Here is a 230,686-nt window from a genome sequence, read left to right on the forward strand (position 1 = left end):
GTGATCGGTCGTAACGGCCGCGAGGCGATCGAGAAACTCAATGAAGTCGACGACATTGACCTGGTGCTGATGGACGTGATGATGCCGGAGATGGACGGCTTCGAAGCGACCATCGAGATTCGCAAGGATCCGCGCTGGCGCAAGTTGCCGATCATCGCGGTGACGGCCAAGGCCATGAAGGACGATCAGGAGCGCTGCCTGCAGGCCGGCTCCAACGATTACCTGGCCAAGCCCATCGACCTGGATCGGCTGTTCTCGCTCATACGGGTGTGGTTACCGAAGATGGAACGAATCTAAATGGAGCGAGATACCGAGATCGAACTGAGGTTGTTGATCGAAGCGATTTACCTCAAGTACAGCTACGATTTTCGCGACTACTCCGGCGCCTCGATCAAGCGCCGGGTCAATCATGCGCTGCACCAGTTCGAGTGCAAGACCATCTCTGCGTTGCAGGAACGAGTCCTGCATGACCCGACGGCGTTCATGCAGTTGCTGCAAACGCTGACCATCCCGGTCAGCGAGATGTTTCGTGATCCCTCGCATTTCCTGGCGATCCGCCAGGAAGTGGTGCCGCTGCTCAGGACCTACCCGTCGATCAAAATCTGGGTCGCCGGTTGCAGCACCGGGGAAGAGGTCTACTCCATGGCCATTCTGTTGCGCGAAGAGGGGCTGCTGGCGCGGACCATCATCTATGCGACCGACATCAACCCGCACTCGCTGGAAAAGGCCAAGCAGGGCATCTTCTCGCTGGAAAATATTCGCGCCTACACCCATAACTATCAGCAGGCCGGCGGCCGGTGTTCGTTCGCCGACTACTACACGGCTGCGTATGACTATGCGATTTTCGACAAGACCTTGCGCGACAACGTGACCTTCGCCGATCACAGTCTGGCGACTGATAGCGTCTTCTCAGAAACTCAATTAATTTCGTGTCGTAACGTTTTGATTTATTTCAACAAAAAACTTCAGGATCGAGCCTTTGGCTTGTTTCACGAATCGCTCTGCCATCGGGGCTTCCTGGTACTGGGCAGCAAGGAAACCCTGGATTTTTCCGCCTATGGCCAGCAGTTCGAGCCTTTGGTCAAACAAGAACGGATCTACCGCAAATCATGAGCACTGGCCTGGCCAAGCAAACCAGACTGCCTCGGGTCGAGGCCATTGTAGTCGGCGCCTCGGCCGGCGGAGTCGAGGCCTTGCTGAGCATTTTCAGTGCCTTGGGCCAGGGTTTCAGCTTGCCGATCATTGTTGTGCTGCATTTGCCCGATGAGCGCCGCAGCCAATTGGCGGAAGTCTTTGCCCGGCGGGTGTCGATGCCGGTTATCGAAGCCCGCGACAAGGCTGTCATCGAACCCGGAAACCTGTATTTCGCGGCACCCGGCTACCATCTTTCAGTGGAACAGGACCGTAGCCTGTCCTTGAGCCTGGAAGACCGGGTTCATCATTCACGCCCGGCCATCGACTATCTGTTCGAGTCCGCCGCCGACGCCTATGGTCCGGGTCTGGTCGCCGTGCTGTTGACCGGTGCCAATCAGGACGGTGCGCTTGGTCTGGCGCAGGTCAAGCACCGTGGTGGCTTGACCGTGGTCCAGGATCCGCACGAGGCCCTTGTGTCGACCATGCCCGATGCGGCCCTGGCGCTGCACCAACCGGATCACATTCTCCCTTTGCGCGGCATCAGCCGTTTGCTTGTCGAGCTGGAACGAATCGCATGCTAAGTAATATCCCGACCAAACTGCTGATCGTCGACGATTTGCCGGAGAACCTGCTGGCCCTCGAAGCGCTGATCAAGCGTGAAGATCGCCTGGTGTACAAAGCCTTGACCGCCGACGAAGCCCTGTCGTTGCTGCTGGAACACGAATTCGCCCTGGCAATTCTCGATGTGCAGATGCCGAGCATGAACGGTTTCGAACTGGCCGAGTTGATGCGCGGCACCGAGAAAACCAGGAACATTCCGATTGTGTTCGTCAGCGCCGCTGGCCGTCACTTGAACTACGCGTTCAAGGGCTACGAAAGCGGGGCGGTGGACTTCTTGCACAAGCCGCTGGATATCCATGCGGTAAAAAGCAAGGTCAATGTGTTTGTCGAACTGTATCGGCAAAGCAAGGCCATGGAGCAGCAGGTCGAAGCCCTGGAGCAGAGCCGCCGCGAGCAGGAGGCCTTGCTCCTGCAATTGCAGGCTACGCAAAACAAACTCGAGCAAGCGGTACGCATGCGCGATGACTTTATGTCGATCGTCGCCCATGAAGTGCGTACTCCGCTGAACGGGCTGATCCTGGAAACCCAGTTGCGCAAGATGCACCTGGCCCGGGACAATGCGGCAGCCTTCACCCTGGAAAAGATGCATGCAATGGTCGATCGCGACGAGCGCCAGATCAAAAGCCTGATTCGGCTGATCGAGGACATGCTCGATGTCTCGCGGATTCGCACCGGCAAGTTGTCGATTCGCCCCAGCCGCTTCGATCTGACGCAATTGGTGAGTAACCTGCTGCAAAACTTTGCGCCGCAGGTCGATGCGGCCGAGTCCTCGTTGAGTTTCCTCGCGGAGCAACCGGTAGTTGGCAGCTGGGACGAATTTCGCATCGAACAGGTGGTGTCCAATCTGCTGACCAATGCCCTGCGTTATGGCGCCAAGGGCTGCATCGACGTACGGGTGTATGCCGAAGACGGCCAGGCACGGGTCGACGTGCGTGACCATGGGATTGGTATCAGCGAAGAGAACCAGCAGCGGATTTTTCAGCAGTTCGAGCGGGTGTCAGCGAAAACCGTGGTCGCCGGACTGGGCCTCGGACTGTTTATTTCCGAACAAATCGTCGCTGCCCATGGTGGTTCCATCACCGTTGAGAGCAAGATTAACCAAGGCTCGTTATTTCGCGTTTGTCTGCCGCTGTAGAAAACCGCCTCACGCAACGCAACCTCTGCCTGACCCTATGGTCGTATCAGGCAGCTACTGACCGAACAAAGGCTTCCCATGAGTGAAGATGCACAAGACGTCGTATTGATCGTCGAAGATGAACCGGTAATCCTGATGCTGCTTGCCGACTACCTGTCCGGCCTGGGCTATCGGGTATTGCAAGCCGAGAACGGCGAGCAGGCCTTCGAGATTCTGGCCAGCAAACCGCACCTGGACATGATGATCACCGACTACCGACTGCCCGGTGGCATCACCGGGGTGATGATTGCCGAGCCCGCGGTCAAGCTGCGCCCGGACTTGAAAGTCATCTTCATCAGCGGTTATGCGGCAGAAATCCGTGAGTCCGGCAGCCCGATCACCCTGACGGCACCGATTCTGGAAAAACCCTTCGACCTGAACAAGTTGCAAGAGAAAATGCAGGAAATGCTGGCGTAAGGCCAGGCTCGAACGGGTATTACTTTCGTAGCAGCTGGCGAAGCCTGCGTCCGGCTGCGCAGCAGTCGTAATCCGATGTACACGGTTAACCTGAAACACCGCGCTGTCTGGTTCTACGACCGCTTCGCAGCCGAACGCAGCCTTCGGCAGCTGCTACGAGGCGCTGATCATTTCCCGGACTTTCGCCGTCAACAGGTCGAAGGTAAAGGGCTTGGTGATCATCTGCATGCCTGGATCGAGGAAGCCACCGCGCACTGCCGCGTGTTCGGCGTAGCCGGTGATGAACAGCACTTTGAGCCCCGGCCTGAACTGCCGGCCGATTTCCGCCAGCTGCCTGCCGCTCATTCCCGGTAAGCCGACATCGCTGATCAACAGGTCGATACGCTGGTCGGAGTCGAGAATCGGCATCGCGCTGCTGGCGTCGCCCGCTTCGACAAAGTCATACTCCAACTCGCGCAATACTTCGCTGACCAATACCCGCACAGCCGGGTCATCCTCGACGATCAGTATCGTTTCACCCTTTCTGGCAGAGGTCGCCTGCGGTTGATCAAGCAGTGGGCCTTGTTCCAGGTCGCCGCAAAAGCGCGGCAGGTACAGGTTCACCGTGGTGCCCTGGCCGACCTCGCTGTGAATCGTCACATGGCCGTGGGATTGTTTGCTGAAGCCATAGATCATCGACAGGCCCAGCCCGGTACCCTGGCCGATTGGCTTGGTGGTGAAAAACGGATCAAACGCGCGGTTGATGATGTGTTCCGGCATACCGCAGCCCGAATCCCTGACGCTCAAGACCACGTAGTCGCCCGGTTCAAGGTTGCTCTGGACTTCTGTAAAGCTGGCGTCCTGGCGCTGGTTAAAGGTCTCCACCACCAGTTTGCCGCCGTCGGGCATCGCGTCCCGGGCATTGAGCACCAGGTTGAGCAGGGCGCTTTCCAGCTGGTTGGGGTCGGCTTCGGCTACCCACAGTTGCTCACCCAGTTGCATGTCCAGGTGGATGCTCTCGTTGAGACTGCGCTGCAGCAGTTCGCCCATGGCGATGACCAGCGAGTTCATCTGTACCGGCTTGGAGTCCAGCGATTGGCGGCGGGAAAACGCCAGCAAACGATGGGTCAGGCCGGCGGCGCGGTTGGCCGAGGTCACGCCGAGTTCGATCAGGCTGTCCAGATCCTCGGTGCGACCGCGGGCCAGGCGCCTGCGCAGTAATTCCAGGCTGCCGATAATCCCGGTCAACATGTTGTTGAAGTCGTGAGCGATGCCGCCAGTGAGTTGCCCGACCGCTTCCAACTTCTGCGACTGACGCAAGGCTTCCTCGTTGTGACGCAACTGGGCGGTACGCTCCTCGACTTGCTGTTCGAGGGTTTCCAGGGTGTTCTGCAGACGTTGTTCGCTTTCACTGAGGTCGATCAACCGGTCCCTGGCTTCGTATTGCCGATATCGACCACGCAGCGCGGTGGTCACCAGACTGATCAGGGTCACCGGGTGAAAAGGTCGCTCGAGAAAGGTGACATTGCCTAACTGTTCCCTAAGGCATGAAGACGGGTTCAGCTCCGGGCCACCATGGTGAGTCAACAGCACGATGGGCAAATCCGACCAGGCCGGCTGTTGCTCCAGGTAGCTGATCAACGGCCCGAGATCCACGCCGTGCAGGGCTTCGGCGGCGATGATCAACAAGCCTGCGCCTTGTTCCAGATCAGCGCATAACCCGCTCAGATCCCGGGCGGCGATGCCGCTGAAACCGGCTTGGCCGAGCAACATCAGCGCAAGCTGGCTATCACGCCCCAGCGGCGTGAGAATGATCGCGCGCGCACAGGCGGGTTCGAGAACTGTCACTGGCCCTCATCCTTGAGTAGTGGGTTACTGGCGCCCAGGTAAGTCGGAACACCGCGCAGGACACCCTGGAATGCTTCCAGTGGTTCGCCGGCCCTCAGGCCACGGTCGCTGATGCGGTATTCGCGAATGGTCGATTCATGGCTGCCGGTGCGTTTCTTTTCGAGCAAAAACACATGGCCGCGTGACAGTCCGCCGGACAGGATGTCATCCATTCCTTCGATGCCGGTGGCGGCGTTGGCACTGATCAACTCGTTAGCTGTAGACAAGAAATGCCCTCAAGTGACGGGGTAAGCAGGCCGTTGGCCGGGTAGCCCGAAATCGCTGCCTTCTCACTTGACCTTGGCGCGTGGCCACGGTTCAACCTTTTATTCCGTGTCTGAGAAATTCGTTATCAGGTGTACCCATAACCCGTAGGAGCTGCCGCAGGCTGCGATCATTTGATCTTTGCGTCCGTCTGCACACCGGGTTGTCCGCTGAAAAGATCGCAGCCTGCGGCAGCTCCTACAGAGTTTTTTGTACACCCATTACACCGCAGGAAAACACCTACAGCCCCTGCTGCAACGCCGGATCATCCTGCAACACCCGTAGGAGCTGCCGCAGGCTGCGATCTTTTGATCTTTGCGTCCGTCTGGACACCGGGTTGTCCGCTGGAAAGATCGCAGCCTGCGATCTTTTGATCTTTGCGTCCGTCTGGACACTGGGTTGTCCGCTGAAAAGATCGCAGCCTGCGGCAGCTCCTACAGAGTTTTTTGTACACCCATTACACCGCAGGAAAACACCTACAGCCCCTGCTGCAACGCCGGATCATCCTGCAACCCCCGTAGGAGCTGCCGCAGGCTGCGATCTTTTGATCTTTGCGTTCGTCTGGACACCGGGTTGTCCGCTGGAAAGATCGCAGCCTGCGGCAGCTCCTACGGGGTTTTTTGTACACCCATTACACCGCAGGAAAACACCTACAGCCCTGCTGCAACGCCGGATCATCCTGCAACACCCGTAGGAGCTGCCGCAGGCTGCGATCTTTTGATCTTTGCGTCCGTCTGGACACTGGGTTGTCCGCTGAAAAGATCGCAGCCTGCGGCAGCTCCTACAGAGTTTTTTGTACACCCATTACACCGCAGGAAAACGCCTATAGCCCCTGCTGCAACGCCGGATCATCCGGGTTCTGTTGCTCCAGCTGCGCCAGCAGTACTTGCACGTTCTGCAATTGCCCGGATTCTTTCCAGTAGTTGATCAGCAGTACCCGCGCCTTGCGGTTGGCCGGCTGGCGTTGAACGATTTCTTCGAGCTGGCGTTGTGCGGCCTCGAGTTCATCTTCGTCGTGCAACGTGGTGGCCAGGTCATACCGGTATTCGTTGTTGTCCGGCTCCAGTTCCACTGCCTTGGACAGACCCAGCAGGGCGAACTCGGTTTGCCCGTGATGCAACAGCCAGAGGCCCAGGGCATGTTGCAGGTACGCCGAACCGGATTGAGCCTGCAGCTGTCTGGCGAGCAATTGCCGGGCCGCTTCACTCTGACCTTGCTTGTCCAGCACCTCGACCTGCAGCACCACGGCGCGAAGATTGTCCGGCTCCAGGCGCAACACCTGTTCAAGCGCCTGTTGCGCCTCTTTCAATTCGGCGTTGTGCAGGTGCAGACGGGCCAGTTGGTACTGCGCCTCGACACTCTCGGGCCGGGTCTTCAGCACTGACTCATACTCATCGAGCACCTGTTGCAAGGGCCCGAAGTACAAGCCCAGGTCATCCGGTGAAAGCCCCAGTAGCGCAGCGGCGGCGGCAAAGCGCACACGTTGATCGCTGTCGTCGAGCAACGGCCCGAGCAACAGGCTTCGCGGCCCGCCAGGGACCAGCCCGACAATGCTTTGGATTGCCGCCTGACGAACTGCAACCGAGGGACTGAGGAGGTCGGCACCGGCCAGTTTCAAGGCTTGCGGGCTAGGGTAGTTGGGCAACTCGGCATGCAAGCTCACCCGTCGGCTGTCCGACAGGTCTGTACGAGCGAGTTGCTGATAGAGCATCCGCGCCGCGCCCGGCTGGCCGTTACGCGCCTGTACCAGCGCTTTGTTGTAGCCATGCTTCACCGCGGAGGTGATTTCTGGCGCAGTGCTGCGCAGAAAAAACCAGGCGATACCGAAGGCAAACAGGATAAGCAGGCTGATGAGCAGGTAGCGGCGAGGCTTGGACATGCGGTAATCCGGGGCTGGCGAGCTTTTGCAAAGGCGTCAGCTTCGGTCAGCGGAGGCCGGGAGTCAAACCCGGACTCAGCTCAGCACGTAATCAAGCGGTTCCAGCGTCGCTGGCAGGTCCGTTTGCCCCAGCGCCGCCAGAACTTCGCGTTCGATGGTGCGTACTATCGCATTACACGGCAGATCGTTCTCATCGAAACCGAACGGGTCTTCGAGGTCATCGCCGATCTCGTCGAGGCCGAAAAAGGTGTAGCTGACAATCGCCGTGAAGATTGGCGCCAACCAACCCAGCGGTTCGGCCATGGCAAAGGGCAGCAGGATGCAGAACAGATAAATCGTACGGTGCAGCAACAAGGTGTAAGGGAAGGGCAGTGGAGTGCCTTTGATTCGTTCGCAGCTGGCCTGGACCAGACTCAGGCTGACCAGTCGGGTTTCCAGTTGAACATAACGCCACTCGCTGATCCGCTGCTGTTCGGCGAGCGCCGAGCAGCGTGCGCCAATGCGCTGCAACAGACGGTCGGTGACATTTGGGTGATGGCTATCAATAACGCCGAGTACCCAGGGACTGGCGGCGGCTGCTTCATCTTCCCCGCGCAACCGGGCGATCAGTCCGTGGGCAAAACCGCACAGTTCGCGCAGCAGAATCGCGCGCTCGTCACCGCCCTTGAGGACCTGGGTTTCGCGAATCAACGAGCGCACCTCGATGATCAACTGGCCCAGCTGCTTGCGACCTTCCCACCAGCGGTCATAACAGGCGTTGTTGCGAAAGCTCATGAAAATCGACAGCGACAGACCGAGCAAGGTGAACGGCGTGGCGTTGACCTTGGAGAACCAGGCCGGATGCCAGCTCTCCACCAGCACGATCACCGAGGCCAGCAACGTCACCAGCAGGCTGCGCAAGGCAATGCGCCGGGCAATCGATCCTTTGAGGGAAAACAGGATGCCGATCAGGTTCGGCTTGGAGCGGACAATCATCGTCGGGGCTTCAGGGTTGAGGCGCTTTCGCAGCGGGTTCAGATTAAGAGCGCAGAAAACCGGTGTCCAATCGCTATGGCTGACGGTTTGATCGAGTGTGTCTATGGAGTGCTCAAATCAGGCGTGCCGCCCGAGTACACTCGTGAACTCGTCGGTGTACGCCGCGTAGGAGCTGCCGCAGGCTGCGATCTTTTGATCTTGCTCCCGGGCAATCGAAAAACAATCCCGACCTATTTGTTGCCGGGCGACAAGCCCCCTCGCCACAAAAAGCAAAAAAAAGCCCCGCGACCGAATGCGGTGCGGGGCAAAGAAATTGGTTGGTTGCGGCCAACCAATGGAGCGCTTGAATCAGTGGCTGCTGGCGACCGTCTCTGGCTGCCAGCCACCACCGAGGGCCTTGTAGATGGCGACGATGCCGCGGTACAGGTCGATTTCGGCCTGGGCCTGGGTATCTTCAGCCGCCAGGCGTTCACGTTGGGCATCGAGCAGCACGAGGAAGTCGACGGTGCCTTCGCGGTAGCGGATTTGCGCCAGGTCGGCGGCGGCGCGGCTCGATTCGCTTTGACGGATCAGCGAGATCAGGCGTTGCTGGCGTTTGCCGTAATCACTAAAGGCGTTTTCCGATTCCTCCAGAGCCAACAGTACCTGTTGCTCATAGGTTGCCAGCGCGCCATCGGCATCGGCATCGGCAGCTCGCAATCGAGCGCGCACGCTGCCCAGGTCGAATGCGGCCCAGGTGATGCTGGGGCCCAGCGCCCAGGCGTTGGCGGCCGAGGAACCGATCTGCGAACCTCGTCCGGCGGTGAAGCCGAGGAAACCACTCAAGCTGACCCGTGGGAACAGGTCGGCCTTGGCCACGCCGATACGGGCAGTGGCTGCCGCCAGTTTGCGTTCGGCGCTGAGGATGTCCGGACGGCGTTGCAACAACTGGCCTGGATCACCAATGGGTAGCGCCTTGGCGATCGCCGGCAGGGTCGCCGGGCTGAGGTCGACGCTCAGTTTGTCCGGGCGCTCGCCGAGCAGGGTGGCGATGCGGTTACGCTGACGCACCTGCTCGGCCTGCAGTTGCGGCACGCTGGCTTCGACCGCCGCGAGGCGGGCGTCGGCGCGGACCACATCGAGCTGATCACCGACACCGGCATCGCGCAGGCTTTCAGTAATGGTGCGCGAGTCCTGCTGGTTTTTCAGGTTGGCCAGGGCAATCTTTTCCCGCAGTTGCGCGCCGCGCAGTTGCCCGTAGGCATCCACCAGTTCGGCAATCATGGTGACTTGCAGCTGATAGAGGTCGGCGGCGGCGACTTGCGTGTCGGCATCGCTGGCTTCCAGTTGGCGCTGGATGCGCCCGAACAGGTCCAGCTCCCAGGCCATGTCCAGGCCCAGGTCATAACGTTCGATGTGTACCCGCTGTTCGGTGATGCCGGGTTGTTGCGCCTTGCCCTGCTCACTGCTGACGCGGCTGGTGATGGTCGGCATGGCATCGTTGCTGACGTCATCGCGGATCGCCCGGGAGGCACGCAGACGGGCGAAGGCCACGCGCAGCTCACGGTTGCCCTGCAAGGATTTGCTCACCAGCTGATCGAGGGTCGGATCGTCGAACTGCTGCCACCAGATGCCCTCGAAACGTGCACGATCGAAGTTCTTCTGGCCGGCGGCGCCATCGGTGGCGGCCGTGATGTTGGCCGCCTCCGTGGCAGGGGTCTTATAGTCCGGGCCGACGGTACAGGCACTTAAGGCCAGTACCAGCAAGCTCGGCAGGAAGACTTTCAGGCTCATTGTTGCGCCTCCGGTTTCAGGGCCTTGGCCGCTTTGCGGGCTTCGCTGCGCTCGACGAAACGACGGATCAACACATAGAACACCGGCGTCAGCAGCAGACCGAAGAAGGTCACCCCGAGCATCCCGGAGAACACCGCCACACCCATGGCATGGCGCATTTCCGCACCGGCACCGCTGGAGAAAACCAGGGGCACTACACCCATGATGAAGGCGAAGGAGGTCATCAGGATCGGCCGCAGCCGCAGACGGCAGGCTTCCAGGACCGCGCTGAGCGGGTCAAGACCTTCCTCTTGCTTATCCTTGGCGAACTCGACGATCAGAATCGCGTTCTTGCAGGCAAGTCCCACCAGTACGATCAATCCGATCTGGGTGAAAATGTTGTTGTCACCGCCCGAGGCAATCACCCCGACGATGGCCGAGAGCAGGGTCATCGGTACGATCAGGATCACCGCCAGCGGCAGGCTCCAGCTTTCGTATTGTGCGGCCAGTACCAGGAACGCCAGCAGTACGCAGAGCGGGAACACGAACAGCGCCGTGTTGCCCGACAGAATCTGCTGGTAGGTCAGGTCGGTCCATTCGTAGGTCATGCCGTTGGGCAGTTCTTCCTTGAGCAGTTTCTCGATGGCTTTCTCGGCCTGGCCGGAGCTGTAGCCGGGCGCCGCGGCACCATTGATTTCAGCGGTGATGAAGCCGTTGTAGTGCATCACGCGATCCGGGCCCGAGGTGTCGCTGACCTTGATGAAGGTCGCCAGCGGGATCATCTCGCCTTTGTTGTTGCGCACTTTCAGCTGACCGATCTGGCCGGGTTCAAGGCGGAACTGTTGCTCGGCCTGAACGTTGACCTGATAGGTGCGACCAAAGCGGTTGAAGTCGTTGGCATACAGCGAACCCAGGTAGATCTGCAGGGTGTCGAAGATGTCGCTGACGGCCACGCCGTGGGTCTTGGCTTTTTCCCGGTCGATGGCGGCATCGACCTGCGGCACGTTCACCGTGTAGCTGGTGAACAAACCGGCCAGTTCCGGAACGCTGTGGCTTTTGTTGATGATGTTCATGGTTTCTTTGTACAGCTCGTCGTAGCCCAGGTTGCCCCGGTCCTCGATTTGCAGACGGAAACCCCCGATGGTTCCCAGGCCCTGTACCGGCGGCGGTGGGAAAATCGCAATGTAGGCCCCCTGGATGTCAGCGAACTTGGCGTTCAAGGCGGCCGCGATGGCACCGGCAGACTCGCTCGGATCGGTACGCTCATCGAACGGCTTGAGCGGGGTGAACACGATGCCGCTGTTCGGGCTGTTGGTGAAACCGTTGATCGACAGGCCAGGGAAGGCCACCGAGTTGGCGACACCGGGTTGCTTGAGGGCAATTTCCGACATCTGCTTGATCACGTCTTCGGTACGATCCAGGCTCGAAGCGTCAGGCAACTGAGCGAACGCCACCAGGTATTGCTTGTCCTGGGCCGGAACGAAACCGGTCGGGGTGTTGGCGAAACCCATCCAGGTCAGCGCCATCAGGCCCGCATAGAGCAGCAGGGCGATGCCGCTGCTGCGGATCACGCGAGTGACGGTGCCGACATAGCCATGGCTGGCACGATCGAAGAAGCGGTTGAACGGACGGAACAACCAGCCACCGAACAGCTTGTCGAGCACCTTCGAGAATCGGTCTTTGGGCGCGTCGTGGCTTCTGAGCAGGACCGCGGCCAATGCTGGCGAAAGGGTCAGCGAGTTGAAGGCCGAGATCACGGTGGAGATCGCGATGGTCAGGGCGAACTGTTTATAGAACTGCCCGGTCAACCCGGAAATGAACGCCGCCGGGATGAACACCGCACACAATACCAGTGCCGTGGCGACAATCGGTCCGGTCACTTCGCGCATGGCGCGCTTGGTGGCTTCGACTGGCGTCAGGCCGAGTCCGATGTTTCGCTCGACGTTTTCCACCACCACGATGGCGTCGTCCACCACGATACCGATGGCCAGTACCAACCCGAACAGCGACAGTGCGTTCAACGAGAAGCCGAACAGGTGCATCACGGCAAAGGTACCGATCAGCGAAACCGGCACCGCCACCAATGGAATGATCGACGCGCGCCAGGTCTGCAGGAACAGGATCACCACCAGCACCACCAGGATCAGCGCTTCGAACAGCGTATGCACCACTGCCTCGATGGAACCGCGGACGAAAATGGTCGGGTCATAGATGATGTCGAAGTCCATGCCTTCGGGGAAATTCTGTTTCAGCTCGGCCATTTTTGACCGGACTTCATTGGAAATCTCGATGGCGTTGGAGCCCGGGCGCTGGAAGATCGGGATGGCTACGGCCGGCTGGTTATTGAGCAGCGAGCGCAGGGCGTATTGACTGGAGCCCAGTTCGACCCGGGCGATGTCCTTTAGGCGAGTGATTTCACCGTCTTCGCCGGAACGAATGATGATGTTCTCGAACTCTTCTTCAGTGACCAGCCGGCCCTGAGTATTGACCGACAGCTGGAACGCCGTGGCATTCGGTGCAGGTGGCGCACCCAGTGCACCGGCGGCGACCTGGCGGTTCTGCTCGCGGATGGCGCTGACGACGTCGGTGGCGGTCAGGTTACGTGAAGCGGTCTTGTTCGGGTCGAGCCAGACCCGCAGCGAGTAGTCGCCCATGCCGAACAGTTGCACATCACCGACACCGCCCAGGCGCGCCAGCTCATCCTTGATGTTGAGCAGCGCGTAGTTGGACAGGTAGAGCATGTCGTAGCGTTTGTCCGGCGAGGTCAAGTGCACGACCATGGTCAGGTCGGGCGATGCCTTGTCCACCGTGATGCCGATCCGGGTCACTTCCTCGGGCAGCTTGGGCTCGGTTCGGGTCACGCGGTTCTGCACCTGGACCTGGGCATTATCCAGATCGGTGCCGAGGGCGAAGGTGATGGTCAGGGTGATCTTGCCGTCGGCAGTCGACTGCGAGGACATGTACAGCATGTTCTCGACGCCGGTAATGGCCTGCTCCAGCGGGGCGGCCACGGTTTCACCAATCACTTTAGGGTTGGCACCGGGGAAGTTGGCGCGCACCACCACGGTCGGCGGTACCACTTCGGGGTATTCGCTGATCGGCAACTGGAACAGCGAGATGGCGCCGGCGATCAGGATCAGCAGCGACAACACCGCTGCGAAGATCGGCCGTGAAATGAAGAATTGGGAAAAATTCATCGGAGTTGTCGTCCCTTAACCGCGTGGGTTCGCAGCGCTGGCCAGTTTTACCGCGACCCCGGTGGCGCTCTTGGCGGGCGCGACTTGGGGCAGGTTGCTGGCTTCCAGCGCTTGTCGTTGTTGCGCCAGAGCGGCGAGGGTTTCGTTGCTGGCCATCGGGATCACTTGCGGAGCGACCGGTGAGCCCGGACGAACCCGCTGCAAGCCCTTGACGATGATGGTGTCGTCCCTGTTCAGGCCGCTGCGCACGATGCGCAAGCCTTCGATTTTCGGACCCAGTTCGACTGCGCGATAGGCCGATTTGTTGTCGCCATCGATCACCAGCACGAACTTTTTGCCAAGGTCGGTACCGACCGCTTCATCGTTGATCAGCACCGCGGAGTAGGTGCCGCTGCCCACCAGTTTCAGGCGTGCATACAGGCCTGGGGTGTAGCTGCCATCGCTGTTGTCGAACACGGCGCGCCCACGGATGGTGCCGGTTTTCGGGTTGACCTGGTTGTCGACGAAGTTCATCTGGCCCAGGTGCGGGTTGCCGTCTTCATTGGACAGGCCAAGGTAAACCGGGGTGGTTTGACCGCGTTGGCCCTGGCGGGCGAGCTGGGTGTACTTGAGGTACACGCGCTCATCGGCGTCGAAGTAGGCATAGACCTTGTCGGTGGAAACCACGCTGGTCAGCGGGGTGACGTCAGCGGTGACCAGGTTGCCGGCGGTGATTTGCGCCCGGCTGACGCGACCGCTGATGGGTGAGGTCACGCGGGTGAAGCTCAGGTTCAGTTTGGCCAGGTCCAGTTGCGCTTGAATTGCTGCTACACCGGCGCGGGCTTCTTGCGCGGCGCTGGTGCGCGAATCGGCGAGTTCGGCGGAAATCGCGTTGCTGGTGCGCAGACGCTCGCCGCGTTGGGCCTCGTTTTCACTGCGGGTTGCATTGGCGCGGGCTTGTGCAACCTGGGCTTCGAGGCGACGGACTTCAGCCTGGAACGGCCGTGGGTCGATCTGGAACAACAGATCGCCTTTTTTCACCAGGGCGCCTTCGGTGAAGGCCACTTCATCGATCTGGCCGGACACCCGTGGACGGATTTCGACGGTTTCCGGGGCTTCAAGGCGCCCGGTGAACTCGTCCCACTCGTTGACCGGCTGTTCCAGCACCTTGGCTACGCTGACCTTGGGTGCTGGCAGGGTGGCGGCAGCGTCTGGAGCCTTGCCGCAGGCGCTCATCACCAACAAAGCCAGCGCGGCCAAGGGGAAGCGCAAATGTTTAAGTGACTGTTCCATGGATGCATCCGCCAATGTATTGAGAATGGGCGGATGATGCTCGGCAGGGTTGTATCGCACGAATCGAACGAAGCGAAGGTAACTATCATTCGGAATGATATGGAGCTGCCGCAGGTTGTGATTTTTTGATCTTGCCCTCGGGCATTTCCGAAACCGTCAAAAGATCGCAGCCTGCGGCAGCTCCTACGACCCGGTACACTCCTGATTGATCGGTAATAGGCCAGAAGCCTTCATACAAAACCCAGGATCAAGCCAGACTGTCCGGATCCCCGAAAAACATCTGTATCCGCGACCGCAACCAGCGCTCACCCGGATCATTGTCCTGAGAGCCGCGCCAGGCCATGTGCAATTCGAAACTGCGCACCGGCAGCGGCGGGTCTTCGGCGCGAACACCTCCGGCAGCGGTCAGTGCATCGGCGGTGTAATCCGGCACGGTAGCAACGATGTCGGTGCCCGCCAGCAGCGTGCTCAAGCCGTTGAACTGCGGGACAGCGAGCACCACATGACGCTTGCGCCCGAGGTTCTCCAGCTCTTCATCGATAAACCCGCTGAGGTCACCGGCAAACGACACCAGGGCATGGGGGCGAGCGCAGAAGTCATCCAGGCTCAGGGCTCCAGGCATGCTGTCGGCGCGCAACAGTTTCGGCAGGCTGCGGCGCAAGACTTTGCGTTTGGCATTGGCTGGCAGATCGGTGGTGTAGCTGACGCCGATCGAGATCTCTCCCGACGCCAGCATCCCCGGCATCAATATGTAGTTGACCCGCCGCACCACCAGCACAATGCCCGGCGATTCGGCGCGCAGGCGTTTGAGCAGCATTGGCAGCAGGGCGAACTCGACGTCATCCGACAGGCCGATACGGAACACCGCGGTGCTGGTTGCCGGGTCGAACTCCGAGGCACGACTCACCGCAGTGGAGATCGAATCCAGAGCGGGCGAGAGCAGGGCGAAGATTTCCACCGCCCGGGCAGAAGGTTCCATGCTGCGGCCGGTGCGTACGAATAGCGGGTCGTCGAACAGCCCGCGCAGGCGTGACAAGGCCGCGCTGATGGCCGGCTGGCCGAGGAACAGTTTCTCCGCAGCGCGGGTCACGCTGCGTTCATGCATCAATGTTTCGAACACGATCAACAGGTTCAGGTCGACACGACGCAGGTCATTACGGTTCATCTTGTGTCCTGGCAAAATCAGCAAGGAGAGTCAGCAAACTTGACGAGAGCGGTCATTTGATAACAATGGCTGGCATGAATCTTACGGGGAAAGGCTGCTACTCTGCACCGGGTAATTCAGTTTTCCTACGATTGCTGGTTCGGTTTTCTACGACATTTGACGTCGTAGCAGGAGTTGCGGAATCAATGACAGGCATGTCGACTATTAATAGCCACTGATGGTCTTGGCCAGAAAGCCCGGATAAAGTTCATGGCATTAGAGGTTAATTTTTGACGAGGTTTGTGATGTCCCGCACGATCCGTTTTCACAAGTTTGGTCCAGCCGAGGTGCTCAAATGCGAAGAGCATGCGGCAGCGCTGCCTGCACCGGGCGAAGTGCAGGTGCGCGTCGAGGCGATAGGCATCAGTTGGTATGACGTGCTCTGGCGTCAGAACCTGGCGTCGTCTCATGCTCGTCTGCCTTCGGGACTTGGCCATGAAATGGCCGGTGTGGTGACGGCAGTCGGCGAGGGCGTCGATGACCTGGAAGTGGGTGACAAGGTCGCCAGTTTCCCGGCAGAGAGCCCGAACGATTACCCGGTCTATGGCGAGCAGATCGTTCTGCCACGCTCGGCGCTCACCCGTTACCCCGACGTCCTCAGCCCGATTGAAGCCAGCGTGCATTACACGCCGCTGCTGATCGCCTACTTTGCCTATGTGGACCTGGCGCGGGTCAAACCGGGTCAGTTTGCCCTGGTGACCGATGCCAGCCACTGTGCCGGTCCGTCCTTTGTACAGCTGGGTAAAGCCCTGGGTGTGCGGGTGATTGCCGCCACCAAGACGGCTGATGAACGGGATTATCTGCTGTCGCTCGGTGCCGAGAAAGTGATCGTTACCGAAGAACAGGATCTGCTGATGCAGATCAACAAGTACACCGGCAATCGCGGCGTCGACGTGGTCTTCGACGGCCTGGGCGGACCGCAGATGTCGCTGCTCGGCGATGTCCTGGCGCCGCGCGGCAGCCTGGTTTTGTACGGCCTGCAAGGCGGCAACCAGACACCGTTCCCGGCCTGTGCGGCGTTCCAGAAGAACATTCAGTTCTTTGTGCATTGCATCGGCAATTTCACCGGCAAGCCGGAGTTGGGCATCATTCAGGACCAGGTGGCGTTGCAACGGGCGTTGCGCGACATCAGTCAGATGACCGCAGATCGCGTGCTGCTGCCACTCAAGACCCGGGTCTTCCCGTTCAATGAGTTTGTCGAGGCCCACCGTTACATGGACGAGTGCCCATGTCGCGAGCGGGTTGCGCTCCAGGTCGAGCCTGCTTGATAACGTTGGCCAGAGTCGCTTGAAACGGACTCTGGCGTTCCTGCTGCAGCGGATTAACCCGCCCCCGTTAAAATACCCCTGGATTATCAATTACCCGCCTGCCAGTCTCCCGCCCATTCAATAGATCGGGTTGAATATCCTTATGCCTGGCTATCCAGCCAACTCTTTGTGCACCGATAGCCGGCCATCGCGGCGTATAACATAGATGTTATCAAGGGTTGATTGTTCAAGTCGTCCGGTAACTGAGCTGGTTTTTTGTGCAGATCTGTATCTTCCAATCATTATATAAGCCTTGATAATTGCATGATCACTTTCATCTCAAGGAATGAGTCATGTTTGAAGTTCATGGGTTGTTGGTTCTGCGCATCGAAAACGTTAATGAAGCCCTTGCTGTGCAAGGGCTTCAGCGACTCCTGAAAAAAGCAATGGACAGCGGTTTAGTTGCTCTTGGAGTTGGGTGTGTGCCTCTTCTTTATTTTCTGTACTCATTGTTTGTGGGAAGTTGTAGGAAAGTTCCTAGGCGCTAATCATCTGCATCTTGATAAGTCTGGCACTTCGCCAGGTGCTAACATTTGGTAACTGATGCCTGTGCCAGTGGGCGATATTACTTCTTTCAAAACAGCAGGCAAGGCAGGGCTGGCGATGCCTGCTTGTTACTGACTTCTATTTCAGGTGTATGACAATGAGCGCTATTCACGATCAAGCCATGAATTACGTTTATCAGCAGGTATTGCAACGCTTACTGGGTTTTTACTCTCGGGCAGAGCGCACTGCATTGCAGCTTTTTATCCAGCGGCTGATCGTCGCTGCGGGGGGAATAGAGCGCATCAGTGAATTCAAAGTGCTAGTGGCCCACCCGGGAACCAGGGACAGCAGCTATACCTTGGGATTCGTTCGCGCCGCCCAGTTGAGCATTGCCGGCAGGGCTCCGGCCACCTTCAACCTGCGAGTTGCCACTTTGCGTCATGCGGGGATGAGCCAGACGGCCATGGCCAATGCTCATCGCAGTTATGGCAGTTTGTTTGTCTATGACGACCCGCGGGTAGAGGTTTTGATGGTCGACGGGCGAAATGTGCAGCCGTTCAATCACCTGCTCCCGCTGTGCGATGAGGATCGGGAGCTGAATCGCCGAAACCTGCTGCTTAGCTGCCACCTTGCGCCTGGCGTGAAGAGTTCGACATTTCGCAATCACTGCTATTTATCACTGGGCGCCTTCTATGGGCGGATCGCTCGCTGGGGCGATGGCGTCGACGTACTGGTCAGCAGTGACTCGCCTCACGAGCAAAGGCGCTATCTGACTGGATTCATCAATGCGGCACGATCCATCGGCTTGTCGATCGATGGCATTCCGGCACTCGATTTCGAAGACCTGTTCTGCGTGCTGGAGCCGTTCGGGCAAGACTACTATCAGCCGCTGTGTGCTGGCCTGGCCAAGGAAAATGCGCAGGATGACGCTGAGTTTCGGGCCCGTCGGCAGGTGTCATACCTTGGCTTGCATGACCTGGTCGGGGGTGGCCTGGAAGATCGCTGGCCGTTGCTCAGCGAGTTTCTCGGATTCCAGTTCGATCAGTTGTCCTCTCAGGTCAGCGAAACCGAATACGTCAGCCCTTTGTTGTCAGCTCACACCCAAGGTTTGCGCGCCCAGTTCGTAGACGGCCGCAACTATGAAGAGGGGGTTAGCCGCTACCTGCAATCGGCTGCCCTGATGATGCGCAAAAAGAAGCTCCCGGAAAAGCTTATAGAGCAGATGCTTTCAACTTACGGCAGTAGGCAGCGAATCGAGGAGCGTCGCGCCCTGGCGAGTAGCTATGCCCAGCAAAACCTCGGCCTGAATGAGTCACAGCTGGTTTGTCTGCTGTACAGCCCCTTTGTCGACCAAGGTGCAGGTCTTGAGCGTTTCCTGCGCTGTCGTCATCCGGGGATGCTGGTAGCGATGCCCGAATTGCATAAAGCACTGCAGACACAGTCCGCGCCGGAGCAGGTCTTGCAGTGGATGGTCGATGTCAGTGGCCTGTCCCTCGGTTTGCTGAGCACGCTTTACAGCATGTCTCCGGTGGCCGCTGCTGAGGAAGCCGCGATTGATTTCAATGATCATGGGGGCCCACGCACCCTCCACGACAGTAGTGATCTGACCAGCGAAGAGTCGACGGGAAGTTGATGACGGTCGAGTTGAGAGGTTCAAGGAAAATGTTTCCCTGCTTGCAAGTTTCCGCTCCCGAGCAGCACCAGCGGGTACCTGGCGGCTCCCCACAGGTTGGTCTTCACCCATGAAAGGAGGCAGACAGACCGACTTCGCTTACCAGGCTGTGTATCGTTACCTGACTAATTTGATCAGTGAGGTCGGAACCGAAGCCCGCGTCAAGTTGCCTTCGTTGCGGCATCTGGCGGAGCGGCTGAATGTCTCCATCTCGACTATTCAGTACGCCTATTCATTGCTGGAGAAGGAGGGAAGGGTCTATTCGGTCGCCAAGTCCGGCTACTATGCGCTGCCGGTATCTTCCAGCGGACCCTACGTCAGCGGCAATGATTTGCTTGAAACCGTCTATGTGAGTGCCCGGCGTGCGGATATGTTGGTGTTGAGCAATGACGAGCCGGCCTTGCTGCTTTCTCTGGACAGTCCTCTATTGCTGTTGGAGCGTGAATTGGTGCGCCAGTATCCACGCCAGCTGCAGTCGCTGTCGCAACCTTGTGGCGAGTTGGAATTGCGCGCCGCCCTGGCCGCCCGTTACACCTCGTCGCCGGTACGCTGCTGGCATGCCGATGATGTCTACATCGGCGCTGACCTGCGCGGTGTACTGGAGATCCTGATCGCGGTGTTCGGGCTCGCGAGCGCCACAGTGGTGGTGGAATCGCCCTGTGACTGGGGAATTTTGCGTTTGCTGCAGACCGCCGGGGTGCGAGTGATCGAGTTGCCACTGCAAGACAATGGCTGCCTGGACCTTGATGCGCTTGGCCACTTGCTGGAGACTGAAGCGGTGCGTCTGGTGATGCTGTCCTCCGGCGTCAGCATGCCGATGGGCAGCCTGATGCCGGCAAGCGACAGACGTCGTGTGGCGCAGTTGCTGGAGTTGCAGGATTGCTGGGTGCTGGAGAACGACATCTACGGTGAACTGGCGTTTGAACCACCCCAATGGCGCTTTCGTGACCTGGTCAACGCCGAACGACTGATTGTGTTCTCCACCTTCGAGAAAATAATCGGTCCGGAGGCACCTTACGGGTACCTGCTATCACGTCATTCGAGTGCCGAGTTGCAGCGGCATTTTCTCTTGCGCTCCTTTCGCTTGTCGCCGATCCGCCAGAAGGCCATTGCCCGGCTGTATACCAGTGGCCGGTTCGATCAACACCTGCAGGTGTTGCGGCGTATGTTGAAGGAACGCATGCAACACATGACGCAACTGCTGCACGAGCGTTTTGCCGACTCATTGCAGTTTATCCTGCCTGCCGGTGGCGCCACGGTCTGGGTGCGTTCCTTGCGCCCGGTGGATGTGCGCCGGGTGTTTCAGCGTCTGCTCAAGCAGCGGATTCTTGTCGCCCCAGGCGAGCTGTTCAGCATTGACGGGCTTCACTCCCAGAGCCTGAGGTTGAGTCACGCCTGCAGTGGCACGCAGGATCTGGACGCGGCGCTGAGCTGTCTGGCGGATGCCTTGCGTCTGGAGATGCTCGAGTAGGTAAAGCTGACAAATTCTGTCAAGGGGATAGATAGCGTCGCACTGTGGTCAAACTGCCAGTAAACTGCTTTCCTATCCCTGAACCCCCTTATCCAGAGGTTTTGCATGACAATCAGTCCTTTTGCGGGCAAACCGGCACCGGCAGAATTGTTGGTTGATATCCCGCGACTGGTAACGGCTTATTACACCAGCCAACCTGATGCAGCAGTCTCCACCCAGCGGGTGGCTTTTGGCACTTCGGGACACCGAGGCAGCTCCTTCGAGTCGAGCTTCAATGAATGGCATGTCCTGGCCATCAGCCAGGCTATCTGCCTGTATCGCGAAGTTCAGGGCATTGATGGTCCACTGTTTGTCGGGATCGATACCCACGCACTGTCGACGCCCGCCGGTGCCAGTGCGCTGGAGGTGCTCGCGGCAAACGGGGTGACGGTGATGATCGCCGAGGGCGACGAATACACCCCGACGCCGGCGATTTCCCACGCCATTCTTTGCTACAACCGTGGCCGCACCTCGGGGTTGGCCGACGGCATCGTGATCACGCCTTCGCATAATCCGCCGCAAAGCGGCGGCTACAAGTACAACCCGCCCAATGGCGGGCCGGCCGACACCCACATCACCAAGTGGATCGAAGCCAAGGCCAATGAACTGCTGGCCAACAAGCTCGCGGGCGTCAAGCGCATCAGCTATGAGCAGGCACTCAAGGCCAGTACCACCCATCGTCACGACTACCTCAATACCTACGTTGCCGACCTGATCAATGTGATCGACATGGAGGTCATCTTGGGTGCCGGGCTGCGCCTGGGCGTCGATCCGCTCGGCGGAGCAGGGGTGCGCTACTGGTCGGCGATTGCCGAGCATTACCGGCTGGACCTGGAAGTGGTCAACACCCAGGTTGATCCGACGTTCCGCTTCATGTCCGTGGACTGGGACGGGCAGATCCGCATGGACCCGTCTTCCAGCTATGCCATGCAAGGCTTGATCGGCCTCAAGGACCGTTTCGACGTCGCCTTCGGCTGTGACCCGGACCATGATCGCCACGGTATCGTTACCCCGTCCGGCGGCTTGCTGGCACCGAACAACTATCTGGCGGTGTCCATCGACTACCTGTTCCAGAATCGTCCGCACTGGCGTGCCGATGCTGCCGTGGGCAAGACGGTGGTCAGCAGCGGTTTGATCGATCGAGTCGCCAAGCGTCTGGGCCGCCGGCTGTATGAAGTGCCGGTGGGGTTCAAGTGGTTTGCCGAAGGCCTGTTCGACGGTTCTCTGGGCTTTGGCGGTGAAGAAAGCGCCGGTGCCTCGTTCCTGCGTCAGGACGGTAGCGTCTGGAGCACCGACAAGGACGGCCTGATACCGGCATTGTTGGCGGCGGAAATGACTGCTCGCACTGGCCGCGACCCAGGTCAGATCTATCGGGCCCTGACCGATGAGTTGGGTGAACCCTTTGCGGTGCGCGTCGATGCCAAGGCCACGCCCGCGCAAAAAGCCTTGCTCGGAAAGCTGTCGCCGGAGCAGGTCAAGTCGACGCAGTTGGCTGGCGAAACTATCCAGAGCATCCTCAGCCACGCCCCGGGCAACGACCAGGCCATCGGTGGTCTGAAAGTCATGACCGAGAACGGCTGGTTCGCGGCGCGGCCTTCGGGCACCGAAGACATCTACAAGATCTACGCTGAAAGCTTTATCGGTGACGAGCATCTCAAACAGCTGGTGGCCGAAGCTCAGGTATTGGTGGATGGCGCTATTGCTGTGAAATGATTGAGGGCCGCTAAAAGATCGCAGCCTTCGCCAGCTCCTACAGGTTTTGCATACACCTGTTATTTTCAGGGCGTAGGAGCTGCCGCAGGCTGCGATCCTGGCGATGTCCCGTCCTGAATAAGGTTTACACCTATTTCAGGACTGGACACTAGACAGCATTTAACGAATCAAGCCAGATCCACCAGCACGATTTCACTGTCCTCGATGGCCGTCACGCGCAACACTTGCTCATGCTCCACCGCAACTCCGTCTCGAGCTTCTGCGCGCAAGCCATTGACTTCAATGATGCCGGTGGCTGGCACCAGGTACGCCCGACGACCACTGTCCAGGCGATACTCGGCACTTTCACCGGCTTTCAGGTTGGCCGCCACCAGCCGCGCATCGGCACGAATCCGCAGGCTTTGATCGTCGCCAGTCTTGCCGCTGGCCAAGGTCACGAAACCTTCGCGCTGCCCCTTGGGAAACGGCCTGGCCCCCCAGGAGGGCGCCGAGCCGGCCTCATTCGGGATGATCCAGATCTGGAAGATTCTGGTCTCGGTCGACTCCAGGTTGTACTCACTGTGCGCGATCCCGGTGCCGGCACTCATCACCTGCACGTCACCGGCTTCGGTACGGCCCTTGTTGCCCAGGTTGTCTTCATGGGTGATTGCACCTTCGCGAACGTAGGTGATGATTTCCATGTCACGGTGCGGGTGTTTCGGGAAGCCGGTACCGGAAGCAATCACGTCATCGTTCCAGACCCGCAGGTTGCCCCAGTTCATGCGTTTGGGGTCATGGTATTCGGCGAACGAAAAGTGGTGATGGGCATCCAGCCAGCCATGGTGAGCGCCGCCCAGGGATTTGAAGGGTCTGAGTTCAAGCATGATCGTCTCCTGTAAAAGGTTCGTCATGTGGCTGAACACTTGCGCCGCAGAACGATAACCGGTGGTTGATGGCGAGCATCATCCAATAAGCCAATATCGATAAAAAGCGGAAAAAATACCTAAAACCAATCTAATTAGTTGATTGGTTTTGCACCGAATATCTACCGGTCAGCATTCAGTTGATCGCTTAAGCCAATGACAGATAAGCATTTCACTAGAAGTCAGGGGCAAATGCAGCGACCATAGGCTCAACAGCCTCACACCCTGGAGTCAGCGTGCCGCAACACACCCCCGATATTCCCCCGGAGCTGCTACCACTGGCCGAAATGCCGCTGCTCAAGCGGCTGGCCGCCCGGTTCTTCGGCCATGGCCTTACTCGCTTGCGCGCCCAACACCGCGCTTCCTGGTTGCATGGCCAGGCTGACGGCTTTCGCAGCGGGCATAGCGCCGGCGTGGATTACGGTTATAAAGAGGGCAGGCTCGAAGGCATCGAGGAAGGGCGTCAGGTCCTGCTGATTCGTGACACGCGCTGCACCGAGCACCGGGCGCCGGGTATTGATGACAACCTGTTCGACGACTGGCGCCTGCCGCTCAGCGCTGAACTGAAAAAACGCATCAAGGCCGATGTCGCCCGATTGCTGCCGGCGCAGGCGCAGCCCAGTGCGGCGCAGTGGAAGATGATCTTCAGTGATACACCCTCGACTTCGGTGATTGCCGGCGCGGGGGCGGGCAAGTCGACCTCGCTGGTGCTGCGCATTCTGTTGCTAACCCATTACCTGGGGTTTGAACTGGATTCGTTGACCGTGGTGACCTTCACCCGCGAGTCGCGCAAGGACTTCATTAATAAGCTGGTGGAGATGCTCGCCCTGTGGGGGCACACACTCAGCCTCAAGGATGCTCGGGACGTGGTGCGCACCTTCCACTCCAGAATCCTGCCAATGGTCCGCAGCCTGCCAGGTTTTGCTCAGTTGCAGGCCTTCGAGAATCTCAACGCCCGTTCCCCGCAAGGTGATGAAGGCGCTGACAGCAATCCGTTCGATCTGCGCATCAATGACACCCAGCGTCAGCAACTGAATGCCTGTTTTCACGGGTTGCACAGCCGCGATGAACGTTTCCGCGAACTGATCAAGCCGCTAGCTCGACACGCCTTGCAACTCAAGGAGCTGGAGCGAGATCACCCGGACGTGCAAAAGCGCATGGCGGTGACCGAGCTTGCGGCCAAGCGCGACGAAGAGCTCTGTGACACCCTCGAAGACTTGTGGTTTCGCGCCGGCGCCTGGCCCATCAAGGGCATCGAGCCCAATCGCCAGACGTTCGAGATCAATGGCTCCTCGTTCCATTGCCACGGCTACATTGCCGAGCTGGATGCCTGGGTGGTACTGGGTTTCGATCCCCGGGAAAATGCGCAGATCTGCCGGCCGGGAGCGAAGTTGTCGGTCCGCGCGGAGTGGGCGGTGAAGCGCACCCTGTTTCAAGCTTTCTGTCGCAAACCATTGATTTGGCTCGATAGTTATGACTCGGCGAAGCGGGTTGTAGCGTCTTTGGCGGGGGATGCCAGCGCCGGTCCCGGCTTCGATTACAAGGTCAAGGGCGAGCTGAGTTCCGCGCCGCTGCTGGATTGTTTTGTCGGCGCCGCCAGTTTTATCGAGAACCTGGGGCTGGATGTACCCGCCGCCGTCGGCCAGATGAGTTTTGCCAAGGACGATCCTGATCGTTACTTCTTCGAAGCCTTGAGCCTGTTCTGGCGTGCGCTGGAAGATCATTTGCTCGATCAATCGCCGCCGATCATGACCTACAACCGCATGTTCGCTTTATTTAGTGAGCATTCGCCGGAAAATCTAAAATTGTTGAGTGATCAGCTGCTCAGGCCGTTGTCGCACTTGATGATCGACGAGTTCCAGGACGTTTCGCCACAAATAGTCTCCTGGATACGCGCCAGCCTGCGGGAAATCCGCAGCCGTGGCCCGGCCATGCATGTCAGCCGGGGCGCCCAGCGCTCATCGTTGCTGTGCGTTGGCGATGACTGGCAATCGATCTATGGCTGGCGCGGCAGTTCGCCGAAGTACTTCATGGAATTCAACAAGGAGTTCCCGTCTCCCAGTACCACCCGGGTCATGCTCAGTGACAACTATCGCAGCCATCAGCACATTATCGATGCGGCAGAGCACATCGTCCGCGCGGCGCCGGCGATCGCCGGGAAGAAGGCCAGGGCCAGTGGCGAAGCCAAAGCGTTGCTGCCGGTCAATGTCATGGATCGGGACGACCATGGACTGGCCAAGCGCCTGATCGAGCATTACCGGAACGGTGATTCAATCTTGATGTTGTTTCGAAAGAGCAGCGATAAGCTATTGATAGAAGAGCATATTCAGTCTGTAATTAATGTTGATTCCAGGTTGCCGATCGAAGAGCGACGACTGAAACAGCTGACTTACCACAGCTCCAAAGGTTTGCAGGCCGATGCGGTATTCCTGTTGGGCGACTGTCAGCATTTGACCAGCTCACCTTACAAGAACCAGGTCTATCGAATGGCCGGGCTGGCCAGGGATGGCGATGCAGAGCCTTATGACAGCGCCCAGAAAGATGAAATCCTGCGCCTGGCGTACGTTGGCATCACCCGCGCGGTCAAGCATTGCTATTGGTATGTCGATGGTCAGGATGCTCAGGCGGCCAATGTTCCAAAGGCCTCCGACCGGATTGCCAAAGACAAGGCGTTCTTCGCCGATCAGCGGGGGATGAAGGTTCAGGCGCTGTAGGAGCTGCCGAAGGCTGCGATCTTGGCAATATGGCATGCGCCAAACACTTCCGGGTATATTCCTCACCCAGCAAAAAGCCCACAGATGTGGGCTTTTTGTCAGGATTTCAATGGTTAACCGTAACTTCTCAAACCCATGGGGAGGATAAAGGATTCAAGCTCGTCTTCTACCGCTTCGATTATTCGTTCGACATCGGTGGCATTCATTACCGTGGCGCAAGGGATACCGGCAATGGCAATCATGGTTTCGCCGCTGGCGCGATCGAACAGCCGGGCAATCATGCTGCCGGGTGCGTCCATGCTGGCCTCGAAGCCCATTGGATGAAAATGCCAGCGCATGAGCTGGCAGGCATTGGGAAAGGTGACCTTGGAAAAGACTTTGTTCATGTGTTGCCCACCTTGTTCATTGAGCACTTCCATAAGCTCGCGGTAGGAACGGAAGGACCTTCACTGGTCAATCCTGTAGAGCCTTTAAAAATAGCATCACTGGGAATAGGCGAAAGGGTTTTTTCAGGCCGTTTGGCGATTGTCTTGGAAAACTATGACGCAAGTCATGTTTGAGCAGGTAATAAGCCCAATGTCGTTATTCACGGGCCGTGAGTTGGTCATTGAAGCCCGGCCTGAAGTTCGGCAAGCTCTGTTTTTCTGTCATCGAGTGTTTTATGCCTGCCCATGATGATGGCCTGCTGCAGACCCAGGTCACCGGCGAAACCGTCCTGCGCTATCACCTGTGCTGGAAACACCGTGACCTGGATGGGGTCATGGCGCTGTATCACCCGCAGATCCAGTACCACGACTTCTTTCAGAACCGCGTTCTGGGTCTGGATGAGCTGCGTGAGTATGTGCGCAGCAGCATGCCGCGCGATCCGGATGAAGCGCTTGAGCACTCCGATCGTATCCGTCTGGATGGTGATACCGCATTCATTCAGTACCGCGTGACTTTGCGTGGCGGCCAGGGGCTGGTGTCGTTTCGTGCCAGCGAGGCGATCACGGTGCGCGACGGATTGATCTGGCGCGTCAACGAATACGCCTCGCTGGTGCATGAACAGCCACCCGGCAAGACCGCTGGCAGCCTGCGCCCGGCGGTCAGCCGGCTTGGGCTTTCGCCGCGCCAGTTGAGTTTCATGGCGCAGGACCTGCAACAGTATTTCCAGCGCCAGCAACCCTACCTGGCCCCGGAGCTTGATCTGCAGCGCGTCGCGAAGGAGTGCGGGTACAGCCGCAATCAGATCTCCTACTTGCTCAATCAAGTGCTGGGGCAAAGCTTCTATCGCTATGTCAATCAGGCCCGGCTGCAACATTTGCTGGCGGCACTGGACAAGGCCACGCCGCCGCTGCGAATCGACGAGCTGGCGTTCGCCGCCGGGTTCAATTCGCTGTCGGCGTTCTATAGCTGTTTCCGTCAGCAAACTGGTATGTCCCCCAAAGCCTACGTCAAACAAATTTCTTTGCGTGCACGCGCGCAAGACAGCCACTGAGCCCATGCACTAGGATCGCAGCCATCTGGTTTGGGTGGCGGAGTCTTGCATGCCGGCGTGGCGCACTATCAGTTTGTGGATGGATCAGCTCGACGAGCCCCTGGTTGCACGGCCGTCACTGGAGCAGGACCTGGATGTCGACGTGGCAATCATCGGCGCCGGCTACACCGGGCTCTGGACCGCCTACTACCTCAAGCGTCTGGCGCCGGAGTTGAACATCGCCATCGTTGAAGCGCAGACCGCTGGATTTGGCGCGTCCGGACGCAATGGCGGCTGGCTGATGGGCAATCTGTCGGGCGAGGACCGCTTGCTCGCCGACCTGCCTGCCGAGCAGCGTCGCGCTTCTTTCGATCTGCTGCACAGCATCCCTGATGAAGTAGGGACCGTTCTTGAGCGCGAAGGCATCGACTGCGATTACCGCAAGGGCGGGGTGTTGTATTGCGCGGCGCGTTATCCCGAGCAGGAAACCAGCCTGCGCCGCTACCTCGACAAACTCTACAGCCAGGGTCTCAACGAGGCGGACTATCGCTGGCTGAGCCCCGAGCAACTGGCGCAGCAGATCCGCGTCGCCAAGCCTTATGGCGGTATCTATGCACCGCACTGCGCAACCATCCAGCCGGCCAGGCTGGTGCGGGGCCTGGCCTTGGCGGTCGAGCGCATGGGAGTGAAGATCTTCGAGAACAGCCCGGTCTACCATTGGCAGGCCGGTGGCCTGCGCACCGCCAAGGCCCAGGTTCGCAGCCATTGGATAGTGCCGGCAGTGGAGGGCTATGCCGTGACGCTGGCACCGTTGGGGCGCTATCAAATGCCGGTGCAGAGTCTGCTGGTGGCGACCGAACCATTGTCCGCCGCAACCTGGGACGAGATTGGCTTGAGTCGGGGCCAGGCCTTCAGTGAAAGCAGCCGGCAAGTCACCTATGGCCAACGTAGCGCCGACAACCGTCTGGTGTTCGGTGCCCGCGGGGGCTATCAGTTCGGCGGGAAACTGCGCCACGACTTTGACCTGACCCGCGACGAAGTCGAACTGCGCCGTTACCTGTTCGGCGAACTCTTCCCGCAACTCAAGAACGTCAGGATCACCCACGCCTGGGGCGGCAACCTGGGCATGTCCCGACGCTTCAAGCCGCACATGCTCTGTGATCGCAGCGCCGGCATCGCCTTGTCCGGCGGTTACGGCGGCGAGGGCGTGGGCGCGAGCAATCTTGGCGGGCGCACCCTGGCCGAGCTGATCCTCGAACGCGACTCCGAGCGAGTACGCCAACCCTGGGTGATCCAGCAGGGTGGCCTCGAAGCGCTGAAGGCCTGGGAACCGGAACCCTTCCGCTGGCTCGGTTACAGCGCGATCATCCGCAGCTTCATCCATGAAGACCGGACTCTGGCCAATCCCGGGACTGCGCCGTGGCGGCGCCAACTTGCCAGCCGGGTCGCCGGGTTCATGGAAAGCTTCATGCAATAACCGCTGGCCAATCATCCACCCGTAGGGATTATCATGATCCGCATGGCCACCGTTTCGTTGACGTTAGCTGCGCGGCCGGACGCAGGCTTCGCCAGCTGCTACGCAGGTGCGCAGTCAGGCTTCAGTCTTCCTCGAGGACAGTGGCGACATCATCCGCCCTTACCTTGATCTTCCTGCCGGAAATGTCTTCGAATTCGTAGAAGCCGTCCTGGGTCTTGGTTTTCGGCGAATCTTTGGTCAGGTACTGAGTGCCGTCCTGCATCGTCACTATTGTCGGTGAAGCGCACCCGCCCAATACCAGAAGCGCTGTTACCGCGAGGGGAAAACCCAGTATTTTGATGTTCATGGACAAAACTCTCGTTTTAAGATCAGCCGACCACTTCGGCTGAAGGGAGTCACAAATAAAAGGCTAGTGGCCTTTTGTGTAGTCAGCCGAACGAAAAGTTCTCTACCCGGAAGAAAAAATCCGCTGATCCAGCCGCTTATCCAATAGCGTTTGCAAGCGCGGGGGTTGAGCTGCTATCTGTACGCATAACCAGTATCCAGCTACCGTGGCGCGCTAGATCCGTGACTTCCAACCCGCTCGACAATCCGCTCTATTACCTCAACAACTTCGTGCAAGTGCTTGATTGGCTTGAGCAACGCTGTGCCGATATGCTGAGCGCACAAGAGCAGCAGTTCATGCTCGACTTCAGGCATCTACCCCAAGCCTCCCAGGCATTGCTGGTCCGAATGGTGATGCGCAAGGGGCTGCGGTTTCGTGCCGGCAAACTGCGCTACCAGGAGATCGGCGAGGTTGGGCCTGCGGTCGAACCCTTGCTGCAGCTGGGTTGGGTGGATGAGCAGGCGTTACTGAGCGTCGAAGAGCTGTGCGATGTGCTGCGCAAGCCGGAAATACTCCAGCGGTTTACCACCGCCATTGATTCGCCCAAGGCAAAAAAAACCGAATGGCTTGCTTGCCTGATCGGGCAGTTCAGCGAAACGCAAACCTTCAAGCAATGGTGTCCGACGCTGGACGACCGGCTGTTTACCCTGACCATCATGGACCTGTGTGACCGGCTGCGGCTGATGTTCTTTGGCAATCTCTACCAGGACTGGTCGGAATTCGTGCTGGCGGACCTGGGTGTCTTTACCTACGAAAAAGTCGGGTTTTGCGCCGAGTCCCGGGGTTTGCGCAGCCGGGAAGACGTGGATGGTTTTCTGTACCTGCAGCACTCTCAGGAACGCTTCGAGGCCGGCGAGCCATTGAACGAGGTGCTATTGCAGATCAATGCCCTGCAGACCGACAACCCCTGGCTTGAACGACGTCGCGCCAGGCTGTTGTTTCAGATCGGTCAGCACTGTGAGCGAGTCGACGACTTGCCGTCTGCCCTGGCCATCTACCGCACCTGCGCTTATCCCGGCGCCAGGCTGCGGCTGATCCGTGTGCTTGAGCGCGGCGGCGAGTATCCGCTGGCAATGGAACTGGCCAGCCATGCCGAACAGTTTCCGCAAAGCGCCGCCGAGCAACAGCAACTACTGCGCGTTCTGCCAAGGCTGCGGCGCAAGCTCGGTGGCCCGGCCATGCCTCGAACGGTAGTGCGGGATAGGGTGCGCCTGGATCTCAACCTGCCAAGAACCGATCCAGCGTTATCGGTCGAGCTGCATGTCCAGGCCCATCTGGATGACGCCCAGGCCCCAGTGCACTATGTCGAGAACAGCCTGATCAACTCGCTGTTCGGGCTGCTCTGCTGGCCGGCGATCTTTGCACCGTTGCCCGGGGCGTTTTTTCACCCGTTTCAGCGAGGACCGGCCGACCTGTTCAACGAAGACTTCCATTCGCGGCGCGCCGAGCTGTTCCAGGCCTGCCTGGCAGAACTGGACGACGGGCGCTACATCGAGACCATCCGCCAGCGTTACGTGGCCAAGTGGGGCGTGCAGTCGCCTTTCGTGTTCTGGGGCGCCTTGACCGATGATTTGCTCGAACAGGCCCTCCACTGCCTGCCGGCCGATCACCTCAAGCACTGGTTCAATCGCTTGCTGCTGGATATCAGGGCCAACCGCTCCGGCATGCCGGATCTGATCCAGTTCTGGCCGCAGCAGAAAACCTACCGCATGATCGAAGTCAAAGGCCCGGGGGACCGCCTGCAGGACAACCAGCAGCGCTGGCTGGAGTTTTGTCAGGAGCATCAGATGCCGATTGCCGTCTGTTATGTGCAATGGGTGGAGCAGGGCGCGTGAGCTACAGCATCGCGGTACGTGCCTTGTGCGAGTTCACCGCCAAGGTCGGCGATCTTGACCTGCGCTTCACCCCGTCGCCCACGGCGCTGGAAGGTATCGTCGGCCACCGCACCGTTGCCTCGCGGCGCAACCAGGGTTATCAAACCGAATTTCCGCTCGAGGGCCAGTACCGGCAATTGCGGGTCAGGGGCAGGGCGGACGGCTATGACCCCGGCCAGAACCAGCTTGAAGAGGTGAAAACCCATCGCGGCGACCTGAACGCCATGCCGGCCAATCATCGTCAGCTGCACTGGGCCCAGGCGAAAATCTATGGCTGGTTGATGTGCCAGCAATTGCAGCTGCCCGGGATCAGCCTGGCACTGGTGTACTTCGATATCGTCAGCGAAAGGGAAACCCGGCTGGTGGAAGCCTGGAGCGCCGCTGATCTGGAGCTGTTCTTCAATCGCCACTGCAGCTTGTTTTTACAGTGGGCCGAGCAGGAAATGGCCCATCGCGAGGCGCGTAATGAGGCGGCGCAGCTGTTGCGTTTTCCCCACGCCGACTTTCGACCGGGCCAGCGTCACCTGGCGGAATCGGTGTTCAAGGCGGTGAGTACCGGCCGCTGCCTGGTGGCCCAGGCGCCGACCGGCATTGGCAAGACCGTGGGTACGCTGTTTCCGATGCTCAAGGCGCTGGCACCGCAGCAACTGGACAAGGTGTTTTTCCTCACTGCCAAGACCCCGGGCCGGCAACTCGCGCTCGATGCCGCCCGGGTGATCCACGACAGCGCGCCGCAGCTGCCGTTGCGGGTGCTCGAACTGGTGGCGCGGGACAAGGCCTGCGAACACATGGACAAAGCTTGTCACGGAGAATCCTGTCCCTTGGCCAAGGGTTTTTACGATCGTCTGCCGGCAGCCCGGCAGGAGGCCACGCAGGTAAAGGTCTGGGATCAAGGCAGTCTGCGAGAGATCGCGCTCAGGCATGAAGTCTGTCCCTATTACCTGAGCCAGGAAATGGCCCGCTGGGCCGATGTGGTGGTTGCCGACTACAACTACTATTTCGACTTCAGCGCCTTGCTGTTCGGGCTTGCGCAACTCAACCAGTGGCGGGTCGCGGTGCTGGTCGACGAGGCTCACAACCTGGTCGAACGCGGTCGGCAGATGTACAGCGCAAGCCTTGATCAATCAACCTTGAACGGTGTGCGTCACACTGCGCCGGATCCGTTGAAGAAGTCCTTGCAGCGTTTGAACCGTGAATGGAATGCCCTGCACAAAGAGCAGATCCATCCGTACCAGGCCTACGCCCGCGCTCCGGAAAAACTGCTGCAGGCGCTGTCGATGTGCATCGCCGCCTTCGGTGACTACCTCAACGACCATCCCCAGGGGCTGGACAGTGCGTTGCAGGGTTTCTATTTCGAGGCGCTGCAGTTTTCCCGGGTCGCCGAGCTGTTCGATGAGCAGTTCCTGTTCGATGTCAGCAAGCGAGAGCTCTGCACCAGGCGCAGTGTGTCGCAGCTGTGCCTGCGCAACGTGGTGCCTGCCGGTTTCATCCGCCCCAGGCTGGCGGCGGCTCGCAGTAGCGTGCTGTTTTCCGCGACCCTGAGCCCCCGGCACTACTACGGGGACTTACTGGGGTTGCCGACTGACACCGTCTGGGTGGATGTCGAATCACCGTTCACCGCTGACCAGCTGGATGTGCATATCGTCAGCCGGATCTCCACCCGTTTTGTGCATAGACAGGCATCGCTGGCGCCCATCGTCGAATTGATCGCCTCGCAGTTTGAACAGCGTCCGGGCAACTACCTGGCGTTCTTCAGCAGCTTCGATTATTTGCAGCAGGTGGCGCAGTTGCTGGCCGAGAAATACCCGCATATCAAGCTCTGGTCACAGTCGCGCGGCATGGACGAAGGGCAGCGTCAGGCCTTTCTCGAGCAATTTACCAGCAGCAGCCAGGGGGTCGGCTTTGCGGTGCTTGGCGGAGCCTTTGGTGAAGGCATCGACTTGCCGGGCGCACGCTTGATCGGCGCCTTTATCGCCACCCTGGGGCTGGCCCAGTTGAACCCGGTCAACGAGCAGTTGAAACAGCGCATGGCTGCGATCTTCGGTGCCGGTTACGACTACACCTATCTGTTTCCCGGCGTGCAGAAGGTGGTGCAGGCCGCTGGCAGGGTGATCCGCACCCAGCAAGACCGTGGTGTGGTGATGTTGATCGATGATCGTTTTGCCGAAGCCAGGGTTCAGCAACTACTGCCGCGCTGGTGGTCAGTCAGTAAACAGTAGCTACGCCGAACACATAACCCTGTGGGTGCGATGCTCGTCTTGAAATCGCCCAGCCCTCATTGCGCCGGATAAACCGCATCTCGAATGTCCCGCGTAAACGCCCCGGACATGCCTTCGAAGGCGGTATTGGTCAGGGCCACCACGGTCAGCTTCGCCTGCGGATCGACAAACCAGCTGTGACCATAGGCGCCGCCCCACTGAATCGTGCCTTTGGTCTGTGGGGTTTTTGTCAGCGCCGGATCGTCCAGCACCGCCCAGCCGTAACCGAAGCCCCAACCCGGACCTTGGGTCTGCGCCTGGGGTCCGACCTGATCGGTCATCATCGCCTGTACGCTGCGGGTCGAAAGGATAGACCCGCCGCCCTGGCGCAGGATTTCCAGAAAACGGCTGAAATCGCCGGCGGTCCCTGCCATGCCGGCACCGCCTGACGGGTAGGCCTGAGGGTCGAGAATCCGTTTCAAGGAAAAAAGCGTGCTGCTTTCGCCGGATTTGATCACGCCCTCATCGGCCATTCGCAGCGGCACTGGGTTGCCGTCGCTGTACACCGCCGACAGGCGATTGACGTCGCGCACCGAGAACGCTGTATCGCTCATGCCGGCCGGTCCGGTGACCAACTCTTCGACCAACACCGGCAAGCTTTGCCCTGTGACTTTCTGCAGCACTGCGCCCAGCACATCGGTGGCCATGGAGTAACGCCACCGGGTGCCCGGCGGATAACTCAGTGGCACGCTGGCAATGCGCTTGAGATTTTCCTCAAGGCTGAGGCCCGGTTCCGCCAGCCCATCCGAGACGCCCGCGCTGCGATAAGGCCCGTGCTCGGGTTCCAGCAAACCATAACTCAGGCCCGCGGTATGGTTGAGCAGCTGGCGGATGCTGATGTGCGGTTCGCTGCCGTCGGCCAGCCTGGGTCGAAACTCCGGCAGCCAGCGGCTGACTCGATCATCCAGAGACAACCGCCCTTGCTCGGCCAGGCGCATGGTTGCAGCCGAGATTACCGGCTTGGTCACGGACGCGAGGCGGAAAATCGTGTCCTGGGTCATCGGCCTGGCCGCCTCGCGATCGGCGAAACCGGCGGCCCGATGGTAAACCAGCTGACCATCGCGAACGACGATCACCACCGTGCCGACAATTCGCTGTTCGGCGACGGCGCGCTCGATTACCCCGTCGAGACGCCCCGTCAGATCGGGCTGACGGGCTTCGCCACTGGCCAGCGAAGCGCAGAGGGAGGTTGCCAGGATGGCAAGGCATCGGGTTGGAAGATTCATATCATCGCCACCCATTCAGCGGCAAAGCGGTGACAGTCACCCGGCCAGCGCGCGGTCAAAAGATTGCCATCGCGGACCACGAAACCGCGTTGCGGGTTGGCAGCCGAGTCGCGTAAAGGCAGGAGCGGCCCCGACAAAAAGTCGCCCGGACTGGCCAGGGCGGCTCGAACTTCCTCCTCGACCGTTCGCGGGTAGGTGCGGTAGTAGCGACCGAGCAAGGGCGCGGTCAGCGCCCAGGCCAGCAACTCCATACTTTCCAGCAGCGCCGTGACCTTGCGCCCGTGCACTACCGAGCGGCCGGTATCAGGCTCCAGGGTGCGGGCAAGCAGTAGCACCCCGTGACAGACCGCGGCGACCGGTTTCTGCGTCTGGAAGAAGTGCAGGGCGATCCGCTGCGCCTGCTCGGACTCCAGCAAGCTGCGCATGCCAACGGCATGGCCGCCGGGAATCAGCAGTCCTTCGAATTGAACGGGGTCGACATCGGAGTAGGCCATGGGCTTACGGAATGCCTGGTCGTCGATCATGTCCTGGTAGTGTTCCAGATCGGTGCCACGGGTCATCAGCAACGGGTTCAAAGGTCCAAAGCCAATGGATACCAGACGCGAATCCGCATACGCGGGCAGGCCGTGGGGAGTGGCGAAGCGCACTTCGATGCCAGCCTGGCGCAATGCCTGCCAGGGTACGCTGCTTTCGGTGGGGTCGTAGTCGGACTGGGGCAACAGCATGAGGATCATTCAAGACTGCCTGCGCTGATGCCGTGCAGGTATTTGCAATCGATCAAATTGGAGTTCCTTTGAGGCGTATTTCCACGCCAGCGACAAAAAGTCGAGTACAGCCGCAGGCCGAAGCGCTGTCGGACTAATCTGAGTCAAATCCTCGAATAAAGACAGCATTGCGGCAGGCGTGTCATGCCAACCGCAATGCCGACAGACTGCTAGCAGTTGTAAACCCCCACCGCGCAACGGCGCACGGTGCGTCTTGCGACTCCGGCGACACTCACCGGGGTGAGCGGTCGGCCGACACGGGCCTCGGCATCAGGAACAAAGCTGTGAATGCCTGGTATCGACAAAGTTTCTCCGACTTCCAGAGCACACAGCAGGACGAACCCGGCCAGCAGGAAACCGGCAGATTTCATCAGCAGGTTCATTGGGTGTCTCCTCTGACAAAAATTTCCGGCAAGTCATCGGTATTGGGCAGGTCTTTCACATCGATTTTCTTGGCGCTCGTCGAGTTGTTGAAAACGAAATCGTTGGGCGCGACTTCAGCGCCGCTTTTCCAATCCCTTATCTGGATGCTGTATTGCGGCCCACCGGAGACTTGTTTGGAGGTAATCACATATCGGCAAGGGTAGGGGCGGCTGCCCTGGGCGATCCATATCTGCCAATCGACTTCCTTGGTCCGAAACGCCAGGTGGTCGCATTCGACCCCGCCGATGACCCCGCTGCCCAAATCCTTGATGTCGATCACACCGTCCATCAATTCATCCTGAACGTTCGACACCAGCAGGTCGGCAGCAGGCAGGGGCCGGTTGTATTTGTCCCTGATCTCATTGACCAGATGGTCGATGGTCCCGGGCACCGCAATCTGCGTATAGAGGTTGGCGTTTTTGCCGAGCAGGGTCAGGTTTTTTCCATCGAACAGCATTTCGACATCGGCGAATCCGCCGGAGTGAGTGGTGCGGATTTTGTCCGGCCGGTTGAGGATGACCGTGCCGGAGCTTGCCAGCGCCAGTTTCTGCTGATCCTGGGTGATCACTTCAAGGTTGGTGTCGTAGGTGAACGATAGGTTTTTTTGCGCTGACAAATAGTCGGACATGTTCTTGAGCAGGCTCTTGGCATTGGCCTCATCTGCGTGTGCTACCAAGGGTGTGTTCAATCCGGCGAGCAATGCCAGGCTTGCGACGGTCATGCAGGTTGCAGGAAAACCCAGCAATTTTCGGGTTGTCTTTTCCATCTGAGTCCACCCACTGAAAAGAGCGCGGACTTACAACGATAGACGCATAACCGCCGGTTCAACCGACCATTCGGCGGACTCATATTCCCGGATGGTCCGCATCGAAGAGGCCTTCGAGCGTCTGTTTACGCAGACCACCCGGTTTGCCTGTTCAAGGCTTCCGCAACCATGGGCTGGCGAGTTCCAGTGCCCCGCGTCCGTCACGGCGCAGGCAGGCCAGCACCGGCAGCCAGGCCAGCCCGATCAGGCGAATCTGCGACGCCGGCACCACCCGTACTTCACCCGACGAGCCGCCCGCCGGACCGCCACCCGGGATGTAGATCGACAGCCAGGCGTCCCTGGTTTCCAGCACCAGGCAAAACAGCCAGGCGTCATCTTCGTTGATCAAGCCGACCTGCGTCCCCTCGGCGTGCTCCAGGCCAGTGAAACGCTGCGCCGCATCTTTGAGCAGTTCATAGCCCGGAACCTTGCCAAGCACGTTCTCTTCCAGTGAATGCGCCAGCCTGGCCGCGGGCGCGGTTTTCGCCAGCAGACCGGCGAAAAAGCAGATGAGCACCACCGCAATCAAGGCCACCAGCGTAAACCGGGTAATGCCGGCAAAGCTGTGGTTAGTCAACATCGGCAACAGCTTGCGGATCGGCTCGCGCAACAAGTGAACGGCTTTCTCCATCAGGATGACAATCAGCATCAGTGGCAGGATGAACAGCAGGCCTTGCGCCACCGTGGTTCTGATAAAACTCAACATGACGATCTCCCTGTTGTCCGGTTACGGCCAGTTGCGCCGTTGGAGGCTATTGCGCGGCCTTCGCCCAAGAGCAACGCGCTGTTGACTTAACGACGGCGACCTCCGCCACCGCCAAAGGATCGGTTCATTGTCTGCGAGGAGCGTTGGTAGTTGTTCAGGCGTTGATAACCCTGGGAGCGCGCCGCCGAATCGCGGCCGAGGTTTGGCGTCTGATTGAGCCTGTTCGCCGGCTTTGACTCATTATCGGCTCCATGAGAGGGCGTCTGCCTGGGACGATAAGTGTGGTTCAAGAATTTAGCTCTTGCCGGGTGGATGATCCTGTTCCCGGACTGACTGGCGTTAAGGCTGACCCGCACTAGACTCCAAAGAGTAAATCGCCCCTGGAATCAGACAATAGTCTCCAGTCCCGAGAAACGGATCTTCCTTATGACTCAATCGAGCCTATGACCTCTTCTCCAGCCTGGATCATCTGCGAGCACTGCGACTCGGTGTACCAGGCAGTCCCTCTGGCCAAGGGCCAGACGGCTCGTTGCATTCGTTGCGCGGCCATTCTGGACCGCGCGGAGTCGTTCAGCGTTCAACAATTGCTGGCACTGTCCATCAGCGCCGCGCTGTTGTTTGTGTTCGCCAACGCGTTCCCGATCATGACCATCAGCCTGCAAGGCCTGAGTAATCAGGCGACACTGTGGCAGTCGGTGCAAGCCCTGGCGCAAGGAGAGATCAGCGTGATAGCGGCGGTGACGGGATTGGCGATCATCCTCGCGCCATTCCTGCAAATCTGCCTGTCGTGCTGGGTGCTCGGCTTTGCCCTGGCCAAGCGCGCGGCTCCCGGCTTCAAGAACTGCATGCGGACCCTGGAGCACTTGCGACCCTGGAGCATGCTCGAAGTGTGTTTGCTGGGCATTCTGGTGGCCATCATCAAGCTGGCGGGCATGCTCGATGTGCATCCGGGAACGGGATTGTGGGCGCTGGCCATGCTCACCGTGCTGATCATCCTGATTTCCGGTAAAGGCATCCGCAGGCTGTGGAAGGACCTGGAGGACGTCATTCGATGAACATGCCGCCCTATGCCAGCCAGTTGAATCTGACCTTGTGCCATACCTGCGGCCAGGCCTGCCCGGCGGCGGACCCGAGTTGTTCCCGTTGCGAATCACCCCTGCATCGACGCAAACCCAATAGCATTTCGCGTACCTGGGCATTTTTGCTGGCCAGCCTGGTCTTCTACATCCCGGCCAACGTACTGCCGGTGATGTATACCGACATCTTTGGCAGCGGCAGCGAAAACACCATCTTCAGCGGGATCGTCGAGTTCTGGAACGCAGGGGAGTGGGACCTGGCGCTGGTGATTTTCATTGCCAGCGTGGCAGTGCCCTGCATGAAATTCCTGGTGCTCGGCACGCTGCTGATCAGCTGCCAGCGTCGCAGTCTGTGGGCGATGCGCGAGCGGGCCAAACTCTATCGCCTGATCGAAGTGATCGGTTACTGGTCGATGCTCGACGTGCTGGTGGTGGCCGTGATCGCCGCCCTGGTGCAATTCAAATCCCTCAGTACCATCGATCCGCGGATCGGTATCCTGTTTTTCGGTTTGGTGGTGGTTATGACGATGTTCGCCGCCATGAGTTTTGATCCCCGGCTAATCTGGGACGCAGAGGTTGAAAATGCCTGATCATCCAAGTTCCACCGCCGCGCCGGCTCCAGGTACTCCCGAGGTCAAGCGTCGACGTTTCAATGTGTCCCTGGTGTGGCTGGTGCCGATTGTCGCGGCCCTGGTCGGGTTGTCCATGGTGATCCATAACGCCAGAACGGCCGGACCACAGATTACCGTGAGTTTCCTGACGGCCGAAGGGCTGGTGGCAAACAAGACCCAGGTCAAATACAAGAACGTGGTCATCGGCAAGGTGACCACGATTACCTTGCGCGAGGACCAGAGCCAGGTCGACGTGACCATCGACCTCGAGGGTTTTGCCAAATCCTTTGCCACTGAAGATACGCGATTCTGGGTCGTGCGGCCGCGTATCGGTGCCCAGGGCATCTCGGGGATTGATACGCTATTGTCCGGGTCCTTTATCGGTGCCGATGCCAGCGAGTCGAAAAAAATCCAGAAAAAGTTTGTCGGACTCGAAACTCCGCCTTCGATTATCTACGGTGAGCAAGGCACTCGATACACCTTGAAAACCGACGATCTTGGCTCGCTGGATATCGGCTCGAGCGTCTACTATCGGCGTATTCCGGTCGGTGAAGTGGTGTCCTATCAGCTCGCGGATGACGGCAAAAGCGTCGAAGTGCAGATCTTCATCCATGCCCCGAACGACCGGTTCGTGACCCGCGATAGCCGATTCTGGAACGCCAGCGGGGTGGATGTCAGCCTGGCCGCCGACGGCCTGAAAGTGAACACCGAGTCGCTGGCATCGATTCTGGCCGGCGGGATCGCTTTCGTGGAACCCAAGTACAGCCCCAATCCGGTGATCGCAGAAGAAAACACCCGGTTCAACCTGTTCAACGACCAGCAAACCGCCATGGCTCCGGCCGATGGCGAGCCACGCTACATCCGCATGCGCTTCGATCAGCCCTTGCGGGGTCTGGTGATCAACGCGCCAGTGGAATTTCACGGAGTGAACCTGGGGCGGGTGGTATCGGTTGACCTGGACTATGACGAGGTCAAGAAGAGTTTCCCCACCATCGTTGGCGCCGTGATTTATCCCAGCAGGCTGGGTAAGGCCCATGAAAAAATGGTGAAGAACCGGGACGTCAACGACGAAGCCCTGGCTGTCCAGGTAATGGGTCAGTTCGTCGCGCGGGGGCTCAGAGCCCAGGCCAGGACCGGCAACCTGATCACCGGCCAACTCTACATCGCCCTGGATTTTGTCCCGGATGCCACACCGGTGAACTTCGACGTGGCGGCGCGACCCGTGGAAATTCCGACGATACCGGGCAGCCTGGATAAACTGCAGGAGCAACTGCAAACCGTCGTCGACAAGATCAGCAAGCTGCCGATCGACCAGATTGCCGCCAACCTCAATGGCACCCTCGGCGACCTGCAGAAGACTTTCAAGCAGGTCAATGGCGAAGTGCTGCCGCAAATGCGCGATACCCTGGTGCAAGCCAAGAAAACCGTGGCCTCGGCCAATGACAGCTTTTCCGAGGAGTCACCGCAACGCCAGCAATTTAGTCAGGCGATGGATGAGGTCCAGCGTACCGCGCGTTCGGTGCGGGTGCTGACCGATTTCCTTAGCCGGCATCCCGAGGCGCTGATTCGCGGACGGATCAAAGACAACAAGCCCGATGGATATAAATCATCGTCTTCATCCTCTCGAGACATTGACCAGGAATGAACCCCATGACTATTCGCTCCCTGGCCATTTTCGCCACCCTGGGCCTGAGCGCCTGCACCTCTGCGCCGACCCATTACTACACCCTGGTGCCGACCGCGACGGACACCGCTGCGCGCCCCCATGTGGCCGTGCCTGCCTTCCAGTTCGAGATGTTGCCGGTGCGCATCCCGGTCCAGGTCGACCAGCCGCAGGTGGTGATCCGCCAGGGCAGCGGCGCCTTGGCGATCCTCGAAACCGAACGCTGGAGCGCCCCGCTGGCCGACGAATTTCATGACGCCCTGGCCAGCCAGATGGAGCTCAAGCTGGGTATCCGCGATCTGGCGGGCTTACCCAGGATTCCCGGCCGCGAAGTGCTTTCGCTGCAAACCGACGTCCGGCGTTTCGACTCGTTGCCGGGCCAGTACGCCTTGATCGATACGGTCTGGAGCATCAGCCTGCGCGGCGCTGGCGAAAAATCCCGGAGCCTGACGTGCAGTAGCATCATCCGCCAACCCGCCGGCCCCGGAGTGCAGGATGTGGTGCTGGCCCATCAGCAGGCCATCGGACAACTGGCGGGCATCATTGCCGGTACCGCACGCAACTGGTCAACGCAACGGGGGACCGGCTGCCCTTAGCCCAACACATTTTTTGATGCTTGGCAGGGCGTAGCAGCTGTCGAGTAGAACGAGGCAGCGTCCGGCGGCGAAGCAGCCGTAAGACCCTGCACTTCGGTGTTTCAGATAAACCGCGAGCACAGCTTTTACGAGGACTCCGTCCTCGGACGCTGCCTCGTTCTACTCGACTGCTGCTACGGGATAGAGATGTGCAGATACCCATGCCCTTGATGCCCTGTCCGTCGAAACCTAAAACTTCGCAAAACTCAACGCATCGACGATGGCCGACCCGCCGATGCCGGTCAGCGCCAGCAGCAGCGCGCGCACCAGCGGCTCTTCCGAGTAGCGCGAGAAGGCGCCGGTATTGAGCGCCGCGATGCGCTCGCGAATCATCCGGAACTTGTCATAACCCGGCATGCCGGCGGGTGTTTCCAACAGATAGCTATCAACCCGCTGCAGCGCCGCGGCTCGGGCCTTTTCCGCGGCACGGCGCAGCGACAGCGCGCTGATCAGCAGCACCAGTGCGGTCAGCACGAATGAAATGACCACGCTGGGCGGTGTCGGCCAGTTGTCGAACACACTGCTGCGAGACGCCATCAGGATCAACAGGACTACCGTCGGTGCATAGATCAGACGGTTGACCGCCGCGGTGCGCTTGGCGATCAACATCATGTCCACCCAATCATCGATACAGGCATGGTCCCGGATACCAAAGATCTTCTCGTGCTGATCCTGCAACTTTTTTGGCCAGATTGCGTGATAGCTGCTCAGTTGCCGGATGAATCGCGTCAGCAGGCGATTGGCATCCACCACCCAGAACACCAGCAGTTGGAAAACCAGGGTTGGAACCAGCCAGCTCAACCGCCAGACCGGCGACTCTCCGCGCACCGGAACCCCTTCCATTGGCCACAGCACAAAGAGCACGCTGGTGATCACCACAAAAATCCAGGTGGCGAGGACGGCGCGCAGCATCCGCGCACCGAAGGTACCGCTCACGCAGTGCTCCCTCCAGAAGCGCAGAAAGGAAATGATCGTGCGCTGATCTGCGTCATCCGAGCGGGGAAGAGCAGCCCATGCCTTGGGTTGTGTTCTGGCAATGCTGGTGGACGAGAGCGGGAACAGCACCAGAAACAGGCAATGCCCCAGTGCTTCGAACCATTGATGCCATGTGCGCCTTTTTCCGCCTTGAGCGAAGCGCGGAAACTGCCGCCACAGACTCGCTCGATGGCTGCGCAGGTAGGGGCTCAAATGATAGGAAGTCTCGATTTCGATCCGGCTGACGCGCAGGCTGCGCCAGCCCCAGGCCAGCGCCGAGATCGAAATCAGCACTGCAAGCAGGCGCAGCGCCACCGTTGGCCAGGCGCTGATGCCCTCGAACAGGAACATCGGCTCGCCCAGTCCGCCGCCCGTCAAGGTGTGGCGGATCTGGAATGCCCACAGCAGCGCGAGGATGAAGGCGACGACAGGCACCGCGATGTACCACGCCGACGAGTCGAACAACCCTCTGGCCACGGCGGGGGCGGGCGGGCCTTCGCAAGGCGCCGGCTGGCGCCGGGAGCGGCGGATAAGCCCCGAGCAAATGATCCCCAGCAGGATCAACACGAAGGTGATCCACATGAACTCCACGCGCCAGTACTGGGTGGCGACCCAGGCGGACAGCCCGGCCCCCACATACAGTGCCAGCGGCACCCCCCGCACCCAGGGTGGCAGGCTGTTGTTGGGGGATTGCTCATTGGTCCACCACCAGCCCAGGAAGATCGCCAGGACCAGCAGGATCAGCGACAGCGGCCCGGCCCAAAAGTACGACTGTCGTTCTTCGAACTTGTTGCGCACCGATTGGGACAGTTCGGGATACGCCGGTGGCGACGGATCCTGCAGGCAGCGCAGGGCCATGATGTCCTGCGGACGTATAGTGCTGCCCCGGCCTGGCCGCGCACTGATCGGTGCTGCGCAATCCTCGGTGCGCGATGCAGTCAACCGGCTCGCCAAGGGGATGAAGCCACTGATGCCCACTTCATAAATGCCGGGCGAGAGCAGCCCCGATTTCGAATAATCGAATTTCGCCCGCTTGGCGTCGAAGCTCTGTGGCGCCTGCGCGGCCAGCACCGAGATGAACACCGCGCTCTGCAAACTGTCGCGAAACGGCGGCACGTCCTGTTGCAGGGCGCGCGTCAGCGTCAGGCCATAGGGAGCGGCCAGCACCAGATTGCGGGTGGTCTGCGCCTGCCCGCGTTGCAACATGCGCGCGTCAAGATCGGTGGAGAAAAACACCTTGTTCGGCATCCGGCTCTTGACGGCCTGCAAGACCAGCAACTTGTCGTAGGTGTCGACGCCCAGCACGCCAATGGCGCCGATACCACTTTCACCATTTCGGCGATAAGCCTCGTCCTCGAGCACAATGTGGTCGGCGAGGCGGCGCAGGTAATCGAGCTGGGAATTGCCATCGGACTTCTCGAGCGGGCTCAGATCCAGTTGGTTGCTGTCCTTGCCGGCGTCCTTGGCGGCGGCCTTGTCGCCGCTCGGGGCTTCCTCCGGAAGGCGTCCGTCGAGGCCGCGCAGATAGCTGAAGCGCAGCACCCACTCATCGACCATTGCCTTGTCGCCCTGGCTGATGCGGGCGCTCTCGGCAACCTGCGACTTGAAGCTCTCGATCAGTGCGCGGCTGTAGAAACTGTCCCACTCGGAGATCAGCGCAATGCGATTGGCGCGCATCCTGCCCGCGGGAGCGCAAGGCATTCCGACCCGCAGGGTCACACCCTTGGCGCATTGCACGCCGGCAGCCGGATCTACTCGACGCAGCTTCAGTTCCTCCAATAGCAAGCGCGTCATGGTGCCGTCGTCGCTGACCGTGCGCAGCAGGTTCAATGACTCCTTGTGCCGGGTTGGCTCCGCTGGTATTTGCTCGGGGGAACCGGCCTTGGTGAAGCCGCGCATCAACATCTTTTTGTCGGCTGTGGCCAGTGGCGAGTAAATCTCGATATGGGGCACAAGCGTGCCTTGGGCCTCCTGCCAGTACATATCCCGGAGCATGGTCGAGTTGGAGGGGCCGATCACCTTGAGTAGCGTACTGTCGGGCTGCGCGTCGCACGCTTGCGCAGCGCCGTACGCCTGGCGGACTTTACAGGCCAGGGTGTGGCGCAATGTGTCGAGCTTGTGCAACGGGTCCGAACCGAGATATTCCTGCTTCACCCAGAACAGCATGGTCCGGTCAGCCGGATGCTTTATGTCGTCAGCGTCCGTCGGGGGATCGAACGGGTCGGCGACGAAGGTTTCATAGGGGAGTTCAGCGCGTTGCGGATCGGTTTCGGTGCCTTGCGGATCACCCGCCAGATCGTTTGCAAGGGCCAGGCAACGGATGTGCTGCTCGTCCTCCGGGACCATTCGGGAATTCTTGAAGCCGGCCAGGGTTGCGTAGCGAATGCGCCGGCGCAGTTCGACCTCATCGGCGTACGGACCACCCTCGACCAGCGCCACCATGATGTCCGGAAGCGCTCCCTGCTCGGGCGAGGTGCCAGGTACCGCGGACTTGCCGGAAAGCGTGCTACTGCACTCAGAACCTGCGTCTTTGCCGCCCTTGAGCTTTTTACGATAGCGCTCGAGTGCATCGAAGGGGTCCTGCCACAGGCGAGCTTCTATGGGCAGTTGCGCCTGGAATTGCCCGCCGATGGGGCGCGACTCGAGGAAAGGCTCACGGTACAGAGCAAAGGTCGATACCACCAGGCTGAGGATGACTGCGCTGCCTGGCAGCCAGAAGCCCAGGTTGCTTCCTGAATCCTTGTTGTTGTCCATGGCCTTTCCCTCAGGTGTCGGGGCGACCGCTACTCCTAAGGTATAGACCCAACCAGGGCGCCCGCCCAATTCGCGGGCTGCGCCAAGGGGGCTGGTAGCAGCTGCCGAGCCCGCGAGGCTGCGTCCGAGGACGAAGTCCTCGCTAAGCCTGCGTACACGTTTTGCCTGAAGGAACCCGTTGCCTGGTTTAACGACCGCTTCGCGGCCGAACGCAGCCTCGCAGGCTCGGCAGCTGCTACGGCCCTATGACCAAACACAGGATTGGCACGTGTTCAGCGCACCAGGCACGGTTGTTTGTTGTTGAATTTCCAGCCGGGGATCAGGAACTGCATGGCCACGCTGTCGTCACGCGCGCCGAGGCCCATGCCTTTGTACAGTTCGTGGGCCTTGGCCACCTGGTCCATATCCAGCTCGACACCCAGGCCGGGTTTTTCTGGAACCTGTACGCAGCCATCGACTATTTGCAGCGGCGCCTTGGTCAGGCGCTGGCCGTCCTGCCAGATCCAGTGAGTGTCGATGGCGGTGATTTCACCCGGGGCCGCAGCGGCCACGTGGGTGAACATTGCCAGTGAGATGTCGAAATGATTGTTGGAATGCGAACCCCAGGTCAGACCCCATTCGTTACACATCTGCGCCACCCGAACCGAACCCTGCATGGTCCAGAAGTGCGGGTCGGCCAAGGGGATGTCTACCGATTGCAACTGGATCGCATGGCCCATTTCGCGCCAGTCGGTGGCGATCATGTTGGTCGCGGTTTTCAGGCCGGTCGCACGGCGAAACTCAGCCATGACTTCGCGACCGGAGAAACCATTCTCGGCGCCACAGGGGTCTTCCGCGTACGCCAGGACATGATGCTGATCGCGGCAGAGGCGAATGGCTTCCTTGAGCGACCATGCACCATTGGGGTCCAGGGTGATACGCGCGTCGGGGAAGCGCTCGGCCAGGGCGGTGACCGCCTGGATTTCTTCGTCGCCGCTTAACACGCCGCCCTTGAGCTTGAAGTCCTGGAAGCCATAGCGGGCGTGGGCCGCTTCGGCCAGACGGACGACGGCTTCGGCGGTCATGGCAGGTTCATGGCGCAGGCGGAACCAGTCGTTGTCCGCCTCCGGCTCGCTGCGGTAGGCCAGGTCGGTCTTGTGGCGATCACCGACGTAGAACAGATAACCGAGCATTTTCACTTCATCGCGCTGCTGGCCTTCACCGAGCAGGGCCGCGACCGGTACCTCCAGGTGCTGACCCAGCAGGTCAAGCAGGGCGGCTTCCAGACCGGTAACTGCATGGATGGTGATGCGCAGATCGAAGGTCTGCAAGCCGCGACCTCCAGAGTCTCGCTCGGCAAAGGTCTGGCGCACCGTATTGAGGATTTTCTGGTAAGTGCCAATGCCGTTGCCGACCACCAGCGAGCGGGCGTCTTCGAGGGTCTGGCGGATTCGTTCGCCGCCCGGCACTTCACCCACGCCGGTATGGCCGGCATTGTCCTTGAGGATCACGATATTGCGGGTGAAGTACGGACCATGGGCGCCGCTGAGGTTGAGCAGCATGCCATCGTGGCCGGCCACCGGGACGATCTGCATGCTGGTAATGACCGGGGCTTTGCTGGCGTCTTGGGGGTTCGAGGTGTGCATTGGGTTGTCCTGTAAATTCGTATTGGTTTGATCCGGGGCAGTGGCCTGGCGTTTCCCGGCGCAGGCCTGCCCCGTCCTGGTCAGGAGTGGCCTGGGGCCGGTTTCAGTGCGACGGCGGGTGCACCCTTGGGCTTGTTGCGAGCGGCGAAGACAATGATCGCGGCGATGATCGAAGTCGCGGCCAGGCCGTACAAACCGCCCTGGATCGAGCCGGTGCGTTCTTCCAGCAGGCCAAAGGTGGTCGGTGCCACGAAGCCGCCGAGGTTGCCGACCGAGTTGATCAGTGCGATCACACCGGCGGCGATTCGTGCGTCCAGATAGGCCTGTGGAATTGGCCAGAACAGCGATGATGCGGACTTGAAGCCCAGCGCCGCGAAACAGATGGCGACGAAGGCAAAGACCGGTCCACCGGTGGTCGACATGAACATCCCGGCGGCGGCGATCAGCAACGCGGTTGCGACCCATGCTTGCTGGTTTTTCCATCTGGCCGAGAAAGATGCGAAGGCATACATGCCGACGATCGACAGCAACCACGGAATCGAGTTGAACAGCCCGACCTGGAGATCGCTGAGCTCGCCCATCTTCTTGATGATGCTCGGCAGCCAGAAGGTCGCGGCATAGATGGTCAGCTGGATAAAGAAGTAGATCAGGCAGAACAGAATGATCTGGCGGTCCTTGAGCAGTTTGCCCAGCGTCGGCTTGATCGGCGTTGCCGCTTCACGGGCCAGTTGCTCGGCATCAATGGCCTTGACCAGGGCATCCTGCTCGGCACGGGTCAGCCATTTGGCATCGTGAGGTCTGGAGTCGAGCCAGAACCAGACGAAGACGCACAGCACCACCGAAAACATCCCTTCGATGAAATACATCCACTGCCAGCCATGCATGCCCAAACCGGTTATTTGCAGGAGCAACCCCGACAACGGACCGGAGATCAGCGATGCGATCGCCGAGCCACTGAGAAAGATTGCAATCGCTTTACCGCGCTCCACCCCGGGCAACCAGCGAGTGAAGTAATAGATCACCCCCGGGAAGAATCCTGCTTCGGCCACACCCAGCAGGAAACGCAGGATGTAGAAGTGGGTTTCGTTCTGGATGAACGCCATGCAGGTAGCGACAATTCCCCAGGTCAGCATGATGCGGGTCAGCCAGATACGCGCGCCGACTTTCTGCAAGAGGATATTGGAAGGGACTTCGAACAGCGCGTAACCGATGAAAAACAAGCCGGCACCAAAGCCATAGGCTGCGGCACCGATGCCCAGATCGTGCTCCATGTAAGAGCGCACGAAGCCGATATTCACCCGGTCGATGTAGTTGACGATAAACATGATGACAAACAGCGGCAGGACATGACGCTTTACTTTCGATACGGCCGAAAGCAAAGCCGGATCCGCGCCGTCGCTCACCCTGGAATTGGATGTGTTCACAGTATTTTCTCCCACTCGTTATTTTTATGCGGGGTATGGCGTGATCAAGTGTCAGGCGGGCGTATCGAAATCGCTGACGGGGAGGGCGAGGAGTGCGGCAAAAGGGAGGGCGTTGATTGCGTGTGGCTTCATGGTGGGTCCGCCTGCTGAATAGTTCTTGTTAGGGGTGTGGCTCTAGTTGATAGACATCATACAACTGCGATTTTTGTCCTACAAGGCGGGCTGCTCGATTTTATCGTTCTAGGTTTTTTGTTTTTTATGCATTTTTACTCGTGTTTGTCGCGTTATATCTATTGTTTATAGAGCGTTGTCGAGGGTTCTTAAGGTTTTTTTGGAGTAATGAGTGGAGTGGGTTTTGGTTGGCTGTATCTCGAAGGGTGACGTCAAACTCCTGAGTCACTGATCTTTTGTTGAGTGTTGTCATACAAGTTGAAAGTGGAAATTGCGATACTTTGCACGGCGCACAGGGAACTGAGCGCAACACGAAATAGCCAGGATGTTACGATTCGATAGCACGGATTAGTGGATGACCATGATGCAAAACGATACTGATGCACCTGCCCGCAAACGCTCCCACAACCTTGCCTATGAGCTGGTGGCAGAGCTGACCCAAAGGATTTTGCTGGGCAGCCTCAAGCCTGGCGAAAAGCTTCCGGCAGAAAACACCATTGTTCGCGAGCACGGGGTCAGTCGCACGGTAGTGCGTGAGGCCATCTCGAAGTTGCAGGCATCAGGGTTGGTGGAAACCCGCCACGGCATCGGCACTTTTGTCCTTGAGCGCTTGCCCGAACAGGGCTTGCGCCTGAATGTCGATACAGCCATGAGCGTGCGCAGCATTCTCGAGTTGCGCATGGGCCTCGAAACCCAGGCCGCAGCCCTGGCCGCCAAGCGTCGCAGCCCGAAGCAGTTGGTGCAGATGCGCAAGGCACTGGATGACTACCAGCGTTTATTGGCCAATAACGACAGTTGTGTCGAAGAGGACAAACGCTTTCATTTGCTGATTGCCGAGGCCACCGGCAATACCTGCTTTACCGAAATCATGCAGCATCTGGGGAACTCGATGATTCCCAGGACCCGGGTGACCGCTACTGAACGTGGCGGAGTCGACTTGGCGAAGCTTGGGCAGCTTGCCAATCTGGAGCACGAGGCCATTCTCAATGCCATCAAAAAACAGGACCCGGACGCTGCTCGAGCGGCGATGTGGCTACATCTGACAAACAGTCGTGACCGGTTTTGTGCAGATTGAGCAGGTCACACAGGCCATAGCACCACGACATTTTACGCTTCAGCACTGGACTCAAACCTGAAGAGCGTGCAGGCATATCCATCGACTGACAGCTGATGACGAGTGAATTCACCCTTGGTGAGGTCGGGGATAACCCTGGCCCAGAATGCGCGAGCAGGCTGATTGGCGTCGATGTGGAAAATCTGCCACTGGCCAGGAAATTTTTTCAGTAATGCCGACACCACAAACCTGCCGATGCCTCGACCGCGATAGCGGCGGCCGACGAAAAGGTGGCCGAGATTGTACTGGGCGCCTTGCGAGCGAACCTCGTCGTCAATTGTCACGAAGCCAACCAATTCACCGTCAGCCTTGATCAGGAAGGGCCGGGTCGCCGGTTTTCGCCAGTAGTCGAGTTTAGGCTGGATACTGAAAAAACCATGCTCGCCGAACTCCAGCGCCAGCCACTCGCTGAAGTCGTACATATAGAACTGCATCAGGTTTTCGATGCATTCGAGTTCATCGCGCTGGGCGTTGTGCAGTTCTATCGAGAGCATGCGGGGCGCTCCTTCTTGCAGCCTGTGGCGTCATGCAGACTCTCGCTGACCAGGCGCTGAATGTCCACGATCGGCGTAGGAGCTGGCGCAGCCTGCGATCTTTTGGCGGCTCTGGAGAATGCCCGAAGCAAGATCAACAGATCGCAGCCTGCGGCAGCTCCTACCGGGGGATTGGGTGAATCCGTGAAATTCGGGCTGTCGAGGAATGGCGTTAACCGGACATAGCAGGTGTACCCGGTCGGCGTAGGAGCTGGCGCAGCCTGCGATCTTTTGGCGGTTCTGGAGAATGCCCGAAGCAAGATCAACAGATCGCAGCCTGCGGCAGCTCCTACCGGGGGATTAGGTGAATCCGTGAAATCCGGGGTGCGCGCAGTCGAGGAATGGCGTTAACCGGAGAGTGCGGGTCTACCCGGTCGGCGTAGGAGCTGGCGCAGCCTGCGATCTTTTGGCGGTTCTGGAGAATGCCCGAAGCAAGATCAACAGATCGCAGCCTGCGGCAGCTCCTGCGCGCTTACCAAAGCGCCAGGGTGTAGCTGAGGATCAGGCGATTCTCATCCAGATCGTTGCCGAAATTCGAACGCACCGACGCGTTGCGCCATTTCAAGCCCAAGCCTTTCAACGTACCGTCTTGCACCACATAAGCGATGTCGGTGTTGCGCTCCCATTCCTTGCCTTCGCCCGGAGCATTGCGTTGCACGTTGTCACCCGAGATGTAGCGGGTCATGAAACTCAATCCCGGCAAACCCAGCGAGGCAAAGTTGTAGTCGTAGCGCGTTTGCCAGGAGTGCTCGTCGACGTTGGCGAAATCGCCGATCTGCACGAAGTTGACCAGGTAGGGATCGCTGCGGCCGATATAGGGAAACGGATCGTCGCCGCTCATGCGCTGGTAGCCGAAGCCCAGGGCATGGCCGCCCAGGCTGTAGGTGAACAATGCACCGAAGGCCTGGTTGTCGAGGGCGCGGAAGTTGCCGTCTTCGGTGCTGCGCGCATAGCGCAGATCGCTCTTGAGCGACTGGCCCGAGCCCAGGTCCAGCAGGTGCACGAGCCCGAGGTAGTTCTGCTGGTAGATATCTTCCAGCTTGCCGTAGCGGTACTGCGCCGTGAGGTTCGGCAGGAACTGATAGTCACCTCCAGCGAACTGGAACTTGTCGCTGCGCCCGCCGATGCGGTTGGCGGTCATGTCCTGATAATCGGTGGAGTCGACGAAATTGATCTGCGTGAGTTGCCCGGCCGTCAGTTTCAAACGGTCGATTTCCTGCACATTCGCCAGGCCGCCCTTGAACGTTCCCGGCAACAGGCGAGTGTCGTTGGAGCTCACCACCGGATCCTTGATCTGCAAAGTCCCAAGCTTCAAGGTGCTGTTGGACAAGCGCATTTTTGCGGTCAGGCCCAGTTCGCTGTAGTTGTCCTGGGAACCGCCGGACGAATCTGGCGGCAACAGATTGGTGCCCGCTGTACCGCCGCCGGAGTCCAGCTTGAACCCGGCCATGGCCAAGGCATCCAGGCCAAAACCGAGAGCGCCGGCGGTGTAACCGGACTCCATGCGCAACAGAAAACCTTGCGCCCATTCCTCAGCCTTGTCTCGCGAGCCGTCCTGGCGAAAATCGCGGTTGAAGTAGAAGTTGCGCGCTTCCAGGCTGCCTTTACTGTCCGCAATAAAGTCCGCCTGGACGGCCGGTGCGCAGAGCAGGCTCATGCCAAACAAGGTGCCGACAGGGCTGTAGCCGCTCCAGAAGGTGTGTTTTTCGTTTTTTGACAGGGAGATGTACCCAGCGAACGGCCCGGGGCGGCCCGTACCTGAAAGCACATGATCAGTCATGGTTTTTTCCATTGGAGTTCCTGCTACAGCAAGTGATGATGACGGACACGCCTGTTTATTTTTTTGTGAAGGCGTTGTCGTGGGGGAGCGGACGCAGTGACCTGTGTCGTGGAGCGGATTCTTCGCGCCGGGGCCAAGCAGCGTCAAACGGGAAAAAAGCGAGTCTATGCATAAATAAATTTGATACCCCGGCAGCCGACTCTGGAGTAACAATTGCAACGCGCCGAACATGTTCTCTGTGGGGGACAGTGAATTCCCCGTCAATATCACCAAAGCAACAAGAGCCGCGAGAGCCGCCATGAACCTCAAATTCCTCGAAACCTTCGTCTGGGTGGCCCGCCTGCAAAGCTTCAGCCTGACCGCGGAGAAAATGTTCAGTACCCAGGCCGCGATCTCCAGCCGGATCGCCTCCCTGGAAGACGAGCTGGGCCTGCGCCTGTTCGTGCGTGATTCACGCGGAGTCTCGCTGACGCCCGAAGGTCTCAAGGTGCTCGACTATGCCGAGCAGATGCTGGAGGTGCAGCGAGCGTTGAAACACTCCCTGGACAACACCAGCCCACAGCAGGGGCTGGTGCGCATCGGCGTGATGGATACGGTGATCCACACCTGGCTCAGCCCGTTGATGTCGACCCTGATGCAGACCTTTCCCGCCGTGGAAATCGAGATCACCGCCGATGCCGCGCGCAATCTCTGCGAGCAGTTGCAGAAGGGCTACCTGGACATCGTGTTCCAGACCGACCTGATCCGCCACGAAAGCGTGCGCAACCTTGAGCTGGCGCATTACCCCATGCACTGGATCGCCGCCAGCAACTCGATCTACGCCCGGCCCTATGCCTCGCTGGTGGAGATGGCCGGTGAACGCATCATCACCTTCGTCAAACACTCACGCCCGCATCAGGATGTACTCAACCTGCTGCATGCCCATGGCATCAATACGCCGCGGGTCAGTTGCGTCAATTCGGTGTCGGCCATGACCCGGCTGATTCGCGACGGCTTCGGTATCGGCGCCTTGCCGGCCGCACTGGTGGCCAAGCCCCTGGCCAGCGGCGAGCTGATTCAGCTGGAGCCGGGCAGCCGTTTGCCGCAACTGGATGTCGTCGCCTCGTGGCGCGCCGGGGTCGGCCTGGAACTGGTGGAAAGCATTGTCAGAATGAGCCGCCAGGTGGTCAATCAATACGCCTCGGATGTCGGCCCGCAACGAATGGTTTCGGTAGCGGATCTCAACAGCCGGCTGCCCCTCGAATAACTTTTAGTTATCCGGGGGTAACAACATTCCTTGTTGGACGGCGTCGCCATGGTTTTCTACAAAGAGTCACCGAATCCATGGAAAAGTCGTGATGAACCAGCCCGTCCTGTCCTTCGAGCAATTGCAGCACACCGCCCCGTTGGCCTTGCGCCAAAGCATCGCCGCCGGGCAGTATCAGGGCCACACCAGCGGCCTGGGCCAGGGCCGGGTGCAAGCCAATATCGTGATTCTGCCCCGTGACTGGGCCGACGAGTTTCTCAGGTACTGCGCCCTCAATCGCCAGGCCTGCCCGTTGCTCGACGTCACCGAGCCGGGTGATCCGTATTTTCGCAATCTTGGGGTAGCCATCGATATCCGCCATGATGTGCCCCGATACCGGGTCTATCGCCATGGCGAACTGAGTGAAGAACCGCTGGATATCGAACACCTGTGGCAGGGCGACCTGGTGGCCTTCGCCATCGGTTGCTCGTTCTCCTTCGAACAACCCTTGCTGGATGCCGGCATCACGCTCAGGCACATCGATCTGGGGCGCAATGTCGCCATGTACCAGACCAATATCGACACCCGGCCCACCGCGCGCCTGGGCGGCAAGCTGGTGGTGAGCATGCGGCCGATGAAAGCCGCGGCGGCGATCCAGGCGATACAGATCACCGCCCGCATGCCCAACGTCCACGGCGCGCCGGTACACATCGGTGATCCGTCACTGATCGGCATCCATTCGCTAAGCACCCCGGACTATGGCGATGCGGTACCGATCGAAGCCGACGAAATCCCGGTGTTCTGGGCCTGTGGCGTGACTCCGCAGTCGGTGGTGCAGGCTTCACGTCCACCGCTGTGCATCACCCATGCCCCGGGTTGCATGCTGGTGACGGATCTGTGGAACAATGCTTTGTAAACCCATTGATACAACGGACAATCAATGAAAGCGCCTCGGTTATCGATACAACAGTACATAAAAGCCAAGGACGGTAACCGTCCGCATCTGTTGCGGCAGGCCTTTACCCCAGACGCCGTACTGGACATGGTGGTGCACACCGGATCCATCTCGTTCCCGCCCCACGTTGAAGGCCTTGGGCCGATCGGCGAAGTCCTGGTCAGTCGGTTCGGCCAGACCTTCGAAAACGTTTACACCTTCTGCCTGGGTGGCCCCCCTGAAGCGGATAGCACAAGATTCCGATGTAAATGGCTGGTTGCCATGTCCGACAAGAGCTCCGGCGAGGTCCGGGTAGGCTGCGGTTTGTATGAATGGCAGTTCAGTCCCGGGTCGGGGCTGGTCGAGAAGCTCACTATTACCATCGAGCACATGAAGACGCTGCCGGTGACTGAGCTGCAGCCGATCATGGATTGGGTAGCAAACCTGGACTATCCGTGGTGCAGCCCGGAAGAGGCTGTAAGCAACGCTCCGGACCTGGACAGGCTTGACGATGTGATCCATTACGTCACGGCCTAGGGTTGAGTGAAAATCTCCAGCAGATGGCCGTCGGGGTCATCGAAATACACCCGGCGACCACCGTCCAGGCGGTTTATTTCGTTCGGTCGCTGCTTGCCGGGATCGGCCCAGTAGGGAAGCCCGCGGGCCTGAATGCGGGCGAAGATCGGGTCGAAGTCGTCTTCACCAATCAGGAATGCGTAGTGTTGGGAGGCGATCTCGCCATCCTCGTTGTAATAGTCGAGCGAGACGCCGTTATCCAGCTGGACGATCAGCATCGGACCGAACGGGGCAGGGCGGGGCAGGCCCAGCAGCTCCACCAGAAATGATGAGGACTGGTGCTTGTCACGGCACCAGACGATGGTGTGGTTCAGCTGTACGCTCACGCTGGAATCCTCCTCCCTCGATCACCTTCAGCTTAGGCAACATTCGACTTTCCACGAGCTGTCGCCGACTGACTGCGCCGCCATGCCGCGGGCGGAGCGCCAAACTCGCGGCGAAAGGCCCGGCTGAAGGCGGTATCGGTCTGGTAACCCACCTGTTCTGCGATGTGCGTCAACGAGGCATTGCTGCGGCGCAAAAGATTGGCCGCCAGTTGCATGCGCCATTGTGTCAGGTACTGCATGGGCGAACTTCCCACCAGTTGCTGAAAGCGTTGCGCAAGCACCGACCTTGAGGTGCCTGCGGCACGCGCCAGTTCATCCAGGGACCAGGCATGGGCAGGGCTTTTGTGCAGCGAGTTCAAGGCGGCGCCGACGATCCGGTCCCTGACCCCGGCCAGCCAGCCGGTACGACCTTCGTTTTGTTCGCTCATGTACAGGCGCAAAACCTCGATGAACAGCACCTCGGCCAGTTTCGCCAGTACTCCGGCACCACCGGGGCGTGGGGAGCGCGCCTCGGCCAGGGCGTAACGCACCGAGGACTCCAGCCAGATACCGGCACTTGAACCACGTACATTGACCCTGACCAGTGGCGGCAGTCCCGCCAGCAGCATGCTCGCCAGGCGGGTATCGCACGCCAGGTAGCCACACACCAGCCGGGTTGCCGGACCGCCACCGCCGTAGTTCAATTGACGTGGACGGCGCGACAGTACCGCAGCCAGACGCCCCCCTTTGGCCGGCGCGAGCCCAGGTTGAGAACTCATGCGATGGGCATCACCCTGGGGAAAAATCACCACGTCGCCGGCGATCAAAAGCACCGGCGGCTGGTTGTCGAGTTCGACATAACACTCGCCTTCGGTGATCAAGTGAAAGATCACCACCCGCTCGGCATCAGGCTCCAGCAGCGGCGCCACCGAGTTGGCACTGGGTGACTGGTAGCACCAGGGCGCGGTGAACCTGGCATTGATAAAGATCGCGCCCACCAGCTGGACCACGCCCAGGGTCTGCGACAGTGCGTCCATCAGCCGTTGCTCCGATGCGTTGGTTGCAGGGTTCTGACCAAGCGCTGTGCTGCCATGGCCGATCTCCCCATTGGCTGGACTTTTCCGATTGTGAGCGCGTGGCCGCGGGACAGGCAATGTCCGGACGATCGGGCAGACCTTGCCGACGATCGGGCAGGACGCCAGGGTTTTCGAGCGCGATAGTTGTCCGACGGGGTAACTGCCTGCCCCGGACATCCAGCAAGTGGAGGTTGCCATGCCGAAGTTCGTCATTGAACGCGAGATTCCAGGAGCCGGAAACCTTACGGAGCGAGATCTGAAAGCCCTTTCGCAAAAGTCCTGCAAGGTCATTAGCGAACTGGGACAGCAGGTGCAGTGGCTGCAAAGCTACGTCACCGGCGACAAGTTTTACTGCGTGTACATCGCACCGAACGAGGAGCTGGTCAGGGAGCACGCCAGGCAAGGCAGTTTCCCCATAAACCAGGTTTCCCGGGTCACTTCGATCATTGATCCCACAACGGCGGAGTAGCGGCGTTCAACGAGGTTTTGCACGGGTCGCGGCTGATCGACAGCCCGGCCTTTTGCGCGAAGTCGACGTCCTCCCACTCGGAGCCAGAACTCATGAGCACACCGATTGATTTAAACGCCCTGAAAAACCGTCAGATGGTTTCCTGGGCCAGTGGCGACTATGCCGTGATCGGCACCACCTTGCAGATAGTCGGCGAGCAATTGGCCGAGGCCTGCGACCTGCGTTGCGATGAGCAGGTGCTTGACGTCGCGGCCGGCAATGGCAATGCGACGCTGGCCGCGGCGCGTCGAGGCTGCAAGGTGACCTCGACCGATTACGTGGCTGCGCTGCTCGAACGCGGCGAAGACCGCGCCAGGGCCGAGCGCCTGGAAGTGACCTTTCAGGTGGCCGACGCCGAAGCCCTGCCTTTCGAGGATGCGAGCTTCGACGTGGTGCTGTCGACCTTCGGCGTGATGTTTACCCCCGACCAAGCGAAAGCGGCCGCCGAGCTGGCGCGGGTGTGTCGGCCTGGGGGCAGGATAGGCCTTGCCAACTGGACCCCGGAAGGGTTTGTCGGGCAGATGTTCAAGACCCTCGGGCGCCATCTCCCGCCACCGGCGGGCGCGCAACCGCCTTCGCTATGGGGCACCGAGGCTCATCTGCAGACCCTGTTCGCTGACCGCGCCGCCAGGATCGCGGTGACGCGCCGGCTGTTCAATTTCAGGTACCGCTCGGCCGCGCACTTCATCGAAGTGTTTCGCACCTGGTACGGACCGGTTCACAAGGCCTTTGCGGCGCTTGAGGCCGACGCTGCCCTGGCCCTGGAACACGACCTGACCGCACTGTTGAACAGCCTGAACCGGGCCGGCCCGGATTCGCTGGTGGTGCCGAGTGAATACCTCGAGGTGGTAATCACCCGGAGTTGAAACGAGGAAACGGGATCGCGGGAGTCCGATAATGCCTCCTGCCAGCCACGGTCGGCGTAGGAGCTGGCGCAGCCTGCGATCTTTGGGCAGTTATGGAGATTGCCCAGAAGCAAGATCAAAAGATCGCAGCCTGCGGCAGCTCCTACCGGGGGATTGTGTTTCTGGCCGATTGTGCCGGGCGACGGCGATTACGGGTATCTCGCCGATCTTTTTGCCAGCCACGGTCGGCGTAGGAGCTGGTGCAGCCTGCGATCTTTTGGCGGTTATGGAGATTGCCCAGAAGCAAGATCAAAAGATCGCAGCCTGCGGCAGCTCCTACCGGGGGATTGTGTTTCTGGCTGGCGGGTATCTCGCCGATCGTTTTGCCAGCCACGGTCGGCGTAGGAGCTGGCGCAGCCTGCGATCTTTTCCCTCAGGCCACCGCTGCCTGAAGGCAGGCCGCCCTCGGCGGGCAAGGCGCGAGCAGGCGTTCTATCGCGCCGGTCACCAGGGTTTCCAGCAGGTCGTCACGCTGTTGGTCGTCGAGGCTGTGCTGGGCCAGCCAGGACGGTGCGCTATTGAGCAATGAGGCAATCGCGTGCCCGGCGGCCAGCAGGCTCTGTTCGGTCAATGCTGACCGATGCCCGAGAATCGCCAGCAGCCGGCATTGGTATTGCTCGCGCAACTCCTTGACCCGCTGCTGTTGATCTTCGTTCAGGCAGCAACTGTCGCGCTCGACCAGGCGATAGTGCCCGGGCATCTCCCGATGCAGTTTCAGGTGCGCGTGGATCACCACCTGGATGTTGCGTGCGCGGCGCGGGGCTTTGTCGATTCGCTGCAGGGTGGCCAGCAGCTCTTCGTAGAACTCTTCGATCAGGTCAAGCAGCAGATGCTGCTTGCTCGGATAGTGGTGATACAGCGAACCTGGCGTGACCCCCAGGTAGGTCGCCAGTTCACGCATGCCGACCTGGCCAAAGCCCTTCCTGGCGAACAGCTCGAGCGCCTTGTCACGATGCTGCGCCAGGCGTGAGCAGCGTTCAGGCATAGGCATGGAAGCCGCGTCCACTTTTGCGCCCCAGGTAACCGGCGGCGACCATTTCTTTAAGCAACGGAGCCGGACGATACTTGCTGTCATTGAAGCCGTCGTAGAAAGCCTCGAGAATCGCCAGCAGGGTATCGAGGCCGATCAGGTCGGCCAGGGCCAGCGGGCCGATCGGCTGATTGCAGCCAAGGCGCATCCCGGCGTCGATGTCATCGGCGCTGGCCAGTCCTTCCTGAAACACCAGAATCGCTTCATTGATCATCGGCACCAGAATCCGGTTGACGACGAAACCCGGGCGATTGCCTGCGGTGATCGCGGTCTTGCCCAGCCGTTGCGCCAGTTCCAGCGCCAGGGCATGGGTCGCATCACTGGTCTGCAGGCCGCGAATGACTTCGATCAGGCCCATCATCGGCACCGGATTGAAGAAATGCAGGCCGATGAAGCGCTCCGGCTGACTGACGCTGGCCGCCAGCTGAGTGATCGACAACGAAGAAGTATTCGAAGCGATCACACAGTCGGCACTGACCTGAGCGGCGATTTGTTGCAACACCCGCAGTTTCAGGTCGAGGTTTTCGGTGGCGGCTTCGATCACCAGTTGCGCGTTTTTCAGCGTGGCGTAGTCAGTGCTGGTCTGAATCCGTTGCAGCGCCGCGAGTTTTTGTTCCTCGGACAGCAGCTCTTTGGCGATTTGCCGATCCAGATTCTTGCTCACCGTCGCCAGGGCTTTTTCCAGCGCGGTCTCGGAGATATCCAACAGCATCACATTGATGCCGGCCAGGGCGCAGATTTGCGCAATGCCGTTGCCCATGGTGCCAGCGCCGATCACGCCGATAGTCTGCAGATTCATCTTCAGGCAATTCCTTGATTAAACGCGTTCGAACAGCACGGCAATGCCTTGGCCGCCGCCAATGCACATGGTCGCCAGGGCGTAACGGCCCTGACAGCGCTGCAGTTCGTAAAGGGCCTTGGTCGCGATAATCGCGCCGGTGGCGCCCACCGGGTGACCCAGGGAGATACCCGAACCGTTCGGGTTGACCTTCTGCGGATCGAACCCCAGTTCTTGCGCCACCGCACAGGCTTGCGCCGCGAAGGCCTCGTTCGATTCGATGACATCCAGGTCGGCAACGGTCAGGCCGGCGCGCTTGAGCACCAGGCGGGTCGCGGGAATCGGTCCCAGGCCCATCATCGACGGCTCGACCCCGGCGTGGGCGTAACCCACCAGACGGGCCATGGGCTTGAGGCCTTGCTCACGGACAACCTGTGCAGTGGCCATGATCAATGCCGCGGCACCGTCATTGAGCCCGGAAGCGTTGCCGGCAGTGACGCTGCCGTCTTTCTTGAAGGCCGGTTTCATGCTACCCAGCTGCTCGGCGCTGACATCCCCTCGCACATGCTCGTCAGTGGCGAACGACAGCGTGCCTTTGCGGGTAGGCACTTCAATCGGCACGATCTGTTCGACAAACCGTCCTTCGGCGATCGCCCGGGCGGCCCGTTGCTGGCTGAGCAAGGCCAGGTCATCCTGCATCTGCCGACTGATGCCGAAATGCTCGGCGATGTTTTCCGCGGTGATGCCCATATGGAAACCGGCAAACGGGTCCTGCAGAACCCCCAGCATGTAGTCGATGCCCTGGATGTCGCCCATGCGAGCACCCCAGCGCGCCTGAGGCAGCAAGTAAGCGCCACGGCTCATGGACTCGACACCACCGGCCAGTACGGCCCCTGCGTCGCCCAGCAGCAGACTCTGCGCGGCACTGACGATCGCTTGCAAGCCGGAACCGCAGAGCCGGTTGACGTTGAACGCCGGGGTTTCTTTCGGTAGCCCGGCATTCATTGCCACGGCCCTGGAGAGGTAAGCGTCGCGGGCTTCGGTAGGAATCACATGGCCCATCACCGCATGGCCGATATGCTCAGGGGCGAGGCCCGAACGTTGAATGGCGGCGCGGCAAACGTCAGTCGCCAACTGGATAGGCGACACGTCTTTGAGCGATCCGCCGAAGCTGCCGATGGCGGAACGCGTTGCGCTGACGACGAAAATATCGGAATTGTTCATGTCGACTCTCTGAATCAGGGTGGATTCGTTAGCTGAAATAGTCGGTGCCTCAGCGACTGGCGTACCATGGGCGCCGTCCGGCATGGGACGCTGGCCACGGCGGCTCACTGAAACGCCTTTGGTGATGACGAGTCTAGAGCCGGCAGCGCCACCGCGCCTATGCCATAACTGTTCAGCAAAGCTGATGTTTTTTGCCATTCCAGGCGATGAGGAGAGCAGCATTCATATGCGCGAAAAGGACTCGGTTGCCGTCTATTTTGTGCAGGCCATGGTCCATGCACTGCGTAACGATCCATTGCGTCGGCGGACGGTACTGGAGCAGGCGGGCATCGACCCGGCGCTGATGGACCAGCCCCAGGCGCGCGTCCCGGCCAGTGCGTTTGCCGCGTTATGGCTGATCCAGATTCGCGAACTGGACGACGAATTTTTCCAGCTCGACTCCCACGGCATGCGGCCTGGCAGCTTCGCCTTGATCTGCCGGGCCTTGATCCAGGAGCCGAACCTGGAAAAAGCCATGCGCCAGTGCCTGGCCAACTTTGCGCTGTTCCTGCGGGACTTTCGCGGCAGCCTCAGTGTGCGCGGCAAACGGGCGGTCATCAGCCTGCAGACCCGTTGCGAAGACCAGCAGGCCAGTGTTTTCGGCGAAGAGACCTTCCTGGTGCTGATGTTCAGCCTGCTGTGCTGGCTGGGAGGGCGGCGAATCCCTATCGATCGCGTGGACTTTCGCCATCAGCGTGTGTCACTCACCGATGATCCGTTGCTCTGGGGCGCCAATCTGACCTTTGGCGCCGAGCGCACCGAAATCGAGTTTGCCAGTCGCTACTTGCGGTTGCCGGTGGTCCAGGACCTTGCCTCGCTGAAAGTGTTTCTACGCAGTGCGCCGCAATGGCTGGTGATTCGTTTCCGTAACCAGCACGGCCTTGCGGCACAGGTCCATCAGCGCTTGCGCAACTGCCACTACAGTGAATGGCCGACGTTGCAAACCTTTGCCCTGGAACAACGGATGAGCCCCAGCACCTTTCGGCGCAAACTGGAGCGCGAGGGTTGTTCGTTTCAGGAGATCAAGGACGAAGTGCGCCGGGGCATGGCCTTTGAACAGCTGCGCCAGACCAAGGTGAGCATTACCGAGATTGCCGAACATATCGGCTTCCAGGAACCCAGCGCGTTTCACCGGGCGTTCAAGAAGTGGACAGGGGAGAGCCCGGGGCGGTATAGGGCGAGGTTTCAGGATAAGACGTGATGGCTGCACAAAACCTGTGAGCGCGAAGCGAACACTGCGGTTTTTCAGACAATCTGTGGCGAGGGGGCAAGCCCCCTCGCCACAAATGTCCCCAGACTAAAGAGTCACGCTAACTGACTGGCATCAGAACCACTCCCACTTCACCCCGGCCCCCTCCCAGGCATATCAATCCGGTGCTGATTCACCCGTCGATACAGCGTCGCCCGGGAAATCCCCAGGGCCTTGGCCGCGGCAATCGGTTTCCAGCGGTGACGCACCAGCGCATCGAGCAGTGCCTGACGCTCCGGACTGTCACTGGGTTCAGCAAAAGCCTCCAAGGGCCGGCTCTCGGGCCCCCGCAGCAGCTCCGGTAAATGGCTCGACTGGATAACGTCGGTCTCGCAGACCGCGCAGGCATAGCGCAGAACGTGGCGCAACTGCCGGACATTGCCCGGCCAGCGGTAGCCGAGCAGGCATTCCAGTGCTGTCGTCGCGAGTTTCAACTGCACCCCGCACAGCGCCGATTCCTCGTCGAGAATCCGCCTGATCAATGCCAGTCGGTCGCTGCGCTCGCGTAGTGGCGGCAATTGAAAGCGCGCGCCTCCCAGGCGGAAGTACAGGTCTTCGCGAAAGTCGCCGCTGGCCACCAGGGTTTCAAGGTCGCGGTGGGTCGCGCAGATCACCTGGATGTCTACCACTTTGCGCCGTGAAGCGCCCAGGGGCGCTACTTCGCCTTCCGCCAGGACCCGCAGCAGACGGGTCTGCAAGGCCAGCGGCATGTCGCCGATTTCATCGAGGAACAGCGTGCCAGTATCGGCCTGTTGCAGCAGGCCTTGCATGCCCTTGCTCGAGGCGCCGGTGAAAGCCCCGGCGACATACCCGAACAGCTCACTCTCGATCAGGCTTTCCGGGATCGCCGCACAGTTCACCGCAACGAAAGGGCAGTCGCGACGGCGGCTGGCCTGGTGCAATTGCCGGGCAAAGACTTCCTTGCCGGAGCCGGTCTCGCCCTGAATCAGTACCGGTAGATTGCGGTCCTTGACCCGCACCGCAAGGCGCAGGCTTTCGGCGATACGCGGGTCGAATTGCGGCGCCGCACTTTCACTCGATGAAGGTTTGGCAAGCGGGCGTCGAGGTGCGCTCAAGCGGGCATGCAATTCACTCTGCCCACCATGGTTGCGCAGCAGGCAAAGGGACCCGTCCCTTGCCCGATGCAGCAGCTGCTGGTCGAACACTTGGCCGATATGCTCGGGCAGCCGGCCATAGCGCTGCAGCAGGAACTGCCGGGCCGCCGGATTCAGCGCCTGCAGGCAGCCGTCGTCATCCCAGGCGAACAGGTAGTCCGGCTGGCTATCGACATAGCCGGCGCTGCCATGGGCGCGCAGCACCCAGAATCCCTGGGCACTGCTCATGAAAAATGCCTGTTCGATTTCCCGGGCGCTCTGCACCACCATCTGCCGGATCAGGTGCTGGGACCGGCGCTCGTCAGGGGAGCGCACGGCCGACACATCGAGCACCCCGAGCAGCTCGCCCTGCGGGTCGAAGAGCGGCGCGGCGGAGCAGGTCAGGCCGATGAATGCCGCACGGAAATGATCACTTTTATGCACCGTGACCGGGGTCCTGGCAGTGAGTACCGCCGCCACGCCGCAGGTGCCTTCCTCGCCTTCCGACCAACAGGTGCCCAGGTACAGCCCGGCTTTGCGGCAGTCGCTGCGAATCGCCGTCTCGACCCGGTAATCGATGGTCCGGCCCTGGGCGTCGGTGAGCATCACGCAGTAGTCGGCGCCCCGCACCCGGCCGTGGAGGCGGGCGACTTCTTCGCTGGCGATGCGCAGAAACAGTTCCGAGCGCTCACGGCATTCCTTGAGCACGTGCTGCGACAGGATGCGCGGCCCCTGCAGCGAGCCGGGGTCAAGATGATGTTGCTCCATGGAGCGGCGCCAGGAGTCGAGAATCAGGCTCGACACCGGCACTTGCGGCAGCTGCGTGGCGTTCTTCAACACACGGCTGACGCAATCGACATGGGCCTTCGAGTGTGCGGAAAGCATAGGGCCTCCGTTTCCAGCTTTTTGTAGTTGTGCGGCCATTAAGCGCTGTTCATCACCGTCAGACAAGCACCCGGACGATACCCGGCGGCGGTGAGACGCAACGTCTCAGCGTCTCATGCCCGGCCCGGGCAACCTGACATGTCGCGTCTCGCCAATAGCTCCCCGACAACTCCCCTGCAATTCGCCTGATCCTCTCTAATCCGGGCGTTTCCAGCGATTTTCCAGGTTCTGGCACCGGCCTTGCTCTAGCCCTGGAAAGCATAAAAATAACCAGAGGTGCCCCATGTTCGACTGCCGATACCTGTCCCTGGCTGGTTTGCGACCTGACACCACGCCCGGCTGGACCGCGCCATGAGCCGCCGGCCATTGACCGTGGGGATCATCGCCAACCCGGCCTCGGGCCGCGACGTGCGACGGCTGACCGCCAATGCCGGGCTGTTTTCCAGTACCGACAAGGTCTCGGTGATCCAGCGGCTGCTGGCGGCGTTCGGCGCGACCGGTGTCGAACAAGTGCTGATGCCCACCGACATGACCGGAATCGCCGCCGCCGTGCTGAAGAACAGCCAGGGGCGCCAGGCCCGCGACAGTCACTGGCCAGCCCTGGAATTCCTCGACATCACCTTGCGCCAGAGCGTCGAAGACACCCGCAAGGCCGCGAGATTGATGGCCGAGCGCGGTGTTTCGCTGATCGCCGTGCTCGGCGGCGACGGCACCCACAAGGCCGTCGCGGCGGAGGTCGGCGACATCCCTTTGTTGACCCTGTCCACCGGCACCAATAACGCCTTTCCCGAATTGCGCGAAGCCACCAGCGCCGGCCTGGCCGGCGGATTGTTCGTCAGCGGGCGGATTCCCGCCGAGATTGCCTTGCGCCGCAACAAACGCCTGTTGGTGCGCGTGCCGACTCGTGGTCTGTGCGAGTGGGCGCTGGTCGACGTTGCGGTGTCCTCGCTGCCGTTTGTCGGCGCCCGGGCGATCAGTCGCGCGGCGGACCTGGCGCAGGTCTTCGTGACTTTCGCGGAGCCCCGGGCCATTGGCCTTTCGGCGCTCTGCGGGCTGTGGTTTCCGGTCTCCCGGCAAGCACCGGGTGGGGCCTGGATGCGCCTCGACCCGCAGTCTCCCGAGGCGCTGCTGGTGCCGCTGGCTCCCGGCCTGCTGCAAGGCTGCGGAGTGCTCGCCGCCGGCAGCCTGGAGCCGGGCGTCGCCCATTCCCTGGCATTGACCTGCGGCACTCTGGCCCTGGATGGCGAACGCGAGATCGAGTTCAACGCCGCTGACCGCCCCAGCGTCACCCTCGATAACCGCGGGCCGCTGAGCATCGACGTCAATGCCGCGCTGGCTTACGCCGCGCAACAACGGCTACTGGCCATCGGCCGTGAACATCCGCAACACCCCCTGAACCTTTCATCCCGAGACAACCCTGGAGAATAAAAATGTCGACACACCTGTCCGCTGATCAATTGCTGCATGCCTACAAGGTGATGCGCACCATCCGCGCCTTCGAAGAGCGCCTGCATGTGGAATTCGCCACCGGCGAGATTCCCGGTTTCGTCCACCTCTACGCCGGGGAAGAAGCGTCCGCCGCCGGGGTCATGGCGCATCTTGGCGATGACGATTGCATTGCTTCCAACCACCGCGGTCACGGTCATTGCATCGCCAAAGGCGTCGATGTGTACGGGATGATGGCCGAGATCTACGGCAAGAAAACCGGAGTCTGCCAGGGCAAGGGCGGCTCGATGCACATCGCCGATTTCGAGAAAGGCATGCTCGGCGCCAACGGCATTGTCGGTGCCGGCGCACCGCTGGTGGTCGGCGCGGCGCTGGCGGCCAGGCTCAAGGGCACCGACAGTGTGGCGGTGGTGTTCTTCGGGGATGGCGGTTCCAACGAAGGCGCGGTATTCGAGGCGATGAACATGGCCTCGGTGTGGAACCTGCCGTGCCTGTTCATTGCCGAGAACAACGGCTATGCCGAGGCCACGGCGTCCAACTGGTCGGTGGCCTGCGATCACATTGCCGATCGCGCCGCCGGCTTCGGCATGCCCGGGGTCACGGTGGACGGTTTCGATTTCTTCGCCGTACACGAAGCCGCCGGGGCTGCCGTCGAACGCGCCCGGGCCGGTGAAGGGCCGTCGCTGATCGAAGTCAAACTGACCCGTTACTACGGCCACTTCGAGGGCGATGCCCAGACCTATCGAGCCCCGGACGAAGTGAAGCATTTTCGTGAGCACAACGACTGCCTGATGCAGTTTCGCGAGCGCACCACCCGCGCCGGACTGATTGACGCGGGGCAGTTGGACCAGATCGACGACGAAGTCGGGCTACTGATCGAAAACGCCGTGCGCAAGGCCAAGTCCGACCCCAAGCCGAGCGCGGCCGACCTGCTGACCGACGTTTACGTTTCCTATCCCTGAACGCCCCCTATAACAAGAATCGAGACCTTCATCATGGCGAGAAAAATCAGCTATCAACAGGCAATCAATGAAGCCCTGGCCCAGGAAATGCGCCGCGATCCGAGCGTATTCATCATGGGCGAGGACGTCGCGGGCGGTGCCGGAGCACCCGGCGAAAACGACGCCTGGGGCGGTGTGCTCGGGGTCACCAAGGGCCTGTACCACCAGTTTCCCGGACGGGTGCTGGATACGCCGCTGTCGGAACTCGGCTATGTCGGCGCCGCCGTGGGGGCCGCGACCTGTGGCGTGCGGCCGGTCTGTGAACTGATGTTCGTCGACTTTGCCGGCTGCTGCCTGGACCAGATCCTCAATCAGGCGGCGAAATTCCGCTACATGTTCGGCGGCAAGGCTTCGACCCCGCTGGTGATCCGCACCATGGTTGGTGCCGGCCTGCGGGCGGCCGCCCAGCATTCGCAAATGCTCACCTCACTCTGGACCCACATTCCCGGCCTGAAAGTGGTGTGCCCGTCATCGCCCTACGATGCCAAGGGCCTGCTGATCCAGGCGATCCGCGACAACGATCCGGTGATTTTCTGCGAACACAAGCTGCTCTACAGCATGCAGGGCGAAGTACCGGAAGAGCTCTATACGATTCCCTTTGGCGAGGCCAACTTTCTGCGCGAAGGCAAGGATGTGACCCTGGTCTCCTATGGCCGCACGGTCAACCTGGCCCTGGATGCGGCTCGCAGCCTGGCAGGGCGTGGCATCGATTGCGAGGTGATCGACCTGCGCACCACCAGCCCGCTGGATGAAGACAGCATCCTCGAAAGCGTCGAGAAAACCGGACGCCTGGTGGTGATCGACGAAGCCAACCCGCGCTGTTCGATGGCCACCGACATTTCCGCGCTGGTGGCGCAAAAAGCCTTTTCGGCCTTGCAGGCTCCGATCGAAATGGTCACCGCGCCGCACACCCCGGTGCCGTTCTCCGATGCCCTGGAGGATCTGTACATCCCTGACGCGGCGAAAATCGAAGCCGCGGTGCTCAAGCTCATCGAGTGGAGGAAACGCCCATGAGCCAGATCCATACCCTGACCATGCCCAAGTGGGGCCTGTCGATGACCGAAGGCCGGGTCGACGCCTGGCTCAAGGAGGAGGGCGCGGCCATCGCCAAGGGCGATGAAGTGCTGGATGTGGAAACCGACAAGATCTCCAGCAGCGTCGAAGCACCATTCTGCGGGGTGTTGCGCCGGCAGGTCGCTCGCCAGGACGAAACCCTCTCGGTCGGTGCCTTGCTCGGCATAGTCGTCGAAGGCGAGGCCAGCGAGGCGGAGATCGACGCGGTGGTCGAGCAGTTCCAGGCCAGCTTCGTACCGGGGGATATCAGCGACGAAGACAGCGGCCCGGCCCCGCAAAAGATCGAACTCGATGGACGGATCATCCGCTATTTCGAGCGCGGCGAAGGCGGCACGCCCATGCTGTTGATCCATGGCTTCGGCGGTGACCTGAACAACTGGATGTTCAACCACGAGGCGCTGGCGGCGGGGCGCCGGGTCATCGCCCTCGACCTGCCTGGCCATGGAGAGTCCGGCAAAGTCTTGCAGCGCGGGGACCTCGATGAACTGAGCGAAGTGGTGCTGTCGCTGCTAGACCATCTGGATATCGAGGCGGTGCATCTGGTCGGCCATTCCATGGGCGGCGCGGTGTCCTTGAACACCGCACGGCTGGCGCCACAACGCGTGCGCTCGCTGACCCTGATCGGCAGCGCCGGTCTCGGTCCGCAGATCAACGGCGATTACCTGCAAGGCTTTATCGATGCGGCCAACCGCAACGCGCTCAAGCCGCAATTGGTGCAGTTGTTCTCCGACCCGGGGCTGGTGAACCGGCAGATGCTCGAAGACATGCTCAAGTACAAGCGCCTGGAAGGCGTCGATAGCGCTCTGCGCCAACTGGCCATGACGCTGTTCGCCGATGGCCGCCAGCAGCTCGACTTGCGCGCGGTGGTGCAGGAAGGTCGACATCCGGTGCTGGTGATCTGGGGCAGCGACGACGCAATCATTGCGGCGGCGCACACCGAGGGCTTGTCGGCGCAGGTCGAATTGCTGCCGGGCCAGGCGCACATGGTGCAAATGGAAGCGGCGGAACAGGTCAACCGTCTGATTCTGGAGTTTGTGCAGCAACACTGACGGTATGCCTGGCTGCCCGTGGGGCAGCCGCTCGGCTGGGTATCAGCCTGGTCGCCTTGGCGATGGCCGTTACAGGCCATCGCACTTTTTCCGGTTTCGCGGTTCTACTCTTGGCCAGGATGCGGCGACTCCCATCGCATCCGGATTGTCCAAGACCTTTGCCAATGGCCAACGCTAGTCCTTCTATCATCGCGAGATTTCTTCGTCATCCGCGACTGCTCGCCAGCGTGTTGCTGCTCTGCGCCGGCGGTTGCAGTCAACAGCAGGGCCGGGATATGGCCACCCAGCTCAGCGAAGGAACCCCGACCGAACTGTTTCAGACCAGCGTCGATCGCATTGCCACCCTGAGCATGCAGGACAACCTGCAAAGCCTCTATCTGTTGATGAACAAGCTCTACCAGCGTAATCCCGCCGAGTGGCGCAAGTCCGGGTTCCTCGACGCCCGTACCGCCGAGCGCGAGGTACGCAACGCAATCGAGCAACGCAAACCGCTGCCGCAATTGGGCGAACGACGGAACCTCGCGGCACTCAGTTACGCCCTGAGCCCGGAATTTCTCGGCGACCGGGTCGGCGCCTTCATCTATGCGATCGGCAGCATGCTGATCACTGCCCATGGCGGTCGGCAGGAGTTCTACATGACCGATGTGATCAACGCGCAATTCGTCAGCAACGCTGCGCGCAATATCGAGAAAGCCACCTGGCTGCTGAGCCAGCGTCAGAATGCCAATGGCGAGCTGTTGCTGTTTTCCAATGAAATCTCGGAGGAGGGCAGCAACCTGAGCTTCGCCGTGGAGTTCGGCAAGATCGTCGCGCGCCTGGACCTGCTCTCGCAAATGCTCGATGAGCGTTATCGGCGAATCGGCCTGAATTATGCCCAGAGCCTGCTGCTGATGAATTTCCTGCCGGTGCAATAAGCGCGCAAGGGGCCGCTCGCAGGCCCAGGAGCGAGAGCTCAACGACGCGGCTCACCCTTGACAAGGGGAAAACAGACAGTCTATTGTCTGACAACCTGACTACCAAGGTTGTCTTATGCTTGAGCTACAGCGCCCCGATTCTCTCGTCATGCGTGTTGTCAGCGCCATCCGCGCAGAGATCGACTCCGGCCAACTGGGTCCCGAATCGCGATTGCCGACCGAACAGCAATTGTCGGAGCAGCTGCACGTCAGCCGCTCGGTGGTGCGCGAGGCGATCGCCCAGTTGAAAGCCGATGGCGTGCTGATTGCCCGGCGCGGCCTTGGCTCCTATATCTCCGCGACCCCTGCCGGCACGGTTTTCCGCTTTCCCGAGCAAGGCGGGCGCAAGCCCGACCTGGCGCAGATGTTCGAGATGCGCTTGTGGATCGAGACCCAGGCGGCCTCGATTGCCGCTCAGCGGCGTGATGCAACGGATTTGCAACGCATGAAAGACGCGTTGCAAGAGATGCATGACAAGCGCACCGATTTCCAAGCCGCGGCCTCGGCCGATGTGGAGTTTCACCGGGCCATCGCCGAAGCCAGCAAGAACGACTATTTCGTCGCCTTTCATGACTTTCTGCGCAGCCAGTTGGCGAGTGCGCGCCGAACCGCCTGGGAAAACTCCGCATCACGTTTTGTCGGCGGTTCGGCGGATGCCAGCCGCGAGCACCAGGCGCTGTACCAGGCCATCGCCGATGGCGACCGTCAGGCCGCCGCGGCCTGTGCCGACGCCCATTTGCGCGCTTCGGCCAAGCGCCTGCAGCTTGAGCTTCCCCCTACCGACTGAATCGATCCATCACTGAAGCCCTGAACCACTAAAGCGTGCGAGAGCACGCAGGCTTTTCGCGAAAGCATTAGTCTGACAACCTGATAACTAGACCAGCACTGACTGATCCAAGGTAACCACCACAATGATTTATGACTTTTGCATCATCGGCGGCGGGATCGTAGGCCTTGCCACGGCGATGGAGCTACTCAAGCGCCAGCCAACCGCGTCCTTGGTGTTGCTGGAAAAAGAAAGCTCCCTGGCCCGGCACCAGACCGGCCATAACAGTGGGGTGATCCACGCCGGTATCTACTACGCGCCTGGCAGTCTCAAGGCAGAACTGTGCAAGCTCGGGGCCCAGGCCACCAAAGAGTTCTGCACCGAACACGGAATCAGGTTCGAGGTCTGCGGCAAGTTGCTGGTGGCCTCGACGCCCCTCGAAGTCGAGCGGATGAAAGCCTTGTATGAGCGCTCGCAACTCAACGGGATGAAAGTCGAGCGCCTCGATGCCGATGAGCTGCAGCGCCGCGAACCGAACATCGTCGGATTAGGTGGGTTGTTTCTGGATGCCACCGGCATCGTCGATTACCGGCAAGTCTGCGAAACCATGGCCCGGGTCATCCAGCAACAGGGTGGCGAGATCTGTCTGAGCAAGGCCATCACCGCGATCAAGGAAAACCCTGACAGCGTGACGGTCAGCAGTGATGACGGTCACTGGCGGGCGAAAAAACTGGTGGTCTGCGCAGGCTTGCAATCGGACCGCCTGGCGACACTCGCCGGGATCAAAATCGATCACCAGATCATCCCGTTTCGCGGCGAGTACTTTCGCCTGCCGGAGTCGAAGAGCAACATCGTCAATCACTTGATCTACCCGATTCCCGATCCGGAGCTGCCGTTTCTGGGGGTCCATCTGACTCGCATGATCGATGGCAGTGTCACCGTCGGCCCGAATGCCGTGCTGGGTCTGGGTCGCGAGAACTACAAGAAGTTCTCGATCAACTGGCGCGATGTTGCGCAGTACGCGAGTTTCCCCGGTTTCTGGAAAACCATCTGGCAGAACCTCGGTTCCGGCAGCGTCGAGATGAAGAACTCATTGTTCAAATCCGGCTATCTGGAGCAATGCCGAAAGTATTGCCCCTCGCTGAACATCGACGATCTGCTGCCGTATGAGGCGGGCATTCGTGCCCAGGCGGTCAAACGCGACGGCACCCTGGTGCACGATTTTCTGTTCGCCGAAACCTCGCGGATGCTGCATGTCTGCAATGCACCTTCTCCCGCGGCCACTTCGGCCATTCCCATCGGCTCGATGATTGCCGAGCGAATTTTGAACCGCAGTTAGTAGCGATGCACCTGTCTCTCTCTATTGGCCCGGGTGAATAGAGGCAGCCAGTACGCCCTTGAAAATAACTATAAAGACTCATAAGGAAACAGTGAATGACCGCAATCAACGCGACCGGCCACTTGGCTGAAACCCCGCAACAAACAAAAAAACGCCTGCGCAAGGTCGCTGCAGCGACTATTTTTGGCTCGATGCTGGAGTGGTACGACTTCTATTTGTACGCCACGATGGCGGCCATCGTTTTCTCGAAAATCTTCTTCGACAACAGCAACCCGCAGACCGCGTCGCTGCTGGCGTTCTCGACCTTTGCCATTGGCTTTGTCGCACGCCCGTTTGGCGGGATTCTGTTCGGCTACCTGGGCGACAGGTTCGGCCGCAAGCAAGTGCTGGTAGTGACCTTCTGCATGATGGGCATCTGCACCACGTTGATCGGCCTGATCCCCAGCTACGCCTCGATCGGTATCTGGGCGCCGATCGTGCTGGTCGCGGTACGGATCATTCAGGGTCTGGGGGCCGGAGCCGAGCTGTCCGGTGCGGCAGTCACCTCCTATGAGCATGCCGCGCAAGGCAAGCGCGGCAGTCAGGGTGCCTGGCCGGCGCTGGGTCTGAACCTGGGCTTGTTGCTGTCATCGCTGACCGTTTACCTGCTGACCATCAATGGCAACGAGTTCCTGCTGCAAGGCGGCTGGCGCATTCCGTTCGTTTGCAGTATTGTCCTGGTCGGCGTCGGACTATGGGTACGCAACAGCATTCCGGAAACCCCGGAGTTCAGCGAAATGAGCAAGGAGCTGACCAAGAAGCAGGGCAAGGAAACCCAAAAGGCCCAGGCTTCACCGCTCAAAGCCTTGTTCAAGAACGACCTCAAAGGCCTGGCAGTGGTGTTTTTCGTCGCCATTGGCTACAACGCCCTGAGCTACATCTTCAAAACCTTCTCGCTGGCCTACCTGACCCAGTTCAAAGGCGTTGATGTGCATGTCACCTCGTTGTCCGTGACCATCGCCAGTCTGATTGCCATTGTCGCCGTGCCGTGCTTCGGCTGGCTGTGCGACAAGTGGAGCAGCAAGACCGTACTGATGCTCGGTGGGGTGTTCTCGTTGTTGTTCGCCTATCCATTCCTGGCGCTGCTCGGCACCGGTGAAAGCCTGATGATCTATGTCGCGATCGGCATTGGCACCGGCATTCTCGCGCCGATGATGTTCGCTCCACAGGGTTCGTTCCTGAGTCGCCAGTTCCCGACCCAGACCCGTTCCTCGGGCTTTGGCACCGGGCGCGAAATCGGCACCGCGGTCGCGGGCGGTCTGGCGCCGCTGGGCGCCTTGTCGCTGGTCTCGGCGTCCGCCACGCACTCCACGGACGGGGTGGTGATCATCCTGGCGATCGCCTCGGTGCTGGTGGTGGTTTTTGCCCTGTGCGACCAGGGACGCAAGCATTCTTCGTTCAAGAATTGATAACCCGGCGATGAACCGATGGGGGCGGGCCGACCTTTTGCACCGGGTCGGCCCGCCCTGCGCCGTTTTGGCCCCTCAAGGCAAGCGCAACCCGCTCGAGTCCAATGATGCTCTGATCGTCAGACTTGAATACTAGTTATACCGGTATGGATTGCCCACGATTGCGAAGCAACTCGAACGATGGCAGAGCGATTGGGAGCCGACACGCGATTAGCCCAACATGGCCCTGCATCGAAACGATGCCGCAATCAGAGCCGAATATGCCTGTGCAGTCGGCGCGGGCGCCAAAGCGAAGGGGCTTGCAATGAGGAGGAACCCCATATAGTGGTACTTGGACTTTGTGCTGCCTTGAAGCCGTCATCGAGGCCGTCTACGATTACAACCACTTCACTGATGAAGTAAATGGCTCTCGGTAGAAGCTACCCGGTGATCATCTGTGTCAAGACAGTATCCGTCGAACACTTACTTGTAGTCTAGAGGTCGATCAGGAGGACACGCGCCGGCTGGCGCAGATCGAGAAGGACTACAACTATGGCCGATTCATTCGATCCCACGAGTGCCTTGCGTGGCTCCAGTTTTCTCTGGGTGGACCTGACGCGGGAAGCCACAGCAATGGTCGATGCCCTCGACGGCGCATTTGACGTACGTCGAGTAAGGGAGCCGACGCAGATCCCCGGCGCAATTCAGACCTACGCCCCGCTTTTTCTGTGCTTTGAGTACGACGAGCCGGAGGCGCCGGGTATCGACGCCATGGCGGACACTCGGCGCGAGTACCCGAGCCTACCCGTGCTCATGATCACAGGCTGCCATTCCGAGGCCCTGGCAATGTGGGCACTGCGTATGCGGGTCTGGGACTTGCTGGTGAAGCCGGTTTCGATCGGGGAACTCAGCCAGCACATCACCGCGCTCACCGAACAGACGCGCCGGCGCGGGTCAGGGCCTACGCACGAAAGCCTGTTTCTGCAGCAAGGCACTGAGGCCTTGTCCGCCTTCCATGACCTCGACAGACAAACACGAACATTTCCCGCGATCTCGCATGTGGCGACGCATTTAGAACGCAAGATCGCGCTGGATCATGTTGCAGCCCTTTGCCGGCTCAGCCCCTCCCAGTTCTGCCGCGTCTTCAGGCAAGAGCAGGGGGTTAGCTTCGGCCAGTATCTGCTCCACTACAGGATAGAGCGGGCTTGCGAACGCCTCACCCATCCGGGTGCCCTCGCCAAGGAAGTGGCTTACTCGGTCGGGTTCAACGACCTCTCGTATTTCACACGGGCGTTCAAACGCCAGGTCGGTGTCTGCCCGAGCGAATATCAGGCGGGCGCAAGATTGTCTTAACGAATGACAGGATTCTCCTAACGCTCTTCGTTCGGCGGCGCTAGTCTTGGCGAAAACTTATTGCTCAAGGATGTCTGCTACCACTCATTGCGTCCTCAAGGAGAAGTTGAGTCTTCGTACTTTTCCGAGGCTGCTCTGCAATTTGTTGCGATGAATACGAGTGGTTACTCGCCAGCTCAGCGACAGACGGTTGATTGCGAAAGAAGGTGCCTTAAGCTTCCCACCTGCCGGACCAACATCTCAGAGGAGTAACAACAAAATGTCAACAACCTCAGAGCGTCTGACTTATCTCCATGAAGAAGAGCAGTCAACCGAGCGATTTGAACCGGAGACTCCCTTTCTCGACACGCGTTTTTCCTCTGAAACCTGGGCCGAGCGTGAAGCACCCGTGGCATTTAGTGCGGACGAGAAAAACTGGGTTCATGAGGTCGAGACACCGTTTCTCGCTGAGTATCACGGTGAAACACCGGTGAACCAGGAGGCGCAGGCACTTGAACAAACGCTAATGGAGCTTTTTGACCGCGAGTTCAATGAGGCGGTTTCAAGTCTCGCGCTGGAGGCGAGCGCGCAAGCCGAATATTTCTCGCGCGGCGCTACTGAGCAGGAGGCAGAAAGTCTGCTCAACGAATGGCTCGATCCGCTGCGGCGCGCAACCGAGCAGCTTTTTGAACAGGCCAGCGAGGCGGTGAGCCAGCAGTCTCTTGAGGGCTTGGGCGATGCTGAGCTCGAATCTTTGTTTGAAAGCTTTGAGCCGCAACCCGGCATGGTTGCCCCGGAGTTTGAGGAGTTCCTCAAGAAAATCTGGAAAAAGGTCAAGGGAGTTGCCGGTACGGCAGTGAATCTCGCAAAGAAAGGCGTCGGCGCGCTTGGAAAACTCGCAGCCCCCATTGGCCTGCTGCTCAAGCGACTGTTGCGTTTGGTGCGCCCGCTGCTCAATCGTGTGATCCGCTTTGCACTCGGCAAATTGCCCGCGAATTTGCGTCCACTAGCGACCCAACTCGGTCGGCGGCTTGGCATCCTTCGCGAAGCGGGGGAGGTCGAAGCTGAGGCCGAAGATGAAGCGCCTACAACTAATGAGGCCGAGGCCATCGCGCAGGAGTTCGACGTGGCAGTCGCCACGTTGCTGTTCTCGCGTGATGAGGTGGAAGCCGAGATGTTTATCGATGAGGCCACGCAGGAGACGCTGGCGCAGGAGTCGGAAACAAATCCGGTCGCAGAGATGGATGCAGCGCGGGAGCGTTTTGTATCGCAGTTCGCCGAACTGCAGAACGGCGAGAACGCCGCCCCGGTAGTGCAACAATTCATACCGGCCATTCTTCCGGTGCTGCGCATTGGCATTCGGGTGGTGGGCCGGCAAAAGGTGGTTAAGTTTCTCGCCAGCTACCTCGCGCGTATGATCCAGAAATTTGTTGGACCGACGGCTGCCACGCCTTTGTCGCGTGCGTTGGTCGATGCCGGGTTGCGGCTGATCATGCTTGAGGCGACGATGGAGTCGCCCACGCGCATAGCCGCACGCGCGGTGGCGGCCACACTGGAGGACTCGGTGCGCCGGGTGGCCCATTTCGGTTTCCAACACTTCGACAATCTGGACGTAAACAACGACCAGCAGCGCCTGCTTGAAACGATTGCAAACGAAGCGTTTTTTGAAGCGGTGGTCAACCACTTCCCGGCACAATTGCTGGATGTAAACCGCCTCGAAGAGCGAGAAATGTATCTGGAAAGTCCCACACAGAACGAGGTGTGGGCCTATCGTCCACTCCCCCGATACAAAAAGTACACGAAAGTCTTCGAAGTGCGTATTAGACCCGTCGACGCGAAGGTGCTCACTTTTGGTCAGCAGCCACTTGATGCATTTCTGCGCGCCCGCGGCGTGCAGCTTCCGGCGACAGTCCGGATTCATCTTTACGAAGCCATTCCCGGTACAACCTTGAGTCACATATCCAGTCTTGAAAGGGGAGTACCGGGCCTTGGCTCCGGCTCGCAAGATGCCTGGTCGAAGATTCATCCGCTGACGCCGGACGCTGCGCAAAGCCTGTTGAAAAATCGCGATCTGGGACGGGAGGTGGACAACAGGTGGTTGCAATCACGGAATCTCATCAGCGTCGGCCAGCGTTTTTATTACATCGAGATGGGCGGCGGCGGACGCGTACCTATGGTGTGCCCACCCAGTCAGGTCAATATGACAGTTGATCTGAAAGGCAGCCAGGTGCGCGTGAGCGCTTATCTAGGTGAAACCGACGCGCAGAAGATCGCGTCGACAAGTTCGATGGTGAGCTCGCAGACCGCTGCACAATACATCATGAGTCTGGCTGGCAGCGTCGTATTCAGCTTGAGAAACGGACCATCGCAGCGGGTCAGATTTTTGCGTGAAGCTAGCGGAGAATTTGAGGACTTTGCCCCGGGCGCCATCCTTGGAGCGGCGGCAGCCAAAGCTGCGCAAGAATTGCTGACGCGTATTTTGGTAGCGCTGGGCACGGCGCTGCTTAAATTGCTGAAGGCCGCAATCATCATCTACATCAATTCGCGCTTCGATGAGTTCAAGAAGGTGGCGCGTGACCCCAAATGCGGGCTCACGCTGGTGTTTACTTTCAACCATCCCGGGCTGCGCGCGCTTCATGTACTCCTTGACAAGCGGTTGCCGGGCCCTTCAGACGCCGCTGCGGCTTTCCGTGCGATGCAGCCACCCTCGGTGGCGATCGTCGCCGGATTCGTTTGGAGCTAACAAGGTGAAAACTGAAGCGGCCCTACGCGCTCAGCTCAGCCGTCAGTTCGCCCACTGGCGCGCGGCTGTTGTGACGATCGACGACGCAGACAATTTCGCGGCGAATGAGGCATGGATGCGTGTAGAGCGGCAACTGGGTCTTGCCTTGCGAAAACCGCTCCAGATCACCGCCGATCGGCTGCGGGCTGAAATCATCGGCTTGGGAGCGCAACTAGCCTCCGCGCAGACACATGAGCAGCTCCAGCTCGTGCGGCAGCGGCTTCTTGCCTTTCGCCAGCGCTACGTGGCCGTCGAGACCACACTGGATTTTTACGGCGATGCCGTGAACACTCGCACGAACCCAAAGGCAGCCTCCATCCTGCGTGCGCTGGACTTCATCGCATTTCACAGCATGGAGACGCTGCTAAAACCGCTTGGCAAACAAACACCGCCGGTGCTGACCTACATCGACAAAGGGTTAGGTGCTTCAATTCTGCGCGCTGGTGTGCGGTTGTGGGATGGAGGCACCATCAGCCCAGTCGCTGCGATCAAGATCACCCGGCACAATCTTTATCGGCCTACGTCACTTATCCATGAAACAGGTCACCAGGTTGCGCATATTCTCGGCTGGACCGAAGAATATGCAGCCCTCCTGAGGCGCGAACTGGCGCTGCTGGCGCCGGCTGAAGTGGTTGAAGGATGGGCCGAAACGGCGTCGGAAGTCGTCGCCGATATATTCGCGTTTGTGCACTGTGGGTACGGGGCTGTCGCGGCACTGCACGATGTGGTGGCGTCCGATGAGCGCTTGGTGCTTCGATACCTGCCAGGCGATCCGCACCCCATCCCTTACATTCGCGTGCTGCTCAACGTGGAGTTTTGCCGGCGCATGTTTGGCGCCGGTCCATGGGACGCCCTTGCAATGGCGTGGCAGCAGGTCTACCCGCTGGCGAACGCGACCCCTGCCACTCGCCAGTTTCTTGAGCACTCAGTCAAACTGCTTCCGACCCTTGCAGACCTATCATTGCTTAGGCACATGCGCGCTTTTGGCGGTCGCGCAATTGTTGATTTCATTGATCCCGAGCGCGTGCGGCCGGACGCGCTCATGCGTTGGTCGCGGCAGCTCGGCAGCGCGCTCGCCACCTCACCGCACTGGGCGGCGACCGAACCGGTGCGCCTGCTCGCGTTGTCATCTTACGAAATCGCGATTGCGCCGGAACGCGCGGCAGAAATCGCCCAACAATACGAAACCTGGACGCTGCGCCTGGGCAGCGTTGCACCCGCCGCTTAAAAAGGACCCGCATCATGATCATTCAGCCCATGCCCATTCCCCCATTGGCGAACGACTTGCAACATGCCTATGCCGGTCATCTTTTTCGCTTGAGAGGTTTTCTTCCGAACAACAATGCAAGCCAGCCCTCGGAGAAGACTTTCTCTCTTGCGCAATATCACGTGGACGAGGGCCAGGAAGTCGCGGTGAATGGAGAGCTCCCGTCGCCCCCGGTGCTAGCTCACATCGCAAACGTGGCAATGAGCATTAAGTCCTCTGTCAATCCTTCGACTGACAGGGTGCGTGTCAGCCTGGTGGTTCCTCGCGGTGTTTCCAACGGACTCGTGTCGTTGATCTGGCCTTCAAAGACGCTTACTTCCGAAAAGCCGTTATTGATAACGACGCAGAGGTTTGACCTCCAGCAGGAAAATGGCGTTCCGGATGAATTTTTGTTTGTTGGCCTTTTCCCGGTGAAGCCGAGCGAAGTCTATATCGGCGAAACACTGCTGCAACTCGACGATATCAGGTGGCAGAACTCCGTCCTTCAAATCAGAACTCACGACTGCTCCAGCCCGGGACTGATTCTGGTTGTCGCGCAGTCGGACGTATATCAGTCACGACAGTGCGTACTGATCAAAAAATCGACGAAAACAACGGTAATGTCCCCGGCCACGCGGTAGGTAAATGCAACCCGACTAACGGAGTACGCCATGTTTTTCAAATTTGCAGCCTGGAATAACAGCGAAACGCCGTCTTATGCTCCGTCGGTTGACGCGATCCAGAAACTATCCAAAATTCATCCTCAAGTGCTCCTGAATGCGTTGGAATACTACTATTCCTCTTCGGATCGGGCCCCTAACCTAAACATTCCAAACTATCGCCTGCCGTTTCCCCCCAATGTCAATGCTGAGGCACCAGCCCTTCACAACGGCATACAAAACGCGCTGCTCCCCCTCCCTGACACCTGGGATCACCTCATCTACGCCTACGCAATTGAAAACACGCGCATCTTTGAAATCTTCGATCGCGTGGTGCGGGAGTTCGAAGCCGGCGAGCGGTTTGAAACGCCCGACCTGGAAACGGCACTTTGGCTGCGGACCACCGAGGCGCTCTTCTATCGGGATCTGGGCTCCGGATTTATTGGATCGCTTACGAGTTCGATCCGCCCGGATCTGCGGGCGATTCGCCGCAACTCCTACTTCCGTTTGCTAGGCCTTGACCTTAATCACGGGGTGGATGGCAATCGAGTCTATCAGTTTGACAAACCGACCGCCTCGAACCGGGAGTTCGTACCGATCTTTGAAGCGCTCCTTCGGGAGGTCTGGCGTGGGGTGGTGAACGCAGCCAACCAGATTGGCCCAAATGATGCGGACAACGCCGCCATTGCTGACCATGCACGGCGGCTGCGCGAAATGCTGAACGTTCGGCGCAACAACGGTAATCTGGTCAGGGAAGAGTTCTGGGCCGTAGCGGCCATGTCCTGGTTTCATCTCGCGGTAGCGCAAGACACGCCGGTCGTGCGCGCAATGAAAGCAGAGGCAGAAAGTCCGGCCGAGCGGCTGATCAAGATTGGCGAACGTGTTGGAATCCAGGCTCACCGGCGCTGTGATGCGTTTTTTAATATGGCGGCGGAGTTATCTTCGGTCCTTACCTTCATTGAAACCAACCCCCTTGCGGTGCTGCCAACCCACGCTGGCGGCTACTACCTGCCTGGCCCCTTTCCCCAGATCGCTTCCGACATGCGGGTAATCATCACGTATTGGTCAGAGGCCACCGGACGAGATATCAAGTCGCAGCGGGTGCTCTTAGGCGCCTCAGCGCAGCTGCCAGTCCAGAACCGGGCCGTGTCGGTTCCGCCGCGGGTGCCAAGCCGCGGAAATGGATCCGCGGCAACGATTGGAAGCGGCCAATAAACAAAAAACGGCCCCGGGCTTTGGCACCGGGCGCGAAATCGGCACCGCGGTCGCGGGCGGTCTGGCGCCGCTGGGCGCCTTGTCGCTGGTCTCGGCGTCCGCCACGCACTCCACGGACGGGGTGGTGATCATCCTGGCGATCGCCTCGGTGCTGGTGGTGGTTTTTGCCCTGTGCGACCAGGGACGCAAGCATTCTTCGTTCAAGAATTGATAACCCGGCGATGAACCGATGGGGGCGGGCCGACCTTTTGCACCGGGTCGGCCCGCCCTGCGCCGTTTTGGCCTCTCAAGGCAAGCGCAACCCGCTCGAGTCCAATGATGCTCTGATCGTCAGGCTTGAGGATTAGTTATACCGGTATGGATTGTTGTCAATACCGCCCCGTCTTCAGCGTACATATACTCCAGCGCAACTGCTTCCGAGCCCATCGACAAGGATTCTCGGAGACCCTTTAAAAACGGGTAAAGCTCATTGTCATACCAGCGGAGTAATGTATGTCGCTTATCAACTACATCACACAGATCCAGTTCGAGGTCGGGGCCGTTGCATTGCTGCCGGGTGAGTGCACACGAATCGGGATCAAGCGCCCGTTGATCGTCACCGATGCAGGTGTCAAGGCCGCGGGCATTCTCGATGGGGTATTGGCCACCCTGTCGGCGGGTACCGAACTGGCGGTCTATGACCGGACTCCATCGAATCCGAACGAATCAGCGGTTCGTGATGCGGTGGCAATGTATCGGCAGCATGATTGCGATGGAATTATCGCTGTAGGCGGCGGTTCTTCCATCGATCTGGCCAAGGGCGTCGCGGTGTGCGCCACCCACGCCGGGCCGTTGAAAAGCTTCGCGGTGATCGAAGGCGGACTGGCGCGAATCACTGCCGCTGCCGCGCCGCTCATAGCGATCCCGACCACCGCCGGGACCGGCAGCGAAGTCGGTCGCGGGGCGATCCTGATCCTCGATGACGGGCGCAAGGTCGGGGTCATCTCGCCCTATGTCGTTCCCAAAGTGGCCATCTGCGATCCGCAATTGACCTTCGGCCTGCCTGCGGGTCTCACTGCCGCCACTGGCATGGATGCGATTGCCCACTGCCTCGAAACCTTCATGGCACCAACGTTCAATCCACCCGCCGATGGCATTGCCCTGGATGGTTTGTGGCGGGCCTGGCGGCACATTGAGCAGGCGACTCGCGAGCCGGGGAATGTCGACGCCCGGATGAATATGATGAGCGCCTCGCTGCAGGGCGCGCTGGCCTTTCAGAAAGGCCTGGGTTGCGTACACAGTTTGAGCCATGCCTTGGGTGGCATCGATCCGCGCCTGCACCATGGCACGCTCAACGCGATTTTCCTGCCGGCGGTGATTCGCTTCAATCGCCAGGCGCCCACCGTTCAGAACGAGCAAAAGCTGGCGCGCATCGCCCAGGCGATGGGGCTTGAGTCCCACGAAGCCGTCGAAACCGCCATCGTCGACATGACCCGCGCGCTGGGCCTGCCTACCGGTCTGAGCCAGTTGGGCGTTACCCGCGAGCTGTTCGGGCGAATCATCGAGGGCGCGCTCGCCGACCACAGCCATCGGACCAACCCGCGAGAGGCTTCGGCTGCCGATTACCAGTTGCTGCTTGAGCAGTCGATGTAAGGCTCGACTGCCCCTTACGGTCATCGCGCCGGTCGGCGCGACCCCCTCTACAACAATAAAAAGAGTGTTGATATGACCCCTGAATCCGCAACCGAGGTTGCAGGTCTCGCGCGCACTGGCGCCCGGACCTCCTCCCTGAAGAAGTACCAGAGCATCACCGTGGTGTTGTTGCTGCTGATTGGTATCGTCAACTATCTGGATCGCAGCGCGCTCTCGATAGCCAATACCTCGATCCAGAAAGACATGCTGATCAGCCCGTCGCAAATGGGCATTCTGCTGTCGGCGTTTTCCCTGGCCTACGCGTTCGCCCAACTGCCGTTGGGCATCATCATCGATCGACTGGGCAGCAAAATCTCCCTCGGCGCAGCCTTGCTGACATGGTCCGTTGCGCAATCGGTATCCGGGCTGGTGAACAGTTTCGCCGGCTTCATCGGCCTGCGGATCCTGCTTGGGGTGGGTGAGGCGCCGATGTTCCCGTCGGCGGCCAAGGCCCTGTCGGAGTGGTTCGAAGCCGAGAAGCGCGGGACGCCGACCGGCATCGTGCTGTCTTCGACCTGCATCGGGCCGTGCCTGGCACCACCGTTGCTGACGCTGTTCATGATCAATTTCGGCTGGCGCGGAATGTTCGTCATCACCGGGCTCATCGGTATTGTCCTGGCCGCGTGCTGGCTGATGTTCTACAAGAGCAAAAAGCAGTACCTGGCCGAGCTGGCCGCCAGCGGTCAACTGTCGCCGGAAGTCGCCGAGGTCGCCGAAAAAACCGCCGAGCCGGCACCGCAGGTTCCGCGCAAGGCGCTGTTCGCCGACTGGCTGAGCCTGTTCCAGCACCGCAGCACCTGGGGCGCGGTATTGGGTTTCATGGGCGTCATCTACATGCTCTGGCTGCACCTGACCTGGCTGCCGGGTTACTTCGAACGCGAGCATGGCCTGGGCCTGTACAAAACCGCCTGGGTGGTCTCGCTGGCTTACCTGTTCGGGGCCTTTGGCACCATCGCCGCCGGGCGCATTTGCGACCGAATGGTCAAGCGCGGCATGAGCGTGCTGGGCAGTCGCAAGGTAACGGCTATTTCCGGCCTGTTGCTGGCGGCCTTGTTCACCTTGCCACTGTCGTTTGGCAGCAGCCTGACCTTGAGTGTGGTGCTGCTGTGCCTGGCGTTGTTCAGCATCAACCTGGCCAGTTCAACGGCCTGGATGATCGCCAACACCATTGTCAGCACACGGCGGGTTGCTTCCTTTGGCTCGATTCAGAACTTTGGCGGCTACATCGCCGGCTCCATCGCGCCGATCGTCACCGGGTTCAGCATCCAGCACTCGGGCTCCTTCGCCACGGCATTCATGGTCAGCGCGGTGGTCGCAGTGGTCGCGGCATTGGCCTACTGGGTGCTGCTCAAAGGGCCGGTCGGCGACTGACCGTTATCTATTGATTGAACACTATTGAGCTGGAGGATTTATGCCCAAGGGTTATTGGATTGGCCGGGTCGACGTCAGCGATCCGCAGGAGTATCAGCGCTACGCCACGGCCAACGCCGTGGCATATAAAAAGTACGGCGCGCGGTTTGTCATCCGCGCCGGACGTTTCGAGACGGTGGAGGGTCAGAGCCGGGCGCGCAATGTAGTGATCGAGTTCCCCAGTTATCAGGCCGCCATTGATTGCTGGAACTCCCCGGAATATCAAGACGCCGCGAAGATTCGTCAGCCCATCTCGATCATCGACCTGATCATCGTCGAGGGATATGACGGGCCGCAACTCGATTGACCTGGTAACCCCAGGCTATTGAAGGATCCGTATCACTTAATCATTTATAGAGAGGTCAGCATGGAACTTGGAATCGAAGGGCGTTGGGCACTGGTCTGTGGCGCGAGCAAAGGTCTTGGCAAAGGGTGCGCCAAAGCCTTGGTAGCGGAAGGGGTGAACGTGGTGATTACCGCGCGCAACCCCCAGGCGCTGGAAGAAACAGCCGCTGAACTGCGTCAACTGAACAGCAGTGTCACGGTTAAAGCCGTGGTTGGGGACATCACCACCGTCGCCGGGCGAGAAGCGGCATTAAAGGCCTGTCCGGTGGTCGACATCCTCGTCACCAACGCCGGAGGTCCGCCGCCGGGAGACTTCCGCAACTGGACCCGCGAGGACTGGATCGCCGCCCTTGACGGCAATATGCTCACGCCTATCGAGCTGATCAAGGCCACCGTCGACAATATGGCTGAACGCGGGTTCGGCCGCATTGTGAACATTACCTCGGGCGCGGTAAAAGCGCCGATCGGCATACTGGGGCTGTCCAATGGCGCTCGCAGCGGTTTGACCGGTTTCATTGCCGGACTGGCGCGCCAGCCGCAGCTGGCCTCCAATAACGTCACGATCAACAACCTGCTGCCTGGGCTGTTTGACACCGATCGCCTGCGCGAATCGACCCAGGCCTCTGCCAGTGCGGCCGGCCAGGCACTCGACCTGGCGCTTGAAAACAAACGCCGGGCAATCCCGGCCGGCAGGTTCGGTAACGCCGACGAGTTCGGTGCGCAGTGCGCGTTTTTGTGTAGCCAACACGCCGGCTATCTCACCGGGCAGAACCTGTTGCTGGACGGTGGCGCCTATCCGGGGACCTTCTAAGGTCAGGCGCGGGCTGATTTTTTGATCGGCCCGGTCTCGGTGATTTACACAAAGCTTTCACTGCGTATTCGCTATGCCCACGACACCCTCGGCATGCATCTGCTGCAACAGAATCAGGCCGCTGTCCATGAAATCGCTGAGCTCGGTCGCTTGGGCCTCGACGGCCAATTCCTGCAACTGGACACGCCCCTGCAACTCGGGGAACTCTTCGATGCGTTGCAGCAGTCGCCAGGCCAACGGGCTGAGCTCGGAAAAAACCACGCTCCAGTCGGCCGAACGGCGAATCAGCAACAAGGTCGGCTGGCCTGACGGCGCGTCGGGTTGGTAATCGGGCCCCAGCTGATGGACCGGCCAGCTGTAGGCCAGGGGCCAGGCCAGCGCTGAAACCCGCAAGGGGCGATCCAGCAAAAAACCGCCATCGCTGGCGGGCAGGGGCTCGTCTTCAGCCTGCTGGAGCGCCATCTCGATCCACTCATAATGAGCCAGTTCGATCATGAACGCCGGCCACGTCGCGTCCTTGAGTACCGCCGGCTCAGCCGCAAGAAAGTCGACGAACTCTTTGGCGATTTCACCAAATTTCGGCGTGGTCGAGCGGTAATCCCGCAAGAATGCCCTCAGCAGTACCCGCCAGTGGGTATCGCCGAGGATGCTCACCAGCACCGGAAAGGTCCCGCTCAGCAGCGACAGCAGGTTTTCGATAACCAGATCGCGATAGATGTTCACCCGCGCCGGGTCCATTCCGGCGGGTGGTGGACAGCTATCGGGATCGCGCAGATAGCGGGTCAGTGACTGTTGCTGCTGCTGCAAGGTTGCACCTGGATTAACCATGGGCCACCACCAGAACCGGGTTTTTCGCCCCGGTTTGCAGTTGGCGAATGATGTTCAACTCAGCCACCAGTGCCTCGAAGGCCGGGAAGTTGAAATCCCGTTCGAGCAAGGTCGGTTTGGCCCCGAACCGTGCGTAGGCCTGGGCCAGCAATGCCCACACCACCGGTTTGACCGGAGCGCCATGGGTGTCGATTTTCAGTTCGTCGGATTCGTCGTAGTGCCCCGCGACATGCATGGCGACCACTCTGTCGGGCGCGATTCCAGCAAGGAAGGCCTGGGGGTCGGAACGGTGGTTCACCGAGTTCACGTAGACATTGTTGACGTCCAGCAGCAGGTCGCAATCGGCTTCCTGGAGCACGGCATTGGTAAAGGTGAGTTCGTCCATATCCTGTTCCGGCGCGGCATAGTAGGACACGTTTTCCACTGCCAGGCGCCGACCCAGGACATCCTGAGCCTGGCGAATACGGGCCGCGACGTGATGCACCGCTTCTTCAGTGAAGGGCAGCGGCAGCAAGTCGTAGAGATGGCCGTCGTCACTGCAATAACTCAAATGCTCGCTGTAGAGCGGCACCTTGTACTGGTCGAGAAACACCCGCACTTCCTGCAGTAAAGCCACGTCCAGCGGCGCTGTGCCACCGAGGGAAAGGGACAGGCCGTGGCAGGACAACGGATACCTTTCGGCCAGGGCGCGCAGCGCAGCACCATGGGCACCGCCGATGCCGATCCAGTTTTCCGGCGCGACTTCGAGGAAATCGAAGTTGCCGGCGGGGGCATACCGCAGCTGATTGAGCAGCGAGCGACGCAAGCCAAGCCCTACGCTGGAGGCCTGCGGCAAGGTCGAAGAACGATGGGTCTGCATGAGCTTGATGTCCTGTGATCCAGTGTCAGGGAGGTGCGCCCGACCAACACGTCAGCCGGTAGACAGAGTTAATCGCAGGGGTGTATCCGGTCTGTGTCCTGTGGTTGCGCGAACTAAAGCGGATGTATCAGGGACGCTTGATACACAGTCCGATACAAAGCGGGGACCTGGTGAGCCTTAAAAGATCGCAGCCTGCGGCAGCTCCTACGGATTTGTGTACGACCTGCGATCAATGGGCGATCTTTTCGGCGGACAATGCGTTGCCCGGACGGACGCCAGGATCAAAAGATCGCAGCCTGCGGCAGCTCCTACAGGTTTTTGCGTACACCTTCTATTTCAAAGGTGAACGGGCTTGGCGTAGGAGCTGCCGCAGGCTGCGATCCTGGCGATCTGGCATGCACCGCAATGCGGTCGGACCGCCCTCATCTCAACCCTGCCGACCACCCAGCTCGAGCTCCGCACACAGTCCACCGCCTTCGCGGTTGCGCAGGGTCAGCGAGCCGCCAATGGCCTGGGCCAGCTGTTGGGCGATGGCCAGGCCCAGTCCGGTGCCGCCGGTGCTTCGATTGCGCGAGCTTTCCACCCGGTAGAAAGGCTTGAGCACCTGTGCCAGTTCCTGTTCGGCGATCCCCGGACCGCGATCCAGCACCTGGATCGCCAGACTCCGGTCGGCCCTGGTCTGAATGACTATTTGCGCGGCACCGGAGAACTTCAACGCGTTATCCACCAGGTTGACCAGTACCCGGCGCAACGCATGGGGCCGGGTATCGATCACCGCGGCATTTTTCCCGTTCAATTGCACCGCCTGGCCCATGTCCTGATAGTCGAAGACCAGGCTGTCGAGAAATGAGTCCAGATCGACCCGGCAGCTTGCCTCGTTGGAGCCGTGGACGCTACGGGCATAGGCCACGCCTTCGCGGACCAGATGTTCTATTTCTCCCAGGTCCTGCCAGAGCTTGTCCTTCTCGGGAGATTCGTCCATGAATTCGGCCCGTAACTTCATACGGGTGATGGGGGTTTGCAGGTCATGGGAGATCGCCGCCAGCAGTTGCATGCGCTCCTTGAGATAAGCAGCGATGCGTTCCTGCATGGCGTTGAAAGCGGCTGCGGCGTAGGCCACCTCGGTGGGCCCGGTTTCATCCAGGTGGATGGCGTGGTTGTTCGGGTCGAGGGTTTCCACGGCCCGGGCCAGCCGCGTCAACGGGCGGATGGCGATCCGCACGGCCAGCCAGGTACAGCCGATCAACAGCGCCAGTTGGCCCAGCAGGACAAACGGCAGCCAGGGAGAGAGCGCCATGATCGCCGGCCTGACGTCAATGGTGACCGGACTGTCATCGGCGAGGCGCAGGTGCACCTGGAAATGTTTCTGCGGGCCGGGGATATCGGTAAATACCAGCGGGTAATCATGCCCGATGGCGTCCTCGATCGAGCGCATCGCAACCGGCGCGTCAGCCCGCTCCATGGGGACACCGGACTCGCCCGTGTTCAGCAAGTAGCCATAATTGTGCCGATCCAGACGCCGTAGCCAGTCCGCGCGCTCGGCGGCCGGCAAACGGTCGAGGATAGCGATGGAGGTCGAGACATCGGTTTCCAGATTGCCCAGCATGGTCGATTTCGCGCTCTGGTAACGTTCGTAGAACTGCGCGCCGAAAGACAGCCCCTGGGCGAGAATCAGCCCGACCAGAAAAATCAGCGAGAGCCGCGAAGCCAGCGTGCGCGGCCAGCTCAACGAGAATCTCATGCCGGCGCCCCGAGGACTTCCACCGGCAGTGAGAACACATAGCCTTCGCTGCGCACGGTCTTGATGCATGCCGGTTCCCGCGCATCATCCAGCAGACGCTGGCGCAGGCGGCTGACCAGCAGGTCGATGGATCGGTCGAACAGCTCGGCATCGCGGCCCTGGGTCAGGTTGAGCAATTGGTCGCGGCTGAGCACCCGCTTCGGATGATCGAGAAATACCCGCAGCAGACGATACTCGGCGCCACTCAGGGCCACCAGGGTGCCGTCCTTGTCGAGCAGGTGGCGGGCCGTGGTGTCCAGGCACCAGCGACCGAAACCCAGCAGCCGGCCGCTTTCGCTGAGCACCAGGTTCGGCGGCAGCATCCGCGTGCGCCGCAGCACGGCATTGATCCGCGCCAGCAACTCGCGGGCGGCGAAGGGTTTGACCAGATAGTCGTCGGCGCCCATCTCGAGGCCGATGATGCGGTCGGTTTCATCGTTGCGGGCGGTGAGCATCAGCACCGGGGTGTTTTTGTGTTTGCCGGCGCGCAACTCGCGACAGAGCATCAGGCCATCGTCACCGGGCATCATGATGTCGAGCACGATCAGATCGACCGGCGTCGATTCGAGGAAGCTGCGCATCTGTCGCCCATCGGCGACCACCGTGGTGCGCAGACCGTTCTTCTTCAGGTAGTTGCCCACCAATTCTCTGATCTCGCGATCATCATCGACTATCAGAATGTGATCGACATGTTCCATCTGCTCAGCCCTGTCTGTGTCTGTTTGTGACACAGCATATCGAGCCTTGCCCGGCTTGCCCGCAGGCCTTTGTATTGCAGTGTATCCAGCTCGCCGTGGATACATAAGCTTGCAAAATTCCGGCTTTTTGCCGTATTTGAACCCTCGAATCCGCGCCTGCGGCAGCTATCCGGAGCGCCGCAAGCTGTCGGTTTTCCCATTCCTTAATGCACGATCTGCGCGAGAAAGGCTTTGGCCCGGGCACTTTTTGGCGCGCCGAAGAAGTCGTTCGGCGGCGCATCCTCGATGATTTTCCCGCCATCGAGGAACAGCACCCGCTCGGCCACTTGGCGGGCGAAGCCCATTTCGTGGGTGACGCAGAGCATGGTCATGCCGCTGCCGGCGAGCTTGACCATGACATCGAGCACTTCACTGACCATTTCCGGGTCCAGCGCCGAGGTCGGCTCGTCGAACAGCATGATCTTTGGCTCCATGCACAGCGCCCGGGCAATGGCCACGCGTTGTTGCTGACCGCCGGAGAGTTGGCTGGGGTATTTGTCGGCCTGGTTTTCGATACCGACCTTGTTCAGGTAATTGCGCGCAAGTTCTTCGGCCTTCTTGCGCGACAGGCCACGGACCGAGATCGGCGCCAGGGTGCAGTTGTCGAGCACGCTCATGTGAGGGAACAAGTTGAAGTGCTGGAACACCATGCCCACTTCGCTGCGGACTTTGGCGGCCTGACGGGTGTTCTGCGAGAGGTCGGTGGCATCGATCAGGATGCGACCCTTTTCAGCGATTTCCAGGCGGTTGATGCAACGGATCAGCGTCGATTTTCCGGAACCGGACGGGCCGCAGAGGACAATGCGTTCACCTTCGCGGACTTTCAGGTCGATGTCGTGCAGCACGTGAAAGGCGCCATAGAACTTGTTCAGCCCGGTGATATCGACCACCACCTTGCGCGTATCAGGGGCGGCGATCGTCGGGGTTTGCAGCAGGGCAGTGGCAGATTGCATGCTTATCTCTCCAGCGATCAGTGGAAGCGCTCGGCGCTGTAGGGGGTCGGGTCGGTAAACGGCATGCTGGCGGTCATCATCTCGGCCAGCAGGCGACCGCTGACCGGGCCCAGGGTCAGGCCGTGGTGCGCGTGGCCGAAGTTGAACCACAACCCCGGGTGGCGACTGGCCGGGCCAATCACCGGGCACATGTCCGGCAGGCACGGCCGGCGACCGAGCCAGGGTTCGGCATCCAGGCGCTCGCCCAGCGGGTAGAAGTGCCGCGCCAGTTCTTCGCAACGGCGCAGCTGGATTTCGTTGATCGGATCATCGCTGTCGGCGAACTCGATGCCGGTGGTCAAGCGAATGCCATGCACCATCGGCGCCAGCACGTAGCCGCCCACCGGGTCGAGAATCGGATGGTGCATCTGCACCCCGGGTCTGGCCGCGTAGTGCATGTGGTAGCCGCGCTTGATCGCCAGCGGAATGCGATAGCCCAGGGGTTCGAAAATGCCCCGGGCCTGGGGTCCGAGGGCGACCACCGCTTCATTGCCGGTGATCAGTCCTTGTGCGCTTTGCACCTGCCACTGACCATTGCTTTGGCGCAGGCTCAGGGCATCGCCGAGGACAAAGGTCCCGCCGCGTTTCTGGAACAGTTCGGCGTAACCACGGGTCAGGCCGCCGGGATCGCTGACGGTCTTGGGGTCCAGCCAGTGCAGGCCACCCACCACATCGGCGTGCAGCCCGGGCTCGAGTTGGTGGATCCGCTGCCGGTCGAGCACCGCATAGTTCAATCCGTACTCGCTCAGGGCCAGGGCGTCCCGCTGCGCTTGTTCGAATGCGGCCTGATCGCTGAAGGCTTCGACCCAACCGTCGCCCTGGATCAGGCCACTCATGCCTGCCGGTTCGGCCAGCAGCTCATGTTCACTGACGCAGCGTTCCACCAGCGGCAGCATGGCGCGGGTCGCCGCGGCCAGGCCCTTGGGCCCGGAATTGCGCCAGTATTGCAGCAACCAGGGGCCGGCCTTGGGCAGGTAGCGCAGGCTGTAGCGCACATCCGATTGCTGATTGAGGCCATAGCGCAGCAGTTTCGACAGCTGGCGCGGAAACGCATAGGGGATGACGCTGGCGCGCTCGATCAGCCCGGCGTTGCCATGGCTGGTGCCATTGCCCGGTTGCTGGCGGTCGAGCAGTACCACTTTGCGGCCGCGGGCCTGCAACTGCAGCGCGGTGCTGACGCCGACAATCCCGGCGCCGAGAACAATGGTTTCGCAATGCATGGGTAAATCCCTGGTACGTGGGCCACCGTGGCGGCCCGGGAAAATCGGTTCAGTTCAAATGACGGCCCAAACGGCCTTCGATCAGTTTCAGGCTGCGGCGCACCACTTCGACGATCAGCAGGTAGAGCACCGCGGCCCACAGGTAGATCTGGAAGTCGAAGCTGCGGGAGAAGGCCAGCTTGGTCACGCCCATCAAGTCATAGATGGTCACCAGCGAGGCAATGGCGCTGGCCTTGATCATCAGGATCAGCTCATTGCCCAGCGGCCCGATGGCCACCAGCAACGACTGCGGCAGGATGACTTTGCGAAAGGCGGTCCAGCGCGACAGGCTGAGGGCTTTCGACGCTTCGCGCTGGCCCGGGGCGACGGCCAGCAGCGCGCCGCGCAGGATCTCGGCCTGGTAGGCCGCGGTGTTCAGGGTGAAGGCCAGCAAGGTGCAGAACCAGGCGTCGCGGAAGAACCACCAGAGGCCGACGTCCTGCCAGAAGCCTTTGAACGAGCCCAGGCCGTAATACAGCATGAACAACTGGGCGAGCAGCGGCGAGCCACGGAAAAAGTACCCATAGGCGCCGGTGAAACTGCGCACAAAGCGGTTGCTCGACAAGCGGCCCAGGGCGAGCAGCAGGCCGAGCAGGGCGCCGAGGCTGAAGGAAATCGCCACCAGTTTGCCGGTCACCAGCAGCCCGTCGATGAAGCGCGGGCCGTAGCGTTCGAGCAGTTCGGGGCTGAGGAACAGGTTCAGCAGTTCATCGAAGCTCATGGCCGGGCACTCCGTTGATGGCGGCTGAAGTACTGTTCGAGAAAGTGAAACAAGCGACCGGACAACGCCGAGAAAAACAGGTAGCCGAAGCAGGCCACGGCGTAGAAAAACAGCGGTTCCTTGGTCACGCTGACCGCCAGGTTGGTCTGGCGCATCAGGTCGACCAGGGAAATGGTCGAGACCAGCGAGGTGTCCTTGAGCAGCGACAACCAGTTGTTCGACAAGCCCGGCAGGGCAATGCGCGTCAGTTGTGGCAGGACCACCTTGCGAAAGGTCGTGCCCTTGGACAGGCCCAGCGCCGCAGCCGCTTCGAACTGGCCCTTGGGCACGGTCTTGAAGGCGCCCAGCCAGATTTCGCTGGAGAACGCGGCGAACACCAGGCTGAAGGCGATCATCGCGGCGACGAAGGTGTTGATCGTCACCTCGGTCTGGTAGCCCATGGCGGCGAGGATTTTCTGCGCGGCGATCTGGCAGCCGTAGTAAATGATCAGCAGGGTCAGCAATTCGGGCAGCCCACGGAATACCGTGGAAAACACCGTGGCCGAAGTCCGCAACCAGCGGTGTTTGGAACGGGCTGCCAGGGCCACGCCGAGGCCCAGCGGCAACCCGATCGGCACACAGCTGAGGGCCAGGGCGATGGTCACCAGGGCCCCGGCCAACAGCGCCGAGCCCCAGCCGCCGCTGGCGAAAGATAACAGTGACAGATGTTCGAACATGCCCGAACCCTCTCGCGAAATTAAGCTTGCACGCCGCCACCGCGCTCAGGGCGAGCGCGGGGCCGGGGTGTCAGGGGAACAGGTCCGGGGCCAGTGCCGCGGACCCGAGGGCTCAGTAGATATCGAAGGCGAAGTAGCGGCTGGAGATCTTTTTGTAGGTGCCGTCGGCGACGATGTCATCCAGCGCCTTGTTCAGCCGTTCCCGCAGGGCGTTGTCTTCCTGGCGCACGGCGATCGAGGCATCGGCGGTGGTGCCGTTGACGTCGCCGATGATCTTGCAGCAGTCCTTGCCGGTGCTTTCGGCCCAGGCCAGCAGTGGAAACTTGTCGGCAATCACCCCGTCCAGGCGACCGGAGGCGAGGTCGCTGTTGGCTTCGTCCAGCGTCGGGTAGAACTTCACGTCGGCACCGGCCGGGGCGTAATGATCTTCGGCGTAGATGGCCTGGGTCGAAGACGACTGGGCGCCGACCGTCAGACCTTTGAACTTGGTCTGGGCGTCGGTGATGGCCGAGTCCTTGGCCACCGCGACCGAGAGCGGGGTGCGGTAGTAGTGATTGGTGAAGGCGATCTTCTTCTTGCGTTCATCGGTGGCAATCATCGAAGCCACCACCGCATCGTATTTCTTCGCCATCAGCGCAGGGATGATGCCTTCCCAATCCTGGGCGACGATCGTGCACTCGACCTTCATGCGCTCGCACAGGGCATTGGCGATATCGACGTCGAAGCCGTGCAGCTTGTTGTCCGAGTCCACATAGTTGAAGGGCGGGTAAGCGCCTTCGGTGGCGATCTTAAGTACTTCAGCCTGGGCCCCCGAGACTCCGGCGATGACCATTGCACAGGTAGCTGCAAAGCGAATGACGTTTTTCAAGTGACACCTCGATTATTGTTTTGGTCCTGGTGAGGATGTATATCCAACGAACTCGTTATGTAAGGCTGCGGTTGCTTCAAGACGTCTTTCGACTTCGGGGCCCAACTGCTTGCACACCTCGTTGACCAGCAGATGCACCAGCGACAGCATCGCCGCCGTGGACTCCCAGAACAGGTTGAACTCGGTGGGCACGCGGAACACTTCATCGGCGTTTTGTTCGGCCCAGTCGCAGAAGGTGTCGGTGACCAGGGTCACGGGGATGCCGGCTTCGCGGGCCTTGCGACACAGATTCAGGGCGTGACGGGAATAACGCCGGGCTTCGAACACCACCAGCGCGCACTCCTCGGGGTGGCTGAGCAGCACGTCGGCGTAATGCCCGGCGGCGCCATCCACCAGTTGCACGCCATCGCGCAGGTACTGCAGCAGATGGACCATGGACGCGGCGATTCCGCGTTCGGTCTGGAAACCGGCGACAAACACCTTGCGCCGGGTGGCCAGGCGCTGGCTGATGGTTTGCCAGGCCGGGGTCAGGCTGTATTCGTAGACTTTCATCAGTGCGCCGACTTCCAGCTCGAAACTCTGCGGCAAGCCTTGGGGACTCTGGCTGGACTGCTGGCGGAACTCCTGCAAACGCTCACCGACCAGCCACGGGCCTTCGCCAAGATCGGTTTTCAGGTCGTTTTTCAGGTCTTTGAAATGGCTGTAGCCGATGGAGCGGCAGAAGCGCCCGACGGTTGACTCGCTGACGCCCAGCTTGGCGGCGATATCCGCCGAGGTCTGAAACGGCAACTCGTAGAGGTTGGCCAGCATGTAATTGGCGATCGCCCGGCCCGAGGCGGCGGCGGTCGACAAGCTGCTTTCAAGGCGTTGTTTGATGGGCTGGCTCAAGGCTGTTTCCTGTTGTTATTCAGCGCTTGAGCAGAAGGTGAATGTTTTCTGTCATTAAGTCAATATTTGACAGATAACTGGCGTGACTGGATAGTCAGGCCGCAGTAGCCCACCCCCAATAACAATGTCCCTGGAGCTTCGCAATGTCCCAATCCGCCCCTGTAACACCCGAAATAGAGCTTATTGGCCTGGCCGGGTTAAGCCAGTTGCTGCAACAGGTATTCGAGCGCCACGGCACCTCCACCGAGGTCGCCCGGATACTCGCCGACAACTGCGCCAGGGCGCAGCGCGACGGTTCCCATAGCCATGGGGTGTTCCGCATTCCCGGCTACTTGTCGTCGCTGGCCAGCGGTTGGGTCGATGGCCAGGCGCAGCCGATTGTCGAAGATGTGGCCTCGGGTTTCGTGCGGGTAGACGCCGCCAATGGCTTCGCCCAACCGGCACTGGCAGCCGCCCGCGAACTGCTGATCGAAAAGGCCCGCAGCGCCGGGATCGCGGTATTGGCGATCCGCAACTCGCACCATTTCGCCGCGCTGTGGCCAGACGTCGAACCCTTTGCCAGGCAGGGCCTGGTGGCCCTGAGTGTGGTCAACAGCATGACCTGCGTGGTGCCCCATGGCGCGCAACGGCCGTTGTTCGGCACCAACCCGATTGCCTTTGCCGCGCCCCGTGCCGGTGGCGAGCCGATTGTCTTTGACCTGGCCACCAGCGCCATTGCCCATGGCGATGTGCAGATCGCTGCGCGCAAAGGCGAACAATTACCGCCGGGCATGGGCGTCGACAGTGAGGGCCAGCCAACCCGGGACCCGCAAGCGATCCTCGCTGGCGGCGCCTTGTTGCCCTTTGGCGGGCACAAGGGCTCGGCGTTGTCGATGATGGTTGAACTGCTGGCCGCCGCGCTGACCGGAGGCAATTTCTCCTTCGAATTCGACTGGTCGAAACATCCTGGGGCGCAAACACCCTGGACCGGCCAGTTGGTGATCCTGATCGATCCGAGCAAGGCCGGCGGCAACAGCTTCGCCAGTCGCAGCGAAGAACTGGTGCGGCAGATGCAGGCAGTCGGGCTGGAACGCTTGCCAGGTGACCGGCGCTATCAGGCCCGAGAAAAATCCCGCGGCGCCGGCATTCCCCTGGCTGCTGCTGAACTGAAAAAGTTGCGTGAACTGGCGTGAGGAACAACGCGCTTCGTAGCAGCTGGCGCAGCCTGCGTTCGGCTGCGAAGCAGCCGTAAAACCTGCAACCCCATTCCTCCAGCAAAGACGCGGTTCACCATATTGCAACCGCTGCGCAGCCGAACGCAGCCTTCGGCAGCTGCTACGGGAGATGTAAGGGGCTGATGGGTCGATCATCCCATCGGCCAGTCCGTGTAAGCCTTAAGTTTCGCACCTCGTAGCAACCCGGTAGTGGATCGAATTTGCCGGGCCGCTCGCGCCCCTCCAAAGCAGCTGCCAATTGCCGCCAAGGCAGCCTATTAGACGCACTCCGGTGTTTCGATAATCGCCTCCGACATCAAGTCCCCCGGTTGCGGAGCGCGCCATGCACAACAATAAGAAATACCAGCACTGTTTCTTGCCTGCCCTGATTGCCAGCCTGTCGGGCCTTGGCATGAGTTCGATGGCGCAAGCCGAGATCATGCTGTACGACAAGGACCAGACCACCTTTTCCACCGATGGCTACATCAACGCCTTCTATGTCAATAGCGACGTCGACCGCGAGGGCGAGCAGTTCGATCGCCGGCAGTCACGAGTGAAAATGGGCTTCTTGCCCAACTACCTGGGTTTCAACATGGGCAAGCAAGTCGATGACTTGAAGCTCGGCGCGCGGGCATCGTTCTGGGTGACCATCAACGACAGTGAAACCAATGGCACCGACACCGCCATTGATGTGCGTCAGTTCTACGGCACCGTGGGCAATCCGGGCTGGGGCGAGGTGCTGATCGGTAAGGACTTCGGGCTGTTCGCCCGTTCCAACATCCTGCTTGACGAGATGCTCGCCGGTTACGGCCAGGTCAGCGACACCCTGGGGCTGGTGGATGGTGGCGGGGTGTCGTTCGGCAACATCGGCACCGGCTACCCGTACCCGTTTCCGACTTCGCAGATCACCTACCGCACGCCGGTCATGGATGGCTTGCGCATCGCGGTGGGGATCATGGACCCGGTGGACACCAACGACGACAGCGCGTTGGGCAAGGCCTACCAGGAAAACCCGCGGACCGAGAGCGAGATCACCTACCAGTTCGACGTCGGTGGCGCGAAGATCTACAGCTGGCTCAACGGCAGCTACCAGACCTCGGAAAACACCGACTCCACGGTGCAGTCGGTCACCTCCAAAGGCGTCGGCTACGGTGTGCAGGCGAAGATGGGTGGCTTGTCGCTGACCGGCTCGGGATTCCAGGCCAAGGGCATCAATCCGTTCTTCACCAACAACGCCGGCGAAGCGACCTTGCGTGAAGTCGACAGCGACGGCTACCTGCTGCAGGGTTCCTACAAACTCGGCAAGAACCGCCTGGCGCTGTCCTATGGCAAGACCAAGGACGACGGCAACGGCGTGGTCGGCAGCGGCGCGGATTATGAAACCCGCGGGATCGCACTGTTCCACGACGTCAATGACAACCTCAAGCTGGTGGCCGAATACAACCAGTTCGAAATCGACGGCCACGACACCGTCGCCCAGAATGAAAACACCGACACCTTCGCGGTCGGCGCAGTACTGACCTGGTAACCCCGCCGGATCCGCCCCCGCTGCGCGCATCGCGGTGTGGGGTGGATCGGGGCAGGGCACAATAGGTGGCTGCAATCCCCTGCGTAGGAGCTGCCGCAGGCTGCGATCTTTTGATCTTTGCGACGTTGGTGTCCGCAGAAAAGATCGCAGGCTGCGCCAGCTCCTGCGCCGACCGCGTGCACCGGCAATGGCTGCAATCCCCTGTGTAGGAGCTGCCGCAGGCTGCGATCTTTTGATCTTTGCGACGCGGGTGTCCGCAGAAAAGATCGCAGGCTGCGCCAGCTCCTACGCCGACCGCGTGCACCGGCAATGGCTGCAATCCCCTGTAGGAGCCGCCGCAGGCTGCGATCTTTCGGGGCCGTCCAGTTCGCACTTCATCCCATCGAACCACCTACCCGCTACCCAAGTAGCATAGGGCCCTCGCCGCGGGCTTCGTACACTGATGCCTCAGACTACGCACCTGCGGGAGGCGATCATGCAACAGGGCCAGACCGATGGCGTCGTCAGTGCAATGTCCCAGGCCACCGACGCCCAGGAAGCCGCCCAGGACCTGGCTCGGCAACTGTTGCATCCGCACCTGGGCTTCGTGCTGTTCTTTTGTTCCGCCGAGTACGACTTGCAAGTCCTGGGCCCGGCCTTGCAGCAGAGTTTTGGCGGGATTCGTCTGGTGGGCTGCACCAGCGCCGGTGAGATCACCCCCAATGGCTATGGCCGCGGTTGCATCACGGCGGTGGGTTTCGATCACCGGCATTTCTCCATCGCCATCGAGCTGATCGATCAAATGGAGCACTTCAGCCTGATCGACGCCCAGCAAATGGTCGAGCGCCTGGTGGGCGGCTGTCGCAGCAACACCCTGGCGCCGATCAAGGGCAACAGTTTCGCCCTGACCCTGCTCGACGGCCTGTCCAGCCGCGAGGAAATGGTCCTCGCGGCGCTGAGCGCGGCCCTCGGCGATATTCCGCACTTTGGCGGCTCGGCCGGCGATGACAATAAGCTGACCCACACCCACGTGTATTTCGACGGCGAGTTCCACAGCGGCGCGGCAGTGGTGGTGCTGGTCAACACCTGGCTGGATTTCGAAGTGTTCACCACCCATCACATCCTGCCCCGTGAAGAAAAACTGGTGGTCACCCACGCCGACAGTCCGTCGCGCCGGGTCTATGAGCTCAACGCGGAACCTGCCGCCGAGGAGTACGCCCGGCATATCGGCGTGCCAGTGGCCGAGCTCGATCATCGAGTGTTCGCCGCCCATCCGCTGGCGGTACGGATCAACGAGCAGTACTACGTCAGGGCCATCCAGCAGGTCCACCCGGACCTGAGCCTGAGTTTCTATTGCGCCGTGGAGAATGGCATCGTGCTGACCGCCATGACCCCGGGGCCGTTGTTGCCGAATCTGCAGACGCTGTTCGAAGGACTTGAAGCGCGGCTCGGCACACTGCTGCTGACCATCGGTTGTGACTGTTTTCTCAGGCGTCTGGAGCTCGAAGACGACGGCAGCCTGGAGCAAATTGGTGCCTTCCTGCGCGAGCAGCGGGTGATGGGCTTCAACACCTACGGAGAACAGTTCAATGGCATGCATATCAACCAGACTTTCACCGGCGTTGCCATTGCCCGAAACCGGCCCCCCGTCGCCCGCCGAGCTGCTGGCGCAGATCGCCGGCCTGCAGCGTGAAAACCGCAAGCTGCACCGCATCAATGCGGCGCTGATCGAACGGATCGAGTCCGGGAGCACCCGTGGCAACGATCCGTATTCGGCGTTCCAGCATTCCGTGGTGCTCGCCGAACAGGTCCGCGAGCGCACCGATGCGCTGAATCAGGCCATGGCCGAACTCAAGGCCGGCAATCATTTGCTCAGCGAAGCCCGGTTGCGGGCGGAAACCGCTCACCGCCACCTGATCGATGCGATCGAAAGCATTTCCGATGCCTTCGTGTTGTTTGATGAGGACCAGCGCATCGTGCTGTTCAACAGCCGTTTCAAGGCTCTCTGGGCCAACAGCCGGGTGCGGATCATTGCCGGCATGCGTCTGGCCGAGGTCAAGCGGCTGATGACCGGCACCGGCCTGTTCAGCGAAGAACCACGCGGCCATGGCGATGAACATCTGCTCTACCGGCTGCAGAATGGCCGCTGGCTGCAGATCAGTGAACGGCCGACCCAGGACGGTGGGCGGGTGATCCTCTTCACCGACATCACCGAAGTCAAACTCAGTGAAACGGCGCGTCGCGAGCAGGCTGTGGCGCAGAAGTCGCACCTGCTGCAGCGGGCGGTAGACAACCTGTCCCAGGGTGTGGCGATGGTCAACGCCGACGGCGTCCTGGAACTGTGGAACCGTCGATTCCTCGAATTGAGCGGCCTGGCGCCGGTGGCGGCCCATCGGCAGTTCGCCGAGGTGATCGGCGACAGCGAACTGAGCCTCCTGACCCCGGCCAGTCGCGACACCAACGGCCGGGTGGTCCATGAGCGTGAGCAGCGACTCTACGATGGACGGGTTCTGGAAATCCGCACGCATCCCTTGCCGACCGGTGGTTTCGTCAATACCTTCACCGACATCACCGAGCGTTACCAGCATGCCGAAGCCCTGAGCGAGAGCGAGCGCTGGATTCGCCTGATCACCGACCACGTACCGGCACTGATCGCTTACCTCAACGCCGATCTGGTCTACGAGTTCACCAACAAGGTGTATGAAGAGTGGTACTGCTGGCCGCGCGGGGTGATGCTCGGCCAGAGCCTGCGCGAGGTGCACAGCGAAGAGCATTACCAGCGCCTGGAAACCTATGTGGCACGGGCCTTGGCCGGGGAGAGCGTGACCTTCGAGTGTCCGGAAACCAACATCAACAATCAGGAGCGTTACATGCTGCGCTCCTATGTGCCCAATCGCCTGGCCACGGGCGAGGTGGTGGGGATCTTTGTGCTGATCCGCGACGTCACCGAGCGCCGGCGCACCGCCGAGGCCCTGCATCAGGCCTATCAGAACCTCGAGTTGCGGGTCCGCGAGCGGACCGCCGAACTGACCAGTCTCAACGATCAGCTGCTGCGCGAGATCGACGAACGCAGTCGTGTCGAATCGCGTCTGCGTGAGGCCAAGCTGGAAGCCGAGCAGGCCAACCTGTCGAAAACCAAATTTCTGGCGGCCGTCAGTCACGACCTGCTGCAGCCGCTCAATGCGGCGCGGCTGTTCACCAGTGCGCTGCTCGAACGCCGCGAACCGGTGGCCAACGCGATTCTGGTGCGCAATGTCAGCAATTCCCTGGAAGACGTGGAGAGCCTGTTGGGGACGCTGGTGGACATCTCCAAGCTCGACGCCGGGGTGATCAAGGCCGATATCGCGGCGTTCGCCCTCAGCGAATTGCTGGAAAACCTGGCGACCGAATATGCCCAGGTGGCCCGCAGCGAAGGCCTGCAATTGCACTTTGTGGGCTGTTCGGCATTGGTGCGCAGTGACATCCAGTTGCTGGCCCGCATCTTGCGCAACCTGTTGAGCAACGCCATTCGCTACACCACCAGCGGCCGCGTGGTGCTCGGCTGTCGGCGGCATCGTCAGCGCTTGTCCATCGAGGTCTGGGACAGCGGCATGGGCATCGCCGAAAATAAACTGGAGGAGATTTTCCAGGAGTTCAAGCGCGGTGACGTGCAACGGCCGAACCAGGACCGGGGCTTGGGGTTGGGGCTGGCAATCGTCGAAAAAATCGCCGGCATCCTCGGGCACCGGATAACCGTGCGTTCCTGGCCCGGCAAGGGTTCGATGTTTGCCGTTGAAGTGCCACTGACCAACAGCGCGCCCAAGCCTGTGGCGCAGTTGCCCATGAGCGAGCCAATGCTGGAACGCTTGCACGGGGCGCGGATCTGGGTACTGGACAATGACGCCGCGATTTGCGCCGGGATGCGCACGCTGCTGGAAAGCTGGGGTTGTCAGGTGGTGACGGCGCTTTCGGAAGAAGACCTGGCGCGCCAGGTGGACAACTACCATGCCGAGGCTGACCTGCTGATCGCCGACTACCACCTGGACCATGGCAAGAATGGCGTCGATGCCGTGGCCCTGATCAACGCCCGACGCGCCTCACCGTTGCCGGCGCTGATGATCACCGCCAATTACAGCAACGAGCTGAAACTGCAAATGCGCGAACTGGGCCATACCCTGATGCACAAACCGGTACGGCCGATGAAGCTGAAGATGGCGATGAGTCATTTGTTGGGGTAAACACCAACCCCAGGAAGATCAAAAGATCGCAGGCTTCTGTAGGAGCTGCCGCAGGCTGCGATCTTTTGATCTTTGCGACGTTGGTGTCCGCAGAAAAGATCGCAGGCTGCGCCAGCTCCTACGCCAACCGCGTGCACCGGCAAGGGTGGGGGTGTCTGCAATCCCCTGTGTAGGAGCTGCCGCAGGCTGCGATCTTTTGATCTTTGCGACGTTGGTGTCCGCAGAAAAGATCGCAGGCTGCGCCAGCTCCTACGCCAACCGCGTGCACCGGCAAGGGTGGGGGTGTCTGCAATCCCCTGTGTAGGAGCTGCCGCAGGCTGCGATCTTTTGATCTTTGCGACGTTGGTGTCCGCAGAAAAGATCGCAGGCTGCGCCAGCTCCTACGCCAACCGCGTGCACCTGCAAGGGTGGGGGTGCCTGCAATCCCCTGCGTAGGAGCTGCCGCAGGCTGCGATCTTTTGATCTTTGCGACGTTGGTGTCCGCTGAAAAGATCGCAGGCTGCGCCAGCTCCTACGCCGACCGCGTGCACCGGCAATGGGGCGGGTGGCTGCAATCCCCTGTGTAGGAGGCTGCGATCTTTGTGGCTTGACGCCGACTCTTGGGGGTTAGATCACCTCACCGCCGCAAATACGCCGCAAAATCAATATCCCCGGCACTGAGAATCGCTTGCACCCGATTGTGCACGTTGAGTTTGCGCAGGATCGCCGAGACGTGGGCCTTGACCGTGGTCTCGGCAATTTCCAGGGTGTAGGCGATCTGTTTGTTCGACTCGCCCTTGGTCATCCGTTCCAGCACCAGCAGCTGCTTGCGGGTCAAGGCCTGGAGCAGTTCGGGGGCAAAGTTCGGCATCTCATTCATACTGCGCCGGGTGCCGGGTTTCTGGGTGCGGATGATGTCCGAGGGCAGGTAGACGTTGCCGTTGAGGATCTGCTGGATGGCGTCGGTCATCTGCGTGCGCGGCGATGACTTGGTGATGAAACCCACCGCGCCATAGGTGATGGCTTGCAGCACGACCTGCTTGTCCTGTTCGGCGGAGACGATCACCACCGGAATGGTCGGAGCCTCGTTGCGCAGGTTGATCAGGCCGTTGAGACCGTGCATGCCGGGCATGTTCAGGTCGAGCAGGATCAGGTCCAGATCGTCATGCTCCTGGGTCAGCGCCAGGGCGCTGTCCAGGTCGGCGGTTTCCATGACTTCACTGCCAGGAAAGCCATCGCTGATGACGTTATGAATGGCTTCGCGAAACAGTGGGTGATCGTCGGCAATCAGAATTTTGTACATGGCCTTTCACCTCGTTATTTTAATTATGGTATGGCGCGAATCCGTTGCCTATAGGTCAGGGGAAGGGTTCGGGTCGGGCCGCTTCCACTGGCAGGTTCGCCGCCTCCCAGGCATCCAGGCCATCGCGGTACCAATACACATCTTTATAACCCATTTCGGTGGCGCGTTTTACTGCGTTCCAGCTCAGCCAGCAATCGGCGCGACAGTAGAACACCAGCGGTTGATCCTTGCGCCCGGCCGCAGCTTTTTGCAAGTTGCGGGCGAAATAGTCCTGCCATTGCGGGCTCAGTTCACCGTCACCGGTGTTGGCCAGCCAGAGGCTGCCGGGCAGGTTGGCGTGGGGCTGGTCTTCGATGAAACGTCCCTGCAGCCATTGGCGACGATACACGTCGATCAGTACCGGCTTCGGGCTGTGTTTCAGCAAGATTTGCAAGTGGGTGGTGTCGATGATTCGGCCGCCGTCGAGATGATCCGGCGTCGGGCTGCGATAGAGACTGGTGCGGTAGCCCGCCGGGGAGAACAGCGCGGTTTGTGCCTGTGCGACACTCAGCAACAGGCTCAGCGACAAGACTGCAAGGGAAGGGTGGAGCAGATAGCGCGGGGCACGCAGCATAGGGTATGGTCCTTTTTCTTATAGACCCATTACATGCCAGTGTTGCTGCTTTGTGAATGCGACGATAGACAGGAAAACCAGTACTAAAGTCGTAGGAGCTGCCGAAGGCTGCGATCTTTTGATCTTGAAAATCCCCATGACACCCCCGCGATACCGCGCTGCCCGCCGGAAAAGATCGCAGGCTGCGCCAGCTCCTACAAGGGGGGGCGTTTATCTCGCTATCGCCGATATGTGCTTCACCCGGCCCGGCGCAGCGCCGCATGCTGCGGATTGAAGGTCAGCACCGCCAGCAATGAGAACAGCAGCGTCAAGCCCAGGCACACGGCCAGGGCCAGCAGGTTGAGGCGCTCGTACAGGGCAAAACGCACCAGTTCCACGGAATGGGTGAAGGGGCTGAGGGCGCAGAGCCAATACAGCCATTCGCTCGATTCACGCATTTTCCACAGTGGATACAGCGCCGAAGACAGGAAAAACAGTGGGAATATCACAAAATTCATCACCCCGGCGAAGTTTTCCAGTTGGCGGATGGCATTCGACAGCAACAACCCCAGGGCACTGAGCATCAGCGCAACCAGCAGCAAGGCCGGCAATGCCGCCAGTAGACCAAAGATCGGTGGTTGCACCCCGTAGACCCAGGCGATGGCGAGAAAGGCATACACCTGCAGCAGCGAGATCAAGGCGGTGGCCAGCAGTTTGCTGCCCAACAGAAAGGCCCGGGGCAGGGGGCTGGTCAACAGCACCCGCATGCTGCCCATTTCCCGGTCATAAACCATCGACAGCGAACCTTGCATGCCATTGAACAGCAGGATCATGCACGCCAGTCCGGGGACGATGTAGACCTCATAGGGAATGTAGGTGTCGTAAGGCTCGATGATCGCGATGCCCAGCGCCGCCCGGAAGCCCGCGGCGAATACCAGCAGCCATAGCAGTGGCCGTACCAGCGCACTGAGAAAGCGCGTGCGCTGCAGGATAAACCGCAGCCATTCGCGCAGGACGATACCGCTGAAACACTGCCAATAAGCGCTCATCGAGCCGCTACTCCTGGAGTGGTAAGGCGCTGGAACGCCGAGCTCAGGTCAGTGCCGTGTTCGAGGCTCACGGCATCCGCCTGACCACTGGCCACCAGCCGCCCTTGATGCAGAATCAGCAGGTCATCGCTGGGCTGCACCTCATCCAGCAGGTGGGTGGTCCAGAGCACGCTGATGCCCTGATCCCGGCACAGGCTGCGGATGTGCTGGTTAAGCGCCAGACGGCTGGCAGGGTCGAGGCCGACGCTGGCTTCGTCGAGCAGCAACAACCGCGGCTCATGCAGCAAGGCGCGGGCAATTTCCACCCGTCGGCGGTGGCCGCCATTGAGCTCGCGGACCCGTTCACGGCGCCGCTCGGTCAATGCCTGGCGCGCCAGTTCGGCCTCGACCCGTGCATTCGCCTTTTGCCTGGGCAACCCGTGCAAGGCGGCGTGATAGCGCAGGTTCTGCTCGACGCTCAGGTCCAGGTCCAGGGTGCTCTGTTGAAACACTACGCCCAATTGACGCAAGGCCAGACGCGGGGCGCTGCGCAACGAATGACCACCAACCCGAATGTCACCGTGTTGCAGGTCGTACAGGCGAGTCAGCAGGGCGATCAAGGTTGACTTGCCTGCACCGTTTGGCCCCAGCAACGCGGCAAAACGCCCGGGCTCAAGGCTGAACGTCAGCGGGTGCAGCGCTTCGCGGGCGCCGTAGGCAAAGCTCAGGTCAGAAACCTCCAGAGCGTTCATGGGGTCACCACCACGCCCCATGGATAACGCCCGACCTTGACCGACTTGATGACCTTGAGGCTGTTTACATCGATCACCGACACATCGCCGCTGACGCCATTGGTGGCCAGCAGCTGACTCTGGTCCGGGGTGAACGCCAACTGCCAGACCCGGCGACCGACCAGCAAGTAGTCGAGAATCTCGAAGGTCTTGGCATCGATCACCGCGATATGGTTCGCCGGGCCGAGGGCGACGAAGGCGTATTTGCCGTCGGCGCTGAGTTTGACCCCGACCGGCTGGACCTTGTCCGGGTGCACGCCCTTGATCTGGAACTTCAGGGTCTTGAGGACCTGCCGGCTGGCGACGTCGAGAATGGTCACGGTGCCGCCGATCTCGGCCGAGGCCCAGAGTTGCGAACCCTCCTGATTGAACTGGACGAAACGCGGCCGCTGATCGACCAGGGTGCTGTCGGCCAGGGTCTGGGTGCTGGTGTCGATCCAGTGCAGCATGTTGGTGGTTTCGCTGGTGTTCACCGCCCACTTGCCGTCGGGGCTGACCGCCATGCCTTCAGGTTCGACGCCGACACCGATCTGCGCCAGCACCTTGGAGGTTTGTGTATCGATTACCGTGACCAGCGCATCGTCCTCGTTGGACACGTACAGCCAGCGGTTGTTGGGGTGCAGGGCGAACTGCTCGGGGTCTTTGCCCGAAGGCAGTTCCTTGATGATTTTGCGGGTGGCGACGTCCATCACCTGGACCCGGTCCGAGTCGCTGGCGCAGATGTACAGCAGCGTATTGTCATGGGACAACAGCAGGCCGCGGGGGCGCTGGCCGACCGCCAGGGTGTCGGTGACTTGCAGGGTCTGCAGGTCGATCAGGCTCAGGCTGTTGTCCTTTTCATTGGAGACCCAGGCGGTACTCGCCAGCACGGGCGCGGTGGCAAGCAGTAAGGCGGATGCAAGCAGGGTGCGGTGCATGGCAAGTTCCTTTTATTGTCGTTGTGGGAATCAGGGGAAGCGGCAGCTCACCTCGGGCTTGTCGTAGCCGAGGCTGTCCATTTCGTTGAGCGGGTGCAGGAAACCTTCTTGCGGTGAAGTGCTGACCAGCGCACGCGGCTGCACGATCGGAATCGGTTGGCGCAGCTGGCCGTTCCACGAGCGATAACTGAGCTTGCGACCCTTGAAGCCATCCAGTGGCAGCTGATCGCCGAGCGCCAGCTGGCGAATTGCCCGGGCATCGCTCTGGCGCAATTTGCTCACCGCGCTGGCGACGCTGCGCACGGCGATCCAGGCGGCGAAATCACGGTCGTTCATCCAGCGTCCGGCCATGGCTTCGAAGCGTTTCTGCAACTGCGCCGCGCCGTAGGTTTCCACGGTCTTGTGCCAGCCGGTCGGAGTCAGGCCCTGGGTGCCGGCGACCGGACGCGGGTACCAGGTCTGGTAGGGCACGTATTCGCCAAAGTCACCGCGCTCGTCGGCCACCAGCACCACGTCGTACTCGGCGGTCTGGGTGAACAGCGGCATGTCGGCCTGGGCGCTGCGGCGCTGGTCATTGTCGAAAGACCAGGGTTTCTCGGCGACGATCTGCAAGCCGAAACGTTTCGCCGCACGCCGCAGGGCGGCGGCATAGGCCTGGTCGTCCGCGGTCGGGCCGACGATCAGCAACACCCGTTGCCATTTGCGCACCACCAGAAACTGCGCCAGGGCATCGGCGAGCATCGCCCGGCTCGGCAGGCTGTGCAGCATATTCGCCAGGCAGTCGGTGCTGCGCAGGCGGTCATCGGCACTGCCGGCATTGAACAGCAGGCTGTCGGGCAGGGCGGCGCTGAGCTGGCGCAGGCTCTCGGCCGGGGCATTCACCACGAACAGCCGCAGCCCTTGCGCATGCTGGGCCCTGGCTGCATCGAGCAAGGCTTCGGGGCTGTCGACGCTGGCGCTGACCAGGCTGTAGCTCTGGTTGAGAAAACGCCCGGTACTGTTGCTGTCGCTGATCGCCAGCTCCGCTCCGCGCAGCCCGGCGTCGACCGGTTCCGGAATGACGTTCGACAGCAACGGGCCGGGATCGGGCCGATAGCCCAGATAACCGATGGGGATCTGCAAGCCGCTGTCTGCCGCCTGGCTCTGGGTTGCCAGCAACGCGGCGCTGGCAATCGCCAACAGGTAGAACAAGGCGTAACTGACAAGCTGGCGCATAAGGCTCTCCACTACAGGTAGCGTCAGCATAGGAAGTGACGGGGTGCAGGGAAATATGCAGAAAGTACCAGTCGGCCAGTACCAAGGTAGTAGCTCAAGGCGCCCGTCAGGGTCTTAGCATGGCCGCAACGGCCATCACCCTGGAGACCTCCGGCCATGCGCATCCTCAAAGCCTTGCTGCTACCGTTCCTGCTGATTCTGAGCCTGATTGGCCTGGACAAGCTGCATACGCCGGTTGTCTTGTCCGGGCTGGTCACCCCCGTGGCGCCGGGACGTTAGGCATGTCGGCACTCTGGCGGATCAACCTGTGGGTGACGGTATTTTTTGCCCTGGTCACCCTTGTCTGCCTGACGCTGGTGGTGCAGCAGGCGACGACCGATGTCGAACGCGAACTGCAGGCCGCCGAAGCGCTGGTCGAGTACCTCGGCGAAACCGCCGAACGCAATCCCGACAGCCTGCAACCGCGGTTGACCGCCAGCCTGCGGCATGTGCGGGTCAGTTGGCTGGAGCCGGGCGAAACCCGCGCCCGGCAATCCCGGGAACAAGGTCTGGATGCCTGGCTGGGGCGGCAATTGATTGCGCCAGACCGCCATCCGCCTCGGGTGCTGGAACTGGCCGATGGGCGACGGGTGCTGATCGCCGTCGACCCCAGGGATGAAATCGATGAAGTCTGGGATTCCTTGCAGCAACTGCTGTGCCTCAGTGCCTTGGCGCTGACCATCAGTCTGTTGAGTATCCGCTGGGCATTACGCCGTGGCCTGAGGCTGCTCGATGACTTGTTGCATGCGTTGCAACAGGTGTCCGATGGCCAACTCCAGGTGCGCCTGCACCACAGGAGTTCGCCCGAAGCGCGGCAACTGACCGGTCATTTCAACCGCATGACCGCCACCCTGGAGCAGGTGCGGGTGGACAATGCGCAACTGACCTGCACCTTGCTCGCCGTCCAGGAGCAAGAGCGCACCCAGCTTGCGCAAACCCTGCACGATGATCTGGGCCAATACCTGGCCGGGATTCGTGCTCAGGTTTGCCTGCTACGGGTGGTCGCCAACAAGCCTGAAGCAGTGTCGCAGACCGTGCAGGCCCTGGAACTCAATTGCCAGCACTTGCAGCAAGGTTTCCGCGCCCTGGTACGCGATTTGTACCCGGTGGTGCTTGAGCATTTGCCGCTGCCTGAGGCCCTGCAACTGCTGGTGCGACAGTGGCAGAGCAGTCAAGGCATCGACTGCCGGTTACGGGTCAGCGACCACCTGCCGGCGTTGTCCACGCCGGATAAGACCCACCTCTACCGATTCCTCCAGGAAGCCCTGATCAATGTCGCCCGCCACGCCGATGCCAGCCAGGTGCGGGTGCGCCTGCAACACCGGGGCACGCGTTTGCGCCTGTTGGTTCGCGATAACGGTCGTGGAGCCCAACAGCCGCAGCGTCCGGGCGTCGGCCTGTACTCGATGCAGGAACGGGCCCGCAGCCTCGGTGGCGAACTGCGTATTTTCAGTCAGCCCGGCGCCGGTTGGGCCCTGGCCTTGAGTATTCCCATGGAGGCTCAATGAACATTTTGCTGGTGGACGATCATGCGGTGGTCCGGCAGGGCTATGCCAGCCTGTTGCGGGCAGTATTACCGGCGATGCAGGTGCGCGAGGCGGCGAATGGTGAAGAGGCGCTGGTCCGGGTCCAGGAAGAGATTCCCAGCCTGGTGATCATGGATTTCGGGCTGCCCGGGATCAGCGGCCTGGAAACTACCCGACGGCTGCGTCAGCGCTTGCCGCAGCTGCGCGTGCTGTTCTTCAGCATGCACGATGAACTGCCGCTGGTGCGCCAGGCCCTGGACGCCGGGGCCTCTGGGTATCTGACAAAAAACTCCGACCCCGAAGTGTTGATCGAAGCCGTGCGGCGCATCCTCGCCGGCCATGCGTACATCGAGCAGCCGCTGGCCACCCAACTGGCCTGCAACCCGCAGCAACGGGATGCCAGCGACCCGCGCTTGCAAAGCATGACCCAGCGTGAACTGGAAATCTTCGTCATGCTCGCCAAAGGCACCCCGACCCGGCAGATTGCCGAACAACTGTGCATCAGCGCCAAGACCGTGTCCAACCACCTGACGTTGCTCAAAAGCAAACTGCAGGTCACCTCCCATGCCGAGCTGGTGCACCTGGGGATCGATATGGGGGTGGTGCGGGTGGCGGTTTGATCATGGGCGATGGAGCGTTCACCCCGATATTGCAGGTGTACCCGTTCGGCGTAGGAGCTGGCGAAGCCTGCGATCTTTTGATCTTTGCAGGGGATTGTTGTATCCCCTCGGACTATTTATCCCAAGACATCGGACACCCCTTGCACCCCTCCATATTGCTGTCCTGAAAATTCGCATAATGTTGCCGCGAGTCACTGAGGTTGGCCTGTTCCAGGTTGCTTTCGCCGAACTTGGCTTCTTGCAGGTTGGCGTCGCTGAGGTTGGCGCCTTTGAGGTCGGCCTTGCTCAGCCAGGTCATTTCCAGGTCGGCGGCTTGCAGGTGGGCGTTGTGCAGTCTGGCGCCGGAGAGGCGGGCGAATTGCAGGTAGGCGCCACTGAGGTTCGCGTCCTGGAATTGCGCGCCCTGGGCGAACAGGCCCCAGCCCTGGATCGCCACCAGCTTCGCACCGCTGAAGTCGGCCAGGCGCAGGTTGCTTTGCTGCAGGCTGGCGCGGGTCAGGTTGGCGTTCTGTAGTCGGGCTTTTTCGAGGTTCGCAAGATCAAGTCGGGCATGACGCAGATTGGCGTCGCGCAGGTCGGCGCCGCTGAGGTTCATCTTGCGCAGGTCCTGATTGCTCAGGTCGGCCCCGCGCAGGTTGGCGCCGGGGCATTGGCTGGATTCGGCGATGACGCAGCCGTTGATGGTCAGCGGGGTGTCTTCGTTGTCATTGGCGGCGAAGGCGGAGGGCAGGGTGAGCAGGAGAAGCAGAGGCAGGTAGTTCATGGCTGGGTTCTCTGGTGTGAGTGAGAGAGCATTCGTGGGTAGGTCTCAACGCCAGTCAGTTAGCGGAGATCTCTGGTCTGGCAACATTGGTGGCGAGGGGGCTTGCCCCCGCTCGGCTGCGAAGCAGTCGCAATACAGGTGCTCGGGTTCTAACTGAAGGACCCCGTTGCCTGGTTTTGGGACCGCTTCGCGGTCCAGCGGGGGCAAGCCCCCTCGCCACAGGTAGTGCGCTTGGCGCTTGTTCCTCGCCACTGACTGGCATAAGAGCAAGTCCCCCCACAGGTCATGGGGCAGGCTTGCCCCGCAAGCCTTACTTCTGCGCGGTCTGGTTATCCCAGCTCGGGATCTTGAACACCCAGAACGAACCGCCTTGCGCCACCGGCTTGGTCAGCTCGGCCATGTCGCCGCCCCACAGTGGTACTGCGCCGCCATAACCGACGGTCACGCCGATGTACTGCTCGCCATCCTGTTCCCAGGTGATCGGCGGCGAGACTTCCAGTGGAGGTTTTGGCCTGCCTACGATGGAACCCAACGCCGCACGGTGATACGGAAAAAGTCCCGCTCTTGCCGGGACAAGTTCCCGGTTGGCACCTGAATCAGACCCACGTCACAAGCCCTACTACCAAGGAAGTAGAGGGCGGCCACCAAAGCAGCATACGGCTTGCAGATCGCTGTTCTTAAGATGAGGGCATAGCCTCTGCAGAGAGGTTTAGCGTGCAATTCTGAGGGCATAACAATGACAACAAAACGCAACGCCATACTCGTCGCCGGTCTGCTGGCTGGCCTTATCACGACCGGTTCAGTACTGGCCCACGGCAACGTGGTGCCACAAACCGTTGAAACCAAGGGATTGACCTCGATCAAGGATGCCGGAGTACCGGTCGATGGCGATGGCTGGGCTGCGGTAAACCCCTATCGCACCACCCCGGAAAAAGACAAGGCGATTGAAATCGGTTCCTCGGCCTTTAACCAGAACTGTGCGGCCTGCCATGGCCTGGAAGCCAAGTCCGGTGGGATCGCCCCGGATCTGCGCATGCTCGATGCCGGTGAGGCCGGAGACGAGTGGTTCGTTGAGCGGGTGCGTCATGGCGCGGTGCGCGACGGTCGTGTCTACATGCCGAAAATGGCCGACTACTTGAGCCAGGAAGCCTTGTGGGCGGTGCGCACCTATCTGGACAGCGTGCACATCGAGGAGTAACCCATGGGCCGGCTCGCTGTGCTGTTAACCGCGCTATTGCTGTGTTGTCAGACGCTGCAGGCGCAGGTCCGTACCTTTGATGAAATGATCGCCGCCGGCGAGTTGAAGGTCGCGGTCTACAAGGATTTCGCGCCCTACAGCTTCGAGGATGGCGGCCAGGCGCGGGGCGTCGATGTGGAATTGGCCAAGGCTTTGGCCAAAGCCCTCGGCGTGCGCCTGGAGCTGATCTGGGCACCGCCGGGCGAGAAGCTCGACGACGACCTGCGCGATTACATCTGGCGCGGCAATCAACTGCGCAACCAGCAGTTGGCCGACCTGATGATGCGCGCGCCCTATGACCGCGACTACGCGCAAAAGCGCAATGAGCTGGGTGAGCTGGAAAACGGCCACGTGGTGATGTTCGGCCCTTACCAGAACGAGTCCTGGCAAGTCGCTTATGATCGCCGCCGACTCGACAAGGTGGGCAGCGTCGCGGTGTTCGAACACCATCCGATCGGCGTCGAAGTCGACAGCGTACCGTCGTTCTATCTGACGTCGGTGTTCAACGGCATGCTCAGTGCCAAGACCCACCATTACCCCACTGTGCCCAAAGCCTTCGCCGCGATGAAAGCCGGCGAGGTGGATGCGGTGATGGCCATGCGCGGCGAGATCGACTGGCAGGTGCATGAAGCCAGGGACTCGCAACTGGCGCTGGCGGAAAACGCCTACCCGAACATGGGCAAGCAACTCTGGGAGATCGGCATGGCGGTGCATGAAAGCAACCGTCAGCTGGCTTATGCCGTGGAAGAGGCACTCGAAGGCTTGATCCGCGACGGCACGCTCAAGGCGATCTACGCCGAGTACGGCCTGCGCTATGAAGTACCGGAGATGTATCAATAGGAGCGGGAAATGAACTGGCGAGCGAGTTGTCTGTTGGCCTGCTGGTTGCCATTGGCGGCCCAGGCCATCGAGGTCGATCCGGGCAAGGACCCGGTGCCCTCGGTGATGTGGGCCTTCTATCACAAGCAAATTCTCGGCGATGCGCCGTTCGTGTTCGATGAGCGGGTCAAGCTGCTGGCGCCGCCATTCGCCGAAGACGCCCGACAGGTGCCACTGGAAATCGACGCCCGGGCGTTCAAGGGCGAGGTGGTGAAGATTCTTGCCTGGGCCGAGCTCAATCCGTTGCCGATGATTGTCGACTTCCAGCCGGGGGAGCGGGTGCTGCCCTGGCTGGCGATCCGTATCCGTATCGAACAGGCCACGCCGCTGCGGGCGGCCGTGCTGACCCGCGATGGGCTTTGGCATGTCGGCTCGACCCTGATCGATGCCGCTGGCGGCGGCTGCACCGCGCCCAGCGTGGTGCGTACCCAGCCGGGCTGGGAAGAGCACATCGGCGAAGTCCTCGGCGGGCGTTATCCCCGTGGCGAATTCAGCCGCTTGCGGCTGCAGGTGGCGCATCCGATGGATAACGGCATGGTCAGCGCGATTCCCGAGTTCTTTCTCAATCATGCCGAGTTGCGTGACGACAGCGGCCAGTTGCTGGCCAGTCTAGGCCTGTTCCCGGCGGTCAGTGAAAACCCGAATCTGGCGTTCGACGTCGAAGGGGCAGGGCAGACGCGCTTGCTGCTGCGCGATAACAGCGGCAATCAATTCGATGCGGCGATTCCCTAACCCCAGGAGAGCGTCATGCGCTGGATGCTGCTGTTGTGCCTTACGCTGAGTCTGCCGGCCCTGGCGGACTTCGACTATCAACTCAAGCCCCGGCAGATCGCCGAGAACACCTGGCTGCTGGAAGGCAGTACCGACAACTTCGCCAAGGCCAACGGCGGAAATATCGTCAATACCGCGTTCATCGTCACCGATCACGGCGTGGTGGTGATCGACAGCGGGCCGTCGAAGCGCTACGGCGAAGCCCTGCGCAAAGCCATCGCCGCGACCACCGACAAGCCGGTGATTCAGGTGCTGTTGACTCACCATCATCCCGATCACGTGCTGGGTAACCAGGCGTTCGGCGATGTACCGATCGGCGCGCTGGCCGGCACCCGCAAATTGCTGGGTCAGCAAGGCGATGCCATGGCCGAGAACATGTACCGACTGGTGGGCGACTGGATGCGCGGCACCGAAGTGGTGTTACCGACCCAGGAATTGAGCCCTGGAACCCTGAATATCGGCGGTCATTCGTTGCGCCTGCTGGGACTGCGCGGGCATACCGGTGCCGACCTGGCGATCCTCGACGAGAAAACCGGGGTGCTGTTCGCCGGCGACCTGGTGTTTTATCAGCGCGCCCTGACCACCCCAAATTCTCCGGGGCTGGAGGTCTGGCAAGCGGATATCGCCCAGCTCGAAGCCTTGCCATGGAAGCTCATCGTACCCGGTCACGGGCCACTGACGACCGACCACGCGCCCTTTGCCCAGATGCGCGACTACCTTGGCTGGCTCGACCAGTTGATGCGCGCTGGCGCCGCCAGCGGCAGCGAGATGAGCGAGATGATCCGCAGCCCGATCCCCCAACGCTTTGCCGCCATCAGCCTGAGCCGCTATGAACTGATTCGCAGCGTCAGCCATCTGTACCCAAGCTATGAGCGCGGACAGATGAAGCGGGTGGATGCCGAGAAATAATCGGGTGAACTGTCGATCGCCAGGATCGCAGCCTATCGGCAGCTCCTACGGGATTTGTGTTCCCACCCGGCCGGCGCGTAGGAGCTGCCGCAGGCTGCGATCTTTTGATCTTGATCCAGCGAACCCCCGGAAAAGATCGCAGCCTATCGGCAGCGCCTACGGGATTTGTGTTCCCACCCGGTCGGCGCGTAGGAGCTGCCGCAGGCTGCGATCTTTTGATCTTGATCCAGCGAACCCCGGAAAAGATCGCAGCCTTCGGCAGCTCCTACGCGTTCCTTGTACCAAGGAACGAGAAAACTCCACACTGCGGCCAATTGTCGCCGGGGCCCTGCGGACCAAGAATCTGCAGCAGACCGGGAAAATTTCCCGGGCATAACAAAAACCGCAGAGGTAGCCGTCATGTTCCAATCCGCGCGTCGCCAACCCTTCGCCTTGAGCCTGCTGCTCAGTGCCATGCTGTTGTCCGCCTCGGCCCTGGCCGCAGTCACCGATCAAGACATCCTCCAGGATCCGAAGAACCCGGGGCAGGTCGTCACCAACGGCCTGGGTGTCCAGGGCCAGCGCTACAGTCCTCTGGATGCCCTCAACACCGATAACATCAAAGACTTGCGGCCGGTCTGGGCCTTCTCCTTCGGTGGCGAAAAACAGCGCGGTCAGCAGGCGCAGCCGATGATCAAGGACGGCGTGATGTACATGACCGGTTCCTACTCACGGGTGTTCGCGGTAGATGCACGCACCGGCAAGAAACTCTGGCAATACGATGCGCGGCTGCCGGATGACATCCGCCCATGCTGCGACGTGATCAACCGTGGTGTCGCGCTGTATGGCGACCTGGTGATTTTCGGTACCCTCGACGCCAAGCTGGTAGCCCTGAACAAGGACACCGGCAAAGTGGTCTGGAGCAAGAAAGTCGCCGACCACAAGGAAGGCTATTCCATCAGCGCCGCGCCACTGGTGATCAACGGCAAGCTGATCACCGGGGTCGCCGGTGGCGAGTTCGGCGTGGTCGGCAAGATCGAAGCCTATGACCCGAAAAACGGTGCCTTGCTGTGGACCCGGCCGACGGTGGAAGGCCACATGGGCTACGTCTACAAGGACGGCAAGGCGGTCGAGAACGGTATTTCCGGCGGTGAAGCGGGCAAGACCTGGCCCGGCGATCTGTGGAAAACCGGTGGCGCCGCGCCTTGGCTCGGTGGCTACTACGATCCGGAAACCAACCTGCTGCTGTTCGGCACCGGCAACCCGGCGCCGTGGAACTCGCACCTGCGCCCGGGCGATAACCTCTACTCGTCGTCGCGTCTGGCGCTGAACCCGGACGACGGCACTATCAAATGGCACTTCCAGAGCACCCCGCACGACGGCTGGGACTATGACGGCGTCAACGAGCTGGTGTCCTTCAACTACAAGGACAAGGACGGCAAAGAGATCAAGGCCGCAGCCACCGCCGACCGCAACGGCTTCTTCTACGTGCTCGACCGCACCAACGGCAAATTCATCCGCGGCTTCCCGTTCGTTGACAAGATCACCTGGGCCACCGGCCTGGACAAAGAGGGTCGGCCTATCTACAACGAAGCCAGCCGTCCCGGCGCACCCGGCAGCGAAGCCAAGGGCAGTTCGGTGTTTGTCGCGCCGGCGTTCCTCGGCGCGAAAAACTGGATGCCCATGGCCTACAGCCAGGACACCGGGCTGTTCTATGTGCCGTCCAACGAATGGGGCATGGACATCTGGAACGAAGGCATTGCCTATAAAAAGGGCGCGGCGTTCCTCGGCGCCGGCTTCACCATCAAGCCGTTGAACGAAGACTACATTGGCGTGCTGCGTGCCATCGACCCGAAAACCGGCAAGGAAGTCTGGCGCCATAAGAACTTCGCGCCGCTCTGGGGCGGCGTGCTGACCACCAAGGGCAACCTGGTCTTTACCGGTACCCCGGAAGGTTTCCTGCAAGCCTTCAACGCCAAAACCGGCGAAAAAGTCTGGGAATTCCAGACCGGCTCCGGCGTCCTCGGCTCGCCCATCACCTGGGAAATGGATGGCGAACAGTACGTCTCGGTCCTCTCCGGCTGGGGTGGCGCGGTTCCACTGTGGGGCGGCGAAGTTGCCAAACGCATCAAGGACTTCAACCAGGGCGGCATGCTCTGGACCTTCAAGTTGCCCAAAGACCTGGTAGTGGCCAAGCATTGAAATGAGCGCTGGTGAAGGAGTGGCAGGGCGATAACTTGTGGCGAGGGGGCTTGCTCCCGCTCGGCTGCGAAGCAGTCGTAAAACCTGCGCCTGCGTTCTATCTGAGGGAGCGCGGTGCCTGATTTTAGGAGTGCTTCGCACTCCAGCGGGAGCAAGCTCCCTCGCCACAACAGCCCGCTCCCACAAAAGCATAGGCAATCCACCGAAAACTACTACCAAATGACGAGAGCCCCCCCTGCCAACGGCGCATTCGTCTGGCGCGCGGGGCTCTCTACTATCGGTTCATGGCCTGTCCGACCGACAGGCATCGACCAAGCAGAGGCTCACCATGATTTACGCTCAACCCGGAACACCAGGCGCTGTCGTGTCTTTCAAACCGCGTTACGGCAACTTCATTGGCGGCGAGTTCGTCGCACCGGTCAATGGCGAATACTTCACCAACACCTCACCGGTGAACGGTGAAGTGATTGCCGAGTTCCCGCGCTCCAGCGCGGCCGACATCGAGAAAGCGCTGGATGCCGCCCATGCCGCAGCCGATGCCTGGGGCAAGACGTCAGCCCAGGACCGCTCGCTGGTGCTGCTGAAAATCGCCGACCGCATCGAACAGAACCTGGAAATCCTCGCGGTCACCGAATCCTGGGACAACGGTAAGGCCGTGCGCGAAACCCTGAACGCCGACGTGCCGCTGGCCGCCGACCATTTCCGTTATTTCGCCGGCTGCATACGCGCTCAGGAAGGCGGCGCCGCCGAAATCAACGAACTGACCACCGCCTATCACTTCCACGAACCGCTGGGCGTGGTCGGGCAGATCATCCCGTGGAACTTCCCGCTGCTGATGGCCGCCTGGAAACTCGCCCCGGCGTTGGCCGCCGGCAACTGCGTGGTGCTCAAGCCGGCCGAGCAGACTCCGCTGTCGATCATGGTCTTCGTTGAGCTGATCGCCGATTTGCTGCCGCCAGGTGTGTTGAACATCGTCCAGGGCTACGGTCGCGAAGCCGGCGAAGCCCTGGCCACCAGCAAACGCATCGCCAAGATCGCCTTCACCGGGTCCACCCCGATCGGCGCGCACATCATGAAATGCGCGGCGGAAAACATCATTCCGTCGACCGTTGAGCTGGGCGGCAAGTCGCCGAACATCTTCTTCGAAGACATCATGAAGGCCGAGCCGCAGTTCATCGAGAAGGCCGCCGAAGGCCTGGTGCTGGCGTTCTTCAACCAGGGCGAAGTCTGCACCTGCCCGTCGCGGGCGCTGGTGCAGGAGTCGATCTACGACGACTTCATGAAAGTGGTGATGAAGAAGATCGTCAATATCAAGCGCGGCAACCCGCTGGACACCGACACCATGGTCGGTGCCCAGGCCTCCGAGCAGCAATTCGACCGGATCCTGTCCTATCTGAAAATCGCTCAGGAAGAGGGCGCCGAACTGCTCACCGGTGGCGCCGTCGAGCGGCTTGAGGGTGACCTGGCCACGGGTTTCTATATCCAGCCGACCCTGCTCAAGGGCCACAACAAGATGCGCGTATTCCAGGAAGAGATCTTCGGCCCGGTGGTGAGCATCACCACCTTCAAGGACGAAGCCGAAGCCCTGGCGATTGCCAACGACAGCGAGTTCGGCCTTGGCGCCGGTCTCTGGACCCGCGACATCAACCGCGCCTACCGCATGGGCCGGGCGATCAAGGCCGGGCGTGTCTGGACCAACTGCTACCACCTGTACCCGGCCCACGCCGCGTTCGGCGGCTACAAAAAATCCGGCGTCGGCCGCGAAAACCACAAGATGATGCTCGATCACTACCAGCAGACCAAAAACCTGCTGGTCAGCTACGACATCAATCCGTTGGGTTTCTTCTAACCCAACCGGCGTAGGAGCTGCCGCAGGCTGCGATCTTTTGATCTTCGCTTGGCGGTAGCTCCATTCGCCTGGTTGAAAAGATCGCAGCCTGCGGCCGCTCCTACGGGTTTTTGTGTACGCCTGATAATCCATGGGTGTACCGGGTCGGCGCAGGAGCTGCCGCAGGCTGCGATCTTTTGATCTTGAATCCGCGAAGACGCCCTGCCTGACACCCCGCCAACACCCCCTACCAACGCACCCCGCAACCTCCTTCCAAAGTAGCATTCAGTCCCACCACACCCCCGTGCATTAATACTTCTACCGGAATAGCCCGGCATAAGAAGAGGATTGACCCATGTGGACTAAACCCGCGTTTACCGATCTGCGTATCGGCTTCGAAGTGACCATGTATTTCGCCAGCCGTTGATTGTCCTCCCGGCCAGTCTGCGCGTTGGCCGGGACTTCCCACTGGAGCATTGCCCCATGCATATCCGGATTCTCGGTTCCGCCGCTGGCGGTGGTTTTCCGCAATGGAACTGCAACTGCCGCAATTGCGCTGGCGTGCGCAATGGCAGCGTGCGGGCACAACGGCGGACCCAGTCGTCGATTGCCCTGAGCGACAACGGCGTGGACTGGATTCTGTGCAACGCCTCGCCGGACATCCGCGCTCAGCTCGAGTCTTTCCCACCGTTGCAACCGGCCCGCCAGGTGCGTGATACGGCGATTGCCGGAGTGATCCTGCTCGACAGCCAGATCGACCATTGCACCGGCCTGCTGAGCCTGCGCGAAGGCTGCCCGCATAAAGTCTGGTGTACCGAGATGGTTCATCAGGACCTCAGCAGCGGTTTCCCCTTGTTCAACATGCTCAGCCACTGGAATGGCGGCCTGCAATGGCAACCCATCGGCCTGGGCGGCGAACCCTTCAGCATCCCCGGTTGCAACCACCTGCGGCTGCGGGCGATTCCATTGCGCAGCAGCGCGCCGCCGTACTCGCCCCATCGCGGTAATCCGCAGCCGGGCGATAACATCGGCCTGTTCATCGAAGACCGGCGCAGCGGCGCCAGCCTGTTCTATGCCCCGGGGCTCGGTCAGGTCGATGATCAATTGCTCGACTGGATGCAGCGCGCCGACTGCCTGCTGGTGGACGGCACCCTCTGGCGCGACGATGAAATGCGCGCCTGCGAAGTCGGCGACAAACTCGGCAGCGAAATGGGCCATCTGCCGCAAAGCGGCCCTGGCGGGATGCTCGAAGTGCTTGAAGGCTTCCCCGAGCAACGCAAGATTCTGATCCATATCAACAACACCAACCCGATCCTCGATGAGGACTCGGCCGAACGGGCGCTGCTGGAACGCCGCGGCATCGAAGTGGCGTTCGATGGCATGGACATCACCCTCTAACCGCTGCACCTCACACCAGTGGCGTCAGGTAGTTCTGATAGACCAGCAGGCTGCCGATAACGATGGTCGTCACGGCCACCGAGGCTTGCAGGCCGTTGCACAGCCAGGTGATGTGCCGCACGATGTGCAGCGGCACGCTGATAATCAACGACAGCAGCGCCATGCCGGCAATCGAGCCGAGGCCGAACAGGCCGACGTAGACCAGCCCGGCCAGCGGTGACGAGACGTGGCCCAGGGTCAGCAGAATCAGCGCCGCCGAGCCGGCCAGCCCATGCATCAGGCCCACGCAAAGCGCCCGCATCGGGAACTGCCGGGGGTGTGGATGCCGGTGATGCAGGCTGTGCGGCCCCCGGTCACCGGCATGGGAGTGGGCGTGCAAATGCAGGGTGTTGTCGGTATGGCGATGCAGATGAAAATGTACCTTCTCGCGGCGCATGCGCCGTATCAGGTCCAGGCCCAGCAGGATCAGCATCACCCCGACCGCGCCTTCGAGTCCTTGCGCAAGGCGCTCGGGAATCACTCCGTCCATGGACACCACCAGGCCGAACACCACCAGCAGGGTCAGGGTGTGTCCCAGGCCCCAGGCCGCTCCCAGCCAAATCGCCTCGCGGGTGCCGCGACTGCGGGTGGTGAGGGTGGCCACGGCAGCAACATGGTCGGCCTCCATGGAGTGGCGCATTCCCAGCAGAAAACCGAGGATCAGCAGTTCGACCATGATCTTCTCTCAGGCCTCGCTGGACAGTTGGCCGCGCAACCAGGCGTACCAGTGGGGTAATCCCTCACCGCGGGTCGCGGAGAGTTGCAGCACTTCGATGTCGGGATTGATCCGACGGGCGAAGGCGATGCAGGCATCCAGGTCGAAATCCACATAGGGCAGCAGGTCAATCTTGCTGATGATCATCAGGCTCGAGGCTCTGAACATGTGCGGGTACTTGAGCGGCTTGTCGGCGCCTTCGGTGACCGAGAGGATGACCACCTTGGCCCGCTCGCCAAGATCGAACAGGGCGGGGCAGACCAGGTTGCCGACGTTTTCCACCATGACCAGCGAGTTGGCCGCAGGCGCGAGCTGCTTGAGCGCGCCAGCCAGCATCCCGGCTTCCAGGTGGCAGCCGGTGCCGGTATTGACCTGCACCGCCGGGCAGCCGGTGGCGCGGATGCGCTCGGCATCGAACAGGGTTTCCTGATCGCCTTCGACCACGCTGATCGAAAGGTCACCGGCAAGGTCGCGCAGGGTATGCTCGAGCAAGGTGGTTTTACCGGCACCGGGGGAGCTCATCAGGTTCAGCAGCAGGATGTTGCGGGCTTTGAGCCACTGGCGATTAAGCTCGGCCAGACGGTTGTTCTTGGCCAGAATTTCCTGCTCAATATTGAGGGTGGTGCCATGAACCCGGGCATGGGAGTGCGCAGGTTCGTGCTGCGGCATGCGCATATACAGGCCTTGCAGCTCGTGCCCGGCGACCCGTTGCAGCTTGCTGCCGGTCAGGCCTGTGATCCTTGCCCCGGCGCCATTGGAGCAACCGCAGGTGGTACACATCAGGCTGCCTCCTCGATTTCCATCGACTTGATCCGCAACTGGTCGCCGCCGCATGGACGTTCCAGGTTGACCGAACCGCAGCGACAACTGGACAGCAGGTCGTCCATCTGCACCGTTGCGCCGCAATCGCGGCAGCGACTGCGGCCGGGGATGCGGATGATCTCCAGCGTCGAGCCCTGCAGCGGCGTGCCTTCGCAGACAACTTCATAGCAAAAACGCAGGGCGTCCGGCATCACGCAGGACAAACTGCCGACCTCCAGCGTGACCCGCAGCACCCGCGCCCCCGCAGCGCGCTCGTTGCACGCTTCGACAATGCCCTGGGTGATGGACAGCTCGTGCATCAGCAGATCCTCGGCAGTTGTTCGCCGATCAGCATGTCGACGATGCGTTCTCCACCAAAAGCGGTGTGCATGATCACGCAGCCCACCGGGCTGGCACCGATCTCACCGATGATCGCCGCGTCGGCACCGGCCGGATGCGCGCGCATCGCCGCCAGTGCAGCTTCGGCCAGATGGCCGGGGACCACGGCCACCAGCTTGCCCTCGTTGGCGAAGTACAGCGGGTCGAGACCGAGGATTTCCGACACGCCCTTGACCGCTTCGCGCACCGGGATGGTCGGTTCATCGAGGTTGATGCAGACATCGGCGGCCTGGGCGAACTCGTTCAACACCGTGGCGATGCCGCCGCGTGTGGCATCGCGCAGACAGTGCACATCGGGACAGGCCTTGAGCAGCGCGGCAATCAAACCGTGCAGTGGCTGGCAGTCGCTGCTGATCGGCACCTCCAGCGCCAGGTCATCACGCGCCGCGAGGATCGCCACCCCGTGGTCGCCGATGTAGCCATTGACCAGGACCTTGTCGCCGGGCCGGGCACGGGTCGCGGCGATGTTGACGCCAGCCGGAATGACCCCGATGCCGCAGGTATTGATAAAGAGTTTGTCCACTGCTCCACGCTCCACCACCTTGGTGTCGCCCGTGACAATCTGCACCCCGGCGACCTCGGCAGCCTGTTGCATGGAGGTGACGATGCGCCGCAAGTCGGCCAGCGCAAAGCCTTCTTCGAGAATCACCGCACAGGACAGGTACAGCGGGATGGCGCCAGACACCGCAAGGTCGTTGACCGTGCCGTTGACCGCCAGATCACCGATGTTGGCCCCAGCAAAGAACAGCGGATCGACCACATAGGAGTCAGTGGTGAACGCCAGCCGGTCACCGTGCCTGGCCAGATCGCTCAAGGCGAAGCGCGCCTGATCCTCCAGCGGTGCCAACAGCGGGTTGGCGAAGGTACCGACGAATACATCGTCCACCAGGTCGCGCATGGCCTTGCCACCACTGCCGTGGGCCAGGGTAATGGTGTCGCCGCGCACCTTGCCGCTGCGCTGACGGATACGCGCTGGCGGTTGATCGAGGACGAGATTCAGCGGGTCGGGTAGCCTCATGTCTGGTGCTCCCTGGGTGTTTCATCGGCAGTGGTTTCGCGTTGCTTGAGGATGTCCACCAGGTCGATGCGCCCATAGTTGTACACCGCGGCGCAGGCCCCTTCGCTGGAGACCATCAGCGAACCCAAGGGCATCTCCGGGGTGCAGGCGGTGCCGAAGACCTTGCACTGCCAGGGTTTGATCACACCCTTGAGGACTTCGCCGCACTGGCAGGACTTGGGGTCGGCGATCTTCAGGTTCGGCACCGGGTATTTGCGCTCGGCGTCGAAGCGGGCATAGGCCTCGCGCAGTTTGACCCCTGAATGGTCGATCGACCCCAGGCCGCGCCACTCGAAGAACTCGCGCAACTGGAAGACCTGTTGCACCGCGCGCAGGGCCGGATTGTTGCCAGCGTCGGGGACCACTCGCTGGTACTGGTTTTCCACCTCGCAACGGCCTTCGGCCAGTTGTTGGGTGACCATCCACAGCGACTGGAGGATATCCAGGGGTTCAAAGCCGGAAATCACCAGGGGTTTCTTGTAGTGCCTGGCGATGAACTCATAGGGTTCGCTGCCGATCACCATGCTCACGTGGCCGGGGCCGAGGAAGCCGTCCAGGGTCAGTTCCGGCGAGTCGAGAATCGCCTTGATGGTCGGGATGATGGTGATGTGGTTGCAGAACACCGAGAAGTTCTCGAGGTTCTCGGCGTCGGCGCGCAGGATGGTCAGGGCGGTGGACGGCATGGTGGTTTCGAAGCCCAGGGCGAAGAACACGACTTCCCGGGTCGGGTTGTCGCGAGCGATTTTCAGCGCGTCCATCGGCGAGTAGACCAGGCGCACATCGGCGCCTTCGGCCTTGGCCTGCAGCAGGCTTTTTTTCGAACCGGGGACGCGCATGGCGTCACCAAAGGTGGTGAAGATGATGTTCGGGTGCTGCGCCAGTGCCACGCAATCATCGACCCGGCCCATGGGTAGCACGCACACCGGGCAACCGGGGCCGTGCACCAGTTCAATGGCGTCGGGCAGCATCTGCTCGATGCCGTACTTGAAGATCGAGTGGGTGTGCCCGCCACAGACTTCCATCAGTTGCAGCGGGCGGGTGCGGCACACCGGTATCCGCAGCACCAGTTGCTCGATCTGCTTGACCAGCACCCGGGCCTTGGCCGGGTCGCGGAACTCATCGACGAATTTCATGGCCGGGCCTCCAGGCCGCCGCGCTCATCGGCGAGCAAGGTGTGCACCAGGTCCCAGAGGATGTGGTAGGTGGCGACGTGCACTTCCTGGATCCGGTGGATGCTGTCGGTGGGCACCACCAGGCAATGATCGAGGTCCGCCGAGTGAGCCATTAGCCCTCCGTCGCCGCCTGCCAGGCCGATGGTGGTCAAGCCCATTTCCTTGGCCTTGGCATAGGCCTTGAGCAGGTTGCCCGAGTTGCCGCTGGTGGAAAATCCCACCAGCCCGTCTCCCGGCCGCCCCAGCGCAATCAGCTGGCGGACGAAAATGTGCTCGAAGCCGACGTCGTTACCCACCGCCGTCATCATCGCCTGATCGGCCGCCAGGTTGGTGGCGGTCAAGGCCGGCCGGCCAGCGGTAATCGGGTGCAGGAACTCCACCGCGAAATGCGCGGCGTCGCAGGAAGAACCGCCGTTACCCATCGACAACATGCGCCCACCCTGGCGATACACCGCGGCGATCGCACGAGCCGTCGCCACCACCGCTTCGGCGTTCTCGGCAAAAAACCGCTGTTTGACCTCGACGCTGTGGGCGGCCTTTTGCTGCACGGATTCGAGCAGGGCCGCATCGAGCGCGCCGATCTCTTGCTTGTCACCGTGCAAGAACGGGTACAACCCACGCAGTGGGCTATCACCTTGGGACATGGTCGTGCCTCCCTATCGGGTGTCTTGCATCAGGCGCATTTCTTCGGCTATTTCGCCCAGCGCCTGCAGCAGTTCGAGGGTTTTGATCGCCTCGTGTTCATCGATCCGGCTCATGGCGAAGCCGACGTGCACCAGCACCCAATCGCCGACACAGTCGGCGTGGCTGCGACCGTCGCCGACCACGCAAGAAATGTTGATCGCGCGGCGGATACCACCGATCTCCACGGTGGCGGTGTCGGTCGCCGCATCGACGATCTCGACGATTTGTCCAGGAATGCCTACGCACATGGTTGCCGCTCCTCTTGTGTCGCGAGGGTTTGCGCCGTGGCCACAGCTGCCTGGCCCAGGCTCAGCCCGCCGTCGTTGGCCGGTACCCGTGAGTGGCGCAGCACCTGCAAACCACGAAATTCAAGGCGCTGGATCAGCTCTCGGGTCAGTACCGCGTTCTGCAATACCCCGCCCGACAGCGCGATGCGTCCGGACCAGAGATCGCCATGCCGTTGCGTCAGGTGCTCGATCATCTGCACCACGGCTTGCGCAAGGCCGACATGGAAGCGCGCCGCAATCACCCCCGGTGCCGCGCCTGCGTTCAGGTCGGTCAACAGCGCCCGCCACATCGGCTGCGGCTCCAGGCGCGGCAGACCGTCGTCCAGCACGATAGCAAAGGGATAGCCCTGGTGGTCGCCCAGCGCCGAGGCATCGACGGCGGCCTCCAGTTCGATCGCCGCCTGGCCTTCGTAGCTGACTTGCTGGCGCAGGCCAATGACCGCTGCGACGGCGTCGAACAGGCGTGCGCAGGAGCTGCAAGGAGGGCTGTTGAAGCCCGTTGCAAGCATGCCGTTCAAGGTCGCCAGGGGTTTGTCCGCCAGCGTCTGGAAGTACCGCAGATCGCCGAACTGCTTGACCAGCGCTGGCCATTGCGAGGTGCGGCGCAGGTGGGCATAGGCCATGCGCCAGGGTTGCTCGATCGCCGCTTCGCCGCCAGGCATGGCGACCGTCGCCAGGCTGGCCAGGCGTCGATAGCCACGGTAGTCGGCGAGCAGGAACTCAGCGCCCCACAGACTGCCGTCATCACCATAACCGGTGCCGTCCAGCGCAATGCCGAGCACCGGCGGCGAGTCCAGTTCGACAGCGTTATCGGCCAGGCAGGCCGCGATATGCGCGTGGTGATGCTGAACCTCGACCAGCACCAAGCCCTTTTCCGCGGCCCAATCGCGGCCGAACTTGCTCGGCAGGTAGTCGGGGTGGCGGTCAATCGCCAGCACTTGAGGCTGGAACTCGAACAGTTGCTGGTACAGCGCCAGGGTCTGGCGGCTGGCGGCATTGGCGCTGGCATTGGCCAGATCGCCGAGATGCTGGGAGAGGATCGCCTGGCCGTCCTTGATCAGGCAGAAACTGTTTTTCAGTTCACCGCCCAGGGCCAGGACCGCAGGCGCGGCGCCAAAGCTCGCAGGCAAGCGCAGCGGCGTCGGCGCATAACCACGAGCGCGACGCAACAGAGCGGGACTGTCGACCACCAGCCTGGCCACCGAGTCGTCCAGCCGGTTGACGATCTCCCGGTCATGCAACAGCAGTGCGTCAGCGATTTCGCCCAAGCGTTCACGGCTCTCGTCGTTGCCAATGCACTGCGGTTCTTCGCTGCGATTGCCGCTGGTGAGCACGATCGGTGCCTGCAGGCCAGCCATCAGCAGATGGTGCAGGGGCGAGTAGGGCAGCATGAAACCGTAGCAGCACTGCCGGGGCGCCACACCATCGGCCAGGCGTTCCGGGCCCTCGATGGCCAGCAGCACGATGGGCGCGGCCGGTTCCTGCAGCAGCGCGGTTTGCGCCGGATCGAGGCGGCAATAGCAGCGGATCATCGCCGTATCGCGGGCCATCAGGGCGAAAGGCTTGTGTTCGCGGCGCTTGCGCTGGCGCAGACGATCCACCGCACTGGCATTCGAGGCATCACAGGCCAGATGCACGCCACCAATGCCTTTGATCGCCACGATATGCCCGGCCTCGAGCAGGCGCTGGGTCGCCTTGAGCGGATCACCGCTGCAATCGACCGAGGATCCGCTGGCCGCTTCGAGCCATAGCCGTGGCCCGCAATCAGGGCAGGCATTGGGCTGAGCGTGGAAGCGCCGGTCGGCAGGGTCTCGATATTCGCGCAGGCAGGCCGGGCACATAGTGAATGCAGCCATGCTGGTAGTGCCGCGGTCGTAAGGGATGGCACGGACAATCGACATCCGTGGCCCGCAATGGGTGCAGTTGGTGAAAGCGTAACGGTAACGACGATTGGCGGGGTCAAACACCTCGCGCAAACAGGCCGCACAGGTCGCGGCGTCGGCGACTATCCCGGTATGTACCCGGCCGCCGGAGCTTTTGACAATACGAAAATCCGTCACTGGCGATTCACCGCTCAGCGCTGTGGACTCGAGTGAGTCGATCCGCGATAGCGGCGGGGCTTCGGCGCGCAGGCGGGCGAGAAACCGTTCGCGGGCCGCACGTGCTCCCCAGATGCGAATCAGCACCCCTTCGGCGTCGTTGCAGACGTCTCCGCAAAGCCCGCAATCGCGGGCCAGGCGCCAGACGGTGGGTCTGAAACCCACGCCTTGCACCAGGCCTCTGACACGAATCGCTTCGCCGCCACCTGCAGCTCCACGGGAAACCTGATCACGCCGTTCGCAAGCCATCACCATTGCCATCTCCCAAACCCGGGCGGGCATTCGAGATCACATGTTGCGGATTTTGAGATAGCGTTTGATGTCGTGGAAATTCACCGCAACCAGAACGACGATCACCAACAACAGTAAAATCCAGAAAATCGTCCAGCCACTCATAGCGATCCTCCCGGAGCTTGCAGGCTCCTGTTGCGCTCATGCCAGTAACTCGTCCACCAACCCGAGAACCTCGTTTACCGCCTTATCGACGGCCTTGGTGACCTCTTTGCTCAAGCCCATATGCCCCTGTTCACCGCCGAGGAATGCCGGCTGACAGCAGACCATCAGTACCCGCGGGCGCCGCTGATCGAGCGCGGCAATGAAGCGCAGGACGCTGGCCGGGTCCATGCCGTGGGGCGCCATCAGCTGCTCGCCACGCGCCGGTACCGTGGCGTCACCGATCTCAGGCTCGATCAGGTACAGCGTGCCCGGCGCCTCGCCACGGTCGACGGTGTCGATCAGGATCACCACTTCGTAGCCGTCCATCAGCGCATAACTCAGGTCCAGGCCGCGGATACCGAAATCCACGACGTCGACACCGGCCGGTACGTTGCGCTGACTCAGTCGGTCGGCGACCTCGCAGCCGAAACCGTCATCGCCCATAAAGATGTTGCCGATGCCGGCGACCAGGATTTTCATCATTGCGTTCCCCCGTGCGGTGGGGATTCCAGGGGCTGGATCTCTTCGGGCGAGAAGAAGAACCGGTGCCCGGGCATCCGCTGCAGGCCCCACTCGCGGCCGGGATCGTCATCGATGGTCACCGCCACATGCAGCCGGTCCTCGAAGTCGCGTTCGATGGCTTCAATGACGGCGGTTTTGCCCGCCAGCACCAGGTCCATGGTGTCGCCGCCGCCCTTGGGTTGCAGGCGCACCCGATCGCCGACCCGCAGCGCAGTGCCGCCGTTGCTGTCATACGCCAGGCGTGGACCGCTCGGCCCAGGCTGCAGCGGCGCGGACCCGGCGGCGGTTTCGCACAGGGGGTCACGCAACACGCCATGCAGGCGCATGAAACTGTCGCTGTCCAGCGCCTCGGTGCGGGCCAGCAACGCCGCGGTGCGCGGGTCGAGGGCGGCCATTTCGCGCTTTTCCGCGTCGGTCATGGCCAGGATGCGCAGGCTGAGGATTTCATCGATTTCGCTGGAGTCGAAAAACTCGCCGAGGCTTTCCGGCGCGACTTGCGGGTAGTCGTAGAGAATGATCGGCGATGACAACAGGATGTCCCGTGCGCCCGGCTGACCAATCAGCACCGGATAAGTGCCTTGATTGTCGCAACCTGCGGCTGCGTCCTGGAGCGCCGCGGGCGGGTCCATCAGGCTGACAAAGCCTGCGTCTTGCACCGCGAGAATGGTATGGGTGGAGGCGAAACTGTAGAGACTCGCCTGTTCCCGGTCGGTCACGCTGGCGGGGTCCATCCGGGTTTGATTTTCGATGCGCACTGTCAGGCGATAGACCCGTCTTTCGATGGGCTCCAGCTTCAGCTCGACACGCCCCTGGATCGCGCACTGGTTGCGCAGCAGCACGCCGCGAATAGCCCCTTCGCTGCGCAGCGGTTCCAGTTCCCGGCGACCTTCGAAGGCGAAAGGCACACGCCGGGCGCCTTGCAGCAGTTCACTCAGTGGACAGTCGGCCACCAGCAGGTCGCGCTCTACGGCTTCTTGCCAGCAATGAAATTGCCGGTCACCCAGGGTCAGCGAGGGCACCGGACGCCAGGGCGCCTGGTTCAAGCCTTCCAGGTCCTCGGGCCAGGCCGGCAATGGTGATAGCAATTCGCCGACCTCGCGGGTCAATGGATGCAGGAAGCGCACCCGCACCTCCAGACGCGCGCCGGGGTGGCCTTCGATCAGGCACTGGGTCTGCATCTGCCAGGGTTCGCCGCCCTCGGTGGCGTCGAACCAGAGCTGCGGATAGATGCCGCCGAAGGTCCAGCGCTGGCGGTTCTTCGCGGTGGTGGAGCGGTAGGGGTAGAGGATGTAGCCTTCGTAGAGGACGGCATCGACCACCGGTTGCACCTGCGTCAGGTTCATGAGGCGGCCCTCTTGACGTCGGCCAGCAGGCTGAGCAGCGCTTCGTCGAACCCCGGGTGGCCATGCCGGCGCTTGTAGGCGTACAGCGCTTCGAACACCTGGCGGTTGACGCACAGCCAGCTCTGATTGGGGTAGTACAGGTCCATCATCTGCTTCCAGACCTCGACCGGCAGGGCATAGCTGGCCTCTTCATTCCAGGAGATCAGGTCCATCGCCAGCGCGCCCTCGTCGTCGCGATAGAACACGCTTCCGGAATACAACAGCAACAGCGGCACCAGCCCTTGATCGAGGCCATGGAAGTACTTGGTCGCGGCGAGGTTGAAATCGAAGCTGCAAGGCACCGGCAGATTCACCTGGCTGCGCTCGCCGCAGAATCCTGGCACCACCACGCTTGCGTGGGTCCAGAGCAGGCTGTGCAGGGTCTGGCCCCAGCGCGAGGGTTCGCCGAACAGATCGCTCAGGCGCGCTTGTTCCTCGGGATCGTAGTGGCGTTTGCTGGTCTCGATGCGGATCTGGCACTGCAAGGCAATACTCTGGATCGGCACCGGTCGCCCGCGCTGGCGGATCAGCAGTTCGAGGTTCAGGGTCGGGGCCGCGGCGTATCTGTCCGGCGTAGCGCCCTGGACAGTGATAGTGAGTTCAGGCATCGTCCTGGCCTCCCGCGCCGGTCTCGGCCCGTAGTTGTTCGAAGAACCGCAGTTGCGCCGCCCGCACATCCTGACCGCCGGACAGACCATGCCAGTGGCTGCGAATCAGCCCGACCAACTCATAACAACGATCAATGGGCAGGCGGTAGTACTCGCGCGCGCCGTCCATCCGGTTGACCAGCAGGGCTTCGACATCCGGTTGCAGCGCCTTGAGCAGCGGATTGGCGGTGGCCAGATCGTCCCAGGTCTGCAGCGCCAGCTTCGATTCGGTGGCACCGGCAGGGCCGGGGTACAGGGCCAGTACCCGCTCCTGCACCGAGCTGTGGACGAAAAAGGCCAGGTTGATCGGGATCAGCAAGGCGTCCCATTGCCCATCGGTGAGAGTGAAGTGCTCTAGCCGAGTCACTTCACGCGGCACGCGCCGGTAGCGGCGGGCTTCGGGGCTGTCGAACAACAGTGCGCAGGCCTGGCAGGCACACAGCAGGCGTCGGGTGTCGGGCTCGATCAGGTGATCATGCTCAGGTCCGATCTCGGCGTAGCACAGCTCGCAATGCTCGACGGGCTTGCGCTCGATGCCGAGAAAGCCTTTGAGCGAGGCCACCCAGGCATCCGGTTGCGCTACGCTGGTCTGGCTCATTGCTCGATCCTCACTGTGCTAGCTCTCGTAGCAGCTGCCGAGCCTGCGAGGCTGCGTCCGGCCGCGCAGCGGTCGTAAAATCAGGCAATGCGTTCTTTCAGGCAAACCCGGTGGATTTGCGAGGACTTTGTCCTCGAACGCAGCCTCGCAGGCTCGGCAGCTGCTACGAAGCGGTACATACCGCAGGCATTCGTAAGCCACAACGAAACGGTGCACACCGCATCATTTGTCAGCCGCCACCGGTTGGGTTACCCACACCAGCGGGACAAACCCGGCATGGGCGGCCAGGGTGTCCAAGCCTTCAATCACCAATTCATCGGCATCGGGAATCATTTCCTGCAGCACCTGCTCGATCTCCTGGCGCAGCAGCTCGGCCGTCGGCAGCACGCCGTTCGGGTCGCTGGCACTGACACTGATCCGCACTTGCTTGTCCTCCACTGCGACCAGTTCGGCGCGGACATTTTTTACTCCCAGATGGGGGTGCAGGCGCTCGACCGCTTTGCGCGCGCGGGTGGGCAGGTCTTCCGGATGCAGGTCGTGCAGCAGCAACAGGCCGCGCACCCGGGGGTTGGCGGTGAAGCGCGGCAACAGCGTATCCGCCGGCTGGCTGCCGGCTTCCTGGACTATTTCCAACAGGTCCGCCAGGCCCAGGCTGTGCAAGCGAATCACCACCCGCAGGAGCTCCCGGGCGGCGTTTCTGGCAGTTGGGTCCGCCAGTTCGTCCAGCGCGCCCAGCAGTTCTTGCAGGCGTTCCACTTGCTCATCGAGTTCCTGCTGACGGTATCCGTTCATGATGTCGAGTCCTCGTCATCGCTATCGATCGGCTGGCCAATCCCGCAGTTGCCGGGCGCGTGGATGGTTTTCAGGGTCTTGCCGTTGCCCAGGTACATATGCACGCCGCAGGGCAGGCAAGGGTCGAAGCTGCGCACCGCGCGCATGATGTCGATGCCCTTGAAGGTGTCAGGCCCGTTTTCCTCGAATATCGGCGTGTTCTGCACCGCGTCCTCGTAAGGCCCGGGAGTACCGTAGATATCCCGAGGGCTGGCATTCCAGGGGGTAGGCGGGTAGGGGTGGTAGTTGGCAATCTTGCCGTTCTTGATCACCAGGTGATGGGACAGCACCCCGCGCACCGCTTCGTGGAAGCCGCAGCCGATGGCTTCATCGGGGACCTTGAAGTCGGTCCAGGTCCGGGTATGGCCGGCCTGCAACTCGTCCAGGGCTTTCTCGACAAAATGCAGGGCGCAGCACGCCGCGTAGACCTGGAAGTAGGTCCGGGCGCGATCGCGCTCGATGGCGTTGCTCCACTGGGGTATGTGCCACTCGAACTCCACTTCGGGTTTGAGTGCGGTTTGTGGCAGGTACATCCTGACGCTGTGGCCGGTGGCCTTGATATAGCCAATGTCGACCAGCCCGGCCAGTGCCGTGGCCCACAGTCGGGCCAGCGCGCCGCCCCCGGTGTCCAGCGCCAGGTGATCACCGGTGCGTTTGTCCAGCCAGCGGGGCGACATGACCCAGGAATACTTGTCGTCAAAGTTGCGTTTCTGCGGCCGCGGGACGGTGGTCTGGTTCCAGGGGTGGTTGATGTCCACCACGTTGCCCAAGGGATCTCGCTCAACCAGTCGCGGACGTTTTTCCCAGCTGTCGTAGTAGGAACTGCCGAGCAGGATGCGCATCTGCAGGTTGATCTCCACCAGGTCGGTGGTGACCAGCTCGCCGTCGACCACCACCCCGGGGGTGACGAACATCGACCGTCCCCAGCTGGTCATGTGCTTGTACTGATAGTCGCAATGGTCCGGGTCGTTGAACGCTCCCCAACAGCCGAGCAGGATACGCCGCCGGCCGACTTCCTCGTAACCGGGCAGGGCTTCGTAGAAAAAGTCGAAGATGTCGTCATGCAGCGGCAGGCACCGCTTCATGAACTCGCAGTACTTCATCAGCCGGGTCAGGTAGTCGGTGAACAGCTGCACCGTCGGCACTGTGCCGACGCCACCGGGGTAAATGGTCGAAGGGTGAACGTGACGTCCTTCCATCAGGCAGATCATTTCCCGGGTGTAGCGCGAGACCATCAGGGTCTCGCGATAGAACTCGCCTTCGAACGGATTGAGCGCGGTCATGATGTCGGCGATGGTCTTGTAGCCGTGCTTGTCGGCATTCGGCGCCGGGGTGTGTTGCGCCTGTTCCCAGACGCCCGGGTTGGTCTCCTGGACCATCCTGGCGCAAAAGTCGACCATCAACAGATTGTCCTGGAAGATGTTGTGGTCGAACATGTATTCGGCCGCTTCGCCCAGGTTGATGATCCATTCGGCGATGGCCGGAGGGCGGATGCCATAGGCCATGTTCTGCGCGTAGACCGAGCACACACAGTGGTTGTCACCACAGATGCCGCAAATACGGCTGGTAATGAAGTGCGCGTCACGCGGGTCCTTGCCCTTCATGAACACCGAATAGCCGCGGAAAATCGAAGAAGTGCTGTGGCATTCGGCGACTTCGCGGTTTTCGAAGTCGATCTTGGTGTAGATCCCCAGGCTGCCGACGATCCGGGTGATCGGGTCCCAGTTCATCGCAATCAGTTTTCCGGGCTGCTTCTCGGTGGCGTCCTTGGGCTGGGTGGTGACGTCTTTCTCGGTGATCGCCATGGGAAATTCCTCCTGGCTCAGTGCGGTTGGCCATCTAGCGACGAATTTCAGGAGGTGGATCGGTGGTCAGTTCCGGCCGGTTATGCCGCCATTTAGGTTCCTTGTTGAGGGTGTCGTTGGTGAAGCCGCGCAGCCACTTGACCAACTTGCCGTAAGGCCTGACGAAATTGGAGGAGAACACCGCTCCCGGCGGCTCATCCATGAACGGCATGAACTTGTCGGGGAAGCCGGGCATGGTGCAACCGATGCAGATGCCACCGACATTCGGGCAGCCGCCGATGCCATCCATCCAGCCGCGTTTGGGGACATTGCACTGAACCACCGGGCCCCAGCAGCCGAGCTTGACGATGCACTGCGGCTGGCCATATTCCTTGGCGAAGTTACCCTGCTCGTAGTAGCCGGCGCGGTCGCAGCCTTCGTGCACCGTTTTGCCGAACAGCCAGGTCGGGCGACCGGCATCGTCCAGCGGGATCATCGGCGCGACACCGGCCAGCTGGCGCAGCAGGTACAGCAGCGTCTCCATGAAGTTGTCCGGCTGCACCGGGCAGCCCGGCACATTCACCACCGGCAATCCGGCCTTGGACTTCCAGTTCCAGCCCAGGTAGTCGTTGACGCCCATGCAACCGGTGACATTGCCCTGCATCGCATGGATGCCGCCGTAGGTCGCGCAGGTGCCGCAGGCAACCACCGCCAAAGCCTTGGGCGACAGGCGGTCGAGCCATTCGGGAATGGTGATCGGTTCGCCGGTCTGCGGGTCGTTGCCCATGTAGGCCCAGTAACCTTCACCGCTGAGGTTTTCGTTGGGGATCGAGCCTTCCATCACCAGCACGAAATCAATCTCGCCACGCGCAGCCTGGTGCCAGTACTGCATCAACTCCTCACCGACCTCATAGCACAGGTCGGGGTTATGCAAATGGACCTTGGGCAGGCCCGGAATCGCTCCCAGCACCACGTCTTCGATGCTCGGCAGGGTGGCGGCGGTGATCGAGATCGAATCGCCGTCACAGCTCATGCCATCGTTGATCCAGATGATGTGGACTTCTTTGAGGTCGGGTTTGCGTTGCGTCTTGCGTCCGTAGGGGACGCTGGGCATATCGGCCATGGTCTGCCTCCTGATCGCATGTACTCATGCCTTGCAGGGTTCGGTCGATGCGTTAAAGCAGGGCCGTCATCAGACCGGGCTACACAACCTGCTTTGTAACCCAGGCCAAAGCGCCTGACCAAGCGTGCGACTACCTAGGTGTTGCTACCTATGAGGCGCTGAGAACGGGGGGGCAATGCCGGCGTAGGGGTAGGGGGTGTTTACAAACGCAGTTGGTGAATACCGCAAAGAACCGCCATGGTGATGAGTTCGGCGGTGGAGTGCGCCTGCATCTTGAGCATGAGGTGCTCGCGGTGGTGTTCGACGGTTCGCGGGCTGATCATCAGTTCCCGGGCGATTTTCTTGTTGGGCAGGTCCGACACCACCAGCACGAAGACTTGCTGCTCACGGGGCGACAGATTGCTGTAGCGCTGCTGCACCAGTGCCTGTTCGCGGGCCAACCGGCGGTCGTCGAGGTCTTTGTCCAGGGCTTGATGGACGCTGGCCAGCAGGTCTTTTTCGCTGAACGGTTTTTCCAGGAAATCCACCGCGCCACACTTGAGTGCGGCCACCGCGGTACTGGCGTTGGCATGGCCGCTGATGAAAATGATGGGAATTCGTACCTGTAATTCTTTCAGCTGCTTTTGCAGCTCCAGGCCGCTGGTGTCCGGCATGCGCAGATCGGTGATCAGGCATCCGGGCTGCAGCGGGTCGAAACTGTCGAGAAAGCTCTTCGCGCAGGTATAGGTGCGGACCTCCAGGCCGGTGGAGCCGAGGGTGCGCTCAAGGGCGGCGAGAAACAGCCGGTCATCATCCACCACGTGTATGACCTGCTCAGTCGTCATGGCCATTACCTTGAAGTGTCGGCAGGGTGAAATGCACCGTGGCCCCGGCGGTGGATCCGGGATCGGCCCACAGCTCGCCGCCATGGGCCTCGATAATCGTGCGACTGATGGACAATCCCAGGCCCATGCCGTTGCTCTTGGTGGTGTAAAAGGGGCTGAAGATGCGCCCGATCTCCTTGTGGTCCAGGCCCGGGCCGGTATCCGTCACGCTGACCTGAATCTTCCCCGAGGACTGCCCCCGTGCCTTGATCGTCAATCGATTGCCGATACCGCCTTGTTCGCGCATGGCTTCGATACTGTTATGGGCGAGGTTCACCAGCACCTGGCCAATCTGCACCACATCGACTCGCACGTAAGGCATTTCTCGCTGGATATCGAGTTGCAGGTCGATATCGCTGTCCCTGGCGTCGACCTCGATCAGCATCGACACCTCCTGGATCAGTGACGAAAACTCGCAATCGGTGGACATTTCGTCGTTATTCTGCAAAAAACCACGCAAGTGGCGAACCACGTCGCTGGCAAACGCCGCTGCCTCGCGGGCTTGAGTCAGCGCTTCGATGAATTCGGCAGTCTGGGCAGAACCCGGGGTCAACAGCCGCAATGCCGCTTCACAGCTGAGCACCACAGTCCCCAGCGGTTGATTCAGTTCGTGGGCCAGACTGGAGGCCAGCTCACCCGCGGTGTTCAGGCGAGCGAGCCGGGTGAGCTGCGATTGCAGGCTGCGCAATTTTCGCGCGGACTCCTGTTCGCCCGATACGTCGATCATCGCGGTCCGAAAATGCTCGGAGTGTCCGCAGGCGTTTGGCTCTCGGTCGCTTTTGAGCCACAGCGTGGCAATCCGTCCCTGGCGGTTCTTGACCCGCAGCTTCTGACTGACGCAGCCGCCAGGACTGCCCAGCTTGCTCAGGTGCGCTTGAAACTGCGCTCGGTCGGCGCTCACCACCCAGCGCGCGAACGACTCACCGGTCAGCCATGCGGCATCCCAACCCAACAGCGCGGCACCGGTCTGGTTGATCTTGCAAATGCGCCCCGAGGCTTCCAACAGCACATAGCCGATCGGCGCACGCTCGAACAGATCGTGATAGTCAAAGGTCGGTGCTGGCGGTGTGTTCTGCATGGGCTGGGCCAGTCAGTGCTTCAGATGGATGCGGAGTCCGCCGCATTTCTACTGCTTCCACCAGTGTAGACGGCCGACCGAGGCCAGCTGTTCGAGGAGTTTCGGGGCCTGGGCGCAAATGCCTTTGGCTCGACTAGCCTTCTATATAGCCTTGTACCGAGCGAGGGTCGCACCATGCGCTGGCCTCGATACTTTTTGGGTCTTCCCCTGCATCCGATGCTGGTGCATTTCCCGCTGGTGTTCTGGCTCAGCGTGCCGTTTTTTGATGGGGTTGCGCTGTGGTCTGCGGCCCCCCTGTGGTGGGGCCTTGCGTTGGGCGCCAGCGCCGCCGGCGTGGTGACTGGCGTATTCGCCCTGATGACCGGCCTGATGGACTATATCCACCTCTCCGAAACCGGCAGCAACGATGTCCGGCTGGCTGCCCGGCATGGGGTGCGCACGACCCTGGTCTGGTGCGCGATGAGTGTAAAGCTGCTGATCGCCGGCCTGTCGGAGAGTGGTCCGGGTTTGATCCTGATCTGCTTGCTGATCGATGTGGCGGCTTGCGGGTTACTACTGCAGGGGGCGTTTTTCGGCACCCGGATTACCTATGGCGGGTATAAACGCTGAGGCGCCTGTAACCATTAGTCTGATTGCATTCGTAACAAGATGCTTTAGGCTGGCTTTTATCTCCAAAACAATAAAAAAGGCTTTCCATGAGCCCGAACCTCAGTCAGCTGCGTAAATTCGTTTCTCCTGAAATCATTTTTGGCGCCGGCTGCCGGCATAACGTCGGCAATTGCGCAAAAACCTTCGGTGCGCGCAAGGTCCTGGTGGTCACCGATCCCGGGGTGATTGCCGCCGGTTGGGTCGCCGATGTCGAAGCCAGCTTGCAGGCCCAGGGCATCGACTACTGCCTGTACAGCGCCGTTTCGCCCAATCCGCGGGTGGAAGAGGTGATGCTCGGTGCCGAGATGTACCGGGAAAACCATTGCGATGTGATAGTCGCCGTCGGCGGCGGCAGCCCGATGGACTGTGGCAAAGGCATCGGCATCGTGGTTGCCCACGGCCGCAACATCCTCGAGTTCGAAGGCGTGGACACTATTCGGGTGCCGAGCCCGCCACTGATTCTGATTCCGACCACCGCCGGCACCTCGGCCGACGTCTCGCAATTCGTGATCATTTCCAATCAGCAGGAACGGATGAAGTTCTCCATCGTCAGCAAGGCAGTGGTGCCGGACGTGTCGTTGATCGACCCGGAAACCACCCTGAGCATGGACCCGTTCCTGTCCGCCTGTACCGGTATCGACGCGCTGGTGCATGCCATCGAGGCCTTCGTTTCCACCGGCCACGGCCCCTTGACCGACCCCCATGCGCTGGAGGCGATGCGCCTGATCAATGGCAACCTGGTGCAAATGATCGCCAACCCCTCCGACATCGTCCTGCGGGAAAAAATCATGCTCGGCAGCATGCAGGCCGGGCTGGCGTTCTCCAACGCGATTCTCGGCGCGGTGCACGCCATGTCCCACAGTCTCGGCGGTTTTCTCGATCTGCCCCACGGGTTGTGCAACGCGGTGCTGGTCGAGCACGTGGTGGCGTTCAATTACAACTCGGCGCCCGACCGTTTCAAGGTGATTGCCGAGACGTTGGGCATCGACTGTCGCGGCCTCAATCACCGGCAGATCTGCGGACGGCTGGTGGAGCACCTGATCGCCCTCAAGCATTCCATCGGCTTCCATGAAACCCTTGGCCTGCACGGCGTCAGCATGGCCGATATTCCGTTCCTCTCGCAGCATGCCATGGATGATCCGTGCATCCTCACCAACCCGCGCGAATCCAGTCAGCGTGACGTCGAGGTCGTCTATGGCGAAGCCCTCTGAAGAGCAACAACGGGCCCTGGTCGGTCTGCTGGGACTGGGCAGCCATTCGGCGCGCAAGAGTCACTATCCCGAGCTGGCGGCGCGTCTCGAGGACCTGGAAACCGAGCGCAATCGCTACAAATGGCTGTTCGAGCATGCGGTGCACGGGATTTTCCAGGCCAGCCTGCAAGAGGGCATGCGTGCCGCCAACCCGGCACTGGCGCGGATGCTCGGTTATGAAACGCCCCAGGACGTGCTGTTTTCCCTGACCGGCCTGGCCGGCAATCTGTTCGTCGGTGGCGCTGAGGAATTGCAGGCGATCGGCCAGCAGCTGCAGAACCAGCGCAGCCTGCTCGGTTATGAAACAAGGCTGCGGCGCAAGGATGGCAGTTGTCTCGATGTGCTGATGAACCTGCTGCTCAAGCCTGATCAGGATGGGCTGGTGGAAGGCTTCGTCACCGATATCACCGAACGCAAACTGGCCCAGCAACGTTTGCAGCAACTCAATGATGAACTGGAACAACGGGTCGCGGCCCGTACCGACGAGTTGCTGGAAGCCAATCGTAACCTGCAGCAGCAGATCGCCCAGCGCCAACAGATCGAGCAGGCCTTGCGCGATGCCCGGGATGCGGCCCAGGCGGCCAATCGCAGCAAGGACAAATACCTGGCCGCCGCCAGTCATGACTTGCTGCAGCCGTTGAACGCCGCACGCCTGCTGATCTCCACCTTGCGCGAGCGGGTCTTGCCCGACGTTGAACAGGTGTTGGTCGAGCGCACCCATCAGGCCCTGGAAGGCGCCGAAGATTTGCTCACCGACTTGCTGGATATTTCCAAACTCGATCAGGCCGCGGTCAAACCGGACATTGCCTTGTATCGGCTGGATGAATTGCTCGCGCCGCTGGTCTCGGAGTTTCAGTCGGTCGCCCAGGCGGCGGGACTGAATCTGCGGGCGCGCATCGGCGATTATGCGGTGCACACCGACTTGCGGCTGATGACCCGGATCATGCGCAATTTTCTCAGCAATGCCTGTCGCTACACCGTCGAGGGCAGCATTTTGCTGGGCGCCAGGCGCCGCGGCGAGTTCTTGCGCCTGGAGGTCTGGGACACCGGTCGCGGTATCGCCGCCGACCGGCTGGACTCGATTTTCCTCGAATTCAACCAGCTCGACGTCGGTCGCGCCGCCGATCGCAAGGGCGTGGGGCTGGGCCTGGCCATCGTCGAACGGATCGCGAAAATCCTCGGCTATCGGGTCCAGGTGCGCTCGTGGCCGGGACGCGGTTCAATGTTCAGCATCGAGGTGCCGCTGTCCCGCGAGGTACCGTTGCCTATCAGCCAGACAGCACCGCAACCGGGTGCCGGCAACCCCTTGCCTGGCCGACGCTTGTTGGTGCTGGACAACGAATTGAGCATTCTTGAAAGCATGAGCGCGTTGCTCGGGCAGTGGGGCTGCGAGGTGGTCACCGCCACCGATGAGGTCGGCGCCCTGCAAGCCTTGCAAGGCAGGGCACCGGAATTGATTCTGGCGGACTTTCACCTGGATCACGGGGTCATCGGTTGCGAGGTGGTCCGGCACCTGCGCGAACATTTCGCGCAACCCATTCCGGCGATCATGATCACCGCTGACCGCAGTGATCAGTGTCGGCGCTCGTTGCAAAAACTTGGCGCGCCGCTGTTGAACAAACCGGTCAAGCCCGGAAAGCTTCGCGCAGCCTTGAGCCAGATGCTGGGTTAGGGCTGTTCAAGCCGAGCCTTCGGGTTCGGTGTTCTTCTGCGTTCGAGCCGGGGTCGCGCTCGACCGAAGTCCTCGCAAATCCTGCGTACGCGGTTTACTCGTAAGAGCCCGTTGCCTGATTTAACGACCGCTTCGCGGCCGAACGCAGCCTCGCGGGCTCGGCAGCTGCTACGGCATTACCACATTGTCCGATGACTGGTGGTCTTTTGAACCGAACGGCGTTCAGGTTCTACTCTCAAAAAAGTATGACCTGAATTCCGGGGTTTTAAGCGAGGTGCCTTATGACTAGCCGATCAAAACGTCCTGATACGGACACAACGCCGGAATATCCACTCTCGGCACCGATCGATCCACGAGACCCGGAACGCAAGAAAACCCGGGTCGAGCTCGAAGAGGAGGACATGCCGGAGAGTGGGGTGCGAGTCGATGAAGTCGAAGCTGACCCGGATGATCCGGACATTGCCGGCAAGGATGGCTCAGGCCAGCCGGGCTGAACGCCGTCGCTCGTAGTGGGCCAGCATCGGCTGAGTGCTGATGCCATGCACCAGGATGCTCAGGGCAATCACCGACAACGTCAGGTCGGTGCAGGCTATTGCCTGGGATTGCCCGAGGTCGTGATTCAAGGCGTAACACAGATAATAGAGGCTACCGATGCCGCGAATGCCGAACCAGCCAATCAACAGGCGCTGATGGCGGTCCAGCAGCTTGCCCCAGGGCATGGCCAGCACGCACAGCGGACGGATCACGCAAAACAACGCAAAGCCTATGGCCAGTGCCCGCCAGTCCCAATGGGTCGCCAGCACGACACCGAGCAAGGTCACCAGGAATACCTCCATGGCCCGCTCCATCAGGTTGCCGAACGCCAGCATGTCGCCCATCATGATCGCGGCGGCCACCTGACTGTCCTCAAGGTTCTCGATATCGCCATGCACCGCTTGCTCCGGTTCGACATTCAGATGGCCGACCACCGGTTGCGCCAGGTGTTCGGCCGGGGTTTGCGAGCCGCCACTGGATTTGACTTCAGCCTGGCGCAAGCCCAGCCCGGCGGCGAATACCGAGAGAAAGCCGTAACCGTTAATCGATTCGGCCGCGACATAGGCCAGGGCGATCAGTGCCAGGGTCAGGTAATCATTGGGAGAGAGGGTGCTGTCGGCATTTTTGATGCGCATCAGCAAGGTCACGTGGCCAAGGCCTTTGCCCATCCAGTAACCGATAAGCAGCCCGGCAGGCACCGCCCACAGCAGACTGTACAAGGCCCAGTCGGCAAGCCAGGCGCTGCTGCGGCCATCCTGTTGCAGGACCAGCAAACCGAGGATCACGAAGGGAAAGGCGATACCGTCGTTGAGCCCGGCTTCGCCCGACAGGCCGAAGCGCACCCGGTCATAATCCCGCGCATCGCTGACTTGAACCAGCCCGGCCAGCACCGGGTCGGTGGGTGCCAGGATAGCGCCAATCAGCAGCGCCAGCCCCCACGACAACCCGAACAGCAGATGCAGCACCAGGCATAGCCCACAGATACTCAAGACCATCACCGGGGCGGCCAGGCCGAACGCCACGCGCCAGGTTCGGTTGCTCAGCGGCAGGCGCAGTTTCAGGCCGCTGACGAACAACGAGAACAGCACCGCGACTTCCGTCAGATGTTCCATCCAGACAGACGCGCCATCGACATTCAACTGCAGCAGACCCAGCGCCGACGGACCAATGGCCACGCCCAGCGCCAGGCACACCGCCGAGGTGGTGACCGGCATCCAGCGCAGGTAGGACGAGGTCAGTGCCAGTGTCAGCAGTACGGCACCCAAGACAGCCACCCACAGGATGAAACTCATGTTCGATTCCCGCCGTATTGCTGCGCGCCCGAACCGACCCTCCGATGCAACGCAGCTGCTCCCATGACTATTCGAGGGGCCGGCACCTCGCTTGGTTCAAACCGGCGCGCTGCCCACCGGGCCATTCCGTTGCGGTTCAGTTGTGGGCCTCTGAGCATGCCTTGGAACAACTGCCGGTTTTTCACCGTTTGGCGCTCGACGGCGAACGCTGCGCGAACGTATGCGCAAAGCGCGATTGGTCGAAGCGGCCCGCTTCAGTCAGGGCCTGGAAACCATCGAGCAGATCAAGTTCGCGATTATCGAGCGTAACGAAAAGATCTCGATTATCGCCTATGGGGCAGACCGTGCTTGACGGCTGACACCTTTGGTCCGCGACACTGAACGTCTGATGGCAAAGTAACTCTCAACTTATAGAGACTTTCGTCAGGAGCGCCAACATGGTTCAACGACGCAGGCATCATCTTTCACAATTATCCCTTCGACTCATGGCCTTGCGTGCCCATGTGTGTGAATTCAAACACGATGAACTGGTCATTCGACACACCCTGAGCGGAGGGCCGGCACCGGACGGCGGACAGGCATTGGATCACGCGTTCGACGAAATTCGCGATTCGATCGACCATACACAAGAGCTTCTCGAAGCCCTGGCCGAAGCAACCGGAAATGCAGAAGTGGTGAGGATCAGCGATGAGCGACGAGAAGGCGCTGAAAACCTGGTATGAGTTGCTCGACGACACAGCTTATCGCACCGATTCACCGGATGCGTATCACTCTGCGCTGTTGAGCCTGGCCGAAGAGTTACTCAAGAATGACGTGATCAACGCACCAGGCTGGGTCGAGCTCAAGGCGCTGGCGGACGCCGCTTATTCGCAAGCGATTGAAGAGGCGATCAGCACTCGGCTGGAGGATCCCGAAGCCTGAACTTCTGGCGCCCTCTAACGTTCACAGCTCGATGGTTGCTGGCTCGAGCGTGGCCGAGTTTACCCACCCACTCCGCCTCCAGCCCTGCCGGTTCCGCCACCTGCGCCGCCCGTGCTGCCGCCAGTGTGGGGGCCGGTGGACGTGCCGGTGCCATTGCGCATTGAGTCGACACCGCTATTATTGCTGGACTTGGGGTTGTTGCCAGGTGTACCCGCACGGCGGCTGGCGTTGGGGTCTGCCGCCGTTCCCCACGCAGGGTTCAGGTGGGTTGCTGGCGGCATGGCCGAGCCACCGATGGCGGCGGGGCGATTGCCGCTGGAGGCGCTCGGCGTGACTGCCTCAACTCCCGCATAGGTTGAAATACAGACCACTGTAAGTAGCCCGGCTAGCATCCGCGCGATCATGGAGTGACTCCCGTTATTGGGTCGTTACCTGACATTGTCCAATGCCCGAGTGTCAGGTGTCGTGCGTGTGACCAACGGTCGATCTTCGAAGACCTGCCGGATTCACACAATCCCCGGTAGGAGCTGCCGCAGGCTGCGATCTTTTGATCTTGCTTCTCGGCAATCTCCAGAACCGCCAAAGATCGCAGGCTGCGCCAGCTCCTACGCCGATCGTGGGTGGCAGAAAGATCCGCGCAATGCCCGCTCTGCCGAATACACACAACCCCCCGGTAGGAGCTGCCGCAGGCTGCGATCTTTTGATCTCGCTTCTCGGCAATCTCCAGAACCGCTAAAAGATCGCAGGCTGCGCCAGCTCCTACGCTGACCGTGATGGGCAGAAAGATCCGCGCAATGCCCGCGTTCGGCATAGATCTGCCCAATACACACAATCCCCGGTAGGAGCTGCCGCAGGCTGCGATCTTTTGATCTCGCTTCTCGGCAATCTCCAGAACCGTCAAAAGATCGCAGGCTGCGCCAGCTCCTACGCTGACCGTGATGGGCAGAAAGATCTGAGACATACACGCCGATCGCGTCTGGTAGGTCCGCGACAGCTTCAAGCCACCCGGTTGTCCCGGTTCTGGGTCAACCAGTCGATGAACAGTGCAAACAGCTCCGCCTGGGAGCTGATTTCCAGTTTGGTGTAGAGATTTTTGCGGTGCATGCGCACGGTTTCCGGAGAGATGTTCAGCACCCGTGCGGTGGATTTAACCGAGTGGCCACGCAGGATCAGGTGGGCGATCTCGCGTTCGCGCACGGTCAGCAGCGGGCTGCCGAAATTCATGAAGGCGGCTTCGATCTGCTGATTGAGGCTGGACTGGGGACTGGCCGGTTGAGTGTTGCGGTCGACCTCGGTAAACAGCTGCCGCAGGCCGCCGATGGTGCCGAAACGGCGCAGCAGCTCGCGGACCATGGGCTCTACGGCGCGCATCAATGCCAGTTGTTCCACGCTGAAGGGCGTGGTGCTCAGGCCCTGGAACATCGACAGCGAGATCTTGCTCTGTGGGTCGAGGTCGACGATGTAGTAGCAGTCTTCCACGGCGCCGCTCTTGAGGTAGTAGGTCTTGTAGTACTCGCTGCTGAAAAAGTCATCCGGGGCGATTTCCGAGAGGTGGTAGAAGCCTTCGGCAAGGCCGTTTTCCACCGCCAGGCAGAACGGATCAAGCAAGTAACCACGGGAGAAGTAGCGGTTGATGATGTCGTCGCGGTGATCGCCCGGGATACCCCGTTGGTGCAGCAGCTGCGGTGGCAGGCCTTTGCGTTCGAGGCTGATCATCATCGACTCGATGGGCGTCAGGCCGTTGAGGGCGGCTGCCAACGCTTCGAGAAAGATGCTGTCGTCCAGTGCCATGAAGGCTTTGGCCAACCCCTCGTTCCAGGTCTGCAAGGCCTGGAACGAGAGCGCGTCGGGGGTGTTTTTCAGGGGCTCGGTCATGCCCGGCAGTCTACTCGCCGGGCCCGTTGCAGGCAAAATGCCGAGCATCCATGGGGCAGGTTTTTCAGCCCCGTATTGCGGGGTATTCATTGGCCCTGGTACTGGCCGCTGCGCTGGAGTTCGTCGGCGGTGTCGAGGATGCATTCGCGCAGGGTCCGGACCACCTCGTCAACCTGTGCGTGGGTGATGATCAGCGGCGGCGACATCACGTTCAGGTGCCCGATCGGCCGCACCAGCAGGCCCTTGGCTTGCGCCCGCAGGTGGATTTTCTCACCGATGTTCAGCGCCTCCGGGAACAGCGCCTTGGTCTGTTTGTCGGCGACGAACTCGATGCAGGCCATCAACCGTTTGCAACGCACGTTGCCCACCAGTGGCAGATGGGTGAGGGTCTGCAGCCGCTCTTCCAGGTAGCTGCCGACGTCCTCGACGTGGGCCAGGAGGTTTTCCCGCTCGATGATTTCAATGTTCTTCAGCGCCGCAATGCAGCTTACCGGGTGCCCGCTGTAGGTGAAGCCATGGGTGAAGCAGCGACCTTTGCCCGGTTCGCCGATCACCTGCCAGATACCCTCTGAGAAGATGCACGCGCCCAGCGGCAGGTAGCCCGAGGTCAGGCCCTTGGCGGTGGTGATGATGTCCGGCTGCATGCCAAACACTTCTTCGGAGGCGAAGAAGCTGCCCAGACGACCGAACGAGGTCACGACTTCGTCGGCGACATAGAGCATGTCGTAGCGCTGGCAGATTTCCCACATCCGCCGGTGATAACCCTCTGGCGGGATGATGACGCCGCCCGAGCCCATGACCGGCTCGGCAAAGAATGCCGCGACATTCTCGGCACCGATGGTGAGGATCTTGTCTTCGAACTCGTTGACCAGGAAGTCGAGGAAGTCCGCTTCGCTCATGCCTCTCGGCGCGCGGTAGTAGTTGGGGCAGGAGACGTGATGGAACACATCGCTCATGAAGTCGAACTCAGGCGCGCGGTCGGCCGCCTTATTACCGATCGACATGGTCAGGAAGGTCGAGCCGTGATAGGCGTTGATCCGCGAGATGACGTGTTTCTTGGCGTGCTTGCCGCGGCTGTTCTGGTAGAACTGGACCAGGCGATAGGCGGTGTCCACCGCCGTCGAGCCGCCGGTGGTGAGGAACACATGATCGAGATCGCCGGGGGCCAGGCTGGCGAGCTTCTCACAGAGTTGGATGGCGCTGACGTTGGCCATGTCGCAGAACGGGTTGGAGTAGGCCAGCTGGCGCACCTGGTTGGCGATCGCCTCGGCCATTTCCTCGCGACCCAGGCCGATATTGGTGCACCACATGCCGCCGACGGCGTCGAGGTAGCGAGTGCCGGCGGTGTCGTAGATATAGGCACCATCGCCCGCGGCAATGTTCAACGAGCCTTGTTCACGATGTTCGTCGAACATGTGGAAGCCATGCATGTAATGCGCCTTGTCGGCGGCGACCAGTTTGTCCTGATCGAATTGCGCGAAGAACGCTGGAGATTGAGTTGGCATATCCTTCACCTTCGGAATAACTGTGGGGGTGGGAATCTATCGGGGCAGGGCCCGCGTCACTTACCGGTCTTCACCGTGCTCCAGGCGCGGGTAATCAGACGCACGTTCGCCTGTGATTGAGTCTTCTGGGTGAACAGCCGCTTGAGGGTTTCCTCGTCCGGGTAAATCGCCGGATTGTCGCGAATTTCCGCAGTCACCAGCGCCGTGGCTGCCTTGTTGCTGTTGGCGTAGCGGATGTAGTCGCTGACCTCGGCAATCACCTGCGGCTGCAGCATGTATTCAATGAATGTGTGGGCATTGGCGACGTTGGGTGCATCGACCGGAATGTAGAAGTCATCGAACCAGATCAGCGAGCCCTCCTTGGGAATGAAGTAGTCGAGGCGGGTCTTCGCCCCGGCTTCCTCGGCGCGCGCCTGGGCGGTGGCGTAGTCGCCGGACCAGGTGGTGGACAGGCACAGGTCACCGTTGGCCAGGCCGTTGAGGTAACTGGTCGAGTCGAATTTGCGAATGTACGGACGCACCGCCATCAGCACTTCTTGAGCCGCCTTGAGGTCTTGCGGCTCGGCGCTGTTGGGATCGCGGCCGAGGTAGGTCAGCGCCAGGGGGATAATGTCGGTTGGCGAATCGAGCAGGGTCACCCCGCAGTCGGCGAAGCGCGCAACGACTTTCGGGTCGAAGATCATTGCCAGCGAACCGATGGGCGCGTCCGGCATGCGTTCCTTGATCTTGTCGACGTTGTAGGTCACGCCGTTGCTGCCCCAGGTGTAGGGCGCCGAATAGGTCACGCCGGGGTCGTAGTTTTCCAGGCTCTTGAGGACCTGCGGGTCGAGATTGCGCCAGCCGGGCAGCAGCGTCTTGTCCAGTGGCTGGAACACCTTGGCCTTGATCAGCAGCGGCACCAGCGAGGCATTGAGCACCACCAGGTCGTAGCCGGAGCGCCCCGGCAGCAGCTTGCCCTGGACGGTTTCGTAAGAGTCGAAAGTGTCGTAGATGACCTTGATGCCGGTGGCCTTTTCGAAGTTGGCGATGGTGTGCTCGCCAATGTAGTCCGACCAGTTGTACAGCCGCAGGGTATTGCCCGCGGCCTCCGTGCCATGGCCGAGGGTTGGTATTGCGGCCAGTGCCGTGCTGAGTACTGCTGCGAGGATTTTGCGCATATCAGTCCCACCTTGTGATTATTGTCGGGCCCGGGTCGAGCGGCTGGGCTCACTCTCAAGCAGCGCCGGCAATCGCGCCATAACCCGATCGGGTAGGTGGGGGTTGAAGCAGTTGACGAAAATCCAGAGTCTTGTGAGCACTTGTGGCGAGGGGGCAAGCCCCCTCGCCACAGATGATCGTCCGACGATAGATTTCTGTTAACTGACTGGCATTAGGAAAAGGGGCCGCGCGGAGTCAAGGTGCTCCGCTGGCGGAGGAAGAATCCAGAGGGAGTACCGCTGCGGTGCGAACGAGCACTGGCCGGCGTGGCGAGTGCCACAGGAACACCAGCATGGCCAGCAAGCCGATCACGCCGGGAGCGGCGAATGTCAGGAAGCTGAACTGCAACGGCAATTGCGCCGCATGCAACGCGCCGCCGAGCAACGGACCGATGATCGCGCCTATGCGTCCGATGCCCATCGCCCAGCCAAGGCCTGTCGAGCGGATATGGGCGGGATAGAATTGAACGGCGCAGGCGTTGGCCAGGATCTGCGTGCCGATGGTGCTGGCACCGGCAATGGCGATCAGCAGGTACAGCACCCATACCGGCGACTTGAGTGCCAGCAGGCTGAGCGACAGTGCGCCGAGGGCAAAGAACCCCAGCAGTACCCGTTCGATGCCGACACGGTCGCCGAGCCAGCCGCCACCAATGGCACCGAATATGGCGCCGAAGTTCAGCACGAGCAAAAAGGCCAGGCTCGAGTTCAGGCCGTAGCCGGCCGTATGCATCAGTTTCGGTAGCCAGGAGCTGAGAGCGTAGACCATCAACAGACAACAGAAGAAGGCCAGCCACAGCATCAGGGTGTTGAGCTTGCGGCCATCCTGCAACAACTGCAGGATCGAGACGTGGTTCGCCTGGCCTTTGGCAAGGCCGAGCTGATCATCGGGCCGTGGCTGGTAGTCTGGAGCCGCCTTCTGCAACAGCCCACGAGCCTTGTCGAGCTGACCCGCACGCAGCAAGAAGTTCAGGGATTCCGGCAGTTGGCGAACCAGCAACGGCAACACCAGCAGCGGAATCACCGCCACGATGAACACCGCCTGCCAGCCCCAGCGCGGCATCAGCAGCATGCCCAGGCCTGCCGATAACATTCCGCCTATCGAATAGCCGCTGAACATCACTGCCACCAGAGTGCTGCGCATCTTCTTGGGCGCGTATTCGTTCATCAGGGCGACCACGTTGGGCATGACGCCGCCGATGCCGAGCCCGGCGATGAAGCGACAGAGCGCAAACTCTGTGGGAGTACGCGCGAAAGCGTTGATCAGGGTGAACCCGCTGAACAGGATCACGCAGGTCATGATGGTCTTGCGCCGTCCAATGCGGTCCGACAGCGGGCCGAAGAACAGTGCCCCGAGCATCATGCCGAACAGTGCGCAGCTGCCCAGAAGTCCGGCCTCCACGGCGGTGAGACCCCAGTCCTGCATCAAGGCGGGCAGCACCACGCCATAGATAACCAGGTCATAGCCGTCGAAGACGATGATCAGCGAGCACCAGAACAGCAGGCGCCCATGAAACGAATTGAAGCGAGCCCCGTCGATCAGGGCGTTCACGTCGATAGTACGCATGGCTTGGCTCTTCTTGTCGTTGTTATATAGAGCCGGGGACTAAGGCGTTTTGCGCTCTTGTCCCCGGTCACGGCCGCTGGGCTGTAGGAGCTGCCGCAGGCTGCGATCTTTTGATTTTGCTTCCGGGCAATGTGCAGTACCGCCAAAAGATCGCAGGCTTCGCCAGCTCCTGCGCCGATCGTGTACATCCACGAGTTGCCGGATGAACACACCCCCTTCAGTGACTGGCGCACAGGGCTTCCCAGCCCAGCAGCTCGCGAGCCCGGACAACGTCTGCGTGCAGATCGTGATTCCACAGCCAGTCGAAGCGGCTTTCCAGGGTTGCGGACAGGGTGTGTTCGTCGGCACCTACCGCCGGATCGCGCAGCTCGTACAGCTCACCGGCTTCTCGCGAGGTTCGCTGCACGCGGCAGGCACGCGGACGGCGCAGCGCATCGTAGGCCGCGAGCATGGCGTGCAGATTGTCGTTGTTCAGCCGCGGGTCGCCGAGCAGGGGGGCCAGGAAACAGGCGTCTTCCAGACCCTGTCCGGCGCCCGCGCCCTGGTGCGGCAGCATGGCGTGAGCGGCATCGCCAATCAGCGCGACCCGGCCATGCACGTAACCCGGCAGTTCGGCCAGATCGTGCAGCGCCCAACAGGATGGCGCGGGAATGCTTTCCAGGAGGATTCGCGCGGCATCGCCCCAGCCCGCGAAGGCGTCGAGCATTTCGCGCTGACTGGTTTCGCGAACCCAGGGAGCGTCCTTGGGCCAGACCGGGTCCGGCTCGCTGCGGTCGGACTTGAAGGCCACCACGTTGATGATTCGGCCCTGTTTGACCGGGAAGGTCAGGATATGGCCGTCCAGCCCCAGGTACATCTGCGGCACATCGATCAGGTGCTCATCGATGCCTTGGGCACGGTAGGCTTCGCGCAGGTGCTGGCTGTCGATCATCCCGCGATAGGCGCAGGTGCCGCTGAAGCGCGGCGTGGCAGGTGGCGCACCCAGCCCCTCCAGAACATGGCCTCTTAACGCCGACTTGATCCCATCCGCGCCGATCAGCAGGTCGCAGCGATAATCGCTGCCGTCGGTGAACAGCACTCGGGCTTCGTCGGCGTGCTGCTCGACGGCGGCCGCGCGTTTGTTGAAGCGGGCGATGCCGGCGGGAAGGCGACTCGCCAGCGCATCCAGAAAGTCCGCACGGTGTACCGAGGACTGACCTACACCCGGCGCCACGCTGGCACCGAGGTAGTGGGCATCGGTGCTTCGACGCCACTCGAACCACACGTCCTGCCAGGGCTCGGGCGTACGGTCGGCGATCTGCCGATAGGGCTCGGCCAGCCCCAGGCCGGCAAGCGCGCGAACCGCGTTGGCGCCAAAGGAAACACCTGCGCCGACCTCACCGAAGGCTGGAGCGGATTCGAACAGTTGGACGTCGAGATGGCGATGGCGGCAAAGATCCAGGGCAAGCGCGACACCGGAAATACCGCCGCCAATAATCCCGATACGCAAGGCTGAGCTGCTGTTGTTATTCATGGTGGTACCTATGGTCGCTTTGTTGTTGTGCGACCGATCATCGCGGGTCGAGTACTATTAATAAATACGCCGAAATCCATACATGATATTTTCATTGTGAATATTGCTCGGGCGCCCGCTTTGGAGTCCCATGGAACTGCGCGATCTGGATCTGAATCTGCTGGTGGTGTTCAACCAGCTCCTGCGGGACCGAAGAGTCTCCACTGCCGCCGACAATCTGGGCTTGACCCAGCCCGCGGTGAGCAATGCCCTCAAACGCTTGCGCCTGGCCTTGCAGGACGAACTGTTCGTGCGCACCTACCAGGGCATGCAGCCGACGCCCTATGCCGAACAACTGGCCGAACCCGTCGGCCTGGCCCTGCATGCGTTGCGCGATGCCTTGAACCGGCAGGACAGCTTCGATCCCGCAACCAGCGAGCGGGTGTTCACGCTGGCGATGACCGATATCGGCGAGATCTATTTCACGCCCCGGCTGATGGATGCATTGGCCAGGCAGGCGCCCAAATGCGGGATCAGCACCGTGCGGGACAATCCCATGAGCCTGCGCGAGGACCTGCAGAGCGGCACGGTAGATCTGGCTGTCGGCTTGCTGCCGCATCTGCAGGCGGGGTTTTTCCAGCGTCGACTGTTCCACCACCGCTATGTGTGCATGTGCCGCAAGGACCATCCGGCCACGCGGGAGCCTTTGACACTGGAGCGGTTCTGCTCCTACGGGCATGTCAGGGTAATCTCGGCCAACACCGGTCATGGCGAAGTCGATGCCTTCATGGCACGGGAAGGTATCGAACGCTCGATACGTCTGGAGGTGCCGCATTTCGTTGCGGTCGGGCACATACTTCAGCGCACTGACCTGCTGGCGACCGTGCCCGAGCGCTTCGCTGCCTGCTGCGAAGAACCTTTCGGCCTGACCTCGCTACCGCATCCAGTGGCGTTGCCGGAGATTGCCATCAATCTGTTCTGGCACGCCAAATATCACAAGGATCCGGCCAACCGCTGGCTTCGCCAGTTGATGTTCGACTTGTTTTCGGACTGATGGGCGAGTTATCGGCGAGGTGTCAGCTCGTAGGAGCGCCAAGCCTTTTTCAACGGCCGGACGGCTGGGTGATGTAGGAATCGCGTAGCGCGTGGGAAAGATTGAGTGCAGCACTTTGCGCTGGCGTGAGCTGAACCAGCGATGGATCTACCTCCCGGGCGAACGCAACCATTTTCTGCTCGACGCCCGGCGCCTCCACCATACTCAACTCCGCCACGTACAACTCGCGGAAGCGACGCTTGGCCCTGGCGACTTCTCTTGGCGTACGGTCGTCGGGGTTGGCGATGATGGCAGCCGTTTTCACCGTTTCGATGTAGATCGCCCGACGAAGTTCGTAAAGCGGTTTCGTCGCTTCGACAATGCGCGCCTCGGCCTCTTTCTGCCTGGTTGAATTGAAACTGAGAACACTGATGACGACACCCGCGACCACACTCATGACCTGGACCAGGGTCACTACCATCTCTAACCTTGTCTTGGTATCTGCCATGAACGTGCTCCGCAAGCGTGACGCGGGATCCGACATGAGAACAATGTTAGCCGCTACCGGGCTGCCATCAAGGGAAGAGGGGGCAGAAACCGGATTAGAGGTTTCGTTCTATCCGGATGCGGACAGCGCTGCGCAATGGCCCGGTTTGTCAGTTAATACGTTACGTGAACCGTAGCAGCTGCCGAGCCTGCGAGGCTGCGTTCGGCTGCGAAGCAGTCGTAAAATCAGCCGCTGCGGTATTCCAGACAAACCGTAGACGCAGGATTTACGACTGCTGCGCAGCCGAACGCAGGCTTCGCCAGCTGCTACGGGGCATCGGCATTGGCCGATTTCTGCCGGTGGCGAACCTCTCCAGTTCATCCCACAGTGGCTGATGGCTAAAACATCCTTGATGGCTATGGGTCCAGCGGGTGTCATACGCCCCTTTACTGTCACGCAAGAACGGCGCGAGAAGTTTTATCCGAGGTCTCCAGGGCGCGAACGGCGTGTGGCCAGAGCCCGGCTTCCAAGGGCAATGACCAGCGCACTGGCGATCAGCACCAGGGCGACGGCGAACGTCGTCCGCATGCCGCAGGCAACGGCCTCGGGACGCGCCGTGGTGATGTCAATCGTCGCCGAGGCGAACACGAACACCGCGCTCAACGCGCAGGCACCGGTGATCAGCCCCAGATTGCGCGACAGGTTGAGCATGCCGGCGATGACGCCCCGCTGGTCCGGGCGAATATCGGCCATGACCGCGGTATTGTTGGCCGTCTGGAACAGTGCATAGCTGATGGTGATGAACACAATGGGCGCGATGTAGCCGAAGAGGCCGAGCGTCTGCGGCATCACCGATAAAGTCAGGCAACCGCCGGCCATGCCGCCAAGCCCGAAGAGGGTCATGCGTTGCGCGCCAAAACGGTCGGCAATGCGCCCGGCGGGCACTCCCGTCAGCGCCGCGAAAAAAGGTCCGATCGACAACACCAGTCCAGCCAGAGCGGCTTCCAGCCCGAGCGCATGGGCGAGATAGAAGGGCCCGACCACCAGTGTCGCCATCATCACCGTCGAGACCAGCGCGCTCATGACGAGGCTGCCACTGAGCACTGGATCGCGGAACAGCGCCAAGCGAATCAAGGGAGCGGCGACTCGCGTCTCGGCGAGCACGAACAGTCCGGCGCCGACCAAAGCAGCCAACAGCAGGGCCATGTTCAGCGGGCCGAAACTGCCGCGGCCAAGCGTCATGGCCATTGCATAAGCCGCGAGCGTCAGAGCCAGCAGCAGCGTGCCCAGAGGGTCGAAGCCGGCGCGATCGGTTTTCGGCCGCTGGTGATCGGCGGGCAGGTAGCGATGGGCGAGCAAAAAAGTCAGGAGACCCAGCGGTACGGTGATCAGGAAGAGGGCCTGCCAGCCGAACCAGACGATCAGCAGTCCACCGAGCGACGGCCCCAGAGCGGTGCCCGTCGCGGACATCGTCCCGAGCAACCCCATGGCGCTTCCGGTCTTTGCCTTCGCAACCGTGTCGCCGACAAAGGCCATGGTCAGCGCCATCATGACCGCCGCGCCGAGGCCCTGCAGCGCCCGGCCGGCAATCAGCAGCCAGAGCGAGGGCGCGAAGCCGCACAGGGCCGAGGCTAGCGTGAACAAGGCGATTCCAGCCAGGAGCAGCCGGCGACGGCCGATGATGTCACCGAGCCGTCCGACACTGACGATCAGGGTGGTGATGGCCAGGAGATAGGCGATGACGATCCACTGGACTTCCTGGAAGGAGGCGTTGAACACCTGTGCCAAGGTCGGCAAGCCAACATTGGCAATGCTGGTGCCGAGCGAGGACAGCAACATGGAGAGCGAAAGGCTGGCGAGCGCCCAGCGAACTGCGGGTGTCCGCTGTATATCTCCCGCTGCTGCCTCATTTCCTACTGCAATTGCTGGCTTCATCATGTCCCCTGTTTTTGGCGACTCCCGATACGGAGCTGTCAGAAATCTACGCCTGCGCATAACATGGCGGAAGGCGCAGCATTTGCACTTTATTCGTGCGTTTAACGCCATGCCACAATTCCGCCCTACCAGGAGCAATGCATGTCGACACCTGATCTCAACTTGCTGGTCACCCTGGATGTGTTACTTGCAGAAGGCAGCGTTGCGCGCGCCGCGAAGCGATTGCGGCTTAGCCCGTCGGCGATGAGTCGGGCACTGGCGCGCTTGCGGGAAACCACCGGCGATCCGCTGTTGGTCAGAGCCGGACGCGGTCTGGTTCCTACCCCCCGAGCGCTGGAGTTGCGCGAGCGGGTCAGTCAGCTGGTGCAGGACGCCGAAGCGGTTCTACGTCCTGTCGAGCAGATCGACCTCAAACAGCTGGTCCGAACCTTTACGCTGCGCACCAGCGACGGCTTCGTCGAGAATTTCGGTGCGCAGCTCATTGCCCGCGTCGGCGCGCAAGCGCCTGGTGTACGGCTGCGCTTCGTGCCCAAGCCGGATAAAGACAGCACGCCACTTCGCGCCGGGACCGTCGATCTGGAAACCGGCGTGGTGGGCAAGACCGCTGGCCCGGAGCTGCGTACCCAGGCCTTGTTCCGGGACCGTTTGATTGGTGTCGTGCGAATCGGGCACCCGCTGGGTCAGGGCGAGATCACTCCCTCCCGGTATGCGGCTGGCAGGCACATCAGCGTCTCCCGGCGGGGGCTCGACAAGGGACCTATTGATGAAGCCCTGAAGCCGCTCGAGCTTGAGCGGGAGATAGTGACCATCGTCGCCGGCTATTCGACCGCGCTGGCGCTCGCCCGGTCCACCGACCTGATCGCCAGCGTTCCCGAACGGCACACCGCCAACCTGCGCGCTGGCATGCACAGCTTTGCGCTGCCGCTCTCCATGCCGGCGTTCACCGTCGCAATGCTCTGGCATCCACGGCTGGATGCCGATCTGGCGCATCGCTGGTTGCGGGGTTGTCTACGGGAGGTTTGTGCGCCCGAGCACGGACTGGCCGGAGCAAGTGCCCTTGCCATAGATTCGATGTTCGACGTATCTACGCTTATCTGACTGGCATTGGGGCTTGCCTGCGATACAGGTAGTCAGCCGGCCTGGCTCTCACGGATGCACCCAATTCCACTGTAGGAGCTGCCGCAGGCTGCGATCCTTTGATCTTGATCTTGTGGAAGCGGTCTCGCGATAAGGCGGCCTGACTCTTGCGGGTGCATCCACATCAAATATGGGCTTGCCTGTGTGAAGGCGGTCTGGCGGATATTTCAGCCACCTTCGGGCGTGTCGAGCGTGCGTTCGGCAAGGCTATTCCCGGATAGGCGCAGGCTTGTTCGAAGGTGCCCCGGCGTTCTGCGATCCCGCGAAAATAGTGAGAAATCCCTTTGGCGAGCCACCAAATGTAGGTCAATTCAGCAAAGGTGATAGGAACGTTCCTGATGATCCCTCAGGGGGTGGAGTGGGCGCTGAAGGTGCGACACAGTGAGCAATTCCCCCACCCACGGGCCTGAACATGCTCAACGAATTGCGCACCTTCTTCGACCACAGCCGCCACACCCTCCGCGTCCGCAATCTCGAGGCACGGCTCGACGTCCTGGCCTTCCACGGCGAAGAGCACCTGAGCCAGCCGTTCAGCTACCACGTGGAATTCACCTGCACTCAGCAGGACCTGGCCGCCGACCAGCTGCTCAACCAGGACGCCAGTTTCAGCCTGCAGGGCGTGCCGCCAAAACTGCCGTTCCTCGGCCTCAGCGCGCCCCCGGTCAAGCCGCTGCGCACCCTGCACGGGGTGATCAGCGGCTTCAAGCGCCTGTCCGGCTCCCACGACGAAGCCCGTTACGAAGTCACCCTGCAGCCACGCCTGGCGCTGCTCGATCGCGGCCGGCAATTTCGCCTCTACAGCACCAGTCGGTGCCGGAGATCGTCGACCACATCCTGCGCAGCCGCCACGATTTCCGCGGGCAGGATTTCTTCTTTGACCTGCACCGCGAATACCCCAAGCGCGAACAGGTGATGCAGTACGGTGAAAGCGACCTGGCCTTCATCGACCGGCTGCTGGCCGAGGTCAGTCAGCCCACCTCGCACTCGGATCATCGCGCTCTGTACGCCGCAATGATGGACGGACTCAATGACCAGAAAGGGAAATCAGAATGAACCGGCATGACACCGTGGCGCCAGCCGCCCTCCAGCACACCGACCAGGTCACCTGCACTTCGCCATGGTACGTGGAGGACACCGAATACCACCCTGTTGCGGCCACCTATCAGCCCTTGGTCAACGGTGAAGAAGCCTTCAAGGCCGTGCACCTGGCCATCGCCCGGGCCACCAAAACCGTCGACATCATCTGCTGGGGTTTTCAGCCGTCGATGTACTTTATCCGCGACAGCTGCGTCCCCAGCATCGGCGAACTGCTCATGGCCAAAGCCCGAGAGGGTGTCGAAGTTCGTATGCTCGGCTGGGAGATGCCGTTCAATTCTGCTGGCGCGGGAGGCGAGGCCAACCTGCCCGGCAAAGGCCCGTTCCGCATCAAGGACCGGAAGATGCAGAATTCCACCGACGAGCAATATGCCGAGGATAGGCAGTGGTTTGCCAGATGTGCATTCGCTGACAACCTGGCGCCTGCGATTCGGGTGGCTCGCAATGTGCCGGTGTTCGTCAGTCGCGGCTTCAACCTGTATGAGCGGGCTGAAATTGCTCATCAAGTCAAATACAAAAGTCTTGACCCGCAGATCAGCCCCGGCGCGGTTGTCGCGATGACTGCGGCTGCGACCCATCATCAAAAGACCGTGCTGGTCGACTATGAAATACCGGATCGCGCCGTTGGCTTCGTCATGGGTCACAACATGCTCGACGAGTACTGGGACACCGACCAGCACTCGGCGCTGAACCGTACCCCCGACACCAAGCCTCAGCCCAATTGCGGCCCACGCGGTGACACCCCGCGCCAGGACATTTCCAGCCGGGTCAGCGGGCCGATCCTGGAGCACCTGCACCACAACTTCGCTACCGCCTGGCGCAAGGAAACCGGCGAGGACCTGCTCGCATCGCGCCAGGCCATGCAATTGGGGCCGCACCTGCAATGCACACCCGGCGCTACCCGGCAGTTGGCCCAGCTCGTGCGCACCCAGCCGCAAGACGGCAAGCGTGACATCGAGCGGCTCTACTTGCAGGCGGTCAACAACGCGACCCAATTCATCTACATCGAAAATCAGTACTTTCGCTGGCCGCCCCTGGCTGAGCTGATCAAGGCAGTCGCGGCGGGTCAGACCAAGGGCGGGCGCGACCCCGGCCTGCATGGTGCCTTGCACCTGTTCGTGATCACCAATGCCACCGACGCCGGCATCGGCGCCGGCACCGTCAACACCCAGCGCATGCTCGAAAGCCTCGGGCGCGGCGACACCATTCCCGAAGTGACGAAGTTGCGGCACATTGAAAAGGCGAAAGAAGAGGCGTCGGCCACGCGATTGCTCGACCCGCGCGACCGCATCGCGCAGATCAAGCTCGATCAGCAAATTGAGGAAATCGAGAAAGGCCCGATTACCCTACCGGACATTCCCGACCTGAAAGTCCACATCTGCTCGTTGGTCGCCGACGATTCCCCGGCAGGCAAGGACTGGATGCCGGTGTATATCCATTCCAAGTTGATGATCATCGACGACGTCTTCACCACCCACGGTTCGGCCAACATCAACACCCGCAGCATGCAGGTCGATAGCGAGCTGAACATTGCCCATGAATGGGCAAGCGTGACCGAGGCGCTGCGTCGGCGGTTGTGGAAGCTGCATACGAAAGGGAGGGGAGCACAGGATGATCCGGCTGAGGCGTTCGATGCTTGGCAGGACATCATCGATAAAAACAGAGGGCTCCAAAAAAACAATAAAGCGCCATCCGCGCCACTCGTCGAATTTTATTACGGCGAAAAGACCCTGGCGGACCTCGACTGATGCGCTGGATTCTTTTGCTGTCCAGCCTGCTGCTGGCCGCCTGCGATAACGGTGGTGCCCTTACTCACCTGAACAAGGATATTCTCGTGAACCCGCTCACCGAGGCCAAGGCCAACCTGGCGTTTACCTGCGTACACGAAACCATTCCCGCACCGTCCGCCGAAGCCGATGTGCTGTTCCAGTACGCCCGCTGGTTGCAGAAGAACAACCAGCTTAAACAGGACAAAACCGTCGATGCCGAGATCGAACGGCTGTACCGGATCGCCAGCGAAAACGGCCATTACAAGGCCAATATCAATTTGCAGAACGGCAGCATGCGCGGTCATTTTCAGCTCGGTGGTGATGAGCACCTACGCCTGAGCCAGAACCTGATCGATGCGAGCGTGGCAACAGGCTATTACTTCATCGGTATCTTCCTGAAGAACGGCTCGGCCGGGTTGAAGCAGGACCCGGAAATGGCCCTGCGTTACTTCCGCAAGGCCGCTGATGAGGGGAATGCCCAAGCTCAATACGATGTAGGCGATAAACTCGAACCCATCGACATTGCCCCGAAAATCGCACTCCAGATATATCGCTGTGCTGCTGAACAGGGCAATGGCAAGGCGGCTATCGCACTGGGTGTCTATCTTCAAGACGAGGGGGAGTATCAGAACGCCTTGGAAGCATTCCAACTCGGGGTGGCTGCTGGTAACAGCAACTCAGCTTCCCGCCTGTCAAAAGGCTTTCACGCGCCGCCGTCCACTGATGAACTGTATTACCTCAGTCAACAAGAAGACCTTGAACGCGCTGAACGTTATAAAAAAATCTGGAGGGTGCTGGCGAACTACTCCTACGCCAACCCCAAGGTCCCTGAAATCAATGAAATTCTCCCGCTACCGCCCGCCCAGCTACCGCCGTGGGACGGCAAGTTGCAATGGCTGGAAGCGCGCCTGGCCAATGTCGCGCCTGAAAAGCCCACGCCAGCGCTGATCAACGAGTTGGCCAAGGCCAAGGTGCTTGATCCCGCCACCGGCAAGCCCATGCCGGGATCGCCGGGGTTCAGTCAGGCCAATTTCCCCCTGCTGATCTGCTACAGCGGTGAGGCCTGCCCGCAAAGCGGCTACTGGAAAGTCATCTGGCCCCCGCAGCACACGGTAAGGCGGAAGGACGTTGTGCGCCACTTCGAACAGGGTGAAGCGTTTCCCGTGCAGACGGTAGAGCGCTATCACCTGCGCCCTTGGCCGCTGTCGGACAAGACGACATTCCGCGAGGAAACGGTCGAATGGGGGCTGCTCGGATGAAGTGCCAGCGCCTTGTAATCGCGCTACTAAGCGTAGCGTTGCTTAGCTGTGGCGCCGTTGACGCCCGGCCGGCAAAACCCACCGTGGACCCGCTATCCAATATCAGCGCCAGGCTGGCCTTTACCTGCGTGCACGAAACCATTCCCGCGCCGTCCGCCGAGACTGATGTGCTGTTTCAGTACGCCCGCTGGTTGCAGAAAAACAACCAGCTCAAGCAGGACAAAACCGTCGATGCCGAGATCGAGCGGCTTTACCGCATTGCCTCCGAGAACGGCCATTACAAGGCCAATATCAACCTGCAGAACGGCTCGATGCGGGGCCACTTCCAGCTCCTTCGCGAGGAGCACCTGCGCCTGAGTCAGAACCTGATCGATGCGGGTGTGGCAACGGGCTACTACCTTGTCGGTATTTTCCTGAAGAACGGCTCGGCTGGGCTAAAGCAGGACCCGGAAATGGAGCTGCGCTACTTCCGCATGGCTGCTGATCAGGGTAGTGCTCAAGCCCAGGCCTATGTGGGCGACAAGCTGGCGCCGAGCGATTTTGCCCCGGAGGTTGCCCGGCAGATGCGTCGCTGCGCTGCCGAACAGGGCAATGGCGAGGCGGCTGTCACTCTGGGTATTTACCTTAAAGATGAAGGGCGATACCAGGAGGCGCTCCAAGCATTTCAACTCGGAGTGGCTGCTGGTTACAGCTCTTCGGCTTCCCGTCTGAACAAAGGTTTTCGTAATCCGCCCCCCTCCAATGAACTGCATTACCTCGGCCAACAGGAAGACCTCGAACGCGCCGAGCGTTATAAAAAAATCTGGAGGGTGCTGGCGAACTACTCCTATGCCGACCCCAAGGTCCCCGAGATCAACGAGATCCTCCCGCTGCCACCGGCCCAATTGCCGCCGTGGGACGGCAAGCTCCAATGGCTGGAAGCACGCCTGGCCAATGTCCCGCCAGAAAGACCCAGCGCGGCGCTGATCAACGAACTGGCCAAGGCCAAGGTGCTCGACCCGGCCACCGGCAAACCGATGCCGGGGTCGCCGGCCTTCAGCGACGTCAACTTCCCGGTGCGTGTCTGCTACAGCGGCGAAGCCTGCCCGCTGAGCGGTTACTGGAAACTTATCTGGAACAGCAGGGTGGGGGACGTTATTCGCCACTTCGAGCAGGGCGAGATCATGCCGACGCACATCGTCGAGCACTACCGCAGGCGCACTTGGCCGCTATCCGACAAGATCACGCAGCGTGAGGAAAGGGTGAGGTGGGGCCTGCTCGGATGAAGTGCCGGTACCTTGTACTCGTACCACTGAGCGCGGCGCTGCTTGGCTGTGGCGGTGCTGACGATCATCCGGCGAAAACTCCCATCGACCCGCTGTCCACCATCAATGCCGGACTGGCCTTCACCTGCGTACACGAAACCATCCCCGCGCCGACCGCCGAGTCTGACGTGCTGTTCCAGTACGCCCTCCTGAGAATAGATCAGAAGGTGTAAACCTTATTCATATAGGGAGCGTGCTCCCCCGGTAGGAGCTGCCACAGGCTGCGATCTTTTGATCCTGCTTTTCGGCAATCTCCAGAACCGCCAAAGATCGCAGGCTGCGCCAGCTCCTACGCCGACCGTGATGGGTAGAAAGATCTGCGGCGATGCCCGCAATCACCGTGTTCGGTATCGATCTGCCGAATACACACAATCCCCGGTAGGAGCTGCCGCAGGCTGCGATCTTTTGATCTTGCTTCTCGGCAATATCCAGAACCGCCAAAGATCGCAGGCTGCGCCAGCTCCTACGCCGACTGTGATGGGTAGAAAGATCTGCGGCGATGCTCGCAATCACCGTGTTCGGCATCGATCTGCCGAATACATACAATCCCCCGTAGGAGCTGCCGCAGGCTGCGATCTTTTGATCTTGCTTCTCGGCAATCTCCAGAACCGCCAAAGATCGCAGGCTGCGCCAGCTCCTACGCCGACCGTGAGTGGCAGAAAGATCTGCGGCGATGCCCGCAATCACCGTGTTCGGTATCGATCTGCCGAATACATACAAGCCCCGGTAGGAGCTGCCGCAGGCTGCGATCTTTTGATCTTGCTTCTCGGCAATATCCAGAACCGCCAAAGATCGCAGGCTGCGCCAGCTCCTACGCCGACTGTGATGGGTAGAAAGATCTGCGGCGATGCTCGCAATCACCGTGTTCGGCATCGATCTGCCGAATACATACAATCCCCCGTAGAAGCTGCCGCAGGCTGCGATCTTTTGATCTTGCTTTTCGGCAATCTGTAGAACCGCCAAAGATCGCAGGCTGCGCCAGCTCCTACGCCGACCGTGATGGGTAGAAAGATCTGCGGCGATGCCCGCAATCACCGTGTTCGGTATCGATCTGCCGAATACACACAACCCCCCGTAGGAGCTGCCGCAGGCTGCGATCTTTTGATCCTGCTTTTCGGCAATCTCCAGAACCGCCAAAGATCGCAGGCTGCGCCAGCTCCTACGCCGACCGTGAGTGGTAGAAAGATCTGCGGCGATGCTCGCAATCACCGTGTTCGGTATCGATCTGCCGAATACACACAATCCCCCGTAGGAGCTGCCGCAGGCTGCGATCTTTTGATCTTGCTTCTCGGCAATCTCCAGAACCGCCAAAGATCGCAGGCTGCGCCAGCTCCTACGCCGACCGTGAGTGGCAGAAAGATCTGCGGCGATGCCCGCAATCACCGTGTTCGGCATCGATCTGCGGAATACATACAATCCCCCGTAGGAGCTGCCGCAGGCTGCGATCTTTTGATCTTGATCTTCTTGAAGCTCGCTTATCTCAATACCAGTCAGTTACGGAATTGAAGTCTCTGCAGGAGCAGCCGGTCGACGCTCGATTGTTCGCGATGGACTCAAGACCGGCGCGTTTATTCAGACAACACGCGTTATCGTTAACGTCCATCGCGAGCAATCGAGCGTCGACCGGCTGCTCCTACATTAAGGTGCTTTATTGCACACGTGACCTGTCAATCCACTCCAACGAAGTGCGCCAGATACAGATCCCCAGGAAATAAGCCGACATCGCCAGCCACAGCCCCATCACCATCGGGTCTTTGCCTGGATGGTTGAGCACCAGCGACAGGCTGCACAGCAGCCAGACGGCGGTCACGGCGATGTTGATCGGCATGAACCGGCGGACGCGGAAGGGGTGGAGGAATTTCATCCGGGTCACGGTCAATAGTGCCAGCCCGATGATGCTCAGCAGGGTGATCCAGGGTGCCGGGGAGATGATGTAGAGGCACAGGGCGACCACATTCCAGGCGGCGGGGAAGCCCTGGAAGTAGTTGTCCTTGCTCTTCATGTTGACGTTGCAGAAGCAGAACAGCGAAGAGACCAGGATCACCGTTACGGTCAGCAGCGGTGTGTAGCCCGGCAGCTCGACATACCAATAGATGAACAGGGCCGGGATAAACACATAGGTCAGGTAGTCGATGACCAGATCCAGCACCGACCCATCGAAACCCGGCAGGACAGTCTGGACATTGACCTTGCGCGCCAGCGAGCCGTCGACGCCGTCGACAATCAGCGCCACCCCGAGCCACAGCAGGCAGGCTTTGGGCTGGTTCTCGAACAAGGCAATGGTCGCCAGGAATGCGGTGACCACGCCGGTGGCGGTAAACCCATGGGCGCCCCATGCTTTGAGCCTGGCTATGTGTAGAGTCGATATCATCGGGGCATTCTCCAGAAAATGAAGCTGACCAGTGATCACCGTCGATGCGGGTACCGGCAAACATAGCTTAGGTTGCAAGTATCGACCGGGTATCGGGGGATAAGGTTCACCCGCAAAAAATCTTTGCTCTGTCACCAAATGCAAAGAGTAGAGCAGGGCAATCCGCATCCCCTGCGCTTCTGATAGCCGGACTGAAACAAAAAAAGCGCCCGAAGGCGCCAAGAATCACCTTAACCGAGGGAGGCCAGGTGAAGCCGCTCATGTTGCTGCCGCGTTGGTAAGTCGCTGCGTGAACGGAACAGGTGTCGCGCCCGCAGGGGCGCAGGGTCTATTGCCCGAGTTTTACCCGGGTCCAGCCGCGGGTCATCAGGCGCTGGGTGCCGATGGGCAGGTCGGGGACGGCATAGAGGGTGGCCATCACGTCTTGCGGCGGGTACGAACCAGGGTCGTTACGAATCGCTTCGTCGACCAAGGGTGTCGACGCGGCGTTGGCGTTGCTGTAGCCGACGTTGTTGGTGATCTCGGCCATGATCTCCGGGCGCATCAGGAAGTTCATGAACAGGTAGGCATTCTCGACGTTTGCCGCGTCCCGGGGGATGGCGACCATGTCATAGAAGCTGCCTGCACCTTCTTTCGGGATGCTGTAGTCGATTTTCACGCTGTCGCCGGCTTCCCTGGCGCGGGCCTTGGCCTGCAGCACGTCGCCGGAGTAGCCGACGGCGACGCAGATGTTGCCGTTGGCCAGGTCCGAGATGTACTTGGACGAATGGAAGTAAGCCACCGATGGGCGGATTTTCATGAACAGCGCTTCGGCCTCGGCGATCTGCCGCTGTTCCTGGGAGTTCACCGGGTAGCCCAGGTAGTGCAGGGCGGCCGGGAGCATTTCGGTTGGCGAGTCGAGGAAGCTGATGCCGCAGGATTGCAGTTTTTCGGCGTTCTCGGGTTTGAACAGCAGGTCCCAGGAATTGACCGGTGCGTCGGTGCCCAGGGCCTGCTTGACCTTGTCCGGGTTGAAGCCGATACCGATCGAGCCCCACAGGTAGGGGAAGGCATGGTCGTTATCGGGATCGCTGGCGGAGGCGTTTTTCAGCAGGGTCGGGTTGAGGTTTTTCCAGTTGGACAGTTTTGATTTATCCAGCGGCTGGTAGACCCCGGCCTTGATCTGCTTGGCCAGGAAACTGTTGGAGGGGACGACGATGTCGTAACCTGACTTGCCGGCGAGCAATCTGGCCTCAAGGGTTTCATTGCTGTCGAACACGTCGTAGACGACACGGATCCCGGTTTCGTCTTCGAATTTCTTCAGCGTGTCCGGTGCGATGTAGTCCGACCAGTTGTAGACCCGCAGCACCTGGTCATTGGCCAGGGCGCAGGTGCTGATCGTGCCGAATAAGGACCCACCCAACAAGGACAGTGTGAGTAGAGTCCTGCCAAACATTTTCATCCGTACAACTCCGTTTTCTTCTTGTGATGTGCGGCGGTTTTAAACGCGGCTGCTAGGCAGCCGCACCCGCCAGTTGTCGCTCAGGTTGCTTCCAGGATTCGCTCGCGGTCTGGTCCATGGCTTCCTGGATCGCGCGTTTGCGGCTGGCTTCGGCCTTGCGGCTGAAATACCAGACCAGGAAGGTCACAAACGAAACCACCAGCAAAATCAGGCTGGCCACGGCGTTGATTTCCGGTTTCACCCCCAGGCGCACGGCGGAGAACACTTCCATCGGCAAGGTGGTCGAACCCGGCCCCGAGACGAAGCTCGCCAGCACCAGGTCATCCAGCGACAGGGCGAAGGACATCATGCCGCCCGCGCCCAGCGATGGTGCGATCATCGGGATGGTGATCAGGAAAAACACCTTCAGCGGCCGCGCCCCCAGATCCATGGCCGCTTCTTCGATGGACAGGTCCAGTTCACGCAAGCGTGCCGAGACCACCACCGCCACATAGGCCGCACAGAAAGTGGTGTGGGCGATCCAGATGGTGATGAGGCCGCGTTCCTGGGGCCAGCCGATCATCTGCGCCATGGCGACGAACAGCAGCAACAACGACAGACCGGTGATCACTTCAGGCATCACCAACGGCGCGGTGACCAGGCCGCCGAACAGCGTGCGGCCCTTGAAGCGGGTCACGCGGGTCAGTACGAACGCCGCCAGGGTGCCCAGCGCCACCGCGGCTATCGCGGTGTAGCAGGCGATTTCCAGCGAACGCACCACCGAGCCCATCAGTTGCGAGTTGTCCAGCAGGCCGACATACCACTTCACCGACCAGCCGCCCCAGACCGTTACCAGTTTCGAGGCGTTGAACGAGTAGATCACCAGGATCAGCATCGGCAGGTAGATGAACAGCAAGCCGAGTACCAGCATCAGTTTTGCAAATCCGAAACGCTTCATGCCCGTCCCTCCATCTCTTTGGCCTGGCTGCGGTTGAACAGGATGATCGGCACAATCAGGATCGCCAGCATCACCACGGCCAGGGCGGACGCCACCGGCCAGTCACGGTTGTTGAAGAACTCTTGCCAGAGCACGCGGCCGATCATCAGGGTTTCCGGGCCACCGAGCAGTTCCGGAATGACGAACTCACCGACTACTGGAATGAACACCAGCATGCAGCCGGCGACGATGCCGTTTTTTGCCAGCGGCACGGTGATTTTCCAGAAGTTGTTGAAGGTGCTGGAGCCGAGGTCCGATGCGGCTTCGAGCAGGCTCTGGTCATGCTTGACCAGGTTGGCGTAGAGCGGCAGGACCATGAACGGCAGGTAGGCGTACACCACCCCGATATACACCGCGAGGTTGGTGTTCAATATTTCTATCGGGTGTTGGATAAGGCCGGTCCAGAGCAGGAAGGCATTGAGCAGGCCGTTATTGCTGAGGATTCCCATCCAGGCGTAAACCCTGATCAGGATCGCCGTCCAGGTCGGCATCATGATCAGCAGCAGTAACACGGTCTGCGCGTCCTGGCGGGCCTTGGAGATGGCATAGGCCATCGGGAAGCCGATCACCAGGCAGATCAGGGTGCTGAAAAAGGCCACTTTCAGCGAGCCGAGATAGGCCGAGATGTACAGGTCATCGGCGGCCAGCAGCGCATAGTTGCCGACGTTGAGGAATAGCTGGAATTTCTGCTCGGCGAAGCTGTAGATCTCCGAGTAGGGTGGAATGGCCAGGGCAGCTTCCGAGAAGCTGATCTTCATCACCAGGAAGAATGGCAGCATGAAGAACAGGCACAGCCAGAGGAATGGAATCCCGATGACCACTTTGCGGCCACTGGGGATCAGTCGCTGAAACCGCTTATTGAGAGTGATCATGCACGCAGTACCACGCCGCTGTCGTCTTCCCACCACACGTAGACCTGGTCATCCCAGGTCGGACGTGCCCCGCGCCGTTCGGCGTTGGCCATGAACGACTGAACGATCTTGCCGCCCGGCAGCTGTACATAAAACACCGAGTGCCCACCCAGGTAGGCGATGTCATGCACCTTGCCTGGGGACCAGTTGTAGCGAGAGTCGGGCTTGAGGGTGGTGACCAGCAACTTCTCCGGGCGAATAGCGTAGGTGACGGACTTGTCTTCGACCGACGTGCTGACGCCGTGACCGACATAAATCTTCTGCTCGAGGTCCGGGCTATGAATCACCGCATGGCCTTCCTGGTCTTCGGTAACGGTGCCGTCGAAGGCATTCACGTTACCGATGAATTCGCAGACCATGCGGCTGACCGGTGCTTCGTAGATATCCACCGGGCTGCCGACCTGGGCGATCCAGCCCAGGTGCATGATGGCGATGCGCTGGGCCATGGTCATGGCCTCTTCCTGATCGTGGGTGACCATGACGCAGGTCACACCGACCCGTTCGATGATTTCCACCAGTTCCAGCTGCATCTGCGAGCGCAGCTTCTTGTCCAGAGCACCCATGGGCTCGTCGAGCAGCAACAGCTTCGGGCGTTTGGCCAGGGAGCGCGCCAGGGCCACCCTTTGACGCTGGCCACCCGACAGTTGATGGGGCTTGCGCCTGTCGTACTGGGTCATATGCACCAGTTTGAGCATTTCTTCGACGCGGGCTTCGATCTCGCTGGCCGGCAGCCGGTCCTGCTTGAGACCAAAAGCAATGTTCTGCGCCACGGTCATGTGCGGGAACAAGGCGTAAGACTGGAACATCATATTGATCGGCCGCTCATAGGGCGGCATGTCGGTGATGTCTACGCCATCGAGGTAGATTCGCCCTTCGGTTGGACGCTCGAAGCCTGCCAGCATGCGCAGGAGTGTCGACTTTCCTGAGCCGGAGCCACCGAGCATGGCGAAAATTTCACCCTGGTGGATTTCCAGGGACACATCGTCTACTGCGATGGTCTCGTCGAATTTCTTGGTGACCCGGTCGACTTTAACCAACACCTTCTTCGGGTGCGGGTTGCCTTCAAGAGCCTTCCTGTAAGTGCTGGAGGCGTTTGCCATGTGAAACTCCCAACAGGTGTGAGGAGTCGGGCCAATACGGCCTGACTTAATAGAGTGAATACCAACCCGCACCGCGCGGGTTTATTCGGCGCCGCCGTCCTGGCTGCCTGGTGGTGCTTGTTGTTATCAAAAGTGCTATCGAAAACGTGTTGTTTTCCTGAGGGGTGGGCGCGCAAAGGCGCACCCGCCTGGCTCTCGGGAGCAGTTAAATCGTTGAGTGGTGTTTGAGGTCGTCAGTCAGCGCGCATTGCGAAGCGCCGCCCGTTGCCGGCACGCGTCGCCAAACGCCTGGAAAATACTCAAGTAAGGAGGGTTCGACAGGACCTGCCATTCCGGGTGCCATTGCACGCCGACGGCGAAAGCCTTGCTGTGCTCGACGGAGATCGCCTCGATCAGACCATCCGGTGCAATGGCTTCGGCGCGCAGGCCGGGAGCGAGTCTGTCGATGCCTTGGCTGTGGATCGAGTTGACCTGGAACACCCGAGGCAGATCCATCGCCTGGAACACGCCGCCCGGTTGCACGCTGACCGCGTGAGCCGGTGCGTATTGCACGGCCAGGTCCGGATGATCCGCTTCGCGGTGATCAAGGAAGCCAGGGAGTTCGTGGACCTTCTGATGCAGGCTGCCACCGAACGCCACGTTCATTTCCTGAAAGCCCCTGCAGATGCCAAGCACCGGAACGCCGGCGGCGATCGCTGCACGTAATAAGGGAAGGGTGGTGCTGTCCCGTTGCGGGTCGTGTTCCGTGCCTGGGACGCTGTCGGGGCCTTGATAGTGGAACGGTTCCACATTCGATGGCGAGCCAGTCAGCAGCAGACCGTCCAGATGCTCGAGCAGCTCATCTATTTCGGTCAGTTCAGCCAGGGAAGGAATCACAACCGGCAGTCCCAAAGCCGCGACGCTGACAGCACGCAAGTACTTGTCGCCGCTGACGTGGTAGGGGTGCAGGCCAATCTGTTTGACGCATGCAGTAACGCCGATCAATGGCTTGAATGCCATTTTTATCACCTCGAAGTTTCACACTTGAACGAGCTTTTCCGGAGCTTAGCCTCGTTGATTTTAATTAACAACTCTCATGTAAAAAATTCTAAACGCCGTACGTCCGATGTTCAGGTTTTACGCTCGATCCAAGGCTTGTTTGGCACCTGCGTACCTCAATGAGGCCGGAAAATTGGCGATTAACGGTTGAGTGTTCGCTATTGACTTCACTTTGCCTTTCGGATTGACTGGGCTCGTGAAAGGATAGTGAACATAATAATTAACAGCTAATAGGTGCATCATGTCGGTCCCTCTGCGTGCCGTTCAACTCAACGAAGCAAACGCATTCCTTAAGAAATATCCTGAGGTTTTGTACGTCGACCTTCTGATTGCGGATATGAACGGTGTGGTGCGCGGCAAGCGCATCGAGCGCACCAGTCTTCATAAGGTCTACGAAAAAGGCATTAACCTCCCGGCGTCACTGTTTGCTCTGGACATCAACGGTTCTACGGTGGAAAGCACCGGCCTGGGTCTGGACATCGGCGACTCGGACCGAATCTGCTTCCCCATCCCTGATACGCTCAGCATCGAGCCTTGGCAGAAGCGCCCGACGGCGCAACTGTTAATGACCATGCACGAACTCGAAGGCCAGCCGTTCTTCGCTGACCCTCGCGAAGTGCTGCGTCAGGTGGTAAGCAAATTCGATGACATGGGCCTGACTATCTGCGCCGCGTTCGAATTGGAGTTCTATCTGATCGACCAGGACAACGTGAACGGTCGTCCGCAATCGCCACGCTCGCCGGTATCGGGCAAGCGTCCGATGTCGACCCAGGTCTACCTGATCGACGACCTGGACGAATACGTCGATTGCCTGCAAGACATCCTCGAAGGCGCGAAAGAGCAGGGCATTCCGGCCGACGCCATCGTCAAGGAAAGCGCCCCGGCGCAGTTCGAAGTGAACCTGCATCACGTTAATGACCCGATCAAGGCCTGCGACTACGCGGTGTTGCTCAAGCGTCTGGTGAAGAACATCGCCTACGACCATGAGATGGACACCACCTTCATGGCCAAGCCTTATCCGGGCCAGGCGGGTAATGGTTTGCATGTGCACATTTCGATCCTTGATAAAGAAGGCAACAACATCTTTGCCAGTGAGGATCCCGAGCAGAACGCCGCACTGCGTCATGCAATCGGCGGAGTGCTCGAGACCCTGCCGGCGCAGATGGCCTTCCTCTGCCCGAACGTCAACTCGTACCGTCGTTTCGGCGCACAGTTCTACGTACCGAATTCGCCGAGCTGGGGCATCGACAACCGTACCGTTGCGGTCCGCGTGCCAACCGGTTCGCCGGATGCCGTGCGCATCGAGCATCGGGTAGCCGGCGCCGACGCCAACCCGTACCTGTTGATGGCGTCGGTCCTGGCCGGTATTCACCATGGCCTGACTCACGAAATCGAGCCGGGCGCACCGGTGGAAGGCAACAGCTACGAGCAAAACGAACAGAGCCTGCCGAACAACCTGCGCGATGCCCTGCGCGAGCTGGACGACAGCGAAGTCATGGCTCGTTATATCGACCCGCTGTACATCGATGTGTTTGTGGCGTGCAAGGAAAGCGAACTCGCCGAGTTCGAGAACTCCATCTCGGACCTTGAGTACAACTGGTACTTGCACACGGTCTGATTGGCTAATTCCCGTCTGTGGGTATCGATACATCTTTGATGGCGTGTGAATAACCCACGGGCATTCAGCCCAACGATCACCTATTTCTCTGCGTCGAGTTACAACCATGGCAAACACTCGCAGCGACTGGGAGCAACGCTTTCAGTCCTTATCCATCGAAGGTCGGGCATTCATTGACGGCCAATACCGCTCGGCACTCAGCGGCAACACCTTTGAATGCATGAGCCCGGTGGACGGTCGCTTTCTGGCGAACGTCGCCAGCACCGACGAAGCCGACGCGAATGCGGCGGTTTCGGTGGCGCGCCGCGCGTTTGAGTCCGGCGTCTGGGCGAAACTGGCCCCGACCGAACGCAAGCGCATCCTGATTCGCTTCGCCGACCTGATTCTGCAGCACCAGGAAGAACTGGCGCTGCTGGAATCTCTGGACATGGGCAAGCCGATCAGCGACTCCATGGGCATCGACATCCCGGCGACCGCCAACGCGATCCGCTGGAGCGCCGAGGCGATCGACAAGATTTACGACGAGGTCGCGGCGACGCCCCACGATCAGTTGGGGCTCATCACTCGCGAACCGGCGGGCGTGGTGGCGGCCATCGTGCCGTGGAATTTCCCGCTGATCATGGCCAGCTGGAAGTTCGCCCCGGCCCTGGCGGCGGGTAACTCGTTCATCCTCAAGCCTTCGGAAAAATCGCCGTTGACAGCGATCCGCATCGCTCAGCTTGCGCTGGACGCGGGTATCCCGAAAGGGGTGTTCAACGTTCTGCCGGGCTTCGGTCACACCGTCGGCAAGGCGCTGGCGTTGCATATGGATGTCGACGTCCTGGCCTTTACCGGCTCGACCGTAGTGGCCAAGCAACTGCTGATCTACTCCGGGCAAAGCAACATGAAACGGGTCTGGCTGGAGGCCGGCGGCAAAAGCCCTAACGTGGTGTTTGCCGATGCGCCTGACCTGCGCGCCGCTGCGCAGGCGGCTGCCAGCGCCATCGCGTTCAATCAGGGCGAAGTCTGCACCGCCGGCTCGCGTCTGCTGGTGGAGCGTTCGATCCGCGAGCAGTTCATTCCGTTGCTGGTGCAAGCGCTGCAGGCCTGGAAACCCGGGCATGCCCTTGACCCGGCCACCACCGTCGGCGCGGTTGTCGATCAGCGGCAACTGGAGTCGGTGCTGCGCTACATCGAAATTGGCAAGGAGCAGGGCGCTCAACTGATCGCCGGTGGCAATCGCACCCTTGAGGACACCGGTGGCCTGTACGTGGAACCGGCGATTTTCGACGGCGTGACCAATGCCATGACGATTGCCCGGGAAGAGATCTTCGGCCCGGTGTTGTCGCTCATCACCTTCGATACCGCTGAAGAAGCCTTGCAGATCGCCAACGACAGCATCTTCGGCCTCGCGGCCGGGGTCTGGACCAGCAACCTGAGCAAGGCCCACACCTTTGCCCGCGGCTTGCGTGCCGGCAGTGTCTGGGTCAATCAGTACGACGGCGGTGACATGACCGCGCCGTTCGGCGGGTTCAAGCAGTCGGGTAACGGTCGGGACAAGTCGCTGCATGCGTTCGACAAATACACCGAACTCAAAGCGACGTGGATCAAGCTCTAATACTTTTACAACGGTGGTCGCAGGCGTCTGCCGGCGGTCACCGGGGAATTTATGATGCAAACTCATGTAAACAGCTACTACGCCGCGACCCGCAATCAGACGGGCGGTTTCCCGGTTCTTGAAGAGCTGGTGGAGTGCGATGTCTGCGTGATCGGCGCGGGCTACACCGGTTTGTCATCGGCACTGTTCCTCGCTGAAGCGGGCTACAGCGTGACCGTGCTGGAGGCTGCCAAAGTCGGCTTCGGCGCCAGCGGGCGCAACGGTGGACAACTGGTCAATTCCTATAGCCGCGACGTCGATGTCATCGAACAGCGCTATGGCGACAAAACCGCCGAAGTCCTCGGGAGCATGATCTTCGAGGGCGCGGACATCATCCGTCAGCGCATAAAACATTACGACATCCAGTGCGACTACCGCCCGGGTGGCATCTTTGCCGCGCTGAACAAGAAGCAACTCAAAGGCCTGGCCGAGCAGAAAAGTAGCTGGGAACGCTATGGCAACAAGAACCTGAAAATGCTCGACGCGGCTGACATCAAGCGCGAAGTGGGTTGCGACAACTACGTCGGCGGCCTGCTGGACATGCAGGGCGGCCACATCCATCCGCTGAACCTGGCACTCGGCGAAGCCTCGGCCATCATCGGCCAGGGCGGCAAAATCTACGAGCAATCGGCGGCGGTGGAAATCACCTACGGCGAGCCGATTACCGTGCGCACCGCCAAAGGCGTGGTGCGGGCCAAGTACCTGCTGATCGCCGGCAACGCCTACCTGCCTCAGGACCTCGACAACCGGGTAACCCGCAAGAGCATGCCCTGCGGTTCGCAAATCGTCGTCACCGAGCCGTTGTCAGCGAAAGTGGCCAAGAGCCTGATCGCCAACAACTACTGCGTTGAAGACTGTAACTACCTGCTCGATTACTTCCGGCTCACCGCCGACAATCGCCTGCTGTATGGCGGCGGCGTGGTCTATGGTGCCCGCGAACCGGATGACATCGAACAACTGATCCTGCCGAAAATCCTCAAGACGTTCCCGCAGCTCAAAGGCGTGAAGGTCGATTACCGCTGGACTGGCAACTTCCTGCTGACCATGTCGCGCATGCCGCAATTCGGCCGCATTGAAAAGAACGCTTACTACATGCAGGGCTACAGCGGGCATGGGGTGACCTGTTCGCACCTGGCGGGCAAGCTGATCTCGGAGATGATCCGCGGCGATGCCGAGCGCTTTGATGCGTTTGCCTCGCTACCGCACATGCCGATGATCGGCGGCAGGACCTTCCAGGCCCCGCTTACCGCCATGGGCGCCGCTTATTACTCGCTGCGCGACCGCTTCGGAATCTAGCTGGAGCTACCGGCGGCGGCCAGCCGGGTCCTGGCCGCCGACCTTTTTGTCGGCCAGTTACCTAAGCTGCTGAGCTGCGCGAACAAACGTGATTTAATACTTGGCTTCCACGTATCCGGGCAGGGCAGCGGCGATCGCTCCAACAGATCGTCCACTCTTCCCGATACCCTTGAGTATTTTTCGCATAAGGCTGTCATGGACACGGGCACACGACTCAAACTAGTGCGCGAAAGCTATAAGCTTTCTCAGCGCGAACTGGCCAGGCGTAGCGGCGTCACCAATGCCACGATCTCGCTGATCGAGCAGAATCGCGTCAGCCCTTCAGTCAGCTCGCTGAAGAAACTGCTCGAGAGCATTCCCATGTCGTTGGCGGATTTCTTCACCTTCGACCAACCCCCTCGAGAAGGCCGTTACGTCTTCCGCGCCAATGAACAGCCCGACCTGGGCCGTCATGGCGTGCGCCTGCTGCTGGTGGGCGCGGTCGTGCCAAGCCGGCAGATGCGTTTTTTGCGTGAGCAGTACGCACCCGGGGCGAGTTCCGGCGACGACCCCATCGTCCATGCCGAAGGCGAGGAGTGCGGCCTGGTGACCCGTGGCACCGTCGAACTGACGATCGACGGACAAGTCAGCATCCTCAATGCCGGTGATGGCTACTACTTCCCGACCACCTTGCCGCACCGCTTTCGCAATATCGGGCAGGATGAAGCCGAGATCATCAGCGCGAACACGCCGGCGAACTTCTGATATAGAGCGAGGCAGGTGCACGCGGTCGGGGGAATGGGTACCCCACGACATGGCAGGTGCACGCGGTCGGCGTAGGAGCTGGCGCAGCCTGCGATCTTTTGGCGATGCTGGAGATTGCCCAGGAGCAAGATCAAAAGATCGCAGCCTGCGGCAGCTCCTACGCGGGGGAATGGGTACCTCACGACATGGCAGGTGCACGCGGTCGGGGGAATGCGTACCTCACAAAAACAGGCCATTCAGAAACGCCAGGTCATGTTGCCCGTGAGGGCATGAATCCAGGCATTGCTGAATTCGCCCGAGGTGCGATCGCCGGACAAGGTCTTTGTCTGATCCACAGACATGTCGCCGAGCCAGAGTGTGACCCAACTGAAGTTCACGTCAGTGTCCTGGTCCAGCGCATAGCTGAGTCCGGCTGCAAAGCGCCAGGCGTCACCCATCGGCACGGTAAAGGTCCGATTGCCATCGGAGACCGCCGAGGTGTCGTAGGCGATACCGAAATTCCATAACAGATTTGGCGTCGCCTGGTACTGCGCGCCCACGGCCAATTGGTAGGTGTCCTTGAAGTTGGCATCGACGGTGGTCGATTGCGCACCGGCGACTGAAGTATCAACTTCGACGTTGACCTCGCCGAACTCCGACCAGTCTTGCCAGTTGGCCGTGGCCAATAATGCCCATTGACTGTCAAGTTGCTGATACAGACTAAGGGTGACCGTTTGTGGAACCTGCATATCGAGTTGGGTGTTCAGACCATTGAGTCGATCCAGTAATGGGCCGGTGCCGTCAACATCCAGCTGGTCCTCGAAGTCCAGATCGATCTTGCTGGTGTAGGCCAGGCCGATCCGGGTACCGGGTTGTGGAGCATAGATCACGCCAAGATTGGCACCATAACCCCAAGCGTTGTCCTGGTACTTGAATCGACCGTCCGAGCGGTCAGTCAAACCGAAGGGCGCGCGATTGATCGCTGCCTCTGTTTTCAGCATGCCGTACATCGCCTTGAGCCCGAGACCCACTGACCATTGCTCGTTGAAGCGATAGGCCACACTGGGTACCAGCGACAGACCACCAATACTGGCGTTTTGCACGAAATAACGGCCGGACCAGTCATTGTCGTAGTTTTCCGCCAGACCGAAGTCGCCATAAGAGCCGAAACCGACACTCCACTGCTCATTCAATTGGTGGCTGATGAAGAAGCTCGCGCCGGGTATGGGGTCGAGCACGTTGCCGCTGCCGCTGCCGGAAACGTTGGTGGAAGCATCTCGATCGAAGGTCAGGTCGCCATACAACAATTGAGCGCCAGCGCTGATCTGGGTGCCCGCCAGATAGCTCAGGCCCGCTGGATTACTGGCAATGGTCGATGGCCCCTGAGCCCGCGCGGCTGCGCCGGCGTTGGCCAGCCCCGTGTTGTCGGTGGCGATCTCGTACAGCATGAGTCCGCCCGCCAGGCTTTGCTCGCTACAGCAGAGTCCCAGCAGGGCGAGGACGGGTATCGAAAGCGCAGGTGATTTCGACTGCATAGGGAACTCCCTACTTGGGATGAATCATCACTATCGATCGGATATCAGTGTCAACGGCATTTTCGTAGAGCTGAAGTATTGCTCATAACTTGATATTTTCCATGTATCGACCAGTAACTACTTATCCCTGGATAAATTCGGAAAAAACTTTTCAGACTGGATGAAATACATCCGCTACAAGAGTGAAGAGTCAAGTCTCTGATTGCAGAGGTAATATTATCTAACACGGGTCTTTCGATTTATTCCGCTGCGGCAAAGAGCAACCTCTGCATTTGATCGCGATCATGTGGAAACTTCGCGATCGTCGCCTAGACTCATGCCATTGCGTTCAACGAGGTGGCCCCTGATTCGCCTCGCCACCACTCGAGGCTTTTGTCTGCTCTTGCACCGGTTCATCAAGTGGTCCTGGGACAAGGCGAGTAAAACCAAGGGCTGGCCCTCCTATGTGCAATGCATTGAAAACAATAGTTCGCGCCGCCTGCATCCTGCTGCTTGGCCTGGTGACGGGCGCACTTGTGGCGGCCGATATGCCGCAGGCCTCAGTACCGCAGGAGCAAACCACCACAACGGTCGTTCCCCAAAGCGAGCTGCAAAAACTCCAGGTACGACTGGACACGCTCAAACAGCAGGCTGCGCTCACCACCAATTACAATCAGTTGGTCGGGCTTCAGGACCTGGTGCAGCAGCTGATCAGTGATTCCAACAAGCTGGCAGTCTCGCTGCTTCCCGAACAGGCACAGCTGCAAGCCCAACTGGGCGTATTAGGACCGCCACCCACCGACAGCTCGACGATCGAAAAGCCTGATATCGTGCAACAACGGGCCTACCTCAGCGGTCAAAAATCCCGCTTGGACGACGAGTTGAAGTTGCTGGAAAGCATCAAGCAGAACGCGGCCAATCTCACTCTGCAGATCGCAGGAATCCGCCGGAGTCAGCTGGAAACCGAACTGGTGTTGCGCACCGGTAGCATCCTCGGTATCCAGTTCTGGTCGCCTTTGTTTAATCCGCTTGCCGAGGATAAACAGCGCTTCAAGATTTTCATCGAACAGACAGCCCCAGCGGTTCAAGCCATGTGGCAACCGGGACAACGAACCCGGTCCGCGCTACTGCTACTCTCGGCCCTGGCGGTATGGAGCCTGGGACGCAGGTTGGTCGAGCGCGGGCTGACCTGGCTCTGCATCCACCGCTTGCCCGAAGGACGGCTTCGGCGCAGTTCACTGGCAATCACCACGACCCTGGCCACGGTACTGACCACCGGTTGTGCGTATCAACTGGTCTACTTTGCCGTTACCCGCGAGTCTCAACCGACGCCGACCCTGCAGAACTTCGCTGACGAGCTGGATAAGCTGGTCTACACCTGCGCCATGATTACTGGCCTGGGTCGTGCCTTGTTATCGACGAAACATCCGTCCTGGCGCTTACCCGACATTGCCGATCCGGTCGCCCTGGCCATGAAGCCGTTTCCACGGATATTGGCAGGTTGTATGTTTGCGCTGGTTGCTCTGGTGCAGATGACCAACGTGGCGGGCATGAGTACGCAGGTCATCCTTATCGGACGTGGGGTGGTAGCGCTGGTCGTCGCGCTGGTTATCGCAGCGTTGCTGGTGCGTACCGGTCACACTCGCAGAGCGATGGCCGCGGCAGGTGAAGCGCCTGAAGCACGTAGCACCTTTGCCGGCCTGCTCTATGCCGGTGCCTATATCGTCATTATGCTGTCACTGTTCTCCTTGTTGATTGGCTATACCTCTCTGGCCAGGTTCCTGACATATGAACTGGTATGGATCTATATCGTTGTGGCCAGTTTCTATCTGCTGACCCAATTGCACAAAGACATCTGCGAAAACGCTTTTTCTCCCCGGAGCTCAAGTGGCAAAGCACTCAAGCAGCTATTGGGCATTGGCGACGTACGCCTGGAGCAGGCAGAGATCGTTTTGTCGGGGGCGGGCAGGGCGCTGCTGTTGTTGCTCGCCGTCATTGTGTTGATCGTCGGCGGAGTGGGCAGCACCCTTGGACAACTGGCTAACAATACCGTCGCGGTGCTCGGTGGCGGCGGGCTGCGCAAACTGAATATCATTCCGGCGCATCTGCTGAACGCGGTCCTGGCCCTGGCAATCGGGGTCTATCTGATTCGAACCTTGAGCCGGTGGCTGGACAGGGAGTTCTTGCCTAAAACCGATATGGACCCGGGCATGTCCGCCTCGCTGAGTACCTTGTTCAGCAACGTCGGTTACGCCGTGGTGATTCTGCTGAGTTTGTCTACTCTGGGCATCAAGTGGAACAGTCTTGCCTGGATTGTCAGTGCCTTGTCGGTGGGCATCGGCTTTGGCCTGCAGGAGATCGTCAAGAATTTCGTCTCCGGGATCATCCTGCTCACCGAGCGTCCGGTCAAAGTCGGCGACCTGGTGAGCATCAGCGGGGTCGAAGGCGATATCCGGCGGATCAACGTCAGGGCCACGGAAATACAACTCAGCGATCGCTCGATTGTGATCGTCCCCAACTCTCAACTGATTTCCCAGAATCTGCGCAATGTAACCATGGGCGGCAGTGCGCAAGGGGTGGCGACACTCGAACTGACCTTTCCCTTCGATATCGATCCGGAACAAGTCCGGGACCTGCTGCAGGAAGCCTATACCGAACACGAAAGCGTTCTCGAAAAACCCGCGCCTTCCGTCAGATTCAGCCAGCTGACGCCGGCGGGCATCACTTTGACCATCACCGGTTATGTCAGCAGCCCCCGTATCGTCAGCAATACCAAGAGCGAGCTGCTGTTTGAAATTCTCAAGCGCTTGAGCGCCGCCGGGATTCCATTGGCCAGTCCTAAACCCTGATATCCGCGATATCACGGGTGTATTCGATCGGCGTGCGCCCGTTCAGGCAACGAGTCGTCTGTTGGGAAGATCAAAGGATCGCAGCCTGCGGCAGCTCCTACGGGGTTTGTGTGCACCCGCGATATCAGGGGTGTATGTGGTCGGCGTAGGAGCTGCCGAAGGCTGCGATTTTTTGACTTTGGCGCCCGTTCAGGCAACGAGTCGGCTGTTGGGAAGATCAAAGGATCGCAGCCTGCGGCAGCTCCTACGGGGTTTGTGTGCACCCGCGATATCAGGGGTGTATGTGGTCGGCGTAGGAGCTGCCGAAGGCTGCGATCTTTTGACTTTGACGCCCGCTCAGGCAACGAGTCGGCTGTTGGGAAGATCAAAGGATCGCAGCCTGCAGCAGCTCCTACGAGGTTTGTGTGCACCCGCGATATCAGGGGTGTATGTGGTCGGCGTAGGAGCTGCCGAAGGCTGCGATCTTTTGACTTTGGCGCCCGTTCAGGCAACGAGTCGGCTGTTGGGAAGATCAAAGGATCGCAGCCTGCGGCAGCTCCTGCGGGGTTTGTGTGCACCCGCGATATCAGGGGTGTATGTGGTCGGCGTAGGAGCTGCCGAAGGCTGCGATCTTTTGACTTTGGCGCCCGCTCAGGCAACGAGTCGGCTGTTGGGAAGATCAAAGGATCGCAGCCTGCGGCAGCTCCTACGGGATTTGTGTACACCCGCGATATCACGGATGTATTCGGTCGGCGTAGGAGCTGCCGAAGGCTGCGATCTTTTGACTTTGACGCCCGCTCAGGCAACGAGTCGGCTGTTGGGAAGATCAAAGGATCGCAGCCTGCAGCAGCTCCTACGGGGTTTGTGTGCATCCGCGATATCAGGGGTGTATGTGGTCGGCGTAGGAGCTGCCGAAGGCTGCGATCTTTTGACGTTGGCGCCCGTTCAGGCAGCGAGTCGGCTGTTGGGAAGATCAAAGGATCGCAGCCTGCGGCAGCTCCTACGGGGTTTGTGTGCACCCGCGATATCAGGGGTGTATGTGGTCGGCGTAGGAGCTGCCGAAGGCTGCGATCTTTTGACTTTGGCGCCCGCTCAGGCAACGAGTCGGCTGTTGGGAAGATCAAAGGATCGCAGCCTGCGGCAGCTCCTACGGGATTTGTGTACACCCGCGATATCACGGATGTATTCGGTCGGCGTAGGAGCTGCCGAAGGCTGCGATCTTTTGACTTTGGCGCCCGCTCAGGCAACGAGTTGTCTGTTGGGAAGATCAAAGGATCGCAGCCTGCGGCAGCTCCTACGGGATTGCGTACACCCTCAACACCCCGGTTGTATGTGGTCGGCGTAGGAGCTGCCGAAGGCTGCGATCTTTTGACTTTGGCGCCCGTTCAGGCAGCGAGTCGGCTGTTGGGAAGATCAAAGGATCGCAGCCTACGGCAGCTCCTACGGGGTTTGTGTGCACCCGCGATATCAGGGGTGTATGTGGTCGGCGTAGGAGCTGCCAAAGGCTGCGATCTTTTGACTTTGGCGCCCGCTCAGGCAACGAGTCGTCTGTTGGGAAGATCAAAGGATCGCAGCCTGCGGCAGCTCCTACGGGATTTGTGTGCACCCGCGATATCAGGGGTGTATGTGGTCGGCGTAGGAGCTGCCAAAGGCTGCGATTTTTTGACTTTGGCGCCCGCTCAGGCAACGAGTCGGCTGTTGGGAAGATCAAAGGATCGCAGCCTGCGGCAGCTCCTACGGGGTTTGTGTGCACCCGCGATATCACGGGTGTATTCGGCCGGCGAAGCTGGCAGCATTTCCCGCGGCGACTAACCTGACGTATCAGGTTGTTTGCCAGGAGGTGCTGGATGAGAGCGAAGGGAAGGATTTTCGGGCTTCTGGCTTTGTTGCCTGCATTCACGGTGTCTGCGGATGACGGAGGTATCAGTTTCTGGCTACCGGGCCAATTCGGCGCACTGGCAGCCGTGCCGACTGAACCTGGCTGGAGTCTGCCATTGATCTATTACCACGTCAGTGCGGACGAGAGCGCGAATAAACCCTTTGCGCGCGGAGGACGGACCACCCTGGGCGTGGATGCGCGAGCCGACCTGTTGTTCGGTGGCCCCACCTATACCTTTGCCGAACCACTGCTCGGGGCTCAGGCAGCGATTTCGATGGTAGTCGCCGTGGGGCGGTCGAAAGCCAGTGTTGATGTCACCTTGACCGGCCCGCGCGGCCGGAGCTTCTCCGGGGGCACCGAGGACAGTCTGAACGGCGGGAGTGACGTCTTCCTGCTGGGCAGCTTGAAGTGGAATCATGGGGTTCACAACTTCATGGCGTACAGCATGGGCAACATTCCGGTCGGCGCCTATGACTCTGATCGACTGGTCAACGTGGGGCTCGGCCATGCTTCGCTGGATGCCGGGGGCGGCTACACCTATTTCGACAAGAAAAACGAGTTCTCCGCCGTGGCCGGTGTGACCTACAACTGGGAGAATTCGGATACCGATTACCAGAACGGCATCGACGCCCACCTGGACTGGAGTGCCTCGCACTTCATCACGGATCAGACCCACTTGGGCGTTGTCGGCTACTTTTACCATCAGGTGACCGGGGACAGCGGCAGCGGCGCCGTGCTTGGCGACTTCAAATCGAGGATCAGCGCCGTGGGGCCACAGGCCGGGCACTTCTTCAAGGTCGGCCAACAGCTCTGGTACACCAATCTCAAGGGCTACTACGAGTTTGACGCGAAGAATCGCGCTGAGGGCTGGAACACCTGGTTGACCCTGGCCATTCCTCTATCGGGCTAGCCAGCACTTTCCCATCGACCGCACGCTGGGCGCGCTCTGGTGGAAGGAGATCAAGCATGTATACACGTCGCCATTTCCTGGTAACCACTGCCGCCGCCACAGCGGGCCTGGGTGTCCTGGTGGTTCATCCCGGGGCCTTCGCACAAAGCACATCGAACGGGCAGCCAGCGGCGGTAACGCCCTTGCTGACTCGCACGATCCCTTCTACCGGTGAAGCGCTGCCGGTGATTGGCGCAGGCACCTCCGGTAGTTTTGAAGTCGAGGCGGGGTCGGCGCAGTACCAGCAGCTCAAACAGGTGCTGCAGGTGTTTTTCCAGCATGGCGCCCGGGTCATCGATACCTCGCCCAACTACAGCAGCGCCGACGCGGTGCTCGGTCAGTTACTGGAGGAGGGGGGATGGCGCCAGAAGACCTTCCTGGCGACCAAGATCGCCGCCAACAGCCGCGCCGCAGCCGAAGAGCAGTGGGCAGGTTCGTTGAAAAAACTGCGGACCGATAAAGTCGATCTGCTGCAGATCCACAACCTGCGCGACTGGCAGGAGCAACTGCCCTATGCCCGCGAACTCAAGGCCCAGGGCAAGACCCGCTACATTGGCGTGACCCACTACATCGACAGCGGCCTGGCAGAATTGGAGCGGATTCTGCGCACTGAAAAGCTCGACTTCATCCAGATCCACTATTCGGTCAACTCGCCCAATGCCGCCAAAACCGTGTTGCCGCTGGCCCGGGACAAGGGCGTGGCGGTACTGATCAACCGGGCTTTCGACGACGGCCGATTGTTCGCCAGGGTCAAGGACCTGGCATTGCCGGGCTGGGCAACGGAGATGGGGATCAGCAGTTGGGCGCAGTTGTTCCTCAAGTTTGCCATCAGCCATCCGGCCGTGACCACGGTGATCCCCGCCACCAGCCGGCCCGAACGTCAGCTCGATCAGCTCAAGGCTGGAACCGGTCCGTTGCTCAGCGCCGGGCAACAGCAAAGTCTGATCGAGCAATTCGCTTGAGCGCCGGGCTCTCATGGCTGAGCCGGCAACGCGCAACCGCCTGAGCAACCTGTTGGGCAGGGGCACCAACGTCCGCGAGGAGGAGGGTGTCGCGGTGTGCGGTGGGCTGGCCTTGTTTTTCCTGCTGTTCGCCGGTTACTTCATGCTGCGCCCGGTGCGCGAGACCATGGGGGTGGCCGGTGGCGTGGAGAACCTGCAGTGGTTGTTCACCGGTACGTTCATTGCCACCCTGGTGGCGCTGCCGTTGTTTGGATGGCTGGCCTCACGGGTCGAGCGTCGGCGCATCCTGCCCTGGACCTATGGCTTTCTGGCAACCAACCTGCTGCTGTTTGCGGCGATCTTTGCCGTGCAACCGGACAATATCCAGGCCGCGCGGGCGTTCTATATCTGGCTGTCGGTGTTCAACCTGCTGGCCATTTCGCTGGCCTGGAGTGTACTGGCCGACCTGTTCTCCAACGAGCAGGCCAAGCGCCTGTTCGGCCTGATGGCCAGTGGCGCCAGCCTGGGCGGGCTGATCGGGCCGATTCTGGGCGCAGTGCTGGTCGGGATCATTGGTCACTCAGGCCTGCTGCTGCTGGCGGCAGTGTTTCTGCTCGGCAGCATCGGCGCGGCGCTGTACCTGCAGCGCTGGCGGGATCGCCACCCGCTGCCGGCGGAGGTCGAACACCCTCGTTCCAGGCCGCTGGGCGGCAATCCGTTCGCCGGCGCCACCGCGGTGCTGCGCTCACCTTATTTGTTGGGCATCGCCGTGTTCGTGGTGCTGCTGGCCAGCGTCAGCACCTTCCTGTATTTCGAGCAGGCGCGGCTGGTGGCGCAGACCTTCCCTGACCCTACGCGTCAGACCCAAGTGTTCGGACTGATCGATGCGGTGGTCCAGACCCTGGCGATCCTGACGCAACTCTTCCTCACCGGACGCATCGCGCAGAAGCTCGGCGTGGGGGTGTTGCTGGTCGTCGTGCCGCTGCTCATGGCCGCCGGTTTCCTGTGGCTGGCACTGGCGCCGGTGTTTGCCGTGTTCGTGGTGGTCATGGTCATCCGCCGGGCCGGTGAGTACGCGCTGGTACGCCCTGGAAGAGAAATGCTCTACACCGTGCTGATGCCGGAGCAGAAATACAAAGCCAAGAACTTCATCGACACCGTGGTCTATCGCGGCGGCGATGCCGTCGCCGGCTGGGTCAAGCGCGGGCTGGATGTGCTGGCCGAGCATCCGCAACTGGCGATGTTCATCGGCGCGGCAATCGCCTTGTTGTGGGCCGCGTCGGGCGGCTGGCTCGGACGCAGGCGGCGTGAGTTGGAGCAGGAGGTTCGCGAAGGCCACAAGTGATTGGCCAAGGATGAATTAAACTGCAAGCTGACTCCACGCGAATTGTGTGAAATGCGCGAGCGCTACATTCAGCGTGTCGACTCGATGCTGTTGCCTGGTTGAACAGACAGGAGTTTTTTTAACTCTTCCTCAGGCACTGCTAACTTCAGTAGTACCGCTGCGCCAATCTGGAGACTTACTTCTTCGGAAGAGAACGTTCCGTCAGCTGTATATTTCCCTTTGGTATAATGATTTGATCCTCCCCAGAGGTACGGCGATGGCATGGCATGAAAAAGGTAGTAACCCATGCCATTATAACGTTCCAGCCTGAATAGAGACTCTTCAATTGTCCAGTTGGTAACTCTATCTAAACCGCGCAAAGCGTCAACGGCAGTTTCTTCCCAGCTGAATGGTGGGTTTCCCGAAGCGGGGCGACCCGAAGGGAAATGTATAGTGCGATTGTTGAGAGGATCTCCGTTAATGAAATTAACATTGAAGTTATTGCCCCTCTCGATTTGATGTATTATTCCCACTATAAACCACGGAACTCCTGTCATTGAAGAAACTTTTTCATAGCGAGCACGACCTTGCATTAAACGATTTTTGTAGTCCTCAATGATTCCGGGACGCGTGTCGGTCAGCACTAACGTATCAAAAAGCTTCCGGTATTCTGATGAAGATGGGCGTTTGGCAGGAGTTGGCAGTAGTGGCGCGCTTTCAATAATTGCCTTCTGAGTTTCTTCGGGGATTGTCACCTCACTGTAATAGTTAATCACCTTGACAGCCCAGGCTCTAATATTTCTATTTTCATCTGACTCGTTCGGAGTCTCTTTCAAAATGGCGATAGCCAAAGAGGTCATGGATATCTGTGCTTCCTTACCTTTAAGAGAGAGATTTACATAGTAGCCAGAGATCCCGAGAACCACCGGGACCGCTATGGCTGCCACCCAGTTCGCTATGGTTTTTGCCTTGTCCCAACGGTCGGTCTGGTCTCGAGACGGCTTTTCATTGAGTTTCGCTTTCATGGCGTCAGCAAGAAAGGTCAGTGAACGTTCAAGATCTTCATTCACGGATGTCGTCCTCTTGACCTCACTAGATTGACGCCACCTGGCGTGATAACAGTTTCAGTGGTCAGGTGTGTACTTTGTCTTCTCGCCTATGAGCCCGGAATGGGGTTGCAGCGGTTTATGATCAGCATAGAGGAGTGTTATACACAGTGAGCGTAGCTATCCATTTACGACTCATCCACCAAGAGAGGCCATCCTCACTCAATAGCCATCGCTGCGCTTGATGGTGCCAACCATCGGTTCGCCACGCTGATGGCGCCTGATATTGGCCAGCAAGACCTCGAAGGCTGTTTCGGGCTGGGTCATGGCACCGATGTGTGGTGTCAGCCAGATACGCGGGTGTTGCCAGAACGGATGGTCGGCCGCGGGTGGTTCGTCGTTAAGCACGTCGAGCACGGCATGCTGCAGGTGGCCGCTGTCCAGCGCCTGGAGCAAGTCGGTTTCTATCAGGTGGCCACCCCGGCCAAGATTGATCAGCTTCGCGCCACGGGGAAGTGCGGCGAAGGTGGACGCGTCGAGAATGCCACGGGTGTCTTCCGTCAGCGGCAACAGACAGATCAGGATGTCGCATTGATTGAGAAATTGCGCTAACTGTTCGGTGCCGGCGAAACACTCGACAGCATCGATCTGCTTCACCGATCGGGCCCAACCCTTGAGGCTGAAACCGAAGGTTCGCAAGCGATCCAGCACGGCGATCCCCAGGTTGCCCAAGCCCATGACTCCGACACGCTGCTGCGGCGCCGAGACCCAAGGCTGGATTTGCCACTGCTGCTGGCGCTGCCGGGCCAGGTACTCGGGCATTTTTCGATGCAGCGCCAGCACCGCAAAACAGGCGTACTCGACAATGGCCTGGACAATGCCGGGATCGAGCATGCGCACCACCTCGACCTGAGGCGGCAGACAGCCCAGATCGAATTGATCGACACCCGCGGAAGTGGCGAATATCGCTTGCAGATTCGGGAACCTCAGGTGGATGTCCTGTGGTGGCTGCCAGGTCGCCAGGTAGCGGACTTCGTCGGGGTCACCGATGTCCGGCCAGAGCCGGACGTCAATGTCCGGCGCGTGACACTGGAACAGGTTTTTCCAGACCAGACCGCGATCGGTATCGACTTTGAAAAGCAGTGTCATGAGCCCTCGCAAGCAACGGGATGAGTCCGAACAAGGATGACCGGTCGCCGCGCCACAATCTCCCGTAAAGCTGGCGCGAAACGGAAGATTGCGCGGTAATTTCAAGTTAACAGAACGCTGCAATCGCCTTGCCCAGGGCTTCGGTGTTACCGGTGCCGCCGATGTCGGCGGTCAGCGGCGCTGCTTCAGGACCCATGGCCAACACGGTTTCGATGGCGCTGAGAACAGCGGCGCCCGCTTCGGGATGCCCCAGGTGCTCAAGCATCATCGCGCCGCACCAGATTTGCCCGATCGGGTTGGCGATGCCTTTGCCGGCGATGTCTGGCGCTGAACCGTGGACCGGTTCGAACAGGCTCGGGAAGTTGCGCTCCGGGTTGATGTTGGCCGAGGGTGCGATGCCGATGGTGCCCGTGCAAGCCGGGCCGAGGTCGGACAGTATGTCGCCGAACAGGTTGCTGGCGACCACCACGTCGAACCAGTCCGGGTGCAGGACGAAGTTGGCGGTGAGGATGTCGATGTGGAATTTGTCGACCTTGACCTCCGGGAAGCGCTTGCCCATTTCAACCACCCGTTCATCCCAGTAAGGCATGGTGATGGCGATGCCGTTGGATTTGGTCGCGGAGGTCAGGTGTTTTTTTGGCCGGCTCTGGGCCAGGTCATAGGCGAACTTGAGGATGCGGTCGACGCCGATGCGGGTCATCACGGTTTCCTGCAGCACGATCTCGCGCTCGGTGCCCGGGAACATCTTGCCGCCGACGCTCGAGTACTCACCCTCGGTGTTTTCCCGTACGACATAGAAGTCAATGTCGCCGGGCTTGCGATTGGCCAACGGGGTTTTCACTCCGGGCATCAAGCGGCAGGGGCGCAGGTTGACGTACTGATCGAATTCGCGCCGGAACTGCAACAGCGAATCCCACAGGGAAATGTGATCCGGCACCACGTCGGGCCAGCCGACCGCGCCAAAGTAGATAGCGTCGTAGCCTTTGAGGATCTCGAACCAGTCGTCCGGCATCATCTTGCCGTGTTCGACGTAATAGTCGGCACTGGCGAAATCGAACCAGTCCCAGTGCAGGTCCAGGTTGTGGGTCCTGGCGATGGCGTCCATGACGCGTACACCTTCGGGCATGACTTCCTTGCCGATGCCATCACCGGGGATCACCGCGATTTTGTAGCCGGGCTTGCTCATGATCGGATTCCTGGGGGTTGATAGGACGATGGCTTCAGTGTATTTGGTTGCTGGTGACGCACAATTGGCTTCGCGGGAAAACCATTCTTGAAAATTTGGAAAGAATAGATGTCCACCATCGATGACCTGACGTTCTTTCAGCATGTGGCGACTTGCGGCAGCCTGACGGCCGTGGCGCGTGAGTTGGGTCTGTCATTGCCGGCGGTCAGCAAGCGCCTGACTCAACTCGAGCAACGCCTCGGGGTGCAGCTGGTGCAGCGCACGACCCGGCGCCTGACCCTGACCAGCGAAGGCGTGCTGTATATGGAAGGAGGGCAACCGATCCTGCAGCAGCTGGAGGAGCTGGAAAGTGCCCTGAGCAATCGCCAACCGACGTTGCGCGGGCGCTTGCGCATCAACGGAACCTTGGGATTTGGCCGACGGCATCTGGCGCCGGTGGTGTCGAGTTTTGCGTTTCTGCATCCACAGCTGGAAATTTCCCTGGAGCTGACCAGCCAGCCGGTCAATCTGCTCGACCAGGATTTCGACATGGCGATTTGCTTGGGCGAGCCTCCCGACTCCCGGTTGATTGCCGTGCACTTGCTCGACAATCCACGGATCCTCTGTGCCGCTCCCAGCTACCTGGAGCGAGCCGGCGAGCCGCAACGTGTCGAAGACCTGGCCAGCCATAACTGCATCGTCCTGCGGCAATTGGGCAGTGACTATGCGCTCTGGCGCTTCCACAAGGACGGACGCGAGTTTTCCCAGAAAGTACGCGGTAGTCTCTCCAGCAACCATGGTGAGGTCGCGGTGCAGCTGGCCCTCGAGGGGCATGGCCTGATCATGCGCTCCTACTGGGATGTGCGTGAGCACTTGGCCAGCGGGCAACTGGTGGCGCTGCTCAGGGACTACCAGATGCCGAATGCGGATATCCATGCGGTGTACCAGCACCGTCGGCATATCGCCCAGCGTATCTCGACCTTCGCCCGCTATCTGGCCAATGAGTTGACTCAACGGCTGCCATGAAGCACATCGGGCATTAGTGCTTGGGGAGTTGGCAAAAACAGTAGCTTATGCCCCCACGGGTGGTAAAAACGGAACATTGCGCGAGAAGCATGGGGCGATAATTTTTTCGACCCGGAGCGTCAGCTCACTTATGTCCCCACCCTGCGGAGCGCCATATGTCTTTCAAGCAATTCAAAGCCCTGACTTTCGATGTGGTCGGAACACTCATCGATTTTGAAGCCGGCATACTTGCCCACGTTCGTGAAGTGGCCGGTGATGCCGGAAAAGCCTGCAGCGATGACGATATCCTCAAAGCCTACCGCGAAGCGCGTGCCGACCCCGAGTCGGGCTGGTGGCCGGACGACATGGAGCGCTGCTATCACCTCATGGCCGCCAAACTCGGTCTGCCGGATAACGAAGAGTACGCCAAGGGCCTGAGCCTGGCGGTGAAGAACTTCCCGGCGTTCCCTGATTCGGTCGAAGCCCTCAAGCGCCTGCGCAAACACTTCAAACTGGTGGCGACCACCAACTCGCGCATCTGGGCCCTGGACTACATGGCCAAGACCCTGGACGAGCCGTTCGACGTGAAGGTCAGCGTCGATGATGTGCGCTTTGAAAAACCCGATCCGCAGTTCTTCGCTTACACCCGTGGGGTGCTGGCGACCCAGGGCATCCTGTTCGAAAACATCCTGCACGTGGCACAGAGTCAGTACCACGACATCGGTGTCGCGGTGCGCCTGGGTTATCAAGTGTGCTGGATCGAGCGGCGTCATGGGCAGAAAGGCACCGGCGGCACACTGGAATCGGAGCGCACCGAACCGCATTACCACTTCACCTCGCTGGCGCAACTGGCCGACGCGGTAGAGAAAGAGCTGGGCTGAGTACCTTGGCGCTACGGCCAGGCCGATAGCGCCATTTCTTTTTTTCGCTGGGATGCTGGCAATGACTCTTCAGACCTTGTGGACGGCGACTGCCGAACCTGCACCTGCATTGCAATCGCTGCAAGGCGATCGGCAATGCGATGTGGCGATTATCGGCGCGGGCTATACCGGCCTCTGTGCGGCTCATCATATTGCCCTGAGCGGTCGCGAGCCGTTGATTATCGAAGCCAACACCCTGGCCTGGGGCGCCAGCGGGCGTAACGGCGGGGTGGTCTCACCGAAGTTTCGTGTCGGCTTCCCGACGCTCATGGCGCGTTTTGGTCGCGACACCGCCTTGCAGATGTATCGCACCGGTTATCAGGCAGTCGACAGCCTGGTGGAAATGGTAGAGACCCTGGGACTGACCGGCGCCCGTCTGCACATGGGCGGGCATATCGCGGCGGCGCACAACCAGCACGCACTGGCCGGCCTGGAGTCCACCGCGAACTGGATCAAGCGCGAGACCGGCGGCAGTTCTTCGGTGATGATCAGTGCCGCCGAAGTGGCCGGGTTGACCGGCTCGAAGATTTTCACCGGTGGCCTGCTGACGCCCAAGGCTGGCGGTATCCATCCGCTCAACTATGCCCGGGGCATCGCCCGCAGCCTTAACGATCGCGGGGTGAAAATGTTCATCAACAGCCCCGCCGAGCAGGTTCGCCGCGACGGCGAGCGGATGATCGTGCAGACACCCCAGGGCCGGGTGAGTGCCAGACAGGTGATCTACGCCACCAACGGTTATTCGGACCTGACCCGGGCCACCGATACCCTGCATCGGCGCCTGATCCCGTTTCGCAGCGCGATCATCGCCACCGAACCCTTGCCGGCCGACATCCTGGCCGGACTATTGCCCGGCGGGCAGGTCTGCGGCGATACCAAACGCATGCTGCGCTGGTTCCGGGTGGTGGGCGATCGACTGATTTTCGGTGGCCGCGGGGCCTTCGGCAAGGACGACTCCGAAGCAGCCTTCCGCGCGTTGCAGCGCAGCATGGGGGATGTATTTCCGGTATTGCGTGACCAACCGATTGCCTACCGCTGGTCCGGCCTGGTAGCAATGACGCTCGATTACCTGCCCCACGCCGGACAACTCGATGGCCAGAGTTTCTATGCCATCGGCTATAACGGCGGCGGCGTGGCGATGTCGACCTACATGGGCGCGCAACTGGCGGCGATGACGGCGGGCCAGAAAGTCGAGCTCGGCCTGTTGAGCGCCGAGCATTTCAAACCTATTCCATTGCACGCCTTCCGTGCGCCAGGTGTTCGTCTGGCCGCGGGCTGGCAGCAGTTTCTGGATATTATTGGCCGATGAGCCACGAGCCTGATCCCATGCCTGCGATTTTGCATTACTCACAACCCTATACCGATCGGCGTCTGCCATTGGCGGCTTTTGCCTTGCACGACGATCCTTTGGCGGCCGGCAGGAGCGTGCATTTCCATGATGACGCTCAGGGCTACGCCGTGGGTGTCAGCCAGAGCAGCGGCGCCCATCTGCCGATCGAGGATTTTCCCTGGGTCGAACTCGGTATCGTCGAGGCCGGTGAACTGACGCTGGAGGGGGAGGGCTTCAGTCTGACCCTGGAGGCGGGGGACTGCTTTGTGGTTCCGCGCGGTATTGCCCTGCACTGGTCGCACCGGGGTGAACTGCGTCGGCTGTTCATGGTATTCCCCGGGCTGTCCGGCAGTGCGCAAATGCCAAGCCAACCGCTGAAGATAGACCTGAACCTGCCATTGCAGCCATGCAATCCGCCGGCGGCCAATGTACTGCTCACCGCTACTCCCAAGGCCTGGAGCCAGACGCTGTTTTCCAGCGCCAACCTGCGCATCGGCCTGTGGGAATGCGAGGCCTATGGGCGCAAAACCGTCGATCCGGACTATTGCGAACTGATGTACATCATTGAAGGAGGGGTGACGCTGACGCCCGAGCAGGGCACGCCCTGTAATGTCCGCGCCGGTGAAACCGTGGTGGTGCCCGCCGGCGCGAGCAATGCCTGGACGAGCCTGGAGAAGGTCCGGAAGGTGTTCTGCATTCTTTCCTGACATTCGTTCCTGAATCAGGAAAATCTGCGGACACCACCGTTGCCAGGATCAAAAGATCGCAGCCTGCGGCAGCTCCTACAGGGGATTGCGGACATCCAGGACATTGCAGGTGTACGCAACCGGCGAGAGAAATTCACGACATTGCAGGTGCACACGGTCGGCGAAGCCTGCGATCTTTGCGTAGGGGCCGCCTGGTCCCTGTTTCACACCGATCGAAGCAGGCTGCGCAACGGCACGGTGCTTTTGATGACCGGTGACTTGATCACGATGTAGCTGAAATATTTTTCGATCCCGATGTTTTTGTCGAGGATCGATTCCATCAGTTCCTGATAGTGAGCAATGCTGCTGGTGAGGAAACGCACCAGGTAGTCATAACCGCCGCTGATCAGGTGACACTCCAGCACTTCATCGATATTGCGAATGCTCGACTCGAACTTCACAAAGTCGGAGCGCTTGTGGTCCGAGAGCGTGACTTCGGTGAAGACGGTAACCGAGTTGGCGAACTTGGCCAGGTTCACATGGGCTTCGTAGCCACTGATGTAACCGGCCGACTCCAGGCGCTTGACGCGTTGCAGGCAAGGACTGGGCGAAAGCCCGACGGCTTCGGCGAGACTGACATTGGTCATGCGCCCGTCTTTTTGCAGCTGGACCAGGATATTGATGTCGATACGATCGAGCTTGGTTGCAGCGTCCATTGTTCAGTCCTCGCAATGTCAAATACTGGGTGGCTGTCGTCAGGCATGCAGGGCCTTTTGATGCGCGTGAACCAGATCGGCCAGACTTGCATATTCGCACCGTTTGCCGTCGAGTGCCTGGGCTGAGTGATTCCAGGGCTGATGATGGTCGCGGCGCAGGGTACACAGCGGAAAATCCACTCTCTCGTTCCATGGGTCGTCTGATTCGGTGCTCCGCACCGGTAGCAGTTCGGATCGCTCCAGCCCCAGGCGGTGCAACGCTCTTTCAAGACTCGCATGCCAGTCATTGGCCCTGGGTTCGATGATCGCATCGAAGTCCACCGGCAAGCGGCTGGTCAACGACTCGATATCCATGCCATAGGGCGGTGCAATCAGTATCAGCCGATAAAACTTGCTCAGATACTGTAACGCCCCTGGCGCGTCTTCGAAAATAGGCCACTGGCTGGAGGCGGTACTAAAGGCAACACTATCATCCCAACCGGGAACAATATGCAATTGCTGAGCCAGACGCTGGTAGAGCTGGCCGTGAAATGCCGCGGGGCTATTGCTGGGGCCAGTAGCCGCCAGCTCGAGGGCGGTACGCCGATAGGCACTGAGTACTTGCTCGTCGCTGGCCAATGCCTGTGTCTGCACCGACAACGGACGCAAGCCTTCCAGAATGCCCCGTTCCCGATCCACCAGCGTGCCGAAGGAGAACCCCAACGCTTTGTACTGGGTGACTTTCATGATCAGCTCCTGGGTAACGCTTGTCGATCTCTGAGGAATCGGCCAGAAACCCGACGCAGCTGAGCTGGCCGGGCCTGGCGATCACCCTTCAGGTTGCAGTAGCTCAGGCGCTGACGGCAGCCAGCGCCTTGTCGAGCATCTGCAAGGCTTCTGCCACCTGCGCCTGGGTGGTGACCAATGGCGCGAGGAAGCGCACCACGTTGCGGTAGACACCACACTTGATCACCAGCAAGCCAGCGTTGCGCGCCTCGTCGATGATCCTCTGCGCGAGGGCAGCATCCGGGCTTTGCTGGCTGTCCGGGGCGACGATTTCGATGGCTTGCATAAAGCCCAGGCCGCGCACGTCGCCGATGCAGGGATAACGTTTTTGCAGGGCCAGCAGTCCCTCGCGCAGTTGCGCCGCCAACTGCTCGCCCTGGGCCAGCAGATCCTGCTCTTCGAACAAGTCCATGACCGCCAGTGCCGCGGCACAGGCCACGGCGTTGCCACCGTAGGTGCCGCCCAGGCCGCCCGGTGTCGGGGCATCCATGATCTCGGCGCGCCCGACCACCGCCGACAACGGCATGCCGCCGGCCAGGCTCTTGGCCACGGTGACCAGGTCCGGCTGGATGTCCGCGTGCTGGAAACCGAACAGGGTCCCGGTACGGCCGAAACCTGCCTGGATCTCGTCGAGGATCAACACGATGCCGTGCTCGGTGCAGCGCTGGCGCAGGGCCTGCAAAAAAGCTTTGGGCGCGGCGAGGAAACCGCCATCGCCCTGTACCGGTTCGATGATGATGGCCGCCACGCGATCGGGCGCAACGTCGGTGGCAAACAGCGCATCGAGTTCGGCCAGGGCGTCTTCGCTGCTGACGCCGCGATAAGCGTTAGGGTAAGTCGCGTGATAGATCTCGGCAGGGAAGGGGCCGAAGTTCTGCTTGTAGGGTTGGCTCATGCCGGTCAGGGTTACGCCGAGCAAGGTACGCCCATGAAAACCACCACGGAACGAGATGACCGCGGGACGATTGGTGTGGCCACGAGCGATCTTGATCGCGTTTTCAACCGCCTCGGCGCCGGAGGTGAACAGCACGCTTTTGTAGTGCTCATCGCCGCCGACCAGTTTGTTGAGGCGCGCAGCGACCTGGATGTAAGCCTCATAGGCCACCACTTGAAAGCTGGCGTGGGATATCTCACCGACTTGACGACGCACGGCTTCGACCACCCGAGGATGATTGTGGCCGACGTTGAGCACGCCGATGCCGCCGACGAAATCCAGGTAGCGTCTGCCGTCGACGTCCCACAGTTCAGCACCCTCGGCGCGGGCGGCAACCACCGGGTGAGCGGTGGCGATGCCCCGTGGAATGTGTTGATCGCGCAAGGCTAGCAGGCGTTGGTTTTCAGTCAGTGCAGAATTCATCTTGAGCTCCGTAGGTGATGTAATCAGGCGATTGCCCGCGGTACCACGATGGTGTCTTCGGGGTGCAGACGCATGAGCATGGGCGAACCGATCGGTGGCAGGTTCAGGTTGCCCTCGTGGTGGCTGGGCTGACGCAGACTGACCGTCGGGCCGCCGTCCAGATCGACGAAAACCTTGAGGCTTTCGCCCTGGAACACGATGTCCGCAACGCGCCCGCGCAGACGATTCCACTCAGGACCGGCAGTGTCATTGTCCAGCAGCAGTTTTTCCGATTGCAGGGCCAGGAACAGATCCCCCGATGGCGGAATCGGCCGGGTGGTACGCAGTGCCGTGTTCCCCAGCGCCAGACCATTGTTGCTGCTGCGCTGCAGGGGGATCAGGGTGCTTTCGCCGATGAAGCTGGCGACGAAGTCGTCGGACGGATGATCGTGCAGGCGCCGCGGGGTATCGACCTGAACCAGTCGGCCGCCGCGCATGATCGCCACGCGGTCACTCATGGTCAGCGCTTCACGCTGGTCGTGGGTCACGTAGATCATGGTGGCGCCCAGTCGCTTGTGCAGTGCCCGCAACTCGATCTGCATGGTTTCGCGCAGTTGTTTGTCGAGCGCCGACAGCGGTTCATCCATCAGGATCAACTTGGGTTCGAAGACAATCGCCCGGGCCAGTGCAACCCGTTGCCGCTGCCCGCCGGAGAGGGCGGCGATCGAGCGATTTTCATAACCGCCCAACTCGACAGTGGCCAGCGCCTGCTTGACCCGGTCACGGCTTTTGGTGGCGCTTTCACCGCGAGCACGCAGCGGAAAGGCAACGTTTTCACCGACCGTCATATGCGGGAACAACGCATAGTTCTGGAACACCACGCCGATTTCCCGCTTGTGCGGTGGCATGAGGGTGACATCGCGTTCACCGAATAAAATGTTGCCGGAGCTGACCCGGATAAACCCGCCCAGAATGCTCAGCAAGGTGGTCTTGCCTGAGCCGGACGGACCGAGCACAGACATGAATTCTCCTGCTTCGACCTTGAGGCTGACGTTATCCAGCGCCTTGAGGCTACCGTAATGCTTGCAGACCTGATTGACGCTGACCGATTCAAAGCCTTCAGTGAAATTCATGAAGCGTCCTCCATTTGCAGAGCACGGGGGGTTCCCGGAGTATCTGCTTGCCATCTGAACACAGGCTGTTGCCCTGTTCGTGCCGTTTTAGGTCGCCGGGCAAACAGGATCTGCTGCCCGACGAAATGTCGATCCGTTGTCTGTCAGTCCAGGCCGCCGATGTGCCAGGCCTTGATCTCGAGGAATTCATCCAGGCCGTACTTGGAGCCTTCGCGGCCAGTGCCCGACTGCTTCATGCCGCCGAATGGCGCCACTTCCATGGAGATCACGCCGGTGTTGAGCCCGACCATGCCGAATTCCAGACGCTCGCCGACACGCCAGGCGCGACGCATGTCCTGGGTGAAGTAATAGGCGGCCAGCCCAAATGGCGTGTTGTTGGCGATGGCCAACGCCTGGGCTTCGTCCTTGAAGCGAAACAGCGGCGCGACCGGACCGAAGGTTTCTTCGCTGGCCAGCAGCATGTCCGGGGTCGCGTCGAGCAGAACGGTCGGCTGAACGAACAGGCCATTGCCTTGCGGGGCGCCGCCGACGGCGATCGAGGCGCCTTTTTCCAGGGCGTCGCTGATGTGCAAGGCGACTTTGTCCACGGCAGCGGCGTTGATAAGCGGCCCGATGGTGACGCCTTCGGCCAGGCCGTCACCGACCTTCAAGGCGTTGACGGCCGCGCTCAGGCGTTCGGCGAACAGGTCATAGATCCCGTCCTGCACCAGAATGCGGTTGGCACAGACGCAGGTCTGGCCGGCGTTGCGGAATTTGCTCGACATCACGCCGGCAATTGCCAGGTCCAGGTCGGCATCATCGAAGACGATGAAAGGCGCGTTGCCGCCCAGTTCCAGGCTCAGGCGCTTGATGGTCCCGGCGCACTGGCTCATCAGCAGTTGGCCAATGCGGGTCGAGCCGGTGAACGACAGTTTGCGCACCACCGGGCTGGCAGTCATTTCGCCACCGATGCCGGCCGGCATGCCGGTCAACACGTTGAACACGCCAGCCGGGATACCGGCACGTTCGGCCAGTACCGCCAGCGCCAGTGCCGACAGCGGGGTCATTTCCGACGGTTTGATCAGCACCGTGCAGCCAGCGGCCAGGGCCGGGGCGCACTTGCGGGTGATCATCGCATTGGGGAAATTCCACGGAGTGATCGCCGCGACCACGCCGACCGGCTGCTTGAGTACCAGGATTCGGCGGTCGGCGGTCGGTGATGGAATGGTGTCGCCATAGATGCGCCGTGCTTCTTCGGCGAACCATTTGACGAAACTCGCGCCGTAGGCGATTTCACCGCGAGACTCGCTCAGCGGCTTGCCCTGTTCGGCGGTCATGATCAAGGCCAGGTCTTCCTGGTTGTCCATGATCAGGCGGTGCCACGCTTCCAGCAGACGGGCGCGCTCGGCCGCCGGAACCTCGCGCCAGGTGCTGAAGCGACTGTCGGCGGCGGCAATGGCACGGCGTGTTTCCACTGCTTGCAAAGCGGGTACGCGGGCGATTTCGCTGCCGTCGGCCGGGTTGGTCACAGCGATCGTTGCGCCATCGTCGGCTTCGATCCATTCGCCGTTGACGTAGGCGCGCTCGACCAGGAGGGAAGGGTCACGCAGTTTAGCTTTCAACATATTGAGTGCCTTTAAAGGTCCGAACGATGGGACCGATTGTAAAAAGGTCTGGGCAGCGGCCGATGCCGAGATAGCCACTTGAACGGGTAATAGATGCTGAATTGCAGCGCTTGGCGGCAGGCTGTGCCGACACCGTGGCAGCCTCGGTGTCGGCGTCAGTCACTGCGGCTTGTTGCGACCGGCGATCACCACCAGCAACAATGAAGCGAGGATCAGGATCGAACTGATCGCCGCAATGGTCGGATCGATCTCATCGCGCAGCGCGGTGAACATGCGCTTGGTCAGTGTCTGGTTGTCGCCGCCGGAAATGAACAGCGCCACCACGGTTTCATCCAGCGAGGTGATGAAGGCGAACAGTGTCGCCGACACCAGGCTCGGCTTGATCTGCGGCAGGGTGACCGCCATGAAGGCCCGGAAGCGGTTCATGCCCAGACTGCGCGCGACCATTTCCTGGGACATGTCGAAGTTGCGCAGGCCAGCCAGCAACGCAATGATCACGTAGGGCAGGGCGAGCATGATGTGCGCCAGAATCAGCCCGGTCAGGGTGCTGATCAGCCCGACCCGCGCATAGACGAAGAACACCCCGGCGGCGATCAGAATGATCGGCACCATCATCGGCAGCAGCAGCACGATTTGCAGGGTGCGCACGATGCGCAGACTGGAGCTGTTGATCGCGTAGGCGGCGGCCATCCCGATCGGCAGGCTGACCACCGTGGTGACCAGCGCGGTGATCAGGCTGACTTTGGAGGCGGCCATCCACTCGAGGCTGTTGAAAAACGCTTCGTACCAGCGAAACGACCATTCCTTGGGCGGAAACTGCAGGAAACGCGCCTCGGAGAATGACATCGGCACGACAATCAGCACCGGCAGAATCAGGTACAACAGGATCGCCGCGACCAGGAGGGTGAACAGCACCTGGGACAGGCGAATATGACGCAGGTTGGCAAGCATGTTCATTTAGCGCGCTCCCAGAATGCGTTCGATAGGAATGAAGCGATTGATGCCCCAGAAAATCAGGAACACCACAAACAGCAACACCAGCCCCACGGCGCTTGCGGCACCCCAGGCGTGATACAACTCGACGTTTCGCTGTACCAGCATCGAGACCAGAATCGTCCGTCCGCCACCCAGCAGTTCCGGCGTGATGAAGAAGCCCAGGCAGATCACGAACACCAGAATCGAACCGGCCATCACACCGGGCGCGGCCATCGGCAGGAACACCCTGCGGAAGGTGTAGAACGGTTTGGCGCCGAGGCTTTCAGAGGCCTGCATCAGGTCCTGAGGAATCTTGCGCATCACCGAATACAGCGGCAGCACCATGAACGGCAACATCACGTGCAAGGTGCCGATCACGGTACCGGTGGTGTTGTGCATCAGGTTCAGCGGCTGGTCGATGATCCCCAGGTCGAGCAACGTCTGGTTGACCAGGCCGCGGCGTTGCAGCAGCACCAGCCAGGCGTAGGAGCGCACCAGTACGCTGGTCCAGAACGGGATGATCACGCAGACCAGAATCAGATTGGCCCAGAAACCCTGCAACCTTGATGCGGCGTAGGCGATGGGGAAACCCATGAAGATCGAAAGAATGGTCACCATGAAGCTGATCTTGAAGGTCAGGACGAAGGTGTCCCAGTAGATGCGCTCCTGGAAGATCCGCACATAGTTGACCAGCGAGAAACCTTCTTCGGTCTGTACCGACTGGAACGCCAGCCAGCACATCGGCAGGATCAACAGCACCACCACCATCACCAGGGCTGGCGTCAGCAGCAACAGCATGGAGCGGTTTTCCTTACGCTCTTCACGGGCCAGGGCTTGCGCGGTGATCGCCGGGGTCAGGCGCGGACCGTCGCTGGAGTCAGGCATGGATTTGGCTGATTTGGCTAAGTAGGTATTGGACATATTGGCCTCCCATCACGTGTTCTGAACGAATGACAGCCCGCGCTGCCTGGCTGCCAATGCGCTGGCGCTCAGTGATACCGGACTCGCGCTAGAAAACAGATGCTGCTTGATTGTTGTCATATGGAGGACTCCCGAGTGGGGCAGATTCTAAAAGCGAGCTGGGCGTGTTTTTTGTTGTAGGGACCATGCAGCCTCTAATGTACCGGCAGGCCCGCAAATGAAGCGGTCACAAATGCGCGGTGCCAGAGTGCTTTATTGCGAAATAGGGGAGGTAGACGGCATGTCCTGCGTCGGAGGTTTTTCAGGGGTTCAAGGGGGGGCTGGAGACATCGCCGATCGTAGGAGCTGCCGCAGGCTGCGATCTTTTGATCCTGCTCTTCGGCATCCCCGAAGCCGCCAAAAGATCGCAGGCTGCGCCAGCTCCTACAGGGTCATGTGAAACCCGGGTATCACGGACCCGGGTTATTGCTTCTGAACGAATGACAACCAGCGTTCCTCTGCCTTCACGCCAGCCTCGGAGGCCCACCACTTGGATGACAGCAATGCCTGGCGGGCGATGTTTTCCGGCGAGGACGGCAGTTTTTTCGCGAGCCCGTCGGGAATGGTCCCGGTCTTGAAGGCTTCGGGGTTCAACGGACCGTAATCGATGAGCAGGGGCAGGGCGGCTTGCAGTTTGGCGTCGATGGCTTCGTTGACGAACTTCATCGCGGCGACCTTGTGTGGCGTGCCTTTGAGCACGCACAGCGAGTTGGTTTCCAGCACCCCCTGGTTGTAGTCGAAGGCTACCGGGGCGCCACCGGCCTGGACGGCGGTAATCCGGCCGTTCCAGGCCTGGATCATGTCCACTTCACCGTCGCTGATCAGCTGGGCCGACTGACCGCCGGAGGTCCACCAGGTCGAGATGTCGGGCTTGATCTGCTCAAGCTTCTTGAAAGCCCGGTCGACATCCAGCGGATAGAGTTTATCCGGGGCGACACCATCGGCCATCAAGGCAATTTCCAGGGTCGGGCGCGGCAAATTGCGCAACGAGCGTTGGCCGGGGAATTTATCGGTATCCCAGAAATCCGCCCAGGTTTTAGGCACATCCTTGCCCTTGAACGCATCGGTACGATAAGCCAATACCGTGGAGTAACTGATGTAGCCGACGCTGTAGTCGTCCTTGAGTTCAGGGGGCAGTTGGGCGGCATTGGGAATCAGCGCCAGATCGAGTTTCTCGAACAGCCCTTCTTCCTCGCCGCGCAGGCAATCGCCGGTTGGCAAATCAACCACATCCCAGCTGACTTTCCCGCTTTGAACCTGGGTCTTGATGATGGGGTAGGCTTTGGGAGAACTGTCCTGCTTTAGCGTCAGACCGAGCTTCTTCGCGGCCGGCTCGAGAATCGCCTTGCTTTGCGCTTCCTGGTAGGCACCGCCCTGGGAGACAAAGGTGATGTCTTCGGCCAGCGCCGCGCCTGCGCTAACCGTCAGTAACGCGAAACCGGCAAATTGAAGAGCGCGAATCTGGGATGTTGTCATGTGGATGACTCCTGATGGTTGGCAGATTATTGAGGCGAGCTGACTGTTTTTGTTTTGGGTCGCTCTGCAGGACCATGGAGTTCTAATGTACCGGGATGCCAGCGAACGAAGGACGCACAAATCGGTAGGGGCAAAGTGCTTTATTGCGAAATCGAAGCGGCAAACAGCATCTCCTGCGCCTGACGCCCAACGTTCGCCCACTCCACCTGTCCAGGCTATCGACCGCGTCGCCACACCTTGACGTAATCGACCCTGAAGGTGGAGGGCAAGTCCGCGTCGTCGACAACGCCGAACCAATTCCACATGGCTTCGCTGTCAAAGACGATCTGCATCGGGAAGAAGAAGTGGGTGTTCTTCGTTTCCCTGACCAGTACCCCGTCGACGTACCAGCGCAGGGTGTCGGGCTGCCAGTCAAAGCCGTAGACATGGAATGTGCTTGCCAGGCGCCATGGGCTGATCCAGTTGCTGCCATCGCTTAAATGCTCGGTACTCCGTAGCGTGGCCCAAACGTGGGCGTTCATGTTGTACATGCGGTCGAAGGCGCCGTTTTTGGTCTTGCCGCCGATTTCGAATATGTCGATTTCCGTGGCGTTGTCGGCAAGCCCTGTCCAGGCTAGCCAGAACGCGCTGGAGCCGGCCGAGTTCATGGGCTTGGCGCGGGCCTCGTAGTAGCCGTAAAAACCACGCTCGATAGTACGAACCATTGCTGAGGAATAGTCCTTGAAACCCAGTTTCACGTACTTCTGCGGCAAGGCTTCCTTGCGAAAGACAATATTCAGGTTGCCGTTGGCGAGGGAAGCGTTGGTCGGCCTGAATAGCGCCGGTTTGCGGCCCAGGGATTCAGTCCCCTGGGCGTCGTTGACGTGCCAGCGCTCGAGGTCGAGAACGGAGCCATTGAAGTCATCGGACAGTTTGCTGTCGAGTATCCAGTTGCCGGCATTGGCCTGGTCGGACAGCGGCAAGTCAGCGTTGCCTGGTGTTGGCAAGGTGCCCAGCGGTCCGACCCGGGTCCAGGTATCGGCCTGACGGGGAACGGCAACCGACCACTTGTCCGCGAGGTATTGAAACGCCTCTTGTTGCTGCGCCAGGGAGGCAAACTGGCGGTCATATACCAGCACTTCCGCGATATCGCCTTTAAAGTTGTCGGCGTTGCCAACCACATTGCGCCCGACTGCATAGGGGCCAATCGGCACGTCGTACAGTTCCAGGACGGAAATAATCGGCGCGTAGGCACTGGCCTCTTGCAGGCTAATGGCGAAGTTCGGCAGCACGTTGTCGTTGTCGGCGTTTTTTGGGCGCGAGCTGAACAGCCGCTGCCAGGTGTCGCCGCCGGCTTGATCGGTCAGTCGACGTGAGACGATCAATACGGTAACAGGGCCTTTTTCGGCGCGGATCGTCTTGCCAAGAAACGCCGAAGCGCCACCGAAACGCACCACCGAATGGCCATTCATGGCGTTTTCCACCCGTTGCGGACGCGAGGCGACTGCCGCATCGTCTACGGTAACGTCGTTGGACTTGCCGGACTTGTCGTGCCAGTGCAGGAGACGGTTCTGAGCATCGAGGGTCATTTTCGACGCGTCCGCAGCGTCGAGCCACAGCACTAGACCACTGGTGAGGGGGCGGGGAGGAGGGGCTGCGATCGCGTAAAAGGCTATCGATGCCAATAGGGCTACCAGCAGAAAATCCCTGAGCATGTGCATCCCCTGGGGGCAATGGAGAACGGAGGCGAATGAGGGCTCTGCGATCGATGGATTGCAGTCGACTCAGGGGGCCTTGCGCAATGTTTTCAGGCACGCATAGAGATAGCGCAGGGTCGGTTTGCCGTTGGCGAAGATCAGCGTTTGCCAGGAGTGCTCAAGCATCCGTCTGAACACCCTGATCACCTGCGCATGTTCGCCGAGTCTGGAAAACGCATTGAGAAAGTCGGTGTGGTTGCCCAGCACGAAATCGATCCGTTGCTGCTTGCTCAGCTGCGCGCCGTAGCGTGCAAGGTATAGCTCGATGAATTTGACTTTGTGCGGGTAGTATTTGTGCGGTTGCGCGGTCATGTTGCCGCGATCTACCCCGCGCGTAATCAGTACCTGCGGCATCGTGTGAATCTCCCAGCGCTCGGCGATCCGCGTCCATAGCAAGCGGTCTTCGGCAAAGTGAATGGAGGGATCGAAACCGCCCAGGGCCACAATGACCTCGCGCACCACCAGCACGCCGGACGTACCGTTGATTACATTGGCGTGTATGAAATCGCTGAAGTGCTTGCCGCCTTTGCATCGAGCTTCCAACTGCCGGGTGCCGTCGTTGAACTCGCTCAACTGGTAGCAATCGATGAGCCCGACCGGGTGCCCCAGGCGACAGAGCTCGGCATAGAGCGCTAACTGCTTTTCCAGTTTTTGCGGATGCCATTGGTCATCGGCATCGAGGAATGCAATAAAGGTTTCTTTGGCACGCAAGATGCCCTTGTTCCGCGCGCTGCCCGGCCCCTCATTGGCCTGCTGCAATAGCGTCAGGGGGAAGGGCGCGGCATAGTCCCTGACAATTTGCGGACCAGGATCGGTGGAACCATCGTCGATGACGATAACGTTATCGGGCAGCCGCGATTGATGGCTCAGCGACTCCAGCGTCTTTTGAATGGTGGCAGCGGCGTTGTACATCGGAATGACTACACATACTGACTGGGAGATGTCGTTTGACACGTGCTTTCTCCTCGGAAATAGCGTTGGCAGGTACGCCGTTGAGCACGATGCTGTCACCAGGAACGTTGCGCTTCAGGCGGCAACGACGGGCAACGTTCTCGGTACCAGGCCATCGGATAGCTGCCGGGTTTCTGGACTTCTCCATTGAGGTGGAACGAACGGCAGGCGATCAGACTAGATCGATCTGATTGGCAGCGCTCTTGGCGCCGTAGGTGTAGAGGCCAGTAATTCGGGTTGGGAGCGGTATCCATACGGATTACCCGACTGCCATCGCCAGGTGTCGACGATCATCTGCATCAGGTCGCGCTGTGCGCACCAACCCAGCTCGCGCCCTGCCTTGGTGGGGTCGGCCCAGCATTCGGCGATATCGCCGGCGCGGCGCGGGGCGAATCGGTAGGGGATGGTAATACCGGTAACGCTCTCGAAGCTGTGGATTATCTGCAGCACGCTGTAGCCAATGCCTGTTCCCAGGTTCCAGATGTGGATGCCTCTACCGTTGTGCAACGCCTGCAGCGCTTTGAGATGGCCATCGGCAAGGTCGACCACATGGACATAGTCGCGCACACACGTACCATCGACGGTGGGATAGTCTCTGCCGAACACCGTGAGTTCGGGCATTCGGCCAATCGCGACCTGCGTCAGGCACGGCAGCAGGTTGTTGGGCCTGCCGTTCGGGTCTTCGCCGATCAGCCCGCTTTCGTGCGCGCCAATCGGGTTGAAGTAGCGTAATAGAGCGATGCTCCAGCGTGGATCGGACAAGGACAGGTCGGTGAGCAACTCTTCGATCATCAGCTTGGTGCGGCCGTATGGATTGACCGGTTTGCCGGTGGCCACGTGCTCGCCAATCGGTATCTGTGCGGGTTCGCCATAGACGGTGGCCGACGAGCTGAACACCAGCTTGAATACTTCGGAACGGGCCATGGCCTGGCATAGATTGAGCGTGCCGGCAACATTGTTGGCGTAATACTCCAACGGTTTTCGAAGGCTTTCTTCCACGGATTTGAAGCTGGCAAAATGCACCACGGCATCAATGTCGTAGCGGCTGAAAATGTCGTCGAGCACGTTCGTATTGCGAATATCGCCCTCGATGAAGTCGACTCGGGTATGGGTCAGTCGCTCCAGTCGCGCGAGCGACTCTCGGCAGCTGTTACACAGATTATCGAGCACCAGCACGCGTTGGCCGGCGTCGATGAGGGTCAGGGCGGTATGGGAGCCGATGTAACCGGCCCCGCCAGTAATCAGCGTGGTTTTGCGCATGATGAGGCGTTCCTGTCACGAGGGGATTGGATGAGTCAGGGGAATGCGGTCTGGGCAGGGGAAAGGTTGTTCGGGGCATCCGGAATTGACTGAGGGAGGCGCTACGCCACTGAATTCAGCGGGCGGTGAAAACCGATTTGAATTCTTGCGGCCAGCGCGGGTGCATGACGCTATACGCCACGGCATAACTCAGCGCGCCAACCAGGATGCTGCAGATCAGGTGCAGATAGCCTTGAAGATCCAATCGGGAAGAAACCATCAGGACGATCGCTGCCATGACGAGCGAAGCAATCACGCTGCGATAGTTGGTTTCGAAAAACAGCCGCCAGCCATAGCCGATTGCGCTGTTCAACCCGCGGATTTGCAGTGGCGTGATGATTGCCATCCGGGCCAGCAGGGCCAGGGCGGCGGCCATCCCGCCATAGAGGCTGGCGAAGCTATAGACCAGCGCCAGTGCCAGTGCCGTGGTTGCCACTTCGGCCTTGATGGTCAGGTGGCTGCGATTGACCGCGACCAGTGCGGTCGTGGCGTACATGGCGGTATTGCCGATGGCTGCCGCGCATGCAAGCACTTGCAGCAGGGGAATGGCCTCGGTCCATTTGGCGCCGAAGATCAACAGGATCAGGTCGTGCGCCGTGAGTGCGATGCCGATGAACAGGGGCGTCAGCAGGAAGCCGCTGACGGCGGTCGAATCGCTGATGATCGCGCGCAACCGTAATGGATCGGCGCTGCGCCGGGCAAACACCGGCAGCGCATAGCTCATCAGACCGTGATAGATCGCCGTACGCGGCAGATCGATGATGCGCATCGCCATGTTGAACATGCCAACCGCGTTGGTGCCGGCCGTCATGCCCAGGACCACGTTGACGCCGCGCTGTAGCGTTTGCGAACTCAGCGCGTTGACGGCAACCGGTGCGCCGGCCTTCAACAGTTCGCGCAAGAACGGGCCGTCAATGTAAAAGGCGATGCGTCGCGGGTCTGCGCGCATCAATACGATGATGGACACGAACTCCATGATCAGTGCCTGGGCAATGACCGCCCAGGCCCCCAACCCCCAAAGCGCGACAGCGATGCCGCCGACACCACCACACACCTTGCCCCGTAGCGTGCGCGAGGCCAGCATCCTGAAGTTGCCGCTACGGCGCATTTGCGCCACATAGACCCGCGCCATCATGGTGAACAGGATTTTCACCGAAGCCACCGCCGTCATCCATTGCAGCACCGGGTCGGCCGTGTACAGCATCACCGCGCCCGAGATGACGACGATGGACACCAGGCTGGCGAGTACCGCCGCCCAGAAGGCCGTGGCGATGTGTTTGTCCTCCAGCCGCTCGAGTCGTACCAGCGGGTCTTCCAGAACCGATGAATACACCAGGCCGATCAACTCGACGATGGCAATGATGACCGTGCCCACACCCAACTCTGCGGGCGACAGCAGCCTGGCATACGCGACAAAGGTAATCATCGACAGGAAGATCAGGCCGAACTTCTCGGTGAAAATCCAGATCAATGTGACCAGACGGTGATTGGCCATGGCGGACACCGGTTCAATGAGCGGTGGTTGACGCAGTCGCCTTGGCCAACGATCTGGCGCGGGCATAGAGGTAGCGCAAGGTCGGTTTGCCGTTGGCGAAGATCAGCGCTTGCCAGGAATATTCCAGCATTCGCCGGTACACGCTGATCACCCCCTCATGCTCGCCGCATCGGGAAAATGCATTGAGAAAATCGGTGTGGTTGCCCAGCACGAAATCGATCCGTTGCTGCTTGCTTAGCTGCGCGCCATAGCGGGCGAGGTACACTTCGATGAACCTGATCTTGTTCTGGTAGTACTTTTTCGGTTGTGCGGTCATGTTGCCGCTGTTGACCGTGCGCTCCAGCAGCACCTGTGGCACCGTGTGGATCTCCCAGTGTTCGGCGATTCGGGTCCACATGAAGCGGTCTTCGGAGTAACGCAGGCTGGCATCGAAGCCACCGAGTTGCATGATCACGTCGCGCTTGACCAGCGCGGTGGATACGCCATTGACGACGTTGGCGTGGATGAAATCGTAGAAATGCCTGCCGTTCTTGCGCCGGTTGTCCAATTGCCGTCTGCCGTCGCTGTAATTGACCTGCGTGTAGCAGTCGATCAACCCCACCTGCCGTCCCTGACGACTGAGTTCGTCATACAGGGCCAGTTGTTGCTCCAGCTTTTGCGGACGAAATTGGTCATCGGCATCGAGAAGCGCCACAAAAGTCTCTTCAGCGTGCTGCAATCCGTGGTTGCGGGCGCTGGCCTGGCCTTCGTTGGCTTGCTGCAACAGCGTCAGGCGAAACGGCGCCGCGAAGTCTTTGACCCGTTGTGGTCCGTCATCGGTGGAACCATCGTCGACGACGATGACGTGATCGGGCAGTCGGGTTTGCCCGACCAGGGACGCCAGTGTTTGCTCAATGCTGTCGGCGCCGTTGTACATCGGGATCACGACGCACACTGAATGCGGTAAAGGGGGGGCTTGGTCTGGCACAGGTGTTTCTCCTTTTGTTACGCCTTGGCTGAATTGCGCGGTAATGCCCCGCCAGACGGACGCTGACGCAGGGTTGCCGGTGACAACTCGGGGTATGTCGCGGGGTGATGCCGAAAGGAAAGGGCCAGGGTGCAGAACACCAAAAACTCGGCGCAGCGATAGTTGGGAATCACGTACGCCACATAGTTGGTGACGATGAACAAGCCGATGATCACCAAGGCGCTGGCGCGAAACGGTGCCGATTGGTCAGCCGTCACGGCCCGATATTGTTTGATCAGCGCTTCGCCCAGCATGAGGATCAGCGCCGTCAGCTGTACGACGCCGCCGTTGAGCAGGGTTTCCATGTAGCCACTGTGGGCGTTTCCAATGTAGCCCCAGCGGGTAATGAACGCATCGGCGCTGCGGCTGGACCAGAAGGCGCCGAAGCCGTAGCCCTTGATGAACTCGGCATCGATCATCGGAGTGAGAATGTCCCAGATCAGCGTGCGATCGGTGAGTGACGGGTCACGACCGACCACCCCCAGCAACAGCGAGTAGTTGGCGTATAGAAACAGGCAGATCAGCAAGTAGATGATGGTGGTACCGAAGAACGCCGACAGCGAGCGGTTGATGCGCAAACGGATCAGCGTGAGGAAATACCAGTAGCTCGCCGTGCCGGCAACAATCAATGCTATTGCTGTGGCAGATTGGGCCAGCACAATGGCGATCAGCGAGAACAGCGAGTAGGTGATGGCCCAGGGGTTGCGCTGGCGGATCAGCGGCAGCAGTAACAGAATGGCAATCGCATTGATCCGGGCGCCGGCATTTTTCTCCGGGAAGATCCCTTTGAACGCACCGTCGCGGATTCCGCCGGAAATGAATGCGATGTCGGGCCTCATCACTGCGAAAATCAACCCGATCAACGCCGCGGCGCCGATAACACAGCCGAGCATGAAGGCGATTTTTTCAATGCTGTAGTTATAGGCGATGAAACCTGCAAAAAACACCACGCTGATCATCGCGATAAAACGTTTGAAGCTCAACAGAGGGTCGTTGGACCAGCTGATCGACACTGCCACGCAAAGCATGAACAGCAGCACAAAGCAGTTTTTCCGGTAAAAGCTTTTGCGGATGAAGACCTTGTTGCGGATGAAGAAAAACAGCGGTACCAGCAGGGTGATCAGACCGCAGATCTGGTTGACCACGTTGCCTTCGAGGTCTTTTTCGGCGACGCCCAGATTCGACGCATCACCCAGCCCGAGAAAAAACGTGATGACCTGGAAGTAGAACAGCACCCCGAACAGCGCGAAGGCGTCGCGCAGGGTGGAATACCTGACTTCCAGCTTTTTCATGACGGCTGGCTCCCAAGCAACGCGGCGAGATAGGTTTTCGCCGCGCAGGCGCTGGCGAAGCGGGCCGCGGCATCGATGCGGGCCTGGCGATTTGAATCGCGCGGCAACCTCAGTTCCAGGGTGATCGCCTGCGCCAGTGCGGCGGGGTCGTCGACGGCCACCAGCGGAGCGACCGCGCCATCGTCGAGAATATCCTGGGGGCCATAGGGGCAGCAGGTCGCCACCACCGGAGTGCCCGTGGACAGGGCTTCGACCAGCGCGTTGGGACTGCCCTCGAAACGCGACGACAGCACAAAGCAATCGGCCGCTGCCACTTGCGCCAAGGGATCATTGGTATAGCCCGGCAGATCGAACCGATCGGCCACGCCCAGGGCGTGTGCCTGCTCGAGCAACCGGGCCCTGAGCGCGCCTTCGCCGAAAATGATCAATCGGCTGCTGAGATCGGGCAGCCGGGCAAATGCAGCGAGCAATACGTCAAAACCTTTTTGCCGAGCCAGGCGACCCACGGCGACAATCACCGGGGTGGATTTTTCCAGCAGCCAGCGGTGGCTGGGAAGCCCCGGCGGCTTGTCGCGAAAGTCGTTGTCGAGGACCGGATTGTCGGCGATGGTGACATCCTGCCGGCGCGTAATAGTGGTGTCGACCAGGTCCTGGGCGACGCCGCGCGAAACGCAGATCACCGGGTTGGGGATGAGCCGATACAGCAGGGGTGCCAACAGGTAGGCGACCCGCACCCTTAATGCGGGGTTGACGTGTTTGTCGTAGGAAAACGCGTTGCGCTCGCTGACGTGCAGGCGCGCCAGGGTACCTGACAGCGCGGCAGCAGCGATGGCCACCACGTTGACATGGGTGAGGGCGGCCAGTTGCGCGTCAAAGCGATTGTCGCGAAGAAATCGTGCCAGTGCCGGCACCGCACTCGAGCTGCGCAGACTGTGCAATTCGACCTTTTTCACCCGCGGGTCGAGGTGCGCCGAGTTCACACCGCCGCCGGTGAGCATCAACAAGGTAACGTCATTGCCTGCGTCAGCCAGCGCACCGGCGAGGCGCACCATCATTTTTTCGGCCCCGCCGGCGCTCAAGTCGTGCAGAATAATCAGCAGCTTTTTCATTGGTTCCATACCTGGTAGTACGCCTGCGCCGCATGCTGACTGGTGTACTGGCGGACCGCATCGGCGACAAGGTGCTCGCTGTGCGCCGCCCGGCCCTGCAAGGCCAGGCTTTGCCGCATGCCTTCGGCCAGCGCCGGTACATCGTTGACTGTGACCAGGCGGCCAAGGCGGCCGTTATCAAGCAATTCCCTGGGCCCGGTTTCGCAGTCACAGGCCAGCACTGGCGTACCCAGTGCCAGGGCCTCAATCAGTACCGTCGGCAAGCCTTCACGCAAAGAACTCAGGACGAACAGCCGCGTATGCCTGATCAATGGGTAGGGGTTACTCAGGAACCCGGTGAAATGCACACGGCCCTCGATGCCCAGGCGGCCTGCCTGTGAGGTCAGCGCGGCGAGCTCCGGGCCGTCGCCGGCGATCACCAGATCGGGCAGCGCATCGCTGCGCAAGGCCATGGCATAGGCGTCGAGCAGCAGGTGAAAGCCCTTCAGTTCCACCAGCCGGCCCACCCCCAACCAGTATTCGGCTGGCAGGCTGGTGAGCAAGGGCGCCTGTGCGGCACTGAGCAGTTGTTCGGTGACCACCGCGTTGGGGCAATAACGGATACGCTGGCGACCCCAGGGCATCCATTTGGCGAGGGACTGGCGCAGGCCATTGGAAACCGTCACCACCTTCCCGTTGCCGCAAAGGTACAACGCGTAGAGCAGGCGCAGGCTGGTGGGGCTGGTCCTCTGTTCGCTGCAATCGAGTGCCGCGTGGCGGGTATAGATGACCTTGCATGGGCGACCCAAGGTGGCAAACCAGGTGCAGAGGTTGGCTTGTTCCTTGGCGGCGATGAGGTGGGTCACACCCTCACGGCGAATGATCCGGCGCAGCAGTACGATGGACTTGAGCAGGCCGACGATGCCACTGCCACCGCCATTGAGGGTTGCAGCCCCAACGTCGTCCGGAGTATCGCCATTCATGACGAAAAAGCCGACCCGCTGGCCATCCTTGAGAAATTGTCCGGCCAGGCGTTGCTGGACTCGCTCGACGCCACCATCCGCCTTGAAGTCCTTGAGGATAAACAGGATGTGCATGGTCATTACCCGGCGCTCAGGGTGCAGTGATGTTGATCGCCACTTTGTGCCGAACGATCATTTCCGACAGATGAATAAAGTTGCTCGGGTAGTCGACCAGGTAGCGCTTGATGGTGTGCGGTTCGCGGTACATTCGATAGAACGCGCGCAGATGCAGGCGGTTGATCGGCTCCGGGTAGTAATGATCAGTGGCCATGGCCTCCTGGCGAATGAAGCCGCCACAGGTGAATGCCACACCGCTGAAGCCCGCGTGCAGGGCATCCTCCACGAACTGCTCTTGCAGCCCGGCACCGAGGCCGACGATCAGGATGTTCGCTTCGCTGCGGCAGATGTCTGCTTGAATGCACGCGGCCCGTGGCGCATCGAAGTAGCCGTGGTGCTGACCGGCGATCATCAACGCCGGGTAGCGGAGCTTGATCTTGTTGATGAACAGCTCCAGCTCGGCTTGCCTGGCACCGACCACATACACACGCTTGCCGTGTTTCTCGGCGTAACTGAACACCGGATCGGCGATGGAAGTGAAGTCGAAGCTGACCCGGCCGATCGTCCGGCCGGTAACGCGAGACATAAACACAGACATCAGCAGGCCGTCGCAAAAATAGGCAATGGTGTTCGGGCGCTGGTCGAAGAAACTGCCGATGGAGGCAAAATTAATGAAGGAAAATGCCTTGTTGGCCTCCAGCAAACCCGGTGTGTATTGCTCAATCAATTCCAGCCTGATCATGGGCTGACTCCCGTTCGGGCACGATGTCAGTAGATGTTTTTCGAGAACAACGTGAAGGGCGTCTTGAGCAGGATCTTGATGTCCAGCCACAGCGACCATTGGTTGATGTAGTTGAGGTCCTGGGCGACGCGCTGTTGCATTTTTTCCAGGGTCTCGGTTTCGCCTCGATGCCCGGTGATCTGGGCCAACCCGGTAATGCCCGGTTTGAGACGATGACGGGCCATGTAGGCACGCACCTTGCCGGTGTAGTAAATATTGTGAGTAACGGCATGCGGTCGGGGGCCGACAAGGGCCATTTCACCGAACAGCACATTGAACAGCTGCGGCAGCTCGTCGATGGAACTGCGGCGCAAAAAGCGCCCAAGCGGGGTGATGCGGTCATCCTCACGAGTGGCCTGGCGCACATCAGGGTCGTCGTGCAGGCGCATCGAACGGAACTTCCAGACCTTGATCACCTCGGCGTTGCAACCGTGACGGCTTTGCTTGAACAACACCGGACCGGGTGAGGAGAGCTTGACGGCCACAGCAACGCCCAGCAGCAACGGACTGAGCACAATGATGGCCACGGCGGCCAGGCTGCGTTCGAATAGATCCTTGAAGAGCAGGCTGCCGGGGTGCGAACTGATCAGGCTTTCGTTGAGGTAGATTGCCGGCATTCGCTCTATTTCCGAGATCGACTGGTTGAGCAGCACCATACTGCCGAAATCAGGGATCCAGACCACGTCGACGCTCATGTCCAGCAGATCGATGTACAGGGCTTCAATGATTGCCGCCTGGGCCATCGGCAGGACGATATAGACGCGGCGTACTTCCAGGCGAGTGATGATCTCGCGAATCTCGTCGACGCGGCCCAGCAGCGGCAGAATGCTCGGTGCCGGGCCGGTTTGGTCGGCGGCTGCGATGAAACCCAGCACCAGTGCGCGGTTCGGTCTGGAAAGCTTCTTGGCCAGCTTGTGTGCGGTTTGGCAGGTGCCGATTATCACCGAGCGGCGCTCGTTGCAGAGCTTGCGCGAATACCGCCTCGCAAGGTAATGCAGGGGCAAAAAACTGACGGCCTGGATCAGGAAACCGAGCACGGCCCAGACGATGATGACCTGGCGCGAGAAAATCACGCTGGTCTGGGATATGAAGGCAATGGTGATCAGCACGGCGAGCAGGATCAACCAGGCGGCCAGTAACCGGCCGAGCCCGGACAATAGCCCATGACGCTTGTGATAAACCTCCATGACGCTGTAGATCGGCACTGAGCCGAGGACAGTGAGAATCATCAGAATGCGGTATTCACTGTTCAGACTGCCGACGCGCCAGTACACCAGCAGCATGAGCAGCAGGTTGACCAGACTGAGCGCGCACAGCCACTGGCCCCAGAAGGTCAGGCCTCGGCGGTGGGCCATTTGCGCGGAATAGTGCGATGTCATCGGCTCAATCTCTCGTTATGCATCGGCGCCGATCGGGTGCTGGATGCCCTCGCTCCCGCACGCTGGTGTTTGGCTCGAATGAGCTGAAGCAGGTTGTGTTGATGGCTGGAAGGGGGCTACAGCAGGCTCAGGCTCCCGGTGTTATCGAGACAAGTAGTCGGAGTTGCTGAACGTGTCGCCATGGCTGTAGCCATACTTGCGTGCCTTCCTCAGGTCAACCTGGTTGAGCACCACCCCAAACACCGGCGAGTGGCTCTGCTGCAGCATGGCGAGGCACTTTTGCACCTGGTTGACCGTAGTGCTTTCAGCCTTGACCACGTAGATCACCACGTCCGAATGCTTGGCCAGCAACAGCGAGTCGCTGACCATCCGGGCGGGCGGAGAGTCGATGATGATGTGCTGGTACCGCGACTTGAGCGCCTTGAGCAAGGGGGCCAGGCGTGGCGAACTGAGCAGATCCAGCGGGGCCGGCGAAAGCTTCCCTGCCGGCAGCATGTCGAGATTGCCCACCGTACGGATACAGTCTTCGAGCCGGGCAGTGCCAGCGATGATGTTGGCCAACCCCGGGCTGTCTGGTGGAAAATCGAAGTTCAGCGAAAGGGTCGGTTTGCGCATGTCGGCGTCGATCAACAGGACCCGTTCCAGGGGCGAGAGCGAGCATGCCAGGTTGTTGGCGATGGTGCTTTTGCCTTCACCGGCCACGGTCGAAGTGACCAGCACCACCGGCGACGGCATGTCGCCGCCGTGTAACATCAGCCAGGTGCGCAGGTTGCGAATGGTCTCGCAAAAACGCGGATGGTCGTTGTCGTCGAACAACCGTGCCAGTTGCCGGCGGCTTTTCTTCGTGACCAGCGGCACCACGCTGAGCAGGGGTATGTTGAGCGTGCTTTCAATCGTTTCGTCGGTATTGAAGGTGTTGCTCAGGGTTTCGAACAAGAAGGCCAGCGCAATGCCGATCACCGCAGCCACGAGTGCGACAATCGCTACTATCAGGGTTTTACGGGGCTTGCTCGCTTCTAAAGGAGCAATCGCAGGGTCGACGATACGTGCCTTGGTTGAGTCAATGTCTGACGTGGCCGCGGTTTCCTTCAAACGAGTGATGAAGGTCTCATACAGCGCACGGCTGCTGTCGACCTCACGCTGGAACTCACGCAGCTGGAACTCCTTGCGCGAAATGTCCTGTAGTTGCGCCTTGTTGCTGTTGAAGGATTTACGCAGCGAGGCTTCATTGGCCTGGGTTAGCTGGTATTCCCGTTCGATGCTGGCAACCACTTGTTGTACCTGTAGACGCAGGCTGGTGGTGGCAGTACGCAACTCAGCGAGAGCAGCGAGCAGGGTCGGATGTTTTGGACCATAGCGCCCCGACAACTCCTCGACCCTGGATTGTGCCTTGGCCTGTTCAGCCTGGAATTGCTGCACCAAAGGGTTACTCAAGACCGCGGGCACGCTGGAGAGCCGGCTCAGGTCGCCGTTGCTCAGGGCCTGCACCTGGCGGAACTGGCTCTCGGCTTCGGCGCGGTTACGGCGGGCGTCGATCATGCGGTTGCTGGTCATTTCCAGTTCGTTGGCGCTGATGGTAGCGACACCGTCGACGTCGACCAGACCTTGTGCTTCCCGGTAGCCCTGAAGCTTTTTTTCGGCACTGCGCAGGTTGTTGCGCAACTCGATCAGGCGTGAGTTCATCCAGCTGGTGGTGGTCTGAGAGGACTTCAGGCTGTTGTCGAGCTGGCTATCGATGAAGCCGTGGGCAAGCGCGTTGGCGGCAGCGGCAGCCAGACCAGGATCGGGCAGCTCCACCTGGATTTCGATGAGCTGGCTCTTGCCGACGAATTTGATGCTGGTACGCCGCATGAGGTTTTGCGTGACTTCATTGAAAACCTCTTCTTCGGTGGGTACGAGCTGCTGCACTGGCGTCAAAAAACCAAGTTCTGGTAGCCATAGGTCGAGGTCAAGGTTTGCCAACCACTTGCGCGGCGTGAACCATGGCTGCGGTTGCTGGCGTGGGTCGGTGACCGGGTGGGTGGTGAGGTTGAGCGTTTTGACCGCGCGTTCGGCCAGGTCCCGCGATTGCAGGAGCGCTTGTTGTGTCTGCAGGTAATCGACGGCATTGCTGGCCGACTCCGTTACTTGCTGGAAGGCCAGCAGCGGTGGGGTTTTTTCCTTGATCAGCAGGGTGGCGCTGCCGATGTACTGTGGGGTGATGAGGGACACCGCGGCCATTGCGAGCGCACAGCTAAACAGTACCAACCAGACGATGTTCCATTTGGCGCGCCAGATCACCCTCCACAGTTTGAGAAAATCAAGGGTGTCCTGTTCTTCGCTGTGCGGCTGATGCAGCTGCAAATGCGGCTGGAGCGGACGCTCGACGTAGGTGCTGGGGCTGTTGTCCATGATTAGAAAAAGCCTTGTGCAATGGAGATGGTGTCACCGGGGGCAATGACGGTGTTGCGCGTGACCGTGTCGGTCAGGGGCGGGCTGCCATCGCCGCGCACGATGGTCACGCGCTTGATCGAGGCCCGCTCGGTCAGGCCACCGCCCAAGGCGATGGCTTTTTCCAGGGTCAAACCAGGCTCGAACGGATAGCTGCCGGGTTTCTGCACCTCGCCATTGATGTAGAACGAGCGGTAGGTGATCAGGCTCAGGCTGACCTTGGGGTCGACCAGATAACCTTGCTTGAGCCCGTTGACGATGATCTTTTCGACCTGATTGGGGGTAAGCCCCCTGGCGGCAATCTCACCCAGAAACGGGTAGGAAAACGTTCCGGCATCGTTGAGGCGGATCTCCTTGAAACTCAGGTCCCGCTCACCGTATACGGTGATGCGCAGCACATCGCCAGAGGCCAGTTTGTACTGGACCCCGGGGTCTGCGGCATAACACGCGGGCAACAGCAGCAGCAACAACACGAACAACAGGCCAAGGATGCGTGAGTTCATGAAGAAGTCCTCTTACAGACTTACGGTGAAGCTGATCAGGAAAATGTTGCGGGTGAAGCTTTGATTGTCGGCATCGGAGTCGTCGTCGCGGTAGCGATAGCCGAGCTCGATATCCAGCCAGCGGCGCATCGCGTACACCAGGGCCAGGTTGAGGTCACGAAGGTCGTCGGTGCGGTCCTGGCCCTCGTAGACATAGCGGCCCAGCCCGGCTTCGGCCACCGTGGTGATCCGTTCGGTCCAGCCATGGCGCCAACCGAGCTGGGCATAGGTGGACTTGACGGCGTCAGCGCCATCGTCGCCCTCGGCCATGGCTTGGCGGGCAAGCAGGGAAAAGGTCGAGTAAGTTCGTGGTTTCCATCGCAGGTCCACCTGCCAGGTGGGATTGTCGAGGTCGTTGACATCACTGTCATCGAAGTTCTTTCGCTCATAACCAACGCGGACCTTACCGGTAGTGCGTGCGCTGAAGTCCCATTCGGCACCGGCAAGCACTGCGTCGGATTTACTATCGAGGCGGCTGTCGGATTCGATGTAGTCGAAAATGGTGTGGTCGTACTCCAGCAGGCCACGGGTGTTGCTGCCTATGCGGTGGTACCAGGTCGTGGTCAGGCCGGTGGTATTGCGCTCTTTGTCGTCGTTGATACCGTCGGAGTTGCCGTAGCGCAGTTGAGCGTAACTTGCCCCCAGATCGATCTGATTGGCAGCGCTTTTGGCGCCGTAGGTATAGAGGCCACCAACGCGGCCACTGCGGATCTTGTCGTTGATGCCATCGACCGCGGTCGAATACGTACGCTCGTATTTACGCCCTTCCACGTCAAGTTTCAGGCGATGACGGTCGGTGAACTCCATGATGCTGTCCACCCGTACCCGTTGGGCTGTGTACGAGGCATCTGACTCGTCATGATAAATGTACCGCGCTGGCTGCCAGGTCAGTCGGGTGGCACTGTTGCGGTCTTCAGCCTTGAGTTCGAAGGAGGGCGCCAACTTGGTCACCAGCGAGGACTGGGAGTTTTGGTCCAGTTCGCGAAAGTTGTCGTCATAACTTTCTGCGAGCTGCAGCGTTGGCGTGAAGTTGAGTCCATAGAAATCAATAGGCTGCGGAGCGAGGCCCCAGGCCATTCCAGGCCATGAAAAGGCCATGATCAGTGCGAAAGGGCCCTGTGACTTCAATGCCATGTCATTGCTCCTGCAGCAATAGTTCTCTCGAACAGTGCAAAACAGCGATTCAGTTTGTTGATTGATTAATGATGCTGGCGCTGGATGTCTATTTTAAGTTGATGTTCACATCCCAATGACAGGCATTTCAAAACTATAAATCGCGACATATATAATCAAGATTGCTGTCGTTCGAGGTTACTCAATGGAACACGGACCTGCTGTTCTCGATTTAGAAACTGAAGCAAAATCATGACTCGCTCGGCGCCGACCATTGATAAGAAAACACCTTCGAATGTCGACAGTGGGCCACGGATTATTTGCAGCGTTTCGCCAGGCGTGAGTGCGTGGGTTGCAGGCAGTTCCAGTGGTTTAAAGCACCGCGCGCGCAGATGCTCGATGACAGGATCGGCCACTACTGCCGGGCCGTGATTGAAATCGACAACTCGGCTGACGCCGCGAGTAGAACGCAACGGGCCCCAGTTGTCGTCATGGCTCAGCTGAATGAAAAGATACCCGGGGAAGAGCGACTCCAGGGCCTTATGCGGCTTGCCGCGAATGAGGCGCTCACTGACGATTTGCGGGCGAAATATCACATAGTTCTGTCGCAGCAGGTTGATCTGGGCCCGTCCATCCTGGCGCGGCTTACACTGCAAAAGATACCAATTGGAACCAGGGGTGCTAACTGTTCGCATGTTGGCAAGCTCCGTATATGGCGAATGGTCAAGCACCCGACTGCTCGTGCAGTAGGGATGCCATTAAGCTTGTGGCAGTTCTATCAAGGCCCTGGAATAGTGCAAAACATCCGTGTCTAATTCTTATTAACGGGGGTGTGTATCAATAATGAAGCGAGTGACGGGGGTTGTATCAATAATGAAGCAAGTGATCGCGGGTAAAGGTGGAAAATTTCGAGGACAAAGCTACCGCACGGTCCGGACATTCGGCCCATTAAAAACAATCAATTCAATCGCGGCCTGAATGCCAGGATCGGCGGATATCGATAAAAGTTACACGCTCGTCCCACGCCCATACTGAAAGGCCGATGTATTTATCGACCACTCAAGGCAGCCTGTCAAACGCTACCCGTCAAAAAACAGGCCTTCTATCAAATAGTTGGCTTCGTAGTTATTAACCATCTGTTTTATAATGTTTTTTTCTTTCGTCGTGCCGATGGAACTTTTAGCTCAGTTAAAAGTCAACGTTTGACGCAACAGATGCATTAAGGCAATAGCCAAGCGTTAATAAGAAGTATTTGAAATATCCGGGTTTTTTTCGTTCTTCGGTAGATCAGCAATGCTCTGTCCTATGGCAGCGCATAGACCTTGAATAACTTCTTGTCCGTATCGCTGGCGCCGCCCAGGTACTCTTCGTAGGCCTGCTCAATCTCGCCCGAACGGTACATTTCACTCAGCGTGGTATCGACCAGCAAACGGAAATCCTCATCGTCTCGTTCCACCACCATTGCGGTCGGTGAGTATTCAAAAATACGCTCCAGCAGTATCAGATTTCCGGCGGGGTAATCCTTACCGAGGAGGTTCTTGAGCAACATGCGCTCAGAGAAGAAAGCATCGGCTTTGCCCTCGGCGACCCGCTTGAGGCCTGCGTCGGTGTTTTCGACCGTGACCAGTGTCGCCACCACACCGAGCAAGCGCATCTGCTGACGGATCCACGCCTCGGTGACTCCGCCAGCGGTGGCGGCATAGGTCTGGTTGGCCAGGCCACGGTTGACGGTCGCGCGCCAGGTCGGACCGCTATGGGCCGCCTTGCCGTTGAGCACATTCAGCAGCGCTTCGGGTGCATCCTCACGCACCACTGTCGAGAGGCCGGCCGTGTAGATAGGCACCGAGTAACTCACCGTCTTGCGTCGTTCCAGGGTTGGCGGTGTCGGCGTACAGAGGATATCGACCTTGCCCGAGCTGACGGCGCTGATCTCATCGGCGAGCCTGACTGGCTGGTAGCGCACCTGCAACGCCGGCAAACCCAGGTCGGCCTTGACCTTCTCGGCGATTTTCAGGCACAGCTCGATGGCATAACCGCTGGCCTTGTCGCCCTCCTGATTGCTGAACGGTGCGAAGTCCGGCAGGTAGCCCAGGGTGAACGTGTTGCTCGCGCGTACGCGCTCAAGAGTATTGGCACTGGTCAGTACCGGCACCAGCGTGAGCAGCCAGGCAAGCAGCAGGTGGGTGGGTTTGCTCAGTTGTACGTTCATATCCTGGTTCCCTGTCAGATGTCTGGGCAGTCCTGAAGACCCCGCCTAAGGATTGCCGGCCCTGGCCTGAGCGGTTGGCGACTCATCGATAAAGCGCTTGGCGAGGAAGCCATAGAGCAGGTAACCGAACGCAAGGACCAGGGTGGCACCGAACACCGCGTCTTTGCCGCAGGCATACAGGGCATACAACGAATAGGCCATGGCGATCAGCAATACCAGGGTGTTGCGGGTGTACACAGACGAGGCTGCCTGGGCCTTGTACATGATGACCAGCAGGCCGGTGAGGGCGGTCACGTAGGGAATCAGATTGGTTACCGCCGCCAGGCTGACCAGTTTGCTGAACTGGGCGCTGGCATTGGGCGAAATGGTCGACAGGGCCATCACGGTCTGCAACACGCCACAGACCATCATGCCAATGATTGGCGCATTCCGGGCGCTGACCTTGCTGAACAGTTTCGGGAACATACCCTGGTCGGCGGTCATCTTGGCCGTTTGCGCCAGGGTGAACTGCCAGCCCAGCAGCGAACCGATACAGGCCATCACCGCCAGCGCCATGATGAGGTTGCCGATCGCGGGATTGAACAGGCGCGCGTAAACCAGAGCGAAGGGGGCCGATGAGTTGGCAAGCTCGGCGTTGGGAATGATGCCCTGGATAACCGTCGTCGACAGTACATAGACTACCGCCGCGCCGAGGGTGCCGAACAAGCAGGCCAGCGGCACGTTGCGCTTGGGATCTTCCACCGCATCGGAAGCCTGGGCGGCCGACTCCATGCCGAGGAAAGCCCAGAGCGTCAGCGGGATCGTCTTGCCGATGGCCTCGGAGAGCGGCAGATGGTTCGGGTTCCAGGCGGCGGCCAGCACCTCGGGCTTGAACCAGAACCAACCGATGAGACTCAAGCCCGCCACCGGGACGATCACCCCCCAGACGCTGATCGAGCCGATCCTGCCGGTGATGTTCGGGCCACCGAAGTTGGCGACGATGGTTAGCCAGATCAGCCCAACCGTGCCGATGAACAGCGCAGTGGCGCCGCTGCCCAACCAGGGTACGAAGGACGTCAGGTAACCCACGGCGGAGATGGCGACGGCCACGTTGGCGATGGCGAGCGAGAGGAAGTACAGATACGAACAGAGGAAGAACCCTGACTTGCCATGGGCCTCTTCGGTATAGGCCGACAGCCCTCCCGAGCGCGGACAGAAAATGCCGCATTGGGCGAAACAATAGGCAATGGCCATGGAGCCAATCGCGGTGATCAGCCATGACAGCAGCGAGACAGCCCCGAGTTGAGCCATGCTCGTCGGCAGCATGATGATGCCCGACCCCATCATGTTGACGGTCACCAGTGTGGTGAGCCCCACAAGGCTCATTTTCTTGCTCGAGTCGGCCATCGGAAACTCCTTGCGCTGCCCAAAGCGTTGACCCACTCCAGCGGTTGATTGCCTCTGGCAGTCAGCATAGACGCCGGACAGGCAAGTCGTTCTCGCAGTCTGTTGAGGAACGATGGACCCGACTGAAACGACTGCCCCTGTGGCAATGGCCTTTGTCACGAAATGAAAAGCCATTGTCGTCTGATGAGAAGCGATCAGGCAGCCTGCGGCCTACAGTCCAATCAGCGCAATTCACGCCAAAATCGCAGATTGGAGAAAAACAGGCATGGCCAAAGCCGTACGCTTCTACGAAACAGGTGGTCCCGAAGTCCTTCGCTATGAAGACGTCGAGGTTGGCGAACCCGGCCCGGGACAGGTTCGTCTTCGTCATGTGGCTGTCGGCCTGAACTATGCCGACACCTACTTTCGCAATGGTACCTACCCGATCCCGCTGGCCAACGGCATGGGGGTCGAAGCATCCGGTGTGGTGCTGGCGGTCGGCGAGGGTGTAACCCATGTGGCGGTTGGCGATCGCGTCACCTACACCGGTTTTCTCAACACCCTGGGCGCCTACAGCACCGAGCGTTTGATCCCGGCCGCGCCGCTGATCAAATTACCGGAAACCATCAGCTTCGAGACCGCCGCGGCCATGACCATGCGCGGCCTGACGTCATCGTACCTGATGCGCCGCATTTACAATTTCAAGGTCGGCGACAGCATTCTGCTGCACGCCGCCGCAGGTGGTGTCGGTCTGATCGTCTCGCAGTGGGCCAAGCTGCTCGGCTTGACGGTAATCGGCACTGTGTCCACCGAGGCCAAGGGCGAAATCGCCCGGGCCCATGGGTGCGACCACGTCATCAACTACAGCCACGAAGACGTTGCCAAGTGCGTTCGCGACCTGACTGACGGCGTCGGCGTCAACGTGGTGTTCGACAGCGTCGGCAAGAATACCTTCATGGGTTCTCTGGATTCGCTCAAGCGCCGCGGCCTGATGGTTTGCGTGGGTACGGCTTCCGGTCCGATCCCGGCCTTCGACCCGGTAATGCTGGCGATGAAGGGTTCGCTGTTCCTGACCCGCCCGGCGTTAGCCGACTACATCGCCGATCCGGCGGAGAAGGCCGCCCTGGCCGGTGAGTTGTTCGATCACGTCGGTAGCGGTCGAATCAAGATCGAGATCAACCAGCACTATGCATTGCAGGATGCCGTGCAGGCCCATCGTGATCTGGAGTCGCGCAAGACCACCGGCTCGTCGATTTTCGTCATTTAAGGGAGCTACCTGCCATGAAAGTCGAACAATTGACCAGCAACATTGGCGCGGAATTAGTCGGCGTCAACCTCGCCGACGCCCTCCATGACGAGGGTCTTTTTACCGAGATTCGTGCCCAGTTGCTCAAGCACCGGGTGGTGTTCTTGCGCGACCAGGACATCAGCCGCGCCGAGCACGTCGCCTTCGCCCGGCGTTTCGGCGAGCTGGAGGATCATCCGGTGGCCGGCAGTGACCCGGATCACCCGGGCCTGGTGCGCATCTACAAGAACCCGGACCAGCCGATGGATCGCTACGAGAACGCCTGGCACACCGACGCCACCTGGCGTGAGGCCCCGCCGATGGGGTGTGTGCTGCGGTGCGTGGAGTGCCCGCCGGTGGGGGGCGACACTATGTGGGCGAACATGGTGGTGGCCTACGAGCGTCTACCCGATGACGTGAAGGCGAAGATTGCCGACCTGCGCGCCCGCCACAGCATCGAGGCGAGCTTCGGCGCGGCCATGCCGATCGACAAGCGCCTGGCGCTCAAGGCCCAGTATCCGGACGCCGAGCACCCGGTGGTGCGCACTCACCCGGAAACCGGCGAAAAAGTGCTGTTCGTCAATGCCTTCACCACCCACTTGAGTAACTACCATACCCCCGAGCGGGTGCGCTTCGGCCAGGATGCCAACCCTGGCGCGGCCGACCTGCTGCGCTACCTGATCAGCCAGGCGTACATCCCCGAGTATCAGGTGCGCTGGCGTTGGAAACCCAACAGCATCGCCATCTGGGACAACCGCAGTACCCAGCACTACGCCGTAATGGACTACCCACCTTGCCATCGCAAGATGGAGCGCGCCGGCATCATCGGTGACAAGACTTACTGATCAACCGCTTCTGCATTCGCATACGCGCCTGCCCGGCACGGCCGGGGGAGCGGAAAACCATAATAATAGGAGTAGCTCATGCAATTCTTCGACGATTCCCTGCACCCTGAAAACATGGAAAAGGTGGTCATCACCGTCGCCCCGTACGGCCCTGAATGGATGCCGGAAGACTTCCCCGAAGACATTCCGCTGACCATGGACGAACAGGTGCAGAAGGCTGTCGATTGCTACGAGGCCGGTGCCACCGTATTGCACCTGCATGTGCGCGAACTGGACGGCAAGGGCTCCAAGCGCCTGTCCAAGTTCAACGAACTGATCGCCGGCGTCCGTGAAGCCGTGCCGGACATGATCATCCAGGTCGGCGGCTCGATTTCCTTCGCCCCCGAAAGCGATGGCGAAGCCGCCAAATGGTTGTCCGACGATACCCGCCACATGCTGGCCGAGCTCACGCCAAAGCCGGACCAGGTCACCGTGGCAATCAACACCACCCAGATGAACATCATGGAGCTGCTCTATCCGGAATACCTGGAAGGCACTTCCCTGGCTAACCCGGCCTTTCAGGCCGCCTACAGCGAGATGACCGTACCGGCCGGCCCGGCCTGGGTCGAGGAACACCTGCGGCGCCTGATGGCGGCCGGCGTCCAGCCGCATTTTCAACTGACCGGCATGCATGCGATGGAGACCCTCGAGCGCCTGGTACGCAAGGGCGTCTACAAGGGGCCGCTGAACCTGACCTGGATCGGCATCGGCGGTGGTTTCGATGGCCCTAATCCGTTCAACTTCTTCAACTTCGTCCACCGTGCGCCGGACGGCTGCACCCTGACCGCCGAGTCGCTGTTGAAGAACGTCCTGCCATTCAACGTCATGGCGCTGTCCATGGGCCTTCACCCGCGCGTGGGCATCGAAGACACGATCATCGATCAGAAGGGCAAGCGCTTCAGCTCGGTGCAGCAGATCGAGCAGACCGTGCGCGTCGCTCATGAGCTGGGCCGCGAAATCGCCACCGGCCAGCAAGCGCGCGAGATCTATCGCATCGGTGTGCAGTATCAAAGCATCGAAGAAACCCTGCTGGCCAACGGCATGTCGCCAAACCGCAAGGCTGGCCAGAAAGGCGTGCCGCAACGCGGCTGACCGGCAGCGGGCGAGAGGCCGACGGCTGCTCGCCCGCTGCATTGGCACAAGGTCGACATGCCCTACAACAATAATAAGTAGCAGCAAAACCCCGAGGAGGCAGCATGGCCTTTCACCCCAGTGCAGCAGACGATGACGAGCCAGGCTCGGTCGGTGTTGCGCGTAAATACGCCTGGATCGTCTTCGCGTTGACGTTCGGCCTGTTGATTTCCGACTACATGTCGCGGCAGGTGCTCAATGCCGTGTTCCCGCTGCTCAAGAGCGAGTGGGCGCTGAGCGACAGCCAACTCGGCCTGCTCAGTGGCATCGTCGCCTTGATGGTTGGCCTCTTGACGTTTCCCCTGTCGCTGATGGCGGATCGCTTTGGGCGGGTCAAAAGCCTGGCGTTGATGGCGCTGCTGTGGAGCCTGGCCACTCTGGGCTGCGCGCTGGCGCAGGATTACCAGCAGATGTTCATTGCCCGCTTCATGGTCGGCGTCGGCGAAGCCGCCTACGGCAGCGTCGGTATCGCGGTGGTGATCTCGGTTTTTCCCAGACACATGCGCGCCACGCTCTCCAGTGCCTTTATGGCGGGAGGCATGTTCGGTTCGGTATTGGGCATGGCCCTGGGCGGAGTGATCGCCGCCAAGCTGGGCTGGCGCTGGTCGTTCGCCGGCATGGCGCTGTTCGGCCTGCTGCTGGCGGGGCTTTACCCGATCATCGTCAAGGAAGCGCGAATCGCCCCACAGCGCGCCGCCATGGCCGCGAACAAGGCCGTTGCAGCGGTCAAGCGTCCGTTGCGCACGCTGTTTTCCAGTCGTTCGGTGATCGGCGCCTATGTCGGCAGCGGCTTGCAGCTGTTCGTCGGTGGCACCGTGATCGTGTGGATGCCGAGCTACCTCAACCGTTACTACCAAATGGGTGCGGACAAGGCCGGTGCTGTCGCGGCGATCATCGTGCTGTGCAGCGGTGTGGGGATGATTCTCTGTGGCATGCTCAGCGACCGTCTGTGTCGCCAATCGCCGGAACGCAAGATCGCCCTGGCCATCGCTTACTGCCTGGGCAGCTGCCTGCTGCTGACGCTGGCTTTTGCCCTGCCGGCGGGGTCCGCCCAACTGGCGTTGATCTGCCTGGGCATGCTGTTTGTCGCCGGTACTACCGGGCCTGCCGGGGCAATGGTTGCCAATTTGACCCACTCTTCAGTCCACGGCACTGCCTTCGCCACGCTGACCTTGGCCAACAACATGCTGGGGCTGGCTCCGGGGCCGTTCATCACCGGCAAGGTGTCCGATTTCATCGGTTTGCATGCAGCCTTCCAGTTGGTGCCACTGGTCAGCATCGCCGCGGCGGCGGTGTTCTTTTACGCCAAGTGCCACTACCACAACGATATTGCGCGGCTTAAGGGCGATAGCGTCAGTGACAGGGCCGATAAAGCGGCATACGGGGTGAAATCGTGAGTCGTCGTTTGCATATCGATGTGTTCTTCGACTTCATCTGCCCCTGGTGCCTGATCGGCAAGCGCCAACTGGAGCTCGCGCTGGCCCTGTTGCGCAGCCAGCAGCCGGATGTCGAAATCACGCTGGCGTGGCAAGGGGTCCAGCTGCTGCCACAGTTGCCGGCAGAGGGTGAACCCTTCGCCGAGTTCTATCTGAAGCGCCTGGGCAGTGCCGAAACCGTGCGCATGCGCCAGGCGCAGGTACAGCAGGCCGCCGCGGCGGTCGGGCTGTCCATCGACCTGAGCGGCATCGGCAAGATGCCCAATACCGCCGACGCCCATCGCCTGCTGGAGCGCGCCAACTCGCTTGGCAGCACGGCGCAGCGTGAGGTCCTGCTCGAACGGCTGTTTGCCGCCTACTTCCATCACGGTGAGGACCTGGGGTGCCGTGACACCTTGATGGCCATCGCCAAGTCGTGCGGCTTCGACGCCGCCGCCGTGGCCGACTGCCTGCAGGGTGACGCCAGCCCCTTTGTCGGCAACACACGGGCTGCCAGCAGCGTGCCCTGTTTTCACTTCGACCGTCGCTTGACGATCGCTGGGGCACAGCCTGCCGAGGTGCTGCTCGGCGCCATGTACGAAGTGCTGCTTCATAGCGAGCTCGAGCGGCAGCCGTCATGAGTCTGCGCATACCGGTGCCTGCCGGCAAACTCCCGCAGGCCGGTGGCCGCGCGCTGTTCGAAGTCGATGGCAGAAGCCTGGCGTTGTTCAACGTCGAAGGGGGGCTCTATGCCATCGACGATAGCTGCCCGCACCAGGGCGCCTCGCTGTGTGGCGGGCGCCTCGATGGGCGGGTGATTCAATGCTGTGCCCATGGCCTGCGCTTCGATCTGCGCAGCGGCTACTTGCTCAACTCCACCAAACTCAAGGTCGCCAACTATCCGGTCGAGGTAGTCGACGGCCAGGCATTCATCGTTATCGTCCCCGAGGAGTCCGCGCCATGAGCGCCATTGCTCTGAGCAGCATCCACAGCCGAACGCGCGAACTGGCGCCGGGTTTTATTGTCAGCCTGATCGTTGCGGCGGCGGCGACTTTCCTCTCCGAGCACTACGGTGCGCCGGTCATGTTGTTTGCCTTGCTGCTGGGCATGGCGCTGAACTTTCTCTCCGGCGAGGGCCCGTGCAAGGCCGGCATCGAGTTCACGGCGCGCACCGTGCTGCGCATTGGCGTAGCCCTGTTGGGCATGCGGATCACCCTCGAACAGATCGCCGCGCTGGGCTGGAAGCCTGTTGCCCTGGTGGTGATCCTGGTGGTGGTGACGATTGGTATCTCGGTGGTGGCGGCCAAGGCGCTCGGCTTCCAGCGCCTGTTCGGCATGCTCACCGGAGGGGCTACCGCGATCTGTGGCGCCTCGGCGGCGCTGGCCCTGGCCGCGGCGTTGCCCAATCATCCGCAGAAAGAGCGCGCCACACTGTTCACCGTGATCGGTGTATCGGCGCTTTCCACCGCGTCGATGATCCTTTACCCGATGATTGCCAACTGGTTTTCATTGTCGCCACAAATCGCCGGGGTGTTCCTTGGCGCCACCATCCACGACGTCGCCCAAGTGGTCGGCGCCGGCTACAGCATGTCCACCGAGACCGGCGATACGGCCACGGTGGTCAAGTTGATGCGTGTCGCCATGCTGCTACCGGTGATCCTCTGCGCCGCCATGATCACGCGTATGCAGGGCGCCGACCCGACGGCCAAACGGCCGCCGCTGCTGCCCTGGTTCGCCGTCGGTTTCCTGCTTCTCGCCTGCATCAACAGCACCGGCTGGGTTGCCCCGGCGGTGCAGGACTCCGTCAACGAGCTGTCGCGCTGGAGCCTGGTGGTGTCCATCAGTGCCTTGGGGATGAAGACTCAGCTCAAGGAGCTCGCCGCGGTCGGTATCAAGCCGATCCTGCTGATGGTGGGGGAAACGGTGTTCCTCGCGGTCCTGGTGCTGCTGTTGCTGCACTGGGGGCTGTAAGCCCTGCTACGGGTTGCACCCTCTTGCGCCCGCACTGCGTTTACTTCATGGCGCAGTGGGGCACTCGACCGGAGCCACAGGCACCGGTTCCTTTGCGGCGACTGTGACGGCAGTCGCCGTTTTTTTTGATTCCCGGTCCCCCATGCGCACGGCGCACCGGCTCCCTCAGGGCTCTGTGCGGTCGGGAAGGGTGCCTGTTTCAGTCGGCGCTTTGACGGATGGTTTTTTTTGCGTGCTACGCCAGGACGCCGGCGGCATGCCGAACTGCGTGATGAACCAGCGGGTAAAAGAACTCGCCATGGAATATCCCAGCATGTCGGCAACCTGGCTCAGCGAATAGCTCGGGTTCTCCAGGTAGCGCAACACCAGATCGCGACGCACGTCGTTGATCAGGTCATTGAAGGTGCAGTCATCTTCTTTCAGCCGGCGCTGCAGCGTGCGCACGTTCATGCCCTGGGTCTGGGCGATCTGCTCGATGGTGGCGCGTCCCATGGGCAGCAGCAAGTAGATGGCCTTGCGTACCTCGAACAGGGTCGAAGGTCCTTCATCGCGTTGCAGCGAATCGAGATAACGCTGGGCGTAGCGTGCCATACCCTGATCGGCATGGGGATTGGTGATGTCAAGGTTGGCGTCAGGACAGACAATGCCATTGAACTCGCTGCCGAACTCCAGATTGCACCCAAACAGCCGGCGATGCAGTTGCAGATTATCGGGGGGCTGGTGGGTGAAGTTGACGCTGTAGGGGTGCCAATGCGTTCCGAGCAGTGCGGCGCACAGGCGGAACATCACCCCGATTGCCAGTTCATTGGCCTGTCGGCAGGGCATCGGCGACCCGGTGACCACCTCCTCGCGGATGATCACCATTCTGCCCGCTTCCTCGACGAAGATCGCCAACGAGTCGTTCATCAGATGACGGTAATGCACCAGCACCTGTAACGCATCACGCAGCGTTCGTTGATGGGTGAGCAGCAGGCTGACAACACCAAAATCGGAGAGCTGGCGTGACTCGGCCATGCTCAAGCCAAAGGACTGGCAACCGCTGGCATAGGCCGAGTTTTCCAGCAGGCGCACCGCCGCATCGATGGGAATACGGTGCTCGGGGGTTTGCAACAGGGCTTTGCTCAAACCGACATCGGCCAGCAGGACCTGTGGGTTCAACCCCAGGTGCTGCGCTACCTCCAGGTAGTTGGTCAACACGGCGGCGCGTACGAGCTTGGTCATGTAGGAGCTTTTTCTTGTTGTGGTTGCAACCGAAATTAACGTGACTGGCTATATCCAGCAAGTCATGAAATGAAAAGTTCTGGATGTGAGCTGCGCGTTGACTCCCGTATTTTTTTGCGCCCCAAGGCAAATCGGCGCAACGAGAAATTTGTCATCAAAAGAAAAGTCACTGACGTCAAATGATAAGCGCGCAGGAGGGGGGCTCTTTAATGTCGGCACTACAAAAAGAGTCTGGCGAAACAGCCAGTCGAGTCATCGAGAAGACGAAGGTGTTCACGTGAACAAATTGCAAACCGCCGCAACCGTTCTGATCGTACCGGGCCTGCGCGACCATGTTGCCGAGCATTGGCAAACTCTGCTTGAGGCCAGGTTGAGCAAGGTACGCAGCGTGCCACCCCTTGAAACCGACAAGCTCGACTGCGCCGCTCGCGTGCGTGCCCTCCAGCACGAACTTGCGCAGATCGACGGGCCGGTGATTCTCGTCGCTCACAGCGCCGGTGTGCTGATGGTCGCGCACTGGGCAGCCCGGCACAGCGGCCCGATCAAGGGTGCTCTGCTGGTCGCGCCGCCCGACCTCGATGCTACCTGGCCGCAGGGCTACCCAGCCCCACAAACCCTTCGAGCCAATGGCTGGGCCCCTCTGCCCACCGGCGCGCTCCCTTTTCGCAGCCTCGTGGCGGGCAGCACCAACGATCACCTGGCCAGCCTGGAGGCAGTCACCCGTATGGCCCGCGACTGGGACAGCGAACTGCTCAACCTCGGCGAAGTCGGCCACCTCAATCCGGCTTCGGGCTTTGGCCACTGGCCGCAGGCCGAAGCACTCATTCTGGAACTGGATCGCTAGTCAGGCACCTGGCCGGTCGCAACGCGTCCGGTAATTGCTCTAACGCGTGAAAAAAACGCAGGCCCTTTCACCAGGGCTTACGCAAGGGAAGCTGCGCTTAAAAACAAGTACAACATGGCGGAGACAACGCAATGCATAACAATAAGAGTCATAGCCACAACCCCCCACATCGCAGCCTGCTGACCCTGGCTATCCTTGCTGCTTGCGTGCCGGTTGCCCATGGGTTTGAGCTCGACACCGGCAATCCCGACTGGGCCGTGCGCTTTGACAACACCGTCAAGTACAACTACGGCGTGCGCACCGAGAGCGCGGACCGGCGCATGCTGGGGACGCCGAACAACAACGACGGCGACTACAACTTCCGCAAGTCCGGCACCAACATTACCAACCGTGTGGACCTGTTGACCGAGCTGGATGTGGTCCATCAAGGCAACAAGGGTTTTCGCGTCAGTGCCGCGAGCTGGTACGACAAGGCGTATGAAAACACCGGCTCCAATTCCAATCCGTTCGTCAACGGCAATGGATCAACTTCGGGCCTGGTCGCCAATGATCCGCGTCTTGGCGCGGTCACCCGGGACAATGTCGGCAATGGCAGCCCTCACCTGAGCAACTACGCCCAGCGCTACTACACCGGTCCCTCCGGCGAGATTCTGGATGCCTTCGTCTTCTACAGCACCGAAGTGGGTGAGGAGTCCCTGTTCAGCATCAAGGCCGGGCAACACAACGTGTTCTGGGGTGAGACCATTCTGAACCCGGTGCATTCGGTCAGCTACGGCCAGTCCGGCCTTGATCTGGCCAAGCTGGCAGCGTCCCCCGGTACCGAGGCCAAGGAACTGTTCGTCCCGCGCAATCAGGTGTCGATGTCCTTCACCGTCAATCCCGAGTTGACCCTGGGCGCCCAGTACTTCCTGGACTGGAATGCCGCGCGCCTGCCTGAGGCCGGCACCTACTATGGCGGTTCGGATCTGGTGGGGTTTGGCGCGCAGTCTTTCCTGCTGGGCAATACCAATGCCGTGGTACCTGGAAGCCCGCTGGGTTGTGGCCTGGCACCCTGCAACGGGCTGACCAATGTGCGTCGTGGGCATGATTTGAAACCGGACAAGCACGGCGACTGGGGGGTGATGGCCAAATGGTCGCCGCAATGGCTGGACGGTACGCTGGGCGTTTACTACCGCAAGACCTCGGATATTTTGCCGCAGGCCTGGTTGAACGGCGCCGGGCTGAGTTCGGCGAATGCCAACGGTACGCCGCCAGCGGGGATGGTGCCGGCTGTCGTCAATACGCTGAACTCGCTGAGCACCGCCACCTATCAACTGGCCTATGGCGACGACATCGACGTCTTCGGTTTCAGCCTGTCCAAGGATGTGGCGGGGATTAGTGTCGGCAGTGACCTGAACATCCGCCACAACATGCCGCTGGCCAGCATCCCGGCTGTGCTCAGTTCCACCGGGCCGCTGGGTCTGGGTCAAGGTCTGGGCCTGTTGCCTGCGCGTACGGCGGCCACCGGTATCGTCTATGACACCCCTGGCAAAGGCGACAGCATGAGCGCCACCGGCGACACGCTGCACTGGACGCTCAACGGTCTGATGACCATTTCCAAGACACCGCTGTTCGATTCGGCCGTCCTGCTCGGCGAGCTGTATTACAGCAACCTGCTCAAGCTCGATAGCAAGAACGAGGCGCTCTACAAGGGCAAGAGCAGCTATCGCGGCATTGATGCGCCGACCCGGGACAACTGGGGTATCGCAGTCAACTTCACGCCGACCTGGTACCAGGTGTTCCCTGGGGTCGACTTGAGCATGCCGATGTCCGTCAACGTCGGCCTGGACGGCGTTTCACCGGTGTCCGGCGGTGGTGCGAAAGACACCGGCAACTATGCGCTCGGCGTCGGTGCTGCCGTCTACAACAAATACTTTGTCGACCTCAAGTACGTGGATGCCTTCGGCGAGGCAGACAAGTGCGATGTCAGCGGGATCGGTACCGGTGCTGCCAATGCCGGCAGTGGCGATGGCTCCACGCCGAACGCCTTCAGCGGTAACCAGAACTATGCCTGCTATGCCGGTGGCTATTCGGCCTTCTCGGGAGGCGGCGCGACCACTGAAGACCGTGGCGCGCTGTACCTGACGCTGAAAACCACCTTTTGATTCACCCATTGCTTAGTCATTAAGCAGGAGAACAACAAAATGAAATTCGTCCAAACTCTGCTGGCCGCTTCCCTGGCCATGACCATTGCCACGCATGCACAGGCAGCCGTATCGGCTCCGGAGGCGGCCCGACTGGGCAGCAGCCTGACCCTGGTGGGTGCCGAAAAGGCCGGTAATGCCGACGGTTCCATTCCCGCCTATAACGGCGGCCTGAACACTGCCCCGGCCAGCTTCAAGACGGGTGACAGTATGCGCCCGGACCCCTTTGCCGGGGAAAAACCGCTGCTGGTGATCAATGGCAAGAACGTCGACCAGTACAAGGGCATGCTCAGTGCCACCACCGTGGAGCTGGCCAAGCGTTTCCCCAGCTACCGCGTCGACGTTTATCCGACCCACCGCACCGCAGCATTGCCGCAGGCGGTGCTGGATAACAGTCTGAAGAATGCCAACGGCGCCAAGTCCCTTGAAGGCGGGTTGGCCATCGACAACGTATTGCCCGGCGTACCGTTTCCGATCCCGCAATCGGGCAGCGAGGCCATGTGGAACTTCTTGCTGCGTTACCAGGGGGTCAACATCAACTCCAAGTACGACTCCTGGAACGTCGACTCGGCCGGCGTGCCAAGCCTGGCGACCACCGGCCAGGCGTTCATTACCTACCCGATCTACGAGAACATGGCGCAGCCGATCAGCAGTGCCGACGTGTACTACCAGATGAAGCTGTACTACACCGGCCCCGCGCGCAGGGCCGGCGAGGCGATCATGCTCAAGGACGCCGCCAACCCGCTGGAGCAGCCGCGCCGCGCGTGGCAGTACCTGCCGGGTCAGCGTCGGGTCAAACTGGCGCCGAACCTGGCCTATGACACACCGAACCCCGGTACCGCCGGCGCCGGCACTTACGACGATGTATTCGTGTTCAACGGCGCGCTGGATCGCTACGACTGGAAGCTGGTGGGCAAGCAGGAAATGATCGTGCCCTACAACACCTACAAGCTGACCTACGCCCAGGATCCCAAGACGCTGACCACCCCCAACCACCTCGCACCCGATTTCGTGCGCTGGGAGAAGCACCGTGTCTGGGTCGTGGAGGGCAACCTCAAGGCCGGCGCACGTCACATCTACCAGAAGCGCCGCTTCTACCTGGATGAAGACAGCTGGGCCGCTCTGGCCTCCGACCAGTACGACGCGCGTGGCCAGCTCTACCGTGGATCCTTCGCTTTCCTCAGCCAGAGCTATGACAAGCAGGTTCCGGACTCCACGCCTTTCATGATCTACGACCTGGTCGGTGGCTCCTACAACATCAACGGAGTGGTGGGTCCTTACGGCGGCATCCGGTACATCGATTCGCTGTCCAAGGCGCAGTGGTCGCCGGAGTCCCTGGCGGGGGCCGGTATTCGCTAGACACACTGTGATAAAGCGCCCGTTCGGTCGACTGCCCCGGCAGTCTGACCGGACGCCTGTCGGTGTGGCGCCGATTGTCCAGGGCGCCTGATTCCAACGCCGGGCTGCACTCTGCGTAGCCCCGGCGCAGTTCCCTCAAGAGGACGCAGTATGTGTTCGTACAAGAAGTACGTGTTGCTGGCGCTGGGCGCCACGCTGGCACTGTTGCAGGGTGTCGCCCAGGCGGCCAGCTACATTGACGTGCTGGATCTGCCGGCCAGGACCAGTGCCCTGGCGGTGCGCAGTCCCTTGCTGGACACGGCCCGTGCCGGTGAGCGCCTGGTCGCCGTCGGTCAGCGTGGCCACATTCTCTTTTCCGATGATGCCGGCCAGAACTGGCAGCAGGCCGCCGTGCCGGTCAGTGCCGACCTCAATGCCGTGCATTTTTCCTCCGCCGGGCAGGGCTGGGCGGTCGGCAACGATGGCGTGGTGCTGCACAGCAGCGATGCCGGCGTCACCTGGACCAAACAGTTGGACGGCCGTGAGATCGGCGCTTTACTGGTCAAGCATTACAGCGCGCTGGCCAGTGCCGAACCGGCCAACGAACTCTGGGCGCAGCTTGTCGGCGATGGCCAGCGGCTGATCGAAGAGGGCGCCGACAAACCGCT

The 230,686-nt window shown here is 60.6% G+C and carries 201 protein-coding genes and 4 pseudogenes (2 of these 205 running past the window's edge); 96 read left to right on the plus strand and 109 right to left on the minus strand.

Annotated elements, in window-relative coordinates:
- From AC3IUA_RS14180 to AC3IUA_RS14200, 5 genes are all read left to right on the plus strand, one after another.
- Positions 1-297, plus strand: partial view of a response regulator gene (locus AC3IUA_RS14180; RefSeq protein ID WP_489361812.1) — the 3' portion only. It extends 3,198 nt beyond the left edge of the window; the window shows 297 of its 3,495 coding nt (coding positions 3,199-3,495); the start codon falls outside the window, past its left edge; it ends in the stop codon at positions 295-297.
- Positions 298-1,113 carry a CheR family methyltransferase gene (locus AC3IUA_RS14185; protein WP_489361814.1) on the plus strand — a complete coding sequence of 272 codons (816 nt, stop codon included), beginning with the start codon at positions 298-300 and terminating at the stop codon, positions 1,111-1,113. It begins immediately after the preceding gene.
- Positions 1,110-1,715: a chemotaxis protein CheB gene (locus tag AC3IUA_RS14190; protein ID WP_489361816.1), complete on the plus strand. Its 606-nt coding sequence runs from the start codon at positions 1,110-1,112 to the stop codon at positions 1,713-1,715. The genes AC3IUA_RS14185 and AC3IUA_RS14190 overlap by 4 nt, the downstream gene beginning before the upstream one ends.
- Positions 1,709-2,890, plus strand: a complete 1,182-nt coding sequence (locus AC3IUA_RS14195) for a hybrid sensor histidine kinase/response regulator (protein ID WP_489361818.1) — start codon at positions 1,709-1,711, stop codon at positions 2,888-2,890. Before AC3IUA_RS14190 ends, AC3IUA_RS14195 begins: the two co-directional genes overlap by 7 nt.
- 78 nt (positions 2,891-2,968) lie before the next feature.
- The gene (locus tag AC3IUA_RS14200) at positions 2,969-3,346 is read left to right on the plus strand and encodes a response regulator (RefSeq protein ID WP_489361820.1); all 378 of its coding nucleotides are present in this window, start codon (positions 2,969-2,971) and stop codon (positions 3,344-3,346) included.
- A gap of 153 nt (positions 3,347-3,499) precedes the next feature.
- Here AC3IUA_RS14200 and AC3IUA_RS14205 read toward each other — a convergent pair whose 3' ends face one another.
- The 8 genes and pseudogenes from AC3IUA_RS14205 to AC3IUA_RS14240 all read right to left on the minus strand — a co-directional run bounded on the left by AC3IUA_RS14205 (position 3,500) and on the right by AC3IUA_RS14240 (position 15,716).
- On the minus strand, positions 3,500-5,173 hold the full coding sequence (locus AC3IUA_RS14205; RefSeq protein ID WP_489361822.1) for an ATP-binding protein: 1,674 nt from the start codon (positions 5,171-5,173) through the stop codon (positions 3,500-3,502).
- Positions 5,170-5,331, minus strand: a pseudogene (locus AC3IUA_RS14210) (ATPase domain-containing protein); the annotation flags it as partial. The gene AC3IUA_RS14205 and the pseudogene AC3IUA_RS14210, both read right to left, overlap by 4 nt.
- Before the next feature lie 968 nt (positions 5,332-6,299).
- Positions 6,300-7,355: a tetratricopeptide repeat protein gene (locus AC3IUA_RS14215; protein WP_489361824.1), complete on the minus strand. Its 1,056-nt coding sequence runs from the start codon at positions 7,353-7,355 to the stop codon at positions 6,300-6,302.
- A 75-nt stretch (positions 7,356-7,430) separates the two neighbouring features.
- Complete coding sequence (locus AC3IUA_RS14220; protein WP_489361825.1) at positions 7,431-8,330, minus strand: bestrophin family protein; 900 nt, start codon at positions 8,328-8,330, stop codon at positions 7,431-7,433.
- 348 nt (positions 8,331-8,678) lie between these two features.
- Complete coding sequence (locus AC3IUA_RS14225) at positions 8,679-10,103, minus strand: efflux transporter outer membrane subunit (RefSeq protein WP_489361827.1); 1,425 nt, start codon at positions 10,101-10,103, stop codon at positions 8,679-8,681.
- Positions 10,100-13,279, minus strand: a complete 3,180-nt coding sequence (locus tag AC3IUA_RS14230; RefSeq protein ID WP_489361829.1) for an efflux RND transporter permease subunit — start codon at positions 13,277-13,279, stop codon at positions 10,100-10,102. The genes AC3IUA_RS14225 and AC3IUA_RS14230 overlap by 4 nt, the downstream gene beginning before the upstream one ends.
- A gap of 15 nt (positions 13,280-13,294) precedes the next feature.
- A complete protein-coding gene (gene mexE / locus AC3IUA_RS14235; protein WP_489361831.1) occupies positions 13,295-14,551 on the minus strand; it encodes a multidrug efflux RND transporter periplasmic adaptor subunit MexE in 1,257 nt (418 codons plus the stop codon).
- 247 nt (positions 14,552-14,798) lie between these two features.
- Positions 14,799-15,716 carry a LysR family transcriptional regulator gene (locus AC3IUA_RS14240; protein ID WP_489361833.1) on the minus strand — a complete coding sequence of 306 codons (918 nt, stop codon included), beginning with the start codon at positions 15,714-15,716 and terminating at the stop codon, positions 14,799-14,801.
- 284 nt (positions 15,717-16,000) lie between these two features.
- Here AC3IUA_RS14240 and AC3IUA_RS14245 point away from each other — a divergent pair, with 284 nt between their 5' ends.
- The 5 genes from AC3IUA_RS14245 (at position 16,001) to pgm (ending at position 22,443) form a co-directional block, all read left to right on the plus strand.
- Positions 16,001-17,023 (plus strand): zinc-dependent alcohol dehydrogenase family protein, encoded by a 1,023-nt coding sequence (locus tag AC3IUA_RS14245; protein ID WP_489361835.1) that lies wholly within the window; start codon positions 16,001-16,003, stop codon positions 17,021-17,023.
- 332 nt (positions 17,024-17,355) lie between these two features.
- On the plus strand, positions 17,356-17,550 hold the full coding sequence (locus AC3IUA_RS14250) for a hypothetical protein (protein ID WP_489361837.1): 195 nt from the start codon (positions 17,356-17,358) through the stop codon (positions 17,548-17,550).
- 155 nt (positions 17,551-17,705) lie between these two features.
- Positions 17,706-19,181 carry a hypothetical protein gene (locus tag AC3IUA_RS14255; RefSeq protein ID WP_489361839.1) on the plus strand — a complete coding sequence of 492 codons (1,476 nt, stop codon included), beginning with the start codon at positions 17,706-17,708 and terminating at the stop codon, positions 19,179-19,181.
- Between the two features lie 109 nt (positions 19,182-19,290).
- Positions 19,291-20,691, plus strand: a complete 1,401-nt coding sequence (locus AC3IUA_RS14260) for an aminotransferase-like domain-containing protein (RefSeq protein WP_489361841.1) — start codon at positions 19,291-19,293, stop codon at positions 20,689-20,691.
- Positions 20,692-20,796: 105 nt separating this feature from the next.
- Entirely contained in the window at positions 20,797-22,443 is a 1,647-nt protein-coding gene (gene pgm / locus AC3IUA_RS14265; protein WP_489361843.1) for a phosphoglucomutase (alpha-D-glucose-1,6-bisphosphate-dependent), read from the plus strand.
- A 167-nt stretch (positions 22,444-22,610) separates the two neighbouring features.
- Here the strand turns inward: pgm and AC3IUA_RS14270 are convergent, their stop codons facing one another.
- A complete protein-coding gene (locus AC3IUA_RS14270) occupies positions 22,611-23,306 on the minus strand; it encodes a pirin family protein (protein ID WP_489361845.1) in 696 nt (231 codons plus the stop codon).
- Between the two features lie 275 nt (positions 23,307-23,581).
- Between AC3IUA_RS14270 and AC3IUA_RS14275 the strand changes: the two genes are divergently transcribed.
- Positions 23,582-26,059 (plus strand): UvrD-helicase domain-containing protein, encoded by a 2,478-nt coding sequence (locus AC3IUA_RS14275; RefSeq protein ID WP_489361847.1) that lies wholly within the window; start codon positions 23,582-23,584, stop codon positions 26,057-26,059.
- 113 nt (positions 26,060-26,172) lie between these two features.
- On the opposite strand, the gene AC3IUA_RS14280 is transcribed toward AC3IUA_RS14275, so the two are convergent.
- The gene (locus AC3IUA_RS14280; protein ID WP_489361849.1) at positions 26,173-26,445 is read right to left on the minus strand and encodes a DUF1652 domain-containing protein; all 273 of its coding nucleotides are present in this window, start codon (positions 26,443-26,445) and stop codon (positions 26,173-26,175) included.
- Positions 26,446-26,720: 275 nt separating this feature from the next.
- Between AC3IUA_RS14280 and AC3IUA_RS14285 the strand changes: the two genes are divergently transcribed.
- Both AC3IUA_RS14285 and AC3IUA_RS14290 read left to right on the plus strand, forming a co-directional pair.
- Positions 26,721-27,536, plus strand: coding sequence for a helix-turn-helix transcriptional regulator (locus AC3IUA_RS14285; protein WP_489361851.1), 816 nt, complete (start codon positions 26,721-26,723; stop codon positions 27,534-27,536).
- Positions 27,537-27,585: 49 nt separating this feature from the next.
- The gene (locus AC3IUA_RS14290) at positions 27,586-28,992 is read left to right on the plus strand and encodes an NAD(P)/FAD-dependent oxidoreductase (protein ID WP_489361853.1); all 1,407 of its coding nucleotides are present in this window, start codon (positions 27,586-27,588) and stop codon (positions 28,990-28,992) included.
- A gap of 121 nt (positions 28,993-29,113) precedes the next feature.
- On the opposite strand, the gene AC3IUA_RS14295 is transcribed toward AC3IUA_RS14290, so the two are convergent.
- The gene (locus AC3IUA_RS14295) at positions 29,114-29,338 is read right to left on the minus strand and encodes a YgdI/YgdR family lipoprotein (protein WP_489361855.1); all 225 of its coding nucleotides are present in this window, start codon (positions 29,336-29,338) and stop codon (positions 29,114-29,116) included.
- Positions 29,339-29,559: 221 nt separating this feature from the next.
- On the opposite strand from AC3IUA_RS14295, the gene AC3IUA_RS14300 reads away from it, so the two are divergent.
- Together AC3IUA_RS14300 and AC3IUA_RS14305 are read left to right on the plus strand one after the other, a co-directional pair.
- Entirely contained in the window at positions 29,560-31,212 is a 1,653-nt protein-coding gene (locus AC3IUA_RS14300) for a VRR-NUC domain-containing protein (protein WP_489361857.1), read from the plus strand.
- On the plus strand, positions 31,209-33,470 hold the full coding sequence (locus AC3IUA_RS14305; protein ID WP_489361859.1) for a helicase C-terminal domain-containing protein: 2,262 nt from the start codon (positions 31,209-31,211) through the stop codon (positions 33,468-33,470). The genes AC3IUA_RS14300 and AC3IUA_RS14305 overlap by 4 nt, the downstream gene beginning before the upstream one ends.
- A gap of 56 nt (positions 33,471-33,526) precedes the next feature.
- Here the strand turns inward: AC3IUA_RS14305 and AC3IUA_RS14310 are convergent, their stop codons facing one another.
- The 5 genes from AC3IUA_RS14310 to AC3IUA_RS14330 form a co-directional block, all read right to left on the minus strand.
- The gene (locus AC3IUA_RS14310; protein WP_489361861.1) at positions 33,527-34,735 is read right to left on the minus strand and encodes a serine hydrolase domain-containing protein; all 1,209 of its coding nucleotides are present in this window, start codon (positions 34,733-34,735) and stop codon (positions 33,527-33,529) included.
- On the minus strand, positions 34,732-35,469 hold the full coding sequence (locus tag AC3IUA_RS14315) for a type 1 glutamine amidotransferase domain-containing protein (protein ID WP_489361863.1): 738 nt from the start codon (positions 35,467-35,469) through the stop codon (positions 34,732-34,734). Before AC3IUA_RS14315 ends, AC3IUA_RS14310 begins: the two co-directional genes overlap by 4 nt.
- 200 nt (positions 35,470-35,669) lie before the next feature.
- Positions 35,670-35,882 carry a hypothetical protein gene (locus tag AC3IUA_RS14320; RefSeq protein ID WP_489361865.1) on the minus strand — a complete coding sequence of 71 codons (213 nt, stop codon included), beginning with the start codon at positions 35,880-35,882 and terminating at the stop codon, positions 35,670-35,672.
- Positions 35,879-36,688 carry a DUF2092 domain-containing protein gene (locus AC3IUA_RS14325; RefSeq protein WP_489361867.1) on the minus strand — a complete coding sequence of 270 codons (810 nt, stop codon included), beginning with the start codon at positions 36,686-36,688 and terminating at the stop codon, positions 35,879-35,881. Before AC3IUA_RS14325 ends, AC3IUA_RS14320 begins: the two co-directional genes overlap by 4 nt.
- Positions 36,689-36,839: 151 nt before the next feature.
- Complete coding sequence (locus AC3IUA_RS14330) at positions 36,840-37,433, minus strand: DUF502 domain-containing protein (RefSeq protein ID WP_489361869.1); 594 nt, start codon at positions 37,431-37,433, stop codon at positions 36,840-36,842.
- 443 nt (positions 37,434-37,876) lie between these two features.
- Between AC3IUA_RS14330 and AC3IUA_RS14335 the strand changes: the two genes are divergently transcribed.
- From AC3IUA_RS14335 to AC3IUA_RS14350, 4 genes are read left to right on the plus strand one after another with little or no spacing between them, the layout of a single operon-like run.
- Positions 37,877-38,488 (plus strand): paraquat-inducible protein A, encoded by a 612-nt coding sequence (locus AC3IUA_RS14335; RefSeq protein ID WP_489361871.1) that lies wholly within the window; start codon positions 37,877-37,879, stop codon positions 38,486-38,488.
- On the plus strand, positions 38,485-39,099 hold the full coding sequence (locus AC3IUA_RS14340; RefSeq protein WP_489361873.1) for a paraquat-inducible protein A: 615 nt from the start codon (positions 38,485-38,487) through the stop codon (positions 39,097-39,099). Before AC3IUA_RS14335 ends, AC3IUA_RS14340 begins: the two co-directional genes overlap by 4 nt.
- The gene (locus AC3IUA_RS14345; RefSeq protein ID WP_489361875.1) at positions 39,092-40,765 is read left to right on the plus strand and encodes a PqiB family protein; all 1,674 of its coding nucleotides are present in this window, start codon (positions 39,092-39,094) and stop codon (positions 40,763-40,765) included. The genes AC3IUA_RS14340 and AC3IUA_RS14345 overlap by 8 nt, the downstream gene beginning before the upstream one ends.
- A gap of 5 nt (positions 40,766-40,770) precedes the next feature.
- Positions 40,771-41,379 carry a PqiC family protein gene (locus AC3IUA_RS14350; protein ID WP_489361877.1) on the plus strand — a complete coding sequence of 203 codons (609 nt, stop codon included), beginning with the start codon at positions 40,771-40,773 and terminating at the stop codon, positions 41,377-41,379.
- A 228-nt stretch (positions 41,380-41,607) separates the two neighbouring features.
- Here the strand turns inward: AC3IUA_RS14350 and AC3IUA_RS14355 are convergent, their stop codons facing one another.
- The 3 genes from AC3IUA_RS14355 to AC3IUA_RS14365 form a co-directional block, all read right to left on the minus strand.
- A complete protein-coding gene (locus tag AC3IUA_RS14355) occupies positions 41,608-45,147 on the minus strand; it encodes a hypothetical protein (RefSeq protein WP_489361879.1) in 3,540 nt (1,179 codons plus the stop codon).
- Positions 45,148-45,419: 272 nt separating this feature from the next.
- Entirely contained in the window at positions 45,420-46,772 is a 1,353-nt protein-coding gene (gudD, locus tag AC3IUA_RS14360) for a glucarate dehydratase (protein ID WP_489361880.1), read from the minus strand.
- A gap of 80 nt (positions 46,773-46,852) precedes the next feature.
- Complete coding sequence (locus tag AC3IUA_RS14365) at positions 46,853-48,196, minus strand: MFS transporter (RefSeq protein WP_489361882.1); 1,344 nt, start codon at positions 48,194-48,196, stop codon at positions 46,853-46,855.
- A gap of 535 nt (positions 48,197-48,731) precedes the next feature.
- Between AC3IUA_RS14365 and AC3IUA_RS14370 the strand changes: the two genes are divergently transcribed.
- Positions 48,732-49,442, plus strand: a complete 711-nt coding sequence (locus AC3IUA_RS14370) for a FadR/GntR family transcriptional regulator (protein ID WP_489362352.1) — start codon at positions 48,732-48,734, stop codon at positions 49,440-49,442.
- A gap of 32 nt (positions 49,443-49,474) precedes the next feature.
- Here the strand turns inward: AC3IUA_RS14370 and AC3IUA_RS14375 are convergent, their stop codons facing one another.
- Complete coding sequence (locus tag AC3IUA_RS14375; RefSeq protein ID WP_489361884.1) at positions 49,475-49,975, minus strand: GNAT family N-acetyltransferase; 501 nt, start codon at positions 49,973-49,975, stop codon at positions 49,475-49,477.
- Between the two features lie 511 nt (positions 49,976-50,486).
- On the minus strand, positions 50,487-51,671 hold the full coding sequence (locus tag AC3IUA_RS14380; protein WP_489362354.1) for an OprD family porin: 1,185 nt from the start codon (positions 51,669-51,671) through the stop codon (positions 50,487-50,489).
- 421 nt (positions 51,672-52,092) lie between these two features.
- Between AC3IUA_RS14380 and AC3IUA_RS14385 the strand changes: the two genes are divergently transcribed.
- The 3 genes from AC3IUA_RS14385 to AC3IUA_RS14395 all read left to right on the plus strand — a co-directional run bounded on the left by AC3IUA_RS14385 (position 52,093) and on the right by AC3IUA_RS14395 (position 54,490).
- Positions 52,093-53,040, plus strand: a complete 948-nt coding sequence (locus tag AC3IUA_RS14385; protein ID WP_489361886.1) for a LysR family transcriptional regulator — start codon at positions 52,093-52,095, stop codon at positions 53,038-53,040.
- Between the two features lie 91 nt (positions 53,041-53,131).
- Positions 53,132-53,935 carry a putative hydro-lyase gene (locus tag AC3IUA_RS14390; protein ID WP_489361888.1) on the plus strand — a complete coding sequence of 268 codons (804 nt, stop codon included), beginning with the start codon at positions 53,132-53,134 and terminating at the stop codon, positions 53,933-53,935.
- Between the two features lie 24 nt (positions 53,936-53,959).
- Positions 53,960-54,490, plus strand: coding sequence for a hypothetical protein (locus AC3IUA_RS14395; RefSeq protein WP_489361890.1), 531 nt, complete (start codon positions 53,960-53,962; stop codon positions 54,488-54,490).
- Here AC3IUA_RS14395 and AC3IUA_RS14400 read toward each other — a convergent pair.
- Together AC3IUA_RS14400 and AC3IUA_RS14405 are read right to left on the minus strand one after the other, a co-directional pair.
- Complete coding sequence (locus AC3IUA_RS14400) at positions 54,487-54,855, minus strand: VOC family protein (protein ID WP_489361892.1); 369 nt, start codon at positions 54,853-54,855, stop codon at positions 54,487-54,489. The genes AC3IUA_RS14395 and AC3IUA_RS14400 overlap by 4 nt on opposite strands.
- Before the next feature lie 32 nt (positions 54,856-54,887).
- Positions 54,888-55,871 carry an AraC family transcriptional regulator gene (locus AC3IUA_RS14405; RefSeq protein ID WP_489362356.1) on the minus strand — a complete coding sequence of 328 codons (984 nt, stop codon included), beginning with the start codon at positions 55,869-55,871 and terminating at the stop codon, positions 54,888-54,890.
- 235 nt (positions 55,872-56,106) lie between these two features.
- Here AC3IUA_RS14405 and AC3IUA_RS14410 point away from each other — a divergent pair, with 235 nt between their 5' ends.
- Together AC3IUA_RS14410 and AC3IUA_RS14415 are read left to right on the plus strand one after the other, a co-directional pair.
- The gene (locus AC3IUA_RS14410; RefSeq protein WP_489361894.1) at positions 56,107-56,379 is read left to right on the plus strand and encodes a DUF4242 domain-containing protein; all 273 of its coding nucleotides are present in this window, start codon (positions 56,107-56,109) and stop codon (positions 56,377-56,379) included.
- 92 nt (positions 56,380-56,471) lie between these two features.
- Positions 56,472-57,284, plus strand: coding sequence for a class I SAM-dependent methyltransferase (locus AC3IUA_RS14415; protein WP_489361896.1), 813 nt, complete (start codon positions 56,472-56,474; stop codon positions 57,282-57,284).
- 412 nt (positions 57,285-57,696) lie between these two features.
- On the opposite strand, the gene AC3IUA_RS14420 is transcribed toward AC3IUA_RS14415, so the two are convergent.
- The 3 genes from AC3IUA_RS14420 to AC3IUA_RS14430 are packed head-to-tail and all read right to left on the minus strand — an operon-like array spanning position 57,697 to position 60,355.
- Positions 57,697-58,314: a TetR/AcrR family transcriptional regulator gene (locus AC3IUA_RS14420; protein ID WP_489361898.1), complete on the minus strand. Its 618-nt coding sequence runs from the start codon at positions 58,312-58,314 to the stop codon at positions 57,697-57,699.
- Positions 58,301-59,152, minus strand: coding sequence for a 3-hydroxybutyryl-CoA dehydrogenase (locus AC3IUA_RS14425; RefSeq protein ID WP_489361900.1), 852 nt, complete (start codon positions 59,150-59,152; stop codon positions 58,301-58,303). Before AC3IUA_RS14425 ends, AC3IUA_RS14420 begins: the two co-directional genes overlap by 14 nt.
- A gap of 18 nt (positions 59,153-59,170) precedes the next feature.
- Positions 59,171-60,355 (minus strand): acetyl-CoA C-acyltransferase family protein, encoded by a 1,185-nt coding sequence (locus tag AC3IUA_RS14430; protein WP_489361902.1) that lies wholly within the window; start codon positions 60,353-60,355, stop codon positions 59,171-59,173.
- Between the two features lie 226 nt (positions 60,356-60,581).
- On the opposite strand from AC3IUA_RS14430, the gene AC3IUA_RS14435 reads away from it, so the two are divergent.
- Positions 60,582-61,595 (plus strand): AraC family transcriptional regulator, encoded by a 1,014-nt coding sequence (locus AC3IUA_RS14435; RefSeq protein WP_489362358.1) that lies wholly within the window; start codon positions 60,582-60,584, stop codon positions 61,593-61,595.
- A gap of 140 nt (positions 61,596-61,735) precedes the next feature.
- On the opposite strand, the gene AC3IUA_RS14440 is transcribed toward AC3IUA_RS14435, so the two are convergent.
- Complete coding sequence (locus tag AC3IUA_RS14440; protein ID WP_489361904.1) at positions 61,736-63,622, minus strand: sigma-54-dependent Fis family transcriptional regulator; 1,887 nt, start codon at positions 63,620-63,622, stop codon at positions 61,736-61,738.
- Positions 63,623-63,973: 351 nt separating this feature from the next.
- Between AC3IUA_RS14440 and AC3IUA_RS14445 the strand changes: the two genes are divergently transcribed.
- The 18 genes and pseudogenes from AC3IUA_RS14445 (at position 63,974) to AC3IUA_RS14530 (ending at position 84,148) form a co-directional block, all read left to right on the plus strand.
- Positions 63,974-65,050 carry an ATP-NAD kinase family protein gene (locus AC3IUA_RS14445; RefSeq protein WP_489361906.1) on the plus strand — a complete coding sequence of 359 codons (1,077 nt, stop codon included), beginning with the start codon at positions 63,974-63,976 and terminating at the stop codon, positions 65,048-65,050.
- Between the two features lie 2 nt (positions 65,051-65,052).
- The gene (locus AC3IUA_RS14450) at positions 65,053-66,030 is read left to right on the plus strand and encodes a thiamine pyrophosphate-dependent dehydrogenase E1 component subunit alpha (protein ID WP_489361908.1); all 978 of its coding nucleotides are present in this window, start codon (positions 65,053-65,055) and stop codon (positions 66,028-66,030) included.
- Positions 66,031-66,063: 33 nt separating this feature from the next.
- Complete coding sequence (locus tag AC3IUA_RS14455) at positions 66,064-67,083, plus strand: alpha-ketoacid dehydrogenase subunit beta (RefSeq protein WP_489361910.1); 1,020 nt, start codon at positions 66,064-66,066, stop codon at positions 67,081-67,083.
- Positions 67,080-68,192, plus strand: coding sequence for an acetoin dehydrogenase dihydrolipoyllysine-residue acetyltransferase subunit (locus AC3IUA_RS14460; RefSeq protein ID WP_489361912.1), 1,113 nt, complete (start codon positions 67,080-67,082; stop codon positions 68,190-68,192). The genes AC3IUA_RS14455 and AC3IUA_RS14460 overlap by 4 nt, the downstream gene beginning before the upstream one ends.
- A 164-nt stretch (positions 68,193-68,356) precedes the next feature.
- Positions 68,357-69,106: a hypothetical protein gene (locus AC3IUA_RS14465; RefSeq protein ID WP_489361914.1), complete on the plus strand. Its 750-nt coding sequence runs from the start codon at positions 68,357-68,359 to the stop codon at positions 69,104-69,106.
- Positions 69,107-69,221: 115 nt separating this feature from the next.
- On the plus strand, positions 69,222-69,932 hold the full coding sequence (locus AC3IUA_RS14470) for a FadR/GntR family transcriptional regulator (protein ID WP_489361916.1): 711 nt from the start codon (positions 69,222-69,224) through the stop codon (positions 69,930-69,932).
- 124 nt (positions 69,933-70,056) lie between these two features.
- A complete protein-coding gene (lhgO, locus tag AC3IUA_RS14475; RefSeq protein WP_489361918.1) occupies positions 70,057-71,250 on the plus strand; it encodes an L-2-hydroxyglutarate oxidase in 1,194 nt (397 codons plus the stop codon).
- A gap of 95 nt (positions 71,251-71,345) precedes the next feature.
- Positions 71,346-72,698 (plus strand): MFS transporter, encoded by a 1,353-nt coding sequence (locus AC3IUA_RS14480; RefSeq protein WP_489361920.1) that lies wholly within the window; start codon positions 71,346-71,348, stop codon positions 72,696-72,698.
- A gap of 531 nt (positions 72,699-73,229) precedes the next feature.
- A complete protein-coding gene (locus AC3IUA_RS14485) occupies positions 73,230-74,030 on the plus strand; it encodes a helix-turn-helix transcriptional regulator (protein WP_489361922.1) in 801 nt (266 codons plus the stop codon).
- A 259-nt stretch (positions 74,031-74,289) separates the two neighbouring features.
- Positions 74,290-76,752 carry a hypothetical protein gene (locus AC3IUA_RS14490; RefSeq protein ID WP_489361924.1) on the plus strand — a complete coding sequence of 821 codons (2,463 nt, stop codon included), beginning with the start codon at positions 74,290-74,292 and terminating at the stop codon, positions 76,750-76,752.
- Positions 76,753-76,756: 4 nt separating this feature from the next.
- A complete protein-coding gene (locus tag AC3IUA_RS14495; protein ID WP_489361926.1) occupies positions 76,757-78,019 on the plus strand; it encodes a hypothetical protein in 1,263 nt (420 codons plus the stop codon).
- 14 nt (positions 78,020-78,033) lie between these two features.
- The gene (locus tag AC3IUA_RS14500; RefSeq protein ID WP_489361928.1) at positions 78,034-78,678 is read left to right on the plus strand and encodes a hypothetical protein; all 645 of its coding nucleotides are present in this window, start codon (positions 78,034-78,036) and stop codon (positions 78,676-78,678) included.
- A 30-nt stretch (positions 78,679-78,708) separates the two neighbouring features.
- Positions 78,709-79,911 (plus strand): hypothetical protein, encoded by a 1,203-nt coding sequence (locus tag AC3IUA_RS14505; RefSeq protein WP_489361930.1) that lies wholly within the window; start codon positions 78,709-78,711, stop codon positions 79,909-79,911.
- Between the two features lies 1 nt (position 79,912).
- Positions 79,913-80,122: pseudogene (locus tag AC3IUA_RS14510) on the plus strand (MFS transporter); the annotation flags it as partial.
- 281 nt (positions 80,123-80,403) lie between these two features.
- Positions 80,404-81,543: an iron-containing alcohol dehydrogenase gene (locus AC3IUA_RS14515; RefSeq protein WP_489361932.1), complete on the plus strand. Its 1,140-nt coding sequence runs from the start codon at positions 80,404-80,406 to the stop codon at positions 81,541-81,543.
- 135 nt (positions 81,544-81,678) lie between these two features.
- Positions 81,679-82,953 carry an MFS transporter gene (locus tag AC3IUA_RS14520; RefSeq protein WP_489362360.1) on the plus strand — a complete coding sequence of 425 codons (1,275 nt, stop codon included), beginning with the start codon at positions 81,679-81,681 and terminating at the stop codon, positions 82,951-82,953.
- A 40-nt stretch (positions 82,954-82,993) separates the two neighbouring features.
- On the plus strand, positions 82,994-83,299 hold the full coding sequence (locus AC3IUA_RS14525) for a DUF1330 domain-containing protein (RefSeq protein WP_489361934.1): 306 nt from the start codon (positions 82,994-82,996) through the stop codon (positions 83,297-83,299).
- A 60-nt stretch (positions 83,300-83,359) separates the two neighbouring features.
- Entirely contained in the window at positions 83,360-84,148 is a 789-nt protein-coding gene (locus tag AC3IUA_RS14530) for an SDR family oxidoreductase (protein ID WP_489361936.1), read from the plus strand.
- 57 nt (positions 84,149-84,205) lie between these two features.
- Here AC3IUA_RS14530 and AC3IUA_RS14535 read toward each other — a convergent pair whose 3' ends face one another.
- The 10 genes from AC3IUA_RS14535 to AC3IUA_RS14580 form a co-directional block, all read right to left on the minus strand.
- On the minus strand, positions 84,206-84,976 hold the full coding sequence (locus AC3IUA_RS14535) for an HvfC family RiPP maturation protein (RefSeq protein WP_489361938.1): 771 nt from the start codon (positions 84,974-84,976) through the stop codon (positions 84,206-84,208).
- Positions 84,969-85,835: an HvfB family MNIO-type RiPP peptide maturase gene (locus tag AC3IUA_RS14540; protein ID WP_489361940.1), complete on the minus strand. Its 867-nt coding sequence runs from the start codon at positions 85,833-85,835 to the stop codon at positions 84,969-84,971. The genes AC3IUA_RS14535 and AC3IUA_RS14540 overlap by 8 nt, the downstream gene beginning before the upstream one ends.
- Before the next feature lie 427 nt (positions 85,836-86,262).
- Positions 86,263-87,576, minus strand: a complete 1,314-nt coding sequence (locus tag AC3IUA_RS14545; protein ID WP_489361942.1) for a sensor histidine kinase — start codon at positions 87,574-87,576, stop codon at positions 86,263-86,265.
- Positions 87,573-88,313, minus strand: coding sequence for a response regulator (locus AC3IUA_RS14550; RefSeq protein WP_489361944.1), 741 nt, complete (start codon positions 88,311-88,313; stop codon positions 87,573-87,575). Before AC3IUA_RS14550 ends, AC3IUA_RS14545 begins: the two co-directional genes overlap by 4 nt.
- 203 nt (positions 88,314-88,516) lie before the next feature.
- Entirely contained in the window at positions 88,517-89,305 is a 789-nt protein-coding gene (locus tag AC3IUA_RS14555) for an amino acid ABC transporter ATP-binding protein (RefSeq protein ID WP_489361946.1), read from the minus strand.
- A gap of 17 nt (positions 89,306-89,322) precedes the next feature.
- Positions 89,323-90,564 carry an NAD(P)/FAD-dependent oxidoreductase gene (locus AC3IUA_RS14560; protein ID WP_489361948.1) on the minus strand — a complete coding sequence of 414 codons (1,242 nt, stop codon included), beginning with the start codon at positions 90,562-90,564 and terminating at the stop codon, positions 89,323-89,325.
- A gap of 49 nt (positions 90,565-90,613) precedes the next feature.
- Positions 90,614-91,324, minus strand: a complete 711-nt coding sequence (locus AC3IUA_RS14565; protein ID WP_489361950.1) for an ABC transporter permease — start codon at positions 91,322-91,324, stop codon at positions 90,614-90,616.
- Positions 91,321-92,040, minus strand: coding sequence for an ABC transporter permease (locus AC3IUA_RS14570; protein ID WP_489355946.1), 720 nt, complete (start codon positions 92,038-92,040; stop codon positions 91,321-91,323). Before AC3IUA_RS14570 ends, AC3IUA_RS14565 begins: the two co-directional genes overlap by 4 nt.
- A 112-nt stretch (positions 92,041-92,152) precedes the next feature.
- Positions 92,153-92,908 carry a transporter substrate-binding domain-containing protein gene (locus tag AC3IUA_RS14575; RefSeq protein ID WP_489361952.1) on the minus strand — a complete coding sequence of 252 codons (756 nt, stop codon included), beginning with the start codon at positions 92,906-92,908 and terminating at the stop codon, positions 92,153-92,155.
- Positions 92,909-92,920: 12 nt separating this feature from the next.
- Positions 92,921-93,796, minus strand: a complete 876-nt coding sequence (locus AC3IUA_RS14580) for a MurR/RpiR family transcriptional regulator (protein WP_489361954.1) — start codon at positions 93,794-93,796, stop codon at positions 92,921-92,923.
- Between the two features lie 143 nt (positions 93,797-93,939).
- Here AC3IUA_RS14580 and AC3IUA_RS14585 point away from each other — a divergent pair, with 143 nt between their 5' ends.
- From AC3IUA_RS14585 to nahK, 4 genes are all read left to right on the plus strand, one after another.
- Positions 93,940-94,968: an Ldh family oxidoreductase gene (locus AC3IUA_RS14585; RefSeq protein ID WP_489361956.1), complete on the plus strand. Its 1,029-nt coding sequence runs from the start codon at positions 93,940-93,942 to the stop codon at positions 94,966-94,968.
- Positions 94,969-95,332: 364 nt separating this feature from the next.
- Positions 95,333-96,517, plus strand: a complete 1,185-nt coding sequence (locus AC3IUA_RS14590) for a porin (RefSeq protein WP_489361958.1) — start codon at positions 95,333-95,335, stop codon at positions 96,515-96,517.
- 475 nt (positions 96,518-96,992) lie between these two features.
- Positions 96,993-98,189: a nitric oxide-sensing protein NosP gene (nosP, locus tag AC3IUA_RS14595; RefSeq protein WP_489361960.1), complete on the plus strand. Its 1,197-nt coding sequence runs from the start codon at positions 96,993-96,995 to the stop codon at positions 98,187-98,189.
- The gene (nahK, locus tag AC3IUA_RS14600) at positions 98,086-100,713 is read left to right on the plus strand and encodes a hybrid sensor histidine kinase/response regulator NahK/ErcS' (protein ID WP_489361962.1); all 2,628 of its coding nucleotides are present in this window, start codon (positions 98,086-98,088) and stop codon (positions 100,711-100,713) included. Before nosP ends, nahK begins: the two co-directional genes overlap by 104 nt.
- A 616-nt stretch (positions 100,714-101,329) precedes the next feature.
- Here the strand turns inward: nahK and AC3IUA_RS14605 are convergent.
- The 6 genes from AC3IUA_RS14605 to AC3IUA_RS14630 all read right to left on the minus strand — a co-directional run bounded on the left by AC3IUA_RS14605 (position 101,330) and on the right by AC3IUA_RS14630 (position 106,538).
- Entirely contained in the window at positions 101,330-101,995 is a 666-nt protein-coding gene (locus AC3IUA_RS14605) for a response regulator (RefSeq protein WP_489361964.1), read from the minus strand.
- A 55-nt stretch (positions 101,996-102,050) separates the two neighbouring features.
- The gene (locus AC3IUA_RS14610) at positions 102,051-102,608 is read right to left on the minus strand and encodes a PQQ-dependent catabolism-associated CXXCW motif protein (protein WP_489361965.1); all 558 of its coding nucleotides are present in this window, start codon (positions 102,606-102,608) and stop codon (positions 102,051-102,053) included.
- Between the two features lie 236 nt (positions 102,609-102,844).
- The gene (locus AC3IUA_RS14615) at positions 102,845-103,636 is read right to left on the minus strand and encodes an ABC transporter permease (RefSeq protein ID WP_489361967.1); all 792 of its coding nucleotides are present in this window, start codon (positions 103,634-103,636) and stop codon (positions 102,845-102,847) included.
- A complete protein-coding gene (locus AC3IUA_RS14620) occupies positions 103,633-104,367 on the minus strand; it encodes an ABC transporter ATP-binding protein (RefSeq protein ID WP_489361968.1) in 735 nt (244 codons plus the stop codon). Before AC3IUA_RS14620 ends, AC3IUA_RS14615 begins: the two co-directional genes overlap by 4 nt.
- Positions 104,364-105,323, minus strand: a complete 960-nt coding sequence (locus AC3IUA_RS14625) for a YVTN family beta-propeller repeat protein (RefSeq protein ID WP_489361970.1) — start codon at positions 105,321-105,323, stop codon at positions 104,364-104,366. The genes AC3IUA_RS14620 and AC3IUA_RS14625 overlap by 4 nt, the downstream gene beginning before the upstream one ends.
- 30 nt (positions 105,324-105,353) lie before the next feature.
- A complete protein-coding gene (locus tag AC3IUA_RS14630; protein WP_489361971.1) occupies positions 105,354-106,538 on the minus strand; it encodes an ABC transporter substrate-binding protein in 1,185 nt (394 codons plus the stop codon).
- Between the two features lie 156 nt (positions 106,539-106,694).
- Between AC3IUA_RS14630 and AC3IUA_RS14635 the strand changes: the two genes are divergently transcribed.
- Genes AC3IUA_RS14635 through AC3IUA_RS14645 form a run of 3 tightly spaced genes read left to right on the plus strand, consistent with a single transcriptional unit; the run spans position 106,695 to position 108,723 of the window.
- The gene (locus AC3IUA_RS14635) at positions 106,695-106,817 is read left to right on the plus strand and encodes a hypothetical protein (protein WP_489361973.1); all 123 of its coding nucleotides are present in this window, start codon (positions 106,695-106,697) and stop codon (positions 106,815-106,817) included.
- A 2-nt stretch (positions 106,818-106,819) separates the two neighbouring features.
- The gene (locus AC3IUA_RS14640) at positions 106,820-108,085 is read left to right on the plus strand and encodes a HAMP domain-containing sensor histidine kinase (protein ID WP_489361975.1); all 1,266 of its coding nucleotides are present in this window, start codon (positions 106,820-106,822) and stop codon (positions 108,083-108,085) included.
- Positions 108,082-108,723: a response regulator transcription factor gene (locus AC3IUA_RS14645; RefSeq protein WP_489361977.1), complete on the plus strand. Its 642-nt coding sequence runs from the start codon at positions 108,082-108,084 to the stop codon at positions 108,721-108,723. The genes AC3IUA_RS14640 and AC3IUA_RS14645 overlap by 4 nt, the downstream gene beginning before the upstream one ends.
- 112 nt (positions 108,724-108,835) lie before the next feature.
- On the opposite strand, the gene AC3IUA_RS14650 is transcribed toward AC3IUA_RS14645, so the two are convergent.
- Together AC3IUA_RS14650 and AC3IUA_RS14655 are read right to left on the minus strand one after the other, a co-directional pair.
- Entirely contained in the window at positions 108,836-109,486 is a 651-nt protein-coding gene (locus tag AC3IUA_RS14650) for a pentapeptide repeat-containing protein (RefSeq protein WP_489361979.1), read from the minus strand.
- Positions 109,487-109,796: 310 nt separating this feature from the next.
- Positions 109,797-109,979 (minus strand): annotated as a pseudogene (locus AC3IUA_RS14655) (hypothetical protein); the annotation flags it as partial.
- 243 nt (positions 109,980-110,222) lie between these two features.
- On the opposite strand from AC3IUA_RS14655, the gene pedF reads away from it, so the two are divergent.
- The 8 genes from pedF to pqqB all read left to right on the plus strand — a co-directional run bounded on the left by pedF (position 110,223) and on the right by pqqB (position 118,689).
- The gene (pedF, locus tag AC3IUA_RS14660) at positions 110,223-110,684 is read left to right on the plus strand and encodes a cytochrome c-550 PedF (protein ID WP_489361981.1); all 462 of its coding nucleotides are present in this window, start codon (positions 110,223-110,225) and stop codon (positions 110,682-110,684) included.
- Positions 110,685-110,687: 3 nt separating this feature from the next.
- Positions 110,688-111,563: a substrate-binding periplasmic protein gene (locus AC3IUA_RS14665; protein WP_489361983.1), complete on the plus strand. Its 876-nt coding sequence runs from the start codon at positions 110,688-110,690 to the stop codon at positions 111,561-111,563.
- A gap of 9 nt (positions 111,564-111,572) precedes the next feature.
- Positions 111,573-112,334: a quinoprotein dehydrogenase-associated SoxYZ-like carrier gene (locus tag AC3IUA_RS14670; RefSeq protein WP_489361985.1), complete on the plus strand. Its 762-nt coding sequence runs from the start codon at positions 111,573-111,575 to the stop codon at positions 112,332-112,334.
- A gap of 15 nt (positions 112,335-112,349) precedes the next feature.
- A complete protein-coding gene (locus AC3IUA_RS14675) occupies positions 112,350-113,282 on the plus strand; it encodes a quinoprotein relay system zinc metallohydrolase 1 (RefSeq protein ID WP_489361987.1) in 933 nt (310 codons plus the stop codon).
- A 399-nt stretch (positions 113,283-113,681) separates the two neighbouring features.
- Positions 113,682-115,463: a PQQ-dependent methanol/ethanol family dehydrogenase gene (locus tag AC3IUA_RS14680; protein ID WP_489361989.1), complete on the plus strand. Its 1,782-nt coding sequence runs from the start codon at positions 113,682-113,684 to the stop codon at positions 115,461-115,463.
- Between the two features lie 328 nt (positions 115,464-115,791).
- Positions 115,792-117,312, plus strand: coding sequence for an acetaldehyde dehydrogenase ExaC (gene exaC, locus AC3IUA_RS14685; protein ID WP_489361991.1), 1,521 nt, complete (start codon positions 115,792-115,794; stop codon positions 117,310-117,312).
- A 334-nt stretch (positions 117,313-117,646) separates the two neighbouring features.
- Complete coding sequence (gene pqqA, locus AC3IUA_RS14690; protein ID WP_010209364.1) at positions 117,647-117,718, plus strand: pyrroloquinoline quinone precursor peptide PqqA; 72 nt, start codon at positions 117,647-117,649, stop codon at positions 117,716-117,718.
- A 56-nt stretch (positions 117,719-117,774) separates the two neighbouring features.
- A complete protein-coding gene (pqqB, locus tag AC3IUA_RS14695; RefSeq protein WP_489361992.1) occupies positions 117,775-118,689 on the plus strand; it encodes a pyrroloquinoline quinone biosynthesis protein PqqB in 915 nt (304 codons plus the stop codon).
- Between the two features lie 10 nt (positions 118,690-118,699).
- On the opposite strand, the gene AC3IUA_RS14700 is transcribed toward pqqB, so the two are convergent.
- From AC3IUA_RS14700 to AC3IUA_RS14785, 18 genes are all read right to left on the minus strand, one after another.
- Positions 118,700-119,404, minus strand: a complete 705-nt coding sequence (locus tag AC3IUA_RS14700; RefSeq protein ID WP_489361994.1) for a sulfite exporter TauE/SafE family protein — start codon at positions 119,402-119,404, stop codon at positions 118,700-118,702.
- Between the two features lie 9 nt (positions 119,405-119,413).
- Entirely contained in the window at positions 119,414-120,223 is an 810-nt protein-coding gene (gene hypB, locus AC3IUA_RS14705; protein WP_489361996.1) for a hydrogenase nickel incorporation protein HypB, read from the minus strand.
- Positions 120,223-120,564, minus strand: a complete 342-nt coding sequence (locus AC3IUA_RS14710) for a hydrogenase maturation nickel metallochaperone HypA/HybF (protein ID WP_489361998.1) — start codon at positions 120,562-120,564, stop codon at positions 120,223-120,225. Before AC3IUA_RS14710 ends, hypB begins: the two co-directional genes overlap by 1 nt.
- The gene (gene hypE / locus AC3IUA_RS14715; RefSeq protein ID WP_489362000.1) at positions 120,564-121,661 is read right to left on the minus strand and encodes a hydrogenase expression/formation protein HypE; all 1,098 of its coding nucleotides are present in this window, start codon (positions 121,659-121,661) and stop codon (positions 120,564-120,566) included. Before hypE ends, AC3IUA_RS14710 begins: the two co-directional genes overlap by 1 nt.
- Positions 121,658-122,833 carry a hydrogenase formation protein HypD gene (gene hypD, locus AC3IUA_RS14720; RefSeq protein WP_489362002.1) on the minus strand — a complete coding sequence of 392 codons (1,176 nt, stop codon included), beginning with the start codon at positions 122,831-122,833 and terminating at the stop codon, positions 121,658-121,660. The genes hypE and hypD overlap by 4 nt, the downstream gene beginning before the upstream one ends.
- On the minus strand, positions 122,830-123,516 hold the full coding sequence (locus AC3IUA_RS14725) for a D-sedoheptulose-7-phosphate isomerase (protein WP_489362004.1): 687 nt from the start codon (positions 123,514-123,516) through the stop codon (positions 122,830-122,832). Before AC3IUA_RS14725 ends, hypD begins: the two co-directional genes overlap by 4 nt.
- Before the next feature lie 12 nt (positions 123,517-123,528).
- On the minus strand, positions 123,529-123,804 hold the full coding sequence (locus AC3IUA_RS14730) for a HypC/HybG/HupF family hydrogenase formation chaperone (RefSeq protein ID WP_489362005.1): 276 nt from the start codon (positions 123,802-123,804) through the stop codon (positions 123,529-123,531).
- A complete protein-coding gene (gene hypF / locus AC3IUA_RS14735; RefSeq protein ID WP_489362007.1) occupies positions 123,795-126,224 on the minus strand; it encodes a carbamoyltransferase HypF in 2,430 nt (809 codons plus the stop codon). Before hypF ends, AC3IUA_RS14730 begins: the two co-directional genes overlap by 10 nt.
- Positions 126,225-126,230: 6 nt before the next feature.
- A complete protein-coding gene (locus tag AC3IUA_RS14740; RefSeq protein ID WP_489362009.1) occupies positions 126,231-126,338 on the minus strand; it encodes a DUF6893 family small protein in 108 nt (35 codons plus the stop codon).
- A gap of 36 nt (positions 126,339-126,374) precedes the next feature.
- Positions 126,375-126,860 carry a hydrogenase maturation protease gene (locus tag AC3IUA_RS14745; protein WP_489362011.1) on the minus strand — a complete coding sequence of 162 codons (486 nt, stop codon included), beginning with the start codon at positions 126,858-126,860 and terminating at the stop codon, positions 126,375-126,377.
- A complete protein-coding gene (locus AC3IUA_RS14750) occupies positions 126,857-128,242 on the minus strand; it encodes a hypothetical protein (RefSeq protein WP_489362012.1) in 1,386 nt (461 codons plus the stop codon). The genes AC3IUA_RS14745 and AC3IUA_RS14750 overlap by 4 nt, the downstream gene beginning before the upstream one ends.
- Positions 128,239-128,889: a DUF6084 family protein gene (locus AC3IUA_RS14755; protein ID WP_489362013.1), complete on the minus strand. Its 651-nt coding sequence runs from the start codon at positions 128,887-128,889 to the stop codon at positions 128,239-128,241. The genes AC3IUA_RS14750 and AC3IUA_RS14755 overlap by 4 nt, the downstream gene beginning before the upstream one ends.
- Positions 128,882-129,526 (minus strand): DUF5947 family protein, encoded by a 645-nt coding sequence (locus AC3IUA_RS14760; RefSeq protein ID WP_489362015.1) that lies wholly within the window; start codon positions 129,524-129,526, stop codon positions 128,882-128,884. Before AC3IUA_RS14760 ends, AC3IUA_RS14755 begins: the two co-directional genes overlap by 8 nt.
- Before the next feature lie 222 nt (positions 129,527-129,748).
- Positions 129,749-130,318, minus strand: coding sequence for a hypothetical protein (locus AC3IUA_RS14765; RefSeq protein WP_489362017.1), 570 nt, complete (start codon positions 130,316-130,318; stop codon positions 129,749-129,751).
- Entirely contained in the window at positions 130,315-132,162 is a 1,848-nt protein-coding gene (locus AC3IUA_RS14770; RefSeq protein ID WP_489362019.1) for a nickel-dependent hydrogenase large subunit, read from the minus strand. Before AC3IUA_RS14770 ends, AC3IUA_RS14765 begins: the two co-directional genes overlap by 4 nt.
- A gap of 34 nt (positions 132,163-132,196) precedes the next feature.
- A complete protein-coding gene (locus tag AC3IUA_RS14775) occupies positions 132,197-133,264 on the minus strand; it encodes an NADH-quinone oxidoreductase subunit B family protein (protein WP_489362021.1) in 1,068 nt (355 codons plus the stop codon).
- Positions 133,265-133,464: 200 nt separating this feature from the next.
- On the minus strand, positions 133,465-134,088 hold the full coding sequence (locus AC3IUA_RS14780) for a response regulator transcription factor (protein ID WP_489362023.1): 624 nt from the start codon (positions 134,086-134,088) through the stop codon (positions 133,465-133,467).
- Positions 134,078-135,205, minus strand: a complete 1,128-nt coding sequence (locus tag AC3IUA_RS14785; protein ID WP_489362025.1) for a PAS domain-containing sensor histidine kinase — start codon at positions 135,203-135,205, stop codon at positions 134,078-134,080. Before AC3IUA_RS14785 ends, AC3IUA_RS14780 begins: the two co-directional genes overlap by 11 nt.
- A gap of 174 nt (positions 135,206-135,379) precedes the next feature.
- Here AC3IUA_RS14785 and AC3IUA_RS14790 point away from each other — a divergent pair, with 174 nt between their 5' ends.
- From AC3IUA_RS14790 to AC3IUA_RS14805, 4 genes are all read left to right on the plus strand, one after another.
- Positions 135,380-135,814 carry a DUF2231 domain-containing protein gene (locus AC3IUA_RS14790; RefSeq protein WP_489362027.1) on the plus strand — a complete coding sequence of 145 codons (435 nt, stop codon included), beginning with the start codon at positions 135,380-135,382 and terminating at the stop codon, positions 135,812-135,814.
- 86 nt (positions 135,815-135,900) lie between these two features.
- A complete protein-coding gene (gene ercA, locus AC3IUA_RS14795) occupies positions 135,901-137,064 on the plus strand; it encodes an alcohol dehydrogenase-like regulatory protein ErcA (RefSeq protein ID WP_489362028.1) in 1,164 nt (387 codons plus the stop codon).
- Positions 137,048-138,775, plus strand: coding sequence for a PAS domain-containing hybrid sensor histidine kinase/response regulator (locus AC3IUA_RS14800; protein WP_489362029.1), 1,728 nt, complete (start codon positions 137,048-137,050; stop codon positions 138,773-138,775). Before ercA ends, AC3IUA_RS14800 begins: the two co-directional genes overlap by 17 nt.
- Positions 138,776-139,056: 281 nt before the next feature.
- The gene (locus AC3IUA_RS14805) at positions 139,057-139,269 is read left to right on the plus strand and encodes a hypothetical protein (protein WP_489362031.1); all 213 of its coding nucleotides are present in this window, start codon (positions 139,057-139,059) and stop codon (positions 139,267-139,269) included.
- Here AC3IUA_RS14805 and AC3IUA_RS14810 read toward each other — a convergent pair.
- Positions 139,252-140,601 carry a cation:proton antiporter gene (locus AC3IUA_RS14810; protein ID WP_489362033.1) on the minus strand — a complete coding sequence of 450 codons (1,350 nt, stop codon included), beginning with the start codon at positions 140,599-140,601 and terminating at the stop codon, positions 139,252-139,254. The genes AC3IUA_RS14805 and AC3IUA_RS14810 overlap by 18 nt on opposite strands.
- Positions 140,602-140,821: 220 nt before the next feature.
- Here AC3IUA_RS14810 and AC3IUA_RS14815 point away from each other — a divergent pair, with 220 nt between their 5' ends.
- From AC3IUA_RS14815 to AC3IUA_RS14825, 3 genes are all read left to right on the plus strand, one after another.
- Positions 140,822-140,953 (plus strand): hypothetical protein, encoded by a 132-nt coding sequence (locus AC3IUA_RS14815; protein WP_489362034.1) that lies wholly within the window; start codon positions 140,822-140,824, stop codon positions 140,951-140,953.
- An 85-nt stretch (positions 140,954-141,038) separates the two neighbouring features.
- Complete coding sequence (locus tag AC3IUA_RS14820; protein WP_489362036.1) at positions 141,039-141,323, plus strand: hypothetical protein; 285 nt, start codon at positions 141,039-141,041, stop codon at positions 141,321-141,323.
- Positions 141,289-141,522, plus strand: a complete 234-nt coding sequence (locus AC3IUA_RS14825; protein WP_489362037.1) for a hypothetical protein — start codon at positions 141,289-141,291, stop codon at positions 141,520-141,522. The genes AC3IUA_RS14820 and AC3IUA_RS14825 overlap by 35 nt, the downstream gene beginning before the upstream one ends.
- Before the next feature lie 59 nt (positions 141,523-141,581).
- Here the strand turns inward: AC3IUA_RS14825 and AC3IUA_RS14830 are convergent, their stop codons facing one another.
- The 7 genes from AC3IUA_RS14830 to salA form a co-directional block, all read right to left on the minus strand.
- Positions 141,582-141,926, minus strand: coding sequence for a hypothetical protein (locus tag AC3IUA_RS14830; protein ID WP_489362039.1), 345 nt, complete (start codon positions 141,924-141,926; stop codon positions 141,582-141,584).
- Positions 141,923-142,483, minus strand: a complete 561-nt coding sequence (locus AC3IUA_RS14835; RefSeq protein ID WP_489362040.1) for a hypothetical protein — start codon at positions 142,481-142,483, stop codon at positions 141,923-141,925. Before AC3IUA_RS14835 ends, AC3IUA_RS14830 begins: the two co-directional genes overlap by 4 nt.
- A gap of 35 nt (positions 142,484-142,518) precedes the next feature.
- Positions 142,519-143,397, minus strand: coding sequence for a helix-turn-helix domain-containing protein (locus AC3IUA_RS14840; RefSeq protein WP_489362042.1), 879 nt, complete (start codon positions 143,395-143,397; stop codon positions 142,519-142,521).
- Between the two features lie 86 nt (positions 143,398-143,483).
- Entirely contained in the window at positions 143,484-144,902 is a 1,419-nt protein-coding gene (locus AC3IUA_RS14845; RefSeq protein WP_489362044.1) for an aminotransferase, read from the minus strand.
- A gap of 56 nt (positions 144,903-144,958) precedes the next feature.
- Positions 144,959-146,059: a polyamine ABC transporter substrate-binding protein gene (locus tag AC3IUA_RS14850; RefSeq protein ID WP_489362046.1), complete on the minus strand. Its 1,101-nt coding sequence runs from the start codon at positions 146,057-146,059 to the stop codon at positions 144,959-144,961.
- Positions 146,060-146,294: 235 nt separating this feature from the next.
- Complete coding sequence (locus AC3IUA_RS14855) at positions 146,295-147,662, minus strand: MFS transporter (RefSeq protein ID WP_489362048.1); 1,368 nt, start codon at positions 147,660-147,662, stop codon at positions 146,295-146,297.
- 217 nt (positions 147,663-147,879) lie between these two features.
- Positions 147,880-149,175, minus strand: a complete 1,296-nt coding sequence (salA, locus tag AC3IUA_RS14860; protein ID WP_489362050.1) for a salicylate 1-monooxygenase — start codon at positions 149,173-149,175, stop codon at positions 147,880-147,882.
- 130 nt (positions 149,176-149,305) lie between these two features.
- Between salA and nahR the strand changes: the two genes are divergently transcribed.
- On the plus strand, positions 149,306-150,208 hold the full coding sequence (nahR, locus tag AC3IUA_RS14865; protein WP_489362051.1) for an HTH-type transcriptional activator NahR: 903 nt from the start codon (positions 149,306-149,308) through the stop codon (positions 150,206-150,208).
- Positions 150,209-150,257: 49 nt separating this feature from the next.
- On the opposite strand, the gene AC3IUA_RS14870 is transcribed toward nahR, so the two are convergent.
- Positions 150,258-150,695, minus strand: coding sequence for a hypothetical protein (locus tag AC3IUA_RS14870; protein ID WP_489362053.1), 438 nt, complete (start codon positions 150,693-150,695; stop codon positions 150,258-150,260).
- A gap of 456 nt (positions 150,696-151,151) precedes the next feature.
- Positions 151,152-152,609, minus strand: a complete 1,458-nt coding sequence (locus tag AC3IUA_RS14875; RefSeq protein ID WP_489362055.1) for an MFS transporter — start codon at positions 152,607-152,609, stop codon at positions 151,152-151,154.
- Between the two features lie 141 nt (positions 152,610-152,750).
- Here AC3IUA_RS14875 and AC3IUA_RS14880 point away from each other — a divergent pair, with 141 nt between their 5' ends.
- The 6 genes and pseudogenes from AC3IUA_RS14880 to AC3IUA_RS14905 all read left to right on the plus strand — a co-directional run bounded on the left by AC3IUA_RS14880 (position 152,751) and on the right by AC3IUA_RS14905 (position 159,346).
- The gene (locus tag AC3IUA_RS14880; protein ID WP_489362057.1) at positions 152,751-153,707 is read left to right on the plus strand and encodes a LysR family transcriptional regulator; all 957 of its coding nucleotides are present in this window, start codon (positions 152,751-152,753) and stop codon (positions 153,705-153,707) included.
- Positions 153,708-154,158: 451 nt separating this feature from the next.
- Positions 154,159-154,712: pseudogene (gene vgrG, locus AC3IUA_RS14885) on the plus strand (type VI secretion system tip protein VgrG); the annotation flags it as partial.
- 83 nt (positions 154,713-154,795) lie between these two features.
- On the plus strand, positions 154,796-156,589 hold the full coding sequence (locus AC3IUA_RS14890) for a phospholipase D-like domain-containing protein (protein ID WP_489362059.1): 1,794 nt from the start codon (positions 154,796-154,798) through the stop codon (positions 156,587-156,589).
- A complete protein-coding gene (locus AC3IUA_RS14895; RefSeq protein ID WP_489362061.1) occupies positions 156,589-157,869 on the plus strand; it encodes an SEL1-like repeat protein in 1,281 nt (426 codons plus the stop codon). The genes AC3IUA_RS14890 and AC3IUA_RS14895 overlap by 1 nt, the downstream gene beginning before the upstream one ends.
- Positions 157,866-159,134, plus strand: coding sequence for an SEL1-like repeat protein (locus AC3IUA_RS14900; protein ID WP_489362362.1), 1,269 nt, complete (start codon positions 157,866-157,868; stop codon positions 159,132-159,134). The genes AC3IUA_RS14895 and AC3IUA_RS14900 overlap by 4 nt, the downstream gene beginning before the upstream one ends.
- Positions 159,131-159,346 (plus strand): hypothetical protein, encoded by a 216-nt coding sequence (locus AC3IUA_RS14905; protein WP_489362063.1) that lies wholly within the window; start codon positions 159,131-159,133, stop codon positions 159,344-159,346. The genes AC3IUA_RS14900 and AC3IUA_RS14905 overlap by 4 nt, the downstream gene beginning before the upstream one ends.
- 7 nt (positions 159,347-159,353) lie before the next feature.
- Here the strand turns inward: AC3IUA_RS14905 and AC3IUA_RS14910 are convergent, their stop codons facing one another.
- From AC3IUA_RS14910 to AC3IUA_RS14940, 7 genes are all read right to left on the minus strand, one after another.
- Positions 159,354-160,568: a hypothetical protein gene (locus AC3IUA_RS14910; RefSeq protein ID WP_489362065.1), complete on the minus strand. Its 1,215-nt coding sequence runs from the start codon at positions 160,566-160,568 to the stop codon at positions 159,354-159,356.
- Positions 160,569-160,821: 253 nt separating this feature from the next.
- Positions 160,822-161,544 (minus strand): phosphatidylcholine synthase, encoded by a 723-nt coding sequence (gene pcsA / locus AC3IUA_RS14915; protein WP_489362067.1) that lies wholly within the window; start codon positions 161,542-161,544, stop codon positions 160,822-160,824.
- Positions 161,545-161,872: 328 nt separating this feature from the next.
- Entirely contained in the window at positions 161,873-162,985 is a 1,113-nt protein-coding gene (locus AC3IUA_RS14920; protein ID WP_489362069.1) for a polyamine ABC transporter substrate-binding protein, read from the minus strand.
- A gap of 52 nt (positions 162,986-163,037) precedes the next feature.
- The gene (locus tag AC3IUA_RS14925) at positions 163,038-163,922 is read right to left on the minus strand and encodes an ABC transporter permease subunit (RefSeq protein WP_489362071.1); all 885 of its coding nucleotides are present in this window, start codon (positions 163,920-163,922) and stop codon (positions 163,038-163,040) included.
- On the minus strand, positions 163,919-164,800 hold the full coding sequence (locus tag AC3IUA_RS14930) for an ABC transporter permease subunit (protein WP_489362364.1): 882 nt from the start codon (positions 164,798-164,800) through the stop codon (positions 163,919-163,921). Before AC3IUA_RS14930 ends, AC3IUA_RS14925 begins: the two co-directional genes overlap by 4 nt.
- A 29-nt stretch (positions 164,801-164,829) precedes the next feature.
- The gene (locus AC3IUA_RS14935; protein ID WP_489362073.1) at positions 164,830-165,972 is read right to left on the minus strand and encodes an ABC transporter ATP-binding protein; all 1,143 of its coding nucleotides are present in this window, start codon (positions 165,970-165,972) and stop codon (positions 164,830-164,832) included.
- Between the two features lie 237 nt (positions 165,973-166,209).
- Entirely contained in the window at positions 166,210-166,971 is a 762-nt protein-coding gene (locus AC3IUA_RS14940) for a gamma-glutamyl-gamma-aminobutyrate hydrolase family protein (protein ID WP_489362075.1), read from the minus strand.
- Between the two features lie 280 nt (positions 166,972-167,251).
- Here AC3IUA_RS14940 and AC3IUA_RS14945 point away from each other — a divergent pair, with 280 nt between their 5' ends.
- From AC3IUA_RS14945 to AC3IUA_RS14960, 4 genes are all read left to right on the plus strand, one after another.
- Positions 167,252-168,628, plus strand: coding sequence for a glutamine synthetase family protein (locus AC3IUA_RS14945; protein ID WP_489362077.1), 1,377 nt, complete (start codon positions 167,252-167,254; stop codon positions 168,626-168,628).
- Between the two features lie 106 nt (positions 168,629-168,734).
- Positions 168,735-170,225, plus strand: a complete 1,491-nt coding sequence (locus AC3IUA_RS14950) for an aldehyde dehydrogenase (protein ID WP_489362079.1) — start codon at positions 168,735-168,737, stop codon at positions 170,223-170,225.
- Positions 170,226-170,276: 51 nt separating this feature from the next.
- The gene (locus AC3IUA_RS14955; protein WP_489362081.1) at positions 170,277-171,560 is read left to right on the plus strand and encodes an NAD(P)/FAD-dependent oxidoreductase; all 1,284 of its coding nucleotides are present in this window, start codon (positions 170,277-170,279) and stop codon (positions 171,558-171,560) included.
- A 195-nt stretch (positions 171,561-171,755) separates the two neighbouring features.
- Positions 171,756-172,304 carry a cupin domain-containing protein gene (locus AC3IUA_RS14960; RefSeq protein ID WP_489362083.1) on the plus strand — a complete coding sequence of 183 codons (549 nt, stop codon included), beginning with the start codon at positions 171,756-171,758 and terminating at the stop codon, positions 172,302-172,304.
- 236 nt (positions 172,305-172,540) lie between these two features.
- Here AC3IUA_RS14960 and AC3IUA_RS14965 read toward each other — a convergent pair whose 3' ends face one another.
- The gene (locus tag AC3IUA_RS14965; RefSeq protein ID WP_489362085.1) at positions 172,541-173,818 is read right to left on the minus strand and encodes an OmpP1/FadL family transporter; all 1,278 of its coding nucleotides are present in this window, start codon (positions 173,816-173,818) and stop codon (positions 172,541-172,543) included.
- 443 nt (positions 173,819-174,261) lie between these two features.
- Here AC3IUA_RS14965 and AC3IUA_RS14970 point away from each other — a divergent pair, with 443 nt between their 5' ends.
- The 4 genes from AC3IUA_RS14970 (at position 174,262) to AC3IUA_RS14985 (ending at position 181,739) form a co-directional block, all read left to right on the plus strand.
- Positions 174,262-176,646 (plus strand): DUF3772 domain-containing protein, encoded by a 2,385-nt coding sequence (locus AC3IUA_RS14970; RefSeq protein ID WP_489362087.1) that lies wholly within the window; start codon positions 174,262-174,264, stop codon positions 176,644-176,646.
- Between the two features lie 1,826 nt (positions 176,647-178,472).
- Entirely contained in the window at positions 178,473-179,414 is a 942-nt protein-coding gene (locus AC3IUA_RS14975; protein WP_489362089.1) for a SphA family protein, read from the plus strand.
- 56 nt (positions 179,415-179,470) lie between these two features.
- Entirely contained in the window at positions 179,471-180,415 is a 945-nt protein-coding gene (locus AC3IUA_RS14980; RefSeq protein ID WP_489362091.1) for an aldo/keto reductase, read from the plus strand.
- A 13-nt stretch (positions 180,416-180,428) separates the two neighbouring features.
- Complete coding sequence (locus tag AC3IUA_RS14985) at positions 180,429-181,739, plus strand: NTP/NDP exchange transporter (RefSeq protein WP_489362093.1); 1,311 nt, start codon at positions 180,429-180,431, stop codon at positions 181,737-181,739.
- A 68-nt stretch (positions 181,740-181,807) separates the two neighbouring features.
- Here the strand turns inward: AC3IUA_RS14985 and AC3IUA_RS14990 are convergent, their stop codons facing one another.
- The 3 genes from AC3IUA_RS14990 to AC3IUA_RS15000 all read right to left on the minus strand — a co-directional run bounded on the left by AC3IUA_RS14990 (position 181,808) and on the right by AC3IUA_RS15000 (position 185,099).
- Positions 181,808-182,788 carry a hypothetical protein gene (locus AC3IUA_RS14990; protein WP_489362095.1) on the minus strand — a complete coding sequence of 327 codons (981 nt, stop codon included), beginning with the start codon at positions 182,786-182,788 and terminating at the stop codon, positions 181,808-181,810.
- 198 nt (positions 182,789-182,986) lie between these two features.
- Positions 182,987-183,913: a 2-hydroxyacid dehydrogenase gene (locus AC3IUA_RS14995; RefSeq protein ID WP_489362097.1), complete on the minus strand. Its 927-nt coding sequence runs from the start codon at positions 183,911-183,913 to the stop codon at positions 182,987-182,989.
- Between the two features lie 106 nt (positions 183,914-184,019).
- Entirely contained in the window at positions 184,020-185,099 is a 1,080-nt protein-coding gene (locus tag AC3IUA_RS15000) for a tartrate dehydrogenase (protein WP_489362099.1), read from the minus strand.
- A 108-nt stretch (positions 185,100-185,207) separates the two neighbouring features.
- Here AC3IUA_RS15000 and AC3IUA_RS15005 point away from each other — a divergent pair, with 108 nt between their 5' ends.
- From AC3IUA_RS15005 to AC3IUA_RS15020, 4 genes are all read left to right on the plus strand, one after another.
- Complete coding sequence (locus tag AC3IUA_RS15005; RefSeq protein ID WP_489362101.1) at positions 185,208-186,104, plus strand: LysR family transcriptional regulator; 897 nt, start codon at positions 185,208-185,210, stop codon at positions 186,102-186,104.
- Positions 186,105-186,259: 155 nt separating this feature from the next.
- On the plus strand, positions 186,260-186,964 hold the full coding sequence (locus tag AC3IUA_RS15010; protein ID WP_489362103.1) for an HAD-IA family hydrolase: 705 nt from the start codon (positions 186,260-186,262) through the stop codon (positions 186,962-186,964).
- 61 nt (positions 186,965-187,025) lie between these two features.
- Positions 187,026-188,309 carry an NAD(P)/FAD-dependent oxidoreductase gene (locus AC3IUA_RS15015; protein WP_489362105.1) on the plus strand — a complete coding sequence of 428 codons (1,284 nt, stop codon included), beginning with the start codon at positions 187,026-187,028 and terminating at the stop codon, positions 188,307-188,309.
- 17 nt (positions 188,310-188,326) lie between these two features.
- Positions 188,327-189,037 carry a cupin domain-containing protein gene (locus tag AC3IUA_RS15020; protein WP_489362106.1) on the plus strand — a complete coding sequence of 237 codons (711 nt, stop codon included), beginning with the start codon at positions 188,327-188,329 and terminating at the stop codon, positions 189,035-189,037.
- Between the two features lie 203 nt (positions 189,038-189,240).
- Here AC3IUA_RS15020 and AC3IUA_RS15025 read toward each other — a convergent pair whose 3' ends face one another.
- From AC3IUA_RS15025 to potE, 24 genes are all read right to left on the minus strand, one after another.
- Positions 189,241-189,732, minus strand: coding sequence for an Lrp/AsnC family transcriptional regulator (locus tag AC3IUA_RS15025; protein ID WP_489362108.1), 492 nt, complete (start codon positions 189,730-189,732; stop codon positions 189,241-189,243).
- A 39-nt stretch (positions 189,733-189,771) separates the two neighbouring features.
- On the minus strand, positions 189,772-190,458 hold the full coding sequence (locus AC3IUA_RS15030; protein WP_489362109.1) for an HAD family hydrolase: 687 nt from the start codon (positions 190,456-190,458) through the stop codon (positions 189,772-189,774).
- A gap of 103 nt (positions 190,459-190,561) precedes the next feature.
- Complete coding sequence (gene gabT, locus AC3IUA_RS15035) at positions 190,562-191,854, minus strand: 4-aminobutyrate--2-oxoglutarate transaminase (RefSeq protein ID WP_489362111.1); 1,293 nt, start codon at positions 191,852-191,854, stop codon at positions 190,562-190,564.
- Between the two features lie 23 nt (positions 191,855-191,877).
- Entirely contained in the window at positions 191,878-192,966 is a 1,089-nt protein-coding gene (locus AC3IUA_RS15040; protein ID WP_489362113.1) for an ABC transporter ATP-binding protein, read from the minus strand.
- Positions 192,967-193,109: 143 nt separating this feature from the next.
- Positions 193,110-194,570, minus strand: coding sequence for an NAD-dependent succinate-semialdehyde dehydrogenase (locus AC3IUA_RS15045; protein ID WP_489362115.1), 1,461 nt, complete (start codon positions 194,568-194,570; stop codon positions 193,110-193,112).
- 159 nt (positions 194,571-194,729) lie between these two features.
- On the minus strand, positions 194,730-195,527 hold the full coding sequence (locus AC3IUA_RS15050) for an ABC transporter permease (protein ID WP_489362117.1): 798 nt from the start codon (positions 195,525-195,527) through the stop codon (positions 194,730-194,732).
- Positions 195,528-196,466: an ABC transporter permease gene (locus tag AC3IUA_RS15055; protein WP_489362118.1), complete on the minus strand. Its 939-nt coding sequence runs from the start codon at positions 196,464-196,466 to the stop codon at positions 195,528-195,530.
- A 462-nt stretch (positions 196,467-196,928) separates the two neighbouring features.
- Positions 196,929-197,981, minus strand: coding sequence for an ABC transporter substrate-binding protein (locus AC3IUA_RS15060; protein ID WP_489362120.1), 1,053 nt, complete (start codon positions 197,979-197,981; stop codon positions 196,929-196,931).
- Between the two features lie 215 nt (positions 197,982-198,196).
- Positions 198,197-199,549, minus strand: a complete 1,353-nt coding sequence (locus AC3IUA_RS15065) for a family 16 glycosylhydrolase (protein ID WP_489362121.1) — start codon at positions 199,547-199,549, stop codon at positions 198,197-198,199.
- Between the two features lie 195 nt (positions 199,550-199,744).
- Positions 199,745-200,671: a glycosyltransferase family 2 protein gene (locus AC3IUA_RS15070; protein WP_489362123.1), complete on the minus strand. Its 927-nt coding sequence runs from the start codon at positions 200,669-200,671 to the stop codon at positions 199,745-199,747.
- Between the two features lie 174 nt (positions 200,672-200,845).
- Positions 200,846-201,928, minus strand: coding sequence for a UDP-glucose 4-epimerase GalE (gene galE / locus AC3IUA_RS15075; RefSeq protein ID WP_489362125.1), 1,083 nt, complete (start codon positions 201,926-201,928; stop codon positions 200,846-200,848).
- 115 nt (positions 201,929-202,043) lie between these two features.
- Positions 202,044-203,462: an oligosaccharide flippase family protein gene (locus AC3IUA_RS15080; RefSeq protein WP_489362126.1), complete on the minus strand. Its 1,419-nt coding sequence runs from the start codon at positions 203,460-203,462 to the stop codon at positions 202,044-202,046.
- A gap of 13 nt (positions 203,463-203,475) precedes the next feature.
- On the minus strand, positions 203,476-204,429 hold the full coding sequence (locus tag AC3IUA_RS15085; RefSeq protein ID WP_489362128.1) for a glycosyltransferase family 2 protein: 954 nt from the start codon (positions 204,427-204,429) through the stop codon (positions 203,476-203,478).
- A gap of 17 nt (positions 204,430-204,446) precedes the next feature.
- Positions 204,447-205,760 carry an O-antigen ligase family protein gene (locus AC3IUA_RS15090; protein ID WP_489362130.1) on the minus strand — a complete coding sequence of 438 codons (1,314 nt, stop codon included), beginning with the start codon at positions 205,758-205,760 and terminating at the stop codon, positions 204,447-204,449.
- Positions 205,757-206,869 carry a glycosyltransferase gene (locus tag AC3IUA_RS15095; protein WP_489362131.1) on the minus strand — a complete coding sequence of 371 codons (1,113 nt, stop codon included), beginning with the start codon at positions 206,867-206,869 and terminating at the stop codon, positions 205,757-205,759. The genes AC3IUA_RS15090 and AC3IUA_RS15095 overlap by 4 nt, the downstream gene beginning before the upstream one ends.
- Positions 206,866-207,951, minus strand: coding sequence for a glycosyltransferase (locus tag AC3IUA_RS15100; RefSeq protein ID WP_489362133.1), 1,086 nt, complete (start codon positions 207,949-207,951; stop codon positions 206,866-206,868). Before AC3IUA_RS15100 ends, AC3IUA_RS15095 begins: the two co-directional genes overlap by 4 nt.
- A 10-nt stretch (positions 207,952-207,961) precedes the next feature.
- The gene (locus AC3IUA_RS15105; protein WP_489362135.1) at positions 207,962-208,669 is read right to left on the minus strand and encodes a WecB/TagA/CpsF family glycosyltransferase; all 708 of its coding nucleotides are present in this window, start codon (positions 208,667-208,669) and stop codon (positions 207,962-207,964) included.
- 26 nt (positions 208,670-208,695) lie between these two features.
- Positions 208,696-210,087 (minus strand): undecaprenyl-phosphate glucose phosphotransferase, encoded by a 1,392-nt coding sequence (locus AC3IUA_RS15110; RefSeq protein ID WP_489362137.1) that lies wholly within the window; start codon positions 210,085-210,087, stop codon positions 208,696-208,698.
- A 141-nt stretch (positions 210,088-210,228) separates the two neighbouring features.
- A complete protein-coding gene (locus AC3IUA_RS15115) occupies positions 210,229-212,478 on the minus strand; it encodes a GumC family protein (protein WP_489362139.1) in 2,250 nt (749 codons plus the stop codon).
- Positions 212,479-212,480: 2 nt separating this feature from the next.
- Complete coding sequence (locus tag AC3IUA_RS15120) at positions 212,481-213,020, minus strand: polysaccharide biosynthesis/export family protein (RefSeq protein WP_489362141.1); 540 nt, start codon at positions 213,018-213,020, stop codon at positions 212,481-212,483.
- Positions 213,021-213,032: 12 nt separating this feature from the next.
- Positions 213,033-214,193 (minus strand): outer membrane beta-barrel protein, encoded by a 1,161-nt coding sequence (locus AC3IUA_RS15125; RefSeq protein WP_489362143.1) that lies wholly within the window; start codon positions 214,191-214,193, stop codon positions 213,033-213,035.
- Positions 214,194-214,348: 155 nt separating this feature from the next.
- Entirely contained in the window at positions 214,349-214,867 is a 519-nt protein-coding gene (gene rfaH, locus AC3IUA_RS15130) for a transcription/translation regulatory transformer protein RfaH (RefSeq protein WP_489362145.1), read from the minus strand.
- Between the two features lie 608 nt (positions 214,868-215,475).
- Positions 215,476-216,381: an amino acid ABC transporter substrate-binding protein gene (locus AC3IUA_RS15135; protein WP_489362147.1), complete on the minus strand. Its 906-nt coding sequence runs from the start codon at positions 216,379-216,381 to the stop codon at positions 215,476-215,478.
- A gap of 45 nt (positions 216,382-216,426) precedes the next feature.
- Positions 216,427-217,767 carry a putrescine-ornithine antiporter gene (gene potE, locus AC3IUA_RS15140; RefSeq protein ID WP_489362149.1) on the minus strand — a complete coding sequence of 447 codons (1,341 nt, stop codon included), beginning with the start codon at positions 217,765-217,767 and terminating at the stop codon, positions 216,427-216,429.
- Between the two features lie 265 nt (positions 217,768-218,032).
- Between potE and AC3IUA_RS15145 the strand changes: the two genes are divergently transcribed.
- The 7 genes from AC3IUA_RS15145 (at position 218,033) to AC3IUA_RS15175 (ending at position 224,432) form a co-directional block, all read left to right on the plus strand.
- Positions 218,033-219,013: a quinone oxidoreductase family protein gene (locus tag AC3IUA_RS15145; RefSeq protein WP_489362151.1), complete on the plus strand. Its 981-nt coding sequence runs from the start codon at positions 218,033-218,035 to the stop codon at positions 219,011-219,013.
- Positions 219,014-219,027: 14 nt separating this feature from the next.
- Positions 219,028-219,876 carry a TauD/TfdA dioxygenase family protein gene (locus AC3IUA_RS15150; RefSeq protein ID WP_489362153.1) on the plus strand — a complete coding sequence of 283 codons (849 nt, stop codon included), beginning with the start codon at positions 219,028-219,030 and terminating at the stop codon, positions 219,874-219,876.
- A gap of 78 nt (positions 219,877-219,954) precedes the next feature.
- Positions 219,955-221,007, plus strand: a complete 1,053-nt coding sequence (locus AC3IUA_RS15155; protein WP_489362155.1) for a beta-keto acid cleavage family enzyme — start codon at positions 219,955-219,957, stop codon at positions 221,005-221,007.
- Positions 221,008-221,111: 104 nt separating this feature from the next.
- Positions 221,112-222,443, plus strand: coding sequence for an MFS transporter (locus AC3IUA_RS15160; protein ID WP_489362157.1), 1,332 nt, complete (start codon positions 221,112-221,114; stop codon positions 222,441-222,443).
- Entirely contained in the window at positions 222,440-223,102 is a 663-nt protein-coding gene (locus tag AC3IUA_RS15165) for a DsbA family oxidoreductase (protein ID WP_489362159.1), read from the plus strand. Before AC3IUA_RS15160 ends, AC3IUA_RS15165 begins: the two co-directional genes overlap by 4 nt.
- Positions 223,099-223,425 (plus strand): Rieske (2Fe-2S) protein, encoded by a 327-nt coding sequence (locus AC3IUA_RS15170; protein ID WP_489362161.1) that lies wholly within the window; start codon positions 223,099-223,101, stop codon positions 223,423-223,425. Before AC3IUA_RS15165 ends, AC3IUA_RS15170 begins: the two co-directional genes overlap by 4 nt.
- Positions 223,422-224,432, plus strand: a complete 1,011-nt coding sequence (locus AC3IUA_RS15175; RefSeq protein ID WP_489362163.1) for a YeiH family protein — start codon at positions 223,422-223,424, stop codon at positions 224,430-224,432. The genes AC3IUA_RS15170 and AC3IUA_RS15175 overlap by 4 nt, the downstream gene beginning before the upstream one ends.
- A 165-nt stretch (positions 224,433-224,597) precedes the next feature.
- Here AC3IUA_RS15175 and AC3IUA_RS15180 read toward each other — a convergent pair whose 3' ends face one another.
- Positions 224,598-225,653, minus strand: coding sequence for an AraC family transcriptional regulator (locus AC3IUA_RS15180; protein ID WP_489362165.1), 1,056 nt, complete (start codon positions 225,651-225,653; stop codon positions 224,598-224,600).
- 277 nt (positions 225,654-225,930) lie between these two features.
- On the opposite strand from AC3IUA_RS15180, the gene AC3IUA_RS15185 reads away from it, so the two are divergent.
- From AC3IUA_RS15185 to AC3IUA_RS15200, 4 genes are all read left to right on the plus strand, one after another.
- The gene (locus tag AC3IUA_RS15185; protein ID WP_489362167.1) at positions 225,931-226,497 is read left to right on the plus strand and encodes an RBBP9/YdeN family alpha/beta hydrolase; all 567 of its coding nucleotides are present in this window, start codon (positions 225,931-225,933) and stop codon (positions 226,495-226,497) included.
- A gap of 131 nt (positions 226,498-226,628) precedes the next feature.
- Complete coding sequence (locus AC3IUA_RS15190) at positions 226,629-228,641, plus strand: DUF1302 domain-containing protein (protein WP_489362169.1); 2,013 nt, start codon at positions 226,629-226,631, stop codon at positions 228,639-228,641.
- A gap of 39 nt (positions 228,642-228,680) precedes the next feature.
- Entirely contained in the window at positions 228,681-230,039 is a 1,359-nt protein-coding gene (locus AC3IUA_RS15195; RefSeq protein WP_489362171.1) for a DUF1329 domain-containing protein, read from the plus strand.
- Between the two features lie 150 nt (positions 230,040-230,189).
- Positions 230,190-230,686, plus strand: partial view of a WD40/YVTN/BNR-like repeat-containing protein gene (locus tag AC3IUA_RS15200; RefSeq protein ID WP_489362173.1) — the 5' end (the start) only. It continues 577 nt past the right edge of the window; only the first 497 of its 1,074 coding nucleotides appear in the window; its start codon is at positions 230,190-230,192; the stop codon falls past the right edge of the window.

The sequence above is a fragment of the Pseudomonas sp. KH_050 genome, from assembly GCF_057838875.1.

Bases quoted from the DNA above. Each gene is read 5' to 3' on its own strand.
- AC3IUA_RS14185 (WP_489361814.1), top strand. From the start codon at position 298: ATGGAGCGAGATACCGAGATCGAACTGAGGTTGTTGATCGAAGCGATT.
- AC3IUA_RS14190 (WP_489361816.1), top strand. From the start codon at position 1,110: ATGAGCACTGGCCTGGCCAAGCAAACCAGACTGCCTCGGGTCGAGGCC.
- AC3IUA_RS14195 (WP_489361818.1), top strand. From the start codon at position 1,709: ATGCTAAGTAATATCCCGACCAAACTGCTGATCGTCGACGATTTGCCG.
- AC3IUA_RS14200 (WP_489361820.1), top strand. From the start codon at position 2,969: ATGAGTGAAGATGCACAAGACGTCGTATTGATCGTCGAAGATGAACCG.
- AC3IUA_RS14215 (WP_489361824.1), bottom strand. From the start codon at position 7,355: ATGTCCAAGCCTCGCCGCTACCTGCTCATCAGCCTGCTTATCCTGTTT.
- AC3IUA_RS14220 (WP_489361825.1), bottom strand. From the start codon at position 8,330: ATGATTGTCCGCTCCAAGCCGAACCTGATCGGCATCCTGTTTTCCCTC.
- AC3IUA_RS14225 (WP_489361827.1), bottom strand. From the start codon at position 10,103: ATGAGCCTGAAAGTCTTCCTGCCGAGCTTGCTGGTACTGGCCTTAAGT.
- AC3IUA_RS14230 (WP_489361829.1), bottom strand. From the start codon at position 13,279: ATGAATTTTTCCCAATTCTTCATTTCACGGCCGATCTTCGCAGCGGTG.
- mexE (WP_489361831.1), bottom strand. From the start codon at position 14,551: ATGGAACAGTCACTTAAACATTTGCGCTTCCCCTTGGCCGCGCTGGCT.
- AC3IUA_RS14240 (WP_489361833.1), bottom strand. From the start codon at position 15,716: ATGAACCGTAATGACCTGCGTCGTGTCGACCTGAACCTGTTGATCGTG.
- AC3IUA_RS14245 (WP_489361835.1), top strand. From the start codon at position 16,001: ATGTCCCGCACGATCCGTTTTCACAAGTTTGGTCCAGCCGAGGTGCTC.
- AC3IUA_RS14250 (WP_489361837.1), top strand. From the start codon at position 17,356: ATGTTTGAAGTTCATGGGTTGTTGGTTCTGCGCATCGAAAACGTTAAT.
- AC3IUA_RS14255 (WP_489361839.1), top strand. From the start codon at position 17,706: ATGAGCGCTATTCACGATCAAGCCATGAATTACGTTTATCAGCAGGTA.
- AC3IUA_RS14260 (WP_489361841.1), top strand. From the start codon at position 19,291: ATGAAAGGAGGCAGACAGACCGACTTCGCTTACCAGGCTGTGTATCGT.
- pgm (WP_489361843.1), top strand. From the start codon at position 20,797: ATGACAATCAGTCCTTTTGCGGGCAAACCGGCACCGGCAGAATTGTTG.
- AC3IUA_RS14270 (WP_489361845.1), bottom strand. From the start codon at position 23,306: ATGCTTGAACTCAGACCCTTCAAATCCCTGGGCGGCGCTCACCATGGC.
- AC3IUA_RS14280 (WP_489361849.1), bottom strand. From the start codon at position 26,445: ATGAACAAAGTCTTTTCCAAGGTCACCTTTCCCAATGCCTGCCAGCTC.
- AC3IUA_RS14285 (WP_489361851.1), top strand. From the start codon at position 26,721: ATGCCTGCCCATGATGATGGCCTGCTGCAGACCCAGGTCACCGGCGAA.
- AC3IUA_RS14290 (WP_489361853.1), top strand. From the start codon at position 27,586: ATGCCGGCGTGGCGCACTATCAGTTTGTGGATGGATCAGCTCGACGAG.
- AC3IUA_RS14295 (WP_489361855.1), bottom strand. From the start codon at position 29,338: ATGAACATCAAAATACTGGGTTTTCCCCTCGCGGTAACAGCGCTTCTG.
- AC3IUA_RS14310 (WP_489361861.1), bottom strand. From the start codon at position 34,735: ATGAATCTTCCAACCCGATGCCTTGCCATCCTGGCAACCTCCCTCTGC.
- AC3IUA_RS14315 (WP_489361863.1), bottom strand. From the start codon at position 35,469: ATGATCCTCATGCTGTTGCCCCAGTCCGACTACGACCCCACCGAAAGC.
- AC3IUA_RS14320 (WP_489361865.1), bottom strand. From the start codon at position 35,882: ATGAACCTGCTGATGAAATCTGCCGGTTTCCTGCTGGCCGGGTTCGTC.
- AC3IUA_RS14325 (WP_489361867.1), bottom strand. From the start codon at position 36,688: ATGGAAAAGACAACCCGAAAATTGCTGGGTTTTCCTGCAACCTGCATG.
- AC3IUA_RS14330 (WP_489361869.1), bottom strand. From the start codon at position 37,433: ATGTTGAGTTTTATCAGAACCACGGTGGCGCAAGGCCTGCTGTTCATC.
- AC3IUA_RS14335 (WP_489361871.1), top strand. From the start codon at position 37,877: ATGACCTCTTCTCCAGCCTGGATCATCTGCGAGCACTGCGACTCGGTG.
- AC3IUA_RS14340 (WP_489361873.1), top strand. From the start codon at position 38,485: ATGAACATGCCGCCCTATGCCAGCCAGTTGAATCTGACCTTGTGCCAT.
- AC3IUA_RS14345 (WP_489361875.1), top strand. From the start codon at position 39,092: ATGCCTGATCATCCAAGTTCCACCGCCGCGCCGGCTCCAGGTACTCCC.
- AC3IUA_RS14350 (WP_489361877.1), top strand. From the start codon at position 40,771: ATGACTATTCGCTCCCTGGCCATTTTCGCCACCCTGGGCCTGAGCGCC.
- AC3IUA_RS14355 (WP_489361879.1), bottom strand. From the start codon at position 45,147: ATGGACAACAACAAGGATTCAGGAAGCAACCTGGGCTTCTGGCTGCCA.
- gudD (WP_489361880.1), bottom strand. From the start codon at position 46,772: ATGCACACCTCGAACCCCCAAGACGCCAGCAAAGCCCCGGTCATTACC.
- AC3IUA_RS14370 (WP_489362352.1), top strand. From the start codon at position 48,732: ATGCAAAACGATACTGATGCACCTGCCCGCAAACGCTCCCACAACCTT.
- AC3IUA_RS14375 (WP_489361884.1), bottom strand. From the start codon at position 49,975: ATGCTCTCGATAGAACTGCACAACGCCCAGCGCGATGAACTCGAATGC.
- AC3IUA_RS14380 (WP_489362354.1), bottom strand. From the start codon at position 51,671: ATGAGCCTGCTCTGCGCACCGGCCGTCCAGGCGGACTTTATTGCGGAC.
- AC3IUA_RS14385 (WP_489361886.1), top strand. From the start codon at position 52,093: ATGAACCTCAAATTCCTCGAAACCTTCGTCTGGGTGGCCCGCCTGCAA.
- AC3IUA_RS14390 (WP_489361888.1), top strand. From the start codon at position 53,132: ATGAACCAGCCCGTCCTGTCCTTCGAGCAATTGCAGCACACCGCCCCG.
- AC3IUA_RS14395 (WP_489361890.1), top strand. From the start codon at position 53,960: ATGAAAGCGCCTCGGTTATCGATACAACAGTACATAAAAGCCAAGGAC.
- AC3IUA_RS14405 (WP_489362356.1), bottom strand. From the start codon at position 55,871: ATGGACGCACTGTCGCAGACCCTGGGCGTGGTCCAGCTGGTGGGCGCG.
- AC3IUA_RS14410 (WP_489361894.1), top strand. From the start codon at position 56,107: ATGCCGAAGTTCGTCATTGAACGCGAGATTCCAGGAGCCGGAAACCTT.
- AC3IUA_RS14415 (WP_489361896.1), top strand. From the start codon at position 56,472: ATGAGCACACCGATTGATTTAAACGCCCTGAAAAACCGTCAGATGGTT.
- AC3IUA_RS14420 (WP_489361898.1), bottom strand. From the start codon at position 58,314: ATGCCTATGCCTGAACGCTGCTCACGCCTGGCGCAGCATCGTGACAAG.
- AC3IUA_RS14425 (WP_489361900.1), bottom strand. From the start codon at position 59,152: ATGAATCTGCAGACTATCGGCGTGATCGGCGCTGGCACCATGGGCAAC.
- AC3IUA_RS14430 (WP_489361902.1), bottom strand. From the start codon at position 60,355: ATGAACAATTCCGATATTTTCGTCGTCAGCGCAACGCGTTCCGCCATC.
- AC3IUA_RS14435 (WP_489362358.1), top strand. From the start codon at position 60,582: ATGCGCGAAAAGGACTCGGTTGCCGTCTATTTTGTGCAGGCCATGGTC.
- AC3IUA_RS14440 (WP_489361904.1), bottom strand. From the start codon at position 63,622: ATGCTTTCCGCACACTCGAAGGCCCATGTCGATTGCGTCAGCCGTGTG.
- AC3IUA_RS14445 (WP_489361906.1), top strand. From the start codon at position 63,974: ATGAGCCGCCGGCCATTGACCGTGGGGATCATCGCCAACCCGGCCTCG.
- AC3IUA_RS14450 (WP_489361908.1), top strand. From the start codon at position 65,053: ATGTCGACACACCTGTCCGCTGATCAATTGCTGCATGCCTACAAGGTG.
- AC3IUA_RS14455 (WP_489361910.1), top strand. From the start codon at position 66,064: ATGGCGAGAAAAATCAGCTATCAACAGGCAATCAATGAAGCCCTGGCC.
- AC3IUA_RS14460 (WP_489361912.1), top strand. From the start codon at position 67,080: ATGAGCCAGATCCATACCCTGACCATGCCCAAGTGGGGCCTGTCGATG.
- AC3IUA_RS14465 (WP_489361914.1), top strand. From the start codon at position 68,357: ATGGCCAACGCTAGTCCTTCTATCATCGCGAGATTTCTTCGTCATCCG.
- AC3IUA_RS14470 (WP_489361916.1), top strand. From the start codon at position 69,222: ATGCTTGAGCTACAGCGCCCCGATTCTCTCGTCATGCGTGTTGTCAGC.
- lhgO (WP_489361918.1), top strand. From the start codon at position 70,057: ATGATTTATGACTTTTGCATCATCGGCGGCGGGATCGTAGGCCTTGCC.
- AC3IUA_RS14480 (WP_489361920.1), top strand. From the start codon at position 71,346: ATGACCGCAATCAACGCGACCGGCCACTTGGCTGAAACCCCGCAACAA.
- AC3IUA_RS14485 (WP_489361922.1), top strand. From the start codon at position 73,230: ATGGCCGATTCATTCGATCCCACGAGTGCCTTGCGTGGCTCCAGTTTT.
- AC3IUA_RS14490 (WP_489361924.1), top strand. From the start codon at position 74,290: ATGTCAACAACCTCAGAGCGTCTGACTTATCTCCATGAAGAAGAGCAG.
- AC3IUA_RS14500 (WP_489361928.1), top strand. From the start codon at position 78,034: ATGATCATTCAGCCCATGCCCATTCCCCCATTGGCGAACGACTTGCAA.
- AC3IUA_RS14505 (WP_489361930.1), top strand. From the start codon at position 78,709: ATGTTTTTCAAATTTGCAGCCTGGAATAACAGCGAAACGCCGTCTTAT.
- AC3IUA_RS14515 (WP_489361932.1), top strand. From the start codon at position 80,404: ATGTCGCTTATCAACTACATCACACAGATCCAGTTCGAGGTCGGGGCC.
- AC3IUA_RS14525 (WP_489361934.1), top strand. From the start codon at position 82,994: ATGCCCAAGGGTTATTGGATTGGCCGGGTCGACGTCAGCGATCCGCAG.
- AC3IUA_RS14530 (WP_489361936.1), top strand. From the start codon at position 83,360: ATGGAACTTGGAATCGAAGGGCGTTGGGCACTGGTCTGTGGCGCGAGC.
- AC3IUA_RS14535 (WP_489361938.1), bottom strand. From the start codon at position 84,976: ATGGTTAATCCAGGTGCAACCTTGCAGCAGCAGCAACAGTCACTGACC.
- AC3IUA_RS14540 (WP_489361940.1), bottom strand. From the start codon at position 85,835: ATGCAGACCCATCGTTCTTCGACCTTGCCGCAGGCCTCCAGCGTAGGG.
- AC3IUA_RS14545 (WP_489361942.1), bottom strand. From the start codon at position 87,576: ATGAGATTCTCGTTGAGCTGGCCGCGCACGCTGGCTTCGCGGCTCTCG.
- AC3IUA_RS14550 (WP_489361944.1), bottom strand. From the start codon at position 88,313: ATGGAACATGTCGATCACATTCTGATAGTCGATGATGATCGCGAGATC.
- AC3IUA_RS14555 (WP_489361946.1), bottom strand. From the start codon at position 89,305: ATGCAATCTGCCACTGCCCTGCTGCAAACCCCGACGATCGCCGCCCCT.
- AC3IUA_RS14560 (WP_489361948.1), bottom strand. From the start codon at position 90,564: ATGCATTGCGAAACCATTGTTCTCGGCGCCGGGATTGTCGGCGTCAGC.
- AC3IUA_RS14565 (WP_489361950.1), bottom strand. From the start codon at position 91,324: ATGAGCTTCGATGAACTGCTGAACCTGTTCCTCAGCCCCGAACTGCTC.
- AC3IUA_RS14570 (WP_489355946.1), bottom strand. From the start codon at position 92,040: ATGTTCGAACATCTGTCACTGTTATCTTTCGCCAGCGGCGGCTGGGGC.
- AC3IUA_RS14585 (WP_489361956.1), top strand. From the start codon at position 93,940: ATGTCCCAATCCGCCCCTGTAACACCCGAAATAGAGCTTATTGGCCTG.
- AC3IUA_RS14590 (WP_489361958.1), top strand. From the start codon at position 95,333: ATGCACAACAATAAGAAATACCAGCACTGTTTCTTGCCTGCCCTGATT.
- nosP (WP_489361960.1), top strand. From the start codon at position 96,993: ATGCAACAGGGCCAGACCGATGGCGTCGTCAGTGCAATGTCCCAGGCC.
- nahK (WP_489361962.1), top strand. From the start codon at position 98,086: ATGGCATGCATATCAACCAGACTTTCACCGGCGTTGCCATTGCCCGAA.
- AC3IUA_RS14605 (WP_489361964.1), bottom strand. From the start codon at position 101,995: ATGTACAAAATTCTGATTGCCGACGATCACCCACTGTTTCGCGAAGCC.
- AC3IUA_RS14610 (WP_489361965.1), bottom strand. From the start codon at position 102,608: ATGCTGCGTGCCCCGCGCTATCTGCTCCACCCTTCCCTTGCAGTCTTG.
- AC3IUA_RS14615 (WP_489361967.1), bottom strand. From the start codon at position 103,636: ATGAGCGCTTATTGGCAGTGTTTCAGCGGTATCGTCCTGCGCGAATGG.
- AC3IUA_RS14620 (WP_489361968.1), bottom strand. From the start codon at position 104,367: ATGAACGCTCTGGAGGTTTCTGACCTGAGCTTTGCCTACGGCGCCCGC.
- AC3IUA_RS14625 (WP_489361970.1), bottom strand. From the start codon at position 105,323: ATGCACCGCACCCTGCTTGCATCCGCCTTACTGCTTGCCACCGCGCCC.
- AC3IUA_RS14630 (WP_489361971.1), bottom strand. From the start codon at position 106,538: ATGCGCCAGCTTGTCAGTTACGCCTTGTTCTACCTGTTGGCGATTGCC.
- AC3IUA_RS14635 (WP_489361973.1), top strand. From the start codon at position 106,695: ATGCGCATCCTCAAAGCCTTGCTGCTACCGTTCCTGCTGATTCTGAGC.
- AC3IUA_RS14640 (WP_489361975.1), top strand. From the start codon at position 106,820: ATGTCGGCACTCTGGCGGATCAACCTGTGGGTGACGGTATTTTTTGCC.
- AC3IUA_RS14645 (WP_489361977.1), top strand. From the start codon at position 108,082: ATGAACATTTTGCTGGTGGACGATCATGCGGTGGTCCGGCAGGGCTAT.
- AC3IUA_RS14650 (WP_489361979.1), bottom strand. From the start codon at position 109,486: ATGAACTACCTGCCTCTGCTTCTCCTGCTCACCCTGCCCTCCGCCTTC.
- pedF (WP_489361981.1), top strand. From the start codon at position 110,223: ATGACAACAAAACGCAACGCCATACTCGTCGCCGGTCTGCTGGCTGGC.
- AC3IUA_RS14665 (WP_489361983.1), top strand. From the start codon at position 110,688: ATGGGCCGGCTCGCTGTGCTGTTAACCGCGCTATTGCTGTGTTGTCAG.
- AC3IUA_RS14670 (WP_489361985.1), top strand. From the start codon at position 111,573: ATGAACTGGCGAGCGAGTTGTCTGTTGGCCTGCTGGTTGCCATTGGCG.
- AC3IUA_RS14675 (WP_489361987.1), top strand. From the start codon at position 112,350: ATGCGCTGGATGCTGCTGTTGTGCCTTACGCTGAGTCTGCCGGCCCTG.
- AC3IUA_RS14680 (WP_489361989.1), top strand. From the start codon at position 113,682: ATGTTCCAATCCGCGCGTCGCCAACCCTTCGCCTTGAGCCTGCTGCTC.
- exaC (WP_489361991.1), top strand. From the start codon at position 115,792: ATGATTTACGCTCAACCCGGAACACCAGGCGCTGTCGTGTCTTTCAAA.
- pqqB (WP_489361992.1), top strand. From the start codon at position 117,775: ATGCATATCCGGATTCTCGGTTCCGCCGCTGGCGGTGGTTTTCCGCAA.
- AC3IUA_RS14700 (WP_489361994.1), bottom strand. From the start codon at position 119,404: ATGGTCGAACTGCTGATCCTCGGTTTTCTGCTGGGAATGCGCCACTCC.
- hypB (WP_489361996.1), bottom strand. From the start codon at position 120,223: ATGTGTACCACCTGCGGTTGCTCCAATGGCGCCGGGGCAAGGATCACA.
- AC3IUA_RS14710 (WP_489361998.1), bottom strand. From the start codon at position 120,564: ATGCACGAGCTGTCCATCACCCAGGGCATTGTCGAAGCGTGCAACGAG.
- hypE (WP_489362000.1), bottom strand. From the start codon at position 121,661: ATGAGGCTACCCGACCCGCTGAATCTCGTCCTCGATCAACCGCCAGCG.
- hypD (WP_489362002.1), bottom strand. From the start codon at position 122,833: ATGAAATTCGTCGATGAGTTCCGCGACCCGGCCAAGGCCCGGGTGCTG.
- AC3IUA_RS14725 (WP_489362004.1), bottom strand. From the start codon at position 123,516: ATGTCCCAAGGTGATAGCCCACTGCGTGGGTTGTACCCGTTCTTGCAC.
- AC3IUA_RS14730 (WP_489362005.1), bottom strand. From the start codon at position 123,804: ATGTGCGTAGGCATTCCTGGACAAATCGTCGAGATCGTCGATGCGGCG.
- hypF (WP_489362007.1), bottom strand. From the start codon at position 126,224: ATGCCCGCCCGGGTTTGGGAGATGGCAATGGTGATGGCTTGCGAACGG.
- AC3IUA_RS14740 (WP_489362009.1), bottom strand. From the start codon at position 126,338: ATGAGTGGCTGGACGATTTTCTGGATTTTACTGTTGTTGGTGATCGTC.
- AC3IUA_RS14745 (WP_489362011.1), bottom strand. From the start codon at position 126,860: ATGATGAAAATCCTGGTCGCCGGCATCGGCAACATCTTTATGGGCGAT.
- AC3IUA_RS14750 (WP_489362012.1), bottom strand. From the start codon at position 128,242: ATGAACCTGACGCAGGTGCAACCGGTGGTCGATGCCGTCCTCTACGAA.
- AC3IUA_RS14755 (WP_489362013.1), bottom strand. From the start codon at position 128,889: ATGCCTGAACTCACTATCACTGTCCAGGGCGCTACGCCGGACAGATAC.
- AC3IUA_RS14760 (WP_489362015.1), bottom strand. From the start codon at position 129,526: ATGAGCCAGACCAGCGTAGCGCAACCGGATGCCTGGGTGGCCTCGCTC.
- AC3IUA_RS14765 (WP_489362017.1), bottom strand. From the start codon at position 130,318: ATGAACGGATACCGTCAGCAGGAACTCGATGAGCAAGTGGAACGCCTG.
- AC3IUA_RS14770 (WP_489362019.1), bottom strand. From the start codon at position 132,162: ATGGCGATCACCGAGAAAGACGTCACCACCCAGCCCAAGGACGCCACC.
- AC3IUA_RS14775 (WP_489362021.1), bottom strand. From the start codon at position 133,264: ATGGCCGATATGCCCAGCGTCCCCTACGGACGCAAGACGCAACGCAAA.
- AC3IUA_RS14780 (WP_489362023.1), bottom strand. From the start codon at position 134,088: ATGACGACTGAGCAGGTCATACACGTGGTGGATGATGACCGGCTGTTT.
- AC3IUA_RS14785 (WP_489362025.1), bottom strand. From the start codon at position 135,205: ATGCAGAACACACCGCCAGCACCGACCTTTGACTATCACGATCTGTTC.
- AC3IUA_RS14790 (WP_489362027.1), top strand. From the start codon at position 135,380: ATGCGCTGGCCTCGATACTTTTTGGGTCTTCCCCTGCATCCGATGCTG.
- ercA (WP_489362028.1), top strand. From the start codon at position 135,901: ATGAGCCCGAACCTCAGTCAGCTGCGTAAATTCGTTTCTCCTGAAATC.
- AC3IUA_RS14800 (WP_489362029.1), top strand. From the start codon at position 137,048: ATGGCGAAGCCCTCTGAAGAGCAACAACGGGCCCTGGTCGGTCTGCTG.
- AC3IUA_RS14805 (WP_489362031.1), top strand. From the start codon at position 139,057: ATGACTAGCCGATCAAAACGTCCTGATACGGACACAACGCCGGAATAT.
- AC3IUA_RS14810 (WP_489362033.1), bottom strand. From the start codon at position 140,601: ATGAGTTTCATCCTGTGGGTGGCTGTCTTGGGTGCCGTACTGCTGACA.
- AC3IUA_RS14815 (WP_489362034.1), top strand. From the start codon at position 140,822: ATGCGCAAAGCGCGATTGGTCGAAGCGGCCCGCTTCAGTCAGGGCCTG.
- AC3IUA_RS14820 (WP_489362036.1), top strand. From the start codon at position 141,039: ATGGTTCAACGACGCAGGCATCATCTTTCACAATTATCCCTTCGACTC.
- AC3IUA_RS14825 (WP_489362037.1), top strand. From the start codon at position 141,289: ATGAGCGACGAGAAGGCGCTGAAAACCTGGTATGAGTTGCTCGACGAC.
- AC3IUA_RS14830 (WP_489362039.1), bottom strand. From the start codon at position 141,926: ATGATCGCGCGGATGCTAGCCGGGCTACTTACAGTGGTCTGTATTTCA.
- AC3IUA_RS14835 (WP_489362040.1), bottom strand. From the start codon at position 142,483: ATGTCTCAGATCTTTCTGCCCATCACGGTCAGCGTAGGAGCTGGCGCA.
- AC3IUA_RS14840 (WP_489362042.1), bottom strand. From the start codon at position 143,397: ATGACCGAGCCCCTGAAAAACACCCCCGACGCGCTCTCGTTCCAGGCC.
- AC3IUA_RS14845 (WP_489362044.1), bottom strand. From the start codon at position 144,902: ATGCCAACTCAATCTCCAGCGTTCTTCGCGCAATTCGATCAGGACAAA.
- AC3IUA_RS14850 (WP_489362046.1), bottom strand. From the start codon at position 146,059: ATGCGCAAAATCCTCGCAGCAGTACTCAGCACGGCACTGGCCGCAATA.
- AC3IUA_RS14855 (WP_489362048.1), bottom strand. From the start codon at position 147,662: ATGCGTACTATCGACGTGAACGCCCTGATCGACGGGGCTCGCTTCAAT.
- salA (WP_489362050.1), bottom strand. From the start codon at position 149,175: ATGAATAACAACAGCAGCTCAGCCTTGCGTATCGGGATTATTGGCGGC.
- nahR (WP_489362051.1), top strand. From the start codon at position 149,306: ATGGAACTGCGCGATCTGGATCTGAATCTGCTGGTGGTGTTCAACCAG.
- AC3IUA_RS14870 (WP_489362053.1), bottom strand. From the start codon at position 150,695: ATGGCAGATACCAAGACAAGGTTAGAGATGGTAGTGACCCTGGTCCAG.
- AC3IUA_RS14875 (WP_489362055.1), bottom strand. From the start codon at position 152,609: ATGAAGCCAGCAATTGCAGTAGGAAATGAGGCAGCAGCGGGAGATATA.
- AC3IUA_RS14880 (WP_489362057.1), top strand. From the start codon at position 152,751: ATGTCGACACCTGATCTCAACTTGCTGGTCACCCTGGATGTGTTACTT.
- AC3IUA_RS14890 (WP_489362059.1), top strand. From the start codon at position 154,796: ATGAACCGGCATGACACCGTGGCGCCAGCCGCCCTCCAGCACACCGAC.
- AC3IUA_RS14895 (WP_489362061.1), top strand. From the start codon at position 156,589: ATGCGCTGGATTCTTTTGCTGTCCAGCCTGCTGCTGGCCGCCTGCGAT.
- AC3IUA_RS14900 (WP_489362362.1), top strand. From the start codon at position 157,866: ATGAAGTGCCAGCGCCTTGTAATCGCGCTACTAAGCGTAGCGTTGCTT.
- AC3IUA_RS14905 (WP_489362063.1), top strand. From the start codon at position 159,131: ATGAAGTGCCGGTACCTTGTACTCGTACCACTGAGCGCGGCGCTGCTT.
- AC3IUA_RS14910 (WP_489362065.1), bottom strand. From the start codon at position 160,568: ATGCCGAACACGGTGATTGCGGGCATCGCCGCAGATCTTTCTGCCACT.
- pcsA (WP_489362067.1), bottom strand. From the start codon at position 161,544: ATGATATCGACTCTACACATAGCCAGGCTCAAAGCATGGGGCGCCCAT.
- AC3IUA_RS14920 (WP_489362069.1), bottom strand. From the start codon at position 162,985: ATGAAAATGTTTGGCAGGACTCTACTCACACTGTCCTTGTTGGGTGGG.
- AC3IUA_RS14925 (WP_489362071.1), bottom strand. From the start codon at position 163,922: ATGAAGCGTTTCGGATTTGCAAAACTGATGCTGGTACTCGGCTTGCTG.
- AC3IUA_RS14935 (WP_489362073.1), bottom strand. From the start codon at position 165,972: ATGGCAAACGCCTCCAGCACTTACAGGAAGGCTCTTGAAGGCAACCCG.
- AC3IUA_RS14940 (WP_489362075.1), bottom strand. From the start codon at position 166,971: ATGGCATTCAAGCCATTGATCGGCGTTACTGCATGCGTCAAACAGATT.
- AC3IUA_RS14945 (WP_489362077.1), top strand. From the start codon at position 167,252: ATGTCGGTCCCTCTGCGTGCCGTTCAACTCAACGAAGCAAACGCATTC.
- AC3IUA_RS14950 (WP_489362079.1), top strand. From the start codon at position 168,735: ATGGCAAACACTCGCAGCGACTGGGAGCAACGCTTTCAGTCCTTATCC.
- AC3IUA_RS14955 (WP_489362081.1), top strand. From the start codon at position 170,277: ATGATGCAAACTCATGTAAACAGCTACTACGCCGCGACCCGCAATCAG.
- AC3IUA_RS14960 (WP_489362083.1), top strand. From the start codon at position 171,756: ATGGACACGGGCACACGACTCAAACTAGTGCGCGAAAGCTATAAGCTT.
- AC3IUA_RS14965 (WP_489362085.1), bottom strand. From the start codon at position 173,818: ATGCAGTCGAAATCACCTGCGCTTTCGATACCCGTCCTCGCCCTGCTG.
- AC3IUA_RS14970 (WP_489362087.1), top strand. From the start codon at position 174,262: ATGTGCAATGCATTGAAAACAATAGTTCGCGCCGCCTGCATCCTGCTG.
- AC3IUA_RS14975 (WP_489362089.1), top strand. From the start codon at position 178,473: ATGAGAGCGAAGGGAAGGATTTTCGGGCTTCTGGCTTTGTTGCCTGCA.
- AC3IUA_RS14980 (WP_489362091.1), top strand. From the start codon at position 179,471: ATGTATACACGTCGCCATTTCCTGGTAACCACTGCCGCCGCCACAGCG.
- AC3IUA_RS14985 (WP_489362093.1), top strand. From the start codon at position 180,429: ATGGCTGAGCCGGCAACGCGCAACCGCCTGAGCAACCTGTTGGGCAGG.
- AC3IUA_RS14995 (WP_489362097.1), bottom strand. From the start codon at position 183,913: ATGACACTGCTTTTCAAAGTCGATACCGATCGCGGTCTGGTCTGGAAA.
- AC3IUA_RS15000 (WP_489362099.1), bottom strand. From the start codon at position 185,099: ATGAGCAAGCCCGGCTACAAAATCGCGGTGATCCCCGGTGATGGCATC.
- AC3IUA_RS15005 (WP_489362101.1), top strand. From the start codon at position 185,208: ATGTCCACCATCGATGACCTGACGTTCTTTCAGCATGTGGCGACTTGC.
- AC3IUA_RS15010 (WP_489362103.1), top strand. From the start codon at position 186,260: ATGTCTTTCAAGCAATTCAAAGCCCTGACTTTCGATGTGGTCGGAACA.
- AC3IUA_RS15015 (WP_489362105.1), top strand. From the start codon at position 187,026: ATGACTCTTCAGACCTTGTGGACGGCGACTGCCGAACCTGCACCTGCA.
- AC3IUA_RS15020 (WP_489362106.1), top strand. From the start codon at position 188,327: ATGCCTGCGATTTTGCATTACTCACAACCCTATACCGATCGGCGTCTG.
- AC3IUA_RS15025 (WP_489362108.1), bottom strand. From the start codon at position 189,732: ATGGACGCTGCAACCAAGCTCGATCGTATCGACATCAATATCCTGGTC.
- AC3IUA_RS15030 (WP_489362109.1), bottom strand. From the start codon at position 190,458: ATGAAAGTCACCCAGTACAAAGCGTTGGGGTTCTCCTTCGGCACGCTG.
- gabT (WP_489362111.1), bottom strand. From the start codon at position 191,854: ATGAATTCTGCACTGACTGAAAACCAACGCCTGCTAGCCTTGCGCGAT.
- AC3IUA_RS15040 (WP_489362113.1), bottom strand. From the start codon at position 192,966: ATGAATTTCACTGAAGGCTTTGAATCGGTCAGCGTCAATCAGGTCTGC.
- AC3IUA_RS15045 (WP_489362115.1), bottom strand. From the start codon at position 194,570: ATGTTGAAAGCTAAACTGCGTGACCCTTCCCTCCTGGTCGAGCGCGCC.
- AC3IUA_RS15050 (WP_489362117.1), bottom strand. From the start codon at position 195,527: ATGAACATGCTTGCCAACCTGCGTCATATTCGCCTGTCCCAGGTGCTG.
- AC3IUA_RS15055 (WP_489362118.1), bottom strand. From the start codon at position 196,466: ATGTCCAATACCTACTTAGCCAAATCAGCCAAATCCATGCCTGACTCC.
- AC3IUA_RS15060 (WP_489362120.1), bottom strand. From the start codon at position 197,981: ATGACAACATCCCAGATTCGCGCTCTTCAATTTGCCGGTTTCGCGTTA.
- AC3IUA_RS15065 (WP_489362121.1), bottom strand. From the start codon at position 199,549: ATGACCCTCGATGCTCAGAACCGTCTCCTGCACTGGCACGACAAGTCC.
- galE (WP_489362125.1), bottom strand. From the start codon at position 201,928: ATGCGCAAAACCACGCTGATTACTGGCGGGGCCGGTTACATCGGCTCC.
- AC3IUA_RS15080 (WP_489362126.1), bottom strand. From the start codon at position 203,462: ATGGCCAATCACCGTCTGGTCACATTGATCTGGATTTTCACCGAGAAG.
- AC3IUA_RS15090 (WP_489362130.1), bottom strand. From the start codon at position 205,760: ATGAAAAAGCTGGAAGTCAGGTATTCCACCCTGCGCGACGCCTTCGCG.
- AC3IUA_RS15095 (WP_489362131.1), bottom strand. From the start codon at position 206,869: ATGAAAAAGCTGCTGATTATTCTGCACGACTTGAGCGCCGGCGGGGCC.
- AC3IUA_RS15100 (WP_489362133.1), bottom strand. From the start codon at position 207,951: ATGACCATGCACATCCTGTTTATCCTCAAGGACTTCAAGGCGGATGGT.
- AC3IUA_RS15105 (WP_489362135.1), bottom strand. From the start codon at position 208,669: ATGATCAGGCTGGAATTGATTGAGCAATACACACCGGGTTTGCTGGAG.
- AC3IUA_RS15110 (WP_489362137.1), bottom strand. From the start codon at position 210,087: ATGACATCGCACTATTCCGCGCAAATGGCCCACCGCCGAGGCCTGACC.
- AC3IUA_RS15115 (WP_489362139.1), bottom strand. From the start codon at position 212,478: ATGGACAACAGCCCCAGCACCTACGTCGAGCGTCCGCTCCAGCCGCAT.
- AC3IUA_RS15120 (WP_489362141.1), bottom strand. From the start codon at position 213,020: ATGAACTCACGCATCCTTGGCCTGTTGTTCGTGTTGTTGCTGCTGCTG.
- AC3IUA_RS15125 (WP_489362143.1), bottom strand. From the start codon at position 214,193: ATGGCATTGAAGTCACAGGGCCCTTTCGCACTGATCATGGCCTTTTCA.
- rfaH (WP_489362145.1), bottom strand. From the start codon at position 214,867: ATGCGAACAGTTAGCACCCCTGGTTCCAATTGGTATCTTTTGCAGTGT.
- AC3IUA_RS15135 (WP_489362147.1), bottom strand. From the start codon at position 216,381: ATGAACGTACAACTGAGCAAACCCACCCACCTGCTGCTTGCCTGGCTG.
- potE (WP_489362149.1), bottom strand. From the start codon at position 217,767: ATGGCCGACTCGAGCAAGAAAATGAGCCTTGTGGGGCTCACCACACTG.
- AC3IUA_RS15145 (WP_489362151.1), top strand. From the start codon at position 218,033: ATGGCCAAAGCCGTACGCTTCTACGAAACAGGTGGTCCCGAAGTCCTT.
- AC3IUA_RS15150 (WP_489362153.1), top strand. From the start codon at position 219,028: ATGAAAGTCGAACAATTGACCAGCAACATTGGCGCGGAATTAGTCGGC.
- AC3IUA_RS15155 (WP_489362155.1), top strand. From the start codon at position 219,955: ATGCAATTCTTCGACGATTCCCTGCACCCTGAAAACATGGAAAAGGTG.
- AC3IUA_RS15160 (WP_489362157.1), top strand. From the start codon at position 221,112: ATGGCCTTTCACCCCAGTGCAGCAGACGATGACGAGCCAGGCTCGGTC.
- AC3IUA_RS15170 (WP_489362161.1), top strand. From the start codon at position 223,099: ATGAGTCTGCGCATACCGGTGCCTGCCGGCAAACTCCCGCAGGCCGGT.
- AC3IUA_RS15175 (WP_489362163.1), top strand. From the start codon at position 223,422: ATGAGCGCCATTGCTCTGAGCAGCATCCACAGCCGAACGCGCGAACTG.
- AC3IUA_RS15180 (WP_489362165.1), bottom strand. From the start codon at position 225,653: ATGACCAAGCTCGTACGCGCCGCCGTGTTGACCAACTACCTGGAGGTA.
- AC3IUA_RS15190 (WP_489362169.1), top strand. From the start codon at position 226,629: ATGCATAACAATAAGAGTCATAGCCACAACCCCCCACATCGCAGCCTG.
- AC3IUA_RS15195 (WP_489362171.1), top strand. From the start codon at position 228,681: ATGAAATTCGTCCAAACTCTGCTGGCCGCTTCCCTGGCCATGACCATT.